General features: G+C 73.4%; 132 protein-coding genes and 3 pseudogenes (1 of these 135 cut by a window edge). 70 read left to right on the plus strand and 65 right to left on the minus strand.

Annotated elements, in window-relative coordinates; genetic code table 11:
• The 4 genes in view from BM242_RS29575 to BM242_RS20485 are tightly spaced (each overlapping or abutting the next) and all read right to left on the minus strand, a layout consistent with a single transcriptional unit that may run on beyond the window.
• A protein-coding gene (locus BM242_RS29575; protein WP_093840348.1) for a hypothetical protein crosses the window boundary here: on the minus strand, window positions 1-81 show its beginning. It extends 1,041 nt beyond the left edge of the window; 81 of the gene's 1,122 nt are visible here — the first part of the coding sequence; it begins with the start codon at window positions 79-81; its stop codon lies off the left edge, out of view.
• Window positions 78-1,655, minus strand: coding sequence for a VWA domain-containing protein (locus BM242_RS20475; RefSeq protein WP_093840349.1), 1,578 nt, complete (start codon window positions 1,653-1,655; stop codon window positions 78-80). The genes BM242_RS29575 and BM242_RS20475 overlap by 4 nt, the downstream gene beginning before the upstream one ends.
• Entirely contained in the window at window positions 1,652-4,243 is a 2,592-nt protein-coding gene (locus BM242_RS20480; protein WP_093840350.1) for a serine/threonine-protein kinase, read from the minus strand. Before BM242_RS20480 ends, BM242_RS20475 begins: the two co-directional genes overlap by 4 nt.
• Window positions 4,240-6,063, minus strand: a complete 1,824-nt coding sequence (locus tag BM242_RS20485) for a S1 family peptidase (protein WP_093840351.1) — start codon at window positions 6,061-6,063, stop codon at window positions 4,240-4,242. Before BM242_RS20485 ends, BM242_RS20480 begins: the two co-directional genes overlap by 4 nt.
• Before the next feature lie 106 nt (window positions 6,064-6,169).
• Between BM242_RS20485 and BM242_RS20490 the strand changes: the two genes are divergently transcribed.
• On the plus strand, window positions 6,170-6,487 hold the full coding sequence (locus tag BM242_RS20490) for a trypco2 family protein (protein WP_093840352.1): 318 nt from the start codon (window positions 6,170-6,172) through the stop codon (window positions 6,485-6,487).
• A gap of 185 nt (window positions 6,488-6,672) precedes the next feature.
• Here BM242_RS20490 and BM242_RS20495 read toward each other — a convergent pair whose 3' ends face one another.
• The gene (locus tag BM242_RS20495) at window positions 6,673-7,689 is read right to left on the minus strand and encodes an alpha/beta hydrolase (RefSeq protein ID WP_139238388.1); all 1,017 of its coding nucleotides are present in this window, start codon (window positions 7,687-7,689) and stop codon (window positions 6,673-6,675) included.
• Window positions 7,690-7,782: 93 nt separating this feature from the next.
• Between BM242_RS20495 and BM242_RS20500 the strand changes: the two genes are divergently transcribed.
• Window positions 7,783-8,802 (plus strand): LacI family DNA-binding transcriptional regulator, encoded by a 1,020-nt coding sequence (locus tag BM242_RS20500; RefSeq protein ID WP_093840354.1) that lies wholly within the window; start codon window positions 7,783-7,785, stop codon window positions 8,800-8,802.
• A gap of 218 nt (window positions 8,803-9,020) precedes the next feature.
• Here BM242_RS20500 and BM242_RS20505 read toward each other — a convergent pair whose 3' ends face one another.
• From BM242_RS20505 to rox, 4 genes are all read right to left on the minus strand, one after another.
• Window positions 9,021-9,845: a carbohydrate ABC transporter permease gene (locus BM242_RS20505; protein ID WP_245834328.1), complete on the minus strand. Its 825-nt coding sequence runs from the start codon at window positions 9,843-9,845 to the stop codon at window positions 9,021-9,023.
• Window positions 9,842-10,771, minus strand: a complete 930-nt coding sequence (locus tag BM242_RS20510) for a carbohydrate ABC transporter permease (RefSeq protein WP_245834329.1) — start codon at window positions 10,769-10,771, stop codon at window positions 9,842-9,844. The genes BM242_RS20505 and BM242_RS20510 overlap by 4 nt, the downstream gene beginning before the upstream one ends.
• On the minus strand, window positions 10,768-12,117 hold the full coding sequence (locus tag BM242_RS20515; RefSeq protein ID WP_093840356.1) for an ABC transporter substrate-binding protein: 1,350 nt from the start codon (window positions 12,115-12,117) through the stop codon (window positions 10,768-10,770). The genes BM242_RS20510 and BM242_RS20515 overlap by 4 nt, the downstream gene beginning before the upstream one ends.
• A gap of 322 nt (window positions 12,118-12,439) precedes the next feature.
• Complete coding sequence (gene rox / locus BM242_RS20520; protein WP_093840461.1) at window positions 12,440-13,876, minus strand: rifampin monooxygenase; 1,437 nt, start codon at window positions 13,874-13,876, stop codon at window positions 12,440-12,442.
• Between the two features lie 281 nt (window positions 13,877-14,157).
• On the opposite strand from rox, the gene BM242_RS20525 reads away from it, so the two are divergent.
• Window positions 14,158-15,576, plus strand: a complete 1,419-nt coding sequence (locus BM242_RS20525; protein ID WP_093840357.1) for a DUF2252 domain-containing protein — start codon at window positions 14,158-14,160, stop codon at window positions 15,574-15,576.
• Window positions 15,577-15,825: 249 nt separating this feature from the next.
• On the opposite strand, the gene BM242_RS20530 is transcribed toward BM242_RS20525, so the two are convergent.
• Window positions 15,826-16,491, minus strand: a complete 666-nt coding sequence (locus BM242_RS20530) for a lytic polysaccharide monooxygenase auxiliary activity family 9 protein (protein ID WP_093840358.1) — start codon at window positions 16,489-16,491, stop codon at window positions 15,826-15,828.
• 177 nt (window positions 16,492-16,668) lie between these two features.
• The gene (locus BM242_RS20535; RefSeq protein WP_093840359.1) at window positions 16,669-18,663 is read right to left on the minus strand and encodes an ATP-binding SpoIIE family protein phosphatase; all 1,995 of its coding nucleotides are present in this window, start codon (window positions 18,661-18,663) and stop codon (window positions 16,669-16,671) included.
• Window positions 18,664-18,957: 294 nt separating this feature from the next.
• On the opposite strand from BM242_RS20535, the gene BM242_RS20540 reads away from it, so the two are divergent.
• Window positions 18,958-21,258 (plus strand): catalase, encoded by a 2,301-nt coding sequence (locus BM242_RS20540; RefSeq protein WP_093840360.1) that lies wholly within the window; start codon window positions 18,958-18,960, stop codon window positions 21,256-21,258.
• 90 nt (window positions 21,259-21,348) lie between these two features.
• On the opposite strand, the gene BM242_RS20545 is transcribed toward BM242_RS20540, so the two are convergent.
• The 3 genes from BM242_RS20545 to BM242_RS20555 form a co-directional block, all read right to left on the minus strand.
• Complete coding sequence (locus BM242_RS20545; protein ID WP_217652554.1) at window positions 21,349-21,585, minus strand: PIN domain-containing protein; 237 nt, start codon at window positions 21,583-21,585, stop codon at window positions 21,349-21,351.
• A 64-nt stretch (window positions 21,586-21,649) separates the two neighbouring features.
• On the minus strand, window positions 21,650-21,835 hold the full coding sequence (locus BM242_RS20550) for a DUF397 domain-containing protein (protein WP_093840361.1): 186 nt from the start codon (window positions 21,833-21,835) through the stop codon (window positions 21,650-21,652).
• Entirely contained in the window at window positions 21,765-22,682 is a 918-nt protein-coding gene (locus BM242_RS20555; RefSeq protein WP_093840362.1) for a helix-turn-helix domain-containing protein, read from the minus strand. The genes BM242_RS20550 and BM242_RS20555 overlap by 71 nt, the downstream gene beginning before the upstream one ends.
• Window positions 22,683-22,811: 129 nt before the next feature.
• On the opposite strand from BM242_RS20555, the gene BM242_RS20560 reads away from it, so the two are divergent.
• From BM242_RS20560 to BM242_RS20570, 3 genes are read left to right on the plus strand one after another with little or no spacing between them, the layout of a single operon-like run.
• The gene (locus BM242_RS20560) at window positions 22,812-23,030 is read left to right on the plus strand and encodes a hypothetical protein (protein ID WP_093840363.1); all 219 of its coding nucleotides are present in this window, start codon (window positions 22,812-22,814) and stop codon (window positions 23,028-23,030) included.
• On the plus strand, window positions 23,017-23,397 hold the full coding sequence (locus BM242_RS20565) for a hypothetical protein (protein ID WP_093840364.1): 381 nt from the start codon (window positions 23,017-23,019) through the stop codon (window positions 23,395-23,397). The genes BM242_RS20560 and BM242_RS20565 overlap by 14 nt, the downstream gene beginning before the upstream one ends.
• A gap of 53 nt (window positions 23,398-23,450) precedes the next feature.
• On the plus strand, window positions 23,451-28,145 hold the full coding sequence (locus BM242_RS20570) for a wHTH domain-containing protein (RefSeq protein ID WP_175541503.1): 4,695 nt from the start codon (window positions 23,451-23,453) through the stop codon (window positions 28,143-28,145).
• 42 nt (window positions 28,146-28,187) lie between these two features.
• Here the strand turns inward: BM242_RS20570 and BM242_RS20575 are convergent, their stop codons facing one another.
• Complete coding sequence (locus BM242_RS20575; RefSeq protein WP_093840366.1) at window positions 28,188-29,204, minus strand: TerC family protein; 1,017 nt, start codon at window positions 29,202-29,204, stop codon at window positions 28,188-28,190.
• A gap of 265 nt (window positions 29,205-29,469) precedes the next feature.
• Here BM242_RS20575 and BM242_RS30435 point away from each other — a divergent pair.
• The 4 genes and pseudogenes from BM242_RS30435 to BM242_RS20595 form a co-directional block, all read left to right on the plus strand.
• Window positions 29,470-29,667: pseudogene (locus BM242_RS30435) on the plus strand (oxidoreductase); the annotation flags it as partial.
• Between the two features lie 295 nt (window positions 29,668-29,962).
• Window positions 29,963-31,720 (plus strand): acyl-CoA dehydrogenase family protein, encoded by a 1,758-nt coding sequence (locus tag BM242_RS20585; protein WP_093840368.1) that lies wholly within the window; start codon window positions 29,963-29,965, stop codon window positions 31,718-31,720.
• Complete coding sequence (locus tag BM242_RS20590; RefSeq protein WP_093840369.1) at window positions 31,717-32,610, plus strand: 4'-phosphopantetheinyl transferase family protein; 894 nt, start codon at window positions 31,717-31,719, stop codon at window positions 32,608-32,610. Before BM242_RS20585 ends, BM242_RS20590 begins: the two co-directional genes overlap by 4 nt.
• 307 nt (window positions 32,611-32,917) lie before the next feature.
• The gene (locus BM242_RS20595; RefSeq protein ID WP_245834331.1) at window positions 32,918-35,179 is read left to right on the plus strand and encodes an MMPL family transporter; all 2,262 of its coding nucleotides are present in this window, start codon (window positions 32,918-32,920) and stop codon (window positions 35,177-35,179) included.
• Between the two features lie 329 nt (window positions 35,180-35,508).
• On the opposite strand, the gene BM242_RS20600 is transcribed toward BM242_RS20595, so the two are convergent.
• The 4 genes from BM242_RS20600 to BM242_RS29580 all read right to left on the minus strand — a co-directional run bounded on the left by BM242_RS20600 (window position 35,509) and on the right by BM242_RS29580 (window position 41,097).
• Entirely contained in the window at window positions 35,509-35,976 is a 468-nt protein-coding gene (locus tag BM242_RS20600; RefSeq protein WP_093840370.1) for a hypothetical protein, read from the minus strand.
• A 453-nt stretch (window positions 35,977-36,429) separates the two neighbouring features.
• Window positions 36,430-38,865 carry a sensor histidine kinase gene (locus tag BM242_RS30900; RefSeq protein ID WP_093840371.1) on the minus strand — a complete coding sequence of 812 codons (2,436 nt, stop codon included), beginning with the start codon at window positions 38,863-38,865 and terminating at the stop codon, window positions 36,430-36,432.
• 170 nt (window positions 38,866-39,035) lie between these two features.
• The gene (locus tag BM242_RS20610) at window positions 39,036-40,853 is read right to left on the minus strand and encodes a SagB family peptide dehydrogenase (protein ID WP_139238389.1); all 1,818 of its coding nucleotides are present in this window, start codon (window positions 40,851-40,853) and stop codon (window positions 39,036-39,038) included.
• 85 nt (window positions 40,854-40,938) lie between these two features.
• Window positions 40,939-41,097, minus strand: a complete 159-nt coding sequence (locus BM242_RS29580) for a hypothetical protein (protein WP_175541504.1) — start codon at window positions 41,095-41,097, stop codon at window positions 40,939-40,941.
• Window positions 41,098-41,321: 224 nt separating this feature from the next.
• On the opposite strand from BM242_RS29580, the gene BM242_RS20615 reads away from it, so the two are divergent.
• A complete protein-coding gene (locus tag BM242_RS20615; protein ID WP_093840373.1) occupies window positions 41,322-42,218 on the plus strand; it encodes an AfsR/SARP family transcriptional regulator in 897 nt (298 codons plus the stop codon).
• A 132-nt stretch (window positions 42,219-42,350) separates the two neighbouring features.
• On the opposite strand, the gene BM242_RS20620 is transcribed toward BM242_RS20615, so the two are convergent.
• The gene (locus tag BM242_RS20620; protein WP_093840374.1) at window positions 42,351-45,671 is read right to left on the minus strand and encodes an FG-GAP-like repeat-containing protein; all 3,321 of its coding nucleotides are present in this window, start codon (window positions 45,669-45,671) and stop codon (window positions 42,351-42,353) included.
• A 613-nt stretch (window positions 45,672-46,284) separates the two neighbouring features.
• Between BM242_RS20620 and BM242_RS30905 the strand changes: the two genes are divergently transcribed.
• Together BM242_RS30905 and BM242_RS28975 are read left to right on the plus strand one after the other, a co-directional pair.
• Window positions 46,285-53,340 carry a ricin-type beta-trefoil lectin domain protein gene (locus BM242_RS30905; protein WP_093840375.1) on the plus strand — a complete coding sequence of 2,352 codons (7,056 nt, stop codon included), beginning with the start codon at window positions 46,285-46,287 and terminating at the stop codon, window positions 53,338-53,340.
• Window positions 53,341-53,439: 99 nt separating this feature from the next.
• A complete protein-coding gene (locus tag BM242_RS28975) occupies window positions 53,440-54,018 on the plus strand; it encodes a hypothetical protein (protein WP_139238391.1) in 579 nt (192 codons plus the stop codon).
• A gap of 1,498 nt (window positions 54,019-55,516) precedes the next feature.
• Here BM242_RS28975 and BM242_RS30455 read toward each other — a convergent pair.
• Complete coding sequence (locus BM242_RS30455) at window positions 55,517-55,690, minus strand: hypothetical protein (protein WP_245834333.1); 174 nt, start codon at window positions 55,688-55,690, stop codon at window positions 55,517-55,519.
• A gap of 265 nt (window positions 55,691-55,955) precedes the next feature.
• Window positions 55,956-56,558, minus strand: coding sequence for a hypothetical protein (locus BM242_RS20630; RefSeq protein WP_093840376.1), 603 nt, complete (start codon window positions 56,556-56,558; stop codon window positions 55,956-55,958).
• A 256-nt stretch (window positions 56,559-56,814) separates the two neighbouring features.
• On the opposite strand from BM242_RS20630, the gene BM242_RS20635 reads away from it, so the two are divergent.
• Together BM242_RS20635 and BM242_RS20640 are read left to right on the plus strand one after the other, a co-directional pair.
• Window positions 56,815-57,693, plus strand: a complete 879-nt coding sequence (locus BM242_RS20635; protein WP_093840377.1) for a helix-turn-helix domain-containing protein — start codon at window positions 56,815-56,817, stop codon at window positions 57,691-57,693.
• Between the two features lie 14 nt (window positions 57,694-57,707).
• A complete protein-coding gene (locus BM242_RS20640) occupies window positions 57,708-57,914 on the plus strand; it encodes a DUF397 domain-containing protein (RefSeq protein ID WP_093840463.1) in 207 nt (68 codons plus the stop codon).
• On the opposite strand, the gene BM242_RS20645 is transcribed toward BM242_RS20640, so the two are convergent.
• Window positions 57,911-58,324, minus strand: a complete 414-nt coding sequence (locus BM242_RS20645; RefSeq protein WP_093840378.1) for a DoxX family protein — start codon at window positions 58,322-58,324, stop codon at window positions 57,911-57,913. The genes BM242_RS20640 and BM242_RS20645 overlap by 4 nt on opposite strands.
• A 172-nt stretch (window positions 58,325-58,496) precedes the next feature.
• Between BM242_RS20645 and BM242_RS20650 the strand changes: the two genes are divergently transcribed.
• Window positions 58,497-59,102, plus strand: coding sequence for a response regulator transcription factor (locus BM242_RS20650; RefSeq protein WP_093840379.1), 606 nt, complete (start codon window positions 58,497-58,499; stop codon window positions 59,100-59,102).
• On the opposite strand, the gene BM242_RS31215 is transcribed toward BM242_RS20650, so the two are convergent.
• Window positions 59,044-59,439 carry a DUF6059 family protein gene (locus BM242_RS31215; protein ID WP_425443893.1) on the minus strand — a complete coding sequence of 132 codons (396 nt, stop codon included), beginning with the start codon at window positions 59,437-59,439 and terminating at the stop codon, window positions 59,044-59,046. The genes BM242_RS20650 and BM242_RS31215 overlap by 59 nt on opposite strands.
• Before the next feature lie 227 nt (window positions 59,440-59,666).
• Between BM242_RS31215 and BM242_RS20655 the strand changes: the two genes are divergently transcribed.
• The 13 genes from BM242_RS20655 (at window position 59,667) to BM242_RS20715 (ending at window position 91,213) form a co-directional block, all read left to right on the plus strand.
• Window positions 59,667-62,111 (plus strand): TOMM precursor leader peptide-binding protein, encoded by a 2,445-nt coding sequence (locus tag BM242_RS20655; RefSeq protein WP_093840380.1) that lies wholly within the window; start codon window positions 59,667-59,669, stop codon window positions 62,109-62,111.
• 195 nt (window positions 62,112-62,306) lie between these two features.
• On the plus strand, window positions 62,307-63,581 hold the full coding sequence (locus tag BM242_RS20660) for an FAD-dependent monooxygenase (protein WP_093840381.1): 1,275 nt from the start codon (window positions 62,307-62,309) through the stop codon (window positions 63,579-63,581).
• A 310-nt stretch (window positions 63,582-63,891) separates the two neighbouring features.
• The gene (locus tag BM242_RS20665) at window positions 63,892-64,986 is read left to right on the plus strand and encodes a 3-oxoacyl-ACP synthase III family protein (RefSeq protein WP_093840382.1); all 1,095 of its coding nucleotides are present in this window, start codon (window positions 63,892-63,894) and stop codon (window positions 64,984-64,986) included.
• Window positions 64,976-66,961, plus strand: coding sequence for an HAD-IIIC family phosphatase (locus BM242_RS20670; RefSeq protein ID WP_093840383.1), 1,986 nt, complete (start codon window positions 64,976-64,978; stop codon window positions 66,959-66,961). The genes BM242_RS20665 and BM242_RS20670 overlap by 11 nt, the downstream gene beginning before the upstream one ends.
• The gene (locus BM242_RS20675; RefSeq protein ID WP_093840384.1) at window positions 66,951-67,220 is read left to right on the plus strand and encodes an acyl carrier protein; all 270 of its coding nucleotides are present in this window, start codon (window positions 66,951-66,953) and stop codon (window positions 67,218-67,220) included. The genes BM242_RS20670 and BM242_RS20675 overlap by 11 nt, the downstream gene beginning before the upstream one ends.
• The gene (locus tag BM242_RS20680; protein WP_093840385.1) at window positions 67,217-68,116 is read left to right on the plus strand and encodes a 2-oxo acid dehydrogenase subunit E2; all 900 of its coding nucleotides are present in this window, start codon (window positions 67,217-67,219) and stop codon (window positions 68,114-68,116) included. The genes BM242_RS20675 and BM242_RS20680 overlap by 4 nt, the downstream gene beginning before the upstream one ends.
• A 106-nt stretch (window positions 68,117-68,222) precedes the next feature.
• Entirely contained in the window at window positions 68,223-74,738 is a 6,516-nt protein-coding gene (locus BM242_RS20685; protein WP_093840386.1) for a type I polyketide synthase, read from the plus strand.
• Between the two features lie 24 nt (window positions 74,739-74,762).
• Window positions 74,763-84,098, plus strand: coding sequence for a type I polyketide synthase (locus BM242_RS20690; RefSeq protein ID WP_093840387.1), 9,336 nt, complete (start codon window positions 74,763-74,765; stop codon window positions 84,096-84,098).
• Between the two features lie 52 nt (window positions 84,099-84,150).
• Window positions 84,151-86,754, plus strand: coding sequence for a type I polyketide synthase (locus tag BM242_RS20695; protein ID WP_217652557.1), 2,604 nt, complete (start codon window positions 84,151-84,153; stop codon window positions 86,752-86,754).
• Window positions 86,751-87,512 carry a thioesterase II family protein gene (locus BM242_RS20700; RefSeq protein WP_093840388.1) on the plus strand — a complete coding sequence of 254 codons (762 nt, stop codon included), beginning with the start codon at window positions 86,751-86,753 and terminating at the stop codon, window positions 87,510-87,512. Before BM242_RS20695 ends, BM242_RS20700 begins: the two co-directional genes overlap by 4 nt.
• A 98-nt stretch (window positions 87,513-87,610) precedes the next feature.
• Window positions 87,611-88,816 carry a pyruvate dehydrogenase (acetyl-transferring) E1 component subunit alpha gene (gene pdhA / locus BM242_RS20705; protein ID WP_093840389.1) on the plus strand — a complete coding sequence of 402 codons (1,206 nt, stop codon included), beginning with the start codon at window positions 87,611-87,613 and terminating at the stop codon, window positions 88,814-88,816.
• A 71-nt stretch (window positions 88,817-88,887) separates the two neighbouring features.
• Window positions 88,888-89,853: an alpha-ketoacid dehydrogenase subunit beta gene (locus tag BM242_RS20710; RefSeq protein WP_093840465.1), complete on the plus strand. Its 966-nt coding sequence runs from the start codon at window positions 88,888-88,890 to the stop codon at window positions 89,851-89,853.
• Between the two features lie 55 nt (window positions 89,854-89,908).
• On the plus strand, window positions 89,909-91,213 hold the full coding sequence (locus tag BM242_RS20715) for a dihydrolipoamide acetyltransferase family protein (RefSeq protein ID WP_093840390.1): 1,305 nt from the start codon (window positions 89,909-89,911) through the stop codon (window positions 91,211-91,213).
• A 46-nt stretch (window positions 91,214-91,259) separates the two neighbouring features.
• On the opposite strand, the gene BM242_RS20720 is transcribed toward BM242_RS20715, so the two are convergent.
• The 4 genes from BM242_RS20720 to BM242_RS20735 all read right to left on the minus strand — a co-directional run bounded on the left by BM242_RS20720 (window position 91,260) and on the right by BM242_RS20735 (window position 95,478).
• Window positions 91,260-91,802, minus strand: coding sequence for a PIN domain-containing protein (locus BM242_RS20720; protein ID WP_093840391.1), 543 nt, complete (start codon window positions 91,800-91,802; stop codon window positions 91,260-91,262).
• A complete protein-coding gene (locus BM242_RS20725; RefSeq protein ID WP_093840392.1) occupies window positions 91,799-92,896 on the minus strand; it encodes a helix-turn-helix domain-containing protein in 1,098 nt (365 codons plus the stop codon). The genes BM242_RS20720 and BM242_RS20725 overlap by 4 nt, the downstream gene beginning before the upstream one ends.
• A gap of 73 nt (window positions 92,897-92,969) precedes the next feature.
• Window positions 92,970-94,013, minus strand: a complete 1,044-nt coding sequence (locus BM242_RS20730) for a ketoacyl-ACP synthase III family protein (RefSeq protein WP_175541505.1) — start codon at window positions 94,011-94,013, stop codon at window positions 92,970-92,972.
• A 169-nt stretch (window positions 94,014-94,182) separates the two neighbouring features.
• Window positions 94,183-95,478: a DUF1015 family protein gene (locus BM242_RS20735; RefSeq protein ID WP_093840394.1), complete on the minus strand. Its 1,296-nt coding sequence runs from the start codon at window positions 95,476-95,478 to the stop codon at window positions 94,183-94,185.
• Between the two features lie 182 nt (window positions 95,479-95,660).
• Between BM242_RS20735 and BM242_RS20740 the strand changes: the two genes are divergently transcribed.
• Window positions 95,661-96,143 (plus strand): phage holin family protein, encoded by a 483-nt coding sequence (locus tag BM242_RS20740; RefSeq protein WP_093840395.1) that lies wholly within the window; start codon window positions 95,661-95,663, stop codon window positions 96,141-96,143.
• Window positions 96,086-96,232 (plus strand): hypothetical protein, encoded by a 147-nt coding sequence (locus tag BM242_RS31220; RefSeq protein ID WP_425443899.1) that lies wholly within the window; start codon window positions 96,086-96,088, stop codon window positions 96,230-96,232. The genes BM242_RS20740 and BM242_RS31220 overlap by 58 nt, the downstream gene beginning before the upstream one ends.
• 80 nt (window positions 96,233-96,312) lie before the next feature.
• Here the strand turns inward: BM242_RS31220 and BM242_RS20745 are convergent, their stop codons facing one another.
• Entirely contained in the window at window positions 96,313-96,810 is a 498-nt protein-coding gene (locus BM242_RS20745) for a carboxymuconolactone decarboxylase family protein (protein ID WP_093840396.1), read from the minus strand.
• 191 nt (window positions 96,811-97,001) lie between these two features.
• Here BM242_RS20745 and BM242_RS20750 point away from each other — a divergent pair, with 191 nt between their 5' ends.
• Window positions 97,002-97,496: an OsmC family protein gene (locus tag BM242_RS20750; protein WP_093840397.1), complete on the plus strand. Its 495-nt coding sequence runs from the start codon at window positions 97,002-97,004 to the stop codon at window positions 97,494-97,496.
• A 109-nt stretch (window positions 97,497-97,605) separates the two neighbouring features.
• Here BM242_RS20750 and BM242_RS20755 read toward each other — a convergent pair whose 3' ends face one another.
• The 3 genes from BM242_RS20755 to BM242_RS20765 are packed head-to-tail and all read right to left on the minus strand — an operon-like array spanning window position 97,606 to window position 100,810.
• On the minus strand, window positions 97,606-98,382 hold the full coding sequence (locus BM242_RS20755) for a nucleotidyltransferase domain-containing protein (protein ID WP_093840466.1): 777 nt from the start codon (window positions 98,380-98,382) through the stop codon (window positions 97,606-97,608).
• 59 nt (window positions 98,383-98,441) lie between these two features.
• Window positions 98,442-99,194 (minus strand): nucleotidyltransferase domain-containing protein, encoded by a 753-nt coding sequence (locus BM242_RS20760; RefSeq protein ID WP_245834335.1) that lies wholly within the window; start codon window positions 99,192-99,194, stop codon window positions 98,442-98,444.
• The gene (locus BM242_RS20765) at window positions 99,191-100,810 is read right to left on the minus strand and encodes an ABC-F family ATP-binding cassette domain-containing protein (RefSeq protein ID WP_093840398.1); all 1,620 of its coding nucleotides are present in this window, start codon (window positions 100,808-100,810) and stop codon (window positions 99,191-99,193) included. The genes BM242_RS20760 and BM242_RS20765 overlap by 4 nt, the downstream gene beginning before the upstream one ends.
• Window positions 100,811-100,937: 127 nt before the next feature.
• Between BM242_RS20765 and BM242_RS20770 the strand changes: the two genes are divergently transcribed.
• From BM242_RS20770 to BM242_RS20780, 3 genes are all read left to right on the plus strand, one after another.
• Window positions 100,938-102,533 (plus strand): Eco57I restriction-modification methylase domain-containing protein, encoded by a 1,596-nt coding sequence (locus BM242_RS20770; RefSeq protein ID WP_245834337.1) that lies wholly within the window; start codon window positions 100,938-100,940, stop codon window positions 102,531-102,533.
• A gap of 40 nt (window positions 102,534-102,573) precedes the next feature.
• Window positions 102,574-103,560 carry a BsuBI/PstI family type II restriction endonuclease gene (locus BM242_RS20775; protein WP_093840400.1) on the plus strand — a complete coding sequence of 329 codons (987 nt, stop codon included), beginning with the start codon at window positions 102,574-102,576 and terminating at the stop codon, window positions 103,558-103,560.
• 147 nt (window positions 103,561-103,707) lie between these two features.
• Entirely contained in the window at window positions 103,708-104,391 is a 684-nt protein-coding gene (locus BM242_RS20780; RefSeq protein ID WP_425443900.1) for a histone deacetylase, read from the plus strand.
• Window positions 104,392-104,635: 244 nt separating this feature from the next.
• On the opposite strand, the gene BM242_RS30460 is transcribed toward BM242_RS20780, so the two are convergent.
• Window positions 104,636-104,800 (minus strand): hypothetical protein, encoded by a 165-nt coding sequence (locus BM242_RS30460; RefSeq protein ID WP_245834338.1) that lies wholly within the window; start codon window positions 104,798-104,800, stop codon window positions 104,636-104,638.
• Between the two features lie 18 nt (window positions 104,801-104,818).
• Here BM242_RS30460 and BM242_RS20785 point away from each other — a divergent pair, with 18 nt between their 5' ends.
• Window positions 104,819-105,904, plus strand: a complete 1,086-nt coding sequence (locus tag BM242_RS20785; protein ID WP_245834340.1) for a glycoside hydrolase family 6 protein — start codon at window positions 104,819-104,821, stop codon at window positions 105,902-105,904.
• Between the two features lie 178 nt (window positions 105,905-106,082).
• On the opposite strand, the gene BM242_RS20790 is transcribed toward BM242_RS20785, so the two are convergent.
• Window positions 106,083-106,502, minus strand: a complete 420-nt coding sequence (locus tag BM242_RS20790; RefSeq protein WP_093840402.1) for a DoxX family protein — start codon at window positions 106,500-106,502, stop codon at window positions 106,083-106,085.
• 129 nt (window positions 106,503-106,631) lie between these two features.
• Here BM242_RS20790 and BM242_RS20795 point away from each other — a divergent pair, with 129 nt between their 5' ends.
• The gene (locus tag BM242_RS20795) at window positions 106,632-108,374 is read left to right on the plus strand and encodes a protein kinase domain-containing protein (protein ID WP_093840403.1); all 1,743 of its coding nucleotides are present in this window, start codon (window positions 106,632-106,634) and stop codon (window positions 108,372-108,374) included.
• Window positions 108,375-108,394: 20 nt separating this feature from the next.
• Here the strand turns inward: BM242_RS20795 and BM242_RS20800 are convergent, their stop codons facing one another.
• From BM242_RS20800 to BM242_RS20825, 6 genes are all read right to left on the minus strand, one after another.
• Window positions 108,395-108,802, minus strand: coding sequence for a DUF6343 family protein (locus BM242_RS20800; RefSeq protein ID WP_425443895.1), 408 nt, complete (start codon window positions 108,800-108,802; stop codon window positions 108,395-108,397).
• Window positions 108,803-108,834: 32 nt separating this feature from the next.
• A complete protein-coding gene (locus tag BM242_RS20805; RefSeq protein ID WP_175541507.1) occupies window positions 108,835-109,104 on the minus strand; it encodes a DUF6480 family protein in 270 nt (89 codons plus the stop codon).
• Window positions 109,101-109,463 carry a DUF8129 domain-containing protein gene (locus tag BM242_RS20810; RefSeq protein WP_425443896.1) on the minus strand — a complete coding sequence of 121 codons (363 nt, stop codon included), beginning with the start codon at window positions 109,461-109,463 and terminating at the stop codon, window positions 109,101-109,103. Before BM242_RS20810 ends, BM242_RS20805 begins: the two co-directional genes overlap by 4 nt.
• Window positions 109,464-109,554: 91 nt before the next feature.
• The gene (locus BM242_RS20815) at window positions 109,555-110,535 is read right to left on the minus strand and encodes a TIGR03557 family F420-dependent LLM class oxidoreductase (protein ID WP_093840404.1); all 981 of its coding nucleotides are present in this window, start codon (window positions 110,533-110,535) and stop codon (window positions 109,555-109,557) included.
• Between the two features lie 160 nt (window positions 110,536-110,695).
• Complete coding sequence (locus tag BM242_RS20820) at window positions 110,696-111,085, minus strand: DUF2267 domain-containing protein (RefSeq protein WP_342746989.1); 390 nt, start codon at window positions 111,083-111,085, stop codon at window positions 110,696-110,698.
• A 358-nt stretch (window positions 111,086-111,443) separates the two neighbouring features.
• Complete coding sequence (locus BM242_RS20825; RefSeq protein WP_093840406.1) at window positions 111,444-112,538, minus strand: NAD-dependent epimerase/dehydratase family protein; 1,095 nt, start codon at window positions 112,536-112,538, stop codon at window positions 111,444-111,446.
• Between the two features lie 334 nt (window positions 112,539-112,872).
• Between BM242_RS20825 and BM242_RS20830 the strand changes: the two genes are divergently transcribed.
• The 5 genes from BM242_RS20830 (at window position 112,873) to BM242_RS20845 (ending at window position 117,374) form a co-directional block, all read left to right on the plus strand.
• Window positions 112,873-113,721, plus strand: a complete 849-nt coding sequence (locus BM242_RS20830) for a SigB/SigF/SigG family RNA polymerase sigma factor (RefSeq protein ID WP_093840407.1) — start codon at window positions 112,873-112,875, stop codon at window positions 113,719-113,721.
• A 59-nt stretch (window positions 113,722-113,780) separates the two neighbouring features.
• Window positions 113,781-115,040 carry a M23 family metallopeptidase gene (locus BM242_RS20835; RefSeq protein WP_139238393.1) on the plus strand — a complete coding sequence of 420 codons (1,260 nt, stop codon included), beginning with the start codon at window positions 113,781-113,783 and terminating at the stop codon, window positions 115,038-115,040.
• A 192-nt stretch (window positions 115,041-115,232) separates the two neighbouring features.
• Window positions 115,233-115,391 (plus strand): hypothetical protein, encoded by a 159-nt coding sequence (locus tag BM242_RS29585; RefSeq protein ID WP_175541508.1) that lies wholly within the window; start codon window positions 115,233-115,235, stop codon window positions 115,389-115,391.
• On the plus strand, window positions 115,388-116,488 hold the full coding sequence (locus tag BM242_RS20840) for an NAD(P)-dependent alcohol dehydrogenase (protein WP_342746990.1): 1,101 nt from the start codon (window positions 115,388-115,390) through the stop codon (window positions 116,486-116,488). Before BM242_RS29585 ends, BM242_RS20840 begins: the two co-directional genes overlap by 4 nt.
• Window positions 116,489-116,624: 136 nt before the next feature.
• On the plus strand, window positions 116,625-117,374 hold the full coding sequence (locus BM242_RS20845) for a TetR/AcrR family transcriptional regulator C-terminal domain-containing protein (RefSeq protein WP_093840409.1): 750 nt from the start codon (window positions 116,625-116,627) through the stop codon (window positions 117,372-117,374).
• A 6-nt stretch (window positions 117,375-117,380) separates the two neighbouring features.
• On the opposite strand, the gene crcB is transcribed toward BM242_RS20845, so the two are convergent.
• The 5 genes and pseudogenes from crcB to BM242_RS20875 all read right to left on the minus strand — a co-directional run bounded on the left by crcB (window position 117,381) and on the right by BM242_RS20875 (window position 122,766).
• Window positions 117,381-117,755: a fluoride efflux transporter CrcB gene (crcB, locus tag BM242_RS20850; RefSeq protein WP_093840410.1), complete on the minus strand. Its 375-nt coding sequence runs from the start codon at window positions 117,753-117,755 to the stop codon at window positions 117,381-117,383.
• Window positions 117,752-118,324, minus strand: a complete 573-nt coding sequence (locus BM242_RS20855) for a fluoride efflux transporter FluC (protein WP_093840411.1) — start codon at window positions 118,322-118,324, stop codon at window positions 117,752-117,754. The genes crcB and BM242_RS20855 overlap by 4 nt, the downstream gene beginning before the upstream one ends.
• 265 nt (window positions 118,325-118,589) lie before the next feature.
• A pseudogene (locus BM242_RS20865) lies at window positions 118,590-119,597 on the minus strand (rod shape-determining protein); the annotation flags it as partial.
• Window positions 119,598-119,711: 114 nt separating this feature from the next.
• Window positions 119,712-121,622 carry an ABC transporter ATP-binding protein gene (locus tag BM242_RS20870; protein WP_093840412.1) on the minus strand — a complete coding sequence of 637 codons (1,911 nt, stop codon included), beginning with the start codon at window positions 121,620-121,622 and terminating at the stop codon, window positions 119,712-119,714.
• Between the two features lie 73 nt (window positions 121,623-121,695).
• Window positions 121,696-122,766, minus strand: coding sequence for a DUF3048 domain-containing protein (locus BM242_RS20875; protein WP_093840472.1), 1,071 nt, complete (start codon window positions 122,764-122,766; stop codon window positions 121,696-121,698).
• A gap of 466 nt (window positions 122,767-123,232) precedes the next feature.
• On the opposite strand from BM242_RS20875, the gene BM242_RS20880 reads away from it, so the two are divergent.
• The gene (locus BM242_RS20880; protein ID WP_093840413.1) at window positions 123,233-123,454 is read left to right on the plus strand and encodes a DUF397 domain-containing protein; all 222 of its coding nucleotides are present in this window, start codon (window positions 123,233-123,235) and stop codon (window positions 123,452-123,454) included.
• 40 nt (window positions 123,455-123,494) lie between these two features.
• On the opposite strand, the gene BM242_RS20885 is transcribed toward BM242_RS20880, so the two are convergent.
• Window positions 123,495-124,004: an ATP-binding protein gene (locus tag BM242_RS20885; protein ID WP_342746992.1), complete on the minus strand. Its 510-nt coding sequence runs from the start codon at window positions 124,002-124,004 to the stop codon at window positions 123,495-123,497.
• Between the two features lie 380 nt (window positions 124,005-124,384).
• Here BM242_RS20885 and BM242_RS20890 point away from each other — a divergent pair, with 380 nt between their 5' ends.
• Both BM242_RS20890 and BM242_RS20895 read left to right on the plus strand, forming a co-directional pair.
• Complete coding sequence (locus tag BM242_RS20890; RefSeq protein WP_093840415.1) at window positions 124,385-125,221, plus strand: helix-turn-helix domain-containing protein; 837 nt, start codon at window positions 124,385-124,387, stop codon at window positions 125,219-125,221.
• Window positions 125,222-125,291: 70 nt separating this feature from the next.
• A complete protein-coding gene (locus BM242_RS20895; RefSeq protein ID WP_093840416.1) occupies window positions 125,292-126,761 on the plus strand; it encodes an aldehyde dehydrogenase family protein in 1,470 nt (489 codons plus the stop codon).
• A 48-nt stretch (window positions 126,762-126,809) separates the two neighbouring features.
• On the opposite strand, the gene BM242_RS20900 is transcribed toward BM242_RS20895, so the two are convergent.
• A complete protein-coding gene (locus tag BM242_RS20900) occupies window positions 126,810-127,424 on the minus strand; it encodes a PadR family transcriptional regulator (RefSeq protein WP_093840417.1) in 615 nt (204 codons plus the stop codon).
• Between the two features lie 168 nt (window positions 127,425-127,592).
• On the opposite strand from BM242_RS20900, the gene BM242_RS20905 reads away from it, so the two are divergent.
• Entirely contained in the window at window positions 127,593-128,570 is a 978-nt protein-coding gene (locus BM242_RS20905) for an ATP-binding cassette domain-containing protein (RefSeq protein ID WP_093840418.1), read from the plus strand.
• A complete protein-coding gene (locus BM242_RS20910; RefSeq protein ID WP_093840419.1) occupies window positions 128,567-129,415 on the plus strand; it encodes an ABC transporter permease in 849 nt (282 codons plus the stop codon). The genes BM242_RS20905 and BM242_RS20910 overlap by 4 nt, the downstream gene beginning before the upstream one ends.
• Before the next feature lie 813 nt (window positions 129,416-130,228).
• Here the strand turns inward: BM242_RS20910 and BM242_RS20920 are convergent.
• Together BM242_RS20920 and BM242_RS20925 are read right to left on the minus strand one after the other, a co-directional pair.
• Window positions 130,229-130,888, minus strand: coding sequence for an RloB family protein (locus BM242_RS20920; protein ID WP_281254700.1), 660 nt, complete (start codon window positions 130,886-130,888; stop codon window positions 130,229-130,231).
• The gene (locus BM242_RS20925) at window positions 130,857-132,161 is read right to left on the minus strand and encodes an AAA family ATPase (protein WP_093840421.1); all 1,305 of its coding nucleotides are present in this window, start codon (window positions 132,159-132,161) and stop codon (window positions 130,857-130,859) included. Before BM242_RS20925 ends, BM242_RS20920 begins: the two co-directional genes overlap by 32 nt.
• A gap of 208 nt (window positions 132,162-132,369) precedes the next feature.
• Between BM242_RS20925 and BM242_RS20930 the strand changes: the two genes are divergently transcribed.
• Together BM242_RS20930 and BM242_RS20935 are read left to right on the plus strand one after the other, a co-directional pair.
• Window positions 132,370-133,131: a MerR family transcriptional regulator gene (locus BM242_RS20930; RefSeq protein ID WP_093840422.1), complete on the plus strand. Its 762-nt coding sequence runs from the start codon at window positions 132,370-132,372 to the stop codon at window positions 133,129-133,131.
• 240 nt (window positions 133,132-133,371) lie between these two features.
• Window positions 133,372-133,956, plus strand: coding sequence for a DinB family protein (locus BM242_RS20935; RefSeq protein WP_175541510.1), 585 nt, complete (start codon window positions 133,372-133,374; stop codon window positions 133,954-133,956).
• A gap of 16 nt (window positions 133,957-133,972) precedes the next feature.
• Here BM242_RS20935 and BM242_RS20940 read toward each other — a convergent pair whose 3' ends face one another.
• Window positions 133,973-134,965, minus strand: coding sequence for a DUF368 domain-containing protein (locus BM242_RS20940; protein ID WP_093840424.1), 993 nt, complete (start codon window positions 134,963-134,965; stop codon window positions 133,973-133,975).
• A 555-nt stretch (window positions 134,966-135,520) separates the two neighbouring features.
• On the opposite strand from BM242_RS20940, the gene BM242_RS20945 reads away from it, so the two are divergent.
• A complete protein-coding gene (locus BM242_RS20945; protein WP_425443901.1) occupies window positions 135,521-137,161 on the plus strand; it encodes a threonine/serine exporter family protein in 1,641 nt (546 codons plus the stop codon).
• Between the two features lie 70 nt (window positions 137,162-137,231).
• Here BM242_RS20945 and BM242_RS20950 read toward each other — a convergent pair whose 3' ends face one another.
• Window positions 137,232-137,729 (minus strand): inorganic diphosphatase, encoded by a 498-nt coding sequence (locus tag BM242_RS20950; RefSeq protein WP_093840425.1) that lies wholly within the window; start codon window positions 137,727-137,729, stop codon window positions 137,232-137,234.
• An 88-nt stretch (window positions 137,730-137,817) separates the two neighbouring features.
• Between BM242_RS20950 and dacB the strand changes: the two genes are divergently transcribed.
• The 8 genes from dacB to BM242_RS20990 all read left to right on the plus strand — a co-directional run bounded on the left by dacB (window position 137,818) and on the right by BM242_RS20990 (window position 149,179).
• Entirely contained in the window at window positions 137,818-139,473 is a 1,656-nt protein-coding gene (gene dacB / locus BM242_RS20955; protein WP_245834346.1) for a D-alanyl-D-alanine carboxypeptidase/D-alanyl-D-alanine endopeptidase, read from the plus strand.
• Between the two features lie 109 nt (window positions 139,474-139,582).
• A complete protein-coding gene (locus BM242_RS20960; protein WP_093840426.1) occupies window positions 139,583-140,743 on the plus strand; it encodes a zinc-dependent metalloprotease in 1,161 nt (386 codons plus the stop codon).
• Window positions 140,744-141,128: 385 nt separating this feature from the next.
• A complete protein-coding gene (gene tilS, locus BM242_RS31225; protein ID WP_425443902.1) occupies window positions 141,129-142,157 on the plus strand; it encodes a tRNA lysidine(34) synthetase TilS in 1,029 nt (342 codons plus the stop codon).
• A 154-nt stretch (window positions 142,158-142,311) separates the two neighbouring features.
• Entirely contained in the window at window positions 142,312-142,866 is a 555-nt protein-coding gene (gene hpt / locus BM242_RS20970) for a hypoxanthine phosphoribosyltransferase (protein ID WP_093840428.1), read from the plus strand.
• A 307-nt stretch (window positions 142,867-143,173) separates the two neighbouring features.
• Window positions 143,174-145,291, plus strand: coding sequence for an ATP-dependent zinc metalloprotease FtsH (gene ftsH / locus BM242_RS20975; RefSeq protein ID WP_093840429.1), 2,118 nt, complete (start codon window positions 143,174-143,176; stop codon window positions 145,289-145,291).
• Window positions 145,292-145,467: 176 nt separating this feature from the next.
• Window positions 145,468-146,073 (plus strand): GTP cyclohydrolase I FolE, encoded by a 606-nt coding sequence (gene folE, locus BM242_RS20980; protein ID WP_093840430.1) that lies wholly within the window; start codon window positions 145,468-145,470, stop codon window positions 146,071-146,073.
• A gap of 436 nt (window positions 146,074-146,509) precedes the next feature.
• Window positions 146,510-148,426 carry a cellulase family glycosylhydrolase gene (locus tag BM242_RS20985; protein WP_093840431.1) on the plus strand — a complete coding sequence of 639 codons (1,917 nt, stop codon included), beginning with the start codon at window positions 146,510-146,512 and terminating at the stop codon, window positions 148,424-148,426.
• Between the two features lie 153 nt (window positions 148,427-148,579).
• Entirely contained in the window at window positions 148,580-149,179 is a 600-nt protein-coding gene (locus BM242_RS20990) for a DoxX family protein (RefSeq protein WP_093840432.1), read from the plus strand.
• Window positions 149,180-149,440: 261 nt separating this feature from the next.
• Here BM242_RS20990 and BM242_RS20995 read toward each other — a convergent pair whose 3' ends face one another.
• From BM242_RS20995 to folB, 10 genes are all read right to left on the minus strand, one after another.
• Window positions 149,441-150,379 (minus strand): hypothetical protein, encoded by a 939-nt coding sequence (locus BM242_RS20995; protein ID WP_139238394.1) that lies wholly within the window; start codon window positions 150,377-150,379, stop codon window positions 149,441-149,443.
• A gap of 309 nt (window positions 150,380-150,688) precedes the next feature.
• Entirely contained in the window at window positions 150,689-151,159 is a 471-nt protein-coding gene (locus BM242_RS21000; protein ID WP_093840434.1) for a hypothetical protein, read from the minus strand.
• Between the two features lie 131 nt (window positions 151,160-151,290).
• The gene (gene egtD / locus BM242_RS21005; protein WP_425443897.1) at window positions 151,291-152,280 is read right to left on the minus strand and encodes an L-histidine N(alpha)-methyltransferase; all 990 of its coding nucleotides are present in this window, start codon (window positions 152,278-152,280) and stop codon (window positions 151,291-151,293) included.
• 22 nt (window positions 152,281-152,302) lie between these two features.
• On the minus strand, window positions 152,303-153,142 hold the full coding sequence (egtC, locus tag BM242_RS21010) for an ergothioneine biosynthesis protein EgtC (RefSeq protein ID WP_093840435.1): 840 nt from the start codon (window positions 153,140-153,142) through the stop codon (window positions 152,303-152,305).
• 15 nt (window positions 153,143-153,157) lie between these two features.
• Entirely contained in the window at window positions 153,158-154,468 is a 1,311-nt protein-coding gene (gene egtB, locus BM242_RS21015; RefSeq protein WP_093840477.1) for an ergothioneine biosynthesis protein EgtB, read from the minus strand.
• 150 nt (window positions 154,469-154,618) lie between these two features.
• The gene (gene egtA / locus BM242_RS21020) at window positions 154,619-155,890 is read right to left on the minus strand and encodes an ergothioneine biosynthesis glutamate--cysteine ligase EgtA (RefSeq protein WP_093840436.1); all 1,272 of its coding nucleotides are present in this window, start codon (window positions 155,888-155,890) and stop codon (window positions 154,619-154,621) included.
• A gap of 328 nt (window positions 155,891-156,218) precedes the next feature.
• Window positions 156,219-157,601 (minus strand): dihydrolipoyl dehydrogenase family protein, encoded by a 1,383-nt coding sequence (locus tag BM242_RS21025; protein ID WP_093840437.1) that lies wholly within the window; start codon window positions 157,599-157,601, stop codon window positions 156,219-156,221.
• A gap of 85 nt (window positions 157,602-157,686) precedes the next feature.
• Window positions 157,687-158,181: a DUF3180 family protein gene (locus BM242_RS21030; protein ID WP_093840438.1), complete on the minus strand. Its 495-nt coding sequence runs from the start codon at window positions 158,179-158,181 to the stop codon at window positions 157,687-157,689.
• 102 nt (window positions 158,182-158,283) lie between these two features.
• Window positions 158,284-158,892 (minus strand): 2-amino-4-hydroxy-6-hydroxymethyldihydropteridine diphosphokinase, encoded by a 609-nt coding sequence (gene folK / locus BM242_RS21035; RefSeq protein WP_093840439.1) that lies wholly within the window; start codon window positions 158,890-158,892, stop codon window positions 158,284-158,286.
• Window positions 158,889-159,248 (minus strand): dihydroneopterin aldolase, encoded by a 360-nt coding sequence (folB, locus tag BM242_RS21040; RefSeq protein ID WP_093840440.1) that lies wholly within the window; start codon window positions 159,246-159,248, stop codon window positions 158,889-158,891. Before folB ends, folK begins: the two co-directional genes overlap by 4 nt.
• A gap of 342 nt (window positions 159,249-159,590) precedes the next feature.
• On the opposite strand from folB, the gene folP reads away from it, so the two are divergent.
• The 8 genes and pseudogenes from folP (at window position 159,591) to BM242_RS21080 (ending at window position 166,104) form a co-directional block, all read left to right on the plus strand.
• Window positions 159,591-160,484, plus strand: a complete 894-nt coding sequence (folP, locus tag BM242_RS21045; RefSeq protein WP_093840441.1) for a dihydropteroate synthase — start codon at window positions 159,591-159,593, stop codon at window positions 160,482-160,484.
• A gap of 39 nt (window positions 160,485-160,523) precedes the next feature.
• A pseudogene (locus BM242_RS21050) lies at window positions 160,524-161,018 on the plus strand (nuclear transport factor 2 family protein); the annotation flags it as partial.
• 306 nt (window positions 161,019-161,324) lie between these two features.
• The gene (locus tag BM242_RS21055) at window positions 161,325-161,981 is read left to right on the plus strand and encodes a hypothetical protein (RefSeq protein ID WP_093840443.1); all 657 of its coding nucleotides are present in this window, start codon (window positions 161,325-161,327) and stop codon (window positions 161,979-161,981) included.
• Window positions 161,982-161,988: 7 nt separating this feature from the next.
• A complete protein-coding gene (locus tag BM242_RS21060; protein ID WP_093840444.1) occupies window positions 161,989-162,288 on the plus strand; it encodes a hypothetical protein in 300 nt (99 codons plus the stop codon).
• Window positions 162,289-162,311: 23 nt separating this feature from the next.
• The gene (locus tag BM242_RS21065; RefSeq protein WP_093840445.1) at window positions 162,312-163,649 is read left to right on the plus strand and encodes a putative T7SS-secreted protein; all 1,338 of its coding nucleotides are present in this window, start codon (window positions 162,312-162,314) and stop codon (window positions 163,647-163,649) included.
• Window positions 163,650-163,685: 36 nt separating this feature from the next.
• On the plus strand, window positions 163,686-165,104 hold the full coding sequence (locus tag BM242_RS21070) for a hypothetical protein (protein ID WP_093840446.1): 1,419 nt from the start codon (window positions 163,686-163,688) through the stop codon (window positions 165,102-165,104).
• Entirely contained in the window at window positions 165,091-165,750 is a 660-nt protein-coding gene (locus BM242_RS21075) for a hypothetical protein (protein WP_093840447.1), read from the plus strand. Before BM242_RS21070 ends, BM242_RS21075 begins: the two co-directional genes overlap by 14 nt.
• Before the next feature lie 3 nt (window positions 165,751-165,753).
• Window positions 165,754-166,104 (plus strand): hypothetical protein, encoded by a 351-nt coding sequence (locus BM242_RS21080; RefSeq protein WP_093840448.1) that lies wholly within the window; start codon window positions 165,754-165,756, stop codon window positions 166,102-166,104.
• A 274-nt stretch (window positions 166,105-166,378) separates the two neighbouring features.
• On the opposite strand, the gene bioB is transcribed toward BM242_RS21080, so the two are convergent.
• From bioB to BM242_RS21095, 3 genes are all read right to left on the minus strand, one after another.
• On the minus strand, window positions 166,379-167,515 hold the full coding sequence (bioB, locus tag BM242_RS21085) for a biotin synthase BioB (protein WP_093840449.1): 1,137 nt from the start codon (window positions 167,513-167,515) through the stop codon (window positions 166,379-166,381).
• Window positions 167,516-167,613: 98 nt separating this feature from the next.
• Window positions 167,614-168,999 carry a PH domain-containing protein gene (locus BM242_RS21090; protein ID WP_093840450.1) on the minus strand — a complete coding sequence of 462 codons (1,386 nt, stop codon included), beginning with the start codon at window positions 168,997-168,999 and terminating at the stop codon, window positions 167,614-167,616.
• A 34-nt stretch (window positions 169,000-169,033) separates the two neighbouring features.
• Complete coding sequence (locus BM242_RS21095; protein WP_093840451.1) at window positions 169,034-169,552, minus strand: PH domain-containing protein; 519 nt, start codon at window positions 169,550-169,552, stop codon at window positions 169,034-169,036.
• Window positions 169,553-169,645: 93 nt separating this feature from the next.
• On the opposite strand from BM242_RS21095, the gene BM242_RS21100 reads away from it, so the two are divergent.
• Window positions 169,646-170,818 carry an NADH-quinone oxidoreductase subunit D gene (locus tag BM242_RS21100; RefSeq protein WP_093840452.1) on the plus strand — a complete coding sequence of 391 codons (1,173 nt, stop codon included), beginning with the start codon at window positions 169,646-169,648 and terminating at the stop codon, window positions 170,816-170,818.
• A gap of 76 nt (window positions 170,819-170,894) precedes the next feature.
• On the opposite strand, the gene BM242_RS21105 is transcribed toward BM242_RS21100, so the two are convergent.
• The gene (locus BM242_RS21105; protein WP_245834348.1) at window positions 170,895-171,920 is read right to left on the minus strand and encodes an SAM-dependent methyltransferase; all 1,026 of its coding nucleotides are present in this window, start codon (window positions 171,918-171,920) and stop codon (window positions 170,895-170,897) included.
• A gap of 148 nt (window positions 171,921-172,068) precedes the next feature.
• Between BM242_RS21105 and BM242_RS21110 the strand changes: the two genes are divergently transcribed.
• Together BM242_RS21110 and BM242_RS21115 are read left to right on the plus strand one after the other, a co-directional pair.
• Window positions 172,069-173,328, plus strand: a complete 1,260-nt coding sequence (locus BM242_RS21110; protein WP_093840453.1) for a sensor histidine kinase — start codon at window positions 172,069-172,071, stop codon at window positions 173,326-173,328.
• Window positions 173,329-173,378: 50 nt separating this feature from the next.
• Window positions 173,379-174,062, plus strand: a complete 684-nt coding sequence (locus BM242_RS21115) for a response regulator (protein WP_093840454.1) — start codon at window positions 173,379-173,381, stop codon at window positions 174,060-174,062.
• Window positions 174,063-174,419: the final 357 nt, after the last annotated feature.

Raw genomic sequence — 174,419 nt, forward strand, 5'->3', positions numbered from 1 at the left:
CCAGGGCCGGGCACGGCGGCCGACGGCCCGGCCGGTGCCGGTGCCGGTGCCAGGTTCGGCGGGGCCGCCGGGGCCGCTCACGGGGTGTCCGTCAGTTCGTGCCCGCAGTTGGTGCAGTAGCGGCCCGGCGGCACCCACTCGTCGCACTGCGGGCAGCGCACCGGCCGCTCCTCGCCCTCGCTGCCGGGCGGCTCCGGCTCCGGGTCCCCGTCCTCGGGCGGCGGCTCCGTGTGGACGCTCCCCAGGATGACCCCCTGGATCTGGGCCCGGTCCAGCACCTCATGGACCTGTACCCGGCCGGTGGCCGGATCCAGGATGCGCACCAGCCGCCCCAGCGAGCGCAGCCGCTTGGTGTCGCCCAGTTCGTGGGCCAGCCGCACCGCCCGGGACAGCTCCCGCTCGGCCTCCTCGAACCGCTGCCACAGCAGGGCCTCCGCGCCCTGCCGGGCGGCCTGGTTCAGCTCCGTGTAGCGGGTCCAGTGCCCGGCGGGGCGGCTCAGCGGCGGCTGCTCGCCGGTCCACCGCACCCGCAGCACCGTCTCCGGCGGCAGCAGCGGGTCCGCCGGCCCTCCGGGGCCGGCCGCTGTGTCCGCCTCCGCCCCGCCGTCCGCCCCGCCGTCCGTGCCGACGCCGACGCCGACGGTGGCGACCGCGACCGGGCCGGGCGCAGCCTTTGCGGCCCGGTATCCGGGATGGTCCGGATCGGCGCGCAGCCGCAGCTCGTACCAGCGGCTTTCCTCGCCCCAGGCGCCGGTGGGGAAGCGGATCGTGCCGTCGTCGCCGGACCGCTCCGCCGCACCGGTCAGGTCCAGCACCTGCGGGGCGAGCTGCCGGAACAGCGTCATCCGCAGATACGGCTCGGGCCGCACCCAGAGGACGAGCTGCGGCAGGACGCGGGCGATGGAGGCGGCCACCAGGGCCCGGAACATGCCGGTGAGCTGCTCCTGGACACTGTCCGCCCCGGACATGTCCACGGCCGCCGCCCGGCCGTGCAGCCGCCCGGTGATGTCGAGAAGCTGGTGGGCGTCCCAGTCCTCGCCGACCCCCAGCGCGTCGCAGGTGAATTCCCCCTCGCAGGCGTCCAGCACCCGGCGCAGTTCCTCGGCCGCGCCGTGCTCGTCCCGGCCGTCGGTGAGCAGCAGGGCGTGCCGGAAGGTGGGGCCGGGGCGGGTGCGGAGCAGCTTCCGGGCCAGCTCCAGCCAGCCGGAGATGCGGGTGCCGCCGTGCGCGTCCAGGGCCCGTGCGGTGCGCATGCCCTCGGCCCGGGACTGCGGGGTGACCGGCACGGTGGCCGGCCCGCCGCCGGTGCGCCAGGGGTAGGCGAGCCGGGCTTCGTGCGTGCCCTCGACCAGGGCGAAGTGGGTGCCTTCCGGAAGCATGGCGATGGCCGCCTCGGCCGCCCGGCGGGCGGCGGCGATCTTGCGCACGGTGGGGTGGCCCATGGAGCCGGAGCAGTCGATGATCACCACCTCGGTGTGACCGGCGGCGGCCTGGTCCGGGACCGCGGAGCCGCCCAGTCCCAGGGCCCGGACGTGCAGAAAGGCGTGCAGTTCGTGGTCGCCCCCGGCCGCGTACTGGTCGAGGTCGAGTTGGGTGCGGAGCGTGATCCGCGGGACCGGGAGGGGCACCGGGCCGCCGGGTCTGCTGTCGGTCATCTCGGCGTGCTCCTTGTCCGGCGGCGGAAGAACCAGGAGCGCGGGTGGACGGCGTTGGCGCAGTCCACCAGATGCTCCAGCTCCTCCGGGGTGGTGTCGGTCTGCCGGGCCAGCCGCAGGAAGGAGCCGGACAGCAGGGCACGCAGGCCCGTGGCGGTCGGCGGCAGGCCCGGCCCGGGTGCGAACGGCGGCCCGGACGGCATCCCGGCGGCCGGTGCGGCCCGCGCCGCGGCCTTGTCCCGCTCGTCCGACCGGGCCCGGTCCAGGGCCCACTCGCGCAGCTCGGCGGTGAGCCGGGTGCGTTCCTCCCCGGCGGGCGCGCCGCCGTCCAGGTCCAGGGCGGACAGATCGCGCCCGGCCCGGCCCAGGCTCGCCCAGTCCGGCAGCCCCGCGTCGCCGTCCCCGTCGCCGTCCCCGTCGCCGTCCCCTTCGCCCTCCCCGTCGCCTTCGCCGTTCTTCCCGCCGGGGACGGCCAGCCGGGCGGCGCGGACGCGCACCGCGGCGATCCGCGCGGCGTCGTAGTGCCGGGACAGCGGCGGCACCCCGTCCAGCGCCTCGGCCGCCTCGGCCCGCCGCCCGTCGGCCAGACAGATCCGGGCCAGCCCGAAGGCGGCGCTGCTCTGCTGCGGATTGCGCCGCCACACCGCGCGGTAGAGCGGCAACGCCCGGCCGGGCCGGCCGAGGTGCTCGGCACAGTAGGCCAGCGCCAGCTTGGGCGGGTACTCCCCGGGCAGCGCCTCGCCCACCAGATCGAAGTACCTCTCCGCCTCGGCCACGTCGCCACGGGCCAGGCGTACCAGGCCGTGGTGCCAGGCCAGCCGCCAGTCGGCGCGGTCGAGTTTCCCGACGCTCAGCCGCCTGCCGTGGCGGCGGGCCAGGATCTGCGCGGCCTGGTCCAGCCGGGACTCGGCACGGTCCAGTTCGGCCGCCCGGGCCTCATCCTGTCCGCCCCGGCCCCCTTGCCCGTCGCGGCCGTCGGCGCCGGACGGGAGTTCGTGCCGGACCCGCAGGTGGGCCCGGCACAGGCTCAGCAGCACCTCCGGGCTGCCCCGCCCGCCGCCCGCCCCGGGCTCCAGAAAGAGTTCGAGCTGCCGGACCACGCCGCGCGGCGCCTCGGGCGCGGGCAGCCGGAGCTGCACTATCGCCGGATCGGACGGGTCGGGGAACGGCACCGGCAGACCGACCGCCACCTGGGACGGGCTCGGGCGGCCCGGGTCCAGGGCCGGGCTGCGGACCCGGCCGCGCCGGTAGTCGCGGGCGCGGCGACCGCGCCAGTGCGCGGTGCCCGGCACCGCGCCGAGGCCCGCGTCCAGCAGGGTGTGACTGGGGGCGAACACCACGGAGGGCTTGGTCGCGGGCTCGCCGGTGCGCAGTGACATCAGCTCCCGCAGCACGCCCTCCAGCTGCTCGGCCATCTCGTCGGCGCCGGCGAAGCGTTCGTGCGGATCGGTCCGGCAGGCGCGGGCCACCACCCGCCGGAAGGAGCGCACCCCCACCTCCACGCTCCCCTCCACGCCCCCCTCCGCGTCACCGGGCGGGCCGGGCTGTTCCCCGACGGCCTCGGCGAGTTCCCCCAGGGTCACCCCGACCGTGTGGATGTCGTGCGCCACCGTGGGCGGATGGCCTTTGACCGTCTCGGGAGCGGCGTACGTGGTGGTGATGACGGCCCGTCGGGTGATGTCGTCGGGCTCCTGGACGCCGCCGAGGTCGATCACCACCACCCGGGTGCCGCAGTGGATGACGTTGTCCGGCTTCATGTCGGAGTACACCAGGCCGCGGCGGTGCAGCACGGACAGGGCGCGCAGGATCTGGCAGCCGTAGCGGGCGACATGCTCCAGGGTGAGCGGGGTGCCGGGGCCGAACGGGCGCAGTCCCCGCTTGCACTCGTTGAGAACGGTGCGCAGCGACTTGCCGCCGATGAACTCCATCACGATGTAGTCCACCGGAAGGCCCTGTGCGGGCTGGTGCGAGACATAGTCGTAGATGCGGACGATGGCGTCGTCGCCGATGGCGATCATCCGGTCGCGCTCCTCCAGCATCGCGGCGCGGGCCGCGGGGTCGTGCGGATTGAGCACGCCCTTGAGCGCGATGGGGCGGTTGTTGAGCCGGGTGTCGCGGGCCAGATACACCCAGCCCAGCCCGCCGTTGGCCAGGCAGCCGCGGACGATGTACCGGCCGCCGTCCAGGGTGTCGCCGGGATGGAGCTGCGGCAGCAGCGAGTAGGGGGTGCGGCAGTGGCGGCAGACGCCCTTGAACCGGGCGGGCAGCCCGGCCGCCGGGGCGCCGACGGTGCGGCGGCAGCGGGGGTTGCCGCACGGGCGGCCGTTGGCGGGCGGTGCCGGATCGGGGTCCAGCAGCGACTCCGGCTCCGGCGGCGGCAGTTCCGGCAGCGCCAGCAGCCCGCCGTGCGCCGCCGGGTCCTCCGCCGGGCGCCGCGGCTCGCGCCGCTCGCCACGGGCCTCCTGCCGTACCGGCCCGCCGCTCCCCGGATGACGGCCGGTGCCGGCCTCGTGGCCGGGGTCCGGCGGGGGGGCGGCGCGGCGGTCCGGGCCGGCCGGTTCGTGCGGGGAGGCGGGAGGTGCGGTCATGGGGTCTCCTCGGCGGGCGGCCAGCCGAGCGCGGCGCGCACCGCGGCCGCGTAGCGGCGCACCGCCTCGGACGCCGCCTCCGCGGCGTCCGCACTGAGCGGCGCGCTGTAGAGCGCCTGGCGCGCCTCCTGGTACAGCGGATCGAGACCGATGTGCTCCGCGCGCAGCAGCCCGGCGGCCAGCTGCCGGTAGCTGTCCAGCTCCCGGCGCAGCGCGGCGCGGTCGGCGCGGAGCCGCTCCGCCGCCCGCCGGGCGGACCGGATCCGCTCCTCCAGGCCGCCGATCCGGTCGCCGAGCCGGTCCAGCGCGCGGTGGAGTTCCGCGACCGGCGGCCGGCTTCCCGACGTGCGGTGGGCGCCGTGGTAGGCGGCCAGGTCCACCCACAGCCGGGCGGCGATCGCCTGCGGCGTTTCGTCCGGCGGGTCGGCGGCCGACGGCGCCGGCAGCTTCTCGATGCGCCCGTCCAGTTCGCGCAGCCGTGCGGTGACCCGGCCTATGCGGTGCCGCAGCCGTACCGACTCCCGAGCCGCCAGCCGGTCGGCGGACGGGCCGCCGTCCCACACCAGCAGCAGCCGGCAGTCGCGTTCCGCCAGTTCGCCGCAGAGGTCGACAAGCCCGGCCGGGTCTGCGGCCCGGTTCACGCCGAGCACCGCGATGGTCAGCGACAGCCGGAGCAGGCGCAGCAGTTCCCGCGCCCCCGGCCCGCCCGGCCCGCCCGCGCCGTTGTCCGCCCCGCTGCCGCTGCCGCTGCCGCTGCCGCCGTTGCTGCTGCCGGTGCCCGCCGGGCCGTCCGCCGGCTCCTCCGGGGCGCGCAGCCGTACCCGTTCCGCGATCCGGCGGGCCACCTCCTCGGCGGTCCGGCCGGCCGCGTGCACCGCCAGATCCAGGCTGCCCACCGGCGGTATGGTCTCCGGCGGATCGGAGGAGACGGCCCGCGGCTCGTCCGTGGACAGCTCCCGGTCGGCCAGCGCCAGCGCCCGCTGCATCGTCCGCTCCCGCGCCGAGCCGGGGGTGACCTCGGTGGCGTAGACGGGCGAGGTGTCCCGGCCGCTCAGCCAGCGGGCCAGCCGGGCCGCGTACCCGGCGTCCACGAGCTCGGCCGCGGAGGCGGCGGTGGCCAGGCCCGGCTCCACCCCGTGGCGTCCGCCGGCCCAGCGCTTCACCTCGGGCAGATAGCGGATCACCGTGTCCACCGGGATCATGTGGGCGAGTGTCAGCGGGGCCGCGCCCGCCCGGTCCAGATAGGCGGTGACGGTGATGCCCAGCACCCCCGAGGGCCGTCCCATGTCCAGCACCGGCCCGCCGCTGAAGCCGTGCCGCGGCAGATGCGCCGCCTGCGCCGGATTGAGCTGCACCCGCTCGCCGAAGGTGCGGCTGACCGTGGCCTCGAAGGCCGCGCCCCGGCCCTGCATCACCGCCTCGGAGTAGCCGCACAGCTCCACGGCCAGCCCGGCCGCGGGCGCGGCCCGCACCAGGGGCGCCGAGGGTGCTCCGGGCGGCGGGCGGTGCACGCTCAGCAGGGCGAGATCGCCGCGGCCCTCGTCTGCCGGGTGCCAGCAGCCGTCCCGGACGGTGGCCGGTGAGCCGGGCGCGCCCTCGATCTCGGGGAACTCCACGGTCACCGTGGCCGTCCGGCCCGGTACCACATGCGCGCAGGTCAGCACGGTGTCGCCGCCGAGCAGGACACCGGAGCCGATGACCCTGCCGCCGGCCGGGCAGCGGATCCGGACGCGCCACGGATCCTGGGCCGCGCGGACCTCCCCGCTGCCGCCGCGCCCGGCCCCGGCCCTGTGCCCGTTTCCCGTACCGCGCTGCCTCATCCCGCGACCGACCCTCCCCGTCGACAGCAGGATAAACACGGGCGACTCCTCGCTGTAACCTTTTGGACGGAAACGGCCGGGCGGGCTGCGAGGGGGTCAACAAGCCGTGGGCGACAGCGAGATCGGGCTGGCGGACGTGATCCGGCAGGTGCGCCGGGACCTGGAGGCGGCGCAGCGGGAGAGCGACCGTGCCGGGCACGGGCTGCGGTTCGCCGTGGACCGGGTGAGTCTGGAGATCACCGTGCAGGTGCGCCGTGAGGGCTCGGGCCGGGGCGGGCTGCGGATCGGGGTGGTGACGGCCGATCTGGGCGGCAGTGTCGCCCGGGACACCACCCACCGCATCCAGGTGGATCTGCTGCCGCGCGGCGGCGGTGAGGGCTCCTTCGAGGTCGGCGGCCCGCCTCCGGGCGGCGACGGCACCTGACCGGCCGCCCCGCCGCGGGCGGGATCAGACGGGGCGGGACGCCGGCGCGCCGGGCCACTGCGTCCGGGCTCCGCAGGACGCGGCCGGTGACCACCACGCCCCAGCCCTGCGGGGCCGCGCCGTACGGCCCGTACGGCGCGGCCCCGCAGGTCCCGATCCGGGGCGAGGCATACGGATGGTCTCCATCACGGCGGTGAACCGGGGGCAGCCGGGTGTGAAGACACCGCCTGATCCTCCCGGAGGGAACGCAGCGCGTCGATGACCTGCGCACGCCACCTGCGCGACGACGCCGAGACGGCCGAGAGCGAGGGCGCGCTGTGGATCTGTCCGGCGTACCGGACCGCCGTGGCGGCCGTCCCGCTCGCGGTAAGGGCATCCGCATAGGCGGCGCCCTGGGCCCACAGCGGGTCGAACTCGGCAGTGAGGATGAGCGCCTCCGGCAGGTCGGCGAGGTCTTCGGCCCGAAGGGGCGAGGCGTAGGGACTCGTTGCGTCGACGCTGTCGGGGAGGTACCACTGGATCGCCTGACGCAGTGGTCCGGAGGAGGGGCTGGGCACTCCCTCGACCGACGGGAAAGCCTTGTAGGCGCCTTCGTCGTACCTCTCCAGCGTGAGGTCGAGCACCGGCACCTCAAGCACCTGCAGCGCTATCCCGGGGCCGCCGCGGTCTCGGGCGAGGAGCGCGAGTCCTGCCGCGAGGTTCCCGCCGGCCGAGATGCCGCCGACCGCGATGCGAGACGGGTCCGCCTCGCCGATGCCGCCCCCGGCGATGTGGTCGACGGCGGCATATGCCTGATGGAGCGCTGTGGGATAGGGATGTTCCGGCGCCAGCGCATAGTCGATCTGCACGACGACAACGTTTGCCTCCAGCACGAGCTGGCGGCACAGGTCCACGATGTCGGGAGCGTCGAACGTCCGCTGCCACCAGGCGCCGCCGAAGAGATGCAGGAACACCGGATGCGGACCCGGCGCCGGAGGCGTCAGGACCCGTAGCGGAACGGGGCCGTGGGCCGTGGGGAGGCTTTCCGTGCGCTCTCCCACCAGGTCAAGGCGTGCGCCGGGAGCGATCGGATAATCAGCCATAAGCGTGTTGTACGCGATCTCGATGCCGGCACGACGCTCCTGTGGAGTCTTCCCGGTGATGCCGTCCAGCGCAGGCATCGAGCGTTCGAGCCAGCGTTGCACGCCTGATTCGATGGGCACTGTGTTCCTCCAGGTGAATCGAAGCACTTCGAAGAAGTGACATAATCGTCCTCAGCGCAATCGTCAGCGACAGCTGAGGCGGAACGAGGATCGATGGCGGACCGGGACCCGACGATCTACGAGGTCGCGCAGCGCGCCGGGGTGAGTATCTCGACGGTGTCGCTTGCTCTGAATCAGCCCACTCGGGTCACGTCACCGACGCGCGAGCGCATCCTGGCGGCGGCCGACGAGCTCGGATTCGTCCCCAAAGTGCGTGCCGTGACGCAGGCGCGCCGGGGGCTTGGCCGTATCGCCGCTGTGGCACCGTTCACGTCCTACCCGAGCTTCTCCCGTCGGTTGGCGGGTGCCCTGACGGAGCTGGCCGACGACGGGACACAGCTCTTCGTGGTGGACACCAAGGACATCGCCGTTTCGGATTCGCCCGTGCTGGCCAGCATGCCCGTGCGCGGTCACGTCGACGGTGTGCTCATCTTCGGTGTGCTGATGGAGGACACGATCGCCCGGCGCCTCAAGGAGCGCCTGCCCACGATCCTGCTCGACACCAGTTTCCCGGGCCTGCCGAGTATCAGCGTCGACTTCCGGGAGGGCGGACGCATCGCGGGCCGCCATCTCCGTGAGCTCGGCCACCGGCATGTGGCCTTCGTCAACGAGACCGAGCGATTCAAGTTCGACTCGCCGGCCACCCTGCTGATCGCAGGGCTGCGGGACGTCATGGGTTACGACGCGGTGCACGAGTATGTGGTCCCCCGCGGCACCGACGGGGGCCGTCTCGGCGTCGATGCCGTGCTTGCCGAACCGGACGAGCCGACGACGGCCATCATGGCCGTCCGTGACCTGCTGGCAATCGGTGCCGTCGCCGAGCTCCGCCGCCGGGGAGTGCGCGTACCCGAGGACATGTCCGTCGTCGGCTTCGATGACGACCCGGTTGCCGAGGCGCTCGGCCTGACGACTGTCCGCCATCCGTTCGAGGAGTCCGGACGCCTCGCCGTGCGAGCTCTCCGCGAACGGCTGGAGAGCCCGGGGAAGGAGATCGCCGACCGGCGCCTTGAGCTCGCCCTCAAAGCCCGGGAGACGACCGGACCTCCCCCTGGGTGTCCGCTCGCCCTGCGGTAGGGCGTGGTGGGCTGTTCGCATTCGTCCGGCCACCGGTTCCTCCGGGAGCCGGAGGTCCCGGGGAGTGCATCCCCTGTGCAGTCCGTCGCCCGGCGCCCGTGACGCGCCCTCCTGGATGTCGTGGGCGGGCATGACCGTTGACACGGCCGGGTGTCGCGGTCGGTGTCGCCGGCACAGCCGGGCACCGGGAGCGCTCCATGATGGTCGGCACACGGTGTTCATCCCTTCACCGCTCCCTGGAGGAGGGCTCTTATGAAGTGACGCTGGAAGATCACAAAGACCACGATCGTCGGAGCGATGATCAGCAGGGTGCCTGCGGACAACAGAACGACGTCGGTGCCGTAGCGGCCCTGGAAGGCCCCGAGCGCGCCCGCCATGGTGCGTTGCAGCGGGTCGTCCACCAGCACGATCGCGAGCAGATACTGGTTCCATGTCCACAGGAACAGCAGAATCGCCAAGGCGGAGAGGCTCGGACCGGCGAGGGGCAGCTGTATGTCGCGCAGTTCCCGCCAATAGCCGGCGCCGTCGACACGTGCCGCCTCCGACAGTTCGCGCGGCACACCGAGGAAGTGCGCCCGCATCCAGATCACCCCGAAGGGCATGTACAACCCGATGAGCGGAAGGATGATGGCCCAGCGTGTGTTGAGCAGGCCCATCGACTGCATCTGGTAGTACAGCGGGGTCACGATCGATTCAAACGGCATGGTCAGCCCGAGCAGGAGCAGCACGACCACGACACGGCTCGCCGGCGGGTTCAGCCTCGCGAGGGCGAAGCCGGCGAGTGTGGCGAACGCGAGCGCGACGGGCACGACGACGATCTCGATCAGCAAGCTGGAGACCAGCAGGTCCGCGAGCCGCGCAACGCGGAAGGCGTCGGCGAAGTTCTCCCAGTGCGGCTCGCTCGGCCACCGCAGCCCCACGGGGATCGTGCCCTGGGGCTGCAGAGCGGCCGAGAGCATGCTGAGCAACGGCAGCAGCGTGGAAACCAGCGCGAAACCCAGCACGACACGGCCGAGCACTGCTTCCCAGCGGTTGGTGATCACGGCCGCTCCTGGAACACACGGTGGAGCGGCAGGATGACGGCGAGCACGAGCAGCATGAGCACGACGCCCAGGGCCGAGGCGAGCCCGATCTCCCGCTCACCGAAGCCGAGGCGGTAGATCTCGACGCCCGGCACCATCGTCTCGCGGCCGGGCCCGCCCCCCGTTGTCGTCATGATGATGTCGAAGCTGGCGAGGGCCGCAATGGTGTTGATCGTGACCAGCACGCCGATCTCCTTGCGGACGCTGGGCAGCGTGACCGCCCGGAACTCGTGATACCAGTTGCCGCCGTCCAGCCGCACCGATTCGTACAGCGCCGGGTCGATCTTGCCGATGGCGGTGAGCAGCAGGACGGTGCAGAGCCCGGTGAGGACCCAGGTCCCGATCAGGCCGACGGCGGGCAGGGCGAAATCGAAGTCGCCGAGCCATGGCCGCGTCAGGGAGCCCAGGCCGACCACGTCCAGGGCCTGGTTGACGAGTCCGGTCTGCGCGTACATCCACGACCAGCCGATGCCTGCGGCGACCAGCGGGATGATCTGTGGCAGGAAGAGCATGGTGCGCGCGGCGGAAGCGAACACCGGGTTCTGGATCACCTTGATCAGCGAGGCCAGCGCGAGACCGGCTGTGACGGGCAGCACCGTGAAGAAGATGATAAGGACAAAGGCGTTGCGTATGGGCGCGAGGCGTTCCGGCTCGGTGAGGATGTTCTTGTAGTTGTCCAGGCCGACCCAGGTCGCCGGGCCGATCCCGTTCCACTCGTAGAGTGAGTACTGCACCGCGACGCAGAGTGGGTACAGCACGAACATCGCGTACACGATGAGCGCCGGAGCGGCGAACAGCCAGCCGGCCGCCACGTCGCGGCCCCGCATCCGTGGACCGGTGCGGCCGGCACCCCCGGCCCTTCCCGAGGAAAATCCGGTGGCGGTCAACTGGCCAGATCCTCCTCGTAGTCGGCCTGGAGCTTCGCGGCGAACTCCTCCGGCGACGTCCGGCCGCCGATGAGCAGCTGAAGCTGCGGGGCGAGGGTGTTCTGGAACATGCCGGGTGTCGCGTTGGTCAGGAAGCCGATCGCGCCATCCCCCTCGGCCACATCCTGGAACGCCTCCTGTGTCTGCTCCGTCACGGACCCGGGCGCGACATCGGGGAGCGGCCGGCCCGGATCGCCGCCGGGGACGGATCCGCCGACATCGGCCACGGTCTGCCGTGCCGTGGAGTTGGTGAGCGTCCAATTGAGGAAGTAGGCCGCCGCGTCCGGATTCTCCGCCTTTGCGGGAATGACGAGACTGCCAGGGGTTGACATGGCGATGGCCGGTCTGCCGGCGTCCTCGGGCGGGAAGAGGAAGAAGCCGACGTTGCCTTCCATCTCGCTGTCGAGGGCCGCTGCCTGCCAGTTGCCCAGGAACATGAAGAGTCCTTCGCCGGCCGCGAACCGCCCGACCATCGAGGTGTAGTCGACGGAGTTGGCGTCGCTGTTGAGGTAGCCCTTCTCGGCCCACTCCTGGAGGCGCCGGGCCGCAGCGACCGATTCGGGCACGTCGATGGTGGCGCCGGGCACGTTGTAGATCCAGTCCTCTACGGTCTGCCGGTCCAGCAGTTGGTTGAGGATCGCCTGGTAGGTCATGTTCGCCTCGCCGGCCGCGTTGGCCTGCATGATCGGCAGCAGCCCCGCATCCCTGGCGGCCTGGAGCAGTTCCTCGAACTCGCCCATCGTGGCGGGAGGTTCGTTCATGCCGATCTGCCGGGCCAGCTCCTTGTTGAAGTAGACACCGGTCACGCTGTGGTTGATGCCATAGCCGTAGAGGCTGCCCTCGCCCCGTTGGCCGCTCTCGCTCACGCGGAGCGGAGCCAGCTGCGTGGGTGGGAAACGGTCCCAGCCGTAGGCGTCGGCGTAGGGGTCGAGATCGAGCAGCAGATTGTCTTTCACCTGGTCGGTCTGCACGTCCAGTCGCACCAGATCAGGCGGGTTGTCGCTGGCCATGAGGCGCGGCGCGTTCTGCAGCAGCACGTCGTACCGTTCCTTCGTGATCTCAAAGGTGACGTTCGGGTGCTGCCGCTGGAACTCGTGGGCGAGCTCCTCGTAAAGGGTGTAGTTCGTCTCGGTGTACAGCTTGATCGTTATCGGCTCATCGGCCAGTCGGGTATTCACCGAGCGACGCTGCGGAGCGCCGGGGTCGCTGCCGCCCGGCGCGCAACCGGCCAGAACGACAACCGACATCGCGGCCATGGCGAGCGACAGGCCCACGGCGCGACGTCGGCGGCGGGATGGCGACAGCATGGTGGACTCCTTTATCCGATGCGTTTCGGGCCGATTTGCGCGCTGACGGTTACTCTGCGCAGCGAAGGCTCATCGTCCCTGGTTGCGGCCAAAGTATTGGCCCGCCGCATCGGCGTGTCAAGGGTTCTATCGAAGCACTTCGATGACTCTTCGAAGGGGCCAGTCCCCCCGGAACGGCCTCCCGGCAACGTCCGAACGTGCCGTGGCCGGATTCATGTGGCGCAGCGGAGCCGGACGGGCCACCTCGGCCTGCGCCTGGCCTGATCCGGGGCGGAGGGCCGTCGGCGGGGCCCTCCCGCCCCGGCGGGGGACGGCCGCGGATTCAGCCGGCGGCGGGGCCGAACCACCGGGGCAGGCGGGTGAGCAGTTCCCGCTGTTCCTCGCCGGCCCAGGCCACATAGCCGTCCGGCCGCAGCAGCACCGCGGGCGCGGCCATGTCCGCCAGTTCCTTGCCGCCGTCCACCACGTGGTCCACCCGGTCCGCCCAGCCGGCGGCGGACAGCCGGCCGGTCCCGTCCAGCAGCAGCCCGCGCCCGGCGCGGGTCAGCTCGTACAGACGCCCCCGCCCCAGCCGTATGTCCCGCATCCGGCGGCCGAGCAGCTCATGGCCCTCGCCGAGGTCGTAGCGCACCCCGATCGCGGTGATCTTCTCCATCAGGTAGCGGTTGACCTCCTCGAAGTCCATCAGTTCCGACAGCAGTGCGCGCACCGCCCGCGGTCCCGGCTCGGGGGAGAGCAGCTCCATCTGGGCGCGGGTGTTGTCCAGGACGTCGGCGGCCACCGGATGGCGTTCGCTGTGGTAGCTGTCCAGCAGCCCTTCCGGTGCCCAGCCGGCCACCTCGGCGGCCAGCTTCCAGCCGAGGTTGAAGGCGTCCTGGAGGCCGAGGTTGAGGCCCTGCCCGCCGGTCGGCGGATGGATGTGCGCCGCGTCGCCGGCCAGCAGCACCCGGCCGGTCCGGTAGCGCTCGGCCAGCCGGGTGGCGTCGCCGAAACGGGACAGCACGCGCGGCGAGTGCACCCCGAAGTCGGTGCCGGCCAGGGCCCGCAGCCGCTGCCGGAACTCCGCCAGGGACGGTGCGGTCGTGCGGTCCCCGGCCACCCCCTCGGCGGGCACGATGACGCGGTACAGCCCCTCCCCGAGGGGCACCGCGCCGAACCGCAGCTGGGTCGCGCGCACCCGGGCCACCACGGCGGCCACCGTCTCCGGCTCCGCGGTCAGCTCCATCTCGCCCACCAGCGTCTCGACCCGGGACGGCTCCCCGGGGAAGCCGACGCCGAGCAGCTTGCGCACGGTGCTGCGTCCGCCGTCACAGCCGACGAGCCAGCGCGCCCGCAGCCGCTCGCCGCCGGTGAGTGCGACGGTCACCCCGTGCTCGTCCTGGCTCAGCCCGGTCACCTCCCGGCCCCGCCGCAGCCCGGCGCCGAGTTCGGCGGCGCGCTCGGTCAGCAGCCGCTCGGTGAGGTTCTGCGGGATGGCCAGGATGTAGGGATGCGCGGTGTCCAGCCGCTCCGGCCACGGCTTGGCCAGGCCGGCGAAGAAACCGCCGACCGCGTACTGCTTGCCCAGCGCGAGAAACCGTTCCAGCAGGCCGCGCTGGTCCATGATCTCGATGCTGCGCACATGCAGGCCGAGCGCGCGGGCCTGCCCGGCCGGCTCCGTCTCCTTCTCCAGCACGAGCACCCGCACCCCGTGCAGCCGCAGCTCGCAGGCCAGCATCAGGCCGGTCGGACCGCCGCCGGCAATGATCACATCAATCATCGGACCCCCCATAGAAAGTCATACTTCGCAAAACGCTGATTTCCTCAGGTTCCGCCCCTCGGCCGACGATTCTGCGCCACGACCCGGGCCTTGCCGCAAGGCCCCCGGTGCGCTATAGGTTGAGAGTGGCAAGGAGCGGATGTTCTCCTTGCCCTTTTCTGTTGCGCGTTTTCCGCTGCCGTCTGTCGCCCCCGCTGCCCGCGGTGAACGGCACACCTCCCTCCCGAACCTCCCGGCGCACGGGTACCGTCTGGGGCGCAACGGCACACGGGGAGGCGCACATGGCAGCAGGAGCAGGACGTATTCCGCAGGTGGCGGGTTTCGCCCCGTGGCCGCCCGCCGAGCCGCCGTCCGAGGCCGGGGCGATGCTGCGCTCCACCGTCCCCCTGGCCTCCCACGCCGAACTGCGCCCGCACCCCGGCCGGGTGGACCCGGTGGACGCCGTCATCGCCTCCAACGAGGGCCGCATCGCCGACCTGATCCCGATCCGGGTGGGCCGGATGGCCGTCTCCCCCTTCGCCTTCCTTCGCGGCTCGGCCGGGCTGATGGCCCACGACCTGGCCCGCGCCATCCCCGTCACCGGCATCACCGCGCAGATATGCGGGGACGCCCACGCCGCCAACTTCGGCCTCTACGCCGACGCCCGCGGCGCCCTGGTGATGGACCTCAACGACTTCGACGAGACCGTCCGCGGACCCTGGGAGTGGGACCTCAAGCGGCTGGCCGCGTCCCTGGTGCTGGCCGGCCGCGAGGCCGGGGCCGACGAGGACACCTGCCGCACCGCCGCCCATGACGCGGCCGGCGCCTACCGCCGCACCGTGCGGCTGCTGGCCGAACTGCCCACCGCCGCCTCCTGGGGCGCCATCGCCGACGAGGAACTCGTCTCGCACGCCGACGCCCACGACCTGGACGGCATCCTCAAGCGGGTCGGCAAGAAGGCACACCGCAACACCAGCGCCAGGTTCGCCGCCAAGTCCACCGAGCGGCGGGACGACGGCGGACGCCGCTTCGTGGATTCCCCGCCCGTGCTGCGCCGGGTCCCGGACGCCGAGGCGGCGGCCGTGGCCGCCTCCCTCGCCGACTACCTGAGCACCCTGCCGGACGACCGGCTGCCGCTGCTGGCCCGCTACGCCATCCACGATGTGGCGTTCCGCATCGTCGGCACCGGCAGCGTCGGCACCCGCTCCTATGTCGTGCTGCTGCTGGACCACCGCGGCAAGCCGCTGGTGCTCCAGGTCAAGGAGGCCCGCCCCTCGGTGCTCGGCCCGCATCTGGCCGCGGCCGGCCTGCCGCGCCCGGAACCGGAAGCGGAGCAGGCGCCGGAGCACCAGGGCCGCCGGGTGGTACTGGGCCAGAAGCGCATGCAGGTGGTCTCGGACATCCTGCTGGGCTGGACCACCATCGGCGATCACCACTACCAGGTACGCCAGTTCCGCAACCGCAAGGGCAGCGTGGACGCCACCTCGCTCAAGCCCCGGCGGCTCGACGACTACGCCCGGATGACCGGCGCCCTGATGGCCCGTGCCCACTCGCACACCGCCGACCCCCGCGCCATCGCCGCCTACTGCGGCGAGACCGGCGAACTCGACGAGGCCATCGCCGCCTTCGCCGTCGCCTACGCCGACCGCACCGAGGCCGACCACACCCGCCTCACCGAGGCCGTCCGCACCGGCCGCCTGCCGTCCGCCCCCGGCGACTGAGCCCGCGCCCGCCGCCCGGGAACACCGGGGCCCCGCCGGGAGCGGCTGGCAACCGGCGGGGCGCGGGGCCGTGCCCCTGGGCCGGAGTTGCGGCTCGGCGGCTCGGCGGCTCGGCGGCTCAGGGGCACGGTGGTGCGGTGGCTCAGTGGTGCGGTGGCTCAGTGGTGCGGTGGCTCAGTGGTGCTCGGTGGTGCTCAGTCGTGCTCAGTGGTGCTTGTGCTCAGTGGTGCGGTGGTGCGGGGGCCGGGCTCAGAAGTTGACGTCACTGCAGATGTAGTACGTCTGGTCCATGTGCGAGGCCTTCCAGATGGTGAAGACCACGTGGTGACCGCTGCGGCCCGGGGCGCTGACCCCGAAGGAGATGTTCTGCGCGGGGGCGTAGGAGCCGGTCTGGCGGACCAGTTCGAGGTCGCTCCAGCGCAGCGGCTGGGTCTCCGGGTTGTAGCCCTGCCGGGTCACGTAGACGCGGAAGTAGTCCGCACCGTGGCTGGCCTGGTCGTACAGGTGGAGCGTGAAGTTGCTGCCGACGTTGGTGGTCTTCCACGGTCCCGGGGTGTCGAGCGAGCGGTACCGGCCGTTCTCGGCGTGCCCGCCGCTGCACAGCCGGCCGTCCGGGACATGGGCCTGGTGGTTGCCGCCGACGTTGTTCTTGTACAGGCCGTTCCAGTTCCACATGGCGTTGGGGTTGTCCTGCCATGCCTGCCAGCACATGGGGTCCTGCTGCTGCATGTTCGGGTTGAGGTGGTCGCTGCCCCAGCGGTTCCAGCAGTCGTAGTTGCGGGAGGCCGGGTTGACGATCGACCCGTGGGCGGAGGCGGTGTCGGCCCACGGAATGAGGCCCACCATCGCCACCGTCAGCAGGGCCAGGACGCGCAGCGCCCAACCCTTGTGTTCGACGCGTTCATGACAATGCATTGTCGAGTTCTCCATCTTCCGGTGTGGGGGTATCCGGGAAGTGGGAGCGCTCCCAGATCGCCGGTTACCCGACGTCACACCGCCGAAACGCGGGCGGCGGCAGTTCTCACAGCACCGACATATAGGCAAACCGGAAACGAACGTTCCGTGGTGATCCTTGTGCGTCCGTGCACGCCCTCACGGCCGGCCGGCCGCCCTCAGCGGTTCCAGGGACTGTTCGGTCCAGATGGTCTTGCCGGTGGGGGTGTAGCGGCTGCCCCAGCGGTGGGCCAGCTGGGCGACCAGGAACAGGCCCCGGCCGCCCTCGTCGGAGAGCCGGGCGCGGCGCAGATGCGGCTGGGTCTGGCTGGGGTCGGAGACCTCGCAGATCAGCCGCTGGTCGCGGATCAGCCGGATGCCGACCGGTCCGCCGGCGTAGCGGATGGCGTTGGTGACCAGCTCGCTGACGATCAGCTCGGTGGCGAAGGCCAGCTCGGCCAGGCCCCAGTCGGTGAGCCGGGCGGAGACCAGCGAGCGGATGTCGGCGACCAGGCTGGGATCGGCGGGCAGCTCCCAGGCGGCGGTCGAGCCCTCCGGCACCTCCTGTACCCGGGCCAGCAGCAGCGCCAGATCGTCCAGACGCGGCTGGTGCTGGAGATCGGCCAGTACCCGGCGGCCGACCCCGGCCAGCGGCCCGGCGCCGTCGGCCGCCGCCGCCCGGGCACCGGTGCGCAGCGCGTCCAGATCGGGTTCCGGGGTGGCGCTGCCGCTGTGGAAGGCCAGCACATCGCCCGGATCGAGCCGCAGCTCCAGCGGTTCGAAGGGCTCTCCGCCGACGCCGAGCGGCGGGCCGGGGACCAGATCGACGCTCTGCGGGGTGCCGTCGGCCCGCCGGGTCAGTACGGGGGAGGGGTGCCCGGCGCTGGCGATCAGGCACTGCCGGGACACCGGGTCGTAGGTGGCGTAGAGCAGGGTGGCGCCCAGCAGGGTGCTGGAGTCGGCGGGCGGATCCGGCGGGGCGGCGTTCCCCGCCGCCGGCGCCCCGCCGGTACCGGAACCCCTGCCCCTGCCCGTGCGGGTGCCCGTGCCCGTGCCCGCCCCCGCGCCCCGCCCTGCCTCCGGCCGCTGTTCGTTCTCGCTGAACCGCACCACCAAGTCGTCCAGGTGGGTGAGCAGTTCGTCCGGCGCCGGATCGAGGTCGGCCAGGGTCTGCACGGCCGACCGCAGCCGTCCGGTGGCGCCCGCCGCGTTGACGCCGTGTCCGGCGACCCGGCCCACCACGAACGCGACCCGGGTGGACGAGAGGGCGATCACGTCGTACCAGGAGCCGCCGATCCCGGCCGCGGTGGAGGCCGGGGCGTACACCCCGGAGGTCTCGGCCGCGGTGATGTTGACGATCGGCCGGGGCAGCAGGCTGCGCTGCAGCGCCTCGGCGGTACGCCGCTCCCGGGTGTAGCGGCGGGCGTTGTCCATGCTCAGCGCCAGCCGGGAGCCGATCTCCTCGGCCAGCGTGGCGTCCCGCTGCTCGAAGGCGGGCCGGTCGCCACAGCGCCACAGCGCCACCGCGCCCAGCACCGCGCCGCGGGCCTGGAGCGGCAGGACCAGGAAGGAGGCGGCGCCCGGGGGCAGCATGGTCCGGCTCTGCTCCGGGTCGTCCCGCAGCGCCCGGCGCAGCTTCGTCAGATCGGACATCACCCCGGCCGAGCCGCGGCGGATGTGCTCGCGCGCCTGCTCACCCAGCAGGATGGTGGCGCCCAAGGGGTGCATCTCGGGCGGCCAGGGGCCGTCCGCGGCGGCAACCGCCACCCGTCGCATGGGTGTTCCGGGCAGCAGGTCGCCGGGTTCCTCGCCCGCGAGCACGGGTTCGGTGATGTCCACCACGCCCAGGTCGGCGAAGGTGGGCACCAGCACGCCGACCATCTCCTCGGCGTTGCCGGTGACGTCGAGTGAGTTGCCGATGCGCAGCGCGGCGGCGTGCAGCAGGTCCAGCCGCTGCTGCTCGTGCGGGCGAGGGGGCCCGGCCGCGCCGTCCGGGTGGGTGGCCGGGGAGAGCGCGGAGGGCGGCATCGGTCCGGGGCGCCGCTCCGGCTTCGCGGGTTCGCCGGCGTCCTCGGGCTCCCCGGGCTCTGCCGGGGCTGCGGGCTCTGCGGTGCCGTTCCGGTCCGCGGGGGACGGCCGACTGTGGTGGCTCATGCGTGCCTCACTGCGGCGGTGCCGGACAGGGCCGGGACCGGGGCGCCGGTCCCGGCTCCCTGTGTCTGGTCCCCTTCATTAAAACGTCCTCTCGCGGCCCTCGCGCGGCAGCGGGCGGCGGCCCGCTGCCGCCGCCCGGAACGCGTCCGGTGCAACACCTCCGTGGTGAAGGGCGGAATTTACTGTTTGCCGGGTTTGAGAAGCGTGGAGGGGGTCACGTGTGGGGTCGTTGCTGTCTGCACGGAACAAGCGCCGCCCGGCGCCGCAGCGCCGGGGCGCCGACCAGGAGGAAATGTGGACCAGCCCAACCCCGTCAAAGCCGCCGCTCAGAAGGTCGCCGGCGCCGTCACCGACCGCGGCCGGGAGGACGACCGCGAGGAGGCGGAGCTCCCCGGGGCGCCCGCCGCCCGCCCCGCACCGCTGGAGGAGCCCACCGAGCCGCACGACCCGCTGCCGCCCAAGCCGGACCAGCACGGCCCCGCCACGGTCAGCCCCACCGGAGTGCCCACCGGAGCGGACCAGGCGGCAATGGCGCAGGCCGGGGCATATCACACCACCGCGCAGGGGCTGCGGCTGCCGGACACCGACCACTCGCTCAAGGCCGGTCCGCGCGGCCCGGTCCTGCTCCAGGACCACCACCTGCGCGAGAAGGTCATGCACTTCGACCACGAGCGCATCCCGGAGCGGGTGGTGCACGCGCGGGGCGCGGGCGCGCACGGGGTCTTCCGCTCCTACGGCACGGCCGCTCAGGTGACCAAGGCGGCCTTTCTGGCCAAGGACACTCAGACGCCGGTCTTCGTCCGCTTCTCCACCGTGCTCGGCTCGCGCGGCTCGGCCGACACGGTGCGCGACACCCGGGGCTTCGCCACCAAGTTCTACACCTCCGAGGGCGTCTTCGACCTCGTCGGCAACAACATCCCGGTCTTCTTCATCCAGGACGCCATCAAGTTCCCCGACGTCATCCACGCCGGCAAGCCGCATCCGGACCGGGAGATCCCGCAGGCGCAGAGCGCCCACGACACCTTCTGGGACTTCGTCTCCCTGCACACCGAGGCCACCCACCACACCCTGTGGAACATGTCCGACCGCGGCATCGCCCGCTCCTTCCGCACCATGGAGGGGTTCGGCATCCACACCTTCCGCCTGGTCAACGCGGAGGGCACCACCACCCTGGTCAAATGGCACTGGAAGCCCAAACAGGGCGTGCACTCCATGGTGTGGGAGGAGGCGCAGATCACCGCCGGGATGGACCCGGACTTCCACCGCCGGGACCTGGCCGACGCCATCGAGGCCGGGGCGTACCCGGAGTGGGAGCTGGGCATCCAGACCTTCCCGGACACTCCCGAGCAGATGTTCGAAGGGATCGATCTTCTCGACCCCACCAAGATCGTCCCGGAGGAGATCGCCCCGGTGCAGCCGATCGGGCTGCTCACCCTGAACGCCAACCCGGCCAACTTCTTCGCCGAGACCGAGCAGATCGCCTTCCACCCCGGGCACCTCGTCCCCGGCATCGACATCACGGACGACCCGCTGCTGGCCGGGCGGCTGTTCTCCTATCTGGACACCCAGATCACCCGGCTCGGCGGGCCCAACTTCCCGCAGATCCCCGTCAACCGGCCGCACGCGCCCGTCAACGACATGCAGCGGGACTCCTTCCACCAGACCGCCGTGCACCGCGGCGTCGCCCCCTACCGGCCCAACTCCCTGGACGGCGGCTGCCCGTTCGCCGCCGGGGCGGCCGAGGGCGGCTATGTGGAGGTGCCGGTGCCGCTGGCCGCCGCCACCAAGGTCCGCGAGGCGCCCGCCACCTTCGACGACCACTTCAGTCACCCGCGCCGCTTCTGGCTCTCCATGTCGCCCGTGGAGAAGGAACACATCATCAACGCCTACACCTTCGAGCTCTCCAAGTGCTGGGAGCGCGCCATCCAGGAACGCCAGCTCCGGGTCCTGGCCAACATCGACCCGTATCTGTGCGAACAGGTCGCGGCGGGCCTCGGCCTGCCCGCCCCGGCGCCCTCGGAGGCACTGGCCGAGGTGCGGCCCAGCCCGGCGCTCTCCCAGGTCGGCAAGGAATGGCCGGTCACCGGCCGCATCCTGGGCATCGTCACCGACGGCGGCACCGCCGCGGACACCGTCGCCGCCGTCCGCCGGGCCGCCCTGGACGCGGACATGGTCCCCCTGGTCATCGCCCCCGCCCTCGGCGACGGCGGCGACGGCGACGGCGGCGTGACCGCCCAGCGCACCTTCGCCAACGCCCGCTCGGTGGAGTTCGACGCCCTGGTGCTGGCCGGCACCCCGGCCCCGGGCGCGGACGCCCTCGGCGCCCGCGACGCCAAGGCCGGCGACGGCGCCGAGGCCGGCCCCGTCACCGACCCGCGCGTCATGCTGCTCATCGACGAGACCTACCGCCACGCCAAGCCGCTCGGCGGCTGGGGCGATGTGCGGCGCATCTGGGAGGTCCTCAACATCGCCCCCGACGCCCCGGGCGTCGTCACCTCGGACAACCCGGCCGCCGTCTTCGACGGCATCGTCGGCCACCTCCGCCACCACCGCGTCTGGCACCGCTTCCCCGCCCAGGCCCCCGCCACCTACTGACCCGCTCCGCGCGACGGGGGCCGGGCCCGCAGCCCGGCCCCTCACCGACGTCACGTGCCCCCGGTCACCCGCCGGACAGACGCCTCCGCCCTACCCGGCACCCAGGATGCGCAGGCCGTGATGCGTCCTGAAGTCTTCGTAGTCCTTGAGGTTGAGGGTGGCCGGCGGAAGGTCGTAGGTGAGGGCACAGGCAGCGATCCACATGTCGTTGGCCGGGCGGGGCCGGCCTCGCTGTATCCCTGCGGCGGAGAGCCGGCCCCAGGTGGTGGAGGGGTGGCCGTCCGGGGCCGGCTCCACCGCCTTGGCCGCTGTATCCCGAGGCGGCACGGCCGGCCGGGGGCACCTGCCCCCGGCCGGCCGTGGCCCGGTGTGCCGCCGCCGGTGTGCCGGGTCAGCGGACGAGGGTGAGGAACGTCTGCCAGGCTGGGTGGGGGATGGTCAGCGGGGCATGGTGCGGTCGCTTGCTGTCGCGTACGGGTATGGCTCCGGGAACATCGTCCCGGACTTCAAGACACTGCCCGTTGTCCGCCCCGCTGTAGCTGCTCTTGCGCCACGGGCTGTCCGTCGTCGGCTTCATGGTGGTAGTCCTTGAGGTATCGGCGGATGAGGCGAAGCGAGCCTTCCGGGGAAAGCGCGTTGATTTTGACCTCGTCGAACATCTCGCTGTAGAAGCTGACCCTGGTCGGGCTCTCGATGGGCTCTCCCGGACCGAAGGACTCGGCCAGGGCGACCGTACGTCCGTCCCTGAGGGTCCACAAGTTCAGGCTACCGCCCATCATTCCGTGCTCTCGGGCGGCAAAGGGCAGAATCTGCACCTTGTTACGGGGGTTCAGGATGATTTCTTCCAGGTGGCGAAGCTGCTCCGCCATCACCTCGTCCGTCCCCACCGTCCGGGCCAGCACCGCCTCGTCCAGGATCGCCCAGTAGAACGGCGGGTCCTCCCGGAAGAAGAGAAGCTGCCGTTCCATGCGGAGCGAGACCCGCGCGGCGATCTGGTCGTCCGGTGCGCCGGGAATGCTGGCGCGGGTCAGTGCCCGCGCATACTCCTCGGTCTGGAGCAGCCCCGGCATCACACTGGAGCTGAAGGTCTGGATGCGCACCGCTGCCTGCTCCTTGGGGAGCATTTCCTTCATATGCTCCGCGATCAGCGCATCGCGCACATTGCTCAGGAGTTCGGTGAACTTGAGCAGCGGCTTGAAACGCTGGTCGAGGACTGCCGCGAATTCCTTGGTGGGCAGGGTACGGCCGCTCTCCATATCGGCGTACCGGCCCTTTGAGTAGTGGAACTCGTCCGCCAATTGCTGCATGGACAGCCCGGATGATTCGCGCAGCCGTTTGAGCTGCCGTCTGATCAGCTCCCGGCCGGTGATCTCGTCCGGTCTCCTGCCCGCGCCCTGCGCCGCCTGCGCCTGCCTCTTGTTCACCCTGTCCGCACTTTCGTTCGGTCGTTTTCCGCCCTCTGCGACCGGCTATGCCGTATCAAAAACCCCGGGTGGATCGATAGTTGAGATGTACCCGCTCGCCACCCCGATCAGCAAGAGGTACTCCCTCGTATGAATGACCACGGAGACGATCACCCGGCACCGCCCGGCCACGCCGCGCCCTGCACGCACGGCGGCGAACTGAGCACCGACCAGGAGGGCAACAAAATCTGCGCGGAATGCCGGGCCCTGATCTACCCGGCCCACGCCGTGCGGGCCGCCCGGCAGTCCGGCGGCACGACCTCCCGGACCGAGCAGCACACGCCGGAGGTGCCCGGTGTTCCCGCGTGACGCCGTCATCCTGCTGACCGGCGAAACAGACCTGGTCAACGCCGCCTGGCGGCACTTCACCGCCGCCCTCGGCACCCGGCTGGACGTGAGCCTGACCATGTACGAGCACGCGGCCCGCGTGATGGCGAACGAGGGCTGCACCGTGATCAGCGTGGAGCTGCACGGTCCGCACGGGCCGCACGGGCCGCACTGCCGTGTGCGCACGGTCGAGCCCGCACCGGACGGCACCTGGCAGGGCGGCGACGGCCACCACTGCGGCCCCGACGAAGCCGTGCCCATGGCCCTCGCCATCGTCGAACACGGCGCGGCGGCCGGGACCGGCGGCGGGCGGGACGGCGGTGTGGCAGGGGAGGTCACAGTTGGGTAATCGGGGGCGCAACCCGGCGGAGCCCGGGCGGTTTTCCGGTGATGCTCGGTGATGTGACCGCTACCCGCTACCGTGCGCTGCTGCTCGGCGTCGGCGAATACCAGGACAAGGCGTTCGACCCGCTGCCCTTTGTCCAGGACGAACTCGCCGCGCTGGCCGATGCCCTGAAGGGCCGGGGCTACGAGGTCGAGAACCCGGCCGTGCCGGATGTGCGGCCCGGCCGCACCCGGGTGAAGGTGCAGATCCAGGAGTTCCTGACCACCGCCCGGACCGGTGACCGCCTGTTTCTCTATCTCAGCGGCCACGGCCTGCATATCGACGGCTCCGACTATCTGGTCCCGGCGGACGCCGACACCGGTCTGCACCCGCTCACCGATTCGCTGGTGGAGATCGGCTGGCGGCGCGAACTCGACCAGTGCGAGGCCGCCGGCGTGCTGGTGGCGGTGGACGCCTGCCGCGAGGGCGTCCACCTCAACGCCCTCAACACGAGCTGGTACTCCGGCTGGACCAGGAACCAGCGGGCGCTGGCCGAGCGCCGCCAGGTCGCCTACCTCTTCGCCTGCTCACCCGGCCAGCTCGCCTACTACGTCCGGGGCGGCGAGGGGAACGAGCCGTTCAGCGTGTTCACCCGCGCCCTGTGCGAGCTGGTCCGCGATCCCGCCGCCCCCGCCAGCCTGGCCGACGCCCGCACCGCCCTCCAGGACCGCATGAACCGGCTGCGGCGGCTGCACCGGACGCCACCGCAGAAGGTCGTGCTGCTGGGCGAGCACGACGACCGGGAGTTTCTGATGCTGCCCGGCGGAACCACCGCCGCCCGGGACGCCCACGGCGCGCCGGCCCACCCCTGGGTGCGTGTGGCGCGCGAGCACCAGGCATGGGCCCTGGCTGCCGGCCGCCGCGGCCTGGAGGTGACCCGCGACGCCACCGTGCGGATGGTCGGCCGCCTCGCCGAACTGCGCGACGGACCGGCCGCGGCCACCGCCGGCAACCCCTGGTACGACGGCGCCCTCGCCGAACGCACTGCCGACCGCCTCCAGTTCCTCCTCACCCCCCGGCTCTCCGACGTGGCCCCGGACCCCGGAGGGCCGGGGATCGAGCTCTCCCCGGCCGAGGCGTCCCTGCTGGTGCTGTCCCCGTTCCTGGATCATCTCCTCGGGCTGCGCCGGCTGGCCGCGGAGCTGCCCCCCGGCCCGGCCGCCGACTGGCTGTCGCCGCCCGGCAGCGCCCGCGGCGGCGTCCAAGCCGGGGAGGACCCGCTGACCCCCGGGTTCCGGCGGTATGTGCGCGGCAATCCGCGGCTCACCCGCCGTGCCGTCTGGGCCCGGACCGGCGGCGACATCGAGGGCGCGGCGGCGATCGGCTGGTGGGCCTGCGCCCACTGGGCCGACCGCACGCTCTCCGCGGTGCTCGGCGACGAGGCCGGGAAACTGCTGCACGAGGTGTCCGACGCGGCCGAGCACGCCGGCTCCGCGCTGCTGCGCCAGACGCTCGACCCGGGCCGGATCGCCCGGCTGCTGCGCGCCACCCGGGAGGGGACCCGCTTCCTCACCGGGGACGGCCTGGCCGCCCGGGCCACCGTCGCCCCCGGCACCCGGGACGAGCAGGAGGTGCGGGAGAAGCTGCTGGCGGTCCTGCTGTCGCTCTCCTCGCTGCTGGCGATCGACCCGGCCCGGCTCGGCGATGTGGTGGTGGACCACCTGGGCATCGCGGACAGCGTGGACATACCGGGGCTGCACCGCACCCTGGCGGCTGCCGCCTGGTCCCCGCGCGGCACCACGTCCCGGGTGCTCCACGCGGCCTGCGGCCATCCGGCCGTCTACCTGGCGCTCCAGGAGCAGGCGGACCGGGTCGGCGCCCTGCTCGGCGCGGTACAGGAGGCCGTCGCCCAGGAACCGGCGCTCGCCCCGCTGGCCGGTCTGCCCAGCCGGGCCGCCGCCGACGGGGTGGAGATGTCGGACGCCGAGAGCCGGCGCATCTACGGCGCCACCGGCGTCCACTTCCGGCTGGCCGACGACCGCGTGCAGGAACTCCTCATGGGCGAACAGCTCTACGGCGACCGGGCGCTCGCCCTGCGCGAGCTGTACCAGAACGCACTGGACGCCTGCCGCTACCGCCGCGCCCGCACCGAGTACCTGCGCCGCACGGGCGGCGCGCCGCCCGGAACGGAGCCCGGGGCGGAGCCGCGCTGGGAGGGCCGGATCGCGTTCCGGCAGGGCGTGGACGAGCGCGGCCGGGCCTATATCGAGTGCGCGGACAACGGCATCGGGATGGGGGTGCGGGAGATCCGCGACCTGTTCGCCCGGGCCGGCAGCCGGTTCGCGGACTTCCCGGAGTTCCTGGAGGAACAGGCCGGCTGGGCCGCCCTGGACCCGCCCGTGGTGCTGCACCCCAACAGCCAGTTCGGAATCGGCGTGCTCAGCTACTTCATGCTGGCCGACGAGATCGAGGTCACCACCTGCCGGCTGGGCCGGGACGGCACGCCCGGCGACCTGCTGCGGGTCAGCATCGCCGGGCCGGGCGCGCTGTTCCGCATCACCCCGCTGGGCACCGGCCCGGACGCCGGCACCACCGTCCGCCTCTACCTCTCGCCCCTGGTGGCGGCCCTCTCCTGCACCGATGTGCTGCGCCGGCTGCTGTGGGTGGCGGAGTTCCCGACCACCGCCCAGCACGGCGACGACAGCGTGACGTGGGAACCGGGCAGGCTGAGCGAGGCGGCACCGGTCGGCTCCGAGGACCCCATGGCGCCGGACGCCCGGCGCTCCGGAAACTGGCTGGTGGCGGTGGGCACCGGGCGGGAACCGATCGGCGTCTGGTGGTGCGACGGGCCCGGGGGACTGCTGGCCGACGGCCTGTGGGCCGGGACTCCCCGCTTCGGCACGGTCGTCAACCTCACCGGTCCCGAGGCCCCCGCGCTGTCGGTCGACCGGCGCTCCGTGGTCCGCCACGACCGGGCCCGCACCGAGGCGGCGCTGCGCGACGCGGTCGGCGCCCTGTGCGCCGCCCCGGACGGCCCGCCCGGCTACGACTGGCTGCGCCGGGTGGCCGCGGAAGCCCCGGCGCTGGCGGACGAGATCCTGCGGAGCCTCGCCGCCGACCCCGCCCGCTGCTGGGACCTGGGCCCGGACAACCGGCGGCGGATCGCCGTCTTCGGCCACTTCGGCGAGGACTTCGAGAACCCTCCGGCCGACTGGAGGGATCACTACTCCTTCTTCTCTCTCCCCGCCGCGGTCCGGTATCTCGCCGGTGGGGGCCGGTACGGCAGACCGGCGGGGGTCTGGGAGTGGCGGCTCGGCGCCTACCTCGCCGCCGCGCCCGACGACACCGGCGCGGACGCGGCGGAGGTGCCGGCGGACCAGGTGACCGCGCTGCCCGGCGACGCCGCGCTGCTGGAGCTCGTCGAGGACCCGCCGTCGCCGGTCAGCCGGGGAGCGCTCATCGCTCTGGCGGTCCGCACCGGCCGGGACCCCGCGGCCCTGGCCCGCCGCTTCCGGGAACTGGGTTATGAGACCGCCGACGACTCCGCACTCCCCGCGGACCTGACGGAGAACGACCTGATCAGCGTGAGACTGATGGCGGACGAAAGCGCTCCCTGGCTGCCGGACGACCGCCCGGTGCCGCAGCGGCATCTGACCACGGTGGCGGCACGGCTGCGCCGGCCGGTGGCGGAGGTGGCCGGCCGGCTGGCAGCCCTCGGTTACCAGGTGCCCGGCGCGGACCCCCCGGACGGCGGCGCGGCGCCGGCCGAATCCGGCCGGCGCCCCGGGCGCAAGAAGGCCCGGCTGTTCTCGCGCAAGGGCACGGCGGTGCCCGCCCCGCCCGCCGGGCCGGTGCTCCGCGGCAGCCCGCCCCGCCCCGCCGCACCGCGCGCGGACCCCTACGTCTACCAGGACGTCACCGGCTCCGGGAACGAACCCCTGACCACCCGCGTGCAGGCCCTGGGCTTCCGGCTGCCCGACCTGTCGCTGCTGCCCGGCCGCGCGCAGGGGGACGGCGCCGCCGCCTCCGGCGAGGCCGTCCCGCGGGCGGTGACCCGGCCGCAGCTTCTGCTGCTCGCCCAGCTCGCCAACCGGACCCCCTGGGAGATGGCGCGGCACCTCGCCGCGCGAGGCGTTGCGGTCCCCAAGGCGCCGGAAGCCCCGGAGGCCCCGGAGGCCGGCGAGGAGCACAAGGACCTGCTGCTGCTGGACACGCTCGGCACCGGTCCCCGGCTGCCCGGCACCACGCTCGGCCTCGGCCCGCTGATGGCCCTCGCCGCCCGGCTTCGCATGCCGCTGGACGAGGTGACCGGACGGCTGCGGGCCCTGGGGCTGCGGACCGCGGACACCGAAGGGCTGCCCTTCGACCCGGCGGCGGACCGTGCCCTGATCGGGGACTGGAACAGCGTGGACGGCGACTGGCTGCGGGGTTCCTCGGCGGGGCCGGTGGCGCTGCTACGGGCGGCGCGCCGGACCTATATGTCGCCCCTCGAAGCCGCCCGGCGGCTGGCCGAACTCGGCTTCGCCGTGCCGCGGACGGACCGGCTTCCGGACCAGCTCCGGCCCGAGGACCTGAGAATGGTCAGCGCCGATCTGGACGGACGCGGTCCCTGGCTGGCCGAGGACCGGCCGGTCCCGGCGGTGCATGTGCTGCGGGCGGCCGTGTTCTTCGGCGAGCCGGTCTCCGCGCTGCGGGGCCGGCTCACCGGGCTCGGTTTCGAGGTTCCGGAACAGCTCGTCCCGGCCCGGCCGGGGCCGGGTCCGGGATGCTGAGCGGGCCGGGGTGCGGGCCGGGGCCGGGGCCCCGGCCCGGGCTCACTTCTGCGCGTCGCCGCTGTCGCCGCCGGAGGCGGCGGCACCGGCACCGGCCCGCTCCTGCTCACGCTGCTTGCGGGAGGCGCGGAGGCTGGTGACGGTGGTGACGGCCAGGACGGCGCAGATCACGCCGAGGGAGACGGGGATGGAGATCTCCGGGACGTGGACGCCGTACTCGTGCAGGGCGTGCAGCAGCAGCTTGACGCCGATGAAGCCGAGGATGACGGACAGGCCGTAGGAGAGGTGCACCAGCCGCTGGAGCAGGCCGCCGATCAGGAAGTAGAGCTGCCGCAGGCCCATCAGGGCGAAGGCGTTGGCGGTGAAGACGATGTACGGGTCCTGGGTCAGGCCGAAGATCGCGGGGATGGAGTCCAGCGCGAACAGCAGGTCGGTGGAGCCGATGGCCAGCATCACCAGCAGCATCGGGGTGATCAGCCGCTTGCCGTTCTCCATGATGGTGAGCTTGGTGCCGTGGTACTCCGGGGTGGAGGGCACGCGGCGCTCGATGAGCTTGAGCAGGCGGTTCTCCTCGTAGGCCTCCTCCTCCTTGCCCTGCGCCTCGGCGTGGGCCTCGCGGATCAGCTTCCAGGCGGTCCAGATCAGGAACGCGCCGAAGATGAAGAAGACCCAGGAGAAGTGCGCGATCAGCGTGGCCCCGGCGGCGATGAAGATGCCCCGCAGGACGAGGGCGATGAGGACGCCGATCATCAGCACCCGGGCCTGGTAGGCGGGCGGGACGGCGAACTTCGCCATGATCAGCACGAAGACGAAGAGGTTGTCGACGCTGAGGGACTTCTCGGTGACGTACCCGGCGAAGAACTCGCCGGCCGGCTGGCCGCCGCCGAACAGCCACAGCCCGATGCCGAAGAGGATGGCCAGCACCACCCAGATGATCGTCCAGGTCCCGGCTTCGCGCAGCGACACTTCGTGCGGCTTGCGGCCGAAGAAGAAATCGACGGCGATCAGGGCGCTCAGGCCGACAACGGTCAGCACCCAAGCGGTCAGCGAGATATCCACAGAGAATCCTCCGGCCGGAACGGCACATGCCTGGACAGGGCACGACATGATGCGAATGCCGGAGGTCTCTTCCACCCGGGGGGCCGGGCCGGCGCTCCGGGACCGGGTCAGGTCCGGTCCGTATTGACGAAGACGCCGCGGGGGAGTACTCCCCTCCACTGCCGAGGAGCCTACGGCACCAACCAAGAAACGGTAAAGGGCGCGTCATGTAACGCCCCGCACATCCCCGGGCGTGGCGCGGGATGAGACGCCGGTCATTGTGCCGCTGCTGCACTTCGGGCGGTACGCCTACCACCGGGACCCGGTCGCGCCGAGCGCGCTGAAGGCACCGATCAGCCCGTTCACCCCGCGGGCCCTGCCCGAGGAGGCGGTCGAGGCGACGATCGAGGACTTCGTACGGGCGGCGGAACCGGCCCGCCCCGGCGGGTACGACGGCGTGGAGATCATGGGCTCCGAGGGCTACCGGAGCAGGGGCTGGTGCGTGCCCTGCCGTCCGGGCAGCCCGCCCGGGGCCGGCGGAAGGAGTACGAGGTACTGCCCTCGACCGGCCGACCGAGGCCCTGCCCGGCGTGCGGCAGGCCGCAGGCGGGTGGCGCAAGAGTGGCGCACCGAGTCCGCCCGGAACCCCGACACCTTCCCCACAAGCGGAATGCGCGAAAACCCGCCCGGAGACGAGTCGGCGTCCGGCGCGGGCCAAGAAAGCCTCTAGCGCGGGGGCGCACCGTGGGGTTCCCGGTGTCGCGCGAGAGGAGACGGACATGCTGCTGAGCGAGGTGCGCCCGCGACAGCCGGCGGTGGACCAGTGGGTCGCGGTCCGGCGCCGGATCACCGCGGTGGACCAGGCGTTCGGCGATCCGTGGGACGAGGACAACCCCCTGGGCTTCACCGAAATCCTGGCCGCCGACGAGCGGGAGAGCTGTCTGGCGGCGGCCCTGGAGAAGTACGACGAGCACCTGCTGAACGCCGAGTTCGTGCCCGCCGCCCTGGGCGGCCGGCTGGTGGGCATGGACACCGCCGGCGCCGTGCTGCGCCCGGTCTTCCGCCGGGACGCCCGGCTGGGCGCCATCGGCGGCATCTCCTCCCTGCTGGTCGCCTCCGTGGTCTGGGCGGCCGGCAGCGAGGCGCAGCGCCGCCGCACCGCCGACGCGCTGCTCGGCGGCGGCCGGCTCGCCATCGCCTGCCACCAGCTCGAACACGCCAACATCTTTTTCCAGGAGGAGTTCCGCGCCAAGCCGGCCGGCGGCGGCTACGTCCTCTCCGGCCGCAAGCCGGCCATCAACAACCTCGACCGGGCCGAACTGATCCTGGCCTACGCCTCCGGCCCGGACGGCCACTCCCTCTTCCTGCTGGACCGGGACCGCCTGCCCGGCCCCTGGATGAAGCGGCTCGGCGGCGCGCCGGCCGGCTGGGGCGGCATGGGCCTGGGCGGACTGGAACTGCTGGAGTGCCCGGTCCCGGCCTCCTCCCTGGTCGGCGGCTGGGGCCAGGGCGTGGCGGCGGGCGCCTCCGCCTATCCGCTGATGAACGCCACCATCGCCGCCATGCTGATCGGCCTGGGCGACACCGCGCTGCGCGCCACGCTGCGCTTCGCCGCCGGGCGTGCCCGGCCCGGCCGCTCCACCCCCGCCCAGGTGCGCACCGCCGTCAACGGTGCCTTCACCGACCTGCTGATCGCGGACTGCCTGACGCTGACCGCCACCCGCTCCCTCCACCTCGTGCCGGAGCAGTGTGACGTATTGACTGCTGCCGCCAAGTATCTGGTGCCGAAGGTGCTGAGCGAGTCCATGCACCACCTGTCCACCATCCTGGGCGACGGCTTCCACACCACCGCCGGCCCGGCCGCGCTGGTCCGCAAGCATCTGCGGGACGTGGACACGGTCAGCTTCGGCCACGTCGGCAGCGCGGTGTGCCAGACCGCGATCGTGCCGTTCCTGCCGATGCTGGCCCGGGACCGGGACAACCGCACGGCCCAGCCCGACCCCGCACTGTTCCGGCCGGGCACCGCCGTGCCCGCCCTGGACCCGGACCGGCTGGCGCAGTTCGGCGGCGGCGACCGGCTGTGGGGCTATCTGTCCCGCGCCGTGGACAGCGGGGAACTCGGCCCGGCCGGCACCTCCGACGACCTGGCCGACGAGTTCGCGGTGCGCGCCACCGCCTTCGCCGCCGAACTGGCCGATGTCCTGGAGACCGCCACCGACCTGGGCTTCGACACCGGCGACCCGGTGGACGACCCGCGCGCCATCCCGCTCAGCGAGCGCTACGCCCTGCTGCTGGCCGCCGCCTCCTGCCTGGGTGTGTGGCGGGAGGCCGCGGCGGCGCCCGCCGACGACCCCGGCGCGGGCTTCCTGGCCGACCCGGCCTGGCTGCTGCTGGCCCTGGACCGGCTGCTGCGCCGCCTGGGCCGCCCGGTGCCGCCGGTGCCGGCCGCGGCGGTGGACCGGGTCCACGACGAACTGCGGCGGCGGGCCGACGGCGCCCGCGCCTTCGACCTCTACGCCGCGGAGCTGACGGGATGAGCGGTACGGAACGCGCGGAGCGGAAACGCGGACTCCCCCCGGTGCGCATGGTGGGCGCGCCCTGGGGGGTGTGGGACGTGGTGTCCAAGGACATCCGCACCACGGGGGTGGCGCTGGCCGCCACCACCCTGGGCCGCTGGGCGGAGGACCGCCCGGTCGAGCCGCGGGTGCGCACCCTGCTCGGCCGGGACCTGCCCCGGTACACGGCGATGGAGGACGGCGTCGTCCGGGAGCGGTTCGCCGCCTCCCGGGTGCTGCTGCGCTGCGTGGTGGCCGCGGCCATCGGCGTACCGCCGGGCGGCGTGGACATCGGCTACCACCTCAGCGGCCGGCCCTATGCCCGCGGCTACGACCAGGTGGACATCTCGCTCAGCCACACCGGCGACATCATCCTGGTAGGGGTCACCTCCCGGGGCCGGATAGGGGTGGATGTGGAGCCGGCCGGCCGGGCCGCCGAAGTGGCCGAACTGGACCGGCACATCTGCACCCCGCCCGAGCTGGCGGCGGTCAACGAGGGCCCGGCGGAGGAGCGGCCGGCCCGGCTGCTGCGCATCTGGATGCTGAAGGAGGCGTACAGCAAGGCGCTGGGCCAGGGGCTGCGGTTCTCCTTCACCGAATTCGGCTTCGCCCCGGCGCCGCCGCGCGGCAGCCGCGGCGCGGTCCGCGGCGACACGGTGGCGGCCGGGCCGGGCGCGGCCGTGCTGTGCGGCCGGGACGGCGCCCCGGTGGACGCCTCGGCCTGGCGGTTCCACAGCCTGGACCTGGAGGGCGGGATGCTGGCGGCGGTGGCGCTGCAGTATCTGCCGACCGGCTCCTCCGAGGACATCCGCGGCGGCACCGTCGTCAACCGCGCCACCGCCCGCGCCATCTGGGGCACCCGCGCGGGCTGACCCGGCGGCCCGGCGGCCCGGCCGTCCGGCCGCTGCTGCCCCGCCGGCCCGAGCCGCGCCCGAGCGGGGTCCGAGCACGGTCCGAGCACGGTCGGGCACCAAGGGATATCCGCCGCCGCCCGCTTCCCGCTCCCCGCTTCCGCTTCCCGCGTTCACCGGCCGTGACGGTTGCTCCCGCACATGCTGACGCAGCGTCAAAGTTACTCAGCGTATAGGAATCCGTCACGGATGCGCTCAAGGGCGGCTCCACCGCGATGACACACGCTGAGGCCAAGCCGATGAGGCGACCTACTAGAGGAGGACCGACGTGGCAGCCAAGAAGGGCATTGCCGCTGCAATCGGTGGGTGGAGCGCGCAGCACCGGAAGACAGCCGTGTTCGGCTGGCTGCTGTTCGTTGTGCTCGCCTCGATGGGCGGCTCGTTGGGCACGGTGCTGTCCGACGACGTGGACAACGGTGTCGGCGAGTCCGGCCGGGCGGCGCAGATCCTGGCCGACGCGGGCGTCGAATCGCCCGCGCAGGAGCTCGTGCTCCTCACCGGCACGGATGTGACCGCCGACGACGCCGCGTTCCGGGCGGCCGTCGACGACGTGGTCTCCGCGGTGGACGGCTCCGAGCACGTCTCCGCGGTCGACTCCCCCTACGACACCGGCACCATCTCCGAGGACCGCACGGCCGCACTGGTCGGCTACACCATGACCGAGGGCCGCATCGACGCCTCCAAGGACATCGGCCCCGTTCTCGACGCCGTCGAGGAGGCCGTGGCCGCCCACCCGGAGGTCTCCGCCGAACTCTTCGGCGAGGCCACCGCCCAGAAGGCGCTGGACGACACCTTCGCCGAGGACCTGGTCTTCGCCGAGTACGCCGTTGTGCCGCTCGCCATCGGCATCCTGCTGGTGGCCTTCGGCGCGCTGGTGGCCAGCGTGCTGCCGGTGGTGCTGGCGCTCACCGCCACCGCCGCCGCCTACGGCCTGCTCGCCGTCAGCAGCCACGCGGTGCCCACCGATCTCAACGCCAATGTGGTGCTGATGCTGGTCGGGCTGGCCGTGGGCGTCGACTACAGCCTGTTCTACCTGCGCCGCGCGCGCGAGGAGCGGGCGGCCGGCCATGACAACGCCACCGCCCTGAGGATCGCCGCGGCCACCTCCGGCCGGGCGGTCGTGGTCTCCGGACTGACCGTCATCGTGGCCATGGCCGGCATGTTCCTCACCGGCATCGCCACCTTCGCCGCCATGGGCGTGGCCGCCATCGCCGCTGTCGCCGTCGCCGTGCTCGGCTCGGTGACCGTGCTGCCCGCCATGCTCGCCATGCTCGGCGACAAGGTGGAGAAGGGCCGGCTGCCGTTCCTGCGCCGCGAGCGCAAGGGCGGCGACTCCCGCTTCTGGCGGGTGCTGATCGACGGGGTGCTGCGCCGGCCCGCGCTGTCCGCCGCGGTGGCGGTCGGCGCGCTGCTGGCACTCGCCCTGCCGGTGCTCGGCATGCAGACCGCCATGCCCAGCGCCGCCGACGACATGGACCCGGACACCCCCATTGTCCAGGCCATGCAGGCGATCGACGAGTCCTTCCCCGGCAGTGCCACGCTGGCCACCGTGGTGGTGGACGCGGGTGACGCCGACCGCGGCGCGGTGGCCGCGGCGGTCGAGGACTTCCGCACCGAGGCCGTCGCCACCGGGCAGTTGTTCGAACCGATCGAGGTGACCGAGCACGACGGCGGCTCGGTGCTCGCCATCGAGGTGCCGATGGCGGGCGAGGGCACCGACGACACCAGCGTCGAGGCCCTGGAAACGCTGCGCGGCGAGGTGCTGCCCGCCACCCTGGGCGCGGTGGACGGCGTGGACACCGCGGTCAGCGGCGTCACCGCCGGGTCCGTCGACTTCAACGACCGGCTCGGCGACGCGGTGGTGCCGGTACTGTCCTTCGTGCTGGTGCTCACCCTGGTGCTGATGCTGGCCTCGTTCCGCTCGCTGACCATCGCACTCACCGCGATCGTGCTCAACCTGCTCTCCGCGGGCGCCGCCTACGGGGTGCTCACCCTGGTCTTCCAGGAGGGCGTGGGCATCGGCCTGACGGGCGCGCACACGGCCGGGCCGATCGCCTCCTGGCTGCCGCTGTTCCTGTTCGTGATCCTCTTCGGACTCTCCATGGACTACCACGTGTTCGTGGTGTCCCGGATCCGCGAGGCCCGGCTGCGCGGCGCGGACACCCGCGGCGCGATCGTGCACGGCCTGCGCTCCACGGCATCCGTGATCACCGCCGCGGCGCTGATCATGGTGGCGGTCTTCCTGGTCTTCGCCACGGTCTCGGCCACCTCGGTCAAGCAGATGGGCGTCGGCCTGGCGGTCGCCGTGCTGCTGGACGCCACCATCATCCGGGCGGTGCTGCTGCCCTCGGTGATGGCGCTGCTCGGAGAGGCCAACTGGTACCTGCCGAGCTGGCTGCGCTGGCTGCCGGACCTCTCCGAGCGCGAACCCGACACCCCCGACAACCGCCCCGCCCCCGGCGCCGGCACCACCACCGCCCCGCCCCCGGCCGGCACCACCGCCCAGGACCACCACCTGGTAAGCCACTGACCCCTGCCCCCGCCCCCCGACCCCCGCACCCCGGACGCAATCCCCCCACCCGGAGCCAACAGGCCCCCGGGCGGGGGGATTCGCATCAGACCACGTTCACCGAAGCAGCAATCGCACCCTCTCGGCGATTCCTGGGCTCCAGTCCGCTGCGGCAGCGAGAACGAGCAGACCGACCCGGAAAAGGCGGTCGACGCGCGCGACCCGGGCACGGTTTCGGAGCGGTTTGACCACGCGGTCACCCGGCCGCCGGATCATCAGGGCACCCTCTCCCCAGGGGCATACAGCACCGATGGCTGTGCCCCACCAAGGTCCGCGCCCACGGCGCGATGTCACCTGACAAGCAGTGAGGCCCGGGTGACGAATTCCTCGATGGCGACCCGGGAACGGGCGTCGTGGGTGTGCCAGTCCGGCTGTTCCGTCGCGGTCGACACCTCCCGGGTGGCCACATAGGCCTGCTCCGCCGCCTGGACGACCGCGCGGTCCTCGGTGAGCAGCTTGACGCGGTACAGCGTCTGCCGGGCCGCGGTACGGAGGTGATGCGCTTGATCCCGCGCCGTGCGGAACGCCTCTCCCGCCGGGTCCTCCTTCCTGCGGTACCAGCGGTCGGCCTGGCCCCGGCGGTAGTCCTCCACTGCCGCGGCGAAGGCGCTGTAGGTGGCTATGCGTTCCTGCCGGAGCGCCTCGGCACGCGCGAACCGCTCGCTCCGTCTGGACGCCAGACGCTGAAAGCTGTGCGTCACCACGGAACCCAGCAGCGTTCCCAGCACCGCTACCACACTTGTCCAGATCGCTTCCACGGCACCAGACCCTCACACGACGCCGACGGTTACTCAAGCGGCGTCCAGCCCCGAGGACCTTCCCAGCCTGCTGACCTGCCCGACGCAGGTACCCGGTCCCGGCGGGACCAGGGCCGGCGGCGTCGTAGAGGTAGGTGGTGGTGTCGGCGAAGGCCCTCTGCCGGCCGGGGCTGGTGCCGGTGCAGGTGGCGAGGGTGAGGCCGGTGCCGTCGGAGCTGTCGGTGGCGGTCAGGCACAGGCCGGTGGCGGTGTGGGGCTGGTCTCCGGTGGCGTCGCCGTAGGTGTAGGTGGTGAGGCTGTCGCCACTGGTGTCGACCTGGCCGCCGCTGAGGGTGACAGCCGGGGTCGTGGCGGGTGAGCCGGGTGCGGTTGCCCAGGGCATCGTAGGCGTAGGTGTGCCAGTAGCTGCCCGGTGCTCTCGTCGAAGCGGATCCGGTGGGAGGGGCGTGGCTTTCAGTGGCTGGGGAGGGTGATCCATTCGGAGGTGGGGGCGGGGTGGGGGGTGCCGTCGCCGTGGGGGGCGGTGAGGGGGGCCTCGGCGGTGAGGCGGAAGCGGCCCGGTGCTTCCAGGCCGGCGTGCAGGGTGCCGCCGGCCTGCACGACGCGGACCGCCAGGTCCGCAAGTCCGCCGTCGTCCTCCCGGACGGCCTCGGCCTCGGCCGGCAGCGCTCCGTCGTTGACCACGGAGAGCCGCACCAGGCCGTCCGTCTGCACGACCACGATCTCCACCCGGCGGGCCCGGGAGTGGCGCAGGATGTTGGTCACCGCCTCGCGCAGCACCGCCGCCAGCACGCCGCCGGTCTCGGCCGGCAGGATGCCCACCGAGACCGCCACATCCACCTCCACATCGGCGGCGACAAGCACCGAGCGGGCCGAGTCGGCCTCCGCCTCCAGGGACATCTCGCGGTAGCCGCGGGCCACCGACCGCACATCGGCCAGGGCCTGGCGGGACACCACCAGGGCCTGGCCGACCTGCTCGCGCGCCCGGTCCGGTTCGGCCGGCAGCAGCCGGTGCACCAGCTCCGATTTCACCGTGATCTCGGACAGGCTGTAGCCCAGCAGATCGTGCAGTTCGCGGGCGACCCGCAGCCGTTCCCGGGTGACGGCCAGCCGGGCCAGTTCGCCGCGGCTGCGCCGCACCTCCACCACGGTCCCGGAGAGCCGGCTCAGGCCGTACACGGTCAGGCCGCTGATCACCGCGTTCAGCGCCACATAGGAGGCGTCCACCCAGTTCATGCCCGCGTCCCGGGCGATGACCAGCATGGAGCACACCACCAGGCCGAACAGCGGCCAGCGGAACCGTCCCCGGCTCACCACCAGCAGCACCGAGCCGGCCAGGAAGCCGGAGATCGCGGCCCACGGCCAGCCGAACCAGGCCAGCGGCAGGTAGGTGGCCACGGCCTGCACGGCCAGGGTGGCCGGCCGCAGCCTGCTGAGCCGTTCGGCCGGGGCGGTCAGGGAGTGCGCCAACTGGCAGGCGAGGATCACCGCGATCCAGAACGCCAGCGCGAGCGGATCGGCGCCGGGCCAGAGCTGGAGGACGTTGAGCACCGCCAGCACCACATAGCCGCTGAACACCACCAGGGCGACGACCAGTGCGAGCCGGGGTGCGGTGAGGTCGGTGAGCTCGGTGCCGGCCGCGCCGCCGGCCGGATCGTCCGGGCCGGTGTCCGGCACGGCGGGCCGGGTCACGGCGGGCTCGGTCACGGCGGCTGCGGGGGGCGGGGCCGCGGCGGAGGCGGCGGTGACGCCGCCCGCCGGAGCCGGTGCGGCTTCGCCGCGGGGGACGGTCGCCGCGACGCGGAAGCGGCCCTCCGCGTCCGGTCCGGCGCTCAGCGCGCCGCCCGCCTGCTCCACCCGCTCGGTGAGATTGCGCAGGCCGCTGCCGCCCGGCCCGGCGTCCGGCCCGGCGGTTGTCCGCGGCGGGGCCTTTGGCCCGTCGTTGACCACGGTCAGTCCGATGGTGCCGCCGGTCTCGGTGAGCCGGATCTCCACCCGGCGGGCCCGGGAGTGGCGCAGCACATTGGTGACGGCCTCCCGCAGCACCGTCGCCAGCAGGGTGTCCACCTCCGCCGGCAGGCAGTGGACGGCGACCGTCAGCTCCACCTCGATGTCCGCGGCGGCCAGTACCGAGCGGGCCGAGTCGGCCTCCGCCTCCAGGGACATCTCCCGGTAGCCGCTGGCCACCGAGCGGACATCCGCCAGCGCCTGCCGGGAGACCGCCAGCGCCTCGCCGACCTGCTCCCTGGCCCGTTCCGGGGCCTGCGGCAGCAGCCGGTGCGCCAGCTCCGACTTGAGGGTGATGGCGGAGAGGCTGTAGCCGAGCAGGTCGTGCAGATCGCGGGCGACCCGCAGCCGTTCCCGCATCACCGCCAGCCGGGCCAGTTCGCCGCGGGTGCGCCGCACCTCCAGCACCGAGGCGGACAGCCGGCTCAGGCCGTAGACGGCCAGCCCGCTGTTCACCGCGGCCAGCGCCAGATACACCCGCCACAGGGTGTCGCCGCCGGCGGCGGTGCTGAGCGCCAGGACGGCGGCCACGGTGGCGCCGAAGCAGACCCACCGGGTCCAGCCGGGCAGCAGCAGAAGCAGCGAGCCGACCAGAAACGCGGTCATGCTGCCCCAGGGCTGGCCCAGCCAGAGCAGCGGCAGAAAACTGATGGCGGCCTGGAGCAGCAGGGTCAGCATCCGCAGCCGGGCGGGCCAGCGGCGGGCCGCCGCCAGATGCACCAGATGGATGGCGAAGGCCGCCGCCGCGCAGCCGGCGAAGGCGAGCAGCGAGGTCGGGCCGGGCTTCAGCGAGCCCACATTGAGCAGGGACACCACGTAGTAGGCGCTGAACACGGCGAGCGCGGCGGGGTGGGCCAACCTCCTTGCCTGTGCGCCGGCCATGCCTGCTCCTTCGGTTCGCTGTGGGCACGCCAACGCCGCACCTCGGCGGAAGGACTGGTCAGATGGTATGTGTGACGAACATCAAAAACCAGAAGTACCTACATAGTTGACGGTCAGTGACCGGAATCGGAGGGTATCCGCCGGATCGCACACCGCCGCCTTCGCTGCGGTCACGGCGCTCCCCGGCCACCGCCGGCGTGCCCGCCCAGGGCGCGGGCGCGGTCCGGCCAGTCGGGGTCGTTGGCCGCCTGCCGTCCGCCGCCCTCCGCCCGGTCCCCAGGACCGGGAGCGTCATCGGGGCCGGGCGGCCGGGGGCCGATCACGATCTCGCCCACGCTGGACTCCGCCCGCCAGTCCGTGCCCAGCACCCGGGCGGAGGTGTCCACATCCCCGCTGGCCACCGCGCACGCCGAGAGGCCCATCGCCTCGGACACCAGGTAGATGTTCTGCATCAGCACGCCCACATGCTTGAGGGTGAGGGCGTAGCGCAGCCCCCAGGCCACCCCGGCCAGCCGGCGGAACCGGGCCGTCATGGTGATCAGCACCGGAGGCTTGCGCGGGCCCTCGGCGGTGGGCGGCGCGGCCGAGGTGGCGGGCGCCGCGCAGCGCAGCAGCGCCTCGGGGGTGTCGGTGCGCACCGGTTCCAGCCGGTGGCGCAGCGGGTCGTAGTGGTAGACGCCGGGCGTGATTCCCGTGCAGTCGCTGACCGTCAGATACAGCTCCAGCTCGTGCAGCGAACCGAAGCTGGGGTAGGGGCGGTCGCTGGTGCCGGTGCCGGTCGGCCCGGTGCCGGGCGCGGTGAGCGAGCGCACCCGGGCGGAGCGGTACAGCAGTTCCCCGAGCTGGGCGGCGGTGAGCTGCCCATGATGCCAGATCCGCCCGGAGCGGCGCGCCTCGACCGCCGCGGTCAGCGGGAGATCGGCACCGATCAGCTCCTCCCAGCGGGGGCGGTGCAGCACAACGGCGGGCTCGCCGCCGGGCGGTTTGACCACCGGCTCGGGCGGCACGGCCGGTCCGGCCGGCTCCTCCACGGTGTCGAAGTCGCTGTCGTGCCGGCCGGGGCGGCTGCGGGTGTGGAACAGCAGCTCCAGTGGTGTCCAGGCGGCCAGTGCCGGATCGTGGTCCTCGCCGAACTCCGGCTGCCCGCCGTCCTCCTCCCCGGCCGCGGGCAGCGCGGCCCGGTCCGGGTACGGCGCCGGGTACGGGTGGCGGTGCGGCGGGGCGGCAGCGGCGGCCTGCACCAGCATCCCGGCGGACAGCAGATAGGACAGCACCGCGTGCACCGCCTCCGGGGCCTGCCCGGAGGCCGCGGCCACCTCCTCCGGCGGCGTGGCCGCGCCGATCGCGCCGATCACCGCCATCGCCTCCGGCCGGGTCAGCTCCACCCGGTGCAGCGACAGCGGCGACTCCATGCGCATGGTGCCGCCGTCCGCGCGCAGCACCGCGAACCGGGAGACGCGCAGCGGGCGGTCCGGCAGCGGGGCGCGCAGCCGGGGCCCGGCGTCCGGGGTGAGCGGCACCACGGACAGCAGCGGCCGGCCCGCGTCCATGCCCAGGGAGCGCACGATCAGCGGGCGCAGCGGGCGCAGCGCCGCTATCAGCGCGGACAGATCGCGCTCCGGCCGGACGCTGCCGTTGCCCGCGGCGACGTTCTCCAGCCGGATCGGGCCCAGGCCCATCCGGCGCAGCGCCTGGCGCAGCAGCGGAGCCGGCCGGTCGAGGACCGTCTCGCCCCAGCGGCAGTGCAGCGTCAGCCGGCCGCCACCGCCGCCACCGCCGCCACCGTCGCCGCGGTCGCCGTTCTCACGGTTCTCGCTCGCCGCGCCCCGGGCCTCCTCGATCCGCACATCCTCCCGGAGGGACCACAGCGGGAACACCGAGGCGCCATGGATCTCGTCCTTGTGCTCGGGGTGCTCGGGGTGCTCGGGGTGCTCGGGAAACAGCGCGTGCCCGGGGCGCTCGGGGTGCTGTGGGTCCGGTGCTGACACGGGAACTCCAGAAGGGGCCGGAACGGCAGTGCGCGCCGGACGGCAGGAGCCGTCCGGCGGCGCCGGAATCGAAGGGTGCGGCGGATCAGGCGTCCGCGGAGGAGAAGCAGGGGATGGCGCTGCCCAGGTCCCCGGTGTAGTCGAGCCGCTCGATGACCAGGTCGCCGGCCGGTGCGGCGGCGGCCTGGGCGGTGACGGTGCCGGTCTCGGAGGTGGCTGCGGACAGGAGCTCGCTGATCGGCATGGTTCCCCCAGTGGGTGGGTCGGCGTTGGGAACGGCACTCAGCATCCCGGCTCCGGCCCGCCCACCGGTAGTGAAAATCTCATACCCCGTGGGTGGAGTATTCACGGCCCGGTTCATGAGCGCATAACTGGGCCCGGAGCGTTCTTCGTTCCAGACTCAAGCGGTATCCGGCCCGTTTTCGGACGGGGGGCCGGGAATCACCGGCGCTAAAGGAGCGACGTGTCATGCAGATCAAACTCCTGGGACATCTGTCAGCGCGCCTCAACCACCGGTCGGTCGTGCCCAGCGCGGCCAAGCAGCGGCAGATTCTCGCCCTGCTGGCCCTGACCCCCGGCCAGGTGGTCACGGTTGCCAGGCTGTTCGAGGAGTTGTGGGGAGACAATCCGCCGCGCAGCGCACCGACCACGCTGCAGACGTACATCCTGCAACTCCGCGGCAAACTGACCAAGGCCCTGACCGAGGAGGACAAGCAGGACGGCCGGACCGCCAAGGACATTCTGGTCACCCGGCACGGCGGATACTCGCTGGCCATCGAGCCCGAATGCGTCGACGTCCATGAATTCCGGCAGCTCGCCCGGGCCGGCCGGACCGCGTTCGACGCGGGCGACGACCGGGCCGCCTCCGCCTACTTCGGCCGCGCCCTGGAACTCTGGCACGGCGAGGCCCTGATGGACCTGCCGCTCGGCCGGGTGCTGGAGCTGGAGGCCAACTCCCTGGAGCAGACCCGGCTCGGGCTGCTCGGCCGGCGCATCGAGGCCGATCTGCGGCTGGGCCGGCACACCGAACTGCTCGGCGAGCTGCTGACCCTGGTGGCCCGCAACCCGATGCACGAGAGCCTCAGCGCGCAGCTCATGACCGCGCTCTACCGCTCGGGCCACACCGCCCGCGCGCTGGAGACCTTCCAGCAGCTCCGCTCCACCCTGATCTCCGCCCTGGGCGTGGAGCCCGCGCCCTGGGTGCGGCGGCTGCACCAGGCGATCCTGGTCGGGGACCCGGCGCTGGACCCGCCGGTGGCCCGGCGCGGTGCCGCCGCCCAGGACGGCGGCATGGCCTCCGCCGGCGCCGGCGCGCCGTCCCCGGCCCGCTCGGCCCGCGAGCTGGCCGGCTACGCCGCCGTCTGAGACCCCGGGCCTCCGCTCCCCCCGTTCCCTCCCCGCTTCCTTCACCGCCTCCTTCCCACCCCGACCGGCGGCCGGTGGCGGCGGGGGAGCGGGCCCGGGCCCGCTCCCCCGCCGCCACCGGCCGTGATCCGGTCAGCCGATCGCCGGCTTGTCCGCCCAGCCGGAGCCGAAGACGGTGGTCCAGTCGCCGACCGAGGTGCGGGTGGCGTGGTAGACGCGCAGGGAGCCGTCCGACAGCACGGTCCAGATGTCGGGGATGCCGTCGCCATTGGTGTCCGGGGTACCCATGATCAGCGGGTGCGCGGCGGGGGTCCATCCGGAGCCGTACACGGTGTCCGCGCCGCCGGCGGAGGCGCCGGAGCTGCCGAGCGAGAGCAGGTCCACCCCGCCATCGCCGCCCTGGGCCGGCTTGCCCTCGCGCAGCCACAGATAGCCGCTGGACCGGTTGCGGTAGATGAGGTCGGCGACGCCGTCGCCGGAGACATCGGCCACGGTGACGATGTCACGGCCGGCCCAGGAGTGGCCGATCAGTCGCACCGCCTGCGCGAAGGCGCCTCCGGTGTATCCGGTGAAGGCCCAGAACTCGTCACCGGCCACGGCGAACAGGTCCGGCCGGCCGTCGCCGGTCACATCGCCCACCGCCTTGATCTCGGTCAGCGCCGCCGCGTCCGGCCCGTCGTCGGGCAGCAGCACCCGCACCCGCCTGCCGATGTCCACGCTGCCGTAGCCGTCGCCCGGATAGACATACAGCGCCGGGGTCAGGCCGTTGGCCGGATCGTTGTCGCTGTCCGGCACCCGGGCCACCAGGTCGGTCAGGCCGTCGCCCGGCAGGAAGTCACCATTGTGCGTGATCAGCGCCGAGTTGCCGCCGTCGTCCGTCCAGTAGCCCGAGGGCGCGGGGCGGCCGTTGTCATGCGCCCCGAGGATGGACCGGTACATGTCGCCGGTGCTGTCGCCGGGCAGTGACTTCAGGGTGCCGTCGGGGTTGACGACGAACAGATCCGGATAGCCGTCGCCGCTGGTGTCACCGGGGCTGTCGGCGGTGTCGCGGGGCGTGACATAGAAGTGGTACGCGGTGCCCGCCGAGACATTGCCGGCCCCGTCCACCGCCCGCACATAGACGGTGTTCGGACCGGCGTGCGGCGGCTTGAACGTGGTGACCGTGGCGGTCCCGTCGGCGCCGGGGAGGGCGTCCTTGTCATAGGCCCGGCTCTCGAAGGAGTACTCGAAGCGGACGATGTTCTCGTTGGTGCCGCCGGGCCCGAAGCGGATCGTGCCGGCCGTGCCGAACTTCACCCGGCTCCAGGCGTCGCCGGCGTCGTTCTCCTCCGGGAAGTCCTCCGGGCCGTCGTCCGGGGGAACCACGACGGGGGAGCTGGGCGCGCTGCTGTCGTAGACGAAGCCGCAGTTGCCGGTACCCGGCGGGGCAAAGGACGAGGTGGTCCAGGTCGAATCGAGCGCCCGGACCCGCCACCAGTACCGGGCGCCGTCCTGCATGGCCTGCGGCTGCTCCGGGGTCGCCGTGGTGGACACCCCGGTCCAGGCGTGGCCGGCGGAGTCCACCGAGACGGTCCGGTCCAGGATCTTGTCCGTGTTCAGGCCCTCACGCCACATCTGGAAGTGCAGCTTGGACAGATCGCCGTCCGGGTCGGTGGCGGTCGCCGCGAAGTTGATGGCGTCCCGCAGGCCGACCGAGATGCCCCCGGTGGTGTCACAGCCCAGACCGCCCGACATGTGCAGGCCGGCCGGTTCGGTCGGCGGACGGTTGTAGACGGCCTTCAGATAGGGCGAGGCCGAGCCGTTGGTGGCGAACTTCTTCCAGGCGTAGTCGTCCGACTCGTTGCCCGCCTCCAGCCCCACGGTGATGATGTTCCAGCCGGCGGTCGCCGCGGTCTGCGCCAGGTTGGTGGCGGTGAATTTCACCCACTCGTCCGGGCAGGCGCTGCTGTAGCCGTGCGCCACGCTCTTGGCGTCCACCCGCTCCACCCGGGCCGGCCGGTTGTTCCAGGTCGTGGACGGGCTGATGGACCCGGTCCGCCAGAGCTCCACACTGCGCCGTTCACAGGACCAGGAGTAGGTCTCCCGGGCGTAGAAGTGGGCCGAGGACACCTTCGCGCCCTTGAGATCCCGGTCCCACTGGAGCTGGAAGTAGGAGCGGGACAGCCCGCCGGTGGTGGATTCCCAGCCGACGCGGGCGGTGTTGGTGCCGTCGTTGAAGTTCTGGCCGTTCCAGTAGCTGCTGTCCGGGTACTTGGCGTAGGCGGTCGTCCAGTTGTTGGTCCCGGCTTTGAACGACGGGTCGACGAAGACCGGGTACTCGGTGTCCTCGTCGCCGAGCAGCACCGGGTCGGGGATGATGGTCAGCACCCCGGTGGCATGGTCCAGCGCCGCTCCGCCCACCGCGTCATGGGTGCCCGGGTCCGGCCCGGCCAGCCCGCGCAGCGCCAGCACCTGCTGGGCCGCGGCCGGCAGCCCGGCCGCCGGCCCCGATCCCGGCTCCCCGTCGCCCTCCCCTTCGCTTTCGGCGGGCGGGTCGCCGCCCTCGGTGACGGCGGGCTCGCCGGCCGAGTCCCACATGTAGGGCGTCGGCGAGACGGCCACATCCCGTCCCTCGCCGTCCTTGGCGCGCACCACCCGGGTCACCGGGTCCAGCTCGAAGGAGAGACCCGGCGAGGACAGCCGGTAGTGAATCTCCTCCAGCGCGCCACCGGCCGCCGCCTGCGCCGTCTTGACCACCAGCAACTGGGAGAAGCCGGAGTCCCGGGCGGTCAGCAGCAGGTCCACGCCCGGCAGTACCTCCTGGTACAGCGCCCGCGGGCCGGTGACCACCGGCTCGGGCAGGGGCCCCGGCCAGTGCACGGTCAGCTCGTGTTCCCCGGCCTCGCCGGCCGTCAGGGTCACCAGCTCCGACCACTGCGCCCCGTCGTCGTCCTCCGCGAGCGGGAACGCGGCCGGGCGGGCCGCCGCGCGCGAGGCGCGCTCCGGCTCCGTCTCCGCCGCCGGCTCCGCCGCCGCGGATGCCGCCGCCGCGTCGCCGCCGGAGAACTCCACCGGGCTGTTCACCGCCACCGGCGACCAGCCGCCGTCCGCCGTCGGCTCCAGGGTGGTGTCGATCTCCCGCCACTCGCCGTCCACCAGTGCCCGCACCGGCGAGACATGGGTCGTGTACTCGAAAGAGCCGTCCGGCAGCGCGAACGTCGTGCTGTGCGCGTCGCGCATCGCGGTGACCTCCTCCGGCTTCCCGGTTTCCCGTGCCAGCCGCTGGGCCGTCGACTCGTCCAGCGGGCCGTCCGGCCGCTGGGTGCCGGACGCCGATGGCGCGTCGTCGCCGCTGTCGTCGGAGAGCTGGGTGATCCCCAGCGCGGCGGCGGTCACGGCCGCCGCGGTCACCGCCGCGAGAGCGGCCGTCCGCCGCCGGCCGGGCGGCGGCAGCCGCAGCCATCGGTGGTTCACGATCCCGTTTCCCCTCCCTGAAAACCCCCGGCGGGCGCGCCGAGGAAACCGCCCACTGCCCTACCCCGTTCAATTCCCGGGCATGCCGAAATTTCCGCCGGGAACCGGAACGAGGGCGGAAAACGTCAGCAGATGATGCCGGACGGGGCCGCGAATGAACAGGGCGGCCCACCCGACCGAAGCACCGGGCCCGGTGAAGATCCCTTAATGGAGCCTCCCCGTGATCTCACCGTGACCTTGAGGGGAAGATGCACGTCAGACGGTTTGTCAGATGACCGATCCGCCCGGAGTGGCATGGTATGGCAGTGCTTCACACCTTCCTCGGATTTGCCATCGATGTGATCTGCATCTGCTTTCGTGGTAATTCTCTTGCAATCCCTCATTGGCCTTGAAATGCGCCGCTATAGCGCGTGACGGTCATCACATCTTCGATTCATTGTTTGCCTGGTGCCGTGCAGTGGGCAGAGGATTCCGCGGATCTGTTGTGCTGTCCGATCGCTTTTTCCGGGTGGGGTGCGCTTTCTCGCGGCGTTTTCCTGCCGTGCTCCTTGGGGGGTTGTGTCCGGTGTCGTTGTCGTGGGCGGGCCGTGGACTGCGGTGGGCGCGAACCGGTGTGGTGACCGGACTGGCCTGTGCGGTGCTGGTGGGTGTGATGCCGCAGCAGGCCCTCGCCGTGCCGCCGTCGGACGGCGACCGCTCCGGGACCGAACTGCCCGAACTGCCGGAAGAGGACCCGGCCGCCGACGCCGACACCGGTGTGCTGGACGACCTGGCCGGCGAGGGCGCCACCCCGGTGGTGGAGTACGAGCCGGCCCACACCGCCGCCCCCGCCTCCGGCACCGACGCCGCCGCGCTGACCGCCCCCGCCCCGGGCGACGAGGCCCCCGCCGGTGAACTCCCCGTCCTGGTCGGCGTACCGGAGGACGCCACGCCCACCGAGGCCGCCGCGCTCGCCGGGGACTGGCAGGTCACCCTCGGCACCCCCGAGGAGGACGCCAGCCCGACGCCCGAACAGGCGGCCGCGGACGAGCTGGAGGCGATGGTGATGACCGTCACCGCGCCCTCCGAGACCGCCGGTGAGGTCGATGTCGCCCTCGACTACACCGACTTCGAGCAGCTCTACTCCGCGGACTGGGCGGACCGGATGCAGTTTGTGCTCTATCCGGAATGCTTCCTGACCACCCCGGAGATCGAAGCCTGCAACGCGGCCACCACCCTGCCGACCGAGAACGACAACGCCACCGGCCGGATCACCGCCACCGTGGACATGGCCGCCGCCGCTGCCGCCTCCGCCCAGGCCGCGACCGTGGCCTCCGCCTCGGTCTCGGGCACGTCGGCCTCGGGTATGGGCACCAAGGACGGCGACGGCTCGGCGGTCCAGGCCGCGTTCACCACCTCCGGCTCCGGCGGCGGCTCCGCCGTCCTCGCCGCCACCGACTCCGGCTCCGGCCCCAAGGGCGACTACACCGCGACCCCGATCGCCGCCGCCGGCACCTGGTCGGCCGGCGGCTCCTCCGGCGCCTTCACCTGGTCCGAGCCGCTCACCGTTCCCCCCGTCCCGGCCGGCCCGACGCCCAGGATCGCCTTCACCTACAACTCCCAGGTCGTCGACGGCCGCACCTCCGCCACCAACAACCAGGCGTCCTGGATCGGCGACGGCTGGGACTACCACCCCGGCTATGTCGAGCGCACCTACCGCTCCTGCCGGGACGACGCCACCACCGGCGCCAACAACACCGGCCGCAAGACCTCCGACCTGTGCTGGGCCTCCTGGAACGCGGTCATGCACCTGGGCGGCTCCACCGTCGAACTCGTCCGCGACGACAGCACCGGCGAATGGGTCACCGTCAACGGAGACGGCTCGAAGATCGAGCGCGTCACCGGCGCGGGCAGCGGCAACGGCGCCCACGGGGGCGAGTACTGGAAGGTCACCGACCGCGCCGGCACCCAGTACTTCTTCGGCCGGCACAGGCTGCCCGGCTGGACCTCCGGCGAGCCGGTGACCGACTCCGTCTTCACCGTCCCGGTCTACGGCAACCACCCCGGCGAGCCCTGCTACAGCACCACCTTCGCCTCCGCCCACTGCGACCAGGGCTGGCGCTGGAACCTCGACTACGTGGTGGACGTGCACGGCAACGCCATGACGCTGTGGTGGGAGAAGGAGACCAACTACTACGCCCAGAACGAGAAGTACACCTCCCCCCGGCAGTATGTGCGCGGCGGCCACCTCACCGCCATCAAGTACGGCCAGCGCTCGGGCTCCCTCTTCTCCGCCGAGCCGATCGCCGAGGTCGTCTTCGACGTGGCGGAACGCTGCTTCACCGAGCAGGAACTGGACTGCACCGACGCCGCCTTCGCCTCCCGCGACTACGGCCGGTACCGCATCTGGTACGACACCCCGGCCAATCTGCACTGCACCGGCGCCACCGGCAAGCGCTGCCCGGTGGCCTCGCCCACCTTCTGGTCCCGCAAGCTGCTGGACAAGGTCACCACCCGCGCCCAGCGCACCCCCGGCTCCACCGCCCGCTCCGCCGTGGACTCCTGGGACCTCGTCCAGTCCTTCCCGCGCACCCTCACCGACACCGCGCCGCCGCTGTGGCTGGAGTCCATCACCCGCACCGGCTACGCCCCCGGCGGGATCTCCCAGCGCATGAACCCGGTGGAGTTCTCCCACAACAACCAGCCCATGCCCAACCGCGTCGTCGAGGGCCCGTCCGACCCGCGCCCGGCCTTCGACCGGCTGCGCATCCGCCGCGTCATCACGGAGATCGGCGGCGAGATCGCCGTCACCTACTCCACCCCGGGCGGCCACTGCGCCACCGGCACCGGCTACCCCGCCCCGGAGAACAACACCTCCCGCTGCTACCCGGTCTACTGGCACCCGGACCCGGACGAGGAGTCCATCGACTGGTTCAACAAGTACGTCGTCACCATGATCGAGCAGAAGCCGCGCATCGACGGCGTGCCCGATGTGGTCACCCAGTACGACTACTCCGGCGGCGCCGGCTGGGCCAAGAACCAGGGCGAGTTCACCAAGAAGACCACCCGCACCTACGACCAGTGGCGCGGCTACCCCGAGGTCTCCGTCCGTACCGGCGTGACCAGCACCGCCGAAGGCACGGTCCAGTCCGAGGCCACCACCCGCTTCTTCCGCGGCATGCACGGCGACCCCCTCCCCGGCGGCGGCACCCGCAACGTCACCGTCACCGACTCCACCGGCGCCGCCGTCGCCCCCGACTACGCGCAGTTCCAGGGCATGGCCGCCGAGACCCTCACCCTGGACCGGGCCGGCGGCCAGGTCGTCTCCCGCACGGTCGGCATCCCCTCCCGCCACCTGCTGGCCACCCGCGCCCGCGACGACGTCCCCGACCTGAAGGCCTACCGCGTCCAGGTCGACGAGACCTTCACCGAAAGCGCGGCCTCCGGCACCTATCCCGGCGACACCCGCACCACCCGCACCGTGCGCACCACCACCGAGTACGACCCCGTCCACGGCCTGCCGGTCCAGATGGAAAGCCTCGGCGACACCGGCCGCACCGGCGACGAGACCTGCACCATCACCTCCCACGTCCACAACACCGGCGTCCATCTGATCGGCCTGCCCAAGGAATCCAGGACCACCGCCGGCACCTGCGCCGACGCCCCCACCGCCACCGGCGACGACGTCGTCGCGGCCGTCCGCACCGCCTACGACGGCGGCACCCTGGGCGCCACCCCCACCAAGGGCCTGGCCACCACCCACTGGGAGACCGACGGCACCGGCAACGGCTGGATCAAGGTGGCCACCACCACCTACGACACCTACGGCCGCCCGCTCACCCTCACCGACGCCTCCGACCACACCACCACCACCGAGTACACCCCGGCCACCGGGCAGGCGTTCTCCAGCACCACGACCAACGCCCTCGGTCACACGGCAACGGCGGAGATCGATCCGGGACGTGGCGTCACCACGGTCACCACGGACACCAACGGCCGCTCGGCGACTCAGTCATACGACGCGCTCGGCCGCCTGACCTCGGTACGCACTCCCGGACAGCCGGCTTCCGATCCACCGATGTACGCGTTCGCCTACGAGGTGCTGACCGGCAAGCCGATCGCCGTCACCGGCCGCACTCTGCGGGACGACGGAACCTACGCCGTGGCCACCCAGCTGTACGACGGCCTGGGGCGCGAGCGGCAGAGCCAGTCCGAAGCGGTCGGCGGCGGCCGGCTGATCACCGACACCCTGTACAACGCAAGCGGCACCGTCCGCCAGACCAACAACGCGTACCTGGGCGACGGCGAGCCCGACACCACCCTGTTCGAGCTGCTGTCCCAGACGGAGGTGTCCAACGCGACCCGCTACACCTACGACGGCCTGGGCCGCCCGCTGACCCTCACCCCCGTCTTCGCCGGCATCGCCCAGGACGGCGCCGCCGACACCGTCGACCGGGTCACGGCATACGCGTACAACGACGACGTCACCACCGTCATCCCGCCCAAGGGCGCAGCGGCTACCCGCACCTTCACCGATGCCCTGGAACGTACCGTCCGCATCGAGCACTTCACCGACGCCGCCCGAACGGAATTCCTGGCCACCACGTACGCCTACGACCCGCGCGGCAACCTCGTCACCGCCACCGACACCGAGGGCAACACCTGGACCTGGGACTACGACGCCCGGGGCCGCAAGGTCTCGGCCGACGACCCCGACGCCGGTGTCTCCACGAAGACTTACGATGACCTCGACCAGGTCGTCACCACCACCGATGCCCGCGGCATCACGGTATGGAACGGCTACGACGCCATCGGCCGCACCACGGAGCAGCGCCTGGACAACTCCGCCGGCACGGTGCTGACCGAGTTCACCTATGACTCGCTGCCCGGCGCGGTGGGGCAGCCGGTCGCCTCGACTCGCTATACCGATGGTCTTGCCCTCACCACCGAGATCACCGGATACGACGCGGAGTACCGGCCCACGGGAGAGAAGATCACCGTTCCGCTCGGCCCGGACGGCGGCCCCACCACGGGCCTGGCCGGCGTCTACGAATACACCTACCGCTACACCCGCACCGGCAAGCTGCTCACCACCACCGTCCCGGACATCGGTGGATTCGGCCGTGAGACGGTCATCACCCGCTACAACGCGGACGGCCTGCCGGTGACCACCTCCGGCACCGACTGGTACACCGCCGACACCGTCTACAGCCCATGGGGAGAGGTGCAGCGAACGGTCACCGGTGCCCAGCCGCACCGGGTGTGGACGTCCAACTTCTTCGACGAGAGCACCGGGCAGCTGATCCGGTCGGTGGCCGACCGGGAGATCGCGAATCCGCACCGCATCAACGACCGCGCCTACGGCTACGACCCGGCCGGCAACGTCACTTCGATCACCGATACCGCCCCGGCGGCGGCCGGCGGCACCACCACCGTGGACCGGCAGTGCTTCACCTACGACGCGCTGGCGCAGCTCACCGAGGCCTGGACCGCGGCCCCTGGCCCTGATCCGGTGGACTCGTGCACGCCGCAGGGCAAGCAGAGCGCCGCCCCGGTCTACACCGACGCCTCCGGCAGTGTCACCACCGTCAATGTCACCGACGCGCAGGACGGTTACTGGCACACCTACGCCTACGATGCCCTGGGCAACCGCACCCGGCTCACCCGCCACGACCCGGCTGTCACCCTCAGCGGCGGCCAGGTCGACACCAGTGGCGACAGCGTCACCACCTACACCTACGGCGACGCCACCGGCGACCAGCCCCACACCCTCACCGGCATCGCCGAGGACACACCGGCCGTCGACAGCATCTCCGCCCTGGCCTACGACGACACCGGCAACACCGTCTCCCGCACCGAAGGCGGCGACACCCAGACCCTGACCTGGACCTGGGACGGCAAGGCCGAGACGGTCACCGGTTTCGGCGCCGACGGACAGGGCCAGCTCCTCGGCCCGGCCGGCAAATGCGCGGACCTCCAGGGCGCCGACACCGCCGCCGGAACCCCGCTCCAGCTCTACGCCTGCAACGGCACCAAGGCCCAGCGCACCAGCCTGGAACCCGCCGGTGAGCCCGGGGACCCCGGCCACGACCCCGCGACCGGCGCACTGAAAGTCCTCACCGGCTGCGCCGCACCCGCCTCGGCCACCCCCACCACGGGCACGGCCGTCGTCCTGGCCGACTGCACCGGCGACACCGACCAGCACTGGAGCGTCACCACCTCCGGCGACATCCAGCACACCGCCTCCGGCCTGTGCCTGACCGCCCCCGACACCTCCGACGGCACCGACCTCACCCTCGCCACCTGCACCGGCACCAGCCCCGCCCAGCAGTGGGCCTTCGCCGACACCACCACCTACCTCTACGACGCCGCCGGCAACCGGATCATCGCCTCAACGGCCGGCTCCCACACCCTCTACCTCCCCGACGCCGAATACTCCACCGACGCCGCCGGCGGCCAGTCCTACGCCCAGCGCTACTACACCCACCCCGGCGCACCCACCGTCATGCGCCACACCCTCACCTCCACCACCACCAGCACCCTGCTCACCCTCCTGGCCGACCACCACGGCACCCCCACCGCCCAGGTCACCCTCGATGCCGGTCAGGAACTCCTCAAGCAGAAAACCGACCCCTTCGGCAACCCCCGCGGACCCCAGCCCGCCAAATGGCGTTCCCACCAGGGCTTCATCGGCGGCACCGACGACCACACCACCGGCCTGACCCACCTCGGCGCCCGCGAATACAACCCCACCACCGGCCGCTTCCTCACCCCCGACCCCATTATCGACCTCACCAATCCGGTCCAGATCAACGGCTACAACTACGCCAACAACAACCCCGTCACCCACGCCGACCCCACCGGCCTATGGCAGTGGCTCGATGACACGATCGAAGCCGGAGGAGATTTTGTTGGTGGCGTCGTTCACCAGGGTGTAGAAATCGGCTCTAAAACCGCCGAGGGCTTCTATCGGCTCGCTGGAAACCACGAGGCCGCCAACCTTCTCCGAGCAGACCGCGAAGGTCGAACGTCGATCAGCGTAACTCAGACGCTCAAAGACCTGGCGGGGGAACCTCGGAAGGACAGCATTTTCTATAAAATCGGCCAGTGGTTCGCCGAGTTCACCTTCCCCTGGCTGCCTGGTGCCGGGCTCGCCCTCTCGGCCACGTCATCCGCAGCATCCAGTACCGTCAAGGTGGCGACTTCGGCAGCAACGAAGTCTTCGACGGCCTCGTCGAGCAGATTTGTTGCCGACTCTGCGGGCGTGGTAAAAGATCTCTCCCCCGAGATGCCGGCTTTGGAGCGCCTGGGCGAACGCTTCAACGAGATCGTATCTTCGGTCAGCAAGCGGAACAGGCCCGGCACCATTTCCGAGACGACCATTCCTGGTGTTGCTACACCTCCGCGTTCGGGTTTCCTCGATCCCATCAACGATGGCCTGGCGATAGTGTTTCGGGACCTGAAAGTTCCGCATGGAAGATGCAGTGAAATGCATTGCTTGAATCAGGCCCTCAACCAGGGTATAGACGTTGCGGGGCATATGATCACCACCATGGCTGTACCCTCTAAGCGGTGGGGTAATCGGTGGGCTGGGGAACTTGTGGATCCGTGCCCTGCTTGTGCTAGAGTTCTCGATCACTTCAATGTTCTTCACACGGGGCGTCCGGCATCCCGCCCTACAATAAGGTAGGAGTGATTAGGTATTTCTTTCAATTTCTCAGCCGATATCTCCTGCAGTGAAGGGGTCGGCCCGTCGCTTAAGTGGTTTCTCCTCGAATACGCTGAGCGTGTGGGTGCCACCCAGCTCCCCTATAAGGAGAATCTTGTCCAGGAATGCGAGGAGGTATTCCCGGGAACGGGGGAGAGGTTTTGGAAACTACTGTCGGAGGTACACGGCAAATTTGCAGGTTTGTCTTACGAGAGCCGCTCATGGGTCTTTGGTGGTCCAATTTCTATTCAACCTCGCCCCGAAATTGACGAGGAAGACGACGGGCCGTTCATTGATCTTTTCGATAGCGGGTCTGTTGATCGCCCGGTGGGTGTCTATCTATCCCTCACTCAAAGGGTGTTTTACGGTTACGAAAGCCAGGGGCAATTCTCCTATTTTCCGGCATACCCGAGCTTGTTCAATTTCTTGGCGTCGGAGGCTCTTCACGCAGAGACGGATCGCTGGCATTCTGCTCAGGGTGGGGTGGTTGCGAATCATGAGCTACTCGCAGACGTTATTGAGTCTATGCCCTGCATCAGAGAGGCTTCCGGAGTCTCTGACTGGTGGTACGGAGAGAATAATACTCGGGTGTACGTCAGAAATCCGGGTGCTGGGTTGACTAACGCCGGGGAATGGGAGTGGCAGAAGTGGACTCGATGAGCGGCAACGGGATCTCTTCAAGTTCGGCGTGAATTTCCTATGGTGGCATGTGATTCAGTTCAACCGCCCTTGTGGCACGGCTTGAGGGCGGCTTCACCGCGTCATGTGTCAACGAGCGGGACACGCAGGACTCCAGACGAGCACGACCGGTCCACCGAGCTGGATGCGGGCGCAGACAATCAGGTTGCGGAAGCCGGAAGGAAGGGGCCGCGCGCTCGAAAACGACGCCTGTCACGCGGGTACAAAACTGGGCCACCACGCCGGGGTGTTCCCGGGGTAAACCGGGTCGGGACAGCCTTCCGTTATTCCCTGCCATGAAACAATGAACCAGATGAGGTACACGCCTGCGGAAATCCCCCCACCCTGCAACGGGCATGGCCGGTCGATCAGCCTATAGGTGACAAAATTGAAGTCATTCAGATTCCTACCTCGAGCCGATGATTCTTCCTGGGGCGTTGGTGGTCTGGCGGGCCGGTCGGCTCGCACGTTGACCGCAAATGACCTGACTTTTTACTACTTCAATGTCGATGTGGTGATTGACGACGGGAAGAATGAAATTAACCTCAGGACGCCTGGTCTACCTGTAATCGGACGCCTGGTCTACCTGTAATCGATTTCGTCCTGATGGTCGTTCAGTTGCAGCGGGAAGTTGCATCATCCGATGAATCTGTTGTGGAAACCTCGCAGACCCAGCATTCGATTGCAGCAGTGAGACAGGGTAGCGATGTGGAGATCTCATATAGCTTTGCTGATGTAGTGTCGCGGGTCTCTCTGGTTGAGTTTATGGATACCCCGAGTCGGGCTCTACGCTCTGCCTTGGCGGTGCTTCATGATGCTCATGGTGACTTGAGGCACAATCGGTATCTAATCAGTCTTCCTGACCTCATTCGGCCAGATTGATTGGCTGTCTTCATTCGAGGCAGAATCAGGATTCGCCGGGGAGGTCGTGCCCGGCACCGGCGCGGGCGGTGAGTGCGCCTGCCCAAGTCGGTGGTCTCGTGAGCGGGAGTGTCTCGCGCGATACTGTCGATGGAGCGGCGAACGCGCCTTCACCAACGTCGCGCGTGCCGCCGGAGGGATCGCGCACACCGCCTCTTCCCGTGCTTCTGAGGTGCCCATGGAGAGGCGGCTGGTGACGGGGAGGCTGCTGGCGTCGAGACGTCCGGCCAGGGGCACTGCTACCGCGTTTCGGTGCGGGCCTGCGCACATCTGGGCTGTTGATGCCGGTGGCAAGCCGGCGGGTCGGTAAGTCAGGTCATTGGGGGAGTGGGCGTACGGCGCGGCGTTCGATTGCCGGGGGTCCGCCCGAGGTCGTCCAGGTGTCGGCGGCCGAGGCGGCGGTCGGGGGCGGTGCGGGCGTGTTGTGCGGTGGTGATGGCGTTCCGGCCGCGTGGGGTGAGCCGTACCCGGCGGATGCGGGCGTCCGCCGGGTCGGGTGTGCGTTCGCAGTAGCCGAGGCGTTCGAGTTCCGCCTCCGCCTGGGAGGGTCCCTGTTGCGTTATGGCCGGTGCGCTGCCGGCTCGCCGACCGTGGGCTCGTTGTCGATCAGGTGCTGGAAGGCATAGCCGTGCGGGAAGCGGAGGTCGCCGTATCCCTGTTCGGCCAGTTGCTCCTGGACGAGGACCGCGGCGGCCTGACCGACGAAGAAGGCGAGCGTTCCGGTGTCCAGCACGCCGGGACGAGGGAGGCCAAGACGTCGTCGGTCTGTGCGCCGCGGCCGGAGCGGGCCGGTCGGCTCTGCGTGAGCAGGGCTTCGAGGCGGTCAACGCCGTCGCGGTGGGGGACCAGGTCGCCCTGGAAGTGCTTTGGACCGCAACGACCGCCGTTCCTCTCGGCGAGCTGCCCGCGGGACACACCCTGCGGGCCCATATCGCGGCCTTTTCGACTTCCGTGACGGAAAGATCATCGCTCAGCGAACTACGACTGCTGCGAACGGCTCACGCCCGCCTGAGTCCACCGGTGGCCTGGCTCTCGGTGGCCAGGTGGAGGGCGAGGGGGACGGTTTCCTCTGCGGGGCATGGGTGGCCGGTGTGGAAGGTCCAGCCCAGGTCGGGGTGGGCGGTGGCTTCGCGGATGTAGGTGGTGTGCGCGCTGAGTTCGAGTCTGAGGACGCGGCAGCCGGCGAGGGAGAGGTGGCGGGCGGGGTAGGCGTAGGTGGTCATGGAGATGTCGGTGCGGGTGCCGAGGGCGGTGGTGAGGTCTTTCCAGGCGGTGCGGATGTGGGTGTCGTCGCCGGTGAGCCAGAGGAGAACGGGTGGGGTGCGCATGGGGGTGTGCTCCGGGTGGTTCGGGTCGGTAGGGGTGCCGGGGTCGTCGGGGTGGAGGTCGGCGGTGCGGGCCCACCAGGGCTGTCCGTGGCCGAGAGGTCGCAGGAGCGCGCGGGTGGCGTGGGGTATGCCGCCGGTGCGCAGCGCGCCATCGTCACCGCGCAGCAGGTGGACGATGCCGGTGCGGCCCGTGGCGGCGTCGTGGACGCGGGCGCCGGTGGCGAGCCAGGAGCGGTCGGCGGATTCGGAATTGTGTGCGGGAGTGGTGGGCACCGCTGGCCTCCGGAATGGGGCATGTGAGGGAAAGCCCTGGTGACAGCCGCGTGCTGAGGGATGGGCGTGCCTTGCGGGGTGCAAACAACGGTGTCCTGGCAGGAGTTATCCGCGCAATAGAATCTGCTGAGATTCATCCTTAGCGGGAAAAATGGCAAATGCCAGTGCATGCGCATGGCTTCCGCGGCGTGCGGACCGGGTAGCACGCTGATCGCAAGGCGGGCGAAGGCGTGCCCATGCGCGGAACGGAGGACACATGGCCGCCAGACCGCAGCCGACCGCGAGGCGCATCGGACTCGGACACGAACTGCGCCAATTGCGGAAACAGGCCGGACTGACCATCGAACAGGCCGTACGAGGCCTGCCTTTCGACGAGAGCACCCTCCAGCGGGTGGAGACCGGCTGGAAGTCCTTCCGCCAGGCCGGGCATCTCCGCGACCTGCTGGAGCGCTACGGCGTCACGGACTGTGAGGAGACGGACAGGCTGGTGGCGCTGCAGCGCGAGGCGTCGAGCCGTGAGTGGTGGACCGGCACGGGCAGCGGAGCCAACATGCTTTCGGGCATGCAGCGATTTCTCGGAGTGGAGTCCGCCGCCCGGGAGATCCGGCAGTTCCATCCGACCATCGTTCCGGGGCTGCTCCAGACCGAGGCCTATGCGCGGGCGCTGCACGACCTGCACAAGCCGATCGACGAGAGCACGACCGAGTTCGTGGAGCAGAGCGTGCGGCTTCGGATGAAAAGGCAGGAGGTGCTGGTACAGGAGGAGGAACCGCTCAAGGCCTGGGTGGTCCTGTACGAACCCGCGCTGCGCTACGTGATCGGTGACGCGGAGGTGATGCGCGAGCAGTACGCGGCACTGGCCCGGCTGGCGGCGCGGGAGAACGTGACCCTGCAAGTGCTCCCGCAGGCCGGCAGCGGGTATGTCGCCTTCCACCACATGAACATCATGATCCTGGGTGGCGGGCTGCCCACGGCGGTGCAGACGGATACCGCCTGGTTCACCGTCGCGGTCACGGACAAGCCGCGCGAGGTCGGCCGGTTCTCCCGGATGTTCGACGCGATGGTGGCCGACGCCCTGCCGCCCGGGGACACCCCGAAGTTTCTGCAACAGCTATCGAGGGAGATCCAGGAATGAACGCGCACCGCACCATGATCACGGGCTCGGATCCGGCGGACGCTCGCTGGCGCGCGTCGTCGTACAGCAACGCGGGCGGCGAGTGCGTCGAGGTCGCCCGGCATGCCACAAGGGGCAGAATAGCCGTACGGGACTCCAAGGAGCCGGGCGGGGCGCTGCTGGTGTTCGCGGCGGAGGGGTTCGCCGCTTTCGTCGGCGCGTTGCGCGCCGGGCGGTGTTAGCCGGCCAGGGCGGTGGTGGGGGTGTTGCGGGTGCGGGTGAGTTGGATGGTGCGGGTGATGAGGAGGAGGGCGGCGGAGGTGAAGAAGAGGGCGCCGCGGAAGAGGAGCATGCCGCCGTTGCCGCGAGCGAGCTGGAAGGTCAGCAGCACGCCGGTCCACAGGGTGAAGTAGGCGCCGGCGGCCACGCCCCAGCGGGGGTTGCGGAAGCCGCGGACGGTGGCGGCGACGCCGGCCACGTCGGCGACGCCGAGGGCCAGGGTCAGCGGGACGGGGAAGCGGCTGCCGGTGATGTCCTCGAACTGCACCTGCATCTCGTCCAGCAGCGCCAGTTTGCCGATGGCCTGGAGGCTGAACTCGAAGATCACCACTGCGGAGGCCACGGCGGCGAGGATCTTCAGGGGGGACTTCACGGGGTCCTGCCTCTCTGCGGGACGGTCAGGGGGCCGCCGGTCCGGCGGGGCGGGCACTGCGGGGGCTATGTCCGGGGCACCGAACAAGCCATGTTCGGACTTGAGTTGCGGAGGTAGTGTGAGGGGGGCGCTCTCACTTGCTGTGCACACCGCCTCTCGGGGGATTCAGAGGATGATCAGGATCGTGCTTGCCGAGGACATGCACATGATCCGTGGTGCGCTGGTCGCGCTGCTGGACTTCGAGCACGATATCGAGGTGGCGGCAGAGGTCGACCACGGGGACGACATTGTTCCCGCGGTGCTCAAGTACCGGCCGGATGTGGCGGTTCTGGACATCGATCTGCCGGGGACGGACGGGCTGTCGGCGGCCGAGGTGATCCATGAGCGGCTGCCGACCTGCCGCACCCTCATGCTCACCGGTCTGAGCCGTCCCGGCAATCTGCGCCGGGCGATGGAGACCGGGGTCTCCGGCTACATCGCCAAGGACGCACCGCCCGCCAAACTGGCCGACGCCATCCGCCGGGTCGCGGCGGGGGAGCGGGTGATCGATCGCCAACTGGCCTTTTCGGCCTGGGAGGCCAGAGCCAATCCGCTCACCCAGCGGGAGACCGAGGTGCTGCGGATGACGGCGGAGGGCGCGGAGGCGGTGGAGATCGCCACGCGCCTGTTTCTGTCGGTGGGCACCGTGCGCAACTATCTGACCTCGGTGGTCACCAAGCTCAACGCACGGAACCGGGTGGACGCGATTCGGATCGCCCGCGAGCAGGGCTGGATTTGAGCTCCCGGGCCAGGTCGGACTCCAGCGGGCTGAGCGGGCCGGGCACCAGGCGCTCGGGGTGGCCCGGCGGCGGCTCGTCGAAGATCCACCGTCCCGCCCAGGCCCCCGCCACCGGGTCGGCCCAGGCCGGCCACGGGTGCGGGGCGGTCTGAGCGAGGCGGCGGGCACCGGCGGGCCCGGAGACGTCATCGGCTCCGGGCCCGGCGAGGGAACCGGGGACATCGGCTTCGGCCGGCCGGGGCATCCACATCCATCCGAAAGCCGCCAGCGCCTTGGCGAGCGCCCGCGGCTGTCGCCTCACGAACTGGATGGCGTCACACTGCTTCCTGCCGGCCATGTCCCCATCTCCTGTCGGTTCGGTGGCTCGTGCTCCATGGTGGCGGGCCCTTCTCAGGCCCGGCTCGGACTGGGCTCGGACCCGGCTGGAGTGCGCCTTGAGCCTCGCTCGGGCCGCGTCAAGTGACGGTTTCACGGTCCATCGATGAGCGAGCCACTGTCCGCCGCACCCCGGCTCCCCCGACGATTTCTTTACCGTCACGTCAGGACATCCACTGGGGGAACACCATGACTGCAGGGGTGATCGACCACAGCACCGCGACCGGCAACGACCAGGTCGTCATCGGTTTCAAGAGCCATCTCCAGGCGACCGTCGTGCCCGGTGAGGCGGCCTATCTGGTCTCGCCGGAAGGGGTGACCGCCCTACGCGGCAGACCTGCCGAGGTGCTGGCGCCGTTGCTGGACGGCACCCGGACGCTACGCGCGGTGCTGGAGGCCGCGGCCCCGCGCCTGTCGCCCGCCGATGTGGTGGGCGCGCTGCGCAGCCTGGACGCCGCCGGGCTGCTGCGCACCCGCCGGGAGCCGGCCGGCGGTCACACCTGCCCGCCCACCGGCCCGCCGGCCGGCGAATGCCACGCCGGCGCCGCGTCCGGCCATCCCGCCGACCCGGCGGCCGAGGCCTACTGGGACCTGGTCGGGCTGCCGGACGGCGGCGCCTGCCGGCTGGCCGCCGCCACCGTCCGCATCGTCAATCTGGCCGCCGCCGACCCGGGGCCGCTGCGGGACGCCTGCCGGGAGTCCGGGGTGACGGTCCTGGAGGACGGGGACGGGGGCGGGGGCCGGGGCGGTGAGGCGGATCTGTCGCTGGTGCTGTGCGACGACTATCTGCTGCCGGAGCTGGCCGGGGTGGACGAGCGGCACCGGGCCGCGGGCCGCCCCTGGCTGCTGGCCAAGCTGTCGGGCCGGGTGCCCTGGGTGGGCCCGCTGTTCCAGCCGGACGGCGCCTGCTGGCACTGTCTCGCCGTGCGGCTGGGCGGCCACCGGGCCGCCGAGCAGCCGCTGCGCCGCGCCCTGCGGCTGACCGGCCCGCTGCCCCGCCCCGAGGCGTCGCTGGCGGCGGGCCGGGCCATGGCCCAGCACGCCGCGGTGCTGGAGACCGCCAAGTGGCTGGCCGGGATGCGCTATCCGGGGCAGCACGAGATCCACAGCGTGGACACCCTGAACCTGCGCACGGTGAACCACCCGGTGACCCGCCGCCCGCAGTGCGGGCACTGCGGCGACCCGGGGATGGTGGCCCGGACGGTGCGGACCCCGTTCGTCGTGCGGTCCCGGCCCAAGGCCGCGGATCCGGGGAACGGGCACCGGGCGGCCCGCGCCGAGGAGGTGCTGGGCCGCTACGGGCATCTGGTGGACAGCGTCACCGGGGTGGTGGCGGAGCTGCGCCGCGATCCGCGGGCGCCGGAGTTTGTGCACTCCTATGTGTCGGGGCCGAATCTGGCGGTCGGTTCCCGGACCCTGGCCGGGGTGCGGGCCGGGCTGCGGGCGCTGAGCGGCGGCAAGGGGAACACCGACACCGAGGCCCGTACCAGTGCGCTCTGCGAGGCGCTGGAACGTTACTGCGGAGTCCGGCACGGTGATGAGCCGGTGGTCCGGGACTCGCTGCGCGGACTGGGCGAGGCGGCCGTGCACCCCAACGACTGCCAGCTGTTCGACGACCGGCAGTTCGCCGCCCGGGAGCAGTGGAACACCGCCTACCCCTCCCCGTTCCACCACGTCCCGCCGCGCTTCGACCCGGACCGGGTGTGCGAGTGGACGCCGGTGTGGTCGCTGACCGGGGGGCGGCGCAGGCTGCTGCCCACCGAACTCCTCTACTACGCCTCCCCGGCCCAGCAGCAGGCCGCCGCCGCCACCACCGCCGCGGCCGGCGGCAGCGGCGGCAGCGGTGACGGCGTGGGCAGCGGCCTGCGCGCCGACTCCAACGGGAACGGCGCCGGAGCCAGCCCGGAGGACGCCCTGGTGCAGGCGTTCCTGGAACTCGTCGAGCGGGACGCGGTGGCCCTGTGGTGGTACAACCGCACCCGCCAGCCCGCCCTGGATCTGGACGCCTTCGGAGAACCGGCCGTGGCGAGGGTGGCCGAGGGCTGCCGTCGCGGTGGCCGGGAGCTGTGGGCGCTGGATCTGACCTCCGACTTCGGCATCCCGGTGGTGGCGGTGGTCTCCCGCCGCACCGACAAGCCGGCCGAGGACATCGTCTTCGGCTTCGGCGCCCACTTCGACCCGCGGGTGGCGCTGCGCCGCGCGGTCACCGAGATGGCCCAGCTGCTGCCCAGTGTGTGGCATGTCCGCCCGGACGGCACCGGCTACGGCGTCCAGGACCCGGAGACCCGGGCCTGGTGGACCGGCGAGACCGTGGCCCGCCAGCCCTATCTGACGCCCGACCCGGGCGCGGCGCCGCGCACCCCGGACGACTGGCACTACCGGCCGCGCGCGGATCTGCGGGACGACATCGCGGCCATCACCGGCCTGCTGGACGCCCGCGGGCTGGAGCTGCTGGTGCTGGACCAGACCCGGCCGGACATCGGCCTGCCGGTGGTCAAGGTGCTGGTGCCCGGTCTGCGCCACTTCTGGGCCCGGTTCGCCCCCGGCCGGCTGTTCGACGTGCCGGTGGCGCTCGGCCGGCTGGCCGAGCCCACCGCCTACCAGCAGCTCAACCCGATTCCCCTGTTCGTCTGAGGCCGCCCGGGTGGCACCCGATGCCATCTCAAGTTCCGGCCGAGTACCCGCTCCTACCGTCGGGACGGTCCAGTCGCCACAGCGGCGGGGGGCTCGCGGCAGTCGGCTCGCGACCGGCGGCTGCCGTGCCGCGGGCCCGATCCACCGCCCGCTCCACCAGACAAGCCCAGTCCACCAGGACACGAGGAGATGTCCATGAGCATCCCGACGAACATCCCGACAGACGTGGACGTGCTGATCGTCGGCGGCGGACCGGCCGGAGCCCTGCTCGGCTGCCTGCTCGCCCGGCGCGGCATCCACGTTCTGGTCGTGGAGAAGCAGCAGAACCTCGACCGCGACTTCCGCGGCGAGACCCTGGCCGCGCCCTCCGTGGTCACCCTGCGCCGCCTGGGCTTCGGCCCGGCCCTGGAGAACCACGGCTATCTGGAGACCACCGCCGTCTCCATGCGCATGGAGGGCCAGGAGGTCCTCAACGTGGACTACGGCAGGTTCGGCATCGGCGCACTGCCCATCGACATCCCGCAGCCCGGGCTGATCGGCCTGTTCAACGACGCCGCGGCCGGCGAGCCGGGCTACGCCTACGCCGCCGGCACCAGCTGCACCGGCCTGGTGGAGAAGGACGGCGCCATCACCGGCGCCCGGCTCCGCGACCGGGACGGCAACCGGGTCACCGTCACCGCCCGGCTGGTGGTCGGCGCCGACGGCCGGTTCTCCAAGGTGCGCAAGGAGGCCGGGCTGGCGGCCGAGATCACCCCGCAGCAGCGGGACTTCCTCTCCTTCAAGCTGCCCCGCCCGGCCGGCTGGGGGCAGCACGCCGAGCTGGTCGTCAACCGCGACAAGCACCTGGTGGTGCTGCCCACCTGGCCGGACTTCCTGCGCGTCGGGCACAACCTGCCCAAGCGCGGCCTGGGCGAGCTGCGCCGCCGCGGCATCGAGGCGTTCCGGGCCGGCATCACCGAGATCGACCCGCGGCTCGGCCCGCTGGTCGAGGAGCACGTCCGCACCTGGGACGACACCGGCTTCCTGGAGATCTTCACCGCCGAGATGGCGGACTGGGCCCGGGACGGCCTGATCCTGATCGGAGACGCCTCGCACACCTGCACCCCGATCCTGGGCCAGGGCGTCAACCTGGCCATCCAGGACGTGGTGATGATCTCCCCGGTGATCGCCGCCGCCCTGCGGGCCGGCACCGGCCCGGTGCCGGCCACGACGTTCGACGGCTTTGTCGCCGCCCGCCGCCGCCACAAGAGGCGGGTGACCCGCTTCCAGCGCATGCAGGAGGCGGCCCTGGCCCAGCACAAGCCGGCCAAGGTGTGGGTGCGCCGGGTCCGGTTCAAGACCATGAACAGGCTGCCGCTGAAGTACGTCGTCTTCGGCAAGGTGATCAACGCCCCGCACCCGATCGACCCGGCCGACCTCCGGACCGGCGCCGAGGCCGCGCCCACCCCCGCCGCGCCCTCGGCCGCCTGAGGCACCCGTGCTCCGGGCCCCCGCCGGCCGGCGTCCGTCCCCCGACGGCGGCGGCAACGGCCCGGAGCGCGGGCGCCGCCCCGCCGGAGCCGGTGTCCGGAGCCGGTGCCCCGAGCCGGTGTCCCGAGCCGCGATCCGGGGCCGGGCTATCCGGGGCTGAGCCCGGCTCAAGTGACGCGTTCTAGCGTGAAGTTGTACAGAACGTGCGCCAAGGGAGAAAGCATCCCGGAACGCAGCCGCGCCGCCCGCAACGGCCGCGACCCGGAGCCAAGCCCGTGACCTGACCACCCTCCTCCAAGGGGACTGACCAGTGAGACTCACCGCCCTCAGTGAAGTGCTGCCGGGTGAACCGGTCACCAACCGGGACATGGCGGAGCGCTTCGGACTGCACGAGAAGTGGCTGGAGAAGATGACCGGCAACCGCAGCCGGTACTTCTGCGACCCGGCCGGACCCGAAGGCACCCCCCGCACCACCGGCGACCTGGCCACCGAGGCCGGGCGGCGGGTCCTTGAGGCCGCCGGCACCGACCCGTCCGCGCTGGACTTCCTGGTGCTGACCACCGCCTCCCCCGACGAGCTGATGCCCGCCACGGTCAATGTGGTCGCCGACCGGCTCGGCCTCAACGACCTGCCCACCTTCCAGCTCACCTCAGGCTGCGCCGGCGCCCTGACCGGCCTGTACACGGCCCGCTCGCTGCTGGCCGGCGGCCTGCGCCGGGGCCTGGTCATCGGCGCCGACTCGGTGGTCAAGCTCTGGCCCGGCGACGGCGACACCCGCCGCGCCCGCCCCGCCGAGCTGGCCAACTTCGCCCTGTTCGGCGACGGGGCCGGCGCCGCCCTGGTGGAGGCCGACAGCAGCGGCCCGGGCTTCGCCGTGGAACACCTGCTGCTGCGCACCACCGGCAAGGGCCGCGCCCCCGCCCAGGTCGTCCGCTGGTACGGCGCCGAGGGCGCGCCCCTGGTGCCCGGCCCGAACGGCACCGAGGTGCGTGAGCCCATGGCGCACGAGGACTACAAGGCCATCGAATCGCGGGTGCCGGACCTGGCGGTCACCGTGCTCAACGAGCTGACCGCGGTCACCGGCTGGAAGCTGCCCGAGGTGGACTATGTGCTGCCGCCCCAGCTCAACGGCGTGATGACGGAGAAGATCCGGGAACGCATGGGGGTCACCGAGCAGCAGGCCGTCTCCTGCGTCGCCGACACCGGCAACAACGGCAACGCCCTGCCGTTCATCCAGCTGTGCCGCGCGCTGCGGCGGATCGAGGCGGACGGCGCGGGCGCCCCGGCCGGCGACGGCAGCCGGGTGCTGGTCACCACCATCGAGTCCTCCAAGTGGGTGCTCTCCGGCATGGCCCTGCGCCACCGCCCGGCCGCACCGGACCGGGAGCACCGCGATGTCCGTTGACACCACCGCCCGCGCCGCCGGCTCCCCGGCCCCCGCCTCCCCCGGCACCGCCGCCCCGGCGAACCCCGTGCGGCGGCTGCGGGAGATGGCGCGGGCGGGGCTGCCCGAGGACCCGGCGCCGGTGCGGGAACTGCTGCGGCAGGCCACCGACCGGCAGGGCGCCATCGACCTGGAGGCGGCCGGCGGCCTGCTGGCCGCGCCCGCCCGCCGGGAGCGGCTGGCCGCCTCCGGCGCCCTCACCGAGCAGCGCGTCGCCGTGCTCGGCAGCTCCACCCTGGACTCCCTCACCCCGCTGCTCACCGCCGTGCTGGTGCGGGACGGCATGCTGCCGGAGATCCGGCAGGCCGGGTTCAACCAGTGGCGGCTGGAGATCCTCTCCGGCGCCCCGGCCTTCGCCGGCTTCGCCCCCCGGCTCACCCTGTGCCTGCTGGATGACGCCGCGGTCTTCGACGAGATCGGGGACCCGCTGGACGCGGAGGCGGTGGAGCGGCGCTGCGCCGTGTTCCCCGCCGAGCTGGCCGCCTGGGCCGGCCGGGCCCGGGAGACGCTGGGCGGGCTGATCGTGCTGTGCACCCTGCCGCTCTCCCCGCTGCGCCGCGACCGCCTGGTCTCCTACGCCGCCCGGGCCCGGCTGGACGCCGCCTGGCAGCGGATGAACGCGGAGATCTCCGCGCTCGCCGAGGCGCTGCCCGCCACGGTGGTGCTCTCCCACGAGGCGCTGGCCCAGCGGGCCGCCGGGCCCGTCTTCGGCGCCGGACGGATGCGCCATCTCGCCGCCCACGTCTACTCGCCGGACTACCTGCTGGCCGTCGCCGAGGAGCTGTCCCGGCTGGGCCGGGCCGATCTGGGCCGGGCCGCCAAGTGCCTGGTGCTGGACCTGGACAACACCCTGTGGGGCGGGGTCCTGGGCGACGACGGCGTGGGCGGGCTCAGGCTCGGCGGCGGCTACCCCGGCTCGGCCCACCGCGAGCTCCAGCAACTGGCCCGGGACTACCAGGCGCAGGGCGTGCTGCTGGCGGTGGCCTCCAAGAACGACGAGGACCGCGCCCGGGAGGCCATCGCCACCCACCCCGAGATGGTGCTCCGCCCGGAGTCCTTCGTGGCCGTGCACGCGCACTGGGACCCCAAGCCGGGCAGTGTGCGCCGGCTGGCCGCCGACCTCAATCTGGGCGTCGACGCCATGGTCTTCGTGGACGACAACAAGGTGGAGCGCGGCCTGATGCGCAGCGAGCTGCCGCAGGCCGCCACCGTCGAACTGCCCGCCGACCCGGCCGACTACGCCACTCACCTGGCCGCCCGCGGCGACTTCCTCACCCTGCGGCTGACCGAGGAGGACCGCGACCGCACCGAGCTGTACCGGGCGCGCGCCGCCCGCGCCGAACTGGCCGGGTCCGCCACCGACCTCACCGCCTATCTGGCCGCGCTGGACTCCGAGCTGACGGTGGAGCCGGCCGGGCCGCTGAACACCGGCCGGATCGTGCAGTTGTTCGGCAAGACCAACCAGTTCAATCTCACCGGGCTGCGCTACGGCGAGCAGGAGCTGGGCCGGCGGACCGCCGACGGCGGCGGGGCCTTCTTCGGTGCCCGGCTGACCGACACCTTCGGCGACAACGGCCTGATCGCCGCCCTGTGCCTGGCCGAGGAGCCGGACGGCGCCTGGGCGGTGGAGAACTTCGTGCTGAGCTGCCGGGTCTTCGCCCGGGGCGTGGAGGACGCCCTGCTCGCGCTGGTGCTGCGGGCCGCTCGGGCGGCCGGTGCCCCCGCCGTCACCGGCCGGTTCGTGCCCAGCCCCAAGAACACCCGGTTCGCCGGCTTCTACGCCGGCCAGGGCTTCGCCCAGGTCGGCGAGGCCGAGCCGGAGACCGGCGCCACCGCCTGGCGCCGCCCGCTGACCGACCCGCAGACCGACCCGCTCCCCGGAGTCCCCGGGTGGATCCGGGTCCCCGACGACAAGGGAGCCTTCCATGTCCGTTGAGACACCCGCCGGCACCGAGGAGGAGCGGCTGGTCGCCGAGGCCCTGGCCCAGCTTCTCGATGTCGACCTGAACCAGCTCACCACCTTCACGGTGCTGAACACCACCGAGGGCTGGGACTCCGTCAACCAGATGCGGGTCCTGGTCTATCTGGAGCGCGAGGCCGGCGGCCCGCTGGACTACGAGCGGTTCATGACCGCCGAGACCCTGGGCGACCTGGCCGGGCTGGTGGCCGACGCCGCCGGAGGGGAGCTGTCATGAGCACCGTCGTTCCCACCGGGGGCGTTTCCGCCGGAGCCGGCACCGACGCCGCGGGCCGGTTCGCCGGCGACGCCTTCGACTCCGTCGAGGACGCCGGGACGTTCACCCCGCCGGCCCCGGCCGGGCCGCCGCCCCCGCCCCGCACCCGCGCCTTCCCCCGGGCCCGGCGCGGCACCCTGACCTTCCTCTCCGGGGCCCGCCGCACCTGCCACGTCTATCTGTGGGCCGATGTGGACGCCACCCGGATGGCCGAGGCCAGGGCGGCCGACCCCTCCCTGAGCTACATCAGCCTGGTGGTCAAGGCCGCCGCCGATGTGGTCCACGACTACCCCGAGTCCCGGGCGCTGTTCTGGGGCGGACGCTTCCGGCCCCGGCTCGCCGTGCCGGACGACGTCGCCGCCAAGGTGCTGTTCGACAAGACGGTGGAAGGGGTGCGGTGCGTGGTCTCCGGCACCATCCCGGCCGCCCAGAACCTCACCCCGCACGAGATCCAGAGCTACGTCACCACCTACAAGAACGCCGAGGTCGCCGAGGAGGGCCCGTTCCGGCAGCTGGCCCGCATCCAGCGGCTGCCGCTGCCGGTGGCCCGCCTGGTCTACCGGGCCGCCATGGCCGACCCCACCCGCCGGGCCGCCCTCCAGGGCACCTTCTCGGTCACCTCGGTGGGGCAGGAACCGGTGCGCGCCATCTTCCCGATGATCTCCGGCACGCTCGGCTTCGGTGTCGGCCGGATCGCCGAGACCGCCCTGGCCCGGGACGGCCGGGTGCATGTGGCGCCGTCCTTCACCCTCTCGCTCGCCTTCGACCACCGGGCCGTCGACGGCGCGCTGGCCTCCGAGGTGCTGGCCCGGGTGAAGTCCCGGCTGGAGAACGGCCCCGTCGTCCCCGGCATCTGACCCCCGCGCCCGGCGCCCCGCCCCCCGGACCCGCCGGCCGCCCCGTGCCCGCGCCCGTGTCCGTGTCCGTGCCGCCCGACCGTCCACATCTTCGACCGAGGTAGAGATGCACGCAGAAACCGACCACCACGACTCCGCGCGCCCGGCCGCCCCGGCCGCCGGCGAGCCCATCGCCATCGTCGGAATGGCGGGCCGGTTCCCCGGTGCCTCGGACACCGGGGAACTGTGGACCCTGCTCTCCGAGGGCGGCAACGCCATCCGGCCCGTGCCGGCCGACCGCTGGGACGCCGCCGCGCAGCTCGACCCCGAGAAGCAGATCCAGAACGTCGGCGGCTTCATCGACGGCGTCGACGCCTTCGACCCTGCCTTCTTCGGCATCTCGCACCGCGAGGCCGCCGATGTGGACCCGCAGCACCGGCTGGTGCTGGAAACCGCCTGGCGGACCCTGGAGGACGCCGGGATACCCGCCACCGCGCTGCACGACTCGGCCACCGGCGTCTATGTCGGCACGGTGTGGCACGACTACGAGCTGCTGCGCAAGAACAGCGGCGCCCCGCACACCCAGCGCAGCGCGGTCGGCGAGGCCATCGACGTGATCGCCGCCCGGGTCTCCTACTTCCTGCGGCTGACCGGCCCCTCCCTGACCCTGGCCACCGGCTGCTCCTCCTCCCTGGTGGCGCTGCACCTGGCCGCCCAGGCGATCCGCGCCGGGGAGATCGAGGGCGCCATGGTCTTCGGCATCAACCTCATCCTCACCCCCGATGTGTCGGTCGGGCTCACCCACTTCGGCGGCCTGTCGCCGGACGGCCGCTGCGCCGCCTTCGGCGCGGGCGCCAACGGCTTCGTCCGCGGCGAGGGCGTGGCCGGCGTCTATCTCAAGCCGCTCTCCCGGGCCCTGGCGGACGGCGACCGGGTGCACGCCGTGATCGCCGGCACCGCCGTCAACAACGACGGCGGCGGCGACAGCCTGGTCACCCCCCACTCCGACGCCCAGGAGGAACTGCTGCGCCGGGTCTATGAGGACTCCGGCGTCTACCCGGACTGGCTCGCGTACGTAGAAGCACATGGCACCGGCACCAAGCGCGGAGATCCCGTGGAGGCCGGAGCCATCGGCCGGGCGCTCGGACAGCGGCGGAACACCGCCGCGCCGCTCCCGGTCGGCTCGGTGAAGTCGAACATCGGCCACCTGGAAGGTGCCTCCGGTCTGGCCGGCCTGTTCAAGATCGTGCTGGCCTCCCAGCACCGGGTCGTGCCGCCCAGCCTGCACGCGGAACAGCTCAACGACACCATTCCGTTCGACGAGCTGAATCTGCATGTGGTGCGCGAGCCGCTGCCCCTTCCGGAGGAGGGGCCCCTGTACATGGGCGTGAACTCCTTCGGCTGGGGCGGCACCAATGCCCACGTCATCATCACCACCCCGCCCGAGCGGGCCGCGGCCGGGAACGGGAACGGGGCCGGGAACGGGGCCGGCGCCGCCGGCGGGCCGGTGCTGCTGCCGGTCTCCGCGCACAGCAAGGACGCGCTGCGCAGCCGCGCCGCCGGCCTGCGCGAGTGCGTCGCCGCGGGCGGCACCCCGCTGGCCGAACTGGCCGGCACCCTGGCCTGGCGGCGGGACAGCTTCCCGCTGCGGGCCGCCGTGGTGGCCGCGGACGGCGGCGCCGCCGCGGACCCCGGGCCGGTGCTGGCCGCCCTGGACCGGCTCGCCGCGCCGGCCGACGCCGCCGGTGCCGCCGGGGCCGAGGTGCCCGGCCTGGTCACCGGCACCGCGCGGGAACACGGCCGGACCGCCTTCGTCTTCCCCGGCCAGGGCTCCCAGTGGGCCGGCATGGGCCGCGAGCTCTACGCCGGCAACCCGGCCTTCGCCGCCGTCATCGACGAGTGCGCCGAGGCCCTGCGGCCGCACACCGACTGGGACCTGCGGGAGGTGATCACCGGCGCGGCCGGCGACGGCTGGCTGGAGCGCAACGACATGATCCAGCCCACCCTGTGGGCCGTGTCGGCCGGCATCGCCGAACTGTGGCGGCAGGCCGGTGTCGAACCGGATGTGGTGATCGGCCACAGCCAGGGCGAGGTCACCGCCGCCACCGTGGCCGGCATTCTCTCCTACCAGGACGCCGCGCTGATCATCGCCCGGCGCAGCGCCATCGCCCGCCGGGTCTCCGGCCGCGGCCGGATGCTCGCCGTGGACCTGGGCGCGGACGCCGCCCGCGAGGCCCTGGAGGGCTTCGAGGACCTGGTCTCGCTGGCCGTCTCCAACGGCCCGACCAGCAGCGTGCTCTCCGGCGACACCGACGCCGTGCTGGCCCTGAAGGAGATCCTGGAGGCCGAGGACGTCTACTGCCGCCTGGTGAACGTGGACTACGCCTCGCACAGCCCGCAGATGGACGAGCTGCGGCCCGCGCTCGCCGAGGCACTGGCCGCGGTCCGGCCCCGGCGCGGCCGGGTTCCGCTGATGTCCACGGTGCGGGTGGCGCAACTGGCCGGCGAGGAGATGGACACCGCCTACTGGGTGGACAACCTGCGGCAGCCGGTGATGTTCGCCGACGCGCTGGGCGCGCTGCTGGCGGACGGCGTCACCCATGTGGTGGAGATCAGCCCGCACCCGGTGCTGGCCCCGGCGATCGAGCAACTGGGCGCGGCGGCCGGCGGCCCGGCGCCCGCCGTGCTCACCTCGCTGCGCCGCAAGCAGGGCGCGCCCGCCGATCTGGCGCTGTCCTTCGCCCGCGGCTATGTGTCCGGGCTGGAGCCGTTCGGCACCCTGCCGCGCGGGGCGTCCGCGCCGGTGCCGGGCTATCCGTGGCAGCGGTCCCGGTTCTGGCTGGAGACCGGGCGGCGCCGCGCCGCGGCCGGGGCCGGCGCCGGCGAGCAGCTCACGCTCAGCCCGTCGGTGACCGAACAGGACGTCTGGCAGGGCGAATTCGAGACCGGGCCGGACAGCGCCCCATGGCTGTCGGACCACCGGGTGGACGACGCGGTGGTGCTGCCGGGCGTGGCCATGCTCGGCCATGCGCTGGCCGCCGCCCGCGCCCGGTACGGCAGGCTGCCCACCGCGCTGAGCGATGTCGCCTTCACCGGCGACCTCACCTTCGGCGAGGGCGACGCGGCCGTCGCCCGGATGGGCGTGGTGTGGCGGGACGACGTCACCGAGGGCGGCGGCTTCACCCTGCTGTCCCTGCCGGACGGCGTCCCGGCCTGGACCGAGCACGCCACGGCCCGCGTCTGGCAGAACGCCGCCGCCGGGGACCCGCCCGCCGCCTTCCCGGCCGGGCTGGCCGAGGGCGGCGAGGCCGTCACCGCCGAGGACTTCTACGCGGCCTGCGCGGCGCGCGGGCTGAACTACGGCCCGGCCTTCCAGGGCGTCACCGGGCTGCGGCGGGACACCGCGGAGGTGCTGGCCCAGGTGGTGCTGCCCAAGCGCTGCCGGGCCGGTGCCCGGGCGCACGCCCTGCATCCGGCGCTGTGGGACGCGGCGCTCCAGGCCGTGCTGGCGCTGTGCGCGGAGGGCGTCACGGTGGTGCCCACGGCCGTCCGCCGGATCGAACTGCACGGCGCCCTGACCGGGTCCGCCGCCGGGCCGGCGACCGAGCCGGAGACCGAGCCGGTGACCGAGCCGGTGACGGAGGTCTGGTCGCACGCCGTCGAGATCCCCTGCGAGGGCGGCGAACAGTGCTTCGACGTGCGGCTGTACACCGCCGGCCGGGAGCCGCTGCTCACCATGACCGGCGTGCGGATGCGCCCGCTCACCGCGGGCGCCGCCGACCGCGACGACACCGAGCGCGAGTACCGGCTGGCCTTCGTCCCCCAGCCGCGCGGAACCGCCGCCGCGAGCGGCGGCGGGGAGTGGCTGGTGGCCGGCGGCGATGCCCGGGCCGGGGAACTGGCCGGGGAGCTGGCCGAGGCGCTGCGGGCGGCCGGGACCACCGCCCGGGCGGCCGCGGAGATCAGCGGCGACACGGTGGCCGGGGTGCCCGGGGTGAGCGGGGTGGCGGTCATCGCGCCGGACGCCGGGGCCGGACTGGACGCGCAGCGGGCCGCGCTGGCGCGGCTGCCCGAGGCGGTGCGGGCCGTGACCGGCCGGCCGGGCGGCGTCCGGCTGGCGCTGGTCACCGTGCGCGCCCAGTCGGCCGCCGCGGCCGGCGACGGCGCGCCCGACCCGGGCGGCGCCCTGTTCTGGGGCTTCGGCCGGGTGCTGCGCCGGGAGCACTCCGAACTCTCCCCGCTGCTGCTGGACATCGCCCCCGACCAGCCGGGCTGGGCCGCCGAGTGCGCCGCCGAACTGCTCGCCGACGACGGCGAGGACCAGGTCGTGCTGCGCGACGGCCACCGCCTGGCCGGCCGGCTGCTGGCCGGCCCGCCCGCCGGCGACGAGACGGACGCCGCGCCCCGCGCGCCCTGGCGGTCCGGCCCCCAGCCGTTCCGGCTGGCCGCCGCCCGCCCCGGCCGCTGGGACGGCCTGGAGTTCCGGCCGCTGGCCCGCCGCGCCCCCGCGCCCGGCGAGGTGGAGATCGCGGTCACCGCCGCCGGCCTCAACTTCATCGACGTGATGAAGGCCATGGGCACCTACCCCGACCCCACCGGCGGCGCCGGACTGCTCGGCGGCGAGTGCGCCGGGCGCGTCGTCGCCGTCGGCGAGGGGGTCACCGGCCTCGCCCCCGGCGACCGGGTGGCGGCCTGCGTCATGGGCGCCATGGCCTCCCATGTCACCGTCCGCGCCGACCATGTGGTGCCCGTCCCGGACGGCCTCCCGGACGCCGACGCCGCCGGTCTGCCGCTGGCCCTGGGCACCGCCTGGTACGGGCTGGTGGACCTGGCCCGCCTGGAGGCCGGGGAGACGGTGCTGGTGCACTCCGCCGCCGGCGGGCTGGGCCTGGCCGCGGTCCGGGTCGCGCACGCCCTGGGCGCCACGGTGATCGCCACCGCAGGCACCGAGGCCAAGCGCCGCCACCTCCGCGAAGAGCTCGGCATCGAGCATGTCTTCGACTCCCGCGGCCTGGACTGGGCCGAGGGCGTGCACGCCGCCACCGGCGGACGCGGCGTGGACGTGGTCCTCAACTCCCTCACCGGCGCCGCCATCCCGCTCGGCCTGGCCGCCCTGGCCGAGGACGGCCGGTTCGTCGAGGTCGGCAAGAAGGACATCTACTCCGGCCGCACCATCTCCCTGGGCGAGTTCCGCAAGGGCATCAGCCTGGCCTCGGTCGACCTGGCCGGGCTGCTGGACCGCCGCCCCGAGCGGTTCGCCAGGCTGCTGGCCGCCGCCTGGGACGAGGTGACGGCCGGCCGGATCACCCCGCTGCCGCGGCTGGAGCGGGAGTTCGCCGGGGCCGCCGAGGCGCTGCGCGAGATGTCGCACGGCACCCACATCGGCAAGTTCGTGCTCACCGGCCCCGAGGCGGTGACCGGCATCGCGCCCGAGCCGCTGAACCGGGGCGCGTTCCGCTCCGACGGCAGCTACCTGATCAGCGGCGGCCTGGGGGGCCTGGGCCTGTCCCTGGCCGGTTTCCTCGCCGCCCGCGGCGCCGGCGGCCTGGCCCTGCTGGGCCGCTCCGCGCCCGGCCCCGAGGCCGAGGCGGCCATCGCGCGCTGGCGGCGGCAGGGCGTCCGCGTCCAGTCCTACGCCTGCGACGTGGCCGACGAGAACGCGGTCCGCACCGCGCTGGCCCGCGTCCGCGAGGAACTGCCCCCGCTGCGCGGCGTGGTGCACGCCGCCGGCGTGCTGGACGACGCCACCGTCGGCAACGCCACCCCCGAGCAGATCGCCAGGGTGCTGGCGCCCAAGGTGGACGGCGCCCGCCATCTGGACGCGGCCACCGCGGACGATCCGCTGGACATGTTCGTCCTGTTCTCCTCGGTCGCCTCCCTGATCGGCAACGCCGGGCAGGCCGGCTACGCGGCCGGCAACGCCTACCTGGACGCACTCGCCGAGGCCCGGCGGCACGCCGGACGCCCGGCCCTGGCCGTGCAGTGGGGCCCGTTCGCCGAGATCGGCCTGGCCGCCAAGGAGGACGTGCGCGGCGCCCGGCTGGGCGACCGGGGCATGTCCAGCTTCCCGGCCGAGGACGGCTGGGCCGCGCTGGAACGCTTCCTCGGCCAGGACCGGCAGGTCGTCGGCTATATGCCGCTCAATCTGCGGCAGTGGTTCGACGCCTACCCCGACACCGCCGCCCAGCGCACCTGGGAGGTGCTGCACAACTCCCTGAAGGAGAACGGCAGCCGGGCCGACGGCGGCGGCGCCTTCCTGGCCCGCTATCTCGCCGCCGGCGAGGAGGAGCGGCTGTCCCTGGTGGAGACCCGGGTCCGGGAGAACCTCGGCCGGGTGCTGCGCCTGGACCCCAAGGACATCGACCGCGAGACCCCGTTCAAGGCGATGGGCCTGGACTCCCTGATGAGCCTGGAGCTCCGCAACCGCCTGGAGGCCTCCTTCGGCCTCACCCTCTCGCCCACCCTGCTGTGGACCTACGGCACCTCCCGCGCCCTGTCCGGCGCCATCGGCGAACGCCTCGGGCAGCAGACCGCGGCCCGGGCCGGCGACGGGAGGGGCGACCGGAACGGAACCGCAGCCGAGCCCGCGCCCGAGGCGCGGCAGCAGGACGACCGCCAGCAGACCCTGGCCACCGTGGCCTGACGAACCCTCAAGGACGTGTCACCGATGACGAACGGCACCACACCCGGCGCCGCAGCCCAGGAGGGCGCCGGCTCCGGCTCCGGCCGCGCCACGCCCCTCACCCGGGCGATGGCCACCATCAAGTCACTCAAGGCCCAGCTCGCCGAGCGCGGCGAGGGCGAGCCGCTGGCGATCGTCGGCATCGGCCTGCGGCTGCCCGGCGGCATCGAGGACCTGGACGGCTACTGGGCGGCGCTCAGCTCGGGCGCCGACCTGGTCCGGTCCCGGCCCGGGCACCGCATGGGGCCGTTCGCCGCCGAGTGGGCGCACCTGCCCAGCCGGGGCAGCTTCCTGGACGAGGTGCTCGACTTCGACGCCGCGTTCTTCGGCATCAGCCCGCGCGAGGCCCGGGCCATCGACCCGCAGCACCGGCTGCTGCTGGAGGTGGCCTGGGAGGCGCTGGAGCACGCCGCGCTGCCGCCCGCCCGGCTCACCGATGCCCGGGTCGGCACCTATGTCGGCATCACCGGCCGCCAGGACTACGCGGACTGGCTGACCGGCGAGGACCCCGACAGCACCTATGCGGCCACCGGCAACGGGCACAGCTTCGCGGCCGGCCGCATCGCCTACAGCCTGGGCCTGACCGGCCCGGCGGTGGCGATCGACACCGCCTGCGCCTCCTCGCTGGTCGCCGTGCACACCGCCGCCCAGGCGCTGCGCCGCGGCGAGGTGGACGTGGCGCTGGCGGGCGGCGTCAACCTGGTGCTGTCGCCGGGCTCCACCCGGGTCATCGAGCAGACCCGCTCGCTCTCCCCGGACGGGCTGTGCCGGGCCTTCGACGCCCGCGCCAACGGCTTTGTGCGCGGCGAGGGCGTCGGGGTCGTCGTGCTGAAGCGGCTGGACCACGCCCGGCGGGACGGCGACCGGGTGCTGGCGGTGATCAAGGGCACCGCCACCAACCAGGACGGCCGGTCCTCCGGCTTCACCGCGCCGAACGTGCTCTCCCAGACCGGCCTGCTGAAGGCGGCCCTGGCCGACGCGCAGCTCTCGCCCGCCGACATCGGGCTCGTCGAGGCGCACGGCACGGGCACCTCGCTGGGCGACCCGATCGAGATGGAGGCCATCGTGGAGGCGCTGGGCCGGCCCGGCGGCGGCTCGCCGCTGCACGTCGGCTCGGTCAAGACCAACATGGGCCACCTGGAGGCGGCGGCCGGGGTGGCCGGCCTGATCAAGGCCGTGCTGTGCGTGCGCCACCGGGCGGTGCCGCCGCTGGTGCACTTCCGCACCCTCAACCCGCGGATCGACCTGGACGGCACCGGCGTCACGCTCTCCGGCGAACTGCGGCCCTGGGACGGCGGCGGCTTCGCGGGCATCAGCTCCTTCGGCATGGCGGGCACCAACGCGCATGTCATCGTGGGCCCGGCCGAGGACCGGCCGGAGGCCGGCGGCCCCGCCGCGGAGCCGGTGACCGGCTTCACCCTCTCCGCCCGCACCCCGGAGGCGCTGCGGGAACTGGCGGCCTCCTACGCCGACCATCTGACCGGTGCCGCCGGAGCCGGGGACCCGGCCGGGTACGCGGCGTTCGCCTGGACCGCCACCCACGGGCGGGCCGCCCTGCCGCTGCGGGCCGAGGTCACCGCGGACAGCCCGGCGGCGGCCGTCGAGGCGCTCAACGCGCTGGCCGACGGCACCACCAGCCCGGCCGTCACCCTCACCGAGACCGACGGCGACGCCGCCTCCCCGGCGGCCCCCGCCGGGACCCGGCCGCCGCGCCGGGTGGCCGACCTGCCGCACTACCCCTGGCAGCACCGCCGCTACGCCCCGGCCACGGCCACCCCCGCCGCGGACACCGGGGCCGCCGGAGCCGCCGGGGCCGCCGCGGACTCCGCTCCGGAGGGGCAGCCCGCCGGCGCACCGCTGTACGAACTGGACTGGCAGGAACTCCCCCTGCCCGCCGCCGGCCCCGGCGCGGCGGAAGCCGCCCCGCGGCTGGTGCTGGCCGGTGACGACGCCGGGCTGCTGGAGGCGCTGGCCGCGCAGGCCGGCCCCGCCGGCACCGTGCTGGGCCCGCAGGGGGTGGCCGTGCCGGAGGGCTGGGAGCGCGGCGCGCTGCCCGCCGACGACGACGCCTGGGCCGCGTTCTGGGCCGCCCGCCCGGCAGCCGGGCCGGTCGCGCTGGTGCTGGCGCTCGCCGCCCACCCGCTGCCCGACAGCCTCGACAGCCCCGACAGCCCCGACGGCGCCGACGGCGCGGCCGACCCGGCCGCCGCCGGGGGCCGGCTGCTGGCCGCCGCCACCACCGCCGTGCGTGCCCTGCTGGTCTCCCCGGTCACCGGCCGGACCCTGCTGCTGACCCGGGGCGCCCGGCAGGTCACCGGCGCCGACCCGGTCCCGGCCACCGACCACGGCCTGCTGCACGGCCTGGGCCCGGTCCTGGGCCTGGAGCTGGGCGCCGCCTTCGCCGGCGTCACCGACCTGCCCGCCGAGCCCACCGCCGAGGACGCCCGCGCCGCGCTCGCCCTCGCCCTGCACGGCGACAGCGCCGAGGACGCCACCGCGGTCCGGGCCGGCCGGGTGCTGGCCGCCCGGCTGCGGCCCACCGAACCGGCCGGCCGGCCCGGCGGCCTGCCGGTCACCGGTGACGCCACCTATCTGCTCACCGGCGGTCTGGGCGGCATCGGCCGCGAGATCGCCGCCGATCTGGTGTCCCGCGGCGCCCGCCACCTGCTGCTGCTCGGCCGCACCGCCGAGGCGGAACTGCGGCCCGGGGCGGCCGCCGCGCTGAGCGCGCTCCGGGCGAGCGGCGCCGAGGTCCGCTACCTCGCGGCCGACACCGGCTCGGCCGCCGAACTGGCCGCCGCCTGCCGCGCCGGCACCGAGGGGCTGCCGCCCGTCCGGGGCGTGGTGCACAGCGCCGGCACCCTGCCGCAGGCCGCGCTGGCGGACGCCGGAGCCGAGGACTTCGCCACCGCGCTGCGCGGCAAGTTCTCCGGCGCCTGGTGGCTGCATCTGCTCAGCCGCGACTGGGAGCTGGACTTCTTCACCCAGACCTCCTCGGTCTCCGCGCTGTGGGGCAACGAGGGCCGCGGCGGCTATGCGGCGGCCAACGCCGGTCTGGACGCCCTCACCGCCCACCGCGCCGCCGCCGGGCTGCCCGCCGCGGCCGTGGCCTACGGCACCTGGGGCCTGGCCGGCATGGCCGACGAGGAAAAGCGCCGCAAGCTGGCCCGGATGGGCATCACGGATCTGACGCCCGCCCAGGGCTGCGCCGCGCTGACCGCCGCCGCGCCCGGCCCCTCCGGTCATCTGGTGGCCGCCGCCATGGACTGGCCGCGCTTTGTCTCGGTGATGTCCTCGGTCCGCCGCCGGGCGCTGTACGAGCGGCTGCTGCCGCAGGCCGCGGACGGCTCCGCCGCCGGTTCCGCGGCCGGCCCGGCCGGCGGTTCCGCGGCGGACCCGGCCGGCGACCGGTCCGGTGCCCGGGCGGAGCTGCTGGCGCTGCCCGCCGACGCCCGCCCGGCCGCGGCCCGCGCCCTGGTGGCGCGGCTGGCCGCGCCGATCCTGGGCCACGACGACCCGGCCGCCGTCCCGGAGACCGCCGGGCTGTTCGGCCTCGGCCTGGACTCCATCATGGCCGCCGACCTGGCCAAGGAGATCACCGACGCGGTCGGCCTGGTGCTGGACGCCACCGATGTCATCACCAACGCCACCGTCGCCGCGCTCGGCGACGCGGTGGCCGACCATGTCACCACCCACGGCACGGACCGGCCCGCCGGGGCGGAGCCCGCCGCCCGGCGGCGCCCCGCGCCCGCACCCGGCGCGCCCGCGCAGCCGGCCGGCGAGGACGCCGCCGCACCCGGGCCGGGCGGCGGCGGGCTGTGGTCAGAGCCGGTGGCGATCGTCGGCATGGCCGCCCGCTTCCCCGGCGCCGACTCCACCGAGGAGCTGTGGGAGCTGCTGCGCACCGGCACCGACGCGGTCTCCACCGTGCCCGCCGACCGCTGGGACGCCGCCGCCCTGCACGCCTCGGGCGACGAGCGCCGCACCGGCACCGTCTCCACCGACCAGGGCGGCTTCCTCTCCGACATCGCCGCCTTCGACGCCGCGTTCTTCAACATCCCCGGCCGGGAGGCGGAGAGCCTGGACCCGCAGCAGCGGCTGCTGCTGGCCGCCGCCTGGCACGCCCTGGAGGACGCCGGCACCGACCCGCACAGCCTGCGCGCCACCCGCACCGGGGTGTTCGTCGGCATCTCCAACTCCGACTACGCCCGCCATCTCCAGGAGGGCGGCCTGACGGGCCTGGACGCCTACTACGCCTCCGGCACCGCGCTGAACGCCGCCGCCGGACGCATCGCCTACACCCTGGGGCTGAACGGCCCGGCCATGGCGGTGGACACCGCCTGCTCCTCCTCCCTCACCGCCCTGCACCTGGCGGTGCGCTCGCTGCGCACCGGGGAGTCGGACGCCGTGCTGGCCGGCGGGGTCAATGTGCTGTCCTCGCCGGAGACCTCGGTGGCGGTCAGCCGCGCCCACATGCTCTCCCCGGAGGGCCGCTGCAAGGCGTTCTCCGCCGACGCGGACGGCTTCGTCCGGGCCGAGGGCGTGGGGGTGCTGGTCCTCAAGCGGCTCCGCGACGCCCACCGGGACGGCGACCGCGTGCTGGCCGTCATCCACGGCACGGCCCTGAACCAGGACGGCGCCTCCTCCGGGCTGACCGTGCCCAGCGGCACCGCCCAGCAGGCGGTCATCACCGCAGCCCTGGACGACGCCGGAGTCGCCCCCGCCGAGGTCTCCTATCTGGAGGCGCACGGCACCGGCACCTCGCTGGGCGACCCCATCGAGCTCAAGGCCGCCTGGGCGGTCTACGGCCGAGACCGCAAGGCCGGTGACCCGCTGCACGTCGGCTCGGTCAAGTCCAACCTGGGACACGCCGAGTCCGCGGCCGGCATGGCCTCCGTCGTCAAGACGGTGCTGGCGCTGCGCAACGGCCGGCTGCCGGCCTCGCTGCACTGCGAGGAGCTCAACCCGCACGTCCCGTGGGACGACATGAACCTGCGGGTGGTGGAGGCGCTGACCCCGTGGCGGTCCCGCAAGGGCGCCCGCAGGCTGGCCGGCATCTCCGGCTTCGGCTTCACCGGCACCAATGCCCATGTCATCGTCGGCGAGGCCCCGGCCCCGGCCGAGGAGGCGGTGCCGCGGGTCGTCACCGACACCGAAGGACCGTTCCTGCTGCCGCTGTCCGCGCCCGACCCGGCCGCCTTCGAGCGGGTCGCCGACGCCTGGCGGGAGCGGCTGGCCGAGCCGGACGCCGCCGGCCCCGACGCCACGGCCGCGCTGGCCGCCCTGGCCCGCACCGCCGGCTCCGGCCGCGCCCACTTCCCGGTCCGCCGCGCCCTGTCCGGCTCCACCGCCGGGGAACTGCTGCGCTCGCTCGGCACCGACGGCGGCGAGGTCACCGGCCCGGGCCGGCCCAAGGTGGCGTTCCTGTTCACCGGCTCCGGCAGCCAGTACTTCGGCATGGGCCGCGAACTCTACGAGACCGAGCCGGTGTTCCGGGAAACCCTGGACGACTGCGACCGGGTGCTGTCCGGGCTGCTCGGCCTCTCCCTGCCCGACCTGATGTGCTACGGCGTGGACGAGGAACTGCTCCACCGCATCGAGTACGCCCAGCCCGCCATCGCCGCCCTCCAGCTGTCGCTGGCCGAGCTGTGGGCGTCCTGGGGCATCACCCCGGACGCGGTCACCGGCCACAGCGTCGGGGAGATCCCGGCCGCCGTGCTGGCCGGGGTGCTGGACCGGGAGTCCGGCCTGGCGCTGGTGGCCCACCGGGCGCGGCTGATCGCCGCCACCGGGCCCGGCGCCATGCTCTCCCTGACGGTGCCGCCGGAGCGGGCCGCCGAGCTGATCGAGGGCCGCGCCCTGGACATCGCCGCGGTCAACGGCCCGGCCTCCACGGTGGTCTCCGGCGCGGTCGAGGACATCGCCGCGCTGGAGGCCCGGGCCAAGGCCGGCGACCTCGGCAAGGTCCGCACCGCCCGGCTGGCGGTCTCGGTGGCCATGCACTCCCGGCTGGTGGAGCCGGTCGCCGGGGAACTGGGCGAGTTCACCGAGGGGCTGTCCTTCGCCGCCCCGCGCATCCCGGTGATCTCCAACCTCACCGGCGCGGTGGCCGGGCCGGACACCTATGACGCCGGCTACTGGCCGCGCCATCTGCGCCGGCACGTCCGCTTCCACGAGGGCGCGGCACAGCTCGCCGGTCTGGGGACGGACATCTGTCTGGAGATCGGCCCGGACCGCACCCTGGTCAATCTGCTGGCCGCGGCCCGGCTCACCCCGGACGGCGGCGCCCACCCCTCGCTGCGCAAGCGCCGCAGCGACCGGGCGGCCATGCTGGAGGCGGCCGGCGCGCTCTACGAGCGGGGCGCCGATCTGAACTGGACGGCGGTGCAGGCGGCCACCGGCACCGGCCGGGCCCCGGCGCCGCGCTACCCGTACGCGCCGACCCGGCACTGGACCTCCGTCACCCCCGCCGCCCGCCCGGCGGCCGGCGCCGGGGCCGGGGAACCCGCGGTGGCCTCCGCGGTCGCCGCCGACGGCACCCGCAAGCTGCACTGGGGCACCGAGCTGCGCTCGCCCGTGCTGGGCGGGGGCCGGCTGTTCACCCTGGAGCGCAGCGCCACCGCCGACGCGTCCTTCCCGGCCTTCCTGACCCACCACCGCATCGACGACACGGTGCTCACCCCGGCCTCCTCCCATCTGGCGTCCATCCTCTCCGCGCTGGGCGGCGGCGGACGGCCGCTGGTGATGGAGGACTTCGTCTGCCCGCACCCGCTGGTCATCAAGGACGGCGAGCGCTACGACGTGCAGATCACGGTCGAGCCCGAACCGGCCGAGGGGCCGGGCGCCGGCTCCGGCCGCCCGGTCGGCGTGCACAGCCTGCTGGACGCCGAGCGCGGGGTGTGGACCAGGCATCTGCACGGACGCCTCGGCGACCAGGCGCCCTCCGCGCCCGCCGTGGACCGCCGGGCGTTCATCTCCGGCGCCGACCGCTATGTCGACGGCCACACCTTCTACACCTACTTCGCCGCCCTGGGCTACAACCTCGGCCCGTCCTTCCGCTGGATCTCGGACGTGTGGGTGCGCGGCGAGGAGGCCCTGATCCGCTACACCGTGCCGGAACTCCCCGACGAGCTGGGCGACTACGAGCTCTACCCGGGTCTGATCGACTCGCTGTTCCAGTCCATGGCCGCCTTCATGGTGGACGACGAGATCCACTCCGCCGCCACCCTGTCCATCCCGTTCTCCGCGGCCCGGCTGTCCTTCCCGGCCCGGGGCGCGCACCCGGACGAGATGTGGGGCCATGTGCTGGTCCGGCACGCCGACCCGCTGCCGAACGGCCGGCTGCGGGTGGATCTGGCCGATCTGCACATGTTCACCTCCGACGGGCAGTCCACCCTGGTCGCCGACCACTTCCGGATCCGTGCCGCCCGCCGCGCCACCCTGCGGCAGAGCCTGCGGGACGGCCAGGCGGGCGCCCACCGCACCACCTGGATGGCCGAGCCCCGGCTGGAGGGCCGCGGCACCGCGGGGCGCACCCTGGCCCTGCTGGGCGGCGACACCCCGGACGGCCGGCGGGTGGCCGAGGCCCTGGCCGCGCACGGCCACACCGTGCAGCAAGTCCCGGCCGGGACGGCCGCGGCGGACGCCGCCGTGGACGCCGTGGACGCCGTTGACATGGTGGTCGATCTGCGGCTGCCGGAGCAGGAGGCGGAGACCTCGGCCACCGCGGCCATGACCGCGTCCCTGGCCCTGGCCGACACCCTGCGCGGCATGCCGCGCCGCACCCCGTATGCGGTGCTGGCCCGCGGCACGGCCGCCGCGGCACCCACCCGGGAGGCCCTGTTCGGCCTGCTCACCGCGCTGGAGACGGAGGACGCCGAACGGCGCCTGGTGCGCGTCACCCTGGACGACGGCTGGCGGCCCGACGCGGTGGCCGGCACCCTCGGCCGGCTGCTGGACGACCTCACCGGCGACGGCGGTGACGGCGGCGGCTCCGACGCGGAACTGCGGGTGGCCGTCGGCGCCGAGGGGGTGCGGGTGGCCCGGCTGACCGCCGCCGCCGCGACCGGCGAGGAACCGGACTGGACCGGCGGGGTGCTGCTCACCGGCGGCCTGGGCGGCCTCGGCCTGAGCGCCGCCCGGATGCTGGCCCGGCAGGGCGCCACCGTGCTGACCCTGATGGCCCGCCGGGAGCCGGGCGAGGCGGCCCGCGCCGTCATCGACGAGCTCCGGGCCGGCGGCTGCGCCGTGGAGGTGTTCACCGGCGATGTCTCCGACCCGGCGGACTGCGCCGCCGCGGTGGAGGCGGCCGGCCGGCACGCCCCGCTGACCGCGGTGCTGCATCTGGCCGGCGCCACCGCCGACCGGGCCTTCGACCAGCTCACCCCGGAGGACTTCGAGACCGTCTTCGCGGCCAAGGCGCGCGGCGCCGAGAATCTGGCCCTGGCCGCCGGCTGCCAGTCGCTGAAGGCGTTCGTCCTCTACTCCTCGGCCGCCGCGGTGCTCGGCAACGCCGGCCAGGCCAACTACGCCGCCGCCAACGGCTACCTCAGCGGCCTGGCCACCGCGCTCCGCGACCAGGGCGTCCCGGCCACCGCCGTCGAATGGGGCCCGTATGTGCCCGTCGCCGGCGGCGGCATGGCGGACTCGGCGGCCATGCGCCGGGCCGTGGAGAAGCTGGGCATCGAGCCGCTGGACGACGAGACCGCCGAACCGCTGCTGGCGCTGGCCGCCGCCGACGACGAGGCCCGGCTGCTCGCCGTCAACCTCGACCCCGTGCGCTACACCGAGGCCCTGGGCGGCCACCCCAGGGCCCGCTACGCCGCCGAACTCGCCCGGTCCGCCGGGGGGCGGGACGCCGCCGCGGGCCGCGGCGGCGAGCCGGGCGGCGACGGGGACCGGCCGCGCGGCTGGCTTCGCGAGCGGCTCACCGCCCTGGAGCCGGACGACCGGGACACCGCGCTGCGCGCCGTGCTCACCGAGGTGGTGGGCGAGATCCTGGGCGAGCCGGACGCGGTGGCCGATCCCAACCGCGGCTTCGAGGAGGCCGGCCTGGACTCGATCATGGTGCTGGACCTGGGCGATCTGCTCTCCCACGGGCTGGACACCGAACTGCCGTCCACCGTCGCCATCGACTACCCGACCGTCCGTGAACTGTCCGCCCACCTCGCCGACCTGCCCGGCCTGCTGGGCGCCCCGGCCGAGCCCGCCCCGGCCGCGGCTCCGGTCGCGCCCGAGCCGGCTGCGGCACTCTCGCTGGCGGACCTCACCGACGAGGAACTGCTGCGCGCCGTCCAGAACGATCTGACCGCCGGCCTGTGACCGCCCGGCCGGCCGTGACCACCGTGACCGACCCGTCCCAGTGAGGTGGTGGGTGACCGCCGCCCGCACCCCGCGCCGCCCGGGGCGCCGCCCCGGGCGGCGCACCGAGCGACGCACCGAGCGACGCACCACCCACCACCCGACCCATCACCAGGGGGCCACCATGGAGACCACCGACCTGCGCCGCGTCATCGAACAGCAACTGGCCCTGTCCCAGCAGCTCCGCAGCCGCATCCGGGAGCTGGAGGACGCCCGCTCCGCGCCGCTGGCGATCGTCGGCATGGGCCTGCGGTTCCCCGGCGGCCTCAACACCCCCGAGGACTACTGGGACTTCCTCCTCGGGGACGGCGACGCGGTCAGCCCCGTCCCCGAGGACCGCCCCGGACTGCGCGCGGTCCACTCGCCCGGCGGGCCCCGGCCCGGCCGCAGCTATGTGGACCGCGCCGGATTCCTCGGCTCCGTCGACCGCTTCGACCCCGCCTTTTTCGGCATCTCCCAGCGCGAGGCCGAGGTGCTCGACCCCCAGCAGCGGCTGCTGCTGGCGACCTCCTGGGAGGCCATGGAACGCGCCGGCATCCCGGTGCGGCGCCACGACCGGCTCCGCGCCGGGGTGTTCATCGGCCTGATGACCTCCGACTACGGCGACCGGCTCGCCCACCGCGAGGACACCCGCGCCGCCATCGACCCCTACTACGGCACCGGCGGCGGCCACGCCATGGCGGCCGGCCGGATCTCCTACGTCATGGGCCTGTCCGGCCCGGCCGTCACCATGGACACCGCCTGCTCGTCCTCCCTGGTGGCGCTGCACGGCGCGGCCCGCTCGCTGCGCTCCGGCGAATGCCGCTACGCCCTGGTCGGCGGCGCCAACGTGTTCTTCTCGCCCGACCTGATGGTCTCGCTGTGCCAGAGCCGGGCGCTGGCCCCGGACGGACGCTCCAAGGCGTTCCTGGACAGCGCCGACGGCTACGGCCGCGGCGAGGGCGTCGGCACCGTGGTGCTGATGCGGCTCGCCGACGCCGAGGCCGAGGGCCGGCCCGTGCTGGCCGTGCTGCGCGGCACCGCCGTCAACCACGACGGCGCCTCCTCCGGCCTGACCGTGCCCAACGGCCCGGCCCAGGCCGAGGTGGTGCGGGCGGCGCTGGCCGACGGCGGCATCGGCCCGGAGGAGGTCGGCTATGTCGAGGCGCACGGCACCGGCACCTCGCTGGGCGACCCCATCGAGGCCGGCGCGCTGGACAGCGTGCTCGGCACCGGCGCGCCGGGCCGGCCCGCGCCGCTGGCCCTGGGCACGGTCAAGGCCCGCATCGGCCACCTGGAGAGCGCGGCCGGGATCGCCGGCCTGATCAAGGTGGTGCTGATGCTGCGGGCCGGCCGCATCCCGGCCAGCTCCCCGGAGCGGGACGGCCCGCTGAACCACCTCATTCCCTGGCGGCGGATGAAGCTGCATGTGCCGCGCCGGGCCGAGGACTGGCCGGCCGGCTACGGGCGCCGGGTGGCCGGCATCAGCGCGCTCGGCATGAGCGGCACCAACGCGCATGCCGTGCTGGAGGACTACCGGCCCGCCGCCGGCCCCGCGGAGTCCGCCGCCGCTGCCGCCACCGCCGTGGGCGCCGGCCGGGGCTCGCGGCCGGAGCTGGTCACCCTCTCCGCCCGGCACCCCGAAAGCCTGGCCGCGCTGGCCGAACGGACCGCGGCGCATCTGCGCGGGCTGCCCGCCGGACGACTGGCCGCGGCCTGCGCCACGCTGCGCGAGGGGCGGGTCGCGTTCGAGCACCGGATCGCCGTCACCGGCACCGGCGCGGCGGAACTCGCCGACGCGCTGACCCGCGCCGAGGAGACCAGGCGGCGGGCCGGGAAGATGGCCCCGGCCGCGGTGCGGCTGCGCCTGGGACCGGACCGGGTGCTGGTGGAGAAGGGCCTGAACGACGTGCTGACGGCGTTCCCCTCGCTGCGCTCGGACGACGACGCCACCCAGGAGGCCGGGACCGTGTTCCGGCGGCTGCTGGCCGGCTTCGGCCTGCGGGCCGAGGAAGGCCGCCCGCTCCCGGCGTCCGCCGCCAATGTGGCGGAACTGTCCTGGGACGGCGGGGCGGCGCCGCTGCTCAACCGCGACCCGGAGGCCGCGCCCGGCCTGCTGCTGGAGGCCCTGGCCGAGCTGTACCGGGCCGGCTGCGACCTCCGCTTCCCCGGGCTGCGCGCCCCGGGCACCGTGCTCTCCGGCGACCTGCCCACCTACCCGTTCCGCGACCGCTCCTGCTGGATCGGTGAACCACTGCCCGCGGCCGTCCCCGTCACCGGGGGCGCCGGGGCCGGGGCCGGAGAAGAGACCGGGAACGACGCCGGGGACGAGACCGGGAACGGGACCGGGGACGAGACCGGAGACGACGGGATCACCGCGATCACCGCCTTCCTGGGCGAGGAGCTGGTCCGCATCATGCGCACCGAGGAGGACCTCGACACCGGGCTGACCTTCCTCGACGCGGGCGGCGACTCCTTCACCGCCATGCAGCTCACCGTCGGCATCGAGGAGCGCTACCGGGTCGAGATCCCGGTGGACGAGGTGGACATCGAACTCCCGCTGTCCGAACTGTTCGGCCGGCTCGCCCGCTACATCGCCGAGAACGCAGACCACACCCCGGAAGAGGCCGGCTCGTGAATTCGTTTCTGCGCCCCGTGCCCGTGGAGCGTCCCGCCATGCGGCTGTTCGCCTTCCACCACGCCGGCGGCTCCTCCACCGTCTACCACCCCATGCGGCGGCAGCTTCCCGCCGACTGGGAGCTGATGGCCTACGACCTGCCCGGCCGCGGCCGGCTGGCGTCCCAGCGCCCGCTGGAGGACATCCAGCTCGTGCTGCCCCGGGTGCTGGCCGACATCGAGCCCTGGCTGGACGCGCCCGTCGCGTTCTTCGGCCACAGCTTCGGCGCCATCGTGGCGAGTGAACTCGCCCGCCTCCTGGAGGGCCAGGGCCGCCCGCCGCTGTGGGTGGGCGTCTCCGGCCGGGTGCCGCCCGGCTACCGCAGCCGGCGCCGGCTGTCCGAACTCGACGACGACGGCCTGCTGAACGCCGTCCAGGCCATGGGCGGGCTGCCCGAGCAGCTCACCTCGGTCCCCGAGTTCCTGGCCCGGTTCCTCCAGCTGACCCGCGCCGACATGCGGGCCGTGGAGTCCTACCGGCCCGAGGCCGGCCGGCCGCCGCTGTCCTGCCCGCTGACCGTGTTCTGCGGCACCGACGACGGCTGGGCCCCGCCCGCCGCCATGGCCGGCTGGTCGGCGGTGACCAGCCGCCGGCTCCGGCGCCGGGTCTACCCCGGCGGTCACTTCTACTTCACCGGCCAGGCCATGCCCCGCTTCACCAGGGAACTGGTGGCGGAGATCCGGGCCGCCGCCACGGCCGCCGAGCCGGCCGGCCGCTGAACCCCGGCTTCCCCCGACCCTGCCGCCCCTCCCGCACGCCTTCGACCACGCGCAGGCCCACCGGCCCCGAGCCGGGCAGCCACGAGAGGACACCGCCCATGCCGGCGACGACCGCCAGACAACGCACCGCGCCGCGGCCCAACGGCCGGCGCCACCCGGCCCCGGCCGCCGCAGCCGCCGCCGACGAGGACGCGACGGCGGCGCCGCCCCTGACGGCGGTGACCGCCGGCCGGGAGCCCCTGCAACTCCTCACCCCGGACGGCAAACCCGTACCCCACCCGCACCTCACCCCGGAGCGGGACCCGGCGGCCCTGCGCCGCATGTACCGGGACATGGTCCTCACCCGCGCCTTCGACGCCGAGGCCACCGCGCTCCAGCGCCAGGGCGAACTGGGCCTGTGGACCCCGCTGGCCGGCCAGGAGGCCGCCCAGATCGGCTCCGCGCACGCCCTGCGCCCCGACGACTTCGTCTTCCCCTCCTACCGCGAGCACGGTGTGGCCTGGTGCCGCGGCGTCGACCCGGTCTCCCTGGTCTCCATCTTCCGCGGGGTCACGCACGGCGGCTGGGACCCGGCCGCGCACAACTTCCACCTCTACACCCTGGTCGTCGGCGCCCACCCGCTGCACGCCACCGGATACGCCATGGGCGTCGCCCGGGACGGCGCGGACAGCGCGGTGATCGCCTACTTCGGCGACGGCGCCTCCAGCCAGGGCGATGTGGCCGAGGCGTTCACCTTCGCCGCCGTCAACCAGGCGCCGGTGGTCTTCTTCTGCCAGAACAACCAGTGGGCCATCTCGGTCCCCGCCGAGCGGCAGAGCCGCGTCCCGCTCTACCAGCGGGCCCAGGGCTACGGCTTCCCCGGGGTCCGGGTGGACGGCAACGACGTGCTGGCCGTGCAGGCCGTCACCCGCGCCGCCCTGGAACGGGCCCGCTCCGGCCGGGGCCCGGTGCTGATCGAGGCGTTCACCTACCGGATGGGCGCGCACACCACCTCCGACGACCCCACCCGCTACCGGATGCAGGCCGAGCTCGCCGAATGGCAGGCCAAGGACCCCGTCCAGCGGCTGCGCCGCCACCTGGAGCGGCTGGACGCCGCCGACGCCGCCTTCTTCACCGCCACCGAGGAGGACGGCCGGGAACTGGCCCGCTCGGTGCGCACCGCGGTGCGCACCATGCCCGATCCGGAGCCGTCCGTCATGTTCGAGCACATCCACGCCGCCGGGCACCGGCAGGTGGACGCCGAACGCGCCTGGTTCGCCGCCTACCAGGACGGCTTCGCACCGGAGGAGGACGAGGACCGGTGACCGCCACAGCCACCGCCGCCACCACAGCCACCGCCACCACGGCCACCGCCCCGGCCGCTCCCGCCGGGGAGCTGACCCTGGCCGCGGCCCTGAACGCGGCGCTCCGCCGCAGCCTGGAGGACGACCCCAAGGTCCTGGTCATGGGCGAGGACGTCGGCACCCTCGGCGGCGTCTTCCGGATCACCGACGGCCTCCAGAAGGACTTCGGGGAGACCCGGGTGTTCGACACCCCGCTCGCCGAGTCCGGCATCGTGGGCACCGCCATCGGGCTGGCCATGCGCGGCTACCGGCCGGTGGTGGAGATCCAGTTCGACGGTTTCGTCTTCCCGGCCTTCGACCAGATCGTCACCCAGCTGGCCAAGATGCGGTTCCGCTCGCACGGCACGGTGACCCTGCCGGTGGTGATCCGCATCCCGTACGGCGGGGGCATCGGCGCGGTGGAGCACCACAGCGAATCCCCGGAGGCGTACTTCGCGCACACCGGCGGGCTGAAGGTGCTCAGCCCGGCCACCCCGGCCGACGCCTACGGCATGCTGCGGCAGGCCATCGCCGGCCCCGATCCGGTGATCTTCTTCGAGCCCAAGCGCCGCTACTGGGACAAGGGCCCGGTGGACCTCGACGCCCCGCCCGCCTCCCCGTACCAGGCCCGGGTGGTCCGGCCCGGCACCGACCTCACCCTCGCCGCCTACGGGCCGATGGTCGCGGTCTGCCTGGCCGCCGCCCAGGCCGCGGCCGAGGAGGGCCGCTCCCTGGAGGTGATCGACCTGCGCTCGCTGTCCCCGCTGGACACCGGGACGGTCGCCGAGTCCGTGGTCCGCACCGGCCGGCTGGTGGTGGCCCACGAGGCGCCGTCGTTCTTCGGGCCGGGCGCCGAACTCGCCTCCGCCGTGCAGGAGTCCTGCTTCTACTCGCTCCAGGCCCCGGTGCTGCGGGTCGGCGGCTTCCACGCCCCGTACCCGCCGGCCCGGGTGGAGCACGAGTATCTGCCGGGCCTGGACCGCGTCCTGGACGCCGTCGACCGCGCCCTCGCCCACTGACCGCCGGTTCCGCTGATTCCGCCGACCGCATCAGCCATCCCCAGGAGAGACAACGGTGAGCACCGCGACCGCGAGCCCGACCGCCCAGCACGCCCAGGAGTTCCGGCTGCCCGATCTGGGCGAGGGACTGACCGAGGCGGAGATCCTCACCTGGCACGTCCGTCCCGGGGACCCGGTGAGCGACGGACAGACCGTGGTGGAGGTGGAGACCGCCAAGGCGTCGGTCGAACTTCCCATCCCGTTCGACGGCACCGTGGAGTCCCTGCTGCATCCCGAGGGCGCCACCGTTCCCGTCGGCACCCCCCTGATCCGCATCACCACAGCCGGAGCCGCCGGGCCGGAGCCCTCCACCGAGGAGGGCTCCGGCTCCGGCGCCGGCTGCGCCGCGCCGGCCCGCCAGCCGGTCCTGGTCGGCTACGGCGTGGCCGCCGAGGCCCCGCGCCGCCGTCCCCGCCGCTCCCCCGGCCCGCCCGTGCCCGCCGCGGCGCCCGCGCCCTCACCGGCCGCCCTGGCCAAGCCCCCCGTCCGCAAGCTGGCCCGGCAGCTCGGGGTGGACCTGGCCGCCGTGCCGCCCACCGGCCCGGGCGGCACGGTCACCCGCGACGACATCCACGCCGCCGCGGCCCCCGCAGCCGCCGCGGCCCCCGTCTCTCCCGCCCCGGCCGGCGACTGGCGGGAGCCGGTGCGCGGAGTGCGCCGGGCCACCGCCCAGGCCATGGTCAGGAGCGCCGCCATCCCCCAGGCCACGCTGCACCGCACGGTGGACGTCACGGCCACCGTCGAGCTGGTCGCCCGGCTCCGCCAGGTCCCCGAGCTCGACGGCCTGCGCGTCAACCCCCTGCTGCTCACCGCCCGGGCCCTGCTGACCGCCGTCGCCCGGCATCCGGACATCAACTCCGCCTGGGACGAGGAGAACCAGGAGATCGTCCACCGCTCCGCGGTCAACCTCGGCATCGCCGCCGCCACCCCGCGCGGACTGGTCGTCCCCAACATCAAGGACGCCGGCCGGCTCACCCTGGCCCAGCTCGCCACCGGCCTGGGCGATCTGGTCGGCACCGCCCGGGAGGGCCGCACCACCCCCGAGGCGCTGCGCGGCGGCACCCTCACCATCACCAACATCGGCGTGCTGGGCGCGGACAGCGGCTCCCCGCTGCTCAACCCGGGCGAGTCCGCGATCCTGGCGCTGGGCGCCATCCGGCTCCAGCCCTGGGTGCACGACGGCCAGGTGGTGCCCCGGCACGTCACCACCCTCGCCCTCTCCTTCGACCACCGCCTGGTCGACGGCGAACTCGGCGCCCTCGTGCTCGGCGACACCGCCGCCATCCTCGAATCCCCCCACCACCTCATCGCCTGGACCTGACCGTTGCCACGCTCTGCATGGCCGCCGGGTCCCGGCGGCGCGTGGCTCAGAAGAGCCCTTCCCTGGCGCACCAGGCGGCGAAGCCGCCCGGCGGGAACGGCAGCCGATACTCCGTTCTGAGCAGGTCGTCAGCCATCGCAGACACCAGCGGCACGGTGAGCAGCCCGGCGCGGATCGCGTCGCACAGCAGCCCCAGGGTGCGGCGGACGGTGACGCGGCCCCGAGCGGCCTGGACGGCCACCCGGTCGTCCAGAACCGCGACGGCGCCCGGCCGGCTCTCGGCCAGGGCAAGAACGCCACACTCGCCGAGGTTGCGCCCGTCCGGACCGACCAGCCGGCGCTCGTAGCGGACGAATGCCGCCAGCTGCGCGGGCGTCTCCAGCGTGACGGTCTCGATCCATTCGGCGTCGAGTACGCAGCGAAGGTGATGGTACTGGCCGGTGCCGTTCCGCAGTTCCTCCGCGACGACGTCGGGGATCAGTACGGGATGGCCCTTCAGAATGGTCTTGAGAACGCCGAGCCACTGCGCGCGGGCGAAATGGCTCAGCGGGCCGGTGTCGAGGACGTACGGGGTTTCCGGTCCGGTCACGACGTCACTTCCCAGATCTCCGCCTCCGGCGCGGGGGGAAGGTCGGGCAGGGAATTCCGGTCGAAGGTGCCACGGAGCAGTCCGAGCGCACGGTCGGCGGTGACCACCTCGCGGCGGTACAGCGTGAGTACGGCTCGCGCATACGGGCGTGGCAGGGATACGGGAGCCATCTCGTCCCGCACGACGAGGTTCTTCTCCACGATGTCCGCCTGCTTTGTCTGGACACGGCGGATCTCGTCCGCGCGGACCCCTTCGGCCAGACCCGTCTCGACCAGCCTGCGTGCCAGGGTCGCCATGTCCACTCCGTAGTGGCTGGCGGCGCGCACCGCGGCATCGCGCCACGTTTCGTCGGAGATGCTCATCCACTGTGTCCAGCGAGTCCGCAGATCGCGGGCCGGCAGGAGCACGGCGCGTGCGAAGCGGTCCAGCCTGGCCTCGAGGCCCTGGTGCTCCGCTGCGGTGACGCGCCAGTCCAGGGTGAACGGGTCGGCGATGAGGTAGTGCCCCAGTTCGTGGGCTGCGGCGAGCCGCCGGCGGCCGACCCGCCGGTGCCCGTTGACCAGAGCGACGCCACCTCGCTTCAGCAGCACTGTGGCCGCATCGGCACCTTCGCCGAGATCCGCGGCGAAGATCAGCAGCCCTGCGTCGGCGGCGAGCCGTGTGATGTCGTGCGCCGGCTCCCCGGGGTCCAGGCCGAGAAGGCGGCGTGCGGAGGCCGCCAGGTCTTCGGCCTCTTCCGCCGTGCCGGGATGGGGCAGCGGCTCCGGCTGTCCTCCGACCAGTTCGGGGCACTGCGAGGTGACGAACTCGGTGTCCCGTACCAGTGAGTCCAGTTCTGTGTCGATCGTCTGCGTGGCCGCCTCCGGGCGGGCTCCGCGGTACGAGGCGAGCGCGGGCGGGGCTTCGTCGACGAACCACTCCACCCGCCGTCCCAGCTCGCGCGCGATGGCCACGAGTTCCACGGCCGATACCCGGCGACTGCCTGATTCGATCTTGGCCAGTGCGGTGCGATCCATGCCGATGGCGGCGGCAAGCTGCATCTGCGTGACGCCCCGTTCGGCCCTGGCCTCGGCAACACGCGACCCGATCTCCATTGTGCGAAACTAGCACAGAGCCCGGATGTCGCCGTGTGCCCGGGAGCGCGGGGGCGGCCGGAGGGCGGGGGTCTCAGGGCCAGTCGGGGGTGTGCTCGATTTCCAGGACGGCGGCGGTCCACATGAAGCCGGTGCCGGCGCCGACGGTGATGACGCGGTCGCCGGGGGAGAGCCGGCCGGTCTCCGCCAGGTGGTTGATGCCCATGAGCTGGTCGCTGCTGCCGACGTGGCCGAAGTCCAGGCTCCACTCGTAGGTGGTGCGGGCCGGGTCCAGGCCGAGCCGCTTGCCGAAGCCCCATTCCGCGATGGGCCGGATCATGGAGGCGTGCACGAACCAGCGGGCGTCGTGCAGGCCGGTGCCGGACTCCTCCAGGACCTGCCGGAGCGTCTCGTCGAAGTTGCCGGCGACGGTGGCCAGCACGTCGTCGTAGGCGACCTTGTCGCGCAGCAGCCACTCGCCGGGGCGGTCGCCGAGCCGGACGGGTTTGCCGTCCGGGAACGGAGTCTCGTCCCAGGGGCCCATGCCGCGGTAGAGCGGCTCCAGGGAGGCGTCCGAGCGGCTGACCGTGGCCAGCAGGCGGGCGAAGCCGCCGCGGGCGGAGAGCACCACCGCGCTGCCGCCGTCGCCGAAGACGGTCTGGTCGTCGCTGGTCCAGCGGTCCACATAGGGCAGGTGCCAGGCGTCGCCGCAGGTCACCAGCGCGGCCCCGGAGCCGGGGCGGGAAGCCGCCCAGGAGGCGGCCAGTTCCAGACCGCTCAGCACGCCGTTGCAGCCCTGCCGCAGTTCGATGGCGGCCGAGGCGTGCGTGCCGAGCACCTCCCGCTGGACGAAGTGGGCGGGGGTCCACAGGTCCCGGCCCTGGTGGCTGGTGCAGGCGTGCAGCACCAGATCGATGTCCTGCGGGGCGTGCCCGGAGCGGGCCAGGGCCTGCCGGCCCGCCTCGGCGGCCATCACCGGGCCGGTCTCCCCGGGGCCCGCCACCCGGACCGCGCGCACGCCGTTGACGGCGGCGGCGGTGGCGTCGTACCGGCCCTCGGCGACGGCCTGTTCGGCGGTCTGCACCTCCTCGGGCAGGTACACCCCCACCCCGGCGACATGGACGTTCTCCCAGCGCATGGCCCCTCCTCGGCGATGGTCCGGCGACGGCGACGGCGACGGCGACGGCGGCGACGGCGACGGCATGACGGCAGTGCCGGCGGCCGGCCGGTCGCGGTACGCGGTACGCGGCCAGGCTGCCCCGGTCTGCTCGCGATCCCCTTGAGCCGCCCGCCGGCCGTCCCCCGGCTCAGGGCCCGGTGGAGACCCGGAGCACCATGCCGGTGCGCGGTCTGAGGCCGAAGGCGGTGGAGCGCGGCGGCAGCAGCTCGCCGCGCCCGGCCAGCGTGAACAGCTCGTCCAGGGTCGGCGGATGCAGCAGCACTGCGGTGCCGTCGCACTGCCGGGCCTGCGTCACCACCGCGCCCTGGCTGGCCCGTACCGCCCGCGGCGGGCCGTCCGCCGCCAGCGGCAGCAGCGGGAACAGGGACTGGTGCAGTGCGGTGATCCCCGGCCGGGACGGTCCGCCCCGCAGCCCGGTCACCAGATGGTGCTCGCCCTCGCCGCTGAGCAGGAACGCCGGCCCGCCGCGGGCCGCCTCCGCCAGCGTGGCGACCGCCGCGTCCAGCGCCCCGGGCAGCCGCCGCACCCGGCCGACGGCGGCGGCCCGCGCCGCGGCCACCCCGACCGGTACGCCCGGCACCACCCGGTGCACCGGATGCACCGGCACCCGGTGGCAGCACACGTCCACCAGCAGCGCCAGCCGGTGGTCCCAGGGCCCGGGACCGGAGCCGCGCGCGCGGTGGGCGGCGCGCAGCGCGCGGGCCGCCGCCCAGCGCCGGTGGCCGTCGGCGAGCAGCACCTGACGGTCGCGCAGCACGGCGGCCACGGCGGCCAGCCGGTGCGGCGCGGTGAGCGCCCACAGCCGGTGGGTGAGCCCGTCCTCGGCGGTGGCCTCGCCCAGCGGCGGGGTGGCGCGGACGGTCTCCGCCAGCAGGGCGGCCATCCGGCCGCGCGGCCCGTCGCCCCGGTAGAGGCCGTACAGCGGCTCGATGTCGGCGCCGGCCGGATCCCCGGCGTCCGGGGAACCGGTGTCCCGGGGGTCGGCGGCCAGGGCCCGGGCGTGCGGCAGCACCGCGCCCTCGCGCGGCTCGCGCACCCCGAGGGCGCCGATCAGGCCGCGCTGCAGCACCCGTTCGCCGCGGGCCTGCTCGTAGACGTACAGCGACTGGACCCGGTCGCGGACCAGTACCCCGTCGGACAGCCAGCGGCGCAGCCGGACGGCGGCGGTGGGCAGGCCGTCCCAGGGCGTCCCGCCGGGCAGCAGGCCGCGGACGTTGTGCGCGGCGCGGCGGCGCAGCGCCCGCAGCGCCGCCGGGTCGAGATGCACATCGGGCGGGGAGGTCAGCTCGGACAGGGTGGCCTCACCGGGCGCGAACCGCACTCCGCGGAACGGCGACAGCGCCGGCCGGCCGGCGGCGGATGCCCGGGGCTGGCGGGCGGCCGGCGCTGTCGCCGTCCCCGCCACGACGGGGGAGGGGTTCATATGTGCACTCTCCGCCTCCGCCCTTGAGACGGACTCGCGGTCCGCCCCGGTGGCCCGCCCGGGCTGCGGGGCGGCCGGGAACGTGCTCCACTCGACAGCAGGCAGGGGAGGGGAGAGGAGGAGCCGTGGGCATCTTTTCGACCGTCGCAGCGCCGCGGACGCGGACCCGGAGAACCGAGCACATGGCGACCCCGCATCCGACGGAGGGCGCCGGGCCGGGCGGCGAGCCGCCGCTGGGCGAGCTGGTCTCGGAGATCGTCACCGATGTGCAGACGCTGCTCCGCCAGGAGATGGAGCTGGCCAAGGCGGAGATCCGGGAGGAGGGCCGCCGGGCGGGCAAGGCCGCCGGCATGTTCGGCGGGGCCGGCTTCGCCGGCTACATGGTGGCCGTGCTGGGGTCCTTCACCGCGGTGTTCGCGCTGGACAACGTGCTGGGCCTGGCCTGGTCGGCGCTGATCGTCACCGGCGCGTGGGCGGTGATCGGGGCGGTGCTGTTCGTTCTGGGACGGATCGGGATGCGGTCCTTCTCACCCAAGCCGCGCAAGACCCTGGACAGTCTCAAGGAGGACGCGCGATGGGCACGTCACCCGATCGGATCAAGGCCGACATCGATGCGACACTCGACAAGCTCAACAACGACGTCAACCGTCTCGCCGAGCGGCTGAACCCCCGTAACCTCACCCAGCGCCGCCGCCGGCCCAGCCGCGCGGCCCGGCTGCGCCGGCACCGCTCGGCCGAGAAGGGCAGCCACTGAGCTTCCGCCGCCGGCCGGTGCACCCCGCGGCCGCGGCCCGCGGGTGCCGGTGCCCCGGCCGGCGGCGCCGCCCGGCCCGCTCAGGCCGCGGCGGAGTGCCGCTCGCCACCCTCCTCCGGGGTCACCGGCGGCCATTCGATGTCGATGTCCACGGCCAGGGCCTCGTTGAGGTAGTTGGTGAGGATGTTGCGGGCGACATTGGCGATGACCTCCACGATCTCCGGATCGGTGATGCCCGCCCGCCGGGCCTCCTCGATGCCCTCCTCGCCCACCCGTCCGCGGCTGCGCAGCACCGCGACGGCGAGCCGCAGCAGGGCGGCCTCCTTGGGGTCGGCGCTGGTGCCGCGCCGGGCCGCGAAGATCTCCTCCTGCGGCAGTCCGGCCACCTCGCGGGCGACATGGGTGTGGGCCGACAGGCAGTAGGAGCAGCCGTTGGCCTCGGACACGGCCAGCGCTGTCCGTTCCTGGGTGGCGGCCGGGAGCACGCCGCCGCCCAGGGCGGCGGCCAGGGCCAGGAAGCCCTCCAGCGCGGCGGGGCTGTGCGCCATGGCCCGGGCCATGTTCGGCACCCCGCCCATGGCGGCATGTCGAGGCCGAGGCGGCGCGCCGCGCCGACGCCCCGCGGGAGCGGGCGACGGCGGTCTTCGACGGCGGCATCGGGTGACCGGGTGTGACCGACCGCACCCCGCAGGGCCTTCTGCCCCGGGCCGGTGCTGCGGGACGATACGACGGTCGCGGTGTGCTGAGCGAGCGCTTGGGAGGGTGTGGCATGGCGTCGGAACGGGTGCACACGTACACCACCGAGACGGTCTGGACCGGCAACGCGGGGGAGGGCACCCGCACCTACCGGGCCTTCGACCGGCTGGCGGACACCACCGCGCCCGGCCGGCCGGTGCTGCCGGCGAGCGCCGACCCGGGCGTGTCCGTCCGCGCGGACGGCGCCCGCTGGAACCCGGAACTGCTGCTGCTCGCCTCCCTCTCCCAGTGCCACCTGCTGTGGTACCTGCACTTCTGCTCGGTGAACGGCGTCGAGGTCACCGCCTACCGGGACCCGGCCGAGGCGTTCATGGCCGAGGAGGGCGCCAAGGGCGGCCGGTTCACCCGCGCCGTGCTGCGCCCCCGGGTGGAGGTCGCCGACGAGTCGATGACCGAGCGCGCCCTGGCGCTGCACAAGCAGGCCCGCGAGGCCTGCTACATCGCCAACTCCGTCAATTTCCCCGTCGACCACGAACCCGCCGTCACCGTACGCCGCCCCGCCGCCTGAACCACCTCACCCCATCGGGTGTTCTATCGGCCTCCGGCTTGCCGCCACAGCCCCGGCAGGCCCGTCCGGCTCCCCGCACCGTTCGAGCTGACGCCGGCCACCGACGGACTCATCTGACCCCGCGGGCGGCGATCACCAGGTCGTTGAGCTCGGCGGCGGTGGCCGGTGCCGGGTGGTCGGGGAGGGTGCAGCGCCGCTCGGCCTCGTCCAGGGCGGCGTGCAGGCGGTCGATGTCCGTGCCCAGCCGGTCGGCGCCCGGGGCGTCCGCCACCTCCGCCAGCAGCCCGTGCTCGGCCGACGCCTTGGCCCCGATCAGCTCGGTCAGATACGCCGGCGGGCCACCCGGCACCGCGGCCTCGGCCTCCTCGTCCAGCAGGGTCGGCAGATGTGCCGTCAACTCGTGGGTGCGCAGCAGCCGGATGCCCGTCAGCAGCACCCGGAAGGTGTACAGCAGCGGCTTCAGCTCGCCCGTCCGCTCGAAGAGCCGCCGCTGGCCCAGTGCGAAGCCCCGGTAGTGCCGGGCGTGGTTCCTGGTGAACAGGCGCGGTGCCAGCGCGCTCAGTTCCGTGTGCACCGGGGAGGTGTGCGCCACCAGCGGGGACAGCAACTGCTCCAGCACATAGCCATTGGGCCGCAGCAGCAGGCCCGCGAACTTCCGCAGATCGTGGGTGACCAGATCCAGCTCGGTGCCGTCGTGGGTCCAGGAGCGGGTGACGGTCTCCGGCGCCTCGGTGAGGCCGACCAGCTCGCGCAGCGGCAGCAGATGCGCGCCCCGCAGATCGACATCCGAATCGCGCGACGGGAAGCCGTACAGATGCGCCCCGGAGACGGTGGCGAACACCAGCGGATGTTCGTATCCCTCGATCACCGGCGCCAGATCCGGCATCCCCGGCAGGGTGCGTATGGCGTCCCTGGCGTCCCTGGTGTCCGTGGTGTCCGTGGTGTTCACCGCAGTGCCTCCCCGTTGTCCGTGCCCAGTGTGCGGTGCCGCACCGACACCAGCCATGTCTCGACCCGCGCGGTGTCCGGCTCGGCCGGCAGCGGGCTGTGCTCCAGCGCCCGGTCCAGCCGGGCGAGCAGGCGCTGCCGCCAGTCGTCGATCTCCGCCCAGGTGAGTTCGCCGCGCCGCACCGCCAGCAGCCGCTCCCGCTGCTCGCCCGCGGCGATGCGGACGCACAGCCGTCCGGTCTCCAGCAGGACCGCCCCGGTCAGCAGCAGCCGCAGCAGATGCATCGGCTGCTTCCACCGCACCTCGCCGTCGGCCTGCCGCCTCGCCCGCGCCCGGTCGGCCTGGCGCTGTGCGTACCGGCCGAAGGTGCGGTAGGCGTGCCGGGAGAGGAACGCGGGAGCCAGCGCGCGCAGCTCCTCGCCCAGCGGGGTGCGGCGCTCCACCAGCGGCGAGTGCAGCACTTCCAGGGCGGTGGGGTTGGCGGCCAGGCAGAGCTTGCAGAAACGTTCCACTTCCCAGCTCAGCTGCTCCGGCAGCGGACCCTCCACGCTGTCCGGCGGCTTGCCGAAGCGCCAGAACGCCTCCGGCGGCGCGGCGTAGACCCCGCGCCGGTCGGTGTCCGAGCCGTCCGTGGCCAGCCCGTGGGCGCGGGAACCGGCTATCACCGACAGCAGGGTGTGCCGCGCCACCAGCCCATGCCCGACGTCCGGCGCGCCCGCGCCCCCGCCCGCGCTCCCGGCCGCGGTCACCGGGCCCGCTCCACGCGGCGTTCGTCCCAGACCGGCGCGTCCGTTTCCCGGACCCGGCCGTCGGAGCCGAAGACCAGAAAGCGGTCGAAGGCGCGGGCGAACCAGCGGTCGTGGGTGACGGCCAGGACCGTGCCCTCGTACGCCTCCAGGCCGTCCTGGAGCGCCTCGGCGCTCTCCAGGTCGAGATTGTCGGTGGGCTCGTCCAGCAGCAGGGCGGTCGTCCCGGCCAGCTCCAGCAGCAGGATCTGGAAACGGGCCTGCTGGCCGCCGGAGAGCTGGTCGAAGGGCTGGTCGCCCTGGCGGGAGAGCTCATAGCGGCGCAGCGCGCTCATGGCCGCGCCCCGGTCCCTGGCGTGCTCGGTCCACAGGATGTCCACCAGCGAGCGGCCGGCCGGCTCGGGGTGCGCGTGCGTCTGGGCGAAATACCCGGGGACCACCCGCGCGCCCAGCCGGAACGTCCCGCGGTGCGCGACCTGCTCGCCCGCCAGCAGCCGCAGGAAGTGCGACTTGCCGGAGCCGTTGGAGCCCAGCACCGCGACCCGCTCGCCGTAGCAGACCTCCAGATCGAACGGCTTCATCAGCCCGCTCAGCTCAAGCCCCTCACAGACGAACGCACGGACGCCGGTACGGCCCCCGCGCAGCCGCATGCGGATCTCCTGCCTGCGCGGCGGCTCCGGCGGCGGCCCGGCCTCCTCGAACTTCCGCAGCCGGGTCTGCGCGGCCCGGTAGCGGGAGGCCATGTCGTCGCTGCGGGAGGCGAACTGTCGCAGATCCACGACCAGCTTCTTCAACTGGGCGTGCTTCTCGTCCCAGCGGCGGCGCAGCTCCTCGAAGCGGGCGAAGCGCTCCTCGCGGGCCCGGTGGTAGGTGGCGAAGCCGCCGCCGTGCACCCAGACCTCGGAGCCGCCCGCGCCAGGCTCCACGCTGACGATCTTCTGCGCGGCCCGGGCCAGCAGCTCCCGGTCGTGCGAGACGAACAGCACGGTCTTGCGGGTGGCGGCCAGCTGCTCCTCGAGCCACCGCTTGCCGGGGACGTCGAGGTAGTTGTCCGGCTCGTCCAGCAGCAGCACCTCGTCCGGGCCGCGCAGCAGGGCCTGGAGCACCAGCTGTTTCTGCTCACCGCCGGAGAGGGTGCGCACCGGCCGCCACTGCGCCTTGTCGTACGGCATGCCCAGCGCGGATGTGGTGCAGATGTCCCACAGCGTCTCGGCCTCGTAGCCGCGCACCTCGGCCCAGTCGCTGAGCGCCTGCGCATACGCCATCTGGGCGGACTGGTCGTCCCGCTCCATGATGGCCAGTTCGGCGGCGTCCACCGCCTGCGCGGCCTGCCGGATGCGCGGCTGGGCGACGGACACCAGCAGGTCCCGCACCGTCCGCTCGTCCCGCACCGAGCCGACGAACTGCGGCATCACGCCCAGGCCGCCGCTGACGGTGACGGTGCCGCCGTGCGGCTGGAGCTCCCCGGCCAGCAGCCGCAGCAGCGTCGTCTTGCCGGCGCCGTTCGCCCCGGCCAGCGCGACCACCGCGCCCTCCCCGACCCGGAACGAGGCGTCGTTCAGCAGCAGTCGCCCGTCCGGCAGGTAGTACTCGACATGCGCGGCCTCAAGGTGTCCCATGCGGGCCGATTCTCCCGGCCCCGACCAACCCCCCACAAAGCCTTTTCGCCCCGCCCGGCCGGGGCGTGCCGACCGGGGTTGTCCACAGGCCGGACGGGCGGGAGAAGCCGCTGGCTAGGCTGTGCGCATGGCAACGGAAGCCCCGGCAGCGGGGATGGATCTGGTGATGCGTACCGAAGCGCGGAGGCAGGAAGCGTCCTCGGTGCTCGGTGCCGCGCGCCGCGCCAGGCTGGGGCAGTACTTCACTCCTGCCCCGGTGGCGGACTTCATTGCCTCTCTGGTCTGCACGGACGCCCTGGATACCAAGAATGAGCTCCATATCCTGGATCCCGGTGCCGGTGTCGGCTCCCTCACCGCCTCTCTCGTGACGCGTGTCCTCCGGCACCGGCCCGGCATGAAGATCACCGTCACGGCCTGCGAGGTCGACCCTCTGCTGCACGCTTCCTTGCAGGCCACGCTCGACGACTGTGCGCGAACGGCTCGAGCGGTCGGCGGCGAGGTGGAAGTCCACCTTGTCGGTCGTGACTTCATCACATGGGCGACGGAAGAGGAGGGGCTGTTCGGCCGGACACGCGGTCCCTTCGATCTCGTGATCATGAACCCTCCGTACAAGAAGCTGGCCGCGAATTCTCGTGAACGCAAGGCGGTCACCGCGGCCTGCACCGAGACATCGAATCTCTATTCGGCGTTCCTGGCCCTGGGTATCCGTCTCCTGTCGCCCGGCGGACAGTTGCTGGCCATTACGCCGCGCAGCTTCACGAATGGTCTGTATTTCCGGCCGTTCCGGAAATATCTTCTGAAGCGGATGGAAATCAACCATTTGCATGTTTTCGAGTCGCGAAACGCTGTTTTCGCGGATGCCAATGTGCTCCAGGAGAACGTAATCTTTTCGGCGACCCGGGTGGAGTCTGCCGATCGTGGAGCGGTGACCGTCTCCACCAGTCGTAGTCATGCGGGCGGCATTCGCAGTCGCACCATCCGCTACGAGGACATGGTTCATCCGGCGGATCCCGAGAGTTTCCTCCACATCGGTATCGGTGAGGAGGACACGGAGCTTGCCGTTGTGCATGCCGGCCTGCCGTCCGCTCTCTCCGGGATCGGCTGCCAGGTTTCCACGGGGCGTGTGGTCGACTTCCGCAGCAAGGAGCACCTGCGCCCCGACCCGGTCGCGGGGGCGGTTCCCCTGATCTATCCGCTGCACATGCGGGAGGGTGGGATTATCTGGCCAGTTCCAGAGGCGCGGAAGAGTAATGCCATCATGCTCAACGAAGAGACCCGGAAAATGACGTTCCCTTCCGGGTATTACGTCGTCGTCAAGCGTCTCTCTTCCAAGGAGGAGAGGCGCCGCGTGGTGGCTGCCGTCTTCGACCCGGAGGAGACGCCCTGCGAACGGATCGGCTTCGAGAATCATGTGAACGTCTTCCACCGCAACGGCGGAGGAATCATGCGTGATACCGCCCGTGGTCTGTGTCTGTGGCTCAACTCAAGTCTTCTGGACCGCTTCATCCGGAGATTCAGCGGCCACACCCAGGTCAATGCGACCGATCTGAGAAATCTCCGCTACCCGAGCTCGTCACAGCTCGAAGCTCTCGGCCGTGAGTGGGAGCCAGGCGTGTTGTCGGACCAGGCGAAGATCGACGACCTGGTCGGCCGGCACGTGGCGCGGGGCGGGGAGGGCCGCTCGGGCCCGCCGCCGATGAGCAGCGGCTTGCCTGTAGAGTAACGGCCTACTCACGCAGCGGCGTTGCTCGGAGGGCAGGCGGATGACGGCAGAACAGCAGGAGAAGAAGGTCCGCGAGGCGAGGGAGATCCTTGCGGCGCTGGGGCTGCCACCCGGACAGCAGAACACGCGCACTGCTCTCGTGCTCCTTGCCATGTGCGATCTCCGTCCTGCCCAGGAGTGGTCGGCGGTGCGGGTCAACAGCCTCGGTATCACCGAATGTATGGAGTGGATGGCGGACTATTACCCGGACATTCCCAAGGGAATCAAGGACCCGACCCGATATGCGCCGAACACCAGGGAATCCGTTCGCAAGGAATCCGTGTACCAGCTTGTTTCGGCCGGCGTACTCTTCCAGAACTCGGACGCGCCAGGAAGGGCCACGAACGACAAGAACAACCGCTACCACCCGAGCCCTCTCGCTCTTCAGGCGCTGTCCTCCTTCGGCACGGCTGCCTGGGACGATGCTTTGCAAGAGTTCCACAAGGAGTGGGGGAAGCTGCGTGAAAAATGGGCTGCTGAGCGGGCGGCCCGCCGTGTTCCCGTAGTACTTCCGGACGGGTCCATCGTATCTTTGAGTCCGGGCGCTCACAGTGAACTCATTGGACAAGTTGTCCAGTCCTTTGCGCCGCAGTTCACTCCTGGCGGGGTGATTGCATATCTCGGTGATACCGGGTCGAAGTGGATCATTGACGAGTCCGCATATTTGGCCCAGCTGGGTGTGACGACCGATGCGCACGGGAAAATGCCCGATGTGGTGATTCACTACCGGGAGAGGGACTGGCTGGTGCTGATTGAAGCAGTGACCTCGACGGGACCGGTGGACGGCCAGCGGCGTGCGGAGCTCAGCAGGATCTTCGCAGGAGCACGACCGGGTCTGGTCTTCGTCACCGCCTTCCAGAACAAGGAGAAGTTCCGGCAATTCGCCGCCCGCATCGCCTGGGAAACCGAGGTTTGGGTGGCTGAGGACAGCACACACATGGTGCACTTCAACGGTGAGCGCTTCCTCGGGCCGTACGGCGACCGCTGAGGCCGCTGAGCGCGTTCAGGCGTGGACGGGGTGCGGGGTGCCGCCGGTGAGGTGGAGGAGTTCGTCGCCGGTGGTGGGGAAGACCGCGAGCAGCGGACCTGTTCCGGCCCCGGCTCCAGGGGTGCGGAGGCGGGGCCGGCGCGGATCATCGGAAGTGTGACCACCGTGCAGGCGCCGGGGAGCGCGGCCAGGGACGGCGGCGAGACGTATGTCTGGTACGCGGCCTACGGCTCGAACATGGATCTGGCCCGGCTCGGCCACTATCTGCGCGGCGGCCCAGGCCCCGGCCGGTCCTATCCCGGCTGCCGCGATCCCCGGCCGCCCCGCCGCTCCGTTCCGCTGATGCTGCCGGGCTCGCTCTATTTCGCCACCCGTTCCCCGGTCTGGGGCGGTGGCCGCGCCTTCTACGACCCCGAGGACACCGGGCGTCCCACCGCCGCCCGCGCCCATCTGCTCACCGTCGGCCAGCTCTCCGACATCGCCGCCCAGGAGATGTACCGCGAGCCCCGCGTCGATCTGGACCTTCGGGAGGTCCTTGCCCACGGCCGTGCCCGGCTCGGCCCGGGCCGGTACGAGACCCTGGTGGCGGCCGGGGAGGCGGACGGCCACCCGGTGCTGACCTTCACCGCGCCCTGGCGGGCCGCCGATGCGGAGCCGGTCCCGCCCGCCGCCGCCTATCTGCGCACCCTCGGCCGCGGGGTGGCCGAGGCGCACGGCTGGGATGCCGAGCGCACCGGCCGCTATCTGGCCGCCTGCCCCGGCGCGGCCGGGCACTGGACGCCCGCGGCCGTCGCCGCCCTGCTGCGGCCCGGTGCGCCGGCCCCGCGCTGAACCGCCGCCGGCCGCCGTGCACGACCGCCATGGAGAACGAAATCGATCAGAAACGATCCGAATGACTCAGCTCCTGTCCGGCCTCTTGACTCGGTCACCGGCTCGGTGGAAAGTGCCTGGCCAGGGTTGGGAGCGCTCCCAAGTCCACTCGCCCCTATCTGGGAGCGCTCCCACCCTCAGAGTCCGCCGATTTCCCTCTGCCCAGCCACCGGGAGCCGACGTGCAGACACGAAAGAACCGCAGATCAAGAGCCCTGCTGATGGCTGCCGCCGCCACGGCCGGCCTGCTGCTGGCGGCCACCACATCGTCCGTGGCCGTCGCCGGTGGCGGTCACCACGGGGGACACCACGGCGGTCACCATGGCGGTCACCATGGCGGTCACCATGGCGGACACCACGGCGGTCACCACGGGGGACACCATGGCGGTGTGAAGAAGCCCGTCGCCAACCGCTTCTATGTGCCGCCCGCCAACCCCGGGGCCCTGGACCAGATCGCCGAGCTGGAGGCGGCCGGCCAGCAGGAGGACGCCGATGGCCTGCGCGCCCTGATCGGCACCCCCCAGGCCGTCTGGCTGACCGGCCAGGAGGGCAGCAACGTCAAGCACGACGCCCGCCGCGTGGTGAAGAACGCGGCGCGCAAGCGGGCCATGCCGGTGCTGTCGCTCTACAACGTCCCGGGCCGCGACTGCGCCCAGTACTCGGCCGGCGGCGCCGCCAACACCGCCGAGTACCAGGAGTGGATCGACGATGTGGCCAAGGGCATCGGCAGGCACCACGCCCTGGTCATCCTGGAGCCCGACTCCCTGGCCCTGATGCCCGGCGACTGCGGCCAGGACGACGAGGAGGGCACGCTGACCGCCGCCCGCTTCGAGGAGGTCCGCTACGCGGTGGACAAGCTCGGCTCCCTGCCGAACACCACCGTCTACCTGGACGCCGGCCACAGCAACTGGCACAGCGTCAACTCCATCGTGCCGCGCCTGCTGGAGGCGGATGTCGCGGACGCCCGCGGCTTCTACCTCAACCCGTCCAACTACCAGCCGGACGAGGATCTGGCCCACTACGGCACGCTGATCTCCGGCTGCCTGGCCTACGCCGCCGAGGGCGGCGACCCGGCCTCCTGCCCCAACCAGTGGTGGCCGCGCGAGGACGCGCTCGGCTGGCTCGCCGGAAATGTCACCACCGACCAGGCCGACTGGCCGAAGTTCGTCACCGACACCAGCCGCAACGGCCAGGGCCCGTGGACCCCGCCCGCGGACACCTACCCGGACCCGCAGGACTGGTGCAACCCGCCGGACCGCGGCGCCGGTAAGCGCCCCACCACCGAGACCGGCAATCCGCTGATCGACGCCCACCTGTGGATCAAGATCCCGGGCGAGTCGGACGGCCTGTGCCTGCGCGGCACCGAGGGCCCGGAGGACCCGGCCCGCGGCATGGTCGACCCGCCCGCGGGCACCTGGTTCCCGGAGCAGGCCCTGGAACTCGTCCGTTACGCCAATCCGCCGCTGCTCGGCTGAGCCGCCGCCCGGACGGCGTACCGCCCACCCCAGAACGTGCCCGTGCGCGGCCGGCGGACGACTCCGGCCGCGTCCGGTGCACCCACCGCGTGGGGCGTGAGCCCCGCGTGGCGCCCCCTGGTCCCCGCCCTGGTCCCGCCGGACCCGGGCGGGGACGAAGCGCGTCCGGTCGCGCCGCTCAGCCGATGCCGAAGAGCGGGCCGGTGAGGGTCAGCCCCAGATCGTCGCCCGCGTACGAGAAGAAGGCCAGCAGCATCAGCGCCGCACCGCCGAGCCCCAGGTCCTTCATGAAGTGGATCATCTCGTTCTGCCGCGCCGCCGGATCGGTCTCCGACCAGAAGCGGTGCATGATCAGCGGGGTCGGGATGACAAAGGCGGCCAGCAGCAGCGCTCCCAGGTCGGCCCAGATGCCCAGCAGCACCATCAGGCCGCCGACGAGCTGCATCACCCCCGTCACCACCGTGGCCTGGGTGGGCAGCGGCACCCCCTTGGAGGCCGCGTAGCCGGACATGGCCCGGGTCTGCGTCAGATGGTTCAGCCCCGAGCCGAGAAAGACCATGACGAACAGAATGCGCCCGATCAGCACCAGGACGTCCATGAGGGCCTCCCGCCTTCAGGAGTTCGTCCGCACCTCTCACGCTAGCCCCGCCCCACCGGCCCCGCACGCGCACCCGCGCGGTGCCCGCGCAGTGGCCGCGCGTTGACGCGGGAGGGCGGGGTCAGAAGGATGGGCAGCGTCTTGGCGGGAAACCAGCAGAATGTGTGTGTGGACGGGGTGCGGATGGACGGGCTGGTGCTGGACGGCCGGTACAGAATCGGGCAGCAGCTCGGCGAGGGCGGCATGGGCGCCGTGTACGAGGCCCAGGACCTGCGGCTGGAACGCGTCGTCGCGGTGAAACTCCTGCACGGGGTGTCGCTGCGCCGCGATCCCCGGGCGCGTCAGCGGTTCGAGCGGGAGGCAAAACTCCTGGCCGGCCTGACCAGCCCCTTCATCGTCACCGTGCATGACGCCGGGGAGGCACCGGCCGTCACCGAGGGCGGCCAGCGGCTGCTCTACCTGGTGATGGAGCGGCTGCACGGCCGCTCGCTGGACGACACCATCGCGGCCCGCGAGCTGCCCCCGCTGCGGCTGCTGGTGCAGTGGGGCGAGCAGATCTGCCGGGCGCTGGGGGTGGCGCACGACAGCGGGGTGATCCACCGGGACCTGAAGCCGGCCAATGTCATGGTCGGCACCGACGGCCTGGTGCGGGTGCTGGACTTCGGCATCGCCGCGGTGGTGGCCGATTCCTCGGACAATCACCGGCTCACCTCCACCGGGCTGGTGGTCGGCACCCCGGCCTATATGGCGCCGGAGCAGATCGAGGGGCAGCGGTTCGAGAAGCGCACCGACCTCTACGCGCTGGGCTGCATTCTGTACGCGCTGGTGACGGGCCGTCCGCCGTTCGAGTCGGACAGTCTCTACACCCTGATGCGCCAGCAGATGACCCGTCTGCCCGAGGCGCCGAGCATGGTCCGGCCGGGGGTGCCCAACGAGTGGGACGCGCTGATTCTGCGGCTGCTGGCCAAGCAGCCGGAGGAGCGGCCGGAGAGCGCCGCGGAGGTGCTGGAACTGCTGGCGCACCTGCCGTGCCCCGAGGTGCCGGCGCCGGCCCGGGCGGCCGGCGGCGCCGCGGCTGCGGGGGACGCCGGGGAGGGCCCGGAGGCCGGACAGTCCGGGCAGTCCGGGCAGTCCGGGGAGGCCGGGGGGTCCGGGGCGCGCGGTTACGCGCCGACCACCGTCGATCCGCGGCTGGCGGTGCTCACCCCGTCGGTCGGCACCACCATTCCGCTTCCGGAACCCGAGCCGGGGCCCCGGCCGGAAGCCGTGCCGGTGCCGGGGGCCCGGCCGGCGGCGGAGGCCGGGGCACCGCGCGCGGGCGTGCTGCAGCCGGGCGGGCGCTCCGGTCCGCTGCCCGGCGAGGCCCAGCGGCTCACCGTCCGCATCACCTGGAGTCCGCAGCCGGGGCCGGCCATGCAGCCGGAGGTGGACGCCAGCGCCTTTGTGGTGGACGGCCCCGGCGAGGTGCTGAGCGATCTGCATTTCGTCTTCTACAACAACGTCGGCGCGCCCGATCAGAGCGTGTGGCTGGACGCGCCGGAGCCGGGCGCCAACGAGCGGCAGGTCGGGGTGAGCATTCCGCAGTTCCCGGCGAAGGCGCAGCGGGTGGTGCTGGCGCTGTCGATCCACGCCGCGCAGGAACGCGGGCATCACACCGGGCTGCTGCGCCGGCTGACGGTCCGGGTGTCCGACGCGGACAGCGGCGTGGAGCTGTGCGGCTACCGGATGCCGACGGGGGCGCCGAACGCCTCCGCGATGACCGTGGGGGAGCTGTACCGGGGCCCCGGCGGCTGGGGGTTCCACGCGGCGAGCTGCGGCTATCTGGGCGGTCTGCTGGAGATCGCGCAGACCTACGGGATCAACGCCGGCTGACGCCTTCCGGCTACCGCCTGCTACCGCCGGCTGCCGTTCCGGCCGGCGTCCGGCGGGCTGCCCCGCTCGCGCCGCAGCCGCCGCACGATCACCGCCAGATCGGCGCCGGCCAGCAGGGTGACCACGGCGGCGATGAGGGTGAGCATCCGCAGATCGTCGGGGCTGGGGCGGTCCCCGGCGTCGCTGGTCAGCCACCACACCAGGAACAGCACGGTGAGGAAGACGAATACGGGGACGAAGACCAGGGACAGCAGCAGCCGCAGGCCCACCGCGCTCTGCGCGGTGACCGGCTCGTCCCCGGTGCGCGGGAACCGCCGCCCCAGCAGCCCGGACCGCGACCGCGGCACCCCGCGCTCCGGCCGCTCCGGCCGCTCGGGGTGCTCCGGCCGCTCGGGGCCCTCCGGGCGCTCCCCTTCATGCTGCACCACGGTGCTCCTCCTCGCCCCGCCGTCCGGCGGGGTCAGCTTGCGACGATGACGATGGCGTAGGCGATGAAGAAGGCCACGAAGGAAGCGGCGAGCAGCACGATCAGCAGGAGCGGGACGGGGCCCCAGCCCCTGGTCGGGTTGTGCGCCTCGTAGGGGCCGGTCTCGGACATACTGCCCTCGGCCGGGGGCGTCTCGCCGGGCCGGCTGGTGCCCCGGCCCTCCCCCGGAGGCGGCGGTTCCGGCCGCGCCGGCGAGGCGCCGCCGCCGGGCCGGTCGTGTCGGGGCTCTGCCTGGTGCGTCATGGGATCCGGTCATCTCCCTTGGGCTTGCCCCACTGCCGCGGATTGCCGTGCGGCGGGGCGGAGAACGGCTGCGGCGAGGTGCCCGGCTGCACCGGCGAGCCGGTGCGGGTGGCGTCGGCGTGGCCGGGGCGGCCCTCGCCGCCCGGGGTGGGCGTGGCGCCCGCCTGGAGGTCGGCCAGGCGGTGGGACAGCAGCCGCACCACGGCCGGGCGGTCGGCGTGCGCACGTTCGTAGGCCAGCAGCTTCTCCAGCTCGCCCGGGCCGAGCGAGCGGATGCGGTGCTCCAGTTCCCCCGGGGTGAGCTGGTCGTATCCCGGGATGGGAAGCTCCTCGCGGGGGTCGTTGGGAGGCATGTTCATGGGCCCCGGGTACCCCTCGGGTGTTCCGGAAACCGTCCCCGAAACCGTCCCCCGTCCTCCCTCCCCTCCGGCGGGGACCGCCGCGGTGCGCTCAGCGGGGAAGCTGGGGCAGGACCTTGGTGCGGTACAGGTCGAAGAAGCCGCGCAGATCCGGGCCGATCTGGGCCATCACCACGGTGTCGAAGCCGGCCTCGGCGGCGGCGGTCATCGAGCGGATGTGCTCCTCGGGGTCGTCGCCCAGCGGCATCGGGCCGTTGCGCACCTGCTCCTCGGTGACGAGCTGGGTGGCCTGCTCGAAGAAGGTGGGGGTGGGCAGCACCGAGCCCAGTTCGCCGGGCAGGAAGCTGTTGGGCCAGCGGCGCAGCACGGTGCGCACGGCGGCGTCCCGGTCGGTGTCGTAGGCGCACTTCAGGCCGGTGAAGGAGGGCTTGTCGCCGCCGCCGTGCTCGCGGAACCGGCTGAGCATGCCGGCCTCCGGGCCGGTGTTGATGTAGCCGTCGCCGATCCGGGCGGCAAGGTCGGTGGCGACGGGGCCGTAGCCGGAGATGTCGATCGGCACCGGCTGTTCCGGCCTGGTGTACAGCCGGGCGTTCTCCACGGTGTAGTGCCGGCCGCGGTGGGTGATCTCCTTGCCGGTGAAGAGTTTGCGGATCACCTCGACGGCCTCCTCCAGCATTTCCAGCCGGACGGGCGCGGTGGGCCAGGCGGTGCCGAGGATGTGTTCGTTGAGCGCCTCGCCGCTGCCCACGCCGAGCCGGAACCGGCCCTGGTGCTGGACCGCGGCGGTGGCCGCGGCCTGCGCCACGACCGCCGGGTGGATGCGCAGGGTGGGGCAGGTCACCGCGGTCTGCACGGGGAGCGAGGTGACCTCGGAGAGGGCGCCGATGACCGACCACACGAACGGGCTGTTGCCCTGCTCGTCGTTCCAGGGGTGGTAGTGGTCGGAGATCCACAGGCATTCGAATCCGGCGGCCTCGGCCATCCGGGCCTGCTCGGCCAGCTCGCGCGGGCCGTAGTCCTCGCAGGACAGCATGTAGCCGTAGGTCTTCCGGCGGGTGCTGGAACCGGTCATGGCGGCCGGGCCTCCTCTGTGCGTTCCGCGGTCGGGTCCGGGTCGCGCGCCGGGTAACCGTGCCCGGGGCCGGAAAACCCGGAATGCCCCGGCGGGCCGTGGCACCCGCGGTGCGGCGGCCCGCCGGGGCGGTGGGCGGGAGGGGGACGGCCGGGCGGGATCAGACGAGCTGGGCGCGGCCGAAGAGAAGGGCGTAGCCCTCGGGAAGGCGGTCGATGATGCGGTCGGTCAGCTCGTCACCGGCGAGCTGCGCCACCGTGCTGAGCACCGAGCTGACGTCCCAGCGGGCGGTGTCCTGGCCGGCGCCGCCCAGCCGGAGCGCCACATGCTCGACGAACTCGGCGCCGCGCAGCGGCCGGCTCGCCGGGACCTGGCTGCCCAGGACGCGGGCCGCCTCCGGGGGAAGGCGGGCGGCGAGCGCGGCGCGCTCGGCGTCCCCGAGGTGGCCGCCCAGGGCGGACAGCACGACGCGGATCACCCGCTCGGCCTCCCGGGTGGTGGGATACTGCCCGAACTCTCTTACTTGCTCGACACATTCGCTCCACCGCATGTGTTGCTGCTCCTTGTTCCATGGCCGCCGGGGCATCGGGCGGGAGGTGAGGGTGTGAGGGGTGAGGGATCAGGGGCGAGGGGGACGGGGAGCCGGAGGCCGCCGGTCCGGCGCCGGTCACAGGCTGGCCGCCGCCGCTCGGGCCCTGCTCAGGCGGGGATCCGCGGTAAGGCCGATGCCGATGCCGCTGCCGCTGCCGCCGTCGCCGGTGGCGGTGGCGGTCCGGCGGGGCCCGGCGGGGTCCGCGGCCGGCCGGGCCGGCCCTGCGCCATGTGCATGTCTCCACCTCGCAAACGCTCGCAACGGGAGTTGCCGGCTGACAACGGAGCGGCAGCCGCGGTGCCGCCGCGCCGCCCGGTCAGGGACGGCTGCCGACGCCGGTGGCGAATTCGTCGAGGCGGCCGTGCGGCAGCCGGGGGGCCAGCGGCGGGGTCTCCATGCCCGCGCCGCGGCGCATCCCGTCCAGAAACGAGTCCAGGGTCAGCTCGGCGCCGTGCCGCGGTGACCAGCCCAGTTCGCCGGCGGCCCGGGCGCAGTCCAGCAGCGGCACCCGCATCAGCAGGTCGAACAGGTGCGGCGAGGCGGGGGTGAGATGGCTGTGCCAGCCGGCCGCCACCGCCGCCCGCAGCACCGGGCGCGGCATCCGCACCGCGCGCGTCCCCAGCAGCCGGGCCAGCATCGCGGCGTCCACCGACGGTTCGGCCGCCAGATTGAACGCGCCCTGCACCGGCAGGGTCACCGCCAGCCGGTAGGCCTCGGCCGCGTCCTTGCTGTGCAGCACCTGGAAGCGCATGCCCGGCACATCCGGCACCATCGGCACCGCACCGGACCGCAGCAGCCGGTTGGGCAGCAGCGGTCTGGCGAAGATGCGCCGCTGCTGCGCCGCCGACTCCGGCTTGAAGATGAAGCCCGGACGCATCCGCACCACCCGGGTGTCGGTGTTGTCCCGCTCGAAGATGTCCAGCAGGCGCTCCACATAGGCCTTCTCCCGGCTGTAGGCGGCCTGCGGCCAGCCGTGGGTGGGCCAGGTCTCGTCCACCGGGGTGTGCTTCGGCCCGGGGGAGTAGGCGCCCACCGAGGAGGCGTAGACCAGCGCGGGGACGCGGGCCGCCGCCACGGCGCGGAGCACATGGGCGGTGCCCTGGACATTGGTGCGCCAGGTCCGCGCGGGGTCGTGGGTGGGCTGGATCAGCCAGGCCAGATGGACCACCGCGTCGGCGCCCCGGAAGTGCTCGGTGAGCTGCTGCTCGGCCCGGTCGCCCACACCGATGTCCACGGTGGCCCAGGTGGTCTTGGCCACCGGCCAGTCGGCCGGCTCCCGGCGGGCCAGGCCCAGCACGGATTCCACGGTGGCGTCGGCCGACAGGGCGCGGACCAGGCTGCTGCCCACGTTCCCGGTGGCGCCCAGCACCACCACCCGCAGGCCGCGGGCGGCGCTCCCCGATCCGGTCATCTGCCGTCCCCTTCCCGCTTGTTCTTCCGCTCGTTCTTCCGCTTGCCGTTCGCACTCGCATCGCCTCGCATCGCATGGGCCGTCCCGGTGATACGGGGCGGGCGGCGCGATGACCGCGGGTACCCGTGCCGGGCCAGGCAAAACGCCGCCGTGGCGGTGCCCGTTTCCTTCCGGTGGCCGGCCGCGGGATGCGCCGTGGCCGAAAGTGCATACGATGGACAAGCGGGCGGATATCGCAGAGGCCATGCCGGCGGCCGTGCGATGGGCTCGGCCCATGCCCCCCGATACAACGAGCATCGAGGAATAAACACGCTCCACTTTGGGAGAGAGCGTCATGACCACAAAGGCTCGAACGACCGGCAAACAACGCGGATCGCATCCGCATGATGACGCTCCGGACACGTCCTGGGAATTGCGGCGCATGGCAGCCCTGCCCGACTGTCCCGAACGGCGGGAACTGTGCGACAAGGTCATCTGCGCCTGGATGCCGATGGCCGGACGCATCGCCCGCAATTTCCGGGACCGTGGAGAAGCGCTGGAGGACCTGGAGCAGGTCGCGGCGCTTGGCCTGGTCAAGGCGGTGACCCGGTTCGAGCCGGGTCGCGGCTGCGCATTCGAGAGCTACGCCGTCCCCACAATTGTGGGGGAGGTGAAAAGGCATTTCCGGGATCATATGTGGGGCGTGCATGTGCCGCGCCGCACGCAGGAATTGCGGAACCGTGTCCGCTCGGCGATCCAGCAGCTCGACCACCGCGTCGACGACCGCACGCCCAGTGTGCAGGAAATCGCGGATTTCTCCGGTCTGACCTGTGAAGAAGTGCGGACCGGAATGGAGGCGCTGGAGAGCTACCGTCCGCTTTCCCTGAATGCCGAACTCGGCAGCGGCGAGGACGGTTACTCGCTGATGGACACCTTCGGGGTGTCCGAGCCCGGTTACGACCGGGTGCTGTTCCGGGAGGCGGTGAAGCCCCGGCTGCGCGAGCTGCCGGAGCGCGAGCGCCGCATCCTGTATCTCCGGTTCTTCAAGGGAATGACCCAGAGCCGGATCGCCCGCCAGATGGGCATTTCGCAGATGCATGTGTCCCGGCTGCTCGCCCGCACCTGCGAGCGGATCAGGGAGCAGGTGGAGGAGGAACGCGGGCGCCGCGGCCGGGCGGCCACCGGCGGCGAGGACACGCCGTAGGTGTGACGGACGGCGTGTCTGGCGGATGAACGCCGTACGGCCGGGCAAGCATCGGGGCCGTGCGCCGCATTCGCCCCGTACCCCGTCATTCCCCCACCGACGTCCCCGACGTCCCCGAGGTCCCCGGCGTCCCCGGCGTCCCGGGCCTCGGCGAGGACCTCCCCGCAGCCGCCGGGCGCCGGCCGCGCCCGGCGGCTGCGGGACGCGTGCTGCCGTCGGCGCTGGCGCTCGGCTGCTGCGCCGTGCTGCTGCTGGCCGGACCGGCGGCCGGCGGCGGCCGGGAGCCGGAGGGGCACCGGGCCGAGTCGCAGACACCCGAGGCGATGGCCGAGGAGGTCGAGCGGCTGCGCGAGGAGGCCGCCGAGGCCAGCGAGCAGCATGAGATGCTGCGCCGGCTGGGCGTGCAGCAGGAGCGGGCGCTGAGCCGGATGCGCAGCGGGCTGGCCGAGGAGCGGGAGCGGGTGGAGCTGCTGCGCTCCATGATCGGCCGGCAGGCCGCCTCCCAGTACCGGACGGGCGGCGGTTCCGGCACCGGTGAGCTGGCCAGACTGCTGCTGGCCGACACCCCGGAGGAACTGCTCGCCCGGGCTCAGCTGGTGGGCCGCGGCGAGCTGAGCGTGCGCAATCTGCTGGCCGAGGCCGAGCGCGCCGAGGCGGCGCTCGCCCGCGACGAGGAGACCGCCGGGGCGCTCGGCGACTCCCTCGCCCTGCTGGCGGGGGAGCAGAGCCGGATGCTGACCTCGGTGACGGAGAAGCTGGCCCGTGCCGAGGAACGGCTGGCCGAGCTGGAACGCGCCCGGCAGCGGGCGGCCGGCGGCGCGGGCGCGGGCGCCGGCGCCGGCGGCCTCTGTGCCGTCTCGCTGCGGGACACCGCGGGCCTGGCCGCGCCCGCCGTGGCGGCGGAGTGGACGGCCCCGGTCGAGGCGGCGGATTCGGTGCTCTCCGCGGGATACGGGCAGAGCGGGGAGCACTGGGCCGACCGGCACACCGGGCAGGATTTCGCGGTGGACAGCGGCACCCCGGTGCTGGCGGTGGGCAGCGGCACCGTGGTCGCCGCCGAGTGCGGCGACGGCTTCGGGCACCAGATCGTGATCCGGCACGACAACGGCTATTTCAGCCAGTACGCGCATCTGTCGGTGCTGGAGGTGGCGCCGGGCACCCGGGTGGGCACCGGCCGGCGCATCGGGCTGTCCGGCGACACCGGCAACTCCTCCGGTCCGCATCTGCACTTCGAGATCCGGCTGACGCCGTATCTCGGCTCGGGCATCGACCCGGTGCCCTGGCTGCGCGATCACGGCGTGGACCTGCCCGGCCGCTGACCGGCCGTCGTGACCCCCGCCCGCCCGGTCGGAACGCGGGCGGGCATAAGCCGCATATCACCGCAGAACCCTCCCGGGATCCGCTCGCCCCTTGACAGACTTACAGTGTATGGCGCTACCTTACGCCGTACGGTCTTCCACCTTACGCCGTACGGAAAGCGGCGGGCCGGACTGCGGAAGCGGGGATCTGACATGCGGACCGAAACCACCACACCCAGACCGTCCCGGCCGCCCGCCCCCGGCGGGGATGTCCTGGCCCGCAGGGGCGAGCGGCTCGACGGCCACCACACGCCGGAAGAGGCACCCCTCGCGGCAGCCACCGCCACGACGACCACCGAGGAGCAGCGATGACCCGCCGCAAGCCCGGCCGGACGGGCGGACCCGAGGGAACGGACCCCGGCACCCGGGACACCGCGTACAGCGGAGACAGCAGGGACAGCGGAGACGCCGCGGACAGCGGAGTGATGAACGCGTGGGCCTGGGACCGCTACGGCTCCCCCGATGTGCTGCGCCTGCGCCTCACCACCCTGCCCCGCCCCGGCCCCGACGAGGTGCTGGTACGGGTACGGGCCGGCTCGGTCAACCCCTACGACTGGCGCCATCTGCGTGCCGACCCCGCCCTGATCCGGATCGACAAGGGACTGCGCCGGCCCAAGCCCGGCCTGGTGCTGGGCGCCGATCTGGCCGGCGTGGTGGAACGGACCGGGCCCGGCGTCAAGGACTTCCGCCCCGGCGACGAGGTCTTCGGCGAGGTCACCCTGGGCGCCTTCGCCGAGGCCGTGGCCGTCCCGGCGAAGACCCTGGCGGTCAAGCCGCCCGGCCTGAGCTTCGCCCAGGCCGCCGCCCTGCCCATGGCCGGGGTGACCGCCCTCCAGGGCCTGCGCGACGCCGGGCGGCTCACCGCCGGACAGCGCGTCCTGATCACCGGCGCGGCCGGCGGCATCGGCACCTTCGCCGTCCAGCTGGCCAAGGTCTGGGGCGCCGAGGTCACCGCCGTGGCCGGCCCGGACGCCGCCGTGCTGCTCCGCTCGCTCGGCGCGGACGAGGTCATCGACCGCACCCGGGAGGACTTCACCGAGCGCGGACCGCACTGGGATGTGCTGCTGGACATCGCGGGCGACCGGCCGCTGTCCCGGTACCGGCGGGCCCTGGCCCCCGGCGGCACCCTGGTGATGGTCGGCGGCATCGCCGGGCACGGCGGCCGGCTGCTCGGCCCCGCCGGGCAGATCCTGCGGGGCATGCTCGCCCAGCCGTTCGTCCGCGGCCACCGCATCACCCGGTTCATGGCGTGGCCCGGGACGGAGGATCTGCAACTGCTGGCCCGCCTGGCCGCCGAGGGGAAGGTGACGCCCGTGATCGACCGCTCCTACGGCTTCCGCGAACTGCCCGAGGCCCTGCGCTACCTGGAACGCCGCAAGGCCCGCGGCAAGGTGGTCTTCACCATGTGACCGCCGGCCGGCCGCCGGCCGGCCGGGCACGATCCGGCCGCCGCCCCCGCACCTCGGGGAAGGTCCGCCGGCCCGGCGGCTTCCCCGAGGTCAGGAGCGCCGCTGCGGGTAAGGTTCCTGGGGGAGGTGGCATCCGATGGGCACGCGCACCGGTACCGGCACCGGGGAAACGACCGGCCGGCAGCAGCCCCGCCTCCCGCTCAGCCGGGAGCGGGTGCTGCGGGCCGCCGTGGACCTCGCCGACCGGGACGGCCTGGAAGCCGTCACCATGCGCCGCCTGGCCCAGGACCTCGGCGTCGAGGCCATGTCCCTCTACCACCACGTGGCCAACAAGGGCGCCATCCTGGACGGCCTGATCGAGGTGGTGCTGGAGGAGATCGCCGAGGCCGCGGACCGGGCCGAGGCACCCCCCGCCGGGCAGGACTGGCAGGCCGCGCTGCGGGCCCGCATCCTGGCCGCCCGCCAGGTGCTGCTGCGGCATCGCTGGGCGCCCCGGCTGCTGGAAGAGAGGGCCGCCCTCAATCCGCGGCTGATCGGCTACTTCGAGGGCCTGCTCGGCATTCTCCGGGCTGGCGGCTTCTCCTGGGATCTCGCCCACCACGCCCTGCACGCCCTGGGCAGCCGGGCGATCGGCTTCGCCCAGGAGCTGTTCACCCCGGACGACCGGGACGCCGCCTACGACGAGGCGACCGAGATGATCGCGCAGATGGCCGAGCGGCTTCCCAACCTCACCGGGATGCTGGCCGAGGTGATGCACAACGACCCGGACTCCACCCTCGGCTGGTGCGACGACCAGTTCGAGTTCGAGTTCGGACTCGATCTCCTGCTGGACGGGCTGGAACGCCGCCGCGCGGCCGGCGGCCCGGTCCGCCCTCGCAGGTCTTAGCCGCGCCTATGCCCACAGGGCCCCGGCCAGGGCGCTGCCGAGCAGCACCGCGCCGAGCGCGGCCACCACGCTCACCAGCACATTGAGCGCGGCCGGCAGCCGGGCGCCCTGCTGGGCCAGGCGCAGCGTCTCGTAGGAGAAGGTGGAGTAGGTGGACAGCGCCCCGCACAGCCCGGTGCCCAGCAGCAGGGCGAGCTGCTGCGAGGCGGCACCGGCCAGCACCGCGCCGGTGAGCAGCCCCAGCCCCAGCGAGCCGGCCACATTGGCGGTCAGCGTCCCCCACGGGAACGGCGAGTCGTGCCGGGCCTGCACCGCCCGGTCGGTCAGATAGCGCAGCGGGGCGCCGGCCATGCCGCCGGCGATCACCAGAAGCCAGTTCACGGCCCCGCTCCGTCCCGGGAGCCCGCGGGGGCCGCAGGGCCGCCGGGGGCCGCCGCCGGGGGCAGCGGCCGGCGGCGCCGCAGCAGTATCCCGCGGGTGACGGTCCAGCCCAGCCAGACCGCGGCCAGCGACAGCAGCGGGGTGATCAGCAGCGAGCTGAAGGCCGCCGCGCCCCGCCCGGCCCCGGACAGCTCCTCGAACGCCCCGGCGTAGGCGGAAAAGGTGGTGAAGCCGCCCAGCACCCCGGTGCCCAGGAACGGGCGCGCCAGCCGGTGGGTGCCCGGACGTTCGCCGACCACCGCCATCAGCACGCCGATCAGGCCGCAGCCCACCGCGTTGACGGTCACCATGGACCAGGGGACGCCGCCCCCGGCGGCCGGCCAGAGCAGGGTCAGACCGTAGCGGCCTGCCGCGCCGGCCCCGCCGCCCAGCGCCACGGCCGCCAGCACCGCGCCCTCGCCGCGCCGCCACCGGGCCGCCGCGGCCCGCCCGGTCCGCCCGGTCCGCCGGGCGGTGCGACGGCGCCTCCCGGCGGGCGGCGCGCTGTGCGCGGGCGCGGCATGGTCCATCGCCCCATCATAGAGCGGCGCCGCGGCCCGTCCGGCGGGCTCAGGCGGACTCGGACTCCGGCTCCAGCCGCTCGCGGCCGGGGGGCCGCAGCCGCTCGGGCTCCTCCGGTTCCGGGCGCAGCCGCTCGGGCTCCTCCGGCTCGGGCCGCAGCCGTTCCGGCTCCTCCGGTTCCGGGCGCAGCCGCTCGGGCTCCTCGGGTTCCGGCCACAGCCGTTCCGGCTCCTCCGGCTCGGGGCTGAGCCGGTCCGGATCGCCCTCGGTGCCCACCGGCCGGACCCGGCCCTCCAGCATGGCGCCCAGCCCCATCACCGCGCACAGCGCGGGGTCCTCGGCGACCTCCACCGGCATGCCGGTGGAATCCCGGATGGTGCTGTCCAGGCCGGGGAGCTGCGCGGCGCCGCCGGTCAGCATCACCCCGCGGTCGGCCAGATCCGCCACCAGGTCGGGCGGGCAGGCGTGCAGCACCGTGCGGATGGCGTCCAGCAGCGCGGTCAGCGGGGTGCGCACCGCGAGCCGCAGGCTCTCCGGGTCGATCCGCACGGTACGGGCCAGCCCGGTGGCCACGTCCCGGCCGTGCACCTCGGCGGCGGCCCGGCCGTCCCCGTCGCCGGTGGCCAGCACCAGGTGCAGCGGGCGCACCGCCTGGCTGGGCAGCAGCAGGTCGTGGTGGTTGCGCAAGTGCTGCACCAGTGCCCGGTCCACGGTCTCGCCGCCCATCGCGACCTTTTCGGCGGCCACGATGGAACCCAGCGAGAGCACCGCGACCTGGCTGGTGGCGGCGCCGCACTGGACGATCATGGTGGCCTCTGGCTGCTCCACCGGAAGCCCGGCGCCGATGGCCGAGGTGATCAGTGAGTCCACCAGTTCGACCCGGCGGGCGCCGAGGCCGATCAGGGTCTCGTAGGCGGCGCGGCGGGCCAGCGGGTCGGCCTCGTGCGGAATGCAGGCGGCGACCCGCAGCAGCGGCTTGCGGCGCAGCGCGCGGCGCAGCTTGGTGCCCACCATGGCGCGCAGCATCCGCTGGGCCATCTCGATGTCCACCACGGTGCCGCCGTTGATCGGCTTGATGACGCGGATGTTGGCCGGGGTGCGGCCGGCCATCCGTTCCGCCGGTGTCCCGACGGAGATCAGGGCGCCGTTGCGGGTGTTGACGGCGACCACGGACGGTTCGTCGACGATGAGGCCGGTGTTGCGGAGATAGACACGGGTGCGCGAGGCGCCGAGGTCGGCGGCCACGGTGCAGCGACGCAGGTGGTCAAGGCTGACGCTCATGTTCCTCATCGTGTGCCGGGCCCCGGGCCGCCGCCCCCCGAGCGCGGCCACCCGGGGGAGCCCGGCCCGGGCCCTGCGGCGGGCCCTGCGGCCGGCTCTGCGGCGGGCGGCGGCTCAGGGAGCCGCGGCGGTGGGCGCGGCCTCCGGGCGGGGGCTCGGCCGGGCGAACGGGCTGAACTGGGTGTCGTGCAGTTCGCGGTAGCGTCCGCCCGCGGCCAGCAGTTCGTCGTGGGTGCCCTGCTCGACGATCCGGCCCCGCTCCAGTACCAGGATGCGGTCGGCGGCGCGCACCGTGGACAGCCGGTGGGCGATGACCACGGAGGTCCGTCCGGCCAGCGCCTCGGTGAGCGCCTCCTGCACCGCCGCCTCGGAGGTGGAGTCCAGATGCGCGGTGGCCTCGTCCAGGATCACCACCCGCGGGCCGGCCAGCAGCAGCCGGGCGATGGTCAGCCGCTGCCGCTCCCCGCCGGAGAGCCGGTAGCCGCGCTCCCCGACCACCGTGTCCAGGCCGTCCGGCAGGGAGCGGACCAGTTCCTCCAGCCGGGCCCGGCGCAGCGCGTCCCACAGCTCCTCCTCGGCCGCGTCCGGCCTGGCCAGCGCGAGATTGGCCCGCACGGTGTCGTGGAACAGGTGCCCGTCCTGGGTGACCAGGCCCACCGCCCGGTGCAGCGAGCGGGTGGTCAGGTCGCGGACGTCGGTGCCGCCGATCCGCACGCTGCCCGCGTCGGCGTCGTACAGCCGCACGGCGAGCTGCGCGAGGGTGGACTTGCCGGCGCCCGAGGAGCCGACCAGGGCCACCATCTGCCCCGGCCCGGCCCGGAACGACACCCCGTGCAGCACCTGCTCGCCGCCCCGGGTGTCCAGCGTGGCGACCTCCTCCAGGGACGCCAGGGAGACCTTGTCGGCGGCGGGGTAGGCGAAGTCGACGCGGTCGAACTCCACCGACAGGCCGCCCTCCGGCACCGGCCGGGCGTCCGGCTTCTCCCGGATCAGCGGGGTCAGGTCCAGCACCTCGAACACCCGCTGGAAGCTCACCAGCGCGCTCATCACCTCCACCCGGGCGCCGGCCAGCGAGGTCAGCGGCGCGTACAGCCGGGTGAGCAGCAGGGCCAGGGCGACCACCGCGCCGGCGTCCAGGCTGCCGCGCAGCGCGTAGTACCCGCCCAGCCCGTAGACCAGGGCCAGGGCCAGGGAGGAGACCAGGGTGAGCGCGGTGATGAACAGCATCTGGAGCATGGCGGTGCGGATGCCGACGTCCCGCACCCGGCGGGCGCGGGCGGCGAACTCGGCCGACTCCTCCTCCGGCCGGCCGTAGAGCTTGACCAGGGTGGCGCCGGGCGCGGAGAACCGCTCGGTCATCTGGGCGCTCATCACGGCGTTGTGATTGGCGGCCTCCCGGGACAGCCGCGCCAGCCGGACGCCGGTGCGCCGGGCGGGCAGCACGAACACCGGCAGCAGGGCCAGGGCCACCAGGGTGATCTGCCAGGAGATGGTCAGCATCACGCCCAGCGCCAGGGCCAGCATCACGACGTTGGACAGCACGCCGGACAGGGTGTCGCTGAAGGCCCGCTGGGCGCCGATGACGTCGTTGTTGAGGCGGCTGACCAGGGCGCCGGTGCGGGTACGGGTGAAGAAGGCCACCGGCATCCGCTGCACATGGTCGAAGACGGACTGCCGCAGGTCCAGGATCAGGCCCTCGCCAATCCGGGCGGACAGCCAGCGGGACAGCAGCCGGATGCCCGCCTCGGCCACGGCGAGGGCGGCGATCAGCAGCGCCAGATGGACCACGGTGGCGGTGGCGGCCCGGTCGGTGATCGCGTTGACGACCCGGCCGGCCAGCACCGGGGTGGCCACCGCGATCAGCGCGGTGACCACGCTCAGCACCAGGAAGAGGATCAGTTCGGTGCGGTGCGGCCGGGCGAAGCGGGCGATCCGGCGGAGCGTGTCCGGCGAGAGGGGCCGCTGGTCCTGCCTGGCGTGCCGCTGGTTGTACAGCGCGTTCCAGGCGGTGATCTCCATGCTCATGCCGCCGACTGTAGAAGCTCAAGCATTCTTGAGGTCAAGGCCCGCGGCGGGGTGCCGTCACCGGCCGGTGACGTCACTGGCGTTCGGCGAAGACGATCCAGGTCCGGCCGGGGTCGAAGGGCAGCGGGCCGCCGCCGTCGGCCGCGGTGAAGGAGGTGCCGGAGCTGTCCGACGGCCGGGACCACTCGGCCTCGAAGGACTGCCCGTCGCGCAGCACCAGCGCCTCGCCCGACCCCACCGTCTCGACATACGGAGTGGCCGGGAACCGCTCGGACGGCGGCATGTCCACGTACTGCACCACCACCGTGTCGGCGGTGAGCCGGTCGCCGCTGCCGGCCGCCGTGGCCGGTTCGCCGTCGAAGGAGACCAGCCAGCTCTGCCGCTCCTCCGACCAGGTGAAGGTGAAGGACGCGCTCGGGTAGGTCACCGTGTGCTCGGCCGCCGGGGTGCCGTCCGGCGGCGCCGCCTCGTCGAAGCGCAGCCCGATGTCCTGTGCCGGGGTGGCCTCCGGGGCGGCGGCCAGCGCCTCCTCGGGCCGCAGATACAGGTTGTGCGGGGCGTTGCGGTCCTCGTCCCGGAAGAAGCCGTCGGGCAGCGTTTCGGGGTTGAGCGGGAACAGCGGCGCCTCGGCGAGGTCCGTCAGCAGCGCGGTGCGCACCCCCGAGTAGGCGAAGGCGGGCTCGCCGAACTGGGCCAGAAGCTCCAGATCGGATTCCCGGGCGCTGCGCACCGGCCCGGCCGTGTCGGGCACGGTGGAGGAGTAGACGGCCACCAGGCGGCTCAGCCCGCCCTCCACCTTCTCGGCGTAGACCAGGTCCGCGTCCTCCAGCCCGGTGTGCGGGCGGGCGTCGGGGTGGTTGTCGAGCTTGGTCACCAGGACCGGTCCGGGCTCGCCCGGCAGGCCGGTGAACGGGTGCTGCTCGGCGGCGGGGGTGTCGCCGTTGCCGCCGTCGTCGTCGGCGCTGTCCTGCGCGGCGCAGCCGGCCATCGCCGCGGCGCCGAGCAGCACCGCGGCCAGCAGGGCCGGCAGCCGCCGGGCGGCGCCGCGGGCACCGGCCCCGGGCCCGCCGCCGGGTCTGCCCCCCGGTCTGCCCCCCGGTCTGCCCTCGGGGGCGGAGTCGCGGGACGCAGGGGTACCGGGCATGGCGATCATCACTCCTCGGGGTCGGCGCACCATGCGGGAGGCGGTTCGGCCGTCCGGCAGCGGAAACGATTACCCCCCGCCTTCTCCAGGGTCTCACCGCTCGCCGCGGCCCGCCGGACGGGAGGTCGGGCCCGGCCGGACGGCGACGAATGGCGAAACCGGCGATGACCCCCCGGTGTGGCCGAAGTGGGGGGCTTGTGTGACATGTGTATGACATCCAATGTGGGTGGAACCGGCGCTTCTGGGCAGGCGTCCTGTGGCCGAATGTGCTGCTTGCACCGCGTGTCACCAGGGAGCAACCATGGGTCGTGCACGTGCATATGCCCGTGCATATGCATCGGATCAACGTTATGATCCGAGGAAGATGAGTCCCACATCTAGCGACGCGGGGACTCGTGGAGTCCACGCACAACCGGGGGACGTTGTGACCGAGGCGTCCGGCGCGCACAGTGGGGCATACAACGGGATGCCCGCGTATCTGCTCCGCGAGGCGGAATGGATCAAGAGCAGTTACAGCAACGGGCAGGGCAACTGCGCAGAATTCGCCCAGCTTCCGAGCGGCGAGGTCGCGCTGCGCAACTCCCGGTTCCCGGAAGGCCCCGCCCTGGTCTACACACCCGAGGAGATCCGGGCGCTGCTCCAGGCCGCCAAGGACGGGGAGTTCGACCACCTGCTCGGCCAGCCCTGACGGCCGGGGGCGGGCAGTTGCCCGCCCGGTGCCGCCCGGCTCAGCCGGGCAGCCGGAAGACCGCCCAGACGACCTTGCCATGCCGTCCGCCGGTCAGCCGGCGCCAGCCCCAGCCGTCGCTGAAGCACTCCACCAGATGGAGCCCGCGCCCGGATTCGGCCGCGGCGTCCGCCTCGGCCATCCGCGGCGGCATGTCACCCGGGTCGCGCACCGCGCACACCAGCCGCCGGGCGGTACGCAGCAGCTCCAGTTCCACCCCGCTGGGCTCCGCGCCGCCCGGGTCCACCGCCTCCACCGGGCCGGCCGGGTTCACGGGGTTCACGGGGCGTGCCGCGGCCACTCCGTGCCGCAGCGCATTGGTGACGAGCTCCGACACCACCAGGCTCACCGCGTCCCACTGATCGGGCAGTTGCCAGCCGTCCAGGGTGGTGCGGGCGAATTCCCGTGCGCTGCGCACCGAGTCGAGCCGCCCCGGAAGCGCGAGTGTGGCGGCGCCCGCCAGGTGGCGGGGATCGACCAGCGGAACCTGACGCCCTAACTGTTCGAGCACGGGCGCTCCTTCGATCCCCATCGTGCGGCACTCCTGGCGTTCGCGTGGCGGTCGGCAAAGGCGCTGGGCTTCCCCCTGGTTTCCCGCCGGAGGAGGCCCCGGCCCGCAGCCGCCACGTCATCGGTGCGGTGCAGCCGGGTGCGGCGCGCCGACGGTGCGGCGCGCAATGCTCATGCTTCCCAACGCCCACGGCGAATGCAAGAGCAGATGCACGTGCATGCGCAAAATTCGATGGAGTGTAATCGAGCGGGCACACAACGAAGCTTGGAGATGGCAGACTTCGGCTGCGGACATAGTGGAGGGCCACGCACATGAGTACGCACCAGCCGATCCGATCAAGCACCCGGGGCGGGGGCGAAGCCGGTGGCGCCAGCAGCACCATGGTGCGGCGTATCCTGCTCGGCGCCCAGCTTCGACGGCTGCGCGAGGCCCGTGGTGTATCCCGCGAAGAAGCCGGATACGCCATCCGTGCCTCCGAGTCGAAGATCAGCCGAATGGAGCTGGGCCGGGTGAGCTTCAAACAACGCGACGTCGCCGATCTGCTCACGTTGTACGGCGTCACGGACGAGTCCGAACGCGAGCCGCTGCTCGGGCTGGCCCGTTCCTCCAGCCGGGCCGGCTGGTGGCACAGCTACAGCGATGTGCTGCCGGGCTGGTTCCAGACCTATGTGGGGCTGGAGGCGGCGGCGGAGTCCATCGGCACCTACGAGGTGCAGTTCGTGCCCGGTCTGCTGCAGTCCGAGCGCTATGCGCACGCCGTGGTGACCAGCAACTTTCCCACCCTGGCCGCCGATGAGGTGGACCGCCGGGTGGCGCTGCGCATGCAGCGGCAGAAGCTGCTGGTGTCGGAGAACGCGCCGCGGCTGCACTGTGTGCTCGACGAGGCCGCGCTGTGCCGTCCCTACGGCGGCCGGGAGATCATGACCGAGCAGCTCGACCTGCTCGCCGAGTTCGCGGAGCACCCGAATGTCACACTTCAGGTGATTCCGTTCGCCTCGGGCGGCCATATCGCGGTCAGCGGGGCATTCGTGGTGCTCTCCTTCGCCGAGGCGGAGATCTCGGACGTGGTCTATCTGGAGCAGCTCACCGGCGCGCTGTATCTGGACAAGGGCGAAGAAGTCCAGGAATACCGGAAAGTTCTCGGCGGACTGGCCGATGCCGCCCTGCCCCCGGCGGAAACTCCCGGCCTGCTGCGGGGGATTGCACAACGTCTGTAGGATCTTGCCTTGATGACGCGGTGTCACACAGAGCACCGCGACAACCCCTACCGGGAATGGGGGAGTCGAGATGTCTCCGTACGCAGAGCTGTTCCAGCGTTACGCGCAGCAATATATCGCCGGAACATGGCGGCCCGGCAGCGGCGAATGGGACGTCATCGATCTGAATCCCCACAACGGGGAGAAGCTCTGCTCCATCACCGTGGCCACCGCCGTGGAGGTGGACGAGGCCTACCGGGCCGCCGAGCGCGCCCAGCGCGACTGGGCGGAGCTCAACCCCTACCGCCGCCGCCAGGTGTTCGAGCGGATGATCGCGCTCATGGACGAGCACGAGTCCGACATCACCGAGGCGATGATCGCCGAGTTCGGCGCCACCCGCACCCGGGCCGCCTATGAGCTGGCGCTGTCCAAGGAGTTCCTCCAGGAGGCCATGCAGCTTCCCACCCGGGTGGAGGGCCGCATCCTGCCGTCCGCGGTCAGCGGCAAGGAGAACTACATCAACCGGGCGCCGGTGGGCACCGTCTGCGTCATCTCGCCGTACACCTTTCCGCTGCTGATGGGGCTGAAGACGATCGCCCCGGCGCTGGCGCTGGGCAATGCGGTGGTGCTCAAGCCGCACCAGTCGACGCCGGTCTGCGGCGGTGCGCTGATCGCCGCCCTGCTGGCGGAGGCCGGGCTGCCGCGCGGGCTGTTCAATGTCGTCATCACCGACATAGCCGAGGTGGGGGACGCGCTGATCGAGCACCCGGTGCCCCGGGTGATCTGCTTCACCGGCTCGGACGCCACCGGACGGCACATCGCCTCGGTGGCCGGCTCCCGCTTCAAGCGGGTGATCATGGAGATGGGCGGCAACAGCGCGCTGCTGGTGCTGGACGACGCGGATGTGGACTACGCGGTCGAGGCGGCGGTTTTCAGCCGCTTCTTCGACCAGGGCCAGGTCTGCATGGCCGCCAACCGGATCGTGGTGGACCGGCAGGTGCTGGAGGAGTTCACCGCCAAGTTCGTGGCCCGGGCGAAGACCCTGAAGGTGGGCGACCCGGCCGATCCGGAGACCCATATCGGCCCGCTGATGAACGCCCGCTACGCCGAGACCCTCACCCGCCAGGTGGCGGAGGCGGTGGCGGACGGCGCCGTCATGCTGCTCGGCGGCGAGGCCAGGGGCTCGCTGGTGCCGCCGACCGTCCTCACCGATGTGCCGCCGCACTCGCCGCTCACCCGGCAGGAGATCTTCGGCCCGGTGGTGCTGATCATCCCGGCGGACGGGGACGAGGACGCGGTGCGGATCGCCAACGACTCGCCGTACGGGCTCTCCGGCGCGGTGCACACCGCGGATGTGCAGCGCGGGCTGCGGGTCGCCGGCCAGATCGAGAGCGGCATCGTGCACATCAACGACACCACGGTGGTGGACGAGCCGATCGTGCCGTTCGGCGGCCAGAAGTGCTCCGGACTGGGCCGGCTGAACGGCGACGCGGTGGTGGAGGCGTTCACCACCACCAAATGGATCTCCGTCCAGCACGGCCGCACCCGTTTTCTGTTCTGAGCCTCTGACCGGACCGGGGGCCGGGCCGGCCCGGCCCCCGGTCCGGGCTCAGCGGTGCGGCCCCTCCCCGGGTTCCGGCGCCAGGGTGATCTGCCGCTCGCCCTCCCCGGCGAAGACATAGGCGCCCTTCTCCAGACGCTCGATCAGCCCGCGCGTCCAGGCGGCCTGGGACTCGGCGGTATGCGTCCACAGCCGCATCACCTCGCCGATGTGCCCGAACTCCGTCAGATCGCCGGAGTGCGGGCTCCAGTACCGCTCGACCTCCTCCCGCCAGCCGTCCAGGGCGGCCACCCGCTCGGTGAGCAGCGCGATCGCCTCCTGCCGGGGCAGGTCCACGATCAGGCCGACGCCGGCGGTCAGGACATCGGTCTTCTGGTCGTGTGCGCGCAGCGCCTCGCGCAGCAGCGACAGATACTCCCGCTCGCCGGCCCCGGTCAGTTCGTACTCGGTGCGCGGCGGGCCGCCGGCGGTGCTGGGCGCGGTCTCGTGCGCCAGCAGCAGCCCCTGCCGGGCAAGCTGCTTCAGGGCGTGGTAGATCGAGCCGGGCTTGGCCGTGGACCACTCGTGTGCGCCCCACAGCTCCAGATCGGCGCGCACCTGGTAGCCGTGCGCCCGCCCGCGCTGGCGCACCGCGCCCAGGACCAGCAGCCGCATCGTCGACATCCGGGCTCCGTCCTCACGCCGCTCGGGTCCCGTCTCCCGGGTCCCTCGTTCTCACCCTACCCAGCCCCACTCATCAAACTTGACTACTGCGCCGGGCCGCCGTACCGTCGGATCTCGCTAGTCAAACTTGACTAGCGCCGCCCCTTCGCTCCGGGAGGCCCCGCTCTCATGTCCGAATCCCCGCCCGCCGTCGAGGTCACCGGCCTGTGCAAGTCCTACGGCGGCACCGCCGCGCTGGACGGCCTCGATCTGACCGTGCGCACCGGCACCGTGCACGCCCTGCTCGGCCCCAACGGCGCCGGCAAGACCACCGCCGTCCGCATCATGACCACCCTGCTGCGCCCCGACGCCGGCCGGGCACTGGTGGCCGGGCACGACGCGGTGCGCGACCCCGACGAGGTCCGCTACCGGATCGGCCTGCTCGGCCAGTCCGCCGCCCTGGACGAGGAACTCTCCGGCCGCCAGAACCTCGAACTCTTCGGCCGCCTCTACCATCTGGGCGGGCGCGGCGCCGCCCGCCGCGCCGCCGAACTGCTGGAACGATTCGGCCTCGCCGCGGCCGGCGCCAGACCGGTCAGGCAGTACAGCGGCGGCATGCGCCGCCGCCTGGATCTGGCCGCCTCCCTGATCATGCGGCCCCAGGTGCTCTTCCTGGACGAACCCACCACCGGCCTCGACCCGCGCGCCCGGCAGGCGGTCTGGCAGGCCGTCCGCGCACTCCGGGACGCCGGCACCACCGTGCTGCTCACCACGCAGTATCTGGAGGAGGCCGACCGGCTGGCCGGCACCATCACCGTGATCGACCACGGCCGCGCCATCGCCGAGGGCACCCCCGACCAGCTCAAGGACCGGGTCGGCATTCCCCGGCTGGAGGTGGTCGTCCGCGACCCCGGGCGGCTGGCCGAGGCCGCCGCGCTGCTGGGCACGGGCACCGGCACGGGCACGGGCACCGTCACCGACCCCGCCCGCCGGCTGGCCGGCGCCCCGGCGGCGGACGGCACCCCCGCCCTCACCCGGGCGGTGGCCGCCCTGGCCGAGGCCGGCATCGGCATCGAGGACATCGCCCTGCGCCGCCCCACCCTCGACGAGGTCTTCCTCCACCTCACCGGCCCCGCCGCAGACTCCCCCCGAAAGGCCCCCGCATGACCGCCCCCGCGCCCGCCTCCGGGCTGCTCGCCGTCCGCGTTCCCCGCACCCCCGGTGACCGGCTGCGCCGCGCCCTCACCGACTCCGCGACCATGACCCGGCGCGGGCTGGCCCACTGGTCCCGGCAGCCCGGCGCCCTGCTCACCATGCTGCTCTTTCCCGTGCTGATGCTGGTGATGTTCGCCTACTTCCTCGGCGGCGGCATGGCCGTCGAGGGCGGCGGCGACTACAAGGAGTACCTGGTGCCGGGGCTGCTCACCCTCACCATGGCCTTCGGCCTGGAGACCACCATGGTGGCCCTCACCCAGGACATCAACCGGGGCGTGCTGGACCGCTTCCGCTCCATGCCCATCGCGCCGTCCGCCGTGCTGGTCGGCCGCAGCGTGCTCGACCTGCTGGCCTCCGCCGCCGGGCTGCTGGTCATGGCCGCCACCGGCCTGGCCATCGGCTGGCGCTTCCACAACGGCCCCGGCCCCGCGCTGGCCGCCTTCGGCCTGCTGCTCCTGCTGCGCTTCGCCCTGCTCTGGGCCGGCATCTGCCTCGGCCTGATGGCGGGCAAGCCGGAACTCGTCCAGGCCGTGCAGATCCTCATCTGGCCGGTGGCCTTTCTCTCCAGCGCCTTCACCTCACCGGACACCATGCCGGGCTGGATGGGCGCGATCGCCGAATGGAACCCCCTGTCGGCCACCGCGGGCGCCGCCCGCGAACTGTTCGGCAACCCGGGCTGGGGCGGCGGCTCCTGGGCCACCGACCACCACGTCCTGCTCGCCGTGGCCTGGCCCCTCGTCCTGCTCGCCGTATTCACCCCGCCGGCCCTGAGCCACTACACCCGCCTCGGCCACTGACCCCCACCCGCCCCGTCCCACTCCACCCGCCGCCGGGGCGGGGCGGGCGAGCCGGCGGATGCCCTCGTCGGCGGTGGCGTCACCGAGGGAGCGGGCGAGCCGCCCGGTCAGCAGCTCAAGCCTGTGGCGCAGATCGGGGGAGGAGAACACTGTCCCCAGCAGGGTGCGGAAGCCGAGCCGGGTGAGCACCAGCACAAGCTGCCTGCCCTCCTCGGACTCCAGGAACTCGTCCAGCTTCCTGGTGTCGTTCCGCGCCGCGTACTCGCACACCCGCAGCCAAGCCTCACCGATCGCCCTTGTGGTGGCGACGGCCACGGCGCCAGAGACGCCGGCGCCCACCACCGGGCCGATGACCGGCAGGAATCGCGCGGCCCGCTGCCCCAGGGCCGCCGCGACCCGCCGGGTCGCCGCCGCTGTGGCCCGCTTCGCGGCGTAGCGACCCACCCGTGCGCCGCCCGTGCCCAGGAACAGCGACACTGGCACGGTGGCCGCCCGCTCGCACTCCGACAGCTCATAGGCGGCGCTGATCGCGTTGATCATCCCGATCTGGATTGGCGCCACCACCGCGATGTCCACGAACGGCACCGGCAGCGCCCCGGCCGCCCCGCCCGCGGCCCCCGCCGCGAGTGTCGCCCGCCGCACCCGCTTGCGCGCCGCCCACCGCGTCCCCGCCGTCACCGGCATGTCCCGCATGAGCCTTCCCCCCGTCATCTCGCCCTTTCGGGCGAGACGCCGGGTACCCGTCGTTCGGTTGCACCCGATGGCCTGTGGCCGGCGAGGCGGCCGTGGCGGAGGACGGCGGCCCGAAGGCGGTCAGTCGGCGCAGCCATGAATGGCCAGGGCCAGGCGCCACATCCCCGTCGACGGGTTCTCCAGATGTTCGCGTCCCTCCTCGGCGAGACGGCGTGCACGTGTGACGGCCTGCCTCCAACGGGGATTGCCGTCCTCGTCATGGTGGTAGTCCCGCTCGAAGTTGACACTCTTGTCATCCGGGACGGGAACGTGCCTGAGGAGCAGGCTCTTGACCGCGTCGTAATTCCTGACCCACTTGCGATGATCGGTGTGATGCAGGAGCAGCCAGACCTCGAAACAAGGGTTCGAGACGACGAGTTCCACGTTCTCCTCACGGGCCAGGGCTGTGGCGTGCTCCAGATCCCGGTACTCGTCCACGTCAACGACGCACCACGTCTGGTCGTAGTCCCCGGAAGAGCTGGCTCGGCGCTTCGCGGCGTGTCGTACAACCTGCGAAGGCGACCCCGGGTGTTTCACGACCTGCACCGACAGCGAGGAGAGTTTGTAGTGCTTCTTGAACATGCTCAGATAGTGAAATTCGGTGGTCAGAGCCCCGCAGACAACCAGGAGGCGGTCTGTGGGCTTCCGGATTCCGGTTGGCCGGGAAAGGTCGGTCTCGCGGGCTGGTCTGCCGGATACCGGCCTGCCGCTAGGCTTCGGGGTCCGGGCCAGCGTCCCCACCTCTCTCCAGCAGTGCGTGGGAAAAAGTATCGTCGATGAACGGGATTCCTCCGTAGCTTCCCCCGAGATACCGCCGTTCTCGGTTGTCCTCTTGTCGGGGTTTGAATTCCGCAAGGGAGTACAGGGTTGTTTCTCCGTAATTGTCTTTTTCTACAAACCACACCTGGTCCCGCTTGAGGATGTCCTCCCCGTCTCGGCGTCCGAGCAGGCTGGTGTCGTGAGTGGTGAAGACGAGCTGGGCGCCGTGTGGGTTGGTCTCCGGGCTCTGGAAGAGACCGATCAGCCGGGCCGTCAGAATGGTGTGCAGACTTGCGTCGATCTCGTCCACCACGAACGTGCCTCCTCTGTGCAGCACCGCGAGGAAACGCGGTGCCTGCTCCAGCATGGCCTGGGTTCCCGAGGATTCCTCATGCAAGTCCATTTGTACGATGCCGTTGCGGCCACGGTGCCCCACCCAGGGCCGGACGGTCTCTCTCGGGCCCTCGTCCTCCAGATTCTGCAGGAGCCGTGTCGGGATGCGGGTTCCATACCGGCGCCGCAAACCTTCTTCGTCCATCAGCACACGTTCAGTCCCGCACTCCTCGATACCCAGGTCGGCCGCTCGGAGCAAAGCCATGATCTCAGGATGGCGCTCGGCGTCTTCCAACGCGCGGATGGCGGAAAGTTGGTACGGAAACGAGCGCAGGCCAGGTGCCCGGCGGAATTGCAGTTGCCGCGCGAACCAGTCGTAAACAGGGCGAAAGTCATCCTGTTTGGAGCGGGCCGCCCAGGAGAGGAAAAGAACGTTCGGTTCGGTGATGCTCTCGACGAGTTCCAGTTGGCCACGCTGCTGGGAAGCGCCGGGCTCAATGGCGTCACCACTGCGGGAGAACAACTCCCGCTTCTTTCCCTTGGGGTAGCTGTGCAGCCACTCTTCGACGACCCGCTCGTCGTCCACGCCGAACCCGTACGTATAACGCACTCCGCCCAGCAGTAGATCGGCGATGTACCACGAGGGCGTGCTCCTGGTCTCGTTGTCGAGCAGGAACGGGTCGCGGTCCACTCCGCCGTCCGGCTCGGCGTCCCGGTGGGACGACACCACCATGCGGGCCATGTACTGCAGGGCGCCGACGAGATTCGACTTCCCGGACGCATTGGCTCCGAAGATCCCCGCGACGGGGACGGCCTCCCACCGCGTGCGCGCCGGGCGGTCCGCCTCATAGACGGGGTGAAGATTGAGCTGCTGCTCGTGTCGGATCGAACGGTGGTTCATCACTCGGAAGCTCAGCAGCATCGCCCTGCACCTCCTCGTTGGTTGGTGGAGACACCTTGCCAGTAAACCGTGCAGAAGTAGGGGACGGCAACGCAAGAGTAGGCACAACTCTCTTCCCGTGCGGAAAATCCGCAGAAAACGAGGGCTCCGTCTCGTGCTCAGTCATCTCTTCGAGGGCTGACCACCGGGGCTTGCGCCTCACGTGGCGGGAGGGGGCACGGTGGGGGGCATGAGCTACTCCGTGGGAGAGGTGGCCTCGCTCGCCGGGGTCACGGTGCGCACCCTGCACCACTACGACGAGATCGGACTGCTGGTGCCCGGTGGGCGTTCGCACGCCGGGCACCGGCGGTACGACGACGCCGATCTGGACCGTCTCCAGCAGATCCTCTTCTACCGGGAGCTGGGCTTCCCGCTGGAGGAGATTGCCCGGCTGGTCGACGACCCGGACACCGACCCCACCGAACTGCTCCGGCGGCAGCACCGGCTGCTGACCGCACGCATCGAGCGGCTGACCAAGATGGCAGCCGCGGTGGAACACGCCCTGGAGGCACGGAAGATGGGAATCCAGCTCACCCCCGAGGAGCGGTTCGAGGTGTTCGGCCGCGAGCACGACTGGGAGGCGCTCGACCGGGAGGCCGAGGAGCGCTGGGGCGGCACCGGCGCCTGGGCCGAGTCGCGGCGCCGCACCGCCCGGTACACCAGGGCCGACTGGGAGCGGATCAAGGCCGAGGCGCAGGACATCGAGCGGCGGTTCGCCGAGGCGCTGGCCGCCGGAACGCCGGCCGGCTCGCCCGCCGCCATGGACCTGGCCGAGGAGCACCGCGCCCACATCAGCCGCCACTTCTACGAGTGCGGCCATGAGATGCACACCGGCCTGGCCGACATGTATGTCGCGGACGAGCGCTTCACCGCCCACTACGAGGCCGTCCGCCCCGGCCTCGCGCGGTATGTGCACGATGCCGTTCACGCCAACGCGCTGCGCCGGTCCTGAGCCGGACCGGCGGCGCCGGCGGGGCGCTCGCCGCCCCGTAGCGGGAGCGGCACGGCGGACGGCACCTCTCCCGGTGCCGTCCGCCGGACACCGCGCACGCCGAAGCCGCGCCGAAGGACGCGGAGCCGGAGCCGGGGCCATTGCGGCCGGAAACTGACCGCTGTGCTCCCTAGCGTGGGACCCGTAACCACCGGCCCTCGGGACGCACCGGACCGAGGACAACGGCGAAGGGTGAGGATCATGCCGACTGTGGTGGCCACCGAGGCCAAGGGGGACGAGCGGGGCGCGCTGCTGGCGTATCTGGACGCGCAGCGCGGGGCCATCCGCCGCGCCGTGCACGGCCTGACCGAGGAGCAGGCGCGCAGCAAACCCACCGTGAGCGCGCTGTCCGTCTCCGGGGTGCTGAAGCATGTGGCGCGCTGCGAGCGCAACTGGCTGCGCACCATGCGCGGCGAGCCGGCGGCGGAGTTCGGCGATCCGGCGGAGATCGCCGACTGGGAGGACGGCTTCGTACTGCGCGAGGACGAGACCGTGGCCTCGGTACTGGCGGACTACGAGCGCATCGCCCGCGACACCGACCGGGCCGTCCGCGCCCTGGACTCGCTGGACGAGACCTTCACCGTGCAGCCTGCGCCCTGGGACCGGGGCGGCGAGCGGTCCTGGCGCTGGGCGCTGCTGCATCTCATCGAGGAGACCGCGCGGCACGCCGGCCATGCCGACATCATCCGCGAGTCCATCGACGGCAAGGGCGCCTTCGACCTGGTCTTCGAGACCGGCGCCATGCCCGAGCCGGACTGGTCCGCCTGGGGCGGCGGCGCCGCCTGAGCGGCCGGCGCCCGGCTCAGTCCACCCGGGCGTGGCGGCCACCGCCGCGCGGGGTGCGGTCCCTGCGGTCCCGGTCACCGTCCGCCGGGGCGGGCACCCCCGCGGCGGCGGCCCGCCGCTCCCGCCGCCGGGCGGCCACCAGAGTGGCGGCCACCAGGGCGAAGCCCGCCGCGCACAGCGCCAGGGTCAGCGGCACGCCCTCGTCCGGCGCGTACAGCCGGCGGTCGTGCTCGTCGCCCTGCCAGGGCCACAGCGCCCGCAGCGACCCGGCCATCAGACCGGTCAGGACCACCAGGGTCAGATGGTGGTGGTGCTCCAGCAGCCAGCGCAGCAGCTTGACGAAGAGCGCCAGCCCCAGCAGCGCCCCCAGCGCGAACAGGCCCAGATAGCCGAAGTCCCGCTCGTTCACCGCGTCGATGGTCGGCTCGTACATGCCGAGCGCCAGCAGCAGGAACGAACCGGACAGCCCGGGGAGGATCAGGGCGCAGACGGCCACCGCGCCGGAGCCGACGATGGCCAGCGGGTTGTCCGCCGCGCCGCCGAGCGAGAGCGAGGTCAGCCAGAAGGCCGCCGCGCCGGCGGCCAGCGCCAGCAGACCGTCCGGCACCGACCAGCGCCGCCCGGAACCGGTGAACGGAATCCACAGCGAGGCCAGCACCAGCCCGAAGAACACCGCGAACGCGTACTGGCGGTGGTCCTCGACCAGCGGGGCCAGCAGCCGGGCGCTGGCCAGCAGCCCGGCCACCATGCCGATCATCATCGGGATCAGCATCGGCCAGTCGGCCCGCCGGCCCTCGTCCAGGGCGCGGCGCGGGCCGCGCCCGGTGGGCAGGTCGGTGAGCGCCAGCCGGACGGCGCCGGTGAGGTGGCCGGCCGCGGCGATCAGCCGCTCGTAGACGCCGACGATCAGTGCGACGGTGCCGCCGCTGATGCCGGGCAGGGCTTCGGCTACGCCGATCAGTGCACCCCGGAGGGCATGGAACAGGCGGCTGTCGGCGGGCTTGGCCATCACACGTCTACCTCGGTCGGGCCGGACGGGGATCGGGCGCCCGATCGGGCGCGGCCGGGGCGCCTGAAGTGCGCTCGGCGAGGATCATCCTATGCTCAGCCGACGGGTTGCCCGGGCGGGCCGGCCCCATAGGGCCGGGGCCCCAAGGGCAGACGAACGGCAGGCGCCGGCAGGTGGCGCCGGCACATGGCGACAGGTAACGACAGGTAACGGCAGGTAACGGCGGGTAACGGCAGGGACGCAGCAGACGTGACCGGCGATCAGCACAGCGACGGACGGGACGAACGGAATCCGCGGGACGCCCGCGACGCCAGTGACACCGGCAGTGACACCGGCGGTGACACCGGCGGCGGGCCCGGCGAGCGGACGCGGCGGGACGCACCGGACGGCAGCCGCCGCCGGCGCGCCCGCGCCGGCCGGGGCCGCGAGGGCCGGGGCCGGGACGCCCGCCCGGGGGCCGCCGCGCCGCCGCCCCCCGAGGGCGGCGAACCCCCGCCCCCCGGCTCCCGGTTCGCCGTGCCCGGCACCCCGCCCGAGCCGCCCGGCACCGCCGCCGTGGCGCCCGGCGAGCCCGGCCCCGGCTTTGTGGTGCCCGAGGGCCTGTCCGTGCCGCCGCCCGAGCCGCCGGCCGCCTGGCCGGGGGAGACGCACTCCGGTTTCGCCGTGCCCGAGGGCGTCACCCCGCCCGCCCCGGTACCGCCCGGCCCGGCCGCCACCGGCCCCGGTCCCGGCACCGCCGACCCCTTCGCCGCCGGATTCACCCCGGCCGAGGGGATACCGGCCGTCCTGCTCGGCAGGGGCATGCCCTGGCAGGACCGGATGCGTACCATGGTGCGGCTGCCGATCGGGGAGCGGCCCGCACCGGAGGCCAAGGCGCGCGGCGCCGAGGGCGAGTACAGCGTGCCCGTCCCCCGGATTCTTGATCTCACCCTCCGGATCGGCGAGCTGCTGCTGGCCAGCGGCGAGAGCGCGGAGGACGTGGAGACCGCGATGTTCGCCATCACCCGGGCCCATGGCCTGGACCGCTGCGAGGCGACGGTCACCTTCACCCTGATCTCCATCACCCACCAGCCCTCCCTGGTGGACGACCCGATCTCGCTCAGCCGCATCGTGCGCCGCCGCGGCACCGACTACACCCGCCTCGCCGCCGTCTTCCGGCTGGTCGACGACATCACCGCGGACCGGGTGACCCTGGAGGAGTGCTACGGGCGGCTGGCCGAGATGCGCCGCAACCGCCACCCCTACGCCACCTGGCAGCTCTCCGGCGCCGCCGGCCTGCTGGCGGGCGCCGCCAGCGTGCTGGTGGGCGGACGCTGGGAGGTCTTCCTGCTGGCGGCGCTCGGCGCCCTGCTCGGCGACCGGCTGGCCTGGGCGCTGGCCGGCCGCGGCCTGCCGGAGTTCTACCAGCTGCTGGCCGCCGCCACCTGCCCGGCCGTGGTCGGGGTGCTGCTGGCCGCCACCGGGGAGCCGGACCGCAACGAACTGGTGCGCGCCGCGGCGGTGATCACCGGCGGGCTGTTCGCGCTGTTCCCCGGCCGGGCGCTGGTGGCCGCCGTCCAGGACGGCCTGACCGGCTTCTACATCACCGCCTCGGCCCGGCTGCTGGAGGTCTTCTACCTGATCACCGGGATCACCACCGGTGTGCTGGCCGTGCTCTACATCGGGGAGTCCGCCGGGGTCTCGCTCAACCCCGACGCGATCGACGCCCGGACCCGGCCGCTGATCCAGCTCGCCGCCGCCATGGTGCTGTCGCTCGCCTTCTGCGTGCTGCTCCAGCAGGAACGTCACACCGTGCTGGCGGCCTGCCTGAACGGCGGGGTGGCCTGGGTGGTGTACGGGGCGATGGTGGACGTCGGCGACATGTCGCCGTTCGCCGCGACCGCGGTGGGGGCCGGGCTGGTCGGCCTGTTCGGGCAGTTGCTGGCCCGCTCCCGGCTGACCTCCTCGCTGCCCTACATCACCGCCTCCATCGGCCCCCTGCTGCCGGGCGGCGCGCTCTATTTCGGGCTGCTCGGTCTCGCCCAGGGGGATGTGAGCACCGGCGGCCAGTACCTGCTGCGCGCCGCCACCCTGGCCCTGGCCATCGCCGTCGGGGTGAACCTCGGCAGCGAACTGGCCCGGCTGTTCATCGGCACCCCGGGCCGGCTCCGCATTCCCGTCCCGCGCCGCGGCGCCAAACGCACCCGCGGCTTCTAGCCCGCCCGCTCCGCCGGTCGGTCGCCACCGCGGGCGGTGGCGGCGGAGCGGGACGGCCGTGCGGCGGCGCTCAGTGGTGGTTGCCGCCCGCGTCGGCGAAGCGCTTGATGGAGCGCTCGATCTCGGCCTCCGCCTCGACCCGGCCGACCCAGTTGGCGCCCTCCACCGACTTGCCGGGCTCCAGGTCCTTGTACACCTCGAAGAAGTGCTGGATCTCCAGGCGGTCGAACTCGCTCACATGGTGGATGTCGCGCAGATGCTCCATGCGCGGGTCGGAGGCCGGCACGCACAGCAGCTTGTCGTCGCCGCCGGCCTCGTCGCGCATCCGGAACATGCCGAGCACCCGGCACTTGATGATGCAGCCGGGGAAGGTCGGCTCGTCCAGCAGCACCAGGGCGTCCAGCGGGTCGCCGTCCTCGCCCAGGGTGTCCTCCACATAGCCGTAGTCGGCCGGGTAGACCGTGGACGTGAACAGGTGACGGTCGAGCCGGATACGGCCGGTCTCGTGATCCACCTCGTACTTGTTCCGCGAACCCTTCGGGATCTCGATGGTGACGTCGAACTCCACGGGAGGCTCCTTAGGCGTATGGACAAGGGACAGGGTGATTAAGTGTCCCCTACGCAGGGGTGTGCTCGCGAAAGGGGCTGGTGTTCAGGTGCGCGAGGCGGCGGCGCGGATGCTGCGGCGGTCCCGGGAGGCGATGCGGCGGGCCCGAGGCCGGCCGGCACCCCCCGCCGTCCGGCTGCTGCGCCGGGCCGGCGCAGCAGCCGCACGGCCCGCCCTCGGCCCGCCGCTGCGCACTCTGCGCCGGAGGGTGCTGGGGCCGGCCGCCGCCTCGGTGCGCCGCAACGCCGGGGCCTGGCGGGTGGTCCTGCCCGCCGCGCTGGCCGGGCTGCTGGTCGCGGCGCTCACCATCGGCCTGGCCGGACCGTGGGAGTCCGGCCGCCGCACCGCGGAACAGGCCCGGGCCGCCGAGCTGACCGCCGAACGACGGGGCGGCGCCACCACCGGCGGGTCCGGCGGGTCCGGCGATGCCAAGGGGGAGTCCGGGGCCGGGCAGGCCGCCGGGAGCGTGCCGGAGCCGATGGCCGGCCCGGTGCTGACCCCGCTGCCCGCCACCCGCCCGGCACCCGGCACCGGCTCCGGCCCGGCGGGCGGGCCCTCCGCCGCCCTCGCCGGCCTGCTCCGGCCGCTGCTGGACGACCCCGCCCTCGGCTCCGGCCCGGCGGTGACCGTGGTGGACGTGGCCACCGGACGGGAACTCTTCACCACCGGCGCGCGGGCGGCGGCCCCGCCCGCCTCCACCATGAAGCTGGCCACCGGCGTCGCCGCACTGGCCGCCCTCGGCCCGGAGCACCGGCTCACCACCCGGGTGGTGTACGACGCCGGGAACAACCGGGTGGTGCTGACCGGCGGCGGCGACACCACCCTCACCTCCGAGGACCTGGCCGGGCTGGCCCGCACCACGGCCGGCGCGCTGAGCGGCCGGGGCATCGACGCGGTCGGCGTCGGCTACGACGCCGGCCGGTTCAGCGGCTCCGAGACCCACCACCCGATCGGCGTCAATGACAACATCTCGCCGCTCACCTCCCTGATGGTCAACGGCGGACGGCTGGACGGCTCCACCCACGGCCCGGCGCCGCGGGCCGTCGATCCGGCGGCGGAGGCGGCGGCGGAGTTCGTGGCGGCGCTCGCGGAGGCGGGGATCACCGTCAAGGGCTCCTCGGCGGCGCCGCGCACCGCGCCCGGGGCAGCCGAGGAACTCGCCGTGCACCACTCCGCCCCCCTGGCCGCGCTGGTCGAGCGGGCGCTCACCTACAGCGACAACGACCTCGCCGAATCACTGGGCCGCCAGGTCGCGGCGGCCGACGGCCGGCCGCTGGACCTGGCCGGGGTGTCCCGGGCGCTGACCGACCGCCTCGCCGGACTCGGCCTGCCCACCGAAGGGCTGGCCATCGCCGACGCCAGCGGGCTGGACCGGGAGGGACGGCTGACCACGGGGCTGCTCGCCCGACTGCTGGCCCTGGCCGCCGGCCCGGACCACCCGGAGCTGCGGCCGGTGCTCACGGGCATGCCGGTGGCCGGCTTCAACGGCACGCTGCGCAACCGCTACGAGGAGCGCGGCGGCGGCCTGATCCGCGCCAAGACCGGCACCCTGACAGGCGTCAACGCACTGGCCGGCACCGCGGTGGACGCGGACGGCCGGGTGCTGGCCTTCGCCTTCCTCGCCCACGGCACCGTGTCCCCCAGCGCCGCCGAGGCCGCCCTGGACACCACCGCCGCCACCCTCCTCTCCTGCGGCTGCCCCTGACCCCCCGGCCTCCCCGCGCGGCCCTCCGTCCGCGCGGCGGCGGGCCGCGCCCGGCGCCCGGAAGCTCCGGCCTATCCGGTTCCGGTGCGGGACACGTACCGTGGGGAGCATGACGCGACTCGGTGGTACGGAGCTGGTCGACTGGAATCTCGCGGTCTCCACCGCGGCCCGCATCACCCGGCCCGGCCCCGAGGTCAGCCGGGACCAGGCACGGGCCGTGGTGGCCGAGCTGCGGCGGCATGCCGCGGCGTCCCAGGAGCATGTGCGCGAATTCACCGGGATGCGGTCCGCCGGCCCACAGGCGCCGGTGCTGGTGGTGGACCGCCCCGGCTGGGTCAAGGCCAATGTCGCCGGCTTCCGCGAGCTGCTGCGCCCGATGATGCGCAAGGCCCGGGAGCGGCGCGCCGCGGTCCCCGGCGGCACCGCGCTGGCCATGGTCGGCTCCAAGGTCACCGGCGTCGAGGTGGGCATGCTGATGTCCTTCCTCTCCTCCCGGGTCCTCGGCCAGTACGAGACCTTCGCCCCGGCCACGCCCGCCCTGCCCGGCGCGGTGGACGGTGGCGGACGGCTGCTGCTGGTGGCCCCCAACATCGTCCATGTCGAGCGGGAGCTCGACGTGGAGCCGCACGACTTCCGGCTCTGGGTGTGCCTGCACGAGGAGACCCACCGCACCCAGTTCGCCGCCGTGCCCTGGCTGCGCGATCACCTGGAGGGCGAGATCCAGGCGTTTCTGGCCGAGGCCGATGTCGATCCGGCCACCCTGATGGAGCGGTTCCGCCAGGCCGTGCAGTCCCTCTCCGGCCGTGAGGAGCGGGACGAGCGGGGCACGCCCGACGGCGAGGAGCGGCAGCCGCCGCCCGCCCCGGCCGCCGGCCGCACCTCCCTGGTGGATCTGGTGCAGACGCCCCGGCAGCGGGAGATCCTGGAGCGGCTCACCGCCGTGATGTCCCTGCTGGAGGGGCACGCCGACTTTGTGATGGACGGCGTCGGCCCGCAGGTGGTGCCCACCGTGTCGGAGATCCGGGAGAAGTTCACCCGCCGTCGCCAGACCGGCGCCGGCCGCCTGGACCGGGCGCTGCGCCGGGTGCTGGGGATGGACGCCAAGCTCCGCCAGTACCAGGAGGGCGAGCACTTTGTCCGGGCCGTGGTGGAGGAGGCCGGCATGGCGGGCTTCAACAAGGTCTGGACCTCGCCCAACACCCTCCCGACCAGGGAGGAGATCGCCAAACCCGCGGCCTGGGTCGCACGGGTGCGGCCCACCTCCGGATAGCGGCGGATACTGGCGCGCACCCACGCGCCCGGCATGCCCAACGCCTCACCATCACTCGTACGAGGGACCATCAAGCCCCGCGGGGCGTGCAATGCTCGGGGAGCAGCCTGCCTCTGTCACCATAAACGCACGCAGCGTGACCCGTACTCCGCTGGTCCGCGTGACGGTAACCCCAGAGCCCCCCGGAGATTCACCAGATCGCCCGCAGCGATCCCCCGAGTGTCCTAGGAAGTGATCGGACATGGGTCCCCACCCCACGGTCGCGGCGATACGCCTGGCCGTCCGCCGTGCCCTGCACGAGATCCTCGACGACCTCCGGCCGCCGGCCGACCGCCCGGCCGCCCCCGGCGCCCCGCACACCGCCCCCGCCCCGGCCCCGGCCCCGCTGATTCTGGCCGCCTGCTCCGGCGGCGCCGACTCCATGGCCCTCGCCTCCGCCCTCGCCTTCGAAGCCCCCCGGCTCGGCCTGCGCGCCGGCGGCATCACCGTGGACCACGGCCTCCAGGAGGGCTCCGCCGAGCGGGCCCGCGAGGTGGCCGACCGGATGGCCGCCCTGGGCCTGGAGCCGGCCGATGTCGCCACCGTCACGGTGGGCCGCACCGGCGGCCCGGAGGCCGCCGCCCGGACCGCCCGCTACGCCGCCCTGGACGGGGCCGCCGAGCGGCACGGCGCGGTGGCCGTACTGCTCGGCCACACCCGGGACGACCAGGCGGAGACGGTGCTGCTGGGCCTGGCCCGCGGCTCCGGCATCCGTTCGCTGGCCGGCATGCCGGCCGTCTCCGGCAGCCCGGCCGCCGCGCCCCCGGCCGCCCCGCCGCCCCCCGCCCCCGCCGCCCGCCCCCCGGCGGCCGGCGCCGCCACGGCCACCGCCGCCCCGGCCCGGCCGGCCGCCTGGTGCGCCGCGGCCCGCCGCTACCGGCGGCCGTTTCTCCAGCTCGACCGCCAGACCGCCCGCACCGCCTGCGCCGAGCAGGGCCTGCCGGTCTGGGACGACCCGCACAACACCGACCCCGCCTACGCCCGTTCCCGGGTGCGTCACGAAGCCCTGCCGGTGCTGGAGAAGGCCCTGGGCCGGGGCGTGGTGGAGGCACTGGCCCGCACCGCCCGGCTCTCCCGGGACGACGCCGACGCCCTGGACGCCTGGGCGCAGCGGGCGCAGCGGGAGGTCACCCGGGCGGACGGCACGCTGGAGGTGGCGGCCCTGAGCGAGCTGCCGCCCGCGGTGCGCCGCCGGGTGCTGCGCCGGGCCGCGATCGCCGCGGGCGCGCCGGCCGGTTCGCTGTTCGCCCGGCACATCGAGGAGACCGACCGGCTGATCACCGCCTGGCGCGGCCAGCGCCCGCTGAACCTGCCGGGCCGGGTCGAGGCCCGGCGGCAGGGTGGCAGACTGGTCCTCCAGCAGGCGGACGGCTAGCGCGGCCCACGGGCGGTGCGCGGACCGGCCGCGGCCGGATGCCGTGGCCGGTGCCGTGGCCGTGACCGTCCGGCGGACGGTTCCGCGTCTCGTTCCGTGCCGGGTGTCCGTATCGGATTTCCGTACCAAGAGACGTACCAAGAGAGTGGCCAGGGTGCAGGAGAAAGACCTCGGCGCCGACCTTCGGTCGGTGCTGATCACCAAGCAAGAGATCGACGCCAGGCTTGCCGAACTGGCCGCCAAGATCGACGCCGGCTACGAGGGCAAGGACCTGCTGCTGGTCGGGGTGCTCAAGGGCGCCGTCATGGTGATGGCCGATCTGGCGCGGGCGCTCGCCACGCCGGTCACCATGGACTGGATGGCGATCTCCTCGTACGGCGCGGGCACCCAGTCCTCGGGCGTGGTGCGGATCCTGAAGGATCTGGACACCGACATCAAGGACAAGCACGTCCTGATCGTCGAGGACATCATCGACTCCGGGCTGACCCTGTCCTGGCTGCTGTCCAACCTCGGTTCCCGGGAGCCGGCGTCGCTGGAGATCATGACGCTGCTGCGCAAGCCGGAGGCCGCCAAGGTGGACATCGACGTCAAGTGGGTCGGCTTCGACATTCCCAGTGAGTTCGTGGTCGGCTACGGCCTGGACTACGGCGAGAAATACCGCAATCTCCCCTTCATCGGCACCCTGGCGCCGCATGTCTACGGCGGCTGACCGGCGCCCGTCCGCCGTGGTTCTCCGGTACGCAATCCGGCGCGAAATGACCGGTGCCCGGAACATCTGGCGGCGCCGGACCGTTTGAGGAGGTCAGAAGAAGCGTGACGGGAGAGCCCGGCGGCCGGAAGGCGGCGCCGGGCAGCGCCGGGCGGGCATGCTGCGGTACCGTCGCGATAAGTCAGCTTGTCCGGCGCCGGGAGCGCCCGGCGAAACGGACACCGACGCACGACGGCCTCCGTCCGGGGGCCGTGCACACACCGAGTGGCAGGAGGGACGGGGCCGCACAGCCTCGTAGAAGAGACTGATGAAGCGCTACTTCCGTGGGCCGGTCATGTGGATCCTGCTGGCCGTGGCCGCTTTGCTCCTGCTCATGATGGTGTTCCGGTCCGGCGAGGGATACACCAAGGTCGACACCGGGCAGGTCGTCGAGGCCATCCAGAAGAACCAGGTGCAGGCCGCCGAGCTCACCACCGGCGACGAGCAGAAGATCAAGGTCCAGCTCAAGGAAGGCGAGCGGATCCCCGAGGTCGACTCCGACAAGGTGGAGGCCAGCTACATCGACGAGCAGGGCGTGGAGCTGGCCAAGCTGCTGCAGTCGAAGTACCAGAGCGAGGAGGAGCTGCTGCCGGAGGGCTACACGGTCAGCCCGAAGTCGCAGAACCCGTTCCTCTCGATGGTGCTGTCGATCCTGCCGTTCCTGCTGATCATCGTGCTGTTCCTGTTCCTGCTGAACCAGATGCAGGGCGGCGGCTCGCGGGTGATGAACTTCGGCAAGTCCAAGGCCAAGCTGATCACCAAGGACACCCCCAAGACGACCTTCACCGATGTGGCGGGTGCCGACGAGGCGGTGGAGGAGCTCCACGAGATCAAGGAATTCCTTCAGGAGCCGGCCAAGTTCCAGGCGGTGGGCGCCAAGATCCCCAAGGGCGTGCTGCTCTACGGCCCGCCCGGCACCGGCAAGACCCTGCTGGCCCGCGCCGTGGCCGGCGAGGCCGGGGTGCCGTTCTACTCGATCTCCGGCTCCGACTTCGTGGAGATGTTCGTCGGTGTCGGCGCCTCCCGGGTGCGGGATCTGTTCGAGCAGGCCAAGGCCAACGCCCCGGCCATCGTCTTCGTGGACGAGATCGACGCCGTCGGCCGGCACCGCGGCGCCGGCATGGGCGGCGGCCATGACGAGCGCGAGCAGACCCTGAACCAGCTTCTGGTCGAGATGGACGGCTTCGACGTCAAGGGCGGTGTGATCCTGATCGCCGCCACCAACCGGCCGGACATCCTGGACCCGGCGCTGCTGCGCCCGGGCCGCTTCGACCGCCAGATCGCGGTGGACCGCCCGGACATGCAGGGCCGGCTGGAGATCCTCAAGGTGCACCAGAAGGGCAAGCCGGTCGCGCCGGACGTGGATCTGGGCGCGGTCGCCCGCCGCACCCCCGGTTTCACCGGCGCGGACCTGTCCAATGTGCTCAACGAGGCGGCGCTGCTGGCCGCCCGGGGCAACGCCAAGCTGATCGACAACAAGTACCTGGACGAGGCGATCGACCGGGTGGTGGCCGGCCCGCAGAAGCGCTCCCGGATCATGTCCGACAAGGAGAAGCTGATCACCGCCTACCACGAGGGCGGGCACGCCCTGGTCGCGGCGGCCTCCCCGAACAGCGATCCGGTGCACAAGGTGACGATCCTCTCCCGGGGCCGGGCCCTGGGCTACACCATGGTGCTGCCGGAGGAGGACAAGTACTCCACCACCCGCAACGAGATGCTGGACCAGCTCGCCTACATGCTGGGCGGCCGGGCGGCCGAGGAGCTGGTGTTCCACGATCCGACCACCGGCGCGGGCAATGACATCGAGAAGGCCACCGCCACCGCGCGCGGCATGGTCACCCAGTTCGGCATGTCCGAGCGGCTGGGCGCGATCAAGTTCGGCTCCGACCATTCCGAGCCGTTCCTCGGCAAGGAGATGGGCCACCAGCGCGACTACTCGGAAGAGGTCGCCGGGATGGTGGACGAGGAGGTCAAGCGGCTCATCGAGGCGGCGCACAACGAGGCGTGGGAGATCCTGGTGGAGAACCGCGATGTGCTCGACAATCTGGTGCTGGCGCTGCTGGAGAAGGAGACGCTGGGCAAGGACGAGCTGGAGGAGATCTTCCGGCCGGTGGTGAAGCGCCCGCCGCGTCCGGCGTGGACGGGCTCGCCGCACCGTACGCCGTCCACCAGGCCGCCGGTGTCCGTGCCGGTCAAGCAGCTCTCCCTGGCCAATGGCAGCGGTGTCGCGGGCAGCGGGGGCGAGCAGGAGACCAAGCAGCTCAACCCGCCGCTGGGCCCGGTCCCGCCAGGCGGCGGCGCCGGCAGCGGCACCGGTACCGGTCCGCTGGGCGAGCTGCCGCCGCGGCCCGGCCACCAGCCGCCCGGAGCCTCCGGACCGAGCTGAGCCGGGCCCCCGCAGCACCGGCGGCAGCGCCACCGGCCGGGGCGGGAATGCCCCTCGCGCCCCTCGGGTTTACCCGAGGGGCGCGTCCGCATATTGGCGAACGCGTGTGCGAACATGGGGCCCCGGGCGCGGGCAGGACGCTTCCCGGTGCCGTGAACGACGGAACGAGGACAGGCATGACCGACCCGGTGACGCCGGACGGCGAGAGCCCGCTCGGGGAGTTCGACGAGAAGCGGGCGGAGAACGCCATCCGCGAACTGCTGATCGCGGTCGGGGAGGATCCGGACCGCGAGGGGCTGCGCGAGACCCCGGCCCGGGTCGCCCGGGCCTACAAGGAGATCTTCGCCGGGCTCTGGCAGCGTCCGGAGGACGTGCTGACCACCACCTTCGATCTCGGCCACGACGAGATGGTGCTGGTCAAGGACATCGAGGTGTTCTCCAGCTGCGAGCACCACCTGGTGCCGTTCCAGGGCGTCGCCCATGTCGGCTACATTCCGTCCACCAGCGGCAAGATCACCGGGCTGTCCAAGCTGGCCCGGCTGGTGGACGTCTACGCCCGCCGGCCGCAGGTGCAGGAGCGGCTCACCACCCAGATCGCGGATTCGCTGATGCGCATCCTGGAACCCCGGGGGGTGATCGTGGTGCTGGAGTGCGAGCACATGTGCATGACCATGCGCGGGGTGCGCAAGCCGGGTGCCAAGACCACCACCTCGGCGGTGCGCGGCCAGTTGCGGGACGCCGCCACCCGGGCCGAGGCGATGAGCCTGATCCTGGCCCGCTGAGCCTGTTCTCCCCTCCTCCCCGGCCGCGCGGCGGCCCCGTCTTCCTTCCGGGCGGGGCCGCCGCGCCACAGCGTTCGGAAAGTGGTTTCATCGTCCACTATGTGGGAGCGCTCCCAAAAATTTTGCGCACCGACACGCCCCCTGCCTGCACCTTTCATCGAGCCGCTTCCTTCGCGCCCTAAAGGCGGTGACCGTTGTATTGACAGGGGCATGGCGGGCTGGCTTCATGTGACGGAGTCGAATCGGGCATTCGACCGCGGGGAGAGCCGCGGGAGGGTGGTGTGCCGTCACGTACCGAAAACTGGGAGCGCTCCCAAAAATTCGGTACGAAGCGTCTCGGTCCGCGGACGCTTGGCCACCCCCTTCCACGGCGACCCCCCCCGCGCGCCTCGCGGCGCGCAGAGCCGCATCCGCAAGGAAGGGAACGACCCCCAGCATGTCTTCCTTCACCCGGAGACGATCCAAGAGCAGACGGCCGCTTGCGGCGGCCGGACTGGTCCTCGGCGCGCTGCTCGCCGCGGGGCTGCCCGGCCTGGCCGGTTCGGCCGGCGCCGAGCCGGCCCCCGAGGAGTCCGGTCCGGTGCAGACCGCCGGCGCCGCCGGCACCGACTGGCTGACCACCGACGGGAACAAGATCACCGACCAGGCCGGCAACCAGGTCTGGCTCACCGGTGTCAACTGGTTCGGTTTCAACACCTCGGAGCGCTTCTTCCACGGCCTGTGGTCCGCGAACATCGAGGACGTCACGCGCGCGGTGGCGGAACGCGGCTTCAACATCGTCCGGGTGCCCATCTCCACCCAGTTGCTCAACGAGTGGAAGAACGGCCAGGCCGCGGTGGCCTCCGGGATCAACACCTATGTCAACCCGGAGCTGGAGGGCCGGACCACCCTCGGGGTCTTCGACTACTGGCTGACGCTGTGCGAGAAGTACGGCCTGAAGGTCATGCTCGATGTGCACAGCGCCGAAGCGGACAACTCAGGTCATGTGTACCCGATGTGGTACAAGGGCGAGATCACCAGCGAGATCTTCTACTCCACCTGGGAGTGGGTCGCCGACCGGTACAAGGACAACGACACCCTGGTCGCCTTCGACATCGAGAACGAGCCGCACGGCAAGGCGAACGAGACCCCGCGCGCCAAGTGGGACGACTCCACCGACGAGGACAACTGGAAGCACGCCTGCGAAACCGCGGGCAAGCGCATCCTGGCCATCAACCCCAACATGCTGATCCTCTGCGAGGGCATCGAGGTCTACCCGCGCGAGGGCGTGAGCTGGACCTCCACCACCCCGACCGACTACTACGGCATGTGGTGGGGCGGCAATCTGCGCGGCGTCAAGGACTACCCGGTGGACCTCGGCGCCGGCCAGGACCAGCTCGTCTACTCGCCGCACGACTACGGCCCCTCGGTGTGGCAGCAGCCGTGGTTCGAGGGCGACTGGAACCGCACCACCCTGGAGCGGGACGTCTGGGACCCGAACTGGCTCTACATCCACAAGGAGAACACCGCGCCGCTGCTGATCGGCGAATGGGGCGGTCATCTCGACGGCGGGGACAACGAGAAGTGGATGACCGCGCTGCGCGACATGATGACCGACTACGGCGTCCACCACACCTTCTGGTGCCTGAACCCCAACTCCGGTGACACCGGCGGCCTGCTGGGCTACGACTGGGCGAGCTGGGACGAGGAGAAGTACGGCTTTGTCGAGCCGGCGCTGTGGAGCCAGGGCGGCAAGTTCGTCGGCCTGGACCACGAAGTGAAGCTGGGCGGCAGCACCAGCACCACCGGCATCAGCCTCAACGAGTACCTGGGCAACCCGGACCCCGACCCCGAGCCGGACCCGGACCCGGAGCCGGACCCGGACCCGGAGCCCGACCCGGACCCGGAACCCGAGCCCGGTGACGCCGCCCTGGCCGTCGAATACAAGAACAACGACAGCTCGGCCACCGACAACGCCATCCGCCCCAGCCTGCGGCTGCGCAACACCGGCGACACCCCGGTCGATCTGAGCACCGTGACCCTGCGCTACTGGTTCACCCGCGACGGAGCCTCATCGGTCAGCGCCTGGTGCGACTGGGCCGTGGTCGGCTGCGCCAACCTGGACCTTGAGGTGGTCCATCTGCCCACCGCGGTGAACGGCGCCGACAGCTATCTGGAAGTCTCCTTCACCAGCGGCAGCCTGGCACCCGGCGCCGGCACCGGCGACCTCCAGTTGCGGATGAGCAAGTCCGACTGGTCCGCCTTCGACGAGACCGACGACTACAGCCACGGCACCGGAACCGCCTACGCCGAGACGGCCACGGTCACGGCCCATGTGAACGGCGGTCTGGTCTGGGGCACCGAACCGAGCTGACCTTGACCTGACCCGCCCCCCCAGTCCGGCGGCGTGTCCCGGTGTGCGGGACCCCGGGACACGCCGCCCTCCACCCCGCACCACCCCACGGCCCCGCACCCGCACCACCCACCCCCCACGTCCCCACTCAACCCCGCGAAGGAGAGGAGTGTCATGTCCGTCCAGCCGATCCGGCAGACCGCTCCCTCACCATCCGACGCCGAGACCGCTCCGGCGCTCGACGGCACCATCGTCTCCGGTCCCGCCGCCAAGGCGCTGGCCGCGCTGCGCATCGCCACCGGACTGATCCTGTTCTGGGCCTTTGTGGACAAGACCTTCGGCCTGGGCTACGCCACCCCCTCCGAACGCGCCTGGATCGAGGGCGTCTCGCCCGCCGAGGGCTATCTGAGCGGCGTGGACGTCGGCCCCCTGGAGGCCACCTTCCACGCCTGGGCCGGCAACCTGTGGATCGACCTGATGTTCATGGCCGGCCTGTCCGGCTGCGGCCTGGCCCTGATCCTCGGTGTGGCACTGCGGCCCACCGCCGTGGCCGGCAGCAGCATGATGCTGGTGCTGTGGCTCAGCCAGTGGCCGCCCGCCAGGGAACTGTCCGACGGCTCGCCCAGCATGTCCACCAACCCGCTGATCGACCAGCATGTGATCTACGCCGTGGTGATGATCGTGGTGGCCGCCTGCGGCGCCGGACGGGTCTGGGGCCTGGAACGCGTCTGGACCCGGCTGCCGTTTGTCGCCGACCGCCCCTGGCTGCACTGATCCGTTCCGACCCTCACCCAGCGCCGAGAGGTCCGTGACCGCCGCCGGACCTGGCGCGGAGTGTGCCGGAGCTTGCGGGAACCGTTCCGCGAACCGCCGTGAGGCCGACCGTCACGGCACGGCGAGATCGCGTGACCCGCAAGACCAGCCGCCCGGCACACCCGAGAGCGGCCCCGGAGACCGCCCCCTCCGGGGCCGCTCCCCTGTGCGGTCCTGATGCGATGCGCCCGGCCGGGCAGCCGGGCAGCCGGGGGCCGCGGGTCAGTGAGCGGCGGAGGCCGGGTGCGGGCGGGCGGCGGACCGGACGGTGTCACCGGCCTGCCGCGGCGCACGCTCCGCGGCGCCGTCCGGCCGGGCCGGCTCGTCGTCCTCCTCCACCAGCTCGGCGGTCACGATCTCCCCGGTGTCCTCGACGTCCTCGACGTCCTCGACGTCCTGGACGTCCTCGGCGTCGTCGCCGTCCCGGGAGCCGTCCGCCGGGGCGGCCTCCCCGGTGCGCTGCTGCCGGCCGGTGCGGCGGGCGGCCGGCGCACCGAAGAAGTCGAACCCCGCCGTGCGCGGCGCGGGCGGCTGCACCGCCGGGGTGCCGGAGCGCTGCGGATAGACCGGCTCCTGCTGCCTGCGCGTCTCCTCCTGCCGCGCGGCATTGGCCGTGAGGTTGGTCAGCGCCCGCTCGGCCTGGAGATAGGTCAGCGGGGTGGGCGCGCCGCCCGCCGTGCGGTGGTCCGCGGACTGGGCGGGCAGCGCCTTGGTCGGGGCGGCGGCCTCCAGGGCCAGCCGGCGCCGGCTCTCCAGCACATTGGCCCGTTCGTTCTCGGAGTGCGCATAGCGGCGCAGCAGCTCGGCGTACTCGCTGCGCAGCCGGCCCAGATCGACCCGCTTGGCCTGGAGCTTGTCCTCCAGCAGGGTGATCTGCTCCAGCGCCTCCTCCAGCTCGGCCTGGCGCTCCTCGCCCCGCCAGGCGGCGGCCGAGCGTTTGGCGCGTTCCTTGGCCACCTGGCGGCCGGCCTCCATGTCCCATCGGCGCAGCACCACGCCCACCGCCAGAGTGACGGCCGCGCTCAGCACGATCAGCGGGCGCAGCACCGCGGCCTCCTCGACCAGCAGCGCCGCGACCGCGCACAGCACGGCGAAGCCCCCCGCCCCGGCCGGTACGGCCCGGCGATGCAGGGGGGAGTGTCGATGACGTCCACGAGCCATGTCCAAAAACTACCGTGGCGCCGGGCACAGACGGGAGGGCGCATGCCAGATTCACGCATCCTGTGCCCTCCCGGTAACCGCACCGCCACTTCGCCGGCTGTTCCCGGGCCGCGCGGGGAAGTGAGCAGACACCGCCGGGCGCGGCCGGTGGACCGGAAGGGATCCTCCGGCCCCGTGCCTGCACTCACACGCCGGGACTGCCGGCCCCGTCGCAGGACCGACGGCTGCCGTCCGGCTTCTGGTGCGGGGGTGTCGGCGAGCCGACCGGGGCCGAGGTGATGGTTCCGCATTGCGGGCACTTGCTCATGATCAGATTTCCCCGGGGAGCGCGTACTCCTGGCCCCGTTGCTGTCCGGCTCGCGCGGCGTGCACGAATACACAGTGGATCTTTCCGCCGCTGTGGAACTCGACACCCAGGCCCGGATTCTGCGAGGAGGCCTCCCGTCCCGAATAGCCGTATGCGCGGATGATTTCAAGGCTGCCCGCATTGGTCAGGAGCGCCGCCAGATACTGTTCGGCCGCCGGTACGGGCACCGGTCCGTTCCCCAGGGCGGGCAGCGGGACCGGCGCGGGGGCCTCCTTCTCCACGGGCTGCTCGGGCGCTGCGTAGTCTTCCCCCGGCGGTGCGGCGGCGGTCACCGCGTGCCAGATCTGACCGCCGCCGGGCAGCCTGACCCGGACCCCGAACGGGCGTTTCGTGCCGTCCTGCCAGGGCTCGGCCTCCAGGCCGGCCGCTGAGTAGGTACGGACGGCGAAATCCATGAACCGCTGCGGACGCACGGGCTGCTCCTGGCTGTCGGACGAAGGGTTCCGTCAGTCTACGAAGCCGGCGACCGTGCCCCGTTGTCGAATTCGTGTGCACTGGGGCGGGGGCGGCGGGGCGGGGCCGCCGCCCCCGGTGCGGGGGGTGGTCAGGGGGTGGGGGTGGCCAGGAGGAGGGCGTAGCGGGCGGCGGTGTCGGTCCACCATTCGGTGAGGGTGAAGCCGCCGTCCGCGAGTTCGGCGGTGAGGCGGTCGCGGCGGAATTTGACGGAGATCTCGGTGAGGAGTTCCTCGCCCTCGGCGAAGTCGGCGGTCAGTCCGGCGGCCGGGAGTTTGACGCTCTGGGCGGTGCGGGAGCGCAGGCGCATTTCCATGCGCTCCTCCTCGGGATTCCAGACGGCGCGGTGCTGGAAGGTGTCCGGCTGGAAGTCGGCGTCCAGGCCCTCGTTGAGAACATGCAGGACGTTGCGGTTGAACTCGGCGGTGATGCCCCGGCTGTCGTCGTAGGCGCGGATCAGGGTCTGGGGATCCTTGACCAGGTCGGCGCCGAGGAGGAGGGAGTCGCCGGGGCGGAGCGCGGCGCGCAGGGCGGTGAAGAAGGCGGCCCGGCGGGGGGTGTCCAGATTGCCGAGGGTGCTGCCGAGGAAGGCGACCAGCACGGGGGCCGGGTCGCGGGGCAGCGTCAGGTCGTGCTCGAAGTCGGCGACGGTGGCGGTGATGCGCAGTGCGGGGTAGGCGGTGCGGAGGGCCGCGCCCGCTTCGCGGAGCGGGGCGGGGCTGACATCGACGGGCGCGTAGCGTTCCAGGGTTCCGGCGGCGGTCAGGGCGTCGAGCAGGACCCGGGTCTTCTCCGAGGTGCCGGAGCCCAGTTCGGCGAGGGAGCGGGCGCCGGTGAGCCGGGCGATGCCGGCGGCCCTGGCATGCAGGATTTCCCGCTCGGCCCGGGTCAGGTAGTACTCCGGCAGCCGGGTGATCTCGTCGAACAGCGCGCTGCCGCGCTCGTCGTAGAACCACTTGGGCGGCAGCACCTTGGGGGTGGCGGTCAGCCCGGCGCGGGCGTCGGCGCGCAGCTCGCGGTCGAAATGGCCGGCGGGCAGCCGGTGGTCCAGGGTGAAGCGGCTCGGCTCGGGACTCGTCACGGAAGGGGTTCCTTTCTGCGCGTCAGGCGGGGCCGGGGGCGAGGACGGCGGACGGCGGCGGCGGTGGTGGTGGTGCGGCGGCGGAGGGGCCGTCGGCCGGCGGCAGCACCCGGGTGCCGGCGGGGGTGGCGAGCAGCAGCGAGCGGTCCGGGACCTCCTGCCAGCCGGTGCCGTCCTCGGTGTCGGGTTCGGAGGCGACGGTGACGGCGTTGCCGGGCCCGGGCTCCGCCCGCCACCACAGGGTGTCGCCGTGGCGGACGGCGGCGATGGAGCGGCCGTCGGTGAGCAGCAGATTGAGCCGGGCGTCCGGGCGGACCGCGGCGGTGGCGTGTACGACGGCGGCCAGCGCGTCGCCGGCCGGGGTGCCGCTGCGCAGCAGGGTGAGTGTCATGGCCCACAGGAGGGCGGAGTCGCAGCGGGCCTCCAGGGAGAGCAGCGCGGCGGGGGAGAGCGGCCAGCCGGTGTCGGCGGGCAGGTCGGTCCAGCGGCTGACGGCGCCGTTGTGGCTGAACAGCCAGGGGCCGGCGGCGAAGGGCGCGGCGGCGGCCTCGTCCTGGCTGGTGCCGGCGGTGGCGGAGCGGACGGCGGCGAGCACGGCGGTGCTGCGCACGGCCCGGGCCAGGTCGGGCAGGTTGCCGTCGGCCCAGAGGGGGATGGAGCGGCGGTAGCGGGCCGGTTCGGGGGCGGGCCCGCCGGGCGGGGCCGGCTCCGGGTACCAGCCGATGCCGAAGCCGTCGGCGTTGACGGTGCCGTGGCGCTGGCGGCGCGGGGCCCACGACTGGCGGTGCAGGCCGTAGGGCGGTGCGGTGATCAGCTCGGCCAGGGTGCGGGGCGGCCCGAGGTAGGCGAGATGGCGGCACATGGGTTCCCCTTCCTGTCAGGCGTCCGTGCCGGAGGCGTCGCGGGCGGTGCGGAAGCCGGCGAAGATCTGGCGGCGGATCGGGTAGTCCCAGTTGCGGAAGGTGGACCGGCAGGCCACCGGGGCGACGCCGAAGGCGCCGCCGCGCAGCACCTTGTACTCGCTGCCGAAGAACACTTCGCTGTACTCCCGGTAGGGGAAGGCGGCGAAGCCGGGATAGGGGAGGAAGTCGGAGGAGGTCCACTCCCAGACGTCGCCGAGCAGCTGGCGGGCGCCGGAGGGGGCCGCGCCGGCCGGGAAGGAGCCGGCCGGGGCGGGCTGGAGATGGCGCTGGCCGAGGTTGGCGTGGTCCGGGCCGGGCGGGGTGTCGCCCCACGGGTGGCGGCGGGAGCGGCCGGTGGCCGGGTCGTGCCGGGCGGCCTTCTCCCACTCGGCCTCGGTGGGCAGCCGGCGGCCCGCCCAGCGGGCGTAGGCGTCCGCCTCGTACCAGCAGACGTGCAGCACGGGCTCCTCCGGCGGCAGCGGCTCGGTGCGGCCGAAGCGGCGGCGCAGCCAGCCGCTGCTGTCGCGGAGCCAGAACTGGGGGGCCTCCAGTCCGGCGTGCTCCTTGTGTGCCCAGCCCCGCGGGTGCCACCAGCGGGGGTCGCGGTAGCCGCCGGCCGCGATGAACTCCTGGTAGGCGGCGTTGGTGACCGGCACGGTGTCCAGCCAGAAGGCCGGGAGCTCGACGGTGTGCGCGGGGCGTTCGTTGTCCAGCGCCCAGGGGTCGGTGTCGGTGCCCATGGTGAACGGGCCGCCGGGGACCAGCACTTCGCGGGGCAGGGCGGCGGCGCCGGCCGGGGCGGGCGGCGGCGCGGGGGCGTGCAGCACCGGTTCGCCCGTGCGCAGTTGGTGGGTGGCGAGCATGGTCTCGTCGTGCTGCTGCTCGTGCTGGGCGATCATGCCGAAGACGAAGGCGTCGCGCAGCAGCGGGCCGGCCCCCGGGTCGTCCGGATCGCTGTTCTCCAGTACCTCAAGGGCGAGGTCCCGGACCCGGGCGCCGTAGTCGCGGGCCTGGCCGGGGGTGAGCAGGGGGAGGGCCGGGCGGTCGGCGCGCGGGTGGCGGAAGGCGTCGTAGAGGTGGTCGATGTCCGGGCGGACGCCGGGCCGCCCGCCGGCCTGGCGGACGAGCCAGAAGTCCTCCTGGTTGGCCACATGCGCCAGGTCCCAGACCAGGGGGGACATCAGGGGCGAGTGCTGGGCGGTGAGCCCGGCCTCGTCCAGGCAGTCGGTGAGGGCGGCGGTGCGGCGGCGGGCCCGCTCCAGCTCGGCGCGGGCGAGTTCGCGCAGCGAGGCAGCGGAGGAGGCGTCGGTGCCGGTGCCGGTTCCGGTGTCGGTGTCGGTTCCGGTGGTCGGGGGGTGGGTGGTCTCCTGGTGCAGCGTCAAGGCAGAAACCTTTCTGCGGTGTGGGTGTTTCCGGGGGCGGCCCGGCCGGGACGGTCAGGGACGGTGATCGAGCCAGTCGTCGGCCGGGCACCGGCCGCGCTCCGGATACCGCTCCGCGAAGGCGGCGACCGCGCGCCGCAGCTCCGCCGTCTCCGGATCGCGGGCCAGCGCCGCCTCCGCGGCGGCGAAGCAGGCCCGGGCCGCCTTGCCCAGCTCCGGATCGGCCGGGCCGTGCCGGGCGGCGCGCTCCCAGACCTCGGCGGACGGCACCGGCCGGCCCCCGGTCAGCGGCTCGGTGGCGTCCACCGCCGCCTCGGCGGCGGCCGGATCGTCCAGCAGCGCGGAGACCAGGGCCACCGCCACCGCCCAGTCGGGCCCGCGCTGGGCGTCCACCATCCGCAGCTCCAGCCAGCCGCGGGCCCGGACGGGCGGGAACAGGGTGGAGAGGTGGTAGTCGAGATCGGCCGGCCGGGGCGGCGCCCAGCCGGGCGGCGGGCGGCGCAGCCAGGAGCGGAAGGTCAGCCCCCGGGGGGCCGACCAGTCGGCCGGTGCCGGGCGCCGCACGCACAGCAGCTCCGCGTCCAGCGCATAACCGGTCCAGGCGGCGCGGGGATCGTCCGGTGCCCCGTCCGCGGGCCAGGGCGGGGGACGGGTGCGGCCCGGGTCCAGCCGGGCCCAGATCGCCTGCCGGGTGGACCGCCACCCGGTGGGACGGCCGCGACGCAGCGGGGAGTTGGCGAACGCCGCCACCAGCACCGGTCCCAGCCGGTGGGCCAGCCGCCAGCGGTACCGGTAGCCGGCCGGGCCCGCGGTGTCGTCACCGGCGTCCACATTGATCTGGACCGAGGCGGTGGCGCGCATCATCAGCCGGCCCCAGGGGCCGGCCCGGTCGAAGAACCGCTCCATGGCCGCGTAACGCGGATGATCGAGCACCCGGGCCGGGCTGCCGAGCGGATCCAGCCCCGCCCCCACGGCCTTCAGGCCCGCCTCGGCCAGCGCCTCGAAGAGGACCGACTGGTCCGCGGCGGCGGCCCGCACGCACCGCGCGGCCGAGGAGGCGGCCGGGGTGGACAGCTCGATCTGGCCGCCCGGCTCCCGGGTGAGCACCCCGCCGCCGGGCAGGCCCCCGGCGGCGGCGAGCCGGTCGAGGACCGCGGCCGGCCGGCCGGGCGCCACCGGGGCGGCCGGGGTGCCGCCGTCGTGCACCAGCCACTCCAGTTCGACACCGGTACGGCCGGGCGGGCCGGTCTTGAAACAGATGCCGCCGGTGTGGGCGACCGCCGACTCCTCGGTCAGCGGCGCCTCTTCGTCGAGGCCCGTCTCCATGCGCACTCCACTTCTGCTTCCCCGGGCCCGGCCCCGTCACGCCGCCCCGGGCGATCCCTTTCGGCCCGGTTTGGCGCGGGCGGTGTGCCCGGCCCCATCCCGCTTCGCCCGCTCCTGCCGCGCCCGGCCCGCTTCGTCCGCCTCCGCGTCCGGTCCTGCTCGTCGATCACGGGCCGTCGATCACGGGCCGTCGATCACGGGCCGTCGAGCCCGGCCCGTCCGATCCTGACAGGCGCCACTGACACAGCACCGCGGAAGCCGCCGGGGAGTCCCCTGCCCTTGCCCGGTTCTTCGCCCGTCCGTTCCGCGGGCGTCGACGCCCGCGGAGTCAGCCGGGTCCGCCCAGGTCGGCGAGGGCTGCTTCGATCGCCCGGTGGAAGGTGGGGTAGGCGTAGATCATGTGGCGCAGTTCGGCCAGGGGAATCCGGGTGTGTATGGCGAGCTGGAGGCCGTGCAGCAGCTCGCCGCAGCCCGGCCCGGCCGTGGTGGCGCCGACCAGCACCTCCCGGTCGGCGTCCGCGACCAGCTTGACGAAGCCGTCGTTGCCCGCCCTGTGGATCCAGCCCCGGGTGGCGGACGCCAGCCGCGTGATGCCGGTGCGGACCCGGATGCCCTGTTCCAGGGCCTGCCGCTCGGTCAGGCCGGCCGCGCCCACCTCGGGATCGGTGAAGGTGACCCGGGGCAGCGAACGGTAGTCGGCCTCCGGCCCCGGGCGGCCCAGCACCTCCCGCACCGCGATCGCCGCCTGGTACATCGCCACATGGGTGAACGGGCCGCGGCCGGTGACATCGCCGACCGCCCACAGGCCGTCCGCGGCGCGCATCCGCCCGTCGGTGTCCAGCGCCCGGGCCGTGGGATCGAGACCGGCGTGCTCCAGGCCCAGCCCGGCCAGCCGGGGCCGCCGCCCGGTGGCCACCAGCAGCCGGTCGGCGGCCAGCACCTGACCGTCGCCGAGCTCCATCCGGAACGTGCCGCCCTCATGCTCCACCCGGACGGCGGTGGCGCCCAGATGCAGAAAGATCCCCTCCCGGTCCAGCACCCCGGCGAGCAGCCCGCCGGCCTCCGGCTCCTCCCGGCCCAGCAGGCGGTCCCCGGCCTCCACCACCGTCACCCGGCTGCCGAACCGGGCATAGACCTGGGCGAGTTCCAGGCCGACCGGCCCGCCGCCCAGGACCAGCAGCGACCCGGGCACCTCACGCGCGGCCACGGCCTCCCGGTTGGTCCAGTACGGCACCCCGTCCAGGCCCGGCACGGGCGGGGCCTGCGGGGCGGAGCCGGTGGCGATGATCACCCCGCGCCGGGCGGTGAACTCCTCGTCGCCGACGGCCACCCGGCGGGGGCCGGTCAGCCGGGCCCGGCCGCGCACCAGCCGGCCGCCCCGGCCGGAGAACCGGTCCGCGGCCACCGTGTCGTCCCATTCGTCGGTGGCCTCCTCGCGGATCCGGGCCGCCACGGGGGACCAGTCGGGTGAGACCTCGGCGGCGCCGGCCATCCCCGGCACCCGGCGGGCCTCGGCCAGCAGGTCCGCGGCGCGGACCATCATCTTGGTGGGCACACAGGCCCAGTACGCGCACTCGCCGCCGACCAGCTCGGCCTCGGCCGCGACCACCTCCAGCCCGGCCGAGGCCAGTTCACCGGCGGCGTGCTCGCCGCCCACACCCATGCCGATCACCACCACATCGACCTCGGTGGCCGTCGTCCGCTGCGCCATGCGTCGTCCCTCCGCATCGTGGCCCGGGTACCGCAACGCATCCATCCTGGGCCGGAAACGGCGGCGCGGCGACGCGAGCCGCGGATCAGGCGGGGGAGGAGAGGGGGCCCTGGGAGTCGTCGCCGTCGCCGGGAAGGCGGCAGACGTGCTGGAGATAGAGGGCGGCGGCACACACCGCGGCGCCCGCCAGGACCGCGAGCCCCGCATAGACCGCCTGGTCGCGGCGGTTGGCGACCTCCCAGTACGTCAGGGCGAGGAACAGGCCGCTGCCGCCGTACGCGCCCGCGGCCAGCGCCGAGACCAGCGCGCTGGCATGGCCGAAGATCACCGCCCGGGCCGCCAGCATCGGATCCACCCCCCGCGCGCCCGGCCGCCGCTCGCGCTGCGCGCGCAGCCGGGCACGCAGCGAGAGCGCGACCGCCAGCAGCGCGAAGGCGATCAGCGCCAGCACCGCGGGGGCCGGCCCGGGCACGGCCGGCAGGGTGCTGCCGCGCGCGTCCCACAGCCAGGACAGGCCGAAGGCGAGCAGTGCCGCGCCGCCGAACAGGGCGAGCAGGATCCCGATCCGCAGATGAGTCACTGTCCGGTCACTCCCCGCCGTGCCCCTCGTACGTCTGCGTCATCAGCTGCGTCATCGGCGTTGCCGGTGCCGGCGCCGCCGGCTGCCGGCCGCGGCGCACGGTCAGTCCGGCAGGACGAGGGTGACGCCCTCGCGGCGCCGGACGCCCTGCTCCGGGAGCCCGTGCAGCAGCTCCGCCACCCGGCCGTGACCGGGCAGCTCCGCGTCCGGATCGACATCGTGCCACGGCGCCAGCACAAAGGCCCGCTCATGGGCGCGCGGATGCGGCAGCGTAAGCCGCGGATTCTCGGACCGCACCCCCTGATAGGAGATGAGGTCGATGTCCAGGGTGCGCGGGCCCCATTGCTCGCCCCGCACCCGCGCGAACGCCTCCTCGATGGCCTGCGCCCGCTCCAGCAACGACGCCGGCGGCAGCGTGGTGCGGACGATCACCACGGCGTTGAAATAGGCCGGCTGGCTGTCCGCCGGCACGCCCCACGGCTGGGTCTCGTACACCGGGGAGACCGCCTTCACCCGCAGACCCGGGGTGTCGGCCAGGGCGTCCACCCCGCCCTGGAGGCTCTCCAGCCGGTTCCCCAGATTGCCGCCCAGTGACAGCACGGCGAATTTCGGGTTCTGCAGCGTGCTGTCCGCGGCATCGACCTGCTCCACCACCGAGCGGTGGACGGGCTGCACGGTCGGGTCGGGCTTGGAAGCGGCATCGGGGCTCATGGGCGGCTCCGCCTGATCGTGATGGTCACGTCGTCAAAGGGCACGGCGATCGGGGCCTGCGGCTTGTGCACGGTCACCTCGACCTCCCGCACCGGTTCGAAGGAAAGGCACCGGTCGGCGATGCGCTGCGCCAGGGTCTCGATCAGCGCGCACGGTTCGCCGGAGACGATCCCCGTGACCTCCTCCGCGACCAGCCCGTAGTGGACCGTGCGGGACAGGTCGTCGGTCCGGGCGGCGGGACGGGTGTCCACGGAGAGTTCCAGATCGACCACGAAGGTCTGCCCCAGCGCCCGCTCCTCCGGGAGCGCGCCATGGGTGCCGCGGGCGCGCAGCCCGCGCAGCACGATGCGGTCCACGCTGGTCTCACTCCTCGGTGGTCGGGATGGTCCGTCCGCCGGTCGGCGGGCAACGGCACACGGGCCCCGGACCGCGGGCGGTGCCGGGCGGCCCTCCGCCCCACGCGGCCCTCCGGATGCCCGGTGGGCCCCGGATGTCCCCGGATGTCTCGGTATGGCTTTCGGTCGTCTCTCGCGCCGGTCGCACCGGCGTCCGGAACGAATCTACCCGGGCGCTCCGACACCCCCGCCGCACGGGGTACGGCGCGGCGCCCGGCCGGCCGCCCGGCCGTCCCCGTCCCGCTGCCTTCCGGGTGGTCCCGCGCGGTCCCGGCTGCCGGGGCCAGGTCCTACCCTTGAGCCATGGACAGCACGCGCCCGACGGTGTCCGGCCTGCCGGAGTGGGGCCGCTGCGCCGTGATGGGCGTGGTGAACGTCACCCCGGACTCCTTCTCCGACGGCGGGCTGTGGTTCGCCCCCGAGGCGGCCGTCAAACACGGCCTGGATCTGGTCGCGCAGGGCGCCGACCTGGTGGACGTGGGCGGCGAGTCCACCCGCCCCGGCGCCCTCCGGGTGGACGAGGCCGAGGAGCTGCGCCGGGTGGTCCCGGTGGTGCGGGAGCTGGCCGCGGCCGGTGTGCCGGTGAGCGTGGACACCATGCGGGCGTCCGTGGCCGAGCGGGCCGTGGCGGCCGGCGCCCGGCTGGTCAACGATGTCAGCGGCGGGCGGGCCGATCCCCGGATGGTGCCGTTCGTGGCGGACGCCGGGGTGCCGTTCGTGGTGATGCACTGGCGCGGCCAGAGCGCCGATATGAACACCCGCGCGGTGTACGCCGATGTGGTCGGCGAGGTGGTGGCCGAGCTGCGCGCCGCCCTGGCGGCGGCGGTGGCCGGCGGCATCGACGAGCGGCGCATCATCGTGGACCCGGGCCTGGGCTTCGCCAAGCAGGCCCCGCACGATCTCGCGCTGGTGGCCTCGCTGGACCGGCTGCGGCACGAGCTGGGCCGCCCGATGCTGGTGGCCGCCTCGCGTAAACGGTTCCTCGGGCGGGTACTCGCCGGGCCGGACGGTACTCCGCCGCCCGCCCGGGAGCGGGACGCGGCGACCGCGGCGGTGACCGTGCTGGCCGCGCAGGCCGGTGCGTGGGCGGTGCGGGTGCACCAGGTGCGGCCGAGCGTGGACGCGGTGCGGGTGGCCGACGCGGTGCGGGCCGCCGCCGGGGCGGACGCGCGCGGAGGGGCGCCGGAACAACGGTGACGGCAAGGGCGGCAGCGACGGCAGCAGCGAGGGAGTCGGATGAGCAAGGCGCGCACGGACGACGTCGAGGCGGTGGCCGCGGCCAACACCGCGCTCTATGACGCGCTGGAGCACGGCGATCTCCAGGCCCTCTCCGACTGCTGGCTGGGGGAGGAGAAGGCCGGGGTCAGCGTGGTGCATCCGGGCTGGCCGGTGCTGAACGGGCGCGCCGAGGTGCTGCGCTCCTACGCCACCATCATGGCCAACCACGAGTACATCCAGTTCTTCCTGACGGATGTGGAGATCTCGGTACTGGGCGACACCGCGCTGGTGACCTGCACGGAGAACATCCTCACCGGCGGGCCGGCACAGCCGGACGGCTCGGCCGGGCCGCTGGTCGGCGGGGTGGTGGTGGCCACCAACATCTTCCGCCGGGCCGAGGACCGCAGCTGGAAGGTGTGGGCGCACCACGCCTCCCCGGTGCTGGCGGACGGCGAAGACGCCCCGGCCGAAGCCCAGCTGGACGACGTCGACGGCATCGACGGCATCGACGGCATGGGCGGGCTCGGCGGCATCGACGAGACAGGGGATGTCGAGGACATCGCTGACATCGCTGACGTCGCTGACATCGCTGACATCGCTGACGCCGAGGACGTCGAAGACGTCGACGGCACCGACGACGGCGAGCAGGGCGACGGCCGTCCGCCCGGCGCGCCCTGACCGCCGTCCCCGGGCGGGGGGAGGGGGGACGCAAGGGCAGGTGCCCACAGATACCCACAGGTACCCAACTGTTGCCTCTGCTCGCTAGTGTGAGGGCCGGGAACGCGACGACGGCCGCACGACAGGGATCACGGGCAGGGCATGGACGACCTTCTGGACGACGAGCAGGCCGCCCGGCCGGTCGGGCCGCCCGCCCGCTACCGGCTGATCACCCCCACCGAGTGGTTCCGCATCCCGCTGGTCGCCGACGACGCGCGTGACCGCGCCGTCCGGGCCCTGGTCGACCTCACCTGGCCCAGCCGTGACGAGCACGCCGCCAAGCGCCGCGAGCTGCGCGAACTGATCGGCGACGTGGCCCGGGAGGGCGCCGCCAAGGACGGCCTGGAGATGTATCTCTCCACCCAGACCGTGCTGGGTGTGCCGGTCCCGGCCTCCCTGCTGATCAGCATGGAGGCCGAGGAGCGGGGCCGGAATCTGCAACTGCCGTACGACGGCCTGGCCGAGGACCTGCGCGAGAAGTACCCGACGGCACAGGTGGACCTCACCGACCTGCCCGCCGGCCGGGCGGTGCGCTGCCGCCGCACCGAAGTGCCCGAGGACGCCGTGGAACTGGGCGTGTCCGAGCAGCGTCCCACCACTTTGCTGGAGTATTTCGTGCAGGTCCCCAACGCGGGCCTGTACCTGCTGCTGACCTTCAGCACTCCGCTGCCGGAACTGGCCGACGCGCTGGTGGAGATGTTCGACGCCATCGCCGCCTCGCTGAGCTGGATACCCGCACCGACCGCCCAGGGGGGATGACCGCGCCATGGGACACGGCGAGCCGGATCTCCGGCTGAAGTACGACGACATCGTCGAACTCGGCCGCAAGCTGCGTTTTGTGGCCACGGAGTTCGAGAACTCCGAGTCCATCGCCTCGGACTACGCCGACGAGGTCGGACACGACAACCTGGCCCATGAGCTGGAGGAGTTCGCCGACAACTGGCATCACAAGCGGCGCGCCATGATGGACGAGCTGGAGGCCTTCGCGGGCATCGTGGAGTCCGCCGAGGAGGCGTTCGGCGACCTCGACCAGGCACTGTACGACGCGCTGACCGGCGAGGGCTGAGACGCGAGGGGGGAGCGAGACACATGGGTGAGACCCGGCCCCGGGACTGGGAGCCGCTGACCGACGACGGCCGTGACCCGGTCCCCGGCGACTGGGAGGCCGTCAAGGAGGCCGCGGCCCGCTACCGCCGCACCGCCACCATGATCAACGACTGCCGCCATCTGCTCCAGGAACTGGGCAGCGACGACGAGGGCTGGAAGGGCGCCTCCGGCGACGCGGTCCGCGAGAAGGCCACCGACCTCGCCGACTCCATCGCGCGCGTCCACGGCCGCTACAACGCCGCCGCCAATGCCCTGGCCGGCTACTGGCCCGCGCTGAAGGACGCCCAGGAGGAGAGCCTGGAGCTGCACGAGCAGGCGGTCGCCGCGCAGGGCGACATCGACACCTACGGCCCCAAGGCGGAGGCCGCCGAGGACGAGGACGCCGAGGACCACGACCGCCACCAGGAGTACAGCGACGCCCTGTCCGAGGCCCAGGGCGCGCTCTCCCGGGCCAGGACCCGGCTGGAGCAGGTGGTCAAGGACAAGAACACCGCCGCCCAGGCCGCCGCCGACGCCCTCGGCGACTTCATCGGCAGCGACGGCATGAAGGACGGCTGGAGCGACCGGTTCAAGACCGCCCTGGACGCGGTGAAGAAGGCGCTGATCAACATCGGGGAGATCGCCGGCATCGTGGCGGCGATCGCCGGGGTGCTGGCGCTGTGCGTGGGCTGGATACCCGTGATCGGGCAGGCCCTGGCCGGGGTGCTCGGGGTGATCGCCCTGGTCGCCACCTGCCTGTCGCTGGTGGCCAACATCCTCAAGGGCAACTGGCTGGGCGTGGCGCTGGACGTGGTCGGCATCCTCACCTTCGGTATCGGCCGGGCCGCCGGGGCCGGCATCAAGGCCGCCGCCAACTCCTCCAAGTGGACGGCGTTCCGCAGCCTGCGCGGGCAGATGGCGTTCGGCAACCGGGCGGCCCGGGTGGCCCGCGCCGAGACCATCATGGCGGGCAGCACCAACCAGCTCCGGCACGCGGCCATGTCCACCTCGATGCCCAGCGGGCTGGCCGGCTGGGGCCGCGCCGCCTGGGGCAACCTGCTGGGCACGCGGACCGCGGATGTGGCGGCGGACGCCACCATGCTGCGCTACGCGGCCAGTGAGGGCGCGGACATCGGTACCGATTTCTCCCGGGTCAACGCCGCGCTGACCGGCTCCGACTGGGGCAGCAACGCCTCCCTGGCCGGCACCTGGGCCACCCAGATCAACTTCGGCGCCCCGCTGTCCACCTGGGACAATCCGGTGAGCGGGGACGCCACCCCGGTCGGCGGGTTCCGCTACTCCGAGGAGGAGGCCGAGCCCTACCTGGTCTGCGTCCCCTGACCGCCCGCCCGCCCCTGACCGCCCGCCGGAGGCGCCATGAGCACAGCGCGCCGGACGGCCGCCCCGGCGCTGCTGCCGGCGCAGCGTCCGCTCGCCCGGTGGGGTGTGCTGCGCCGGGCCCGGGTCACCGCGGGGAACGGGCGGCTCGAGGTGCGCACCCGGTTCCGGACCCGCTCCTGGACGCTGGGCGGTGGCGGCGTCTCGGGCGCCGTGTATGTGCCCGGCGGGCCGGCCGGCGGCCGTCTGCATCTGTGCGACGCGGCGGGGGCGAGCCTGGGCTGTCTGGCGGTGGCGGACTGGCTGCCGGACGGCCGCGGCGGCCCGGTGCCGCCCGGTACCGAACCGGTCACCGCCGCGACGGCCGCTGCCGGGACGTTTCCGGAGCTCTCCGGTATCGCCGCGTTCTGCCGGCACGCCGGGCTGCCGGTGCGGGCGGGCGGCCCGGCCCCGGCGCCCGCCCGGCGGGACGCGGGGCTGCTGCGGCCCGGCCCGGCGCGGCCCGGCTCGCCGGTACCGGTCACCGCCTCCTTCGCCCTGCTTCTGCTCACTCTCCTGTTCACGGTGGTGTGGACCGTTGTCCATCCCTCGCCGCGCGGCGTGTACACCCCGGAGCGGGAGGTGGTCGCCCGGGTGTGGGCGTCGGTGCTGGTGGTGTTCTCGGCCCTGCATGTGGCGGCGGCCTTCGGGCCGGCGCTGTGCGGCCGATGGCAGTGGCGGCGGGTGCGGCTCTCCCCCGAGCTGCGGCCCAGCCCCGGGGCGGCGGCGACGGTGACCCGTGCCTTCGCCCGGCGTGCCCGGCTCGGCAGGTCCGGCGACGACCTGGTGCTGCGCACCGGCTGGAACGGGCTGCGGATGGTGCGCGGCCCGGCCGATCCGGTGCTGGGCGTGCGGGCGGCGGCAGTGCTGCTGCGGCGGGGCCGCCCCTGGGCGGTGGCCCTGGTGGACGGGCGGGAGACGGTCCGCATCGTGCTGCCGTGGGACAGCTGGTTCGCCGGTGATCCGGCACTGACCCGGCTGCGGGCGTTCTGCGACCGGACCGGCATTTCCCTCCGGGAGGCGGAGCAGCCGCCGCCGCGCGGCGCACCGGAGCCGGCCACCGATCCGACGGCCCGGCCGCGCGGTTTCCGGGGGACGGTCCGCGGTGGAATCGCCGTGCCGGGCGGCCATGAGGCGACCGGTGCCGTGCGGCGGGCCCTGCCGCCGCTGGGGGTGTGCGGCCTGGGGCTGCTGCTCACCGCGCCGGTGCTGGCCGCCGGGACCGGCGACCGGACCGTGCTCGCCGTGGAGCTGGCTGCGCTGGCGCTGGGTACCGTGCCGTTTCTGCTGCTGGGCGGGGTCCGGGCGTGGTGGCAGGACCGGCCGGCGGCTCTGCCGCCGGTCCCGCGGACCCCCGGGCAGCCCGAGGAGTCGGAGGAGTCGGAAGAGTCGGAGGAGATGAACCGTGGCCGAGCTTGAGCCGGACGACGACGGCCGGCGGCAGTGGGTGGCCGGTTTCGACCTGCCGGACGACCAGTGGCTGGTGCTCGACGTGCACGCCCTGGACGGGCCCGAGCAGGTGGCCGCCCGGATCGCGGAACGCGCCGGGGAGGCCGCCGCCGAGGACGCCCGGGAGGCCGCCGAGCGGTATGCCGAGGCGGCCTACGAGGAACTGCGGGCGATCGCCGAGAGCGCGGCGGACCTGCATGCCGCGCCGGTGGCGGTCTGTGTTCCCGCCGACCGCCCCGAGTTCCCGCCGATGGTGCCCGCCACCGCGTACACGGCCCGGCACGAGCCGCCGGACGGCGGGCGCAGCCCGGCGGCGATCGCGGCCGTCCTGCGCGGTCCGCGCGAGTACCGGATGACGCCGCCGGACATCCGGGAGACGGAACTCCCGCTGGGCCCGGCCTGCCGGGTACGTGAGCTGGCCCGGCATGGTGCCGGCCCGGACGGCCGGCCGGTGCTGATGGAGTACCTCTCCTTCTATGTTCTTCCCGACAGCTTCCCGGGCGGCGTGCTGCAGTTCACCGTCACCTGGGCCGCACCCGGCCGGGGGCCGGAGTGGGAGAAGATCGCGGAGGAGATGGCGCTGACCCTGGGCGTCCGCCCGGCGGAAGGAGGATGAGAGATGGACCGGCTGGAGTTCCCCGAGACCCAGATCGGCCGGGGGCTGTGGCCGCTCGCCCAGCACGGCAGGGCCGTGCTGGAGGACGGCGTGCTCAGCCTCTACGGCACCGACGGGCGGCTGATCGACCAGGCCCCGGCCGGGCAGATCACCGCCAGGCCGATCCGGATCACCTGGGGGCAGACCCTGTCCATCCGGATGAACGGCACCCGCTACACCGTCTCGCCCGGCTGGGGCGGCCAGGTGGGGCGTCCCCGGCCGACCGGGCTGCATCCGACCCGGGAGACCGCGCGGACGCTGCTGGCCGCCATCCGCGCCGCCCAGGGCGGCGGGGCCGCGGCGGCCGGCGACTGAGCGCCGAGCGGAGCGGCCGAGGGGCCGCGGACGCCCGGCCCCAGCGCGAACGGGTGGCATTCGCGCCGGGGCCGAGCTGTCCGCGGCCCCGTTGTCGCCCGTGGTCCCCCGGGCCCGGCCGCCGCCGTGCAGGTGCACGTGCGTCCGGAAAACCCAGGCTAGACAACCGGGCGCGCGCCCGGGAGGGCGGGCCGCTCCTTGCCGCCGGGCTGTCACACTCTGCGGCGTCTGGCGGCGCTTCCTTCACCGAACCGCCGCAACCCACCCCGTGTCGTCACGCGTTCGGGGCCAGATCGGTGCCCGCGCCCCGGCGCCGTACCGCCACCAGATCGGTGCGCGGCGCCTCGCCCGCGGGCCGCGGCGCCCGCTCCTCCTCCCGGCCCGGCGGCTCCGCACCGGTGCGGTGGGCCGGCAGGGTGGTGCGGCCCGCCTCCTCCACCTCGAACCCGGCGTCGGCGATCATCTCCAGGTCCGCCTTGCCCGCCTGGCCCTCGCTGGTCAGGTAGTCGCCCAGGAAGACCGAGTTGGCCAGATGCAGGGCCAGCGGCTGGAGGGAACGCAGATGGACCTCCCGGCCGGCCGCCATCCGCACCTCCACATCCGGGCAGACGAACCGCACCATGGCCAGGATGCGCAGCGCCCGGCGCGGGGTGAGGTTCCACTCCTTGGCCAGCGGCGTGCCCTCGAACGGGATCAGAAAGTTGACCGGCACCGAATCCGGGTCCAGGGCGCGCAGTTCGAAGACCACGTCCACCAGGTCCTGGTCGCTCTCGCCCATGCCCGCGATCAGCCCCGAACAGGCGGACAGCCCGGCGCCCTGCGCCTGCCGCACGGTGGCCACCCGGTCGGAGAAGTCGTGCGTGGTGCAGATCTCCCCGTACATGCCCTCCGAGGTGTTGAGGTTGTGGTTGTAGGCGTCGGCGCCCGAGGCGCGCAGCCGCTCCGCCTGGCCCTCGGAGAGCAGACCGAGACAGGCGCACACCTCCACCTCCGCGTTCTGCTCCTTGATCGCGGCGATGGTCTCCGAGACCCGGTCCACGTCCCGGTCGGTGGGGCCGCGCCCGCTCGCCACCAGACACACCCGCTTGGCTCCGCCCGCCACCCCGGCGCGCGCCGCCTCGGCCGCCTGGTCCGGCCTGAGCCAGGTGTACTTGAGGATGCCCGCCTCGGAGCCCAGCCGCTGCGAGCAGTAGCCGCAGTCCTCGGGGCACAGCCCGGACTTCAGATTGACCAGGTAGTTCAGCTTCACCCGCCGCCCGAACCAGTGGCGGCGCACCGTGCCGGCCGCGGCCACCACATCGAGCAGGTCGTCGTCGGAGGTGGCCAGTACGGCCAGGGCTTCCGCCCGAGTCGGCGGCTCCCGCCGCAGCCCCTTGTCCACCAGCGTGCCCAGCAGGGTCTTCAGATCCATCCCACGATCCTGGACCACGCCCGCCCGCGTGCGGAAGAACGCCCGCACGTGACGTCCGCGATGCCCGCCGCCCCGCCCCCGGCCGGCCCGGCCGCCGCTCAGGTCAGCCAGCGGTCCGGCCGGGCGGCGCGCCGCCCCAGCCGGGAACGCTCCGCCTGCGCCGCCACCTCGGCCGCCGCGTACCCGGCGTCCATCTGCCGGGCGGTGGCGGTGCCGCCCGCGCCGTGGTCCACATGGATGTCGGCCAGCCGCAGCGCCTGCTGCCGCGGGCCCCGGGTCAGCCGCACGCTCTGCACCTTGGCGTGCGGCACCAGGGTGTGCACCCGGCGCAGCCGCCCGTGCCGGGCCACGAACACCGCCTCGGTGACCCCGTGGCCATAGCCGCGCCACCACACCGGCACCGCCCACCGGGCGCGGCGCGGCGCCGGGCGCACCGCGGCCACCGCCGCCTCGATGTCCACCCGCGGCAGCAGCCGGCCCAGCAGCGCCACGCACTCGGCGCGGGTGGTCACCGGCAGCAGCAGGCCGCTCTCGTGGCCCGCGCCCGCCACCTCCAGCTCCACCCGCACCCAGCCGCGCCGCCGCCACAGCAGCGGCTCCACCAGCCGCACCGACTGCACCCGCCCGGGCGGCACGGTCGCGTGCTCCTTCTGCAGCAGGCCGTGGTCCAGCCGCAGCCCGTCGGGGGACTCCGAGACCGTCCAGCCGTACTGGGTGAGAAAGCCGCCCACGCTGCTGCGCCACAGCGCGACGGCCATGGGCAGCCCGGTCACCGCGGCGGCGAACACGCTGCCGGTCAGCCACAGCATCAGCGGAATGCCGGCCAGCGCGGCCAGCAGCGCGCCCCAGCCAGTGCCCAGCAGGGCCAGCGCCCAGGCCAGGGTGCGGGTCTCCACCCGGTAGAGCTGCCGGGCCGGGGCCTCGCCGGCGGCGGGCGCGGCCTCCGGGGCGATGCCGGCCGCCCGGGCCAGCAGTTCGGCGCGCAGCTCGCGCGCCTCGGCCTCGCCGACAAAGGCCAGCTCGTCGTGGGAGCCGGCGCCGACCACGTCCATCTTCAGCTTGGCCACGCCCAGCACCCGGGCCAGCAGCGGCTGGGTGATGTCGATGGACTGGATGCGGTCCAGCCGCAGATGAGCGGTGCGGCGGAACAACAGACCGGTGCGGATGCGGAGTTCGGTCTCGGTGATGCGATAGCGGGTGACCCGCCAGGAGAGAAAGCCATAGGCCGCGGCCACCGCCAGCACCGCGGTGGTGAAGCCGAGCAGCGGCACCAGGCCCAGCTCGGCGGCGTCCCGCAGCCGTTCGGGATTCTGCGTCACCAGGGCGCCCAGGCCGGCCAGCGGCGCCCAGGCGCGCCGCCACGGCGTCACCGGATGCAGCCGCCGTCCCTCCGGCGGGAACCCGCCCGGCCGCGGCGGCCCGTCGCCGGGGCTCCCCGGCGTCCCGCCGTGCGGTGCGCCGTGCTGTTCGCCCTGGGTGCTCATCCCGTGGTCCACCGTGCCCGCGTCCCGCCCCGGCTCACAGGCCCGCGGAGCGGGCCTCGCCCAGCTCGGTCAGGCGGTCGCGCAGCCGCTCGGCCTCGTCCGGGGCCAGGCCGGGGATGGTCGCGTCGGTGGCCGCCGCCGCGGTGTGCAACTGGAGCCGGGCCAGCGAGAATCTGCGGTCCAGCGGCCCCGAGGTCACCTCCACCAGCTGCATCCGGCCGTACGGCACCACGGTGAGCTGCTTCCACATCACCCCGCGGCTGATCAGCAGGTCGTCGGCGCGTTCCAGATAGCGCCAGGAACGGCAGACCCGGCCCAGCACCACCCAGCCCCAGGCGGCCAGCGCCAGCGGCAGCAGGGCGGGCAGCGCCCACTCCGGCGCGCCCAGCAGCACCGGCAGCAGCGCCGCCACCAGGACGACGGGGGCGGTCCACATCACCAGTACCGCCCGCCACAGGGTCAGCAGCGCCGGCTGCACCCGCCGCCACTGCCCGGCCTCCTCCGGCCCGTCGCCGTCCGCGCCGTCCGCGCCGTCCGCCCCAACCGCTTCCATGCACCCGAGCCTATGCCCGCCGGGCACCGGCACCGAACCCGGGACGCGGCGGGCGCGTACCCAATCCGGGGCGGGACTGCCACACTGGCCCCCATGGCCAACGGGAACGCGAGGACCACCGCCGGCACCGAGACCATGGTGGGGGTGGGCGGTGCCGCCGAGTCGACCGACATGGTGCTCAACATCGGGCCCCAGCACCCGTCCACCCACGGCGTGCTGCGGCTGCGGCTGGTGCTGGACGGGGAACGGATCTCCCGCGCCGAGCCGGTGATCGGCTATATGCACCGCGGCGCCGAGAAGCTTTTCGAGGTCCGCGACTACCGGCAGCTCATCGTGCTGGCCAACCGCCACGACTGGCTGTCCGCGTTCGCCAACGAGCTCGGCGTGGTGCTGGCGGTGGAGCGGATGCTGGGCATGGAGGTGCCCCGGCGCGCGGTCTGGCTGCGCACCCTGCTGGCCGAGCTGAACCGGGCCCTGAACCACCTGATGTTCCTCGGTTCCTATCCGCTGGAACTGGGCGGCATCACCCCGATCTTCTACGCCTTCACCGAGCGGGAGGATCTCCAGCGGGTGATGGAGGAGGTCTCCGGCGGCCGGATGCACTACATGTTCAACCGGGTCGGCGGCCTGAAGGAGGATCTGCCGGCCGGCTGGACCGACCGGGCCCGGGCGGCGGTGGCCGGAGTGCGCGGCCGGATGGGCCGCTTCGACGACCTGGTGCTGGGCAACGAGGTGTTCCGGGCCCGCACCCGCGGCGTCGGGGTGCTCGATCCGAAGACCGTGCACGCCTACGGCGTCTCCGGGCCGATCGCCCGGGCCAGCGGCGTCGACTTCGACCTGCGCCGGGACGAGCCGTATCTGGCCTACGGCGAGCTGCGGGACACCCTGCGGGTGGCGGTGCGCACCGAGGGCGACTGCCTGGCCCGGTTCGAGGTGCTGCTGGAGCAGACCTGCAACGCCCTGGAACTGGCGGACGCCTGCCTGGACCGGCTGGCCGAGCTGCCCCCGGGGCCGGTCAACCAGCGGCTGCCCAAGGTGCTCAAGGCGCCGGAGGGCGCCACCTACGCCTGGACCGAGAACCCGCTCGGCCTGAACGGCTACTACCTGGTGTCCAAGGGCGAGAAGACGCCCTACCGGATGAAGCTGCGCTCGGCCTCGTTCAACAACATCCAGGCGCTGAGCGAACTGCTGCCCGGCACGCTGGTCGCCGACATGGTGGCCATTCTCGGCTCCTTCTTCTTCGTCGTCGGCGACATCGACAAGTAATCGACGAGTAATCGGCGAATAATCGACGAGTAGTCGAATAGTCGACAGATGGCGGCCGCGGGCGGCCGGGCACCGTTCAGACGCCGGGGTCCGGCGGCAGGGGAAGGGCGATGCCCACCGGCTGGAGCAGCCAGGTGAAGCCGCCCAGGCCGGCCGGGTCGGTCAGCTCCGCGGCCTGCCCGGCCAGGGCCAGCGCCCGCACATACCCGGCCGGATCGGCCGAGGCCAGGGCCGGCGGCGGCCGGTGACCGCGCACCCCGAGCCGCCGCAGCGCCGCCCGCTGCGACAGCAGCACCGCCCCCTCCCCGGCGCGCCGGGCACAGGAGTCCAGCGCCACATGGGCGGTCAGGTCGCAGCTTCCGTCCGGCACCGGCGGCACCTGACGGCCGTCCCGGTAGCCGGTGAGCGTTCCCAGCGGCGGGCGGGCCGCGCGGGTGTGGGCGTAGTCCACCGCCACCGCCAGGCCGGCCGTCAGCCGCCCGGCCGCCGCCGCCCACGCCTCGTCCCGGGGGCGGCCGATCTCCGCCCGCTCGCCCGGCTCGCCGCGCAGCGGCCACCACCGGCGCAGCCACTCCAGATCGGCCGGGTCCGGCGGCCCGCCCGGGCTCTCCTTGCCGCTCGCCGGATCCACCAGCACATAGCACAGCCGTCCGCCGGGGCCGGTCTCCACCACGTCCAGCGGGACATTGTCCAGCCACTCGTTGGCGAACAGCAGCCCGGTGAACCCGTCCGGGACCTCGCTCCGCCACTCGATCCGCTCGTCCAGCCCGGCCGGCCGGGCCGCCCGCTCCACCGCGCACAGCCGCACCCGGCGCGCCCCGCCGGCCAGTGGCTCCGCCGCCAGCGCGGCCAGCACCCCGGTCAGCAGCTCGCCCCGCCCGGCCCCCACGTCCACCAGCGTCACGCCCCCCGCCGGCCGCCCCAGCGCGTCGTCCACCCGCCGCAGCAGCCCGGCCACGGCCGCCGCGAACAGCGGCGAGGCATGCACCGCGGTACGGAAATGCGCGCCCGGGGCCTCCCGCAGAAAGAATCCGCCGTCGCCGTACAGGGCCCGCTCGGCGGCCGTGCTCCAGCGCACCGGCCCGCTCTCTCCCACCGCCACCGGGCCACCGTACGCCCCCGGAGCGGGCCTCCGGGGGCCGCGTCCGGAGCGCTCCGTCACGGGCTCCACCCTGAGGAGTAGCTGCCGCGCCCAGGTATCGCTCCCCGGACTGACCCGGATCGCCGGGTCCGTCCCTACGCTGAGCCATGTGAACAAGCTCTACGAATTCCTGCGCCGCCACCCGACACTGGTGGACGGCTTCTGGGGATTCATGCTGTTCGCGATGACGATTCTCTGGCTGATCGACCAGATGCCGGAGCTGAGCGAGGGCCAGGAGACCGCCGGCGGCCTGACCGCCGTGATGCTGGGCACCGTGGTGACGCTGCGCCGCCGCCGGCCCGGGCGGATGCTGCTGCTGGCCATCGCCGTCGGCCTGTTCCAGCTCCTCACCGGGGTGGAGCCCAACCCCGGCAACTTCGCCTTCCTGGTCATCATCTTCACGGTGGCCTCCCGGCAGGTCCGCTGGGCCTCCCGGCTCGCCCTGGCCGGGGCGCTGGCCGCCCCCGCCGCCGCCGCGCTGCGCTGGTTCGAGCCGGACGACTACCACTCCACCGGCGCCGCGGTCTTCGAGGTCTGCATGCTGACGGTCTGCTTCGCCCTCGCCTGGGTGCTGGGCGACTCGCTGCGCACCCGCCGGGCCTACTACGCGGAACTGGAGGAGCGGGCCGGCCGGCTGGAGCAGGAGCGCGAGGCCAGGGCCCGGATGGCGGTGGTCGCCGAGCGCGCCCGGATCGCCCGCGAACTGCACGATGTGGTGGCGCACAATGTCTCGGTGATGGTGGTCCAGGCCGACGGCGCGGCCTATGTGCTGGACAAGGACGTGGAGCAGGCGCGCAACGCGCTGCGGACCATCTCCACCACCGGGCGGCAGGCGCTCACCGAGATGCGCCGCCTGCTGGGCGTGCTGCGGGAGAGCAACGCCACCGCGGGCGGCGCCGCCCCCGGCACCGCCGGCGCCGCCGCCCGGGAACAGGACTATCTGCCGCAGCCGGGCGTGGAGCAGCTCGGCGAGCTGGTGCAGCGCATCCGCGACACCGGGCTGCCGGTGGACTTCCGCATCGAGGGCTCGCCGCGCCCGCTGCCCAGCGGCGTCGAACTCACCGCGTACCGGATCGTGCAGGAGGCGCTGACCAACACCCGCAAGCACGCCGGCCCGCAGGCCGGTGCCCGGGTCCGGCTGCGCTACGGCGGCGATACGCTCACCGTGCTGGCGGAGGACGACGGGCAGGGGGCGCGGCCGTTCGGCGAGTACCACAGCGGGGGAGCCGACGGTCTTGGCCACGGGCTGATCGGGATGCGGGAGCGGGTCGGCATGGTCGGCGGCGAACTGCGGGCCGGGCCCCGGCCGGGCGGCGGTTTCCGGATCAGCGCCACACTGCCGCTGCAGACCCGCGACTGCCCCGCCTGAACCCACCCCTCACCCCTCACCCTCACCCTCACCCGGGAAGGACCCCTCCGATGCCGATCCGCGTCATGCTCGTCGACGACCAGGTGCTGCTGCGCACCGGATTCAAGATGGTGCTCGCCGCCCAGCAGGACATGGAGGTCGTCGCCGAGGCCGGGGACGGCACCGAGGCCCTGGAGCGGCTGCGCACGGTCGCGGTGGACGTGGTGCTGATGGATGTGCGGATGCCGCGGATGGACGGCGTGGAGGCCACCCGCCGCATCTGCCAGGACGGCCAGGGCGGCCCGGGCGCCCCCAAGGTGCTCATCCTCACCACCTTCGACCTGGACGAGTACGCCTTCACCGCGCTCAAGGCGGGGGCGTCCGGCTTCATGCTCAAGGATGTGCCGCCGGACGAGCTGCTCTCCGCGATCCGCTCCGTCTCCAGCGGTGACGCGGTGGTGGCGCCGTCCACCACCCGGCGGCTGCTGGACCGCTTCGCCACCCTGCTGCCGGCCGCCCGGCAGACCGAGGACCCGCGGCTGAAGCAGTTGACCGAGCGGGAGCGGGAGGTGCTGGTGCTGATCGCCCAGGGGCTGTCCAACGGGGAGATCGCCGCGCATCTGTTCGTGTCCGAGGCCACGGTGAAGACACACGTCGGGCGCATCCTGGCCAAGCTCCAGCTGCGCGACCGGGTCCAGGCGGTCGTCCTGGCCTATGAGACCGGCCTGGTGCAGGCCGGCGGCAACCACCGCTAATGGGGCTCAGCGGGCCGTAGGAGAGACTACGGTCCGTAGCCGCCAGCAGGTGAGCACTCACCACCTCGGAACCACTGCGAGTTCTGCGGTCAGACCGTGCCCCAGCTGGTCGGCCGGGAGGCCTGACTGCTTATGGGATGGCGTGCCCGCCGGACAGATTGGCGTGAGCACTGGATCCATTAGGGCGCGAGCCGTGCTTTCCGCTGGCTGCGCGCAAGGATCGTATGAGAGCGAAGGGCTGGGGTGCTGGTGCTGTTCATCGGTGATGACTGGGCCGAAGACCACCATGACGTCGAGGTGCAGGACGCGACGGGCCGCAGGCTGGCCGCAGCGCGGCTGTCCGAAGGTGTGGAGGGC

It is taken from the genome of Streptomyces aidingensis (genome assembly GCF_900112355.1).
GTDB lineage: Bacteria > Actinomycetota > Actinomycetes > Streptomycetales > Streptomycetaceae > Streptomyces > Streptomyces aidingensis.

Coding starts and splice junctions, on each gene's coding strand:
- BM242_RS20475 (WP_093840349.1), bottom strand. CDS start 1,655: ATGACCGACAGCAGACCCGGCGGCCCGGTGCCCCTCCCGGTCCCGCGG.
- BM242_RS20480 (WP_093840350.1), bottom strand. CDS start 4,243: ATGACCGCACCTCCCGCCTCCCCGCACGAACCGGCCGGCCCGGACCGC.
- BM242_RS20485 (WP_093840351.1), bottom strand. CDS start 6,063: ATGAGGCAGCGCGGTACGGGAAACGGGCACAGGGCCGGGGCCGGGCGC.
- BM242_RS20500 (WP_093840354.1), top strand. CDS start 7,783: ATGGCGGACCGGGACCCGACGATCTACGAGGTCGCGCAGCGCGCCGGG.
- BM242_RS20515 (WP_093840356.1), bottom strand. CDS start 12,117: ATGCTGTCGCCATCCCGCCGCCGACGTCGCGCCGTGGGCCTGTCGCTC.
- rox (WP_093840461.1), bottom strand. CDS start 13,876: ATGATTGATGTGATCATTGCCGGCGGCGGTCCGACCGGCCTGATGCTG.
- BM242_RS20525 (WP_093840357.1), top strand. CDS start 14,158: ATGGCAGCAGGAGCAGGACGTATTCCGCAGGTGGCGGGTTTCGCCCCG.
- BM242_RS20530 (WP_093840358.1), bottom strand. CDS start 16,491: ATGCATTGTCATGAACGCGTCGAACACAAGGGTTGGGCGCTGCGCGTC.
- BM242_RS20535 (WP_093840359.1), bottom strand. CDS start 18,663: ATGAGCCACCACAGTCGGCCGTCCCCCGCGGACCGGAACGGCACCGCA.
- BM242_RS20550 (WP_093840361.1), bottom strand. CDS start 21,835: ATGAAGCCGACGACGGACAGCCCGTGGCGCAAGAGCAGCTACAGCGGG.
- BM242_RS20560 (WP_093840363.1), top strand. CDS start 22,812: ATGAATGACCACGGAGACGATCACCCGGCACCGCCCGGCCACGCCGCG.
- BM242_RS20585 (WP_093840368.1), top strand. CDS start 29,963: ATGCTGCTGAGCGAGGTGCGCCCGCGACAGCCGGCGGTGGACCAGTGG.
- BM242_RS20590 (WP_093840369.1), top strand. CDS start 31,717: ATGAGCGGTACGGAACGCGCGGAGCGGAAACGCGGACTCCCCCCGGTG.
- BM242_RS30900 (WP_093840371.1), bottom strand. CDS start 38,865: ATGGCCGGCGCACAGGCAAGGAGGTTGGCCCACCCCGCCGCGCTCGCC.
- BM242_RS29580 (WP_175541504.1), bottom strand. CDS start 41,097: ATGCCGATCAGCGAGCTCCTGTCCGCAGCCACCTCCGAGACCGGCACC.
- BM242_RS20615 (WP_093840373.1), top strand. CDS start 41,322: ATGCAGATCAAACTCCTGGGACATCTGTCAGCGCGCCTCAACCACCGG.
- BM242_RS20635 (WP_093840377.1), top strand. CDS start 56,815: ATGGCCGCCAGACCGCAGCCGACCGCGAGGCGCATCGGACTCGGACAC.
- BM242_RS20640 (WP_093840463.1), top strand. CDS start 57,708: ATGATCACGGGCTCGGATCCGGCGGACGCTCGCTGGCGCGCGTCGTCG.
- BM242_RS20650 (WP_093840379.1), top strand. CDS start 58,497: ATGATCAGGATCGTGCTTGCCGAGGACATGCACATGATCCGTGGTGCG.
- BM242_RS31215 (WP_425443893.1), bottom strand. CDS start 59,439: ATGGCCGGCAGGAAGCAGTGTGACGCCATCCAGTTCGTGAGGCGACAG.
- BM242_RS20655 (WP_093840380.1), top strand. CDS start 59,667: ATGACTGCAGGGGTGATCGACCACAGCACCGCGACCGGCAACGACCAG.
- BM242_RS20660 (WP_093840381.1), top strand. CDS start 62,307: ATGAGCATCCCGACGAACATCCCGACAGACGTGGACGTGCTGATCGTC.
- BM242_RS20670 (WP_093840383.1), top strand. CDS start 64,976: ATGTCCGTTGACACCACCGCCCGCGCCGCCGGCTCCCCGGCCCCCGCC.
- BM242_RS20675 (WP_093840384.1), top strand. CDS start 66,951: ATGTCCGTTGAGACACCCGCCGGCACCGAGGAGGAGCGGCTGGTCGCC.
- BM242_RS20680 (WP_093840385.1), top strand. CDS start 67,217: ATGAGCACCGTCGTTCCCACCGGGGGCGTTTCCGCCGGAGCCGGCACC.
- BM242_RS20685 (WP_093840386.1), top strand. CDS start 68,223: ATGCACGCAGAAACCGACCACCACGACTCCGCGCGCCCGGCCGCCCCG.
- BM242_RS20690 (WP_093840387.1), top strand. CDS start 74,763: ATGACGAACGGCACCACACCCGGCGCCGCAGCCCAGGAGGGCGCCGGC.
- pdhA (WP_093840389.1), top strand. CDS start 87,611: ATGCCGGCGACGACCGCCAGACAACGCACCGCGCCGCGGCCCAACGGC.
- BM242_RS20725 (WP_093840392.1), bottom strand. CDS start 92,896: ATGGAGATCGGGTCGCGTGTTGCCGAGGCCAGGGCCGAACGGGGCGTC.
- BM242_RS20730 (WP_175541505.1), bottom strand. CDS start 94,013: ATGCGCTGGGAGAACGTCCATGTCGCCGGGGTGGGGGTGTACCTGCCC.
- BM242_RS20735 (WP_093840394.1), bottom strand. CDS start 95,478: ATGAACCCCTCCCCCGTCGTGGCGGGGACGGCGACAGCGCCGGCCGCC.
- BM242_RS20740 (WP_093840395.1), top strand. CDS start 95,661: ATGGCGACCCCGCATCCGACGGAGGGCGCCGGGCCGGGCGGCGAGCCG.
- BM242_RS20745 (WP_093840396.1), bottom strand. CDS start 96,810: ATGGGCGGGGTGCCGAACATGGCCCGGGCCATGGCGCACAGCCCCGCC.
- BM242_RS20750 (WP_093840397.1), top strand. CDS start 97,002: ATGGCGTCGGAACGGGTGCACACGTACACCACCGAGACGGTCTGGACC.
- BM242_RS20755 (WP_093840466.1), bottom strand. CDS start 98,382: ATGCCGGATCTGGCGCCGGTGATCGAGGGATACGAACATCCGCTGGTG.
- BM242_RS20765 (WP_093840398.1), bottom strand. CDS start 100,810: ATGGGACACCTTGAGGCCGCGCATGTCGAGTACTACCTGCCGGACGGG.
- BM242_RS20770 (WP_245834337.1), top strand. CDS start 100,938: ATGGCAACGGAAGCCCCGGCAGCGGGGATGGATCTGGTGATGCGTACC.
- BM242_RS20775 (WP_093840400.1), top strand. CDS start 102,574: ATGACGGCAGAACAGCAGGAGAAGAAGGTCCGCGAGGCGAGGGAGATC.
- BM242_RS20790 (WP_093840402.1), bottom strand. CDS start 106,502: ATGGACGTCCTGGTGCTGATCGGGCGCATTCTGTTCGTCATGGTCTTT.
- BM242_RS20795 (WP_093840403.1), top strand. CDS start 106,632: ATGGGCAGCGTCTTGGCGGGAAACCAGCAGAATGTGTGTGTGGACGGG.
- BM242_RS20805 (WP_175541507.1), bottom strand. CDS start 109,104: ATGACGCACCAGGCAGAGCCCCGACACGACCGGCCCGGCGGCGGCGCC.
- BM242_RS20810 (WP_425443896.1), bottom strand. CDS start 109,463: ATGAACATGCCTCCCAACGACCCCCGCGAGGAGCTTCCCATCCCGGGA.
- BM242_RS20815 (WP_093840404.1), bottom strand. CDS start 110,535: ATGACCGGTTCCAGCACCCGCCGGAAGACCTACGGCTACATGCTGTCC.
- BM242_RS20820 (WP_342746989.1), bottom strand. CDS start 111,085: ATGCGGTGGAGCGAATGTGTCGAGCAAGTAAGAGAGTTCGGGCAGTAT.
- BM242_RS20825 (WP_093840406.1), bottom strand. CDS start 112,538: ATGACCGGATCGGGGAGCGCCGCCCGCGGCCTGCGGGTGGTGGTGCTG.
- BM242_RS20830 (WP_093840407.1), top strand. CDS start 112,873: ATGACCACAAAGGCTCGAACGACCGGCAAACAACGCGGATCGCATCCG.
- BM242_RS29585 (WP_175541508.1), top strand. CDS start 115,233: ATGCGGACCGAAACCACCACACCCAGACCGTCCCGGCCGCCCGCCCCC.
- BM242_RS20840 (WP_342746990.1), top strand. CDS start 115,388: ATGACCCGCCGCAAGCCCGGCCGGACGGGCGGACCCGAGGGAACGGAC.
- BM242_RS20845 (WP_093840409.1), top strand. CDS start 116,625: ATGGGCACGCGCACCGGTACCGGCACCGGGGAAACGACCGGCCGGCAG.
- BM242_RS20855 (WP_093840411.1), bottom strand. CDS start 118,324: ATGGACCATGCCGCGCCCGCGCACAGCGCGCCGCCCGCCGGGAGGCGC.
- BM242_RS20870 (WP_093840412.1), bottom strand. CDS start 121,622: ATGAGCATGGAGATCACCGCCTGGAACGCGCTGTACAACCAGCGGCAC.
- BM242_RS20875 (WP_093840472.1), bottom strand. CDS start 122,766: ATGCCCGGTACCCCTGCGTCCCGCGACTCCGCCCCCGAGGGCAGACCG.
- BM242_RS20880 (WP_093840413.1), top strand. CDS start 123,233: ATGCCCGCGTATCTGCTCCGCGAGGCGGAATGGATCAAGAGCAGTTAC.
- BM242_RS20890 (WP_093840415.1), top strand. CDS start 124,385: ATGGTGCGGCGTATCCTGCTCGGCGCCCAGCTTCGACGGCTGCGCGAG.
- BM242_RS20895 (WP_093840416.1), top strand. CDS start 125,292: ATGTCTCCGTACGCAGAGCTGTTCCAGCGTTACGCGCAGCAATATATC.
- BM242_RS20900 (WP_093840417.1), bottom strand. CDS start 127,424: ATGTCGACGATGCGGCTGCTGGTCCTGGGCGCGGTGCGCCAGCGCGGG.
- BM242_RS20905 (WP_093840418.1), top strand. CDS start 127,593: ATGTCCGAATCCCCGCCCGCCGTCGAGGTCACCGGCCTGTGCAAGTCC.
- BM242_RS20910 (WP_093840419.1), top strand. CDS start 128,567: ATGACCGCCCCCGCGCCCGCCTCCGGGCTGCTCGCCGTCCGCGTTCCC.
- BM242_RS20925 (WP_093840421.1), bottom strand. CDS start 132,161: ATGCTGCTGAGCTTCCGAGTGATGAACCACCGTTCGATCCGACACGAG.
- BM242_RS20930 (WP_093840422.1), top strand. CDS start 132,370: ATGAGCTACTCCGTGGGAGAGGTGGCCTCGCTCGCCGGGGTCACGGTG.
- BM242_RS20935 (WP_175541510.1), top strand. CDS start 133,372: ATGCCGACTGTGGTGGCCACCGAGGCCAAGGGGGACGAGCGGGGCGCG.
- BM242_RS20940 (WP_093840424.1), bottom strand. CDS start 134,965: ATGGCCAAGCCCGCCGACAGCCGCCTGTTCCATGCCCTCCGGGGTGCA.
- BM242_RS20960 (WP_093840426.1), top strand. CDS start 139,583: ATGACGCGACTCGGTGGTACGGAGCTGGTCGACTGGAATCTCGCGGTC.
- ftsH (WP_093840429.1), top strand. CDS start 143,174: ATGAAGCGCTACTTCCGTGGGCCGGTCATGTGGATCCTGCTGGCCGTG.
- folE (WP_093840430.1), top strand. CDS start 145,468: ATGACCGACCCGGTGACGCCGGACGGCGAGAGCCCGCTCGGGGAGTTC.
- BM242_RS20985 (WP_093840431.1), top strand. CDS start 146,510: ATGTCTTCCTTCACCCGGAGACGATCCAAGAGCAGACGGCCGCTTGCG.
- BM242_RS20990 (WP_093840432.1), top strand. CDS start 148,580: ATGTCCGTCCAGCCGATCCGGCAGACCGCTCCCTCACCATCCGACGCC.
- BM242_RS20995 (WP_139238394.1), bottom strand. CDS start 150,379: ATGGCTCGTGGACGTCATCGACACTCCCCCCTGCATCGCCGGGCCGTA.
- egtC (WP_093840435.1), bottom strand. CDS start 153,142: ATGTGCCGCCATCTCGCCTACCTCGGGCCGCCCCGCACCCTGGCCGAG.
- egtA (WP_093840436.1), bottom strand. CDS start 155,890: ATGGAGACGGGCCTCGACGAAGAGGCGCCGCTGACCGAGGAGTCGGCG.
- BM242_RS21025 (WP_093840437.1), bottom strand. CDS start 157,601: ATGGCGCAGCGGACGACGGCCACCGAGGTCGATGTGGTGGTGATCGGC.
- folK (WP_093840439.1), bottom strand. CDS start 158,892: ATGAGCCCCGATGCCGCTTCCAAGCCCGACCCGACCGTGCAGCCCGTC.
- folP (WP_093840441.1), top strand. CDS start 159,591: ATGGACAGCACGCGCCCGACGGTGTCCGGCCTGCCGGAGTGGGGCCGC.
- BM242_RS21055 (WP_093840443.1), top strand. CDS start 161,325: ATGGACGACCTTCTGGACGACGAGCAGGCCGCCCGGCCGGTCGGGCCG.
- BM242_RS21060 (WP_093840444.1), top strand. CDS start 161,989: ATGGGACACGGCGAGCCGGATCTCCGGCTGAAGTACGACGACATCGTC.
- BM242_RS21065 (WP_093840445.1), top strand. CDS start 162,312: ATGGGTGAGACCCGGCCCCGGGACTGGGAGCCGCTGACCGACGACGGC.
- BM242_RS21070 (WP_093840446.1), top strand. CDS start 163,686: ATGAGCACAGCGCGCCGGACGGCCGCCCCGGCGCTGCTGCCGGCGCAG.
- BM242_RS21080 (WP_093840448.1), top strand. CDS start 165,754: ATGGACCGGCTGGAGTTCCCCGAGACCCAGATCGGCCGGGGGCTGTGG.
- bioB (WP_093840449.1), bottom strand. CDS start 167,515: ATGGATCTGAAGACCCTGCTGGGCACGCTGGTGGACAAGGGGCTGCGG.
- BM242_RS21090 (WP_093840450.1), bottom strand. CDS start 168,999: ATGAGCACCCAGGGCGAACAGCACGGCGCACCGCACGGCGGGACGCCG.
- BM242_RS21095 (WP_093840451.1), bottom strand. CDS start 169,552: ATGGAAGCGGTTGGGGCGGACGGCGCGGACGGCGCGGACGGCGACGGG.
- BM242_RS21100 (WP_093840452.1), top strand. CDS start 169,646: ATGGCCAACGGGAACGCGAGGACCACCGCCGGCACCGAGACCATGGTG.
- BM242_RS21115 (WP_093840454.1), top strand. CDS start 173,379: ATGCCGATCCGCGTCATGCTCGTCGACGACCAGGTGCTGCTGCGCACC.